Here is a 202,377-nt window from a genome sequence, read left to right on the forward strand (position 1 = left end):
GCCGTCGACCAGGCAGGGGTTGGCAGTGACATGATGTTCGTCTGCGAAGCCGGCCCCCTGTGGCTCGCCAATTATGACGCGACCACCTTCACCGTCTTCACGTTCGATGAAGTGAACTCACTCGACGAACTGGTGGCAGGCATCGGCACCGCCGGTAACGAAACCTCGACCTTTGCGATTGCCGGCCACCAGTTCGTCGAGTGAGTTCACTTCATCGAACGTGAAGCCGGTGAAGGCGGTCGCGTCATAATTGGCGTGCCACAGGGTGCCGTCTTCGCCGACGAACACCATGTCACTGCCAACCCCTGCCTGGTCCACGGCAAAGAAGTTGCCGACGGTGACTTTTTCTCCGTTCTTGAGCGTGACGATCAGGTCCTGGCCACGCCGGGTGACGGTCGCCACCTGGTCGGGAGCAACGGGCATCTGCACGACGCCTGGGCTGTTGAGGGAGATATTGCCCCAGGCATTCTGGGTGGCGACGGCAGATTGCTTGTCGGCGACGACGATGTTGTCCATGAGTGCTCCCTGCTGGTTTTCGGTACGCAGGACCGTCTGCGCGATCCTTGGTTGGCACAACCTGGCCGAATAGCGGCCGCGTAACCGGCGATTAGGGAGATATAGCAGCCCAGCGGATTGCCACCAGATGGCTTTGCGGATAGTCCTTTAGTGTGTGTTGGCTCAGCGGAGCCCCAGGCGACGAGCCAGGCGACTCAGGTTGGCACGGTCCAGGCCAAGCTCGCGGGCTGCAGCGGCCCAGTTGTCCTGATGCCGTTGCAGGCAGGCCTCGATGAGCTGGCGCTGGTACTCATCGAGGGCTTCGCGCAGGCCACCGACGGGGAGGGGCAGGGCAGTGGGCATGGCGTGGGGAAGGGTGCCGGCCGTGGCCGGCTGGGCAGCATGCAGGTCGAGGTCGCTGGCCTCGAGCGTGAGAATGCGCGGGCGCTTCGGGTGTTGGCCCATGGCCTTGAGGGCTGAGCGGCCGATCAGGTGTTCGAGTTCGCGCACGTTGCCCGGCCAGTCATACGCCAGCAGCGCTGCTTGCGCCTCACTGCTGAGGCGCAGACTGTTCAAACCCAGGCGTGATCGGTTCTGTTCGAGGAAGTAGCCGGCAAGAAGCAGCACATCGCGCCCGCGTTCACGCAGTGGCGGCACCTGAAGCGGGTAGACGCTGAGGCGATGGTAGAAGTCGGCGCGGTAGTTGCCTGCGCGCACCTCCGTGGCCAGGTCGCGGTTGGTGGCAGCGATCAGGCGTACGTCGACACGGTGTTCACGGTCCGAGCCCAGGCGCTGCAATTGGCCGCTTTGCAGCACGCGGAGCAGCTTGGCTTGCACGGTCAGCGGCAACTCGCCCACTTCATCGAGAAACAGCGTCCCGCCGTTGGCCAGTTCGAACTTGCCACGGCGCTCGCCGTGGGCGCCGGTGAAGGCACCGCGCACATGGCCGAACAGTTCGCTTTCCACCAGCGTGTCAGGAAGGGCTGCACAGTTGAGGCTCACCAAAGGTTTGTCGGCGCGGTTGCTGGCTTGGTGCAGGGCCATGGCGACCAATTCCTTGCCTACACCGGTTTCGCCGGTGATCAGCACGGTCAGTTCGCTGCCACCCACCAGACGGATTTCTTCCAGCAGGCGCTTGTGCGCCGGGCTCTGACCGATCAGTTCCTTATCCTGGCCGCTGGCCTGGCGGTAGATCTCGGCGCGATGGTGCTCGTCTTCGGCGCGCAGGGCCAGGTGCTCGATGCGTTCGGCCACGGTCACCGTGGCGGCGGCCAGGCTGGCGAACGCCTGCAGGGCGTCGAGTTCCAGGCTCTGGAACTGGCCGGGCGTGAGCGCGTCGAGGGTCACCAGGCCCCAAGGGCGCTCGTCGACCATCAGCGGGCAGCCCATGCAGTCGTGCACTTCAAGGTCGGCGTGGGGTGCGTTGACCAGGCCGTCGTATGGGTCGGGCAACCCGGAGTCGCTGGCAAAGCGTGTCGGTTCCGGTCGGCTGAGCAGGATCTGGAAACGCGGGTGCTCGCTGACCTTGAAGCGACGGCCCAAGGTATCGGGCAACAGCCCATCGACGGCCAGCGGCACCAGCCACTCGCCGTCCAGGCGTAACAGCGCGGCAGCATCGCAGGGCAACAGGCCGCGCATGGCCTGCAGCAAGCGGCGGTAGCGCTCCTGGTCCGGCAAGTCGCGGGACAGGTCACTGACCAGGGGCAGCAAGGTGGTGAGCAAAGGCTTCGTAGTCATATGGACTCCAGTAAGTCAATTTGACTATACGTGACGCCAGGTCATTTTGACATGATTGCCGCCAATGCCCTGATTTCATTGGCGGAAAAGGTTGGCACGATTGCTGTAACAGCAAGGGCAACCATGTGAAGCCTCAGGCTCAGGAGTTGTCGAAATGCTCAATGCCGAACAACGTGCAATTATCAAAGCCACAGTCCCTCTGCTGGAAACCGGTGGTGAAGCGCTGACCACCCATTTCTACAAAATGATGCTCAGCGAGTACCCAGAAGTGCGCCCGCTGTTCAACCAGGCCCACCAGGCCAGCGGCGACCAGCCGCGCGCCCTGGCCAATGGCGTGCTGATGTATGCCCGTCACATCGACCAGCTGGAGCAGCTCGGTGGCCTGGTTGGCCAGATCATCAACAAACACGTTGCCCTGCAGATCTTGCCGGAGCACTACCCGATCGTCGGCAGCTGCCTGCTGCGCGCCATCGAAGAAGTGCTGGGCAAGGAAATCGCCACGCCTGAGGTGATCGCGGCCTGGGCTGCTGCCTATGGCCAGCTGGCCGACATACTGATCGGTGCCGAGGAAACCCTCTACAAACAGAAGGAAGGGGCTGCCGGCGGCTGGCGCGGCAGCCGCGAATTCCGCCTGGTCCGTCGTGAGCAGGAAAGCAGCGAAATCACCTCGTTCTACTTCGCCCCGGTAGATGGCAAGCCGGTACTGAAGGCAGAACCGGGCCAGTACATCGGCCTGCAACTGTTCATCGACGGTGCTGAACAGCGGCGCAATTACTCGTTGTCTGCCCTGTGCGATGGCCGGCAATACCGCATCAGCGTCAAGCGCGAGGAGGGCGGCAAGGTCTCCAACTATCTGCATGATGCACTGGTAGTCGGCGACACCTTGCAGCTGTTCCCGCCAGCAGGGGATTTCACCCTGGCGGCCAGCGCCAAGCCGCTGGTGCTGATCAGCGGTGGGGTGGGCATCACCCCGACGTTGGCGATGCTTGAGGCGGCGCTGAAGACACCGCGTGAGGTGCATTTCATCCACTGCGCGCGCAACGGTGCCGTGCATGCCTTCCGCGACTGGGTCGACGGGCTGGCCGAGCGTCATCCGCAGCTCAAACGCTTCTACTGCTATGCCGAACCGGAAGGCGGCGCCGCTGCCGATGCCGTGGGCCTGCTGAGCGAGGACCTGCTGGCCGAGTGGCTGCCGCACGGGCGTGACGTGGATGCCTATTTCCTTGGGCCCAAGGGCTTCATGGCAGCAGTCAGGCGCCAACTCAAGAGCCTGGGAGTGCCGGAGCAGCAGAGCCGCTACGAGTTCTTCGGGCCGGCGGCGGCCCTGTAGGAGCGGCCTTTAGCCGCGAAAGGGCCGCTACATCCTATATATAAGGAAAGATGAACGGTGCCTCGGGCACCTTTCATCTTTAATCCTCCTTTAATCACTGTATCCTTCACTCCCGGGTGTCGAGGGGCTTGTCCCTGCACGGCACCCGGGCAGCCGCTTTTTTTACCGGCGCACGTTGAACCGACCTTGCTGCAACCGGTCTCAGCATCTCCGGATAGCCCTGCGCAGTGCTGTCTCGCCGCCTCCTCGACACGCCAAGGGCCCTGCCTGCGTGTAGAATTGCGCCAGGCGGGCGGACCACGCTGCCACCTATCCATCGAAGGAATCGGCAATGAACGAACAAACATCGCGCCTGAACCGCGAACGGCGCTTTCTGGTACTGCTGGGGGTGATCTGCCTCGCCCTGATCGGCGGTGCGCTGTACATGCAGGTGGTGCTGGGCGAGGCGCCTTGCCCGCTGTGCATCCTGCAACGCTATGCCTTGCTGTTTATTGCCATCTTCGCGTTCATTGCCGCCGCCATGCCCGGGCGCCGCAGCCTGACCCTGTTCGAGGGCCTGGTGGTGCTCAGTGCCGTTGGCGGAATCGTTGCGGCTGGCAACCATGTGTATATACTCGCCAACCCCATGGTCAGTTGCGGCATCGATACCCTGCAGCCGATCGTCGATGACTTGCCCCTGGCCAAGCTCTGGCCGCTGGCATTCCAGGTCGACGGCTTCTGCAGCACGCCGTACCCGCCGATCCTCGGTTTGTCGCTGGCGCAATGGGCACTGGTGGCATTCGTCCTGACGGCCATCCTGGTTCCGTTCGGCATCTACCGCAACCGGCGCCAGTCTTAGACAAAAGTCACGATTCCGGTGTGGTCTTTTGCACCGGATGAGAACAGCGAAATGTTCTCTCCCGCTTGATCCAGATCAACCTCAAAGCCTTGCGAAATGCGGGTTCGAGGGCTATCAAGCGGGGTGCGACAAACTGTCGCGAAGTTGATTTTTCGGGGCGGATTGTTGCAGATTCTGTAAAGGACTGTTGCTCAATAAGTCATAGTCAAGGGTTGGCGACCTATCTACAATCGCCCCCAATTTCCGTTCGGCACTGCTTGCGAGTCGCAGGATTGAAGGAAGCCCCAGCGCTCCTTTTTGCTGACTTCGTCAAGTTTCGCCCAACGGCGATACCGGGCGGACCCCCCTCCGCGTTTTCCCGCACCAAATGGACTTGGTCTGAAGTACAGGCCTGTTGCCTACGAAACCATAAGCACCGCTAACACGCTTTGCGCCAAGGTCCTGCAGTCGGACCCGGGCAGGAGCGAGTACGGGCGCGAAATGCCGCACTTGGCAGGACGAAGTGTTGGCTACCAAAACACAAATTGCATTGAAGCAAGCTGATCTAGAGGTCGTGAGATGAGTAAAAAGCGTTACCCCAGACTGTTTGGCATATTGCCCTTTTTAGGCATGCTTTTACTCAGTGGGTGCAACTGGACCCTGCTCGACCCGAAAGGTCAGGTCGGCATTGAGCAAAAGAACCTGATCCTGATCGCAACCGGCCTGATGCTGCTGGTGGTGATTCCGGTCATCATCATGACCGTGGCATTCGCCTGGAAGTACCGTGCTTCGAACAAGGCCGCCACCTACACCCCCGACTGGTCGCACTCGACCAAGATCGAAGCTGCGGTGTGGATCATCCCGATCATCATCATCATCGCCCTGGGTTACGTCACCTACAAGTCGACCCACAAGCTGGACCCTTACCGTCCGCTTGACTCGGACGTGAAGCCGATTCAGATCGACGTGGTCGCGCTGGACTGGAAATGGCTGTTCATCTACCCGGAGCAGGGCATCGCCACGGTCAACAAGATCGTCTTCCCGGCTAACACCCCGGTCAACTTCCGCGTCACTTCCGACGCCGTGATGAACTCGTTCTTCATCCCGGGCCTGGGCGGCCAGATCTACGCCATGGCCGGCATGACCACCAAGCTGCACCTGATCGCCAACGAAAACGGCGAATTCGACGGTATCAGCGCCAACTACAGCGGCGCTGGCTTCACCGGCATGAAATTCAAGGCCACTGCCACCTCCCAGGAGGACTTCGACAAGTGGGTCGCCGAGGTCAAGCAGTCGCCGAAGAAGCTGGACAAGGCCGAATACGACGCCTTGGCCAAACCAAGCGAAAACAACCCAGTCGCGCTGTACAGCGAGGCCTCGCCTGACCAGTTCCAGATCATCGTCGACAAGTACGAAGGCATGAACCGCGGTCGTCCGAGCCACGAAGAAGCAGGCAGCAAAGATCTGGCCACAACCAAGGGTGTGGAATCGAGTATGCAACCAGCTGCCGGTGCAGAGGAGTAAGAGATGTTCGGTAAATTAACCCTGGAGGCGATACCCTTCCACGAGCCGATAGTCATGGTGACGCTTGCCATGATCGCGCTCGGGGGTATTGCTGTCGTTGGTGCTATCACCTATTTCCGCAAGTGGACCTACTTGTGGACCGAGTGGTTGACCACCGTCGACCACAAGAAAATCGGGGTGATGTACATCGTCGTCGCGATGGTCATGCTGCTGCGCGGCTTTGCCGACGCCATCATGATGCGTACCCAGCTGGCTGCCGCTACCGGTGGCTCCGAAGGCTACCTGCCGCCTGAACACTATGACCAGATCTTCACCGCTCACGGTGTGATCATGATCATCTTCATGGCGATGCCGTTCTTCACCGGCCTGATGAACCTGGCGGTTCCTCTGCAGATCGGTGCACGTGACGTTGCCTTCCCGTTCCTGAACTCCCTGAGCTTCTACCTGCTGCTGGCAGGCGTGCTGCTGGTCAACATCTCGCTGGGCGTTGGTGAATTCGCCAAGACCGGCTGGGTTGCCTATCCGCCGCTCGCGGGCATCCAGTACAGCCCTGGGGTGGGTGTCGACTACTACATCTGGGCGCTACAGCTCTCAGGCCTGGGTACGACACTGACCGGCGTGAACTTCCTCGTCACCGTGATGAAGATGCGCGCACCTGGCATGAAGCTGATGGACATGCCGATCTTCACCTGGACCTGCACCTGGGCCAACGTGCTGATCGTGGCTTCGTTCCCGATCCTGACCGCTGCACTCGCTCTGCTGACTGTTGACCGTTATCTGGACTTCCACATCTTCACCAACGAGCTTGGTGGGAACCCGATGATGTACGTCAACCTGTTCTGGGCGTGGGGTCACCCTGAGGTTTACATCCTGATCCTGCCGGCCTTCGGCGTGTTCTCGGAAGTGACTTCGACCTTCTCCGGCAAGCGTCTGTTCGGCCACCACTCGATGATCTACGCATCGGGCGCCATCGCCGTGCTGGGCTTCGCTGTATGGCTGCACCACTTCTTCACCATGGGTGCCGGCGCCAGCGTCAACACCTTCTTCGGCCTGGCGACGATGCTGATCTCCATTCCGACCGGTGTGAAGCTGTTCAACTGGCTGTTCACCATGTACCAGGGCCGTGTGCGCTTCACCGCACCGATGCTGTGGACCCTGGGCTTCATGATCACCTTCTCGATCGGTGGCATGACTGGCGTTCTGCTGGCTGTTCCAGGTGCTGACTTCGTGCTGCACAACAGCCTGTTCGTCATCGCTCACTTCCACAACGTGATCATTGGTGGTGCGGTATTCGGCTACATCGCCGGCTTCGCCTACTGGTGGCCAAAAGCGTTCGGCTTCAAGCTGAACGAGAAGTGGGGCAAGGCTGCATTCTGGTTCTGGATCTCCGGCTTCTACGTTGCGTTCATGCCGCTGTACGCCCTGGGCTTCATGGGCATGACCCGTCGTCTGAACCACTCCGACAACCCACTGTGGGAACCCTACCTGTACGTAGCCGTCGTCGGCGCCGTGCTGATCCTGTTCGGTATCGCCTGCCAGCTGATCCAGATCGTCGTTTCGATCCGCGATCGCGAGCAGAACCTGGACGTGACCGGCGACCCATGGGGCGGCCGTACCCTGGAATGGTCGACTTCGTCGCCACCTCCGTTCTACAACTTCGCCCACATGCCGGAAAAAGTCGGCCTGGATTGCTGGAACGAAGCCAAGGAAGCCGGTGTCGCCTACAAGGTGCCGGGCAAGTACGAAGCGATCCACATGCCGAACAACACCGCTACCGGTCTGTTCATGGGTCTGTTCCTGACTGTCTTCGGCTTCGCTTTCATCTGGCACATCTGGTGGCTGGTTGGCGCGAGCCTGCTGGCAACCATCGCGGTCTTCGTTCGCCACGCTGCGCGTGACGACCAGGGCTACATGGTTCCGGCCGAAGAAGTGGCGCGCATCGAAGGCGAGCGTCTCAAAGCGCTGGCCAAAGCAGGTGCTCTGCCTGCCGGCGCACGTGTCGAATCGTTTGAACGGGTGTAATCAATGTCCAGTCAAGTAATCCACGGTGGCGCGCATGGTCATGACCATGCTCACGATGACCACCACCACGACTCGGGCCAGATGACCGTCCTCGGTTTCTGGCTGTACCTGATGACCGACTGCATCCTGTTTGCGTCGCTCTTCGCCACCTACGCGGTGCTGTCCGGCAGTTTTGCCGGCGGCCCGTCGGGTCACGACATCTTCCAGCTCGACTTCGTAGCTGTAGAAACGCTGTTCCTGCTGCTGTCCTCGATCACCTTCGGCTTCGCCATGCTGAAGATGTTCGACGGCAAGAAAGCTGGCGTACTGGGCTGGTTGGCTGTGACCTTCCTGTTCGGTGCAGGCTTCATCGCGATGGAAATCTATGAATTCCATCACCTGATCGGCGAGGGCTTCGGCCCGACCCGCAGTGGCTTCCTGTCGGGCTTCTTCGCCCTGGTAGGCACCCACGGTCTGCACGTGACCGCCGGCCTGATCTGGATGGCGATCATGATGTACCAGATCAACAAGCACGGCATCACGCCGACCGCCAAGACCCGCATGAGCTGCCTGAGCCTGTTCTGGCACTTCCTGGACGTGGTCTGGATCTGCGTATTCACCGTCGTCTACCTGCTGGGAGTTCTGTAATGGCTAACGCACACGACACTCATCACGAAGGTAACCACGGCAGCGTCAAGTCGTACATGATCGGCTTCATCCTGTCGATCATCCTGACCGCGATCCCGTTTGGCCTGGCCATGTCGCCAAGCCTGCCGAAGAACCTGACCGTTCTGATCATCGTGGCCATGGCTGTGATTCAGGTAGTGGTACACCTGGTGTACTTCCTGCACATGGACCGCTCGAAAGAGCAACGTTCCAACGTGTCGACGTTCCTGTTCACCACCCTGGTAATCGCTCTGCTGGTCGGCCTGTCGCTGTGGATCATGTTCAGCATCCACTTCGAAATGATGGCCAAGTGAGGTAAGACTGCATGTCCGTTAAGCACTTTATCCAAATCACCAAACCGGGGATCATTTTCGGTAACGTGCTTTCCGTGGCAGGCGGTTTCTTCCTTGCCTCGAAGGGCCATGTGGACTTCGCCCTGTTCCTGGCGGTGGTGATCGGTACTTCGCTGGTGGTGGCGTCCGGATGCGTGTTCAACAACTGCATCGACCGTGACATCGACCACAAGATGGAGCGCACCAAGAACCGCGTCATGGTGCAGGGCGGCATGTCGCTGACCCTCGCACTGGTCTACGCCACCCTCCTCGGGGTGGCGGGCTTCAGCCTGCTGTATGTGCAGGCCAACCCGCTGTCGGCGTTCTGCGCGCTGATCGGCTTCGTCGTCTACGTTGGTTTCTACAGCCTCTGGCTGAAGCGCAAATCGGTGCACGGCACCCTGGTCGGCAGCCTCTCCGGTGCCATGCCTCCGGTGATCGGCTACTGCGCCGTGAGCAACAGCTTCGACCTGGCTGCAGTGACCTTGCTGGTGATGTTCAGCCTGTGGCAGATGCCGCACAGCTTTGCCATCGCGATCTTCCGCTTCAAGGATTACAGCGCTGCCAATATCCCGGTCCTGCCGGTGGCGCGCGGCGTCCTCGCGGCGAAGAAGCAGATCGTGCTGTACGTGCTGGCTTTCCTGCTTGCCACCTTGATGCTCACCCTCGGCGGTTACGCCGGCCTCGGCTACCTGGCCGTGGCTGCAGCCATGGGCCTGTACTGGCTGTACATGGCCTGGGGTGGCTACAAGGCCGAGGACGACAGCAAGTGGGCCCGTAAGGTGTTCGGTTTCTCCATCCTCACCGTTACTGCCCTGAGCGTGATGATGGGTGTGGACAGCCAGACCGCGGCGGACGTACTGATGACCTACGCGCGCTGATCGAGGCGAGTGCTTCACCAAGAACCCGGCCACTGTGCCGGGTTTTTTATTGCCTGTTTTTCCTGTACCGGCCTCTTCGCGGGTAAACCCGCTCCCACAGGACGGCGCCAGCTTTGAATGTGGTGCGGTCCTTGTGGGAGCGGGTTTACCCGCGAAGAGGCCTGCTCTGAAAACATAGATCTTTGATTTTTAAAAATTACATCTGAAAAGTTCCTGTAAAACAGGAAATTATCCTTTACAGGCATCCTGTTTCGGCACTATCTTCTGAATCAGGCCGCCGCAGCGGCCAGCGTCGCTCGGACGGTTCCGGGCGCTTACGTCTGCAGAGGAAACCATGGCCAATCCAGGTTCGCCGCGCCGTTTCGCGCGCATCGATCGTCTCCCCCCTTACGTCTTCAACATCACTGCCGAACTCAAGATGGCTGCCCGCCGCCGTGGCGAGGACATCATCGACCTGAGCATGGGCAACCCCGACGGTGCGACCCCGCCGCACATCGTCGAGAAACTGGTGCAGGTCGCCCAGCGTGATGACACCCATGGTTATTCCACTTCCCGCGGCATTCCACGCCTGCGCCGGGCTATCTCCAACTGGTACAAGGAGCGCTACGAGGTCGATATCGACCCGGAAAGCGAAGCCATCGTCACCATTGGCTCGAAAGAGGGCCTGGCGCACCTGATGCTCGGCACCCTCGATCATGGTGACACGGTGCTGGTGCCTAACCCGAGCTACCCGATCCACATCTACGGCGCCGTGATCGCCGGTGCCCAGGTGCGTTCGGTGCCACTGGTGCCAGGAGTGGATTTCTTCAACGAACTGGAGCGGGCGATTCGCGAGTCGATCCCCAAACCGAAGATGATGATCCTCGGCTTCCCGTCCAACCCCACTGCCCAGTGCGTGGAACTGGACTTCTTCGAGCGCGTGGTGGCCCTGGCCAAGCAGTACGATGTGCTGGTGGTGCACGACCTGGCCTACGCCGACATCGTCTATGACGGCTGGAAAGCACCGTCGATCATGCAGGTGCCGGGCGCCAAGGACATCGCGGTGGAGTTCTTCACGCTGTCCAAGAGCTACAACATGGCCGGCTGGCGGATCGGTTTCATGGTGGGCAATCCCGAGCTGGTCAGCGCCCTGGCGCGAATCAAGAGCTACCACGACTACGGCACCTTCACCCCGCTGCAGGTGGCGGCCATCGCGGCCCTGGAAGGTGACCAACAGTGTGTGCGTGATATCGCCGAGCAATACCGCCAGCGCCGCAACCTGCTGGTCAAGGGCCTGCACGAACTGGGCTGGATGGTCGAGAACCCCAAGGCGTCGATGTACGTGTGGGCGAAGATTCCAGAGCAGTATGCGCACCTGGGGTCGCTGGAGTTTGCCAAGAAGCTGCTGGCTGAAGCCAAGGTCTGTGTCTCGCCGGGCATTGGTTTTGGTGACTATGGTGACGACCATGTGCGCTTCGCCCTGATCGAGAACCAGGACCGCATTCGCCAGGCGATCCGCGGCATCCGCCAGATGTTCCGCGCTGACGGATTGACCCAGAAGTAACGCACCACCCGGGCCCGCTTCGGCGGGCTCGGGCCTGGCGGATCAACGGTAAACTATTTTTGCATTGCCCCTCTTCTCAGCCGACCTGGCTTCGATTACAAATGGCGCGCGGGCCCAGCCCCGATAACAACAACCTTCCTTCCGTGCCATCATGTCCGAATACAACCCTTGCCTTGACTGCGGCGCCTGCTGCGGGTACTTCCGTGTGTCCTTCTTCTGGGGCGAATGCCAGTCTGCCGGCGGTGTTGTGCCGGATGACCTGGTGGTGCAGATCAACCCCACCCGTGTTGCGATGATCGGCACCGACGCCAAGCCTTGCCGCTGCGTGAGCCTGCAGGGTGAGATTGGCCAACAGGTGGCGTGCACCATCTACGCCAACCGTTCCAGCCCGTGCCGCGAGTTCGAGGCGTCGTGGGTGGATGGGGTGCATAACCCCAGCTGTGACGATGCCCGTGCGGCCTATGGGCTGCCGCCGTTGACGCCGCCGGGGGCCAACGAGCCGCATTGGCCGGATGATGGGGCGGAGGTGGCCTGAGCCATTTTCGCCTGCTTGTGGCGGCCCTTTGGTGGGTTCGCCGGTCGAGTTGCAGCGCTCTTGAGATCGAGCGCCGCCCGCGCGGCGCTCGGTTTCAGCCCCACCACACATCCCAAGACATACACCCGCAGCCCCCCACATAACGTTAAACTGTCATCTCCCCAGCAATGGACAGGAGATCCGGCGTGACCCCACCCCGCAGTTTCCCCACCGACCTCTGCCTCGACAGCCCGCGCCTGCAGCTGCGTCCGATGCGCCACGCCGATGCCGCACAGTGGCTGAAGATCATGGCTGACCCCGAGGTCATGCGTTACTGGCACCATGCCCCCTGGCAGGACCTGGCCGAAGCCGAAAGCGCCCTGGCCGCCGACCGCGAAGCCTATACCAACGGCGAGCAACTCAAGCTGGGCATGTATCGCCGGGACAATGGCGAACTGATTGGCATGGTCCAGCTGTTCAACATCGACGAAGTCTCGCGCCGGGGCGAGATCGGCTATTGCCTGGCCAGTGCGGTGCAGGGCAGGGGCTACATGGACGAAGCGCTGACCTGCTTCATCGACTACATCGCCCACACCCTGCACATGCGCCGCCTCGAAGGCGAGATCGACCCACGTAACCAAGGCTCGGCCCGCACCCTCGAACGCCAGGGCTTCGTGCTGGAGGGCACGTTGCGGGCGCGCTGGTGCGTGGCGGGCGAGCTGACCGACTCGGGTATCTACGGCCTGCTGCTGGAGCCGCCAGTCGCATGACCCTTGGCGCCCGTTTGCCGGCCTGCTATCTAACCCTGAGCCTGGCCCTGTACCTGCTCAGCCTGGCCTTTGACGGCGCCCATATGAGCGCCGGCCGGCACATGCCGGCGCTGCAGATGTTCCTGTACGGCCCCTGGGGCATCCCCTTCGGGATGTTCCAGTGGTTCGCCAACCCGCTGCTGGCGGTTGCCATTCTTTGCCATCGACGCTTCCGTCGGCTGGCGCTGCTGCTTGGGCTGGGTGCGTTGTACCTGGCGGCCAGCAGCTTTGGCATCGAACGCCTGCCGGACAACATCAGCTATGAATTCACCCAGCGCACCGGTTTCGGTGCGGGCTTCTACCTGTGGCTGGCAGCGATCGCCGTGTTTTGTCTGGGCCAGCTATGGCAGTGCTGCACGGCGCGCAGCCGTGACGATGTGCCGGGGTGGCACTGGCTGGATGTCGGCCTGATCGCGGCGCTGGCCGTAACCGCTTATGCGGCCACCCAGATGCCAGCGCTGCAATTCGAGCCGGGCAAGGTGCTGATGCCGCCTGAGCCGGTGCAAACGCTTTGAGGGGATTTGCGATGCACACGCGTTATCTGCTGCTCATGGCCTTTTTCGCGCCGCTGGCGCAGGCCGACGACAACTCGCCGGCCTACAGCCAATGCATGGACAAGGCTTCCAGCACAGTGGCCATGAGCAGTTGCATTCAGGCTGAAACCCAACTGCAGGATCAGCGCCTGAACCGGGTCTACAAGCAACTCGCGACCAAGCTCGACGCCGGGCCGCAGAAGGGCCTGCGGGATGTGCAGCGCCAGTGGATCGCCTATCGAGACGCCAACTGCAAGTTCCATGTGCAAGCCAGTGGCGGAACCATGGCGCAGCTGGAAGGCGGCATGTGCGTGCTGGACATGACCCGCGAGCGGGCGGCGGAGCTGGAGCGGGTGCTCAGCCCCGGGCAGTGAGGTTGCCTGGGCTGGCCCATTCGCGGGCAAGCCCGCTCCCACAGGGTGAGATTCATTGCCGGTGTTTACCCAGGGCGCGGGCCTTGAGGTATTCGCGCACTTCAACCCCATCCCCGGCAAACTCGATCCGCTCGGCCTTGGCTTCACGCTGGTAGGCGTACATCGGGTCGTAGTACTCCTTGAGCAGCCCTTCGATCCAGCCCCGATGCAGGTCCACCGCGCCACTGCGCAGCTGCTCGTCCAGCGCCTCGCTCAGGATGGCTGACAATCGCTGGAAGCGTTCTCCGCCAAGCCGCTTATGGATGTTGCTCATGCTTTGCATCATCCGCCCGGCAAATTTCAGGCGGCCGTCTTCCTCGCCATGCACGTCGACGAACTCGGCGCACAGGTTGATCACGTAATCGCGCAGGATGCGCTCCACGCGATTCTCGAAACTGTCCTCCAGCCACACCATCGGGTATTGCTGCATGCCCTGGTACAGCTCCAGCGGCACCGAACAACTGCCGACGATGCGGCCCTCATCTTCGAGCACGAACTGTTCGATGCCACGGGCGCGCTTCTTCAGCACGTCGATGGCCAGCTTGTTCTCGAAGTCGATCTGCGCCGGCTGGGCGGTGGCGCGCTTGCCGAAGCTGGAACCGCGGTGGTTGGCATGGCCTTCAAGGTCGAGCACGTTGTTCAGCTGCTGCAGCACATCGGTCTTGCCGGTGCCGGTGAGGCCGCCGACCAGCACGAAGTCGCATTGCTCGACGGCCTGCTGGGTAGTTTCCAGCAGGAAGGTGCGCATGGCCTTGTAGCCACCCTTGATACGTGGGTAGTCGATGCCGGCCTCGTCACGCAGCCACTGCTGCACGATCAGCGAGCGCAGGCCGCCGCGGGCGCAGTACAGGTAGCCATCCGGGTGGGCTTTGGCAAAGCTGGCCCAGGCATGCAGGCGCTCGCGCTTGGTCGCGCCGCTGACCAGTTGGTGGCCGAGGGTGATGGCAGCGGCCTGGCCCTGCTGCTTGTAGCAGGTGCCGACCTTCTGTCGCTCCTGGTCAGTCATCAATGGCAGGTTGACGGTGCCGGGGAAGGCACCCTTGGCGAATTCGACTGGCGCGCGCATGTCCATCATCGGCGCGTCGTCGAGGAACAGTTGACGGAAGTCGGTGCAGTCGGGGCGCATCAGTTCACCTCGACCGCGTGGCTCTGTCGCTCGACCAGTCGGCCGATCGGCGACAGGCTCAGGCCCAGTTCGCCCGCCACTGCGAGGAACTCGGCTTCGCCCTCCGGGGCCACGGCGACCAGCAGGCCGCCGCTGGTCTGCGGGTCGCACAGCAGGTGCTTCTGCTCGTCGCTCAAGGAGCCAAGCTTGTGCCCATAGCTGTCGAAGTTACGCAGTGTGCCGCCAGGTATGCAGCCTTCGGCCAGGTAGTGGTCGACGCTGGGCAGCCGCGGCACCGCAGCGTAGTCCAGCTTGGCGGTCAGGCCGCTGCCTTCGGCCAGCTCCACCAGGTGGCCAAGCAGGCCGAAGCCGGTGACATCGGTCATCGCCTTGACCCCATCGAGCTTGCCGAAGCGGCTGCCCGGGGTGTTCAGCGTGCACATCCAGTCACGCGCCAGGCCCTGGTCCTGCTCGCGCAGCTTGGCCTTCTTCTCGGCGGTGGTGAGGATGCCGATGCCCAGTGGCTTGGTCAGATACAGGCGGCAACCGGCGGTGGCGGTGTCGTTGCGCTTGAGGTGGCGCTTGCTGACCACGCCGGTGACCGCCAGGCCGAAGATCGGCTCCGGCGCGTCGATGGAGTGGCCGCCGGCCAGCGGGATGCCGGCTTCGGCGCACACGGCGCGGCCGCCGCGGATCACTTCGCGGGCGACCTCCGGGGGCAGTACATTGACCGGCCAGCCGAGGATGGCGATGGCCATCAGCGGGTCACCACCCATGGCGTAGATATCGCTGATCGCGTTGGTCGCGGCGATGCGGCCGAAGTCGTACGGGTCGTCGACGATCGGCATGAAGAAGTCGGTGGTCGAGACCACCCCGCGCTCATCGTCCAAGGCATACACGGCGGCGTCATCACGCGAGGCATTGCCAACCCACAGCTTCGGGTCCAGGGCCTGGGCGCCGCTTTCGGCGAGGATCACATCCAGCACCTTGGGGGAGATCTTGCAGCCACAGCCGGCACCGTGGCTGTACTGGGTCAGGCGAATCGGCTCGCTCATATGCACCTCAGGGGATCAATTTGTTGCGCGATTGTAGCAAAGCTGGCCTTTGCGCCTGTGCCTCTTATAATTCCCAACGTCGGCGCGTTGCCGGCTCTTTCCCCGCTATTGAACCGGAGAACTCCCATGCTCAAACGCCCCCTGGCGCTCGCCGCCGGCCTCGTGCTGTCCTGCTGTGCCGTAGTCGCCCAGGCCGCCGACACCTTGCGGGTCAGTGCCATCCCCGACGAAGCGCCGACTGAATTGCTGCGCAAGTTCAAGCCCCTGGGCGAGTACCTGTCCAAGCAACTGGACATGAAGGTGGAGTTCGTACCGGTGGCCGATTACCCGGCGGTGGTCGAGGCGCTGGCCAGCGACCGCCTGGACATGGCTTGGCTGGGTGGTTTCACCTTCGTTCAGGTGCGCCTGAAGGACCCGACCGCCACGCCGCTGGTGCAGCGTGAGCAGGACGCCCAGTTCACTTCCAAGTTCATCACCGCCAACCCGGCTGTGAAAAGCCTGGCCGACCTCAAGGGCAAGTCGTTCGCCTTCGGTTCGATCTCGTCCACCTCGGGCAGCCTGATGCCGCGCTACTTCATGCTCAAGGAAGACAACATCAAGCCTGAGAGCTACTTCAGCCGGGTGGCCTATTCTGGTGCCCACGACGCGACCGTGGCCTGGGTGCAGGCTGGCAAGGTCGACGGCGGCGTGCTCAACGCCAGCGTCTGGCAGAAACTGGTCGATGCCGGCAAGGTCGATACCAGCAAGGTCAAGGTATTTGCCACCACGCCGGCCTACTACGACTACAACTGGACCGTGCGCGGCAACATGGACCCGGCGCTGAAAGAGAAGATCAAGCAGGCGTTCCTCGACCTCGACCCGGCCAACCCGGAACACAAGGCGATCCTCGACCTGCAGGCGGCCAGCCGCTTCATCGAGACCAAGCCTGAAAACTACGCAGGCACCGAGCAAGCCGCACGTGAGGCCGGCCTGCTCAAGTGACTATTCATGTACACGGCGCCGGCCTGCGCCATGGCCAGGTCCGCGCGCTCGAGGGTGTCAGCCTGAGCATCGCCAAAGGTGAGCGGGTAGCGATCATCGGCCCCTCGGGGGCCGGCAAGTCCAGCCTGCTGCACCTGATGGCCACGGCCGTGCAGCCCAGCAGCGGGCATCTGGAACTGTTCGGTGAGCAGCCCTGGGCGCTGTCTGCCGGGGCGCGCCAGCGCCTGCGGGCACGGATTGGCCTGGTGCACCAGGCACCGCCGCTGCCACCCCGCCAGCGTGTGGTCACGGCCGTACTGGCGGGGCGCCTGGGGCAGTGGGGCCTGCTGCGTGGGCTGCTCAACCTGGTGTATCCGATCGATGTGCCGGGGGCGCGCCAGGCGTTGGCCGAGCTGGGCCTGGCCGACAAGCTGTTCGTCCAGTGCGGGCAGTTGTCTGGCGGGCAGTTGCAGCGGGTCGGCATTGCCCGGGCGTTGTATCAGCGCCCGGAAGTGCTGTTGACCGACGAACCGGTGTCGGCCATGGACCCGGTGCTGGCCGACCACAGTCTGGCACTGCTCAATCGCCATGCCGTGGCCAATGGCGTGACCCTGGTGGCCAGCCTGCATGCGGTGGACCTGGCGCTGGCGCACTTTCCGCGGGTGATCGGTATTCGTGAAGGGCAGGTGGCGTTCGACTGCCCGGCCGAAGCGGTGACCGAGCAATTGCTGGATGCGCTGTACGCCAACGAGCAACTGGGCTCTCCAGCGCAAGCCCAGGGGCCGACCCTGACCGTGCAGATTCCACGATGCTGAAGACCGACGCCCGTGACCCGGCTGCGTTGCCGCGTCTGTTGCTGACCTTGCTGGCGTTGGCCGTGCTGTGGCCTGGGCTGCAATTGAGCGAACTGAACCCTGGCGTTTTGCTGCAGGCGCAGAACCGGCAGCAGATCGCCAGTTTCACCAGCGCTTTCTGGCCGCCGGCGCACAGTGCCGAATTCCTCGCGTTGCTGTACGAGTCCACCTTGCAGACCTTGGCCGTGGCGACAGCCGGTATGGCCTTGGCGCTGTTGCTGGCAGTGCCGACCAGCCTGCTGGCGAGCCGTGCGCTGTCACTGCGCGCGGCATCACGGGGTGGCCGAGCAGGGCCGTGGTCGCGCCTGTTGCGCTTGCCTGTGCGCGGTTTGCTGATTTTCCTGCGTAGCGTTCCGGAGATCGTCTGGGCGCTGCTGTTCGTGCGGGCCGTTGGCCTGGGGCCGACGGCCGGGGTGCTGGCCATCGCGATCACCTACAGCGGCATGCTCGGCAAGGTCTATGCGGAAATTTTCGAATCGGTCGACCAGCGCCCGGCGCATGCCTTGCTGCAGGCTGGCAGTGGCCGGTTGATGGCGTTTTTCTACGGCATTCTGCCCAGTGCGTCGGCGGAAGTGGTGTCGTACACCGTCTACCGCTGGGAATGTGCCGTGCGCGCCTCGGTGGTGATGGGCTTTGTCGGTGCTGGCGGGCTGGGTCAGCAGATCGACCTGTCGATGCGCATGTTTGCCGGGGGCGAGGTGGCGAGCATGCTGCTGGCGTTCCTCGGCCTGGTGCTGCTGGCTGACCTGCTCAGCCGCTTCCTGCGCGGGAGGCTGGCATGAACCGGGTGATCAACCTGCTGGTGATCGTTGCCATCGTCGCGGCGGTGGTGGCGTCGTTCGGTTATCTGCAGCTGGACTTGCATGCGTTGGTGGGCGATGGCGGCCTGGGGCAGATGGGCGAGTATGCCAGCCGCTTCCTGCATCCGGACTTGTCCATCGAGCACCTGCAGGCGGTAGGGCGGGGCGCCATGGAGACCCTGGCCATGTCTGGGCTGGGTACGTTGTTGGCGATGGCCCTTGGCATGCTGTTGGCGTTACCGGCGGCGGGGCGCTTTGGCTGGCCGCTGCAATCGCTGGCGCGCCTGCTGCTAAATGCCTTGCGGGCCATTCCGGAGCTGGTGTGGGCTGCCTTGACGGTACTGGCGGCGGGCCTGGGGCCCAATGCCGGCACCTTGGCGCTGGCATTGCACACGTCCGGGGTATTGGGGCGCCTGTTCGCCGAGGCGCTGGAAAATGCCCCGGCAGAGCCCGCTGCGGCCATTCGCCTGCAGGGCGGTGGGCAGCTGACGGCGTTCTGTTTCGGGACTTTGCCGAACCTGTGGCCGCAGTTGATCGCTTACAGCCTGTACCGCTGGGAGAACAACATTCGCATGGCCAGTGTGCTGGGCTTTGTCGGGGCGGGGGGGCTGGGGCAGATGCTCTATACCACCCTGAGTCTGTTCCAGGAGGCCCAGGCCAGTACGGTGATCATGGCAATGCTGGTATTGGTGTTGCTGGTGGATGCTTTCAGTGACGTGCTGCGCCAGCGGTATGTGCGGGCCTGACAGATAGCCGGGGCTGCAAAGCAGCCCCTTTACTGCACCAACTCCACACACTGAGCTTCCCGCTGCATCGATTCCAGATTCCTTTCAATCGTCTCGCAGATGGTATCCATCTGGATCTGATGCTCACTGAAACGAAACGGACTTTGCAGGTCTGTCCCGATCCGCTCGATCGCCAGCAGCATGAACCCGACCACTGTCGATGCCAGCGGTGTGAACCAGCCCAGCGATTCCACCAGCCCCACCGGCACGATCAGGCAGAACAGGGTGATGAACAGCCGTGGAAAGTACACGTAAGGGTAGGGCAGTGGGGTGTTGGCGATCCGCTCCATGCCACCTTGGGCGTTGGACAGGTCCACCAGCGTCGACTCCAGCCGCGCCAGGCGAATGCTGTCCAGCCGCCCAGCCTGATATTCGCGTGCCAGCAACGCCGCCGAGCCGCTGAGAATATCGTTGGCGAAGTTGTTCGAACGGTTACGCCGCTCGAACTCGCCAGGCGGAATGAACGCCATCAGTTCGTCCGGGCAGGCCTCGCCCTTCAGGTGCGCCGCCAGGCAGTTCACATAGGCGATGTGCCGGCGCAGCAAGGTCGCCTTGACCGGGTTCGGTCCCTCTTCGCTGTCATCGATCAGCGTCAGCGTCTGCCGGGCGAAGCTGCGTGAACTGTTCACCAATGCCCCCCACAAGGTCCGCGCTTCCCACCAGCGGTTGTAGGCGCTGCTGTTGCGAAAGCTCACCAGCACCACCAGCGCCGAACCCAACAAGGTCAGTGGGATCAGCGGCAGGGTGAACTTGCTGTTGAAGAACAGCATGAAGTCGATGGTGACCAGCACGTCCCAGAGCAGCAGCCAGAACAGCGACCAGCCGATGTAGCCGAAGGTCTTGACGATCAGGCGGTACTTACGGGCGATGACGTCTTTCACACGAGCTGCCTCGAAAAGCCGGGGATGCAGGATGGGACGTCGAGGAGGGGCGAAGGTTCGGCGCCGGATGTTGCAAGAGATTTTGCCGTTCGAAGCGTGGTGAAAAGTCTGACAAAGCCATAGGACGTGGCTGGATTCGTATCGTCGCAAAGGTTGAGAGAGTGGAGCGCTTCCAGTTCTTGAATGAGTGTATCCATAAGGATACACTTGGGGCGCACTCATGGTTTATGTTGTTGAACAAACGAAGAGCTTTGGCTTGTGGTTGGCGGAGCTGAAAGACCCGAAGGCCAAATTTGCTATTGCTCGTCGGATTGAGCGAGTTTCAATGGGGATTGTGGGCGACTGCAAGTCAGTTGGCGAGGGTGTAAGTGAGCTCCGCATCAGTGTTTCTGCGGGTTACCGCATCTACTTCACGCGCAGAGGCAGTAGATTGATTCTCTTGTTGGTCGGGGGAGACAAGTCGTCTCAGACCTTCGACATCCTGAAGGCCAAAAATCTGGCGAAGGAGCTGAAATGAAAGAAGAGCTGATTCCATTTGATATGGCGGCATTGCTCGATAGTGATGAGGCGATCAGCGAATACCTCAGTCAGGTGCTATCTGATGGCGATACCGCTGAGATCATTCGTGCGCTTGGTCATATAGCCCGTGCCAAGGGCATGACTCAAATTGCGGCGCAAAGCGGGCTGGGACGAGAGAGCCTCTACAAAGCGCTTAGCCCTGGGGCAAAGCCTCGCTTTGATACCGTGCTGAAGGTCATACGCGCTCTAGGGGTAGAGCTTTTCGCCCAACCCCATGTTTCCTCACGCTGATAATCAACCTGTCAGCTTCTTCATCTGCACCAACGCCACCCGTTTGCCATCCTGAGCCTGCCGCTCCTCGATGCCAAACGGTACAAAACCAAGCTGTGGATAAAGCAGCAAACCCGCGGTGTTGTGGTTGAAGCACGACACCCAGACTTCTCGCGCCGCGAACTGCTCGCGGGCCAGGTCGATCATGCATTGCACCAGGTAACGCGCCACGCCCTGGCCGCGAGCGGCGGGCGCGACCACCACGTTGCCGAGGGCACAGATACCGCCGTGCTCGGCCTTGTAGAAGTTGGCGAAACCGAGCACCAGGCCATTGCCCTCGACCACGGTCGAACCGCTGCGTTGGGCGATGGCGTCGCTCAGTTGCGCAGGGGTGAGCGGGTAGGTGGCTTTGGGAAACATGTAGAACAGCTCATCCGGGCCTTGCGGGAAGCAGCAGATGGCGGGGATGTCAGCGGGCTGAACGGGGCGGTGGGCAAGATGCATGGCAGGTCCTTTTGCGAGAATGTACCGGCCACATCATCAGGCCGACCGCAACCGTATCATGTTGGTTCGCAACCGTGGATCAGGGCTTGCTGGCAACCGCTACATAACCCTTGACCGCAGCAGGTGCGCTGTGTGGCTTGCCCTTGTGCGCCAGATACTGGAAGCGCCGCCATTCCTTGTCGATTTCGCTGTACGACATGAACACACTGACCCGTGCCTTGTCAGCCAAGTCAGGGCGGCTGCGGGCATCGATCCCGTCTTTGGCGATGAAGGCAACGTTCATTCCGACCACCTTGCCATCATCGGCGAACACCGGGCCGCCGGACATGCCCTTGACCAGTGGGCCGTCATGCACCGAGTAGAACACGCTGCCCGGTGTACCATTGAGGCGCACCAGTGAGTCGAGCGTGCGCCCCTTGCCTTGCACCGGCATCATCATGCTGTTGAAGCCGACCGCCGTCACCGACTCGCCAGGCACGAACTGGCGCCACTGCGGCACCTTGCTGGCCTTGTGCTTGAAGAACACCACATCACCCAGCCCTTCATGCACCACGTTGCGCAGGAACGGGGTGTGCTTGGCGGTGACGGCGTAGTCTTCGTTCCACTGGATGGCGCTGGCCATCAGCAGCATCGGGAGGGGGGCACCGGAAGTAACGACAAAAGCCTGGTCGTAGACGGGGTCTGAAACGTAAGCGGTTGGCATTCCATTGCACCCGCTCAGCAGCATCATTGCTGCCAGACAGGGCGCGGTTTTGTTCATGGGTCACGCAGTGTTAAATGGATAAGGGGTGCGCAACTATGGCGAAGAGCCATCACGGCATCAATACTTTTGGCATATAACCGACGAATGACAGCTTATGGCCAGTACTGGAGTCGTGGCCAATAGATTTGCTGGATGACTGGAGGGCACGTGGTCGTTGGGGTGGCGTCAAAAGGCGGGGTTGGCTTATCGGGATGAATGAGCTGGGTTGAGCTCGATTGAGCTGCATTGAGCTGGATAGGTCATTTGGCCTCTTCGGGGGCAAACCGCTGTCACTGTAGGCACTGAACGCTCAATGGCAGGCACAAAAAAACCGACCATAAGGTCGGTTTTTTCCGGATCTTGGTGCCCCGAGGGAGACTCGAACTCCCACTCCTTTCGAAAACGGATTTTGAATCCGCCGCGTCTACCAATTCCGCCATCAGGGCTTGTGGCGCGCAGTATAGAGAGGTGCTCGTGGTCGGTCAATCGGCTTTCATGGTCAATTTTCACACATTGGGCTAAACTTCCCGGCCCTGTCGAACCCGAACATCATCATGCGCGTCGCCGATTTTTCCTTCGAACTCCCCGATTCCCTGATCGCCCGCCACCCTCTGGCCGAGCGCCATGGCAGCCGTCTGCTGGTCCTCGATGGCCCGAGCGGGGCGTTGGCGCACAAGCAATTCCCCGATCTGCTCGACTACCTGCGGCCGGGCGACCTGATGGTGTTCAACAACACCCGGGTGATTCCGGCGCGGTTGTTTGGCCAGAAAGCCTCCGGCGGCAAGCTGGAAGTCCTGGTCGAGCGTGTACTCGACAGCCACCGCGTGCTGGCCCATGTACGTGCCAGCAAGGCGCCGAAAGAAGGCGCAGTGATCCTCATCGATGGCGGTGGCGAGGCCGAGATGGTCGCCCGCCACGACACGCTGTTCGAACTGCGCTTCACCGAAGAGGTGCTGCCGCTGCTCGATCGTGTCGGGCACATGCCGTTGCCGCCCTATATCGACCGCCCCGACGAGGGCGCAGACCGTGAGCGCTACCAGACCGTGTACGCCGAACGCGCCGGTGCGGTAGCCGCGCCGACTGCCGGCCTGCACTTCGACGAGGCGCTGCTGGAGCAGATCGCCGCCAAGGGCGTCGAGCGTGCCTTCGTCACCTTGCACGTGGGTGCTGGTACTTTCCAGCCAGTGCGGGTCGACAAGATCGAAGACCACCACATGCACAAGGAGTGGCTCGAAGTGAGCCAGGACGTGGTCGACGCCATCGAGGCCTGCCGCGCCCGTGGCGGCCGGGTGATCGCAGTCGGTACCACCAGCGTGCGCTCGCTGGAGAGCGCAGCGCGCGATGGCGTGCTCAAGGCCTTCAGCGGTGATACCGACATCTTCATCTACCCGGGTCGGCCATTCCATGTGGTCGATTGCCTGGTCACCAACTTCCACCTGCCGGAGTCCACGCTGCTGATGCTGGTCTCGGCCTTCGCCGGTTACCCCGAGACCATGGCTGCCTACGCGGCGGCGGTTGACCAGGGTTACCGTTTCTTCAGTTACGGTGATGCCATGTTCATCACCCGCAATCCGGCGCCACGCGGCCCAGAGGATCAAGCATGAGTCGCACCTGTCGAATGTCGTTCGAACTGCTGGCCACCGACGGCAAGGCCCGTCGTGGCCGGCTGACCTTCCCCCGTGGCACGGTCGAGACCCCGGCGTTCATGCCGGTGGGCACCTATGGCACGGTCAAGGGCATGCTGCCGCGTGACATCGAGGCCATCGGCGCCGAAATCATCCTCGGCAACACCTTCCATCTGTGGCTGCGCCCGGGTACCGAGGTGATCAAGAAGCACAACGGCCTGCATGACTTCATGCAGTGGAAAGGCCCTATCCTCACCGATTCCGGTGGCTTCCAGGTGTTCAGCCTGGGCGCCATGCGCAAGATCAAGGAGGAAGGCGTGACCTTCGCCTCGCCCGTCGACGGCTCCAAGGTGTTCATGGGCCCGGAAGAATCCATGCAGGTGCAGCGTGACCTGGGCTCGGACATCGTCATGATTTTCGACGAGTGCACGCCGTACCCGGCCGAGCACGACGTGGCGCGCACCTCCATGGAACTGTCGCTGCGCTGGGCCCAACGCTCGAAGAATGCCCACGCCGACAACACGGCGGCACTGTTCGGTATCGTCCAGGGTGGCATGTACCAGGACCTGCGCATGCGCTCGCTGGAAGCCCTGGAAAACATCGGCTTCGACGGCCTGGCCATTGGTGGCCTGTCGGTTGGCGAGCCGAAGCACGAAATGATCAAGGTGCTCGACTACCTGCCGGGCCAGATGCCTGCTGACAAACCTCGTTACCTTATGGGGGTAGGCAAACCGGAAGATCTGGTTGAGGGTGTGCGCCGCGGCGTCGACATGTTCGACTGCGTGATGCCCACGCGCAACGCGCGCAACGGCCATCTGTTCGTCGATACAGGGGTGATCAAGATCCGCAACGCGTTCCATCGCCATGATGATTCGCCACTGGATCCGACCTGTGACTGCTACACCTGCACCAACTTCTCCCGCGCTTATCTGCATCATCTGGACAAGTGTGGCGAAATGCTGAGCAGCATGCTGAATACCATCCACAACTTGCGCCATTACCAGCGCTTGATGGCCGGTTTACGCGAGGCTATTCAACAGGGTAAATTGGCCGCCTTTGTCGACGCCTTCTACGCCAAACGCGGGCTGCCTGTGCCGCCTTTGGACTGACTGTTCGCATCCATTATTAGAACATTACATTAGGAGTGCCCAATGAGCTTCTTGATCCCCGCCGCTTACGCGGACGCTGCAGCACCCGCCGCTGGCCCAGCCGGCACCGGTTTCGAATGGATTTTCCTGGTCGGTTTCCTGGTCATCTTCTACCTGATGATCTGGCGCCCGCAGGCCAAGCGCGCCAAAGAGCAGAAGAACCTGCTGAGCAACTTGCAGAAAGGTGATGAAGTTGTCACCAACGGCGGCATCGCCGGCAAGATCGTCAAAGTTTCCGATGACTTCGTGGTCCTGGAAGTTTCCGACACCGTCGAACTGAAGTTCCAGAAGGGTGCCATCGCGGCCACCCTGCCAAAGGGTACGCTCAAGGCTATCTGAGTTACCGGTTTCATTTTTCCAGTCGGGGCGCGCAAAGCGCCCCGCGTCTTGAACGGGCGGCGTGATGCTGAACAAATACCCTCTGTGGAAATACGCACTGATCCTGGTGGTACTGGCGATCGGTTTCATTTATTCCGCTCCCAACCTCTACCCGGATGATCCGGCGGTGCAGATCAGCGGTGCCAGCTCGGCGCTGCGGGTCAACCAGGCCGACCTCGATCGCGTCAGCAAGGCGCTGGTCGATGCCGGTATCACCGTCAAGGGCGCGAGCCTGGGTGAGAAGGGCAGTGGGCTGATTCGCCTGACCAACCAGGAAGATCAACTGCCAGCCAAGGATGTCGTGCGCAAGGCACTGGGCGATGATTATGTCGTGGCCCTGAACCTGGCCCAGACGACCCCGCAATGGCTGCGCAACCTGGGTGCAAGCCCGATGAAGCTGGGCCTGGACCTGTCCGGTGGTGTGCACTTCCTGCTCGAAGTGGACATGGACAAGGCGATGAGCGCCCGCATGAAAGTCTACGAAGGCGAGGTCAAGACCTTGCTGCGCAAAGAGCGCATCCGCTACCGCAGCCTGCCGCAGCAGGATGGCGGCGTAATGCTGGGCTTCGCTGACGATGCTACCCGCGAGCAGGCACGCGCCCTGATCCGCAAGAATTTCAATGACTTCGACCTGACCACCACCGAGCGCAACGAGCTCGCCGTGCTGCGTCTGGCGCTGACCCAGGCGAAAGTCGCCGAGATCCGCGAGTACTCGATCAAGCAGAACCTGACCACCGTGCGCAACCGTGTGAACGAGCTGGGCGTGGCCGAGCCGCTGGTGCAGCGCCAAGGCGCCAACCGCATCGTGGTCGAGCTGCCGGGCGTGCAGGACACCGCCGAAGCCAAGCGTATCCTCGGTAAGACCGCCAACCTGGAGTTCCGCTTCGGTGCCGAGCCGGGCGCTTCCAAGGCCACTACCGAGGTCTTCGAGTTCCGTGAAGGCAACCGTTCCGCTGCTGTCGAGCGCGGCCTGATCATCACCGGTGACCAGGTTACCGATGCCCAGGCCAGCTTCGACGAGCATGGTCGGCCGCAGGTGAACATTCGCCTGGATGGCCACGGTGGCGAGCTGATGAGCCGCGCCACCCGCAGCAACGTTGGCCGCAGCATGGCGGTGATCTTCATCGAGCAGAAGCCGGTAACTCGCTACGTCAAGCAGACTGTCGATGGCGTCGAGAAGGACGTTGCCGTACAGAGCTTCCAGGAAGAGAAAAAGATCATCAGCCTGGCGACCATCCAGTCGCCACTGGGTAGCCAGTTCCGTATCACCGGCCTGAACGGCCAGGGTGAGTCGTCGGAACTGGCCCTGCTGCTGCGTGCCGGTGGTCTGGCTGCGCCGATGTACTTCGCCGAAGAACGTACCATTGGTCCAAGCCTGGGTGCCGACAACATCACCAAGGGTATCGATGCGTCGCTGTGGGGCATGCTGTTCGTCTCGCTGTTCATCATCGCCATCTACCGCGGCTTCGGCGTGATCGCCACCGTTGCCCTGGCGGGCAACATGGTCCTGCTGCTGGCGCTGATGTCGCTGTTGGGCGCGACCCTGACCCTGCCAGGCATCGCCGGTATCGTGTTGACCATGGGTATGGCGGTGGACGCCAACGTGCTGATCTTCTCGCGTATCCGTGAGGAGCTGAATGCCGGTATGTCGGTGCAGCGCGCCATTCACGAAGGTTTCAACCGCGCCTATACCGCGATCATCGACGCCAACCTGACCAGCCTGCTGGTCGGCGGCATCCTGTTCGCCATGGGTACCGGCCCGGTCAAGGGCTTCGCGGTCACCATGTCCCTCGGGATTTTCACCTCGATGTTCACCGCCGTCATGGTGACCCGTGCAATGGTCAACCTGACCTGCGGCGGGCGTGACATCAAGAAGCTGTGGGTTTGAGGGAGCTGCGATGAAAACCATCAACTTCATGGGCGTGCGCAATGTCGCGTTCGCCGTCACCGTGCTCCTCACCGTGCTGGCGCTGTTCAGCTGGTGGCAGAAGGGCCTGAACTTCGGCCTGGACTTCACCGGCGGTACGCTGATCGAGCTGACCTACGAGCGCCCGGCCGACCTCAAGGCGGTACGTGCCGAGCTGGTCGACTCCGGCTTCCACGAGGCCGTGGTGCAGAGCTTTGGCGCCACCACCGACCTGCTGGTGCGCATGCCGGGCGATGACCCGCAGCTGGGTAACAAGGTTGCTGCCGCGCTGCAGAAGGTCGGTGGCGACAACCCAGCCACCATCAAGCGCGTCGAGTTCGTCGGCCCGCAGGTGGGTGAAGAGCTGCGCGACCAGGGCGGCCTCGGCATGCTCCTGGCACTGGGTGGCATCCTCATCTACCTGGCCTTCCGCTTCCAGTGGAAGTTCGCCGTGGGCGCGATCGTCTCGCTGATCCACGACGTGGTGGTGACCCTGGGTATCCTGTCGTTCTTCCAGATCACCTTCGACCTTACGGTGCTGGCGGCGGTACTGGCGATCATCGGCTACTCGCTGAACGACACCATCGTCGTCTTCGACCGCGTACGTGAGAACTTCCGTGTGATGCGCAAGGCCTCGCTGATCGAGAACATCAACGTCTCGACCACCCAGACCCTGCTGCGCACCATCGCCACCTCGGTGTCGACCTTGCTGGCGATCGCTGCGCTGCTGTTCTTCGGCGGCGACAACCTGTTCGGCTTCTCGCTGGCACTGTTCATCGGTGTCATGGCCGGTACCTATTCGTCGATCTACATCGCCAACGTGGTACTGATCTGGCTGAACCTGAACAGCGAAGACCTGATTCCGCCTGCGAAAAACGAAGGCGTGGATGAGCGTCCTTAAGGATTAGTCCTACGCCGTTCGGCGACCAAAAAGGCGTGAGTGTTGAACTCACGCCTTTTTTTTCGCTCCAAGGCTGGGAGAAGGCGGGAAGGCTCCCGCAGGCAGGATCAGGAGGTTCATGTGAACAAATCAATGCTGGTAGGTGCTGTACTGGGTGCTGTCGGTGTGACTGCCGGAGGTGCTGTCGCAACCTACAGCTTGGTGAACAAAGGGCCTGAATACGCGCAGGTCACCGACGTGCAACCGATCAAGCAACAGGTCAAAACCCCGCGTGAGGTCTGCAAGGACGTCACCGTTACGCGTCAGGCGCCGGTCAAGGACCAGCACCAGATCGCCGGTACCGTGGTCGGTGCCATTGCGGGTGGCTTGCTGGGTAACCAGATCGGTGGCGGCACCGGCAAGAAGATCGCCACCGTGGCCGGTGCGGTCGGTGGTGGTTATGCCGGTAACAAGGTGCAGGAGGGCATGCAGGAGCGTGATACCTACACGACCACGCAAACCCGCTGCAATACCGTCAACGACATCAGCGAGAAGGTGGTGGGCTACAACGTCAAGTACACCATCGGCGACCAGGTCGGCCAGGTGAAAATGGACCGCGAACCGGGTTCGACCATTCCGCTGGATAAAAATGGCAAGCTGATCCTCAGCGAAGCCGGGCAATGATTTCGGTCTTGCATTGCTTTTTGTGGGTGCGGCCTTGCGTCGCGAATGGACTGCGAAGCAGTCCCGGCAATTTATGATATGGCAGAGATCCCGGGGCCGCTTTGCGACCCTTTCGCGACGCAAGGCCGCTCCCACAAGGTGTGTGCAAGCTCTGGAAATCAGGCATAAAAAAAGCACCTCAATAGGTGCTTTTTTTGTGCCTGCAATCCGCGCTTAGCGCTTCATGTGCTCTGGCAGGTGTGGCTGGATAGCGGTCAGTACGGCCTTGAAGCACTTGATGTTGCCTGCAACGATGTGGCCCTTGTCGAGGAAGTCATGGCCGCCGTTGAAGTCGCTCACCAGGCCACCGGCTTCCTGGATCAGCAGCACGCCGGCCGCCATGTCCCACTCCGACAGGCCCGACTCCCAGAAGGCGTCGAAACGGCCGGCGGCCACGTAGGCCAGGTCCAGGCTGGCGGAGCCGGCGCGGCGGATGCCGGCAGTCTGGCCAGTCAGGGCGCGGAACATGCCCAGGTAGTTGTCCAGGTCGGCCATCTGGTTGTCACGGAACGGGAAGCCGGTGCCCAGCAGGGCGCCGTCCAGGCTGGTGCGCGAGCTGACGCGCAGGCGACGGCCATTGAGCTGGGCGCCGCGGCCGCGGCTGGCGGTGAATTCTTCCTGGCGAACCGGGTCGACGATCACGGCATGCTCGAGGCGGCCACGGTATTTGCAGGCGATGCTGACAGCGAAGTGCGGGATGCCACGCAGGAAGTTGGTGGTGCCGTCCAGCGGATCGATGATCCACAGATAGTCCTTGCCTTCTTCGCCGGTGCCGGCGTGCAGGCCGGTTTCTTCACCTTGGATGGAGTGGTTCGGGTAGGCCTTGCGCAGGGCGTTGACGATGCTCTGCTCGGCGGCACGATCCACTTCGGAGACGTAGTCCTTGGCCTCTTTCTCGTCGACCTTGATGCTATCCAGGCGTTCGATGGAGCGGAAAATCAGTTCACTGGCGCTGCGAGCGGCGCGCAGGGCGATATTCAGCATAGGCTGCATGGGCGGGTCACCTGGAGATGTTAAAGAAGAAAGCCGGACATTCTAACAGAAAAGTTTGGCGGCAGAAGTGTCACATTTGCTTTCGTGGCGTTACGCTGGTCGGTTCTGTAAGATCGTTTTCCCCCAAACCTGCATCTGAGAGCACAACACCTTGCTGCAAAATATTCGTGTTGTTCTGGTCAATACCAGCCACCCCGGCAACATCGGCGGCGCTGCGCGTGCCATGAAAAACATGGGCTTGTCGCGTCTGGTGCTGGTGCAGCCAAAAGAGTTCCCGTCCGGCGACGCCACCGCGCGGGCTTCGGGCGCCGACGATATCCTGGCCAATGCCCAGGTGGTCGACAGCCTTGAAGACGCGTTGGTCGGGTGCAATCTGGTCATGGGCACCAGTGCTCGTGAGCGCAGCATCCCCTGGCCGTTGATCGACCCGCGCGAATGCGGGGCCAAGGCCGTGGAGCACGCCAACGGTGGTGAAGAGATCGCCCTGGTGTTCGGGCGTGAGCACGCCGGCCTGACCAACGAAGAACTGCAGCGATGTCACTTCCACGTGCACATTCCCTCGAACCCCGACTTCAGCTCGCTGAACCTTGCCGCCGCAGTCCAGGTGCTCTCCTATGAGGTGCGCATGGCCTGGCTGGCAGCCGAAGGCGCGCCTACCAAGGTCGAGAAGTTCGACGCCAACTCGCTGCGCAGCAACGAGCTGGCGACCATGGACGAAATGGAGCTGTTCTACGAACACCTGGAGAAAACCCTGGTGGACATCGGCTTCCTCGACCCCGAGAAGCCCAAGCACCTGATGCCGCGCCTGCGCCGGCTGTACGGGCGCAGCTCGGTAAATCGTTCGGAAATGAGCATTTTGCGCGGCATCCTCACCGAGACCCAGAAGGTCGCCCGGGGCGAGCCGCATAAACGGAAGGACTGACAGATGTTCGAACGTCTGCGTGAAGATATCCAGAGCGTGTTCCATCGTGACCCGGCGGCACGCAATGCCTTCGAGGTGCTGACCTGCTATCCGGGCATGCACGCCATCTGGCTGCACCGCCTGGGCAATGCCTTGTGGAAGCGTGACTTCAAGTGGCTGGCACGCCTGGTGTCGAACTTCGGTCGCTGGATGACCGGTATCGAGATCCATCCCGGCGCGACCATCGGTCGGCGCTTCTTCATCGACCATGGCATGGGTATCGTCATCGGTGAAACCGCCGAGATCGGCGACGATGTCACCCTTTATCAGGGGGTGACCCTGGGCGGCACCAGCTGGAACAAAGGCAAGCGTCACCCAACCCTGGAAAACGGTGTGGTGGTCGGGGCGGGTGCCAAGGTGCTTGGCCCGTTCACCGTCGGTGCCGGGGCCAAGATCGGCTCCAATGCCGTGGTGACCAAGGCGGTTCCGGCCGGCGCCACTGCGGTTGGCATCCCGGGGCGGATCATCGTCAGGAACAGCGAGGACACCGAGCTCGAGGCCAGGCGCAAGGCCATGGCCGAGAAAATCGGCTTCGATGCCTACGGTGTCAGCGGTGACATGCCGGACCCGGTAGCCCGCGCCATCGGTCAGATGCTTGATCATCTGCAGGCGGTCGACGAGCGTCTGGAGGGGATGTGCGGCGCGCTGACCAAGATGGGCAGTGACTATTGTGCCAAGGAGCTGCCGAAATTGCCGGAAGATGACTTCGCGGTCGAAACCCAGGCGGCCCAGCGCGACACTCAGTCGCATTGATTGCGTCGCGGTGAAGTCACTCTGACATATGGGGCGTGTGCTCGCGCCCCATTGCTGCTACACTCGCGCCCGCCTCCCTAATGCAAACCCGACTAAAGCAGTAGGTCTAATAGTTGACTTAAATGCTCGGGAATCGCATACTCGCACACATCCCGTAACTCCCGTGGTACCCATTAGCCATGCGACTGACTACCAAAGGCCGATACGCCGTCACTGCCATGCTCGACCTGGCATTGCACGCGCAGCATGGGCCGGTGTCTTTGGCCGACATTTCCGAGCGCCAGGGCATTTCCCTCTCTTATCTGGAACAGCTGTTCGCCAAGCTGCGCCGCAGCAGCCTGGTTTCCAGTGTGCGCGGTCCGGGCGGTGGCTACCAGCTGTCGCGCGGCATGGAAACCATCCAGGTGGCCCAGGTCATCGACGCGGTCAACGAGTCGGTCGATGCCACCCGTTGCCAGGGCCTCGGGGATTGCCATGCCGGTGACACCTGCCTGACCCACCACCTGTGGTGCGACCTCAGCCAGCAGATTCACGAATTCCTCAGTGGCATCAGCCTGGCTGACCTTGTCATGCGCCGTGAGGTGCAGGAAGTCGCCCAGCGCCAGGACCTGCGGCGTGTCGCAGGCCGTACCGCCCTGCTGGACAAGATTGAGACGTCCGCCGTCGACTGACCGCTTAACAGTCACGAGCGACGCCACCGCCTGATAGGAGATACCCATGAAGTTGCCGATCTACCTCGATTACTCCGCTACCACGCCGGTCGACCCACGTGTCGCCCAGAAGATGGCCGACTGCCTGCTGGTCGACGGCAACTTCGGTAACCCGGCCTCGCGTTCCCACGTGTTCGGCTGGAAGGCCGAGGAAGCGGTCGAGAACGGCCGCCGCCAGGTTGCCGAGCTGATCAACGCCGACCCGCGCGAAATCGTCTGGACCAGCGGTGCCACCGAGTCCGACAACCTCGCCCTGAAAGGTGTGGCGCACTTCTATCAGACCAAGGGCAAGCACATCATCACCTCCAAGATCGAGCACAAGGCGGTCCTGGATACCGCTCGCCAGCTCGAGCGCGAAGGTTTCGAAGTCACCTACCTGGAACCGGGCGAAGACGGCATCGTCACCCCGGCCATGGTCGAAGCCGCCCTGCGCGACGACACCATCCTGGTCTCGCTGATGCATGTGAACAACGAAGTCGGCTCGATCAACGATATCGCCGCCATCGGTGAGCTGACCCGCTCACGCGGCGTGCTGTTCCATGTCGACGCCGCCCAGTCCGCCGGCAAGGTCGAAATCGACCTGCAGAAGCTGAAGGTCGACCTGATGTCGTTCTCGGCGCACAAGGTCTACGGCCCCAAAGGCATCGGCGCGCTGTACGTCAGCCGCAAGCCGCGCGTACGTCTGGAAGCCATCATCCACGGCGGTGGCCATGAGCGCGGCATGCGTTCGGGCACCCTGCCGACCCACCAGATCGTCGGCATGGGCGAGGCCTTCGCCATCGCCAAGCAGGAGATGGCCGCCGAGAACGTGCGCATCAAGGCCCTGAGCGACCGCTTCTTCAAGCAGGTCTCGGACCTCGAAGAGCTGTACGTCAACGGCAGCAAGACTGCCCGCGTGCCGCACAACCTGAACCTGAGCTTCAACTACGTCGAAGGCGAGTCGCTGCTGATGTCGCTGAAGGACATCGCCGTATCGTCCGGTTCGGCCTGTACCTCCGCTTCGCTCGAGCCGTCGTATGTACTGCGCGCTCTGGGCCGCAACGACGAGCTGGCGCACAGCTCGATCCGCTTCTCCTTCGGCCGCTTCACCACCGAAGAAGAAGTCGACTACGCCGCGCAGCAAGTCTGCATGGCCGTCAACAAACTGCGTGAGCTGTCGCCGCTGTGGGACATGTACAAAGACGGCGTTGACATCTCCAAGATCGAGTGGGCCGCCCACTAAGCAGTCGCCGGCAAGAGCGGCTCCCTGATGAGGAAGGAATTGCACCATGGCATACAGTGAAAAGGTCATCGACCACTACGAAAACCCACGCAACGTCGGCAAGATGAACGCCGAGGACCCGGATGTCGGTACCGGCATGGTCGGCGCCCCTGCGTGCGGTGACGTGATGCGTCTGCAGATCAAGGTCAACGAGCAAGGCATCATCGAAGACGCCAAGTTCAAGACTTACGGCTGCGGTTCGGCCATCGCTTCCAGCTCCCTCGCCACCGAGTGGATGAAGGGCAAGACCCTGGACGAAGCCGAAACCATCAAGAACACCCAGCTGGCGGAAGAACTGGCGTTGCCGCCAGTGAAGATCCACTGCTCGGTACTCGCCGAAGATGCCATCAAGGCAGCTGTTCGCGACTACAAGCAGAAGAAAGGCTTGATCTAAGCCGCCCGTTGCAAGGTAAGAGTCAAGGAGTTCCGATGGCTATCAGCATGACAGAAGCCGCCGCCAACCACATTCGCCGCTCCCTCGACGGGCGCGGCAAGGGTGAGGGCATTCGCCTGGGCGTGCGCACCACCGGCTGCTCGGGCCTGGCCTACGTGCTGGAGTTCGTCGACGAGCTGGCCGCGGAAGATCAGGTGTTCGAGAACCATGGCGTCAAGGTGATCATCGATCCCAAGAGCCTGGTCTACCTCGATGGCACCGAGCTGGACTTCGTCAAGGAAGGGTTGAACGAAGGCTTCAAGTTCAACAACCCCAACGTGCGCGGTGAGTGTGGCTGCGGCGAAAGCTTCAACGTCTGAGGCTGGCCGTGGGTACTCCTTGTCATTTCGCTCTGTTTGACCTCCAGCCCTGCTTCCGCCTGGACCTCGACAAACTGGCCACTCGCTACCGCGAGCTGGCCCGCGAGGTCCATCCGGACCGCTTCGCCGACGCCTCCGAGCGCGAGCAGCGGGTAGCGCTGGAAAAGTCGGCGGCTCTCAACGACGCCTACCAGACCCTGCGCAGTGCGCCGCGCCGTGCCCGCTACCTGCTGGCTATCGGTGGCCACGAAGTGCCCCAGGAAGTCACGGTCCATGACCCTGATTTCCTGATGCAGCAGATGCAATGGCGCGAAGAGCTCGAAGAGCTGCAGGATGAAGCCGACCTCGACGGTGTGGCGGTGTTCAAGAAGCGCCTGAAGGTCGCCCAGGACACGCTCAACGAGGATTTCGCCGCCTGCTGGGACGTGCCTGCCGAGCGCGACAAGGCCGAGCGCCTGATGCGCCGCATGCAGTTCCTCGACAAGCTCGCCCAAGAAGTGCGCCAACTGGAAGAGCGCCTCGACGATTAACCCGGCGTTGCCCGTGATGACGCCTAAGGTATTCAGATAAGCATGGCCCTACTGCAGATCGCCGAACCCGGTCAAAGCCCCCAGCCACACCAGCGCCGCCTGGCGGTGGGGATCGACCTGGGTACCACCAATTCACTGGTCGCTGCCGTGCGCAGCGGTCGCAGCGAGCCCCTGCCCGATGCGCAGGGCAACGTCATTCTGCCGTCGGCAGTGCGTTACCTGGCCGGTCACAGCGAAGTCGGCCTGGCCGCGCGCGAAGCCGCTTCCAGCGACCCGCTGAACACCGTGCTGTCGGTCAAGCGCCTGATGGGTCGTGGCCTGGCTGACGTCAAGCAGCTCGGCGAACAGCTGCCGTACCGCTTCATCGGCGGTGAGTCGCACATGCCGTTCATCGACACCATCCAGGGGCCGAAAAGCCCGGTGGAAGTGTCCGCCGACATCCTCAAGGTGCTGCGCGAGCGTGCCGAAGCCACCCTGGGTGGCGAGCTGGTGGGCGCGGTGATCACCGTGCCGGCCTATTTCGACGACGCCCAGCGTCAGGCTACCAAGGATGCCGCGCGCCTGGCCGGCCTGAGCGTGCTGCGCCTGCTCAACGAGCCGACCGCCGCGGCCGTGGCCTACGGCCTGGACCAGAACGCCGAAGGCCTGGTGGCCATCTATGACCTGGGTGGCGGCACCTTCGATATTTCCATCCTGCGCCTGACTGCCGGCGTGTTCGAAGTGCTGGCCACCGGTGGCGATACCGCGCTGGGTGGCGACGATTTCGACCACGCCATTGCGGGCTGGATCATCGAGCAGGCCGGCCTGTCCGCCGATCTTGATCCGGCCACCCAGCGTCAGCTGCTGCAGGCCGCCTGCGCTGCCAAGGAAGCCCTGACCGATGCCGACACCGTCCGCGTCAGCCACGGCGCCTGGGCGGGCGAGCTGAGCCGCGCCGCCTTCGAAGCCATGATCGAGCCCCTGGTTGCCCGCAGCCTGAAAGCCTGCCGCCGCGCCGTGCGCGACAGTGGCATCGAGCTGGAAGAGGTGGGCGCAGTGGTGATGGTCGGTGGTTCGACCCGTGTGCCGCGTGTTCGGGAAGCCGTGGGCGCGCTGTTTGGTCGCACCCCGCTGACTTCGATCGACCCTGACCAGGTAGTGGCCATTGGTGCCGCCATCCAGGCCGATACCCTGGCCGGCAACCGCCGCGTAGGTGGCGAACTGCTGCTGCTCGATGTCATCCCGCTGTCCCTGGGTCTTGAGACTATGGGCGGGCTGATGGAGAAGGTGATCCCGCGCAACACCACGATTCCGGTGGCCCGTGCCCAGGAATTCACCACCTATAAAGATGGCCAGTCGGCCATGATGATCCATGTTCTGCAGGGCGAGCGCGAGCTGATCAGCGATTGCCGCTCCCTGGCGCGCTTCGAGTTGCGCGGCATTCCAGCCATGGTGGCTGGCGCCGCCAAGATTCGCGTGACCTTCCAGGTCGACGCCGACGGCCTGCTCAGCGTTGCTGCCCGTGAACTGGGTTCGGGCGTGGAGGCCAGCATTCAGGTCAAGCCGTCCTACGGCCTGACCGACGGCGAGATCGCCCGCATGCTCAAGGATTCCTTCGAGCACGCCGGTTCCGACAAGCAGGCGCGCCAGCTGCGTGAGCACCAGGTTGACGGCGAACGCCTGCTCGAAGCGGTGCAGGGCGCCCTGGATGCCGACGGTGACCGCCTGCTCAGCGAAGACGAGCGGGTCGCCATCGAGTATCAGATGCAAGAATTGCGTGATTTGCTCAGCGGCACCGATGGCGCAGCCATCGAGCAGCAGACCAAGCGTCTGTCGCAGGTGACCGATGCCTTTGCCGCCCGCCGCCTTGATTCGACGGTCAAAGCCGCACTGGCCGGGCGCAACCTGAATGAGATCGAGGAGTAACCGATGCCCCAGGTGATTTTCCTGCCGCACGAGAAGTTCTGCCCGGACGGGCTGGTGGTCGAGGTAGAGCCAGGAACCAACATCCTGGAGTTGGCCCACGAGCACCACATCGAGATGGAAAGCGCGTGCGGCGGTGTGTGCGCCTGCACCACCTGCCATTGCATCGTGCGCGAAGGCTTCGACTCGCTCGAGGAGGCCGACGAGCTGGAAGAGGATATGCTGGACAAGGCCTGGGGCCTGGAGGCGCAGTCGCGCCTGGCCTGCCAGGTGATCGTCGGTGAAGATGACCTCACCATCGAGATCCCGAAGTATTCGCTCAACCACGCTGCCGAAGCGCCGCACTGAGGTTTGCCCGATGAGCCTGAAATGGATTGATGTACTTGAGATCGCCATCCAGCTTGCGGAAAGCAAGCCGGACGTCGATCCTAGATATGTGAATTTCGTCGATCTGCACCGTTGGGTGCTGGCTCTGCCAGAGTTCAGCGACGATCCGTCACGTGGCGGTGAGAAAGTGCTCGAGGCCATCCAGGCGGCCTGGATCGAAGAAGCCGACTAAGCGTGACGCTGCAGGTTAGGCAATCCCCTGGAACCCGCGTATAATTCGCGGGTTTAATTTTTCGTAACACTCAATATTCTGGAGTTTTCCATGGCTGTTCAACGTACTTTCTCGATCATCAAGCCTGACGCCGTTGCCAAGAACGTCATCGGCAAGATCACTACCCGCTTCGAAGAAGCCGGCCTGAAAATCGTTGCCTCGAAAATCAAGCAACTGTCCAAAGCCGAAGCCGAAGGCTTCTACGCCGAGCACAAAGAGCGCGGCTTCTTCGCTGACCTGGTTGCCTTCATGACTTCCGGTCCGGTCGTTGTTCAGGTTCTGGAAGGCGAAAACGCCATCGCTCTGAACCGTGAGCTGATGGGCGCTACCAACCCGAAAGAAGCTGCTCCTGGCACCATCCGTGCCGACTTCGCCGAATCGATCGACGCCAACGCCGTTCACGGTTCGGACTCCGAAGCTGCTGCCGCTCGCGAAATCGCTTACTTCTTCGCTGCTACCGAGGTAACCACTCGCTAAGCGAAAGCTTACGGGTGAGGGTGAATCCATGACGACATCTACTGGCAAAATCAACCTGTTGGGGCTGACCCAGCCGGAAATGGAAAAGTTCTTCGACTCGATAGGGGAGAAGCGCTTCCGTGCCGGCCAGGTGATGAAATGGATTCACCATTTTGGCGTGTCCGACTTTGCGGCCATGACCAACGTAGGCAAGGTCTTGCGCGAAAAGCTCGAGGCCGTTGCCGAGATTCGCCCCCCGGAAGTGGTCAGTGAAGACATTTCCGCCGACGGCACCCGCAAGTGGGTGATCCGCGTTGCCTCCGGCAGCTGCGTCGAGACCGTCTACATCCCTACCGACGACCGCGGTACCCTCTGCGTCTCGTCGCAAGCCGGCTGTGCCCTGGACTGCAGTTTCTGCTCCACCGGCAAGCAAGGCTTCAACAGCAACCTTACCGCCGCCGAGGTGATCGGCCAGGTGTGGCTTGCGAACAAATCCTTCGGGACCGTCCCGGCCAAGATCGACCGCGCAATTACCAACGTGGTCATGATGGGCATGGGCGAGCCCCTGCTGAACTTCGACAACGTCATCGCCGCCATGCACATCATGATGGATGACCTGGGCTATGGCATTTCCAAGCGTCGCGTCACCCTGTCCACCTCGGGCGTGGTGCCGATGATCGACGAACTGGCCAAGCACATCGACGTGTCCCTGGCGCTGTCGCTGCATGCGCCGAACGACGAGCTGCGCAACAAGCTGGTGCCGATCAACAAGAAGTACCCGCTGAAGATGCTGCTGGAGTCGTGCATGGGCTACATGTCGACCCTGGGCGGCAAGCGCGTGCTGACCATCGAATACACCCTGCTCAAGGACGTCAACGACCAGCCCGAGCATGCGGCACAGATGATCGAACTGCTGCGCGACGTACCGTGCAAGATCAACCTGATCCCATTCAACCCGTTCCCGCATTCGGGTTACGAGCGGCCGAGCAACAACGCCATCCGCCGCTTCCAGGACCTGCTGCACCACGGTGGTTTCAACGTCACCACCCGTACCACCCGTGGCGACGATATCGACGCCGCCTGTGGGCAGCTGGTCGGCCAGGTCAACGACCGCACCCGCCGCAGCGAGCGCTACATCGCCGTCCGCCAGTTGTCCGCTGACGCCGAGCTGCAAGACAGCGCCGTGCGTCACTGAGTCCGGCCTTGCCATGAGCCTGGGCGCCGCGCTGTCGATCCTTGCGCTTTTGCTGCTGGCCGGCTGCGTGTCGGGCGGCGCGAGCGATCCCCTGGCCAACCGCCAGGGGCGGGCAGAGGCAGGGCGTGCCTACACGCAGCTTGGCCTGGGTTATTTGCAACAAGGTTTGACCCAGCAGGCCAAGGCCCCCTTGGCCAAGGCCCTGGCGCTGGATGCTGCGGATGCCGACGCTCACGCCGCCATGGCCCTGGTGTTCCAGGCCGAAGGCGAGCCAGCTCTTGCCCAGGCGCACTTCGAAAAAGCCCTTGCAGCCCGCCCGGGTGACACGCGAATTCGCAACAACTACGGCAGTTTCCTATATGCTCAGCAACGTTTCGCCGAAGCCGAGCAGATGTTTCGCCTGGCCAGTGCCGATACCCTGTATCCTGAGCGTTCGCGGGTGTACGAGAACCTTGGCCTGACGGCCCTGGAGCTCGACGATCGCGACCAGGCACATGCGTATCTGACCAAGGCCCTGCAACTCAACCGACGCCAGCCCAGAGCGTTGCTGGAAATGGCTGAGTTGTCCTTCGAAAACAGGCATTATGTGCCGGCCCGGGATTACTACGATCGTTTCAGCCAGTTGAGCGATCACAACGCCCGTAGCCTTTTGCTGGGCAGCCGCCTTGCCCGGGTATTCGGCGAGCAGGGCACCCTGGCCGATCTGGGCCAGCAATTACAACGACTTTATCCCGGTACGCCGGAATATCAGCAATACCTGTCGGAGCAACGATGAAAGCCGCGCATCCCGAAGTAGCAGCAGCGACTGGCCAGAACCCCGGTGAGCTGTTGCGCCAGGCCCGCGAGAAACGGGAGTGGTCGCAAGCCGAGGTGGCCCGCAAGCTCAACCTCACCGTAAGTTCGCTGAACCACGTGGAAACCGGCGCCTTCGACAAGCTGCCAGGGCATACTTTCGCGCGTGGTTACATTCGCGCCTACGCCAAGTTGATGGACATGGACCAGGCGCCGCTGGTCGAGGCCTTCGACCAGTACACCGGTACCCATGCCAAGGGCAGTGATGTGCACTCCCTGGGCCGTATCGAAGAGCCAGTGCGGCTTTCGCACAACATCATGCGTGGCGTCACCCTGCTGCTGCTGGTTGCAGTGGTCGGTGGCAGCTTCATCTGGTGGCAGGATCAGGGCAGCTTGAAAGGCAAGGATCTGGCCAAGATGGCGCTGGAGCACGTGGAAGTCGAAAGTGCCGACGGCACCACCCAGATTCACCCACTGGACGAACCTGAAGACCAGGCAGTGACCGCGGGCCAGCAGCCTGAAAGCGCACCGCTGGCGCTGGAACAGGCCCCCGCCGAGGCGGCAGCCGAAACCACCAGCGAGGCCGGCCCGGCTGCGACGGCTACGCCTGCACCGGTGCCAGCGCCTGCGCCTGTTCAGGTGCCGCAGGCACCGGTCCATGCTGCCGCGCCCGCCCCGGCCCCTGCGGCTCCGGCGGCACCGTTGACGTCGGCCGCGCCAGTCGCCAGCGTGCCGGCCACCGCCGCTGAGCCTGCCGCGCCTGTGGCCGTGCCGGCCGGCAGCGCCAAGGTTGCAATCCAGTTCACCGCCGATTGCTGGACCCAGGTGTCCGATGGCAACGGCAAGGTGCTGTTCAGCGCGATCAAGCGCAAAGGGGACAACCTCGAGCTGACCGGCAAGCCGCCGTTCGCGGTCCGCCTGGGCTTTGCCCGTGGCGCCCAGGTCAGCTACAACGGCCAGGCCGTCGATGTGGCCCCATTCACCAGTGGCGAGACCGCTCGCCTGAAGTTGGGACAGTAAGTCATGCACGGCGAATCTCCGATCAAACGTCGCGAATCCCGCAAAATCTGGGTCGGCAATGTGCCGGTGGGTGGTGATGCCCCCATCGCGGTGCAGAGCATGACCAACACCGACACCAACGATGTGATGGCCACCGTGGCGCAGATCCAGCGCCTGGTCGACGCCGGCGTCGACATCGTCCGCGTCTCGGTACCCGACATGGACGCCGCCGAGGCGTTCGGCAAGATCAAGCAGCTGGTCAGTGTACCGCTGGTTGCCGATATCCATTTCGACTACAAGATCGCCCTGCGTGTGGCCGAGCTTGGCGTCGATTGCCTGCGCATCAACCCGGGCAACATCGGCCGTGAAGACCGCGTGCGGGCGGTGGTGGACGCTGCCCGCGACCGGGGTATCCCGATCCGCATCGGCGTCAACGCCGGTTCTTTGGAAAAGGACCTGCAGAAGAAGTACGGCGAGCCGACCCCGGCCGCGCTGGTCGAGTCGGCCCTGCGTCACGTCGAGCACCTCGATCGCCTGGACTTCCAGGACTTCAAGGTCAGCGTCAAGGCCTCCGACGTGTTCATGGCCGTCGAAGCCTATCGCCTGCTGGCCAAGCAGATCATCCAGCCGCTGCACCTGGGGATCACCGAAGCCGGTGGCCTGCGCTCGGGGACAGTGAAATCTGCCGTCGGCCTCGGTATGCTGCTGGCCGAAGGGATTGGCGATACCATCCGTATCTCGCTGGCGGCCGACCCGGTCGAGGAAGTGAAGGTCGGCTACGACATTCTCAAGTCGCTGCACCTGCGTTCGCGGGGCATCAACTTCATCGCCTGCCCGAGCTGCTCGCGGCAGAACTTCGACGTGGTCAAGACCATGAACGAGCTCGAAGGGCGCCTGGAAGACCTGCTGGTGCCGCTGGACGTGGCGGTGATCGGTTGCGTGGTCAACGGCCCTGGCGAAGCCAAGGAGTCCCACGTGGGGTTGACCGGTGGTACGCCGAACCTGGTCTACATCGACGGCAAGCCGGCGCAGAAGCTGACCAATGACAACCTGGTCGATGAGCTGGAAAAGCTCATCCGCCAGAAAGCGGCCGAAAAGGTCGAGGCTGACGCGGCGCTGATTGCCCGCAGCTGACACACAGATTCGTAAGGACTTTTCGTGAGCAAATCGCTGCAAGCCATCCGTGGCATGAACGACATCCTGCCAGAGCAGTCGCCACTCTGGCGCTACTTCGAAGGCACCGTCGCCGGCCTGCTGGACACCTATGGGTACAGCCAGATCCGCACGCCGATCGTCGAGTTCACCGAGCTGTTCAAGCGCTCCATTGGTGAAGTCACCGACATCGTCGAAAAAGAGATGTACACCTTCGAGGACCGCAACGGCGATTCGCTCACCCTGCGCCCGGAAGGCACCGCCGCCTGCGTGCGGGCTGTGCTGGAGCATGGCATCACCGGCAACGGCCAGGTGCAGAAGCTCTGGTACATCGGCCAGATGTTCCGCCACGAGCGCCCGCAGAAGGGCCGCTATCGGCAGTTCCACCAGATCGGTGTGGAAGTGTTCAACCTGGACGGCCCGGACATCGACGCTGAACTGATCATGCTGACCTGGCGCCTGTGGGGCCTGCTGGGCATCCAGGATGCGGTCAAGCTCGAACTCAACAGCCTGGGCACCAGTGAAGCCCGCGCCCGTTACCGTGACGCGCTGGTCGAGTTCCTCTCGGCGCGCCTGGAGCAGCTCGACGAAGACAGCCAGCGTCGCCTCAAGAGCAACCCGCTGCGTATCCTCGACAGCAAGGACCAGGGCACCCAGGCGGTGCTGGTCGGCGCACCGAAGCTGGAAGACTACCTGGACGATGATTCCCGTGTGCACTTCGAGGGCCTCAAGGCACGCCTCGACGCCGCAGGCATTCCGTTCGTGATCAACACCAAGCTGGTCCGCGGCCTGGACTACTACAGCAAGACCGTGTTCGAGTGGGTTACCGACAAGCTCGGTGCCCAGGGCACCGTCTGCGCCGGCGGCCGTTACGACGGCCTGGTCGAGCAGATGGGCGGCAAGCCGACCACTGGCGTCGGTTTCGCCATGGGCATCGAGCGCCTGATCCTGCTGCTGGAAACCCTCGGCAAGGTCCCCGAGTCGATCAACCGCACCATCGACGTCTACCTGTGCGCCTTCGGCGAGCAGGCGGAACTGGCCGGCCTGCGCCTGTCCGAAGGCCTGCGCGATCGCCTGCCGGGCCTGCGCCTGGCGGTCAACGCCGGCGGGGGCAGCTTCAAGAGCCAGTTCAAGAAAGCCGACAAGAGCGGCGCATTGTTCGCCCTGATCCTCGGCGACGACGAATTGGCCAAGCAAGAGATCGGCTTGAAGCCCCTGCGTGGGCAGGGCGAACAACAGAACATTGCCTGGGATGCTCTGGCTGAGCACCTGGAAACCGCGATCGCTCAGGCGTAACGCGGTTCAACAAGCGAATAGGCGAAAAGGAGTATTGGGGTGTCGAGTACCGATGATGAACTGGCAGGGGTCAAGGACTGGTGGAACCGCAACGGCAAGCCGCTGCTGACCGGTGCCCTGCTGGCTGGCGTGGTGGTGTTGGGCTGGAATACCTGGCACAAGTACCAGAGCAACCAGTCGCAAGGTGCCTCGCAGCTGTATCAGGCCCTGCTTGAGACCAGCCTGACGCCGAATGGCCAGCCAGACGCAACCAAGGTCGCGGAGCTGGCCGGCAAACTCAAGAGCGAGTTCGGCGGTACTGCGTACGCCCAGTACGGCAGCCTGTTCGTGGCCAAGGTCGCGGTCGAGAGCGGCAAGCTCGACGACGCTGCTGCCGAGCTGAAAAGCGTGCTGGACAAGCCGGCCGATGTCACCCTGGGCGAAATCTCGCGCCAGCGCCTGGCGCGCGTGCTCGCCGCCCAGAACAAGGCCGAAGAAGCCCTCAAGCTGCTCGACGGTGATGCCGACAAGGCATTCCTGGCCAGCCGTGAGGAACTCAAAGGTGATCTGCTGGTGCAGTTGGGTCGTGGCGACGATGCCCACAGTGCCTACGAGAAAGCCAAGGCCGCGCTGTCTGATGAAGCAGCAGTCGGTGGCCTGCAACTGAAGCTGGATGACCTGGCCAAAGGGGACGCGTAAGTGATCGGTTGGAAACAAGCAGCAGTGCTGACCCTGGCCGTGCTGGCCGCAGGTTGCAGCAGCAACAGCAAGAAGGAACTGCCTCCGGCCGAGCTGACCAAGTTCACCGAGGAAGTGGTGCTGAAGAAGCAGTGGAGCCGTTCGATCGGTGACGGCCAGGGTGAAACCTACAACACCCTGGTTCCGGCGATCGAGAACGACCGTATCTACGCCTCCGACGTCAACGGTGAAGTCTTCGCCCTCGACCGCATCACCGGTGACGTGGTGTGGAAGAAGGACCTCGAGCTGCCGGTCTCCGGCGCCGTCGGCGTAGGCTACGGCCTGGTGATGCTCGGCACCCTCAAGGGTGAAGTCATCGCGCTGGATTCCAGCACGGGTGAAGAGCGCTGGCGCTCGCGTGTTACCAGTGAAGTGCTGGCGCCACCGGCCAACAACGGTGACGTTGTGGTGGTACAGACCCAGGACGACCGCCTGATCGGCCTGGATGCCGCTACTGGCGACCGCCGCTGGATCTACGAAAACACCCCGGCGGTGCTGACCCTGCGTGGTACCGGCGCGCCGATCGCCACCAACCGTCTGGCCGTGGCCGGCCTGTCCACCGGCAAGGTGGTGGCGGTGGACATCAACAACGGCGTGCCGGTGTGGGAGAGCCGCGTGGCCATCCCGCAGGGCCGTTCCGAACTGGACCGCGTGGTCGACATCGACGGCGGGTTGCTGCTGTCTGGTGGTACCCTGTACGTCAGCACCTACCAGGGCCGCGTAGCGGGCCTGGACCTGGAAAGCGGCCGCGTGCTGTGGCAGCGCGATGCTTCCAGCTATGTGGGTGTCGCCCAGGGCTACGGTAACGTCTATGTCAGCGAGGCCACCGGTACCGTTGAAAGTGTCGACGAGCGCTCTTCCAGCGCCCTGTGGACCAACGACTCCATGGCTCGCCGTCAGCTGACCGCGCCGGAAGTGTTCTCCAGCTATGTGGCTGTGGGGGACTTCGAGGGTTACCTGCACCTGCTGAGCCAGGTCGATGGCCGCTTCGTCGGCCGTGAGCGTATCGACAGCGATGGCCTGCGTGCCCGCCCACTTGTGGTCGGCGACACCATCTACGTCTTTGGCAACAGCGGCAAGCTCGAGGCACTGACCATCCGCTGAAGCTATGCTTGGAGCCTTGGCGGGCTTCAGGCCGCGGCGTAGGACACGCCGCCCGAACTCCGGCCGCTGCCTTGCAGCGGCCTTTGCATTTTCAAGAATTCAAGAGTGGAGAGCCGCATGGTTCCCGTAATCGCCCTGGTGGGCCGCCCGAACGTCGGCAAATCCACCATGTTCAACCGCCTGACCAAGACCCGCGATGCCATCGTCGGTGACTTGTCGGGCCTGACCCGTGATCGCCAGTACGGTGATGCCAGCTGGCAGGGTCGTTCCTTCATCCTCATCGACACCGGCGGTATCACCGGTGACGAAGTGGGCATGGACGAGAAGATGGCCGAGCAGTCGCTGATGGCCATCGAGGAAGCCGACTACGTGCTGTTCCTGGTCGACGCCCGCGCCGGCATGACCGCCGCCGACCAGATGATTGCCGAGCACCTGCGCAAGCGCAACAAGTCGGCCATCCTGGTCGCCAACAAGATCGACAACATCGACGCCGACGTCGCCCGCGCCGAGTTCTCGCCGTTGGGGATGGGTAATGCCATTCCGGTAGCCGGCTCCCAGGGCCGTGGCATCAACGCGCTGATGGAGGCGGTACTCGGCCACATCCCGCGTGACCAGGTCGAGGAAGCGCTGGACGCTGAAGTCGCCGAAGGCGAGGAAGCGGTACGCATCCCAGGCCCTAGCGAGAAAGATGGCATCAAGATCGCCATCATCGGCCGCCCGAACGTGGGCAAGTCGACCCTGGTCAACCGCATGTTCGGCGAAGAGCGTGTGGTGGTGTACGACCAGCCGGGCACCACCCGCGACAGTATCTACATCCCGTTCGAGCGTGATGACGAGAAGTACACCTTCATCGATACCGCTGGCGTGCGCAAACGCGGCAAGATCCACGAAGAAGTCGAAAAGTTCTCGGTGGTGAAGACCCTGCAGGCGATCAAGGACGCCAACGTGGTGATCTTCGTCATGGATGCCCGCGAGGGTGTGGTCGACCATGATCTCAACCTGCTGGGCTTCGCCCTGGAAGCCGGCCGCGCCATCGTCATCGCCCTGAACAAGTGGGATGGCATGGAGTCGGGTGAACGCGACTACGTGAAGACCGAGCTGGAGCGCCGGCTGTTCTTCGTCGACTTCGCCGACATCCACTTCATCTCGGCCCTGCACGGCACGGGCGTGGGCCACCTGTACAAGTCGGTACAGGCCGCGTTCAAGTCAGCGGTCACCCGCTGGCCGACCAGCCGCCTGACGCAGATCCTCGAAGATGCCGTGAGCGAGCACCAGCCACCGCTGGTCAACGGTCGCCGCATCAAGCTGCGCTATGCCCACCTCGGTGGTGCCAACCCGCCGCTGATCGTGATCCACGGCAACCAGACCGACAAGATTCCGAAGTCGTACTCACGTTACCTGGAGAACACCTACCGCCGCGTGCTGAAGCTGGTCGGTACGCCGATCCGCATCGAGTACAAGGGCGGTGAGAACCCGTACGAGGGCAAGAAGAACACCCTCACCGATCGCCAGGTCAACAAGAAGCGCCGGCTGATGTCGCACCACAAGAAGGCCGAGAAGAAGCGCCGCGACAAGCGCTGATTCTGCGGTAACTTCTTCGCGGCGGTTCGACGCCTCGATGAACCCGCTCCCACAGAGACTTCACAGATCCGAATACTGTGCAGTCCTGTGGGCGCGGGTTCATCGAGGCGTCGAACCGCCGCGAAGAGGCCCGTTGATCCAGCGCAATTCCTCTGTTGTTTCAACCTTTTTCCTGACTGCTCGATCCGCTATGCTCGGACTCCACCCCGTGCCGGATACACCCCAGGAAAGAGGGCTCCATGATCCGCAGCAAACTGCCGAATGTCGGCACGACCATCTTCACCACCATGTCCCAGCTCGCCGTGCAGACTGGCGCGCTCAACCTGTCCCAAGGCTTTCCCGACTTCAATGGCCCGCAGGCGTTGCTCGATGCAGTCGGCCGGCATGTCGCCGCCGGGCATAACCAGTATTCGCCGATGACCGGCCTGCCGGCCCTGCGCCAGCAGGTGGCGGCCAAGGTCGCGCGGCTGTACGGCGCGCAGGTGGATGCCGATCAGGAGGTGACCATCACCCCGGGCGCCACCGAGGCGATTTTCTGTGCCATCCAGGCTTTGATCCACATCGGTGACGAGGTGATCGTCTTCGACCCTTGCTACGACAGCTACGAGCCGTCGGTGGAACTGGCGGGCGGGCGCTGCGTGCATGTGCAACTGAGCAACGGCGACTTCCGCATCGACTGGCAGAAGTTCAGCGATGCCCTGAGCCCACGCACGCGCATGGTCATCCTCAATTCGCCGCACAACCCCAGTGGCGCGCTGATCAGCCGCGAAGACCTGGACCAACTGGCCAGTCTGATCGCCGATCGCGACATCTATCTGGTCAGCGACGAAGTCTACGAGCACCTGGTCTACGACGGTGTGCGCCATGCCAGCGTGCTGGCCCACGAGCAGCTGTATTCACGGGCGTTCGTCGTCAGCTCGTTTGGCAAGACCTACCACGTCACCGGCTGGAAGACCGGTTACGTGATTGCGCCGCCGGCCTTGAGCGCCGAACTGCGCAAGGTGCATCAATACGTCAATTTCTGTGGCGTGACACCGCTGCAATGCGCCCTGGCCGACTTCATGGCCGAGCACCCGGAGCACATCGACGAGCTGCCGGGCTTCTATCAGGCCAAGCGCGACCTGTTCTGCGACCTGCTCGAAGGCTCGCGTTTCAGCTTTGCCCGCACGGCGGGAACCTATTTCCAACTGGTGGACTACTCGCAGATCCGCCCGGACCTAAACGATGTCGACATGGCGCTGTGGCTCACCCGTGAACATGGCGTGGCGACCATTCCGGTGTCGGTGTTCTACCAGCAACCCATCCCCGAGCAACGCCTGGTACGCCTGTGCTTTGCCAAACGTGAGGAGACGCTGCGTCAGGCAGCGGAAAAACTATGCGCGATCTGAGTGCACTGCCCAACCTGAAAGTCGCCCTGGTCCAGACCACGCTGGCCTGGCATGACCGTGAGGCCAACTACGCGCATTTCGAGGTGCTGCTGGACCAGGCCCGCGGCAGCGATCTGGTGGTCCTGCCCGAGATGTTCACCACGGGTTTTTCCATGCAGTCGGAAACCCTGTGCGAGCCTGAGAACGGCCCGACCTACAAATGGCTCAAGGCCCAGGCCAAGCGTATCGACGCGGTGATCACCGGCAGCGTGATCATCCAGGCCGCTGACGGCAGCCACCGCAACCGCTTGCTCTGGGCGCGGCCGGATGGCGAAATCCTGCATTACGACAAGCGTCACCTGTTCCGCATGGCGGGGGAGCACAAGCACTACACCCCAGGTGAGCGCCAGGTGCAGTTCGAGATCAAGGGCTGGCGGGTGCGCCCGCTGATCTGCTATGACCTGCGCTTCCCGGTGTGGAGTTGTGATGCCCAAGACACTGACCTGCTGCTGTATACCGCCAACTGGCCGGCAGCGCGGCGCCAGCACTGGAACCGCCTGCTGCCAGCGCGGGGCATCGAGAACCTGTGCTACGTGGCGGCGGTGAACCGGGTGGGGACCGACGGCAAGGGCTTCGCCTATTCTGGCGACAGCCAGGTGCTGGACTTCCAGGGTGAGAGCCTGCTCAGTGCAGGCGAGGCAGACGGGGTGTTCACTGCGGTGCTGAGCGCGGCGGAACTGGCGGCGTACCGCACCAAGTTCCCGGCCAACCTGGATGCCGATACCTTCGAGCTGCATTGATAGCCTGTACGGCCTCTTCGCGGATAAATCCGCTCCTACAGGGAACCCTCTGCCCTTGAGGTTGGATTCTTGTCCAACCTCAGGGGCGCAGTTCACCTTGTAGGAGCGGATTTATCCGCGATGAGGCCGGTGCCGGTTACATCTATACCTAATCAGTACACATCACGCCGATACCGCCCATCCTCGATCAGTTGCTGTACCGCTGCTTCCCCAAGCATGCCGTTGAGCGCCGCATCCACGCCTGCCGCCATCCCTTGCAAGCTGCCGCAGACATAGACGCAAGCCCCATCAGCCACCCAGCGCTTGAACAGCTCGGCGTGCTGCAGCAGTACATCCTGCACATAAACCTTCTCCGCCTGATCCCGCGAGAACGCCAGGTCCAGCCGCGCCAGATCGCCGCTGTCGAGCCAGGCCTGCAGCTCTGCGCCACACAGCAGGTCGTGTGCCCGGTTGCGCTCGCCGAACAGCAGCCAGTTGCGTTGCTCGCCAGCATTGACCCGTGCGCGCATCAGGCTGCGCAGGCCGGCCAGGCCGGTGCCATTGCCGATCAGGATCATCGGTGCTGACGTCTCGGGCAGATGGAAACCGCTGTTGCGGCGCAAGCGCAGGCTCAAGGTGCCCTGCAGCGGCAGGTACTCGGTCAGCCAGCCGGACCCGAGGCCGAGGTTGCCGTCGGCATGGCGCTCCTGGCGTACGATCAGCTCCAGCACGCCATCGCTGGCGATGGAGGCGATCGAGTACTCGCGGCTGCCGATCGGTACCAATGCATCGACCAGCGCCTGCGCATGCAGGCCGAGCAGGTGATCGCGACGGCTTGGCAACTGGCGGCCAGCCAGCGCCTGGCGCAAGGTTTGCTGCAGGCCATCGACGTGCACGACGGCGTTGGCGTCGAGTGCCATGCCGTCGAGGAACGCATCGATCCGTGGCTGGCCATTGAGCGGCAGGATCTCCGCCAGGTCACCGGCCTCCCAGCTCGCGGGTTGCTCGGGCCGCAGACCGAGCAGGTAGACCGGCTGGCCTTGGCTGCCAGGGTTGAGCAGCGCGCGTTGCACCAGCGTCCAGTTGCCGAAACTCGGTGGCTGCCAGGCGCTGACAGGCTGCGCACCGGTCAGTTGCGCCAGTTCCTGTTGCCACTGCTGCAAGGCGGCCTGATCGGCGTTGTCCACCTCCACCGGGCTGAATGCGCTGCTGGCGCCGCGCTCGCCAAGCCACGCCTGCAGGCGCCGGGCGAAGCCACAGAAGTGCGGATACTGGCGGTCGCCAAGGGCGAGCAGGGCATAGTTGAGGTGGTTCAGTGCCCAGGGTTGGCCCAGGACTTTGCGTTCGAAGCCGCGGGCGCTGTCGGGCGCTTCGCCGTCTCCGAAAGTGCTGACCACGAACAGCGCGCGGCGGGCCTGAAGCAGGTCGTGTTCACCTACATCGGCCAAGGCGCGCACCTGTACCGGCAAGCCGGCGGCTTGCAGTTGCCCGGCGCTCTGCCAGGCCAGTTGCTCGGCGAAGCCGCTCTGACTGGCGAAGCCGATCAGCCAGCTGTCGCCGCTGGCCTGGCTGCTGTCTACGGTACCGCGAGCGGCGCGTACCTGGCGCTTCTTGCGGCGGCGGTCGAGGTACAGCAGCCAGCCGGTCACGAAGAACAGCGGCATGGTCAGGCTGGCCAGGGTGACGATGATGCGACCCGGCAGGCCGAAGTATTCGCCAACGTGCAGGGCGTAGACGCTCTGCAGCAGCTGGGCCTTGAAGGACTTGTCGCTGTAGCGGTCCTGGCTTTTCACCTGGCCACTGGCCGGGTCGAGCACCAGGGTGTTGAACGCGCGCGGGTGGGCGGCGCCTTCGAGCAGGTAGAACAGATTGGCCGGCTGGCCACCTGCCGGCGGCAGGCGCAGGTTGTACAGGGCCAGGCCTGGGCCGGCAGCGTCCTTCAGGTTGGCCCAGATGGCGTCGTAGTCGACCACCAGTGGCGGCGCGTTCTTGTCGACCTTGGGCGGCCCATGGCGGCCACGGCCTTCGCCACGCTTTTGTTGCTGCCCGGCAGCGGGCTGGTCAGCCAGCAGTTTGTTCAGGCCCGAGCGGTACCATTCGTAGGACCAGAACAGCCCGGTCAACGCGAACAGCAGGTAGAAGAGCAGGCACCAGGTACCGGCCACGGCGTGCAGGTCCCAGTTGAAGGCGCGGCCTTTCCTGGCCCAGTCGAACGTCAGCCAGGTGCGCCAGTTCAGCGCCTTGCGTGGCCAGCGCAGGTACAGGCCGGACAGGCAGAAGAACACCAGCATCAGGGTACAGGCCCCGGTGATCTGCCGGCCCGTGTCGCCCATGGCGAGGAAGCGGTGCAGGGTCAGCATCAGGTTGAAGAACCCTTGCCCGGCTGCATCACCCTTGAGTTCGCCGGTATACGGGTCGGCATAGCGCAGCGCGCCGCGGCGCTCGCCCGGTGGCGGGGTGAAGAACACCCGCGCGGCATTGCCTTCGCGTACATCGACCCACAGCATCGACACCTTGTCGCCTTGCTCGGCCTCGACCCGACGCACCAGTTCGCCCATTGGCAGCACGCCTTCGGCGCGTACCTCGACCTTGAGCACATCGGCGTTGAAGGTGCGCAACAGCTCTTCCTGGAACGAGTACAGCGCACCGGTGATGCCCATCAATGCCAGCACCAGCCCGGCGGTGATGCCAAACAACCAGTGCAGTTGGAACAGCGTTTTCTTCACCACATCCATCACCTTGTGTTGCTGCCACGGACCGCAGGGCGGGCATTATGCCTTGATACGCAAAAGCCCCGCTCACAGGTATGAACGGGGCTCGGCGGTGTTGCGTCAGAAGTGGACGCTGGTGGTCAACAGTGCAGTCCGCCCGGCCGCCTGGTTGGCGAAGTGGGTGGAGAAGGCCTTGTCGTAGTACACCTCATCCGTCAGGTTCTGCACGTTCAGCTGCAGGTCGACGTTCTTGGTCAACTTGTAAGCGGCCATGGCGTCGTAGCGGACATAGCTGTCGACCATGGTGGTGTTGGCCACGCTGCCGTACACGTCATCCACATAGAACGCACCGCCACCGATGGTCAGCTTCGGCGTGATGGAATAGGTTGTCCACAGGCTGGCGCTGTTGTTCGGCGTGTTCGGCAGCTGGTTGCCGTCATTGGCCGCACCCAGCGGGCCGCCGTCGATCTGGCGCGCTTCCATGTAGGTGTAGCCGGCGAACACTTGCCACTTGTCGGTGATCTTGCCGCTGGCCGACAGCTCGATACCCTGCACGCGGGTTTCGCCGACGTTCTCGTAGGTGGTGGTGTTTACCTGCACGCGCGCGTTTTCTTTCTCGGTACGGAACAGTGCCGCAGCCAGCGACAGGCGTTCGTTGAACAGGTCCCACTTGGTACCGATTTCGTAGTTGGTGGTTTCTTCCGGCTCCATGTCGCTGGAGAGCAAGTTGCCGCTGCGGTCGGTGGTGTTGCCCAGCGGGTTGCCTTCCATGCCTTCGCCGAGGTAGGCCCCCGGCGGGGTGGCCGAGGTAGCGTAGGACACATAGATGCTGCCGTTGTCGGCCGGTTTCCACACCAGGCCCAGCTGGCCGGTGACGAACTCACTGGTGTCCTTGCCCTTGGAGACGATGCCCTTGGAACTTACCGCAGTACTGCCGTTGGCGTTGTAGCCACGGTACTGGGTGTCGAAGTGGTCGTAACGCAGGCCCATGTTCAGCAGCCACTGTGGCGACAGTTCGAGGGTATCGAACACGTAGATGGCTCGGGTGTTGCTCTTGGTGTTGGTGCCGGCGTAGTTGCGCGAGATGGCACCGTTCCACGGATCATCCGGGTTCGGGTTGCTCAGCGAGGTGCAGTTGTAGCCGCTGGTGGCACCGATCATGCCTGGGGTGCAATTGGTGTTCGCTGCGCCACCTGGGACGGTGTCAGTGTCAACGTTGTAGGTTTCGCGATCGCTTTCTTCGCGGCTCAGCTCGATACCGGTGGAGAAGCTGTTCTTCAGGCCGCCCAGGTAGAATTCGCCGAACAGGTCGGTCTGGTTGGTGGTGGTGGAAGTGTTGCCAACGCGGGTGTTGGCGCGGCGCCAGACGCTGCCATTGTTGACGTTGCCCTTGCTGTCGTCGGGCTGGGTCAGGATGTAGTCCTGCATGCTGTTGCCGTGACGGAAGGTGTTCTTGATGGTCAGCGCATCGGTCAGGTCGTGCTCGATGGCGAAGGTGGCGATGTCGACACGGGTCTTGCGGAAGTCGCGGTCGGTCAGGCCGTAGAAGTTGTCGCTGTCGCCACCATCGTTCGGCTTGCTCGGGTGAGCCGAGGTACGCGCGGCGCTGCCAGCGGTCGGAATGCTGTACGGAATACCCGAGTCCGGCAGGTCGTCGCTTTCCAGGTGGTAGTAATCAAGGTTGACGCGGGTCGCGGTGCCCAGGCCGAAGGCCAGCGACGGGGCGATACCCCAGCGGTCGTAATTGACCTTGTCACGGCCGGCGACGTTGCTTTCGTGGGTCATCAGGTTCAGGCGGCCGGCAACGGTGTCGCTGAACTGGTAGTTGCCATCGAAGGTGTAGCGCTGGGTCTGGTCGCTGCCCCAGGTCCAGGCGCCGTCGAGCGAGTTACCCAGGTGTGCGCGCTTGCTCACCAGGTTGATGGTGCCGCCGGCAGCGCCGCGGCCGCCAATGGCCGAGTTCGGGCCCTTGGCCACTTCGACCGATTCGACGGCAAAGATTTCGCGGGTCTGGGCGCCCGTGTCACGCACGCCGTCCAGGTAGGTGTCACCCTGGGCGTCGAAGCCGCGGATGAACGGGCGGTCGCCTTGCGGGTTGCCGCCTTCGCCGGCACCGAAGGTGATGCCGGGCACGGTGCGCAAGGCGTCCTGCAGGGTCAGGGCATTGGTGTCCTTGATCACTTGCTGCGGGATCACGGTGACCGAGCGCGGGGTGTCTACCAGCGGGGCGGTGTACTTCTGCGAGGAGGCCTTTTCGACCTTGTAATCGGTGCTGGCCTGCTCAGCCTTGCCATTGACGCTGGTGGCGTCGAGGGTGATGGCGGTGCTGGCGACCGGATCGGCGGCATAGGCGCCGGACGCGCTGAAGGCGACACCGATGGCTGTGACGATCAGGCGTGGTGAGCTCACTGCAGATGGTACGTGACGCATTGTTGTAGGCCTTCCCCAAGGTGTGAAGGCGGCGGATGTTAATGTAAGGATTTGTAAGGCACAATTGAGACTCGTTACCATTCGCTATAAATTTACAATCTTTACATATTCTCTTTACGGTTTATGGACGCTGAATCGTCTAAGGCATGCCAAGGGCTTTGCATCGCAAAAGGGAATCAATATCATTGGCGCTTTACAGATATTAACGGTGCCGCCGCCATGCTGCTTCATATCCCAGGGTTGTTCGACGCCGATGAGCTGGCGCGTATCCGCGAGGCATTGGCGCAAACCGACTGGGCCGATGGCAAGGTCACGGCCGGTTACCAGTCGGCCAAGGCCAAGCACAACCTGCAACTGCCGGAAGGGCACCCGCTGGCCAAGGAAATCGGCAGCGCCCTGATCGATCGCTTGTGGCAGACCCCGCGTTTCATGTCGGCGGCCTTGCCGCACAAGGTGTTCCCGCCGCTGATCAACTGCTACCGCGAAGGCGGCAACTTCGGTTTCCACATCGACAACGCCCTGCGCCAGCCCAAGGGTAGCCCGGAGCGGGTGCGCACCGACCTGTCCTCGACCCTGTTCCTCAGCGAACCGGACAGCTACGACGGTGGCGAACTGGTGATTCAGGACACCTACGGTGTGCAGCAGGTCAAGCTGGCAGCCGGCGACCTGGTGCTGTACCCGGGCACCAGCCTGCACAAGGTCAACCCGGTAACCCGTGGCGTGCGCTACGCGGCGTTCTTCTGGACCCAGAGCCTGGTGCGCGAGGACAGCCAGCGGGCGTTGCTGTTCGAGATGGACAATGCCATCCAGCAACTGACCGCCGATGTGCCGGACCACCCGTCCTTGCTGCAGCTGACCGGCACCTACCACAACCTGCTGCGCCGCTGGGCCGAGGTCTGAGCCGTGTCCTATCAGCTGCGTCGTGAAGAAGTGGTGGATGCTGCCGGCCTGCAGGCGATGCTCGAACACAGCCCCGGCAAGGCGGCCCAGGCGATCCTGGCGGCGGCGGGGGAGGGCATGGTCGAGGCGCAACTGCTGCTCGGGCAGATCCTGCTCGATGGCCGTGGCATCGAGCAGGATGCCGGCGTCGCCCGGCGCTGGTTCGGCATTGCGGCCCAGGGCGGCAGTGCCATGGCGCACAACATGCTTGGGCGTTGCCTGGAGCATGGCTGGGGCGGTGCTGTTGATCCGTCGCAGGCCGCCATCCACTACGCCCGTGCGGCGGATGCTGGTCTGGACTGGGGCCTGTACAACCTCGGCAACCTGCTGGCCACCGGGCGCGGGTTGCCGGCCAACCAGGCGCAGGCACTGGCCTGTTACGAAAAGGCTGCGCAGATGGGCCATGCCAAGTCGATGAACCTGTACGGGCGCTACCTGGAGCATGGCATTGCCACCGCGCCGAGCCCGGTGCGGGCGGTGCGCTGGTATCGGCGTTCGGCCGAGGCAGGGGATTTTCGCGGGATGTTCAGCCTGGCGATGGTGCTGATCGAACGAGGCGAAGTGGCCGAGGCCGGGACCTGGCTGGAGCGAGCCAAGGTCGAGGGGAACCTGAATTTCCTGCGCAGTGCCTTGGTGACCTTGCAGGGAGCGGGGCCGGTGTTGATGGCCTTCGCCGCAAGCTATGCCGAAGAGCTGGAAAGGCGCGAGGCTTGATGTCGCCTGTGCGGCCTGTTCGCGGGTAAACCCGCTCCAACAGTTGCAGCGCCGGTTTCCAATGTGGGGCGGTCCCTATGGGCGCCAGTACCGCAGAGCACATACGAAAACGGGGCCTTTCGGCCCCGTTTCGCATTACAGGTAGTAAGCCTTCAGCGGCGGGAAGCCGTTGAATTCCACTGCGCTGTAGCTGGTGGTGTAGGCACCGGTCGACAGCCAGTACAGGCGGTCACCGATAGCCAGGTTCAACGGCAGGCCGTACTTGTAGTTCTCGTACATGATGTCGGCGCTGTCGCAGGTCGGGCCGGCGATGACCACTTCTTCGGCTTCGCCTTTCTTTTCGGTCCAGATCGGGAACTTGATGGCTTCGTCCATGGTTTCGATCAGGCCGGAGAACTTGCCCACGTCGGTGTAGATCCAGCGCTCGACGGCGGTGCGCGACTTGCGTGCGACCAGCACCACTTCGCTGACCAGGATACCGGCGTTGGCGATCAGCGAACGGCCTGGCTCGAGGATGATTTCCGGCAGGTCGTCACCGAAGTCTTCCTTGAGGAAGCGGATGATCTCCTCGGCGTAGGTCTCGAGGCTGTTGGTACGGGTGATGTAGTTGGCCGGGAAGCCGCCACCCATGTTGATCAGCTTCAGCTCGATGCCGTCTTCTTCCTTCAGGCGCTCGAAGATGACCTTGACCTTGGCAATGGCCGCGTCCCACACGCTGATGTCGCGCTGTTGCGAACCGACGTGGAAGGAAATGCCGTAAGGCACCAGGCCCAGGTCACGGGCAAGGATCAGCAGGTCCATGGCCATGTCGGTCTGGCAGCCGAATTTGCGCGACAGCGGCCAGTCGGCAGTGGTCGAGCCCTCGGTGAGGATACGCACGTACACTTTCGAGCCCGGTGCGGCCTTGGCAATGTTGCGCAGGTCGGCTTCCGAGTCGGTGGCATACAGGCGCACGCCCTTCTCGTAGAAGTAGCGGATGTCCTTGGATTTTTTGATGGTGTTGCCGTAGCTGATGCGGTCGGCACTGACACCACGGCCCATGACCTTGTCCAGCTCGTAGATCGAGGCGATGTCGAAGCTCGAACCTTTTTCCTTGAGCAGGTCGATGATCTCGACGGCCGGGTTGGCCTTGACCGCGTAGTACACCTTGGCGAATTCGAAACCAGCACGCAGGTCGTCATAGGCCTGGCTGATCATCTGGGTGTCGATGAGTACGAACGGGGTTTCCTGCTTGTCGGCGAACGCCTTCATTTTCTGGAAGGTGTCACGCGCGAAATAGTCTTCGACCTGGATCGACATGCTCAGGGACTCCATGGGCAAACTGAATGATTAAGTGGCTGCAAACTGAACGTCCTCCGTATCCCCACTTTGGTTCGCCTACTCAGTACTTGAGCCGGATGGATCGTTTCCAGCATGGACGTTCGGCGCGCACTTTAGGGCGTGAAGAATGCAGAATCAACAGGCAAACCGGGTGCGATCGTCGTGGAACGGCGCGCTACCCGTTGAATAACCGACTGGCATGACCGGCTGATGTTCCCCGGGGTGTTTCAAGCGTAAAAAATTGTGGAATGGAGCGTTTTGACCCCTGCGCAGGCAAGCCCCTTTTTACAGGCATCAAGCGATTCCCGAGGGAGCGGGCGAGCCCGCGAAAAGGCCTCAGGTGTTCATATTTATGGCCACATTTTCCTGGCACTGCCGTGCATGAAAAACACGATAAATTTTTTGTTACCGTCGGGCGGATTTGCCGTTATGGATGAGAAACATTACTATTCGCACCCTAATCCGCCTCCCTGACGACCCTGAACGTGTCCGCACACAAAGGCTTCCTCGACCACTACCATGAGCTGATCGGCACCTGGACGCGCAAGTTGCGCAGTCGTCAGCAGGCCGAGGACCTCACGCACGATGCCTTCCTCCGGGTGCTGGAAAACCCGCGCGAACAGGTCGAGCAGCCCCGTGCCTACCTGCACCAGACCGCCCGCAACATCGCCGTGGATGGTTTCCGTCGCGAAGACCGGCGTCAGGCCCTGGAACTGGAAGCGTTCGATGAAGGCGTGGCCACCAGCGACGATCCGGAAGCCTACGTCCAGGCCCTGGAACTGGCCGACAGCGTCGAGCGGGCGTTGGCCGAGTTGCCACTGAACTGCCGCCGGGTGTTCATCTGGCAGAAGCTTGAAGGCCTGAGCCAGGCCGAGATCGCCGAGCGCATGGGTTTGACCAAGAACATGGTCGAAAAGTATATGATCCGCACGCTCCGACATCTGCGTGAGCACTTGGATGTGTCGGCACGATGAGTCAGGAGACCATTCCCATGAAACAGCACGGTTCCGAGACCGTCCGTGAGCAGGCGGCCGCATGGTTCGTCCGAATACAGGATGCGCCGCGCGATGCCGCGCTGCAAAAGCAGCTGCGTACCTGGCTGGCTGCCGATCCCAGCCATCGTGCCGAGTACGATGCCCTGGCCACGGTCTGGAGCGCGGCGCAGCTGATCCCCCGCCAGCGCCTCCAAGCGCTGTGCGAGCCGGACCCGATTCCACAGCTGCCGCAACGGCGCCTGCTGCGCCAGGCACTGGCGGCCAGTGTAGCGGTGGTGGCACTGGGGCTGGGCTGGACGGCCTGGCAGCAGCAACAGCTCAATCACCAGGGTCAGCTGCAGACCGCCTTTGGCGAGCGCCGTCAGGTCGAGCTGCCCGATGGTTCGCGCCTTGAACTCAACAGCGCAACCGAGCTGCAGGTCGATTTCAGCCCAGGTCGTCGTCATGTTCAACTGAACGCAGGTGAGGCGATGTTCATCGTCGCCCCTGACCGAAGCCGTCCGTTCGTGGTCGACACCGCCCAAGGCAGCGTGATCGTCACCGGCACCCGTTTCGATGTGCGCCTGGACCCTGCAGCTACCCGGGTGGCGGTCGAACAGGGCTCGGTGCGCGTGCAGGGCCGCGACACTTCGCTGGCGCAACTGAGTGCAGGTCAGGGTTCCTCTATCGATGCGCATGGGCGAGTTGCCGCGCCCCAGGCAGTGGACGCCGCCAAGCTGACCGCCTGGCGTCAGGGCAAGCTGGTGTTCGACAACGCCACCCTCGCCGATGTGGTAGCCGAAGTGTCGCGTTACCGCACCCAGCCTTTGCGCGTGGCACCTGGCAAGGTTGCCCAACTGCGCCTCTCCAGCACCTTCAGCACCGATGACACGGACGCGCTGCTGCGCGCCTTGCCGAGCATCCTGCCGGTGGCGATCAAGGCCCATGAAGACGGTTCCCGCGAAATAGTCGCGAAATAGATTCAGGTTTTTTTCCGCTCGTTCGTCTCCCCCGTCAGCTGCAACTGCCAAGCATTTCCATTTGCATGCGGTTGGCGTTTATTCCTTCTTCCGGATGTTTCGACGACGTGAACAACAACAAACCGTTTCCACGCCTGAGCGCTCTGGCGCTGGCCTTGGCGGTCAGCGCCGTGACCGTGAACGTTCAGGCCGAGCAGGCCGAGCGCACAATCCAGATCCAGGCGCAGCCGTTGGCCTCGGCGCTGAGCCAGTTGGGCCAGCAGACTGACCTGCAGCTGTTCTTCAGCCCCGAACTGGTCGCCGGCAAGCAGGCCCCGGCGGTGTCCGGCAACCTGGCGCCCGAGCAGGCCCTGCAGCAACTGCTGCAGGGTAGCGGCCTGACCTACGAGAAGTCCGAAGACACGGTAGTGGTGAAACCGGCCCAGGCTGCCGGCACGCTCACCACCGGCAGCCTGGAGCTGGCGCCTACCGATGTGAAGGTGGTCGGTGACTGGCTGGGTGATGCCGACCAGGCCGTGGTGCAGAACCACCCTGGTGCACGTACCGTGGTACGCCGCGAGGCGATGGAAGAGAAGGGCGCGATGAACGTGCGTGACGTGCTGCGCGGCATCCCGGGGGTGCAGGTGCAGGACAGCAACGGCACCGGTGGCAGTGACCTGTCGCTGAACGTGGGTGTGCGCGGCCTGACCTCGCGCCTGTCGCCGCGCTCGACCGTGCTGATCGACGGCATCCCGGCAGCCTTTGCGCCCTATGGCCAGCCGCAGCTGTCGATGGCACCCATCTCCTCGGGCAACCTCGACAGCATTGACGTGGTGCGCGGTGCGGGTTCTGTTCGTTATGGCCCGCAGAACGTCGGCGGGGTGATCAACTTCGTGACCCGGGCGATTCCCGAAAAGCCGTCGGCTGAACTGTCCACCACGCTGGAAACTTCCCGGCATGGTGGCTGGAAGCACACCGAGTCGGCGTTCGTCGGCGGCACCGCCGACAATGGCATGGGTGTGGCTTTGCTCTATACCGGTGTGAACGGCAATGGCTATCGCGAAAGCAACAACGGCAACGACATCGACGACGTCATCCTCAAGACCCACTGGGCACCGACCGACGTCGACGAGTTCTGGCTCAACTTCCACTACTACGATGGCCGTGCCGACATGCCCGGAGGCCTGACCCAGGCCCAGTACGACAGCAACCCGTACCAGTCGCTGCGCGACTACGATTACTTCGCCGGCCGGCGCAAGGACGTGTCGTTCAAGTGGCAGCGCCAGCTCGACGATGCCACCCAGTTCGAAGTGCTGACCTACTACACCGACAGCTTCCGTGGCAGCGCCATCGCCGCCCGCGACATGAAGACCCTGTCGTCTTACCCGCGCAACTACCACACCTTCGCCATCGAGCCACGGGTGTCGCGGATCTTCTTCGCCGGCCCTACCACCCAGGAAGTCAGTGTCGGCTATCGCTACCTGAAAGAAGCCATGCGCGAGCAGTCGACCCGCCTCGCGCTGATCGACAATGTGCCGCTGCCCACGCCGACCTCCGACGGTCACGTGTTCCAGGACCGCAGCGGTGGCACCGAAGCCAGTGCCTACTATATCGATGACAAGATCGATGTCGGCAACTGGACCATTACCCCTGGCATCCGCTTCGAACACATCAATACCGACTGGCGCGACCGCCCGGTGCTCGGTGCCAACGGCCAGCCGGTAGCGGAAAAGAACCGCAGCATCACCAGCAACGAGCCATTGCCGGCGCTGAGCGTGATGTACCACATCTCCGATGCGTGGAAAGTGTTCGCCAACTACGAGACCTCGTTCGGCAGCCTGCAGTACTTCCAGCTGGGCCAGGGCGGCACCGGCAACAGCACGGCCAACGGCCTGGAGCCGGAAAAAGCCAAGACCTACGAGCTGGGGACCCGCTATGACAACGGCGGTTTCGCCGGCGAGCTGACGGCGTTCTACATCGACTTCGATGACGAGCTGCAGTACATCAGCAACGACGTGGGCTGGACCAACCTCGGGGCGACCAAGCACCAGGGCATAGAGGCCTCTGCACGTTATGACCTGGCCGGGCTGGACCCGCGCCTGGAGGGGCTGTCGGTGAGCGGTGGCTACACCTATACCCGGGCGACCTATGAAGGGGATATTCCCGGTTTCAAGGGCCGTGACCTGCCGTTCTATTCGCGTCAGGTGGCCACTGCCGGGGTGCGCTACGCGATCAACCGCTGGACCTGGAATCTGGATGCCTACGCCCAGTCCAAGCAGCGTGCGCCAGGGACCGGAATCAATGCCGATGGCAGCTTCAACGGTGACTACATCACCGAGCCGAGTGCCGATGGGCAGTACGGCGATATTCCGGGGTATGTGACCTGGCATGCCCGTGGCGGGTATGAGTTCGGCGCGGACCTGTCCAACCTGAAGCTGGCGGCGGGGGTGAAGAACCTGTTCGACAAGCAGTACTTCACCCGCTCCAGCGACAACAATGCCGGTATCTATGTGGGGGAGCCGCGGACCTTCTATGTGCAGGCCAGTGTAGGGTTCTGATCCGCGATAGCCGGGGCCGCTCTGCGGCCCTTTCGCGACACAAGGCCGCTCCCACATGTACAGCGACAGCTTCCAACTCTGCGCAATACCTGTGGGAGCGGCCTTGTGTCGCGAAAGGGGTGCAAAGCACCCCCTGCGATTAAGAAGCGACCGCCTCAGCCGGCGAGACAATGCTGGTCTTCGCCCCCCGCGAACGCCCCGAGCTCAGGTAAGCCGCAATCGACTCCTGGGTCACCTCACCCAGAAACACCTGTTCGGCATCCAGCACCGGCAACCAGGCCCGGTTGAACTCGTACATTCGCGACAACAGGATGCGCAGGTGCTCGTCATGCGACGCCGTGGCATTGAACGGCCGCAGGAAATCGCCACAGGTACCTTGCTGGCGGTACATGTCACGCCGGCGCACATACCCCAGTGCCTTGTTCTGCCCGTCGGTCACCACCACATAGCGGCGGTCGTGCTCGTCGAGCAGCTCCAGTGCATCGCTCACCGGCGTCTGCGGGCTTACCGAAGGCGCGTTGTCCGCGGCATCCTCGGCACGTACCAGCAACAGGCGCTTGAGCGTGCTGTCCTGGCCGACGAAGTTGCTCACGAAGTCATCCACCGGGTGCGCCAGCAAGGTATCCGGGTGGTCCAGCTGCAGCAGCTTGCCAGCGCGGAAGATGGCGATCTTGTCACCCAGCTTGATCGCCTCGTCGATGTCATGGCTGACCATGATCACGGTCTTGTTCAGTGCCCGCTGCATCTCGAAGAACTCGTTCTGGATCATCTCGCGGTTGATCGGGTCGACCGCGCCGAACGGCTCGTCCATCAGCAGCACCGGCGCTTCTGCGGCCAGCGCCCGGATCACGCCGATGCGCTGCTGCTGGCCACCGGACAGCTCGCGGGGGTAGCGCTGCAGGTACTGCTTGGGTTCGAGCTTGATCATGTGCATCAGCTCGCGGGCGCGCTCGTGGCACTTCTGCTTGTCCCAGCCGAGCAGACGCGGGACCACGGTGATGTTCTCTTCGATGGTCATGTTGGGGAACAGGCCGATCTGCTGGATCACGTAGCCGATATGCCGGCGCAGGGTGACTTCGTCCAGCGCGCTGGTGTCTTCGCCATTGATGAACACCTGGCCGGAGGTGGGTGTGATCAGGCGGTTGATCATCTTCAGCGTGGTGCTCTTGCCGCAGCCCGAAGGGCCGAGGAACACGCAGATTTCGCCTTCGTTGACGGTAAGGCTGACCGCGTCGACGGCTTTGACGTCCTTGCCGTTGACGTTGAAGGTTTTGCTGAGGTTCTTGAGTTCGATCATGAGCGCAGTCCTTCTGGAGTCAGGGCACGTTGCAGGGTTTGCAGGAGCAGGTCGGCGATGATCGCCAGCAGGCTGACCAAAACGGCACCGACCAGCAGCATCGACATGTCGCTGCGGCTGATGGAGGTGAGGATGAGCACGCCCAGGCCGCCAGCACCGATGGTGGCGGCGATGGTCATGACGCCGATGTTCATCACCACGGCGGTGCGCACGCCAGCGAGGATCACCGGCACCGCGATCGGCAGTTCGACCATGCGCAGGCGCTGGCCGAAGGTCATGCCGATGCCCCGCGCTGCTTCACGAATGCCGGGCTCGACGTTGGTCAGCGCCAGGTAGGTGTTGCGCAGTATCGGCAGGAGTGAATAGAGGAACACCGCCGTGATCGCCGGCAGCGGCCCGAGGCCCTGGCCGAACTTGGAATAGAACGGCAGCAGCAGGCCGAACAGGGCGATGGAAGGGATGGTCAGCAGCACGGTGGCGCTGGCTTGCAATGGGCCGGCAACAGCCGGGAAGCGCGTCATCAGGATACCCAGCGGCACGCCGACGAGGATCGCCAGGCCCACGGCGACGCCGACCAGCATGATGTGCTGCCAGGTCAGCTGCAGCACCTGGGCCCAGTCGAGGTGGGCGAACGTGTCGAGCAGGCTCATGGCTGTACCTCGCTTTGCAGTGGGTGCTCACGCAGGAAGGCCGCGGCCACCGTGGACGGGTTCTGGTGCTCGACGTCGACCTTGGCATTGAGCTGGCGCATGGTTTCGTCATCCAGTTGCTCGGCCAGCGGCTTGAGCAGGCCGGCCAGTTTCGGGTTGGCGTCGAGCACCTGTTTGCGCACCACCGGGGCGGCGGTGTAGTCAGGGAAGTAGTGCTTGTCGTCTTCCAGCAGCTTGAGGTTGAACGCGCTCAGGCGGCCGTCGGTGGTGTACACCAGGCCGGCGAACACCTGGTTGTTGTGCATCGCGGTGTAGACCAGGCCGGCATCCATCTGGCGAATGTGGGCGCGGCCCACTTGCAGGTCGTACATCGCCTTGAGGCCGACCAGCCCGTCCGGACGGTTGGCGAACTCGGTGTCCAGTGCCACCAGGTGCTTGCGCTGGCTTTCGTCACGCAGCACCTGGTTAAGATCGCTGATCGTGTTGACCTGTGGATAAGCCTCGGCCACCTGCTTGGGCAAGCCCAGGGCGTAGGTGTTACTGAACTTCGAGGGGGTCAGCCAGATCAGGTCCTTCTTTGCGTCCAGTTCCTTGACCTTGGCGTAGGTGGCCTCGGCACTGGGCATGCGCTCGTCGATATGGTTGTACGAGACCAGCGATACGCCGGTGTATTCCCACATCAGGTCGAGCTGGCCGGTTTCCTGGGCCTGGCGCGCGATGCTGCTGCCCAGGCCGGAGGTGACACGTACGTCGAAGCCGTTGGCGCGCAGGTACTGCGCGGTGATTTCGGCAAGCACGGTCTGTTCGGTGAACACCCGCGCACCGATGCGGATCAGTGGTTTTTCCGCTGCCTGGGCAAATCCTGTAAACAGCAGGGCCGCACCCAGCAGCAAGGCGATTCTCTTGTTCATGGGTTCCCTCGTGTTATCCAGCCAGGCCACGTTCCAGCCAGCGCTTGCTGGAGAAACTCACCGCAGCGTCCAGCACCAGCGCCAGCAAGGCGGTGCAGGCGGCGCCGAGCAGCAGCTGTGGCTGGTTGTTCAGGGCGATGCCGGGGAAGATCAGGCTGCCCAGGCTGTTGGCGCCGATCAGGAACGCCAGTGGTGCCGTGCCGACGTTCAGCGCCAGGGCCACGCGCACGCCGCCGACGATGATCGGCACGGCGTTGGGCAGTTCCACCTGCCAGAGCTGTTGGCGTGGGGTCATGCCGATGCCGGTGGCGGCTTCCTTGAGCGAGGCGGGGACGTTTTTCAGGCCCTCGTAGGTATTGCGCACGATGGGCAGGAGGGAGGCTAGGAACAGCGCGAAGATCGCAGGCCCGGCGCCGATGCCCAGGATACTCAGGGCGATGGCCAGAACGGCCAGGGGGGGGATGGTGTTGCCTACGTTGAAGAACTGCATGAAGCGCTCGGCTTTGTCGACCCGGTGCGGTCGACTAAGCGCAATGCCAGCGGGGATGCCCACGGCCAGCGCCGCCGCCATCGAAGCCAGCACCAGTACCAGGTGCGCTTGCAGGTAGAACCCAAGATCGTCGCGATAGCGCGCGATCGTGTCGATGCCGATCCAGTGGATCAGCAGGGCCAGGATGACGAGCACGGCGGCCCATCCCAACAGCCCTTTTCCGTAGCGTGTTGCCACAGGCGGACTCCTTGTGTTGTCGGCGAGCACACTTCTTGGTAGCCGGCCAGTGCTGGCGGCGGGTGGTGTGTTCGCGAGTAGCAGCGTGAGGCAGCCGAAGGCTGCGCTCAGGCCATGAGCCGAACCCCGTCGGGCCCGAAAATGCTGGTGAAACCAGTCCCCGAGCGAAGCGGGTTGCAGGGGAATGGACGTCTCCGTGGGCGTAAAGGTTCCCATCTGAGGCGGCATTTGGCCAGCGTTAATCACTGGCGTCTTAGAAATTTCACGCGAAAAATAAGCGCCTTTCCTACATCAAGGCGTTGAATTACCTGCTATCCAGCCGTTTATCCCGCCGAGCCATATCTGCTTTGAAATGCTCTCGATATTCACTTGAGAGAATATTCCTTAGAAGGTATTTTGTGGTGTGGTCTATAAGGATGTGCCCGGAATTCATGATCGAATTCAAGGCGCTGGCACTGGAGGTTCAGGATGAGCTGCTGGCTCAACTCCATCTGCTTGCCTGCCGCGGCCCGGCTCTGGGGCGACCCCGTGTGGATTCCTTGAAAGGCTCTAGGCATTCGAACATGAAAGAGTTGCGATTCAGTGTCGGCGATGGAGTGTGGCGGGTAGCGTTCGCCTTTGATCCATCACGCTGTGCGCTGCTGTTGGTAGCCGGCGATAAGGCAGGCATTAGTGAGCGTAGGTTTTACCGCAGCCTGATCGGTCGTGCTGACGCGCGTTTCGAACGGCATCTGTGTAGAGATTAAATGATGAAAACACTCGATGAGGTGATGAACGAGCTTTCGCCTGAGCGTAGAGCCAGGGTTGAAGCCCGCGGTCGTGAACTGATCCGTGAGGAAATGACCTTGCAAGCGTTGCGCAGGCAACTGGCAGTCACCCAGGAAGGGCTGGCGGAGCGTCTGGATATCCGCCAGGGCAATGTTTCGAAAGTGGAGAAGCGGAGTGACATGTTGATTTCCACCTTGCGCAGCTATGTGGAGGCTCTGGGCGGGACTTTGGAGCTGGTTGCGCATATTCCAGGGCGCCCCCCCGTCACGCTTGACGGTTTCCTTGAGGAGCAGGAACAACGCGCTTGATTCCTGCGATGGACCGGTTGGGGGATCAAATTTTGGTCCCCGCCCAACTTCAGGTATGATATCGCCCCTTTCAAATCCCCCAGTCAGGCGATTTCCCATGACCAACCAGGCCGCCGAAGTCGCGAAGCGCCGCACTTTCGCAATCATTTCCCACCCCGACGCCGGTAAGACCACCATCACCGAGAAGCTGCTGCTGATGGGCAAGGCCATTGCCGTCGCCGGTACCGTGAAGTCGCGCAAGTCCGACCGCCACGCCACTTCCGACTGGATGGAAATGGAGAAGCAGCGCGGCATCTCCATCACCACCTCGGTGATGCAGTTCCCGTACCGCGAGCACATGATCAACCTGCTCGACACCCCCGGCCACGAAGACTTCTCGGAAGACACCTACCGCACCCTGACCGCGGTGGACTCGGCGTTGATGGTGCTCGACGGCGGTAAAGGTGTAGAGCCACGGACCATCGCCCTGATGGACGTATGCCGCCTGCGTGACACGCCGATCGTCAGCTTCATCAACAAACTCGACCGGGACATCCGTGATCCGATCGAGCTGCTCGACGAGATCGAAGCCGTCCTGAAGATCAAGGCCGCGCCGATCACCTGGCCGATCGGTTGCTACCGCGACTTCAAGGGTGTGTATCACCTGACCGGCGACTACATCGTGGTCTACACCCCGGGCCATGGCCACGAGCGCACCGAAGCCAAGATCATCCAGAAGCTGGACTCCGACGAGGCCCGCGCACACCTGGGCGACCAGTACGACTCGTTCGTGGAACAACTGGAGCTGGTGCAGGGTGCCTGCCACGAATTCAACCAGGAAGAGTTCATCAACGGTCAGCTGACGCCGGTGTTCTTCGGTACCGCGCTGGGCAACTTCGGTGTCGACCACGTGCTCGACGCCGTCGTCGACTGGGCGCCGCGTCCGCTGGGTCGCGTGGCCCATGAACGCACCGTCGAGCCTGTGGAAGAGAAATTCACCGGCTTCGTGTTCAAGATCCAGGCGAACATGGACCCGAAGCACCGCGACCGTATCGCCTTCATGCGCATCTGCTCGGGCAAGTACGAGAAGGGCATGAAGATGCGCCACGTGCGTATCAACAAGGACCTGCGCATCGGCGACGCGCTGACCTTCTTCTCCTCCGAGCGTGAGCAGCTGGAAGAGGCCTATGCCGGCGACATCATCGGCCTGCACAACCACGGCACCATCCAGATCGGCGACACCTTCACCGAAGGCGAGGCGCTGGGCTTCACCGGCATCCCGCACTTCGCCCCGGAACTGTTCCGCCGTGTGCGCCTGAAAGACCCGCTGAAATCCAAACAGCTGCGTCAGGGCCTGCAACAGCTGGCCGAGGAAGGTGCGACCCAGGTGTTCTTCCCCGAGCGCAGCAACGACATCATCCTCGGTGCGGTGGGTGTGCTGCAGTTCGACGTGGTCGCCAGCCGCCTGAAGGAAGAATACAAGGTCGAGTGCGCCTACGAGCCGATCACTGTCTGGTCGGCCCGCTGGATCGGCTGCGACGACAAGAAGAAGCTCGAGGAATTCCAGAACAAGGCCATGGAAAACCTGGCGATCGACGGCGGCGGTCACCTGACCTACCTGGCGCCGACCCGGGTCAACCTGGCGCTGATGGAAGAGCGCTGGCCAGACATCAAGTTCCGCGCTACCCGCGAACACCACTGATTTCGGGAATCTGCTCCTGACCCTGTGGGAGCGGGTTTACCCGCGAATGTGCGGTTGAATGCACCGACGTATTCGCGGGTCAACCCGCTCCCACAGGGATCGTGGTACGGCCGAAATTAATTCCCGGCCTTGATACTGGTCCAGATCCGGGTCCTGATGCGGTCGATCTTGGCCGGCATCGCCTCCAGCGCATACAGTTTGCCCATCACATCCTCGCTCGGGTAAATCATCGTATTGCCCTTCATCGCCGGTTCCACCAGCCCGTCCGCCTTGAGGTTGCCGTTGGCGTACTGCACGTGGTTGCTGATGTTGGCCATCACCTCTGGCTGCAGCAGGTAATTCATGTAGGCATACCCGGCCTTCTCATCCGGTGCATCGGCCGGCATGGCCACCATGTCGAACCACATCGGCGCACCTTCCTTGGGGATCGAATACCCCACCTTCACCCCGTTCTTCGCCTCTTCGGCGCGGTTCTTCGCCTGCAGCACATCCCCCGAGAAGCCCACCACCACGCAGATATCGCCGTTGGCCAGGTCGCCGGTGTACTTCGACGAGTGGAAGTAGCTGATATAAGGCCGCACCTGCATCAGCAGCGCCTTGGCCTTGTCGTAGTCGGCCGGGTTCTGGCTGTGATGCGGCAGGCCCAGGTAGTGCAGGGCGATCGGCAGCAGTTCGGGGCCGTTGTCCAGTACCGCGACGCCGCAACTTTTCAGCTTGCTCATGTATTCGGGCTTGAAGATCAGGTCCCAGGAGTCGACTGGTGCATGGTCGCCGAGCACCGCCTTGACCTTGTCGATGTTGTAGCCGATGCCGGTGCTGCCCCACAGGTACGGAAAACCGTACTGGTTGCCCGGGTCGTTGACCTCCAGCGCCTTGAGCAGCACCGGGTTGAGGTTGTGCCAGTTGGGCAGCTGCGACTTGTCCAGCGGCTTGAGGGCCTTGCCCTGGATCTGCCGGGCCATGAAGTGGTTGGACGGGAACACCACGTCGTAGCCGGAGTTGCCGGTCATCAGCTTGCCGTCGAGGGTCTCGTTGCTGTCGTACACGTCGTAGGTCGGGACGATGCCGCTGGCCTGCTGGAAGTTTTTCAGCGTGTCGGGCGCTACATAGCTGGACCAGTTGTAGATCTTCACCGTTTCGGCGGCGCTGGCGAAGCTTGCGGCCAGCATCAGGGGGGCGAACAGGAACATGCGCATATCGGGATACCTTGCTTTGTCTGTTGTTATCGAAGGCAGGCGATCAGCGGATCAGAAGATGAGCACGTAGGTCTTGCGCACGGTCTCCTGGATATCCCAGGTGCCAGTGCTGTTGGCCGGTAGCATCAGGGCGTCTCCGGCTTCTATGACCAGGGTTTCGCCACCGTCGGGGGTGAAGGTGCAGCGGCCCTTGATGAAATGGCAGAACTCCTGCTGCACGATCTGCCGGCGCCAGCGCCCGGGGGTGCACTCCCAGATGCCGGTCTCGACGCCATCATTGCGCTCCACGCAGGTAACCGAAGTCACTGCAACGGGTTCGCCAAGTGGCACCGCGACCGGGTTGGAGCTGTCGAGCACGGCGCTGTCGGTGCGTTTGAACTGGGTGATGCTCATGGCCGGTGGTTCCTGTGTCAGGGAAAGGGAAGTCAGTGCATGAAGCCTTCCATGAAGTCCGCTAACGAGCTGGCCAGGCGCCGCCTCCAGGGCGCGCTGGCGGGGTTGGCGAGGGTCCGGTCCTCGTGGACGAAGCTTTGGATGATTGCGTTGTAACCGAGCCAGCGGCAGGGCTCCGGCGGCCAACTGGCCAGGCTCGCCACTGGGCGGTTGTCGAGTACCCAGGGTTGCGCGGTCAGCAGGTTGTGCTGGTTGAGGATCAGCGCCGCCAGCGTGCGCCCGGCGAGGTTGGTGGCGCCGACACCTTCGCCGCCGTAGCCGCCGGCCAGGGCGATGCCGCGCTGCCGGTCGCAGAGCATGTGCGGGTGGAAGCGCCGCGCCATGCCCAGGTTGCCGCCCCAGGTGTGGGTGATGCGCGCGTGCCTGAGCTGCGGGAACAGTTCGCTGAACAGATAGCGACGCAGCTCGATCTCGTGCTCATCAAGGTTGAAGTTCTCGCGCAGCCGGCCGCCGAAGCGGTAGCCGCCGCGGGCGCCGAACACCAGGCGGTTGTCGGCGGTGCGCTGGCCGTAGGTGACCTGGCGGCTGCTCTCGCTGAAGGCCTGGCCTTGGCTGAGGCCGATCTGCTCCCAGGTCGATTCCGGCAGCGGCTCGGTGGCCACCAGCAGGCTCTGCACCGGCAACTGGTGCTTGCCCAGCGGCGGCAGGCTGGCGGCGTACCCTTCGACCGCAGGCACCATCCACTGGCAGCGGATGCGTGCCAGAGGCGAGCGCACTTCGCCGGGCTGCCAGTCGATGGCCGGGGTGTTCTCGTAGATCGTCACGCCCAGCGCCTCCACGGCCCGGGCCAGGCCACGGGCCAGCTTGGCCGGCTGGATGGTCGCGGTGTGCGGGCTGTAGATCGCGCCGTAGGCATTGCTGACTCGCAGTTGCGCGTCCAGCTGCTCGGGACGCAGCCAGCGGTAGTCGTCCTCGGTCATTCCCTGGCGATAGAGATCGTCGAGATAAGCACGCAGGCTGCGTTCCTGCTCTGGGTAACGCGCGGCGCAATACAGCACGCCGCCTTTGCGGTAATCACAATCGATGCGTTCGCGCTGCAGCACGCTGTGCACTTCATCAGGGATGCCATGCAGCAGGTCGATGCTGGCGCGTCGCTGTTGCGGCGACAGGGTGGCCAGCAGGCGGTCTTCGCCGAGCAGGTTGCCCATCAACCACCCGCCATTGCGTCCCGAGGCGCCGAAGCCGGCGATGTTGGCCTCGATCACTGCAATGTTCAGGTGCGGCGCCTGGCGCTTGAGGTAATAGGCAGTCCACAGCCCGGTGTAGCCGGCGCCGATGATGCACACATCGACCTCAGCGTCCTGGCGCAGGGCCGGGCGCGCGCACAGTGGCTCGTCGAGCTGGTCCATCCACAGGCTGAGCGTGCGCAGGGGTTGCATCGGGTTTTGCTCCACATCCATCAAGGTCTGTGGGCGATGCTAGTGGTGTCGGCCAGCGCCTGTCCTACGTGCGTGCACGCAGGGAAATTTGCTTGAGATAGGCCTTGGGGGTAAGGCCGGTGTGCTCGCGGAAGCATTTGTAGAATGCCGAAAGCGAATTGAAACCGGCGTTGAACGCCAGGTCGTCGATCGATGCTTCGACGCTGTCGTCGCCAAGGCTGGCCATCAGGTGTTGCAGGCGTGCCTGGTTGACGTAGCGGTAGAAGCTTTGCCCGAGCACCTGGTTCAGCAGGTAGGAAATCTGGTTGCGGCTGTAGCCGCTGGCGTCGGCCACTTGTTGCAGGTCCAGTTCCGGGTCGAGGTAGGGGCGCTGGCGCTGGAAGTAGTGTTCCAGGTCCTGGGCCATGGTCGACAGCTGCCGAGGTGACAGGCCCAGGCGGCTGGTGGCCGGGCGTGGGCCGCTGCTGGCCTGGGCGACGCTGTTCTGTCTAACCAGGGTGGCGTATTCGTTGACCCGCCAGATCAGGCCGTCCTTGACGGTGATCGCTTCGCTGGACTGGAACGCCACCAGGCCTTCGCCGCCTTGCACCGTGACCTGATACTGGATGAACGCGGTGCAGCCGTCGACGCGGATGCGGTCGCTGTGGACGATGTCCTCGCCGGCCTCATGGGGCAGGCAGGCGCGCACGTAGTCGCGCAGTTCGGCGTAGCCGAGCACGCGGTTCTGGAAGAAGTCGTGGTACTGGATATCGGGGTGGTAGAGCGCAATCACGCCGTCGAGGTCACGGTGCTTCCAGCACAGGTGGTAGCGCAGCACGGTATCGGCGGTGAGCGGGGCCTGCTCGGGGCCGTCGGGGATTGTGAGGGCGGTCATGGGCTCGATAGTGCATTGCAGAACACCCGCGTGCAAGGGTGGGGATCTGGCAATTTGCACGGTTCTGGCAAGCGGCTCAGGGGGTAAGCCGTTGATTCATATAAGTGTAATTTTTTGATACGAGTGGCATGGCGGGTGCACGGTCTAGTTCACCCTCGAACAAGGAGAAAGGCCATGCGCTCGATACTGCTTTGGATGATTGGGGTGCCAATCCCGGTGATTATCCTGATCTGGTTCTTCATGCATTGAGATGGTTGGGGCCGCTTTGCGGCCCATCGCGGATGAATCCGCTCCTACAAAGGTACCGATGCAGGAGCGGATTTATCCGCGATGAATCACACCGCTCTAGAGGAACTGCTCGGCATAATGGCAGGCCACCTGCCGGGTACTCACCTGCCGCAACGCCGGCACTTGCTTGGCACACCGCTCGGTCGCATACGGGCAGCGCTTGTGAAACGCACACCCGTCCGGCGGATTGAGCGGGTTGGGCAGCTCCCCGGCAATGCGGATCTTCGGCTTCAGTGGATCGGGATGAATTGCCGGGGTCGCCGACAGCAGTGCCTGGGTATACGGATGCAGCGGCTTCTCGTAGATGTCTTCCTTCGGCCCCATTTCTGCCGGGCGCCCCAGGTACATCACCAGCACCTGATCGGCCACGTGCCGCACCACCGCCAGGTTGTGCGAGATGAACACATAGGCGGTGTTGAACTCCTTCTGCAGGTCCATGAACAGGTTCAGCACCTGGGCCTGGATCGACACGTCCAGCGCCGAGGTCGGCTCGTCCGCCACCAGCACCTTCGGTTGCAGCATCATCGCCCTGGCCAGGGCGATGCGCTGGCGCTGACCGCCGGAGAACATGTGCGGATAGCGCTGGTAATGCTCCGGGCGCAGGCCGACCTGTTCCATCATCTTCTGCACTTTCTCGCGCCGCTCGGTTTTGCTCAGCGAGGTGTTGATCAACAGCGGCTCGGCCAGCTGATCACCGATCTTCTGCCGCGGGTTCAGCGAAGCGTAGGGGCTCTGGAACACCATCTGCACGTCGCGGCGCAGTTGCTTGCGCTCGGACTTGCTGGCGCCCTTCACCTCGGTGCCGGCGATCTGCAGCGAGCCGGACGAGGGTTCTTCGATCAATGTCAGGGCGCGGGCCAGGGTCGACTTGCCGCAGCCGGACTCACCGACTACGGCCAGGGTCTTGCCGGCCTCCAGCTCGAACGACACGCCATTGAGCGCGCGTACCAGGGCGTGGCCCTTGAACAGCCCGCGGGAAACTTCGTAATGCCGGGTCAGCTCCCGGGCAGTGAGAACGACGGCCATCACGCCACCTCCTGGTTCAGCGGGTAGAAGCAACGCACCAGGCTGTGGGCCTGCGGGTCGAGAGGTGGGCGCTGATGGCGGCAGTTGTCCTGCACGTAAGGGCAGCGCGGCGACAACAGGCAGCCAGCCGGGCGGTCATAGCGGCCGGGAACGATGCCGGGCAGGGTGGCCAGGCGCTCGGCGCCGACGCTGTGCTCGGGGATCGCCGCCAGCAGCGCTTCGCTGTACGGGTGGGCGGGTAAGTCGAACAGCTCCGGTACCTGGCCCACTTCCACGGCCTGGCCGGCGTACATCACACACACGCGCCTGGCGGTTTCGGCGACCACGGCCAGGTCGTGGGTGATCAGGATGAGCGCCATGTTGCGCTCCTTCTGCAGGTTGACCAGCAGCTCCATGATCTGCGCCTGGATAGTCACGTCCAGCGCGGTGGTCGGTTCGTCAGCGATCAGCAGTTTGGGTTCGCCGGCAATCGCCATGGCGATGGCCACGCGCTGGCTCATGCCGCCGGAGAGTTGGTGCGGGTAGGCGTCCAGGCGGCTTTCCGCAGCCGGGATTTCCACTTTTTTCAACAGCTCCAGGGCCCGCTGGCGCGCAGCCTTGCCCTTCAGGCCGAGGTGCTGGCGCAGGACTTCCTCGATCTGGTAGCCCACGGTGTAGCTGGGGTTGAGCGCGGTCATCGGGTCCTGGAAGACCATGGCGATGTCCTTGCCCACCACCTTGCGCCGCTGGCGGCCGCTGAGCTTGAGCATATCGGTGCCGTCGAAGGTCAGCGAATCGGCAGTGATGCGCCCAGGGGCGTCGATCAGGCCCATCAGGGCCATCATGGTGACCGATTTGCCCGAGCCGGACTCACCGACGATGGCCAGGATCTCGCCGGCGTCCACCGCCAGGTCCAGGCCATCGACCACGGGGACGGCATCGGCGGCGCCGAAGCGCACGTTCAGGTTGTTGATCTGCAACAGTGACATGGCGTTGTCCTCAGGCGGCGTTCTTGAGTTTCGGGTCCAGCGCATCGCGCAGGCCGTCGCCCATCAGGTTGATTGCCAGCACACTGAGCAGGATGGTCAGGCCGGGCAGGCTCACCACCCACCAGGCGCGCTCGATGTAGTCACGGGCCGAGGCCAGCATGGTGCCCCACTCGGGCGTTGGCGGTTGCACGCCGAGGCCGAGGAAACCCAGCGCGGCGGCGTCGAGGATTGCCGAGGAGAAGCTCAAGGTGGCCTGCACGATCAGCGGCGCCATGCAGTTGGGCAGCACGGTGACGAACATCAGCCGTGGCAGCCCGGCACCGGCCAGGCGGGCGGCGGTAACGTAGTCGCGGTTCAGTTCGCCCATCACCGCGGCGCGGGTCAGGCGCACGTAGGACGGCAAGGACACGATGGCGATGGCGATTACCGTGTTGATCAGGCCTGGGCCGAGGATGGCGACGATGGCCACCGCCAGCAGCAGCGACGGCAGGGCCAGCATCACGTCCATCAGGCGCATGATCGATGGGCCGAGGACCTGCGGGAAGAACCCGGCCAGCAGGCCCAGCAGGATACCCGGGATCAGCGACATCACCACCGACGACAGGCCGATCAGCAGCGACAGCCGCGCGCCCTGGATCAGGCGCGACAACAGGTCACGGCCAAGTTCGTCGGTGCCGAGGATGAACTGCCAACTGCCGCCTTCCAGCCACACCGGCGGGGTCAACAGGAAGTCGCGGTACTGCTCGCTCGGGTCATGGGGGGCGACCCACGGTGCGAACAACGCGCAGAACACCACCAGGCACATGAAGGCCAGGCCCATTACCGCGCCCTTGTTGCGCGAGAAGGCCTGCCAGAATTCTTTGTACGGTGAAGGGTAGAGCAGGCTCTGGTCCACCGGGCTGGCCGGTGCGACGGATTTCGGAATCGGGCTAGTCATGGAAGGCCTCAGCGCTGATGACGGATGCGTGGGTTGGCCAGGCCGTAGAGGATATCCACGACGAAGTTGACCAGGATCACCAGGCAGGCAATCAACAGGATGCCGTTCTGGACCACGGGGTAGTCACGGGCGCCGATGGCTTCGATCAGCCATTTGCCGATGCCCGGCCAGGAGAAGATGGTTTCGGTGAGCACGGCGCCGGCCAGCAGCGTGCCGACCTGCAGGCCGAACACGGTCAGCACCGGGATCAGCGCGTTGCGCAGGCCGTGCACGAACACCACGCGTGCCGGCGACAGGCCTTTGGCGCGGGCGGTGCGGATGTAGTCCTCGCGCAGCACTTCGAGCATCGACGAGCGGGTCATGCGGGCGATCACCGCCAAGGGGATGGTGCCGAGCACGATAGCCGGCAGGATCAGGTGCATCACCGCGTCCTTGAACGCGCCTTCCTCGTCGCTGAGCAGCGTGTCGATGAGCATGAAGCCGGTCTTTGGCTCGATGTCGTAAAGCAGGTCGATACGCCCCGATACCGGGGTCCAGCCCAGGCTCACCGAGAAGAACATGATCAGGATCAGGCCCCACCAGAAGATCGGCATGGAATAGCCAGCCAGGGAGATCCCCATCACCCCGTGGTCGAACAGCGAACCGCGCTTGAGCGCGGCGATCACCCCGGCCAGCAGGCCGACGATGCCGGCGAACAGCAGGGCGGCCATGGCCAGCTCCAGGGTGGCGGGGAACAGGGTGAGGAACTCGGTCCACACGCTCTCGCGGGTGCGCAGCGATTCACCGAGGTCGCCCTGGGCCAGCTTGCCGACGTAGTCCAGGTACTGGACCGGCAGTGGCTTGTTCAGGCCCAGGCGCTCCATGGCCTGGGCGTGCATTTCGGGGTCGACCCTGCGCTCGCCCATCATGACTTCCACCGGGTCGCCGGGGATCAGGCGTATGAGCGCGAAGGTCAGCAAGGTGATACCGAAGAAGGTCGGTATCAGCAGGCCCAGGCGCCGGGCAATAAAACTCAACATTGTCGGGGTTACCTCATCAGCCGGTCAGGGCAGTGCCGCCGGTGCCCGTGCGGGGTCCCGGCGGTCGTTGTTGTTCTACTTCACCCGGGTGGTGGCGAAGTTGTTGTTGGTCAGAGGGTTGATCACATAGCCCTCCACGTTGTCACGCATGGCGGTGAACATCTTCGGATGGGCCATGCTGATCCAGGGTTGATCGTCATCGTACACCTTCAAAGCCTCGGCATAGAGCCTGGCGCGTTGGTCGTTGTCGATCACTTCGCGGGCGCGGGTGATCAGTTCCTGGAACTTAGGGTTGCACCAGCGTGCATAGTTCTCGCCGCTTCTGGCGGCATCGCAACTGAGCAGCGGGCTGAGGAAGTTGTCCGGGTCGCCGTTGTCGCCGGCCCAGCCGGTGGAGACCAGGTCAGCCTCACCCTTCTTGGCGCGGCGCAGCATCTCGGCCCATTCCATCACGCGGATGTCCAGCTTCAGGCCGATCTGTTTGAGGTCTGCCTGGAGCATTTCCGCGGAAAGCCGCGGGTTGGGGTTGGTCGGGCCGCCGCCGTTGCGGGTGAACAGGGTGATCACCGTGCCCTCCGGCACGCCAGCTTGCTTGAGCAGCTCGCGGGCCTTGGCCAGGTCGCGGGGCGGGTTCTTGTTCTCGGTGTTGTAACCGATCATGGTGGGGGGGTAGGGGTTCACGCCGACCAGTGCGTTGCCCTTGCCGAACAGCTGATCGACGTGGGTCTGGCGGTCGAAGGCCATGTTGATGGCTTTGCGCACACGCACGTCGCTCAGGTATTTGTGTTCGGTGTTCATCGAAATGTAGCCGGTGACCAAGGCTTCGATTTCGTCGACCTTGAGTGTCGGGTCGTTCTTGATCAGCGGTACGTCATCGGGCTTGGGGTACAGCGCCACCTGGCATTCGTTGGCGCGCAGCTTCTGCAGGCGCACGTTGCTGTCGGTGGCGATGGCGAACACCAGCGCATCGGCCGGCGGCTTGCCGCGGAAATAGTCCGGGTTGGGCTTGTAGCGGACCTGGGCGTCCTTGTTGTAACGCTGGAAAATGAATGGGCCGGTGCCGATCGGCTTGCTATTGAGGTCGCCGGTCTTGCCGGCCTTGAGCAACTGGTCACCGTATTCGGCGGAGTAGATCGAGGTGAAGGCCATGGCCATGTCGCGCAGGAAGGGGGCTTCCGGGCGGGTCAGGGTGATCACCACGGTGTGGTCGTCGGTCTTGGTCACCGACTTGAGCAATTCCTTGAAGGCCATGCTCTCGAAGTACGGGTAGCCGACGCTGGTCTTGTCGTGCCACGGATGGCTTGGGTCGAGTTGTCGATTCAGGCTCCACAGCACGTCATCGGCGTTGAACTCGCGGGTTGGCTTGAAATAGTCGGTGGTGTGGAACTTCACCCCTTCACGCAGGTGGAAGGTGTAGGTCAGCCCGTCCGCTGAAATGTCCCAGCGTTCGGCCAAGGCCGGCTGAATGTCGGTGGTGCCAGGCTTGAAGTCGACCAGGCGGTTGAACACCGTCTCGGCCGAGGCATCGGCGGTGACTGCAGTGGTGTACTGGACGATGTCGAAGCCTTCCGGGCTGGCTTCGGTGCACACCACCAGCGGCTTGGCCGCGAGGTTGCCGGCGGCGCCCAGGATGACCGCTGCCAGGGCAGCGCGGAGCGGTAGCGATGTCATGGAAACTCCCTGCTTGCAATGATTCCAGCGTAGCCGCCACGGCCCGGGTTGAAGCGGGCCATGGCGCCATCGGTCAAAGAATGTTGAATGGAATGGTGGTCACCAAGCGGAACTCGTCGAGGCTGCCATCGGCCTGCGCCTTGCTGGCGCGGTGGGCGGTGTAGGTGGCGCGGATGCTGGTGTCCTTGAACGGCCCGCTCTGTACGGCATAGCTGGTGCCGATGCCCCACTCGTAGTGGGTTTCGCCATCCAGGCCGTTGACGTCATAGGCGGTGCCCCGGTAGTGGGTGCCGTCGATGCCCCAGCCACGGGCGTTGTACAGGTTGAACTTGAGGCCTGGTACGCCGTACGGTGCCATGTTCAGTACGTAGGAGATCTGCAGGGATTTCTCGTTGGGGCCGTTGAAGTCCGACAGCAGCGAGTTGGCCAGGTAGATGCCGTTGGTTTCGTGCAGGTAGTCGAAATACTCGTTGCCGTTGACTTGCTGCCACGACGCGGTGAGGGTGTGCGCCTGGTGGGTCAGGCCGAACGACAGGCTGTAGGTGTCGTTGTCGATCTCACCCATCTTCTTGCTGCCCTCGTCCACCGTCTTGTAGTAGTTCAGGCCGGTGGTCAGGGCGAGTACGGCGTTGTCGCCGAGCACATGGCTGGCGCCGAAGTAGTACTGGTTCCAGAAGTCGTCGACCTTGGTGGCGTACAGGCTGGTGGTCAGGCTCTTGAACGGCTGGTAGTTGACCCCGGCGGTGCTGGCGCGGTCGGTCTCGACGCCGGTGGCGCCATATTCGCTGCGGAACTTGCTCAGGCTCTGTTCGGTGCGTGGCGAAACGCGGTCGAAGGTACCCAGGTCGAGCGACAGGTTGTCGAACTCGGCGCTGTGCAGGAATGCGCCCTGGAAGCTCGACGGCAACGCACGGTTGCCGATGTAGGCGATCATCGGTGTGTCCACAGACTGGCGGCCGACGGTGAGGGTGGTATTGGACACACGCGCCTTGACGTTGGCCAGGCCCATCTTGCTCCACTGGCCGACCGGGTCGCCGTCGCTGTGGGTGAGCGTGCGGTTGTTCGGGCCGGCGATCGCGGCGCGGCCCTGTTGCAGGGCGATCGCGTTGTAGCCGGCGGCCTCGACGGCAAAGCCGACAGTGCCCTGGGTGAAGCCCGAGCTGTAGTTGAGGATGGTGCCCTGCACCCAGTTGTCGCGGCTGTGGGTATCGTGGCGGGTGCCGTCGCCCTTGTAGTACTTCCACAGCGGTGCGCGGGTGGCACGTTCGTGGGCATACCAGTTGCGGGTGCTGCCGGACAGGCTCTGGCCGTCGATGAAGCCATTGGCCTGGTCCTGTTCGCTGCTGGATTTCAGGCTGAACGGGATGTAGTCCTGGCTCTGGGTGTCGGCCTCTGTCACGGCGGAAAAGGTGCCGATGGATAAGGCCAAAGCGGTCAAGGTGAATAGTCTCAAAGTTAAAGCTCCCTTTCTGTTCTTTTAGTTATCACCTGGCCTTGTGGGCCGGGTTGTTTGCTGCGGTGTTGCCAGGGTTGCCCGGGGTTGCCGGGCAAAATCGGAGGAGGTGTGTTGCCTGTCCCGGCCCTTTCGCGGCGGTTCGACGCCTCGATAAACCCGCTCCTGCAGGTAGGGCGCAAGCTCCGAACCTGTCGTGATCCTGTGGGAGCGGGTTTACCCGCGAAGAGGCCTTTGAGGGTTAAAGGTCAGTCAACACTCACACCGGAAAAGTCATTGCGGCCGAACGGGCTGACCTTGAAATCGGCCACCTTGATGCTCAACGGCTGGTTCACCGTGGAATGCGCTACCGGGGTAATCGGCACCTGCTGTTTGAGGCGCTGCTGGGCCTGCTGATAAAGCGCCGTGCGTTGCTCGCGGTCGGTCACCTGCTTGGCCTGCTTGACCAGGCGGTCGTATTGCGGGTCGCACCACAGCGAATAGTTATTGCTGCCAATGGCGTCGCAGTTGTAGAGGGTGCCGAGCCAGTTGTCCGGGTCTCCGTTGTCGCCCGTCCAGCCGATCAGAGCGATGTCGTGTTCGCCACTCTTCATGCGCTTGAGGTATTCGCCCCATTCGTAACTGACGATGCGCACCTTGAAGCCGAGTTTGTTCCAGTCGGCCTGGAGCATTTCGGCCATCAGCTTGGCGTTGGGGTTGTAAGGGCGCTGTACCGGCATGGCCCACAGGGTGATCTCGGTGCCGGGCTTGACCCCGGCCTGCTGCAGTAACTGTTTGGCTTTTTCCGGGTCGTACGGCGCGTCCTTGAGGCTGTTGTCGTAGGACCACTGGGTTGGCGGCATGGCATTGACTGCCAACTGGCCGGAGTCCTGGTACACCGCCTGGATGATGGCCTGCTTGTTCACCGCCATGTCCATGGCCTGGCGTACTTCGAGGCGGTCGAACGGTGGGTGCTGGGTGTTATAGGCGATATAGCCGAGGTTGAAGCCGGGCTGTTGCATGACCTGCAGCTTGCCGTCGGCCTTGAGCGCCGGCAGGTCGGCCGGGCGCGGGTGCAGGGTGACCTGGCATTCGTTGCGGCGCAGCTTCTGGATGCGCACCGATGGGTCGGTATTGATCGAGAACACCAGGTTGTCGATCTTCACTTCATCAGGCGCCCAGTAATCCTGGTTGCCCTTGAAGCGAATCTGCGAATCCTTCTGGTAACGCTGGAACACGAACGGCCCGGTGCCGATCGGTTGCTGGTTGATGTCGCTGGGGCGCCCACTGGCCAGCAACGTTTTGGCGTACTCGGCCGAGAGTATCGAGGCGAAGCTCATCGCCAGGTTCTGGATGAACGCGGCATCGACCTTGTTCAGGGTGAACACCACGGTCATTGGGTCGGTCTTCTCGACCCGGGTGATGTTCTTGTCCAGTCCCATGCTGACGAAGTATGGGAATTCGGTGGGGTAGGCCTTACGGAACGGCTGGTCCCTGTCGAGCATGCGGTTGAAGGTGAACAGCACGTCATCGGCATTGAAATCACGGCTCGGCGTGAAGGCCTTGTTGGCGTGGAACTTCACGCCGGGGCGCAAGTGGAAGGTGTAGCGCAGGCCGTCTTCGGAAACTTCCCACCGGGTCGCCAGCGCCGGGTGCACGGCGGTGCCGCCACGTTCGAACTCCACCAGGCGATTGTAGATCGGCTCGGCGGCGTCGTTGTCGGTGGCACTGGTGTACTGGGCGGTGTCGAAGCCGGCCGGGCTGCCTTCGGAGCAGAACACCAGGTTCTTGGCCTGAAGGGCAGGGGCCTGGCTCAGCAGGCCGAGGGCGAGCAAGGTCGAAAGGCGAGTGACGTGGCGCATGGCGATTCCTTTTCCAGCTGTTCAAGCCGCTTCGGGGTACGAATGACGGCAACAGTTTCCCGACCCCGTCGCGGGTAGCGTCGGAGGGGGCACGAAATGCTTGGTGGTGAGGCGCACCCGCCGTCGAGGGCGGGTGCGGGCAGCTACCCTATTTGTCCACGCTGACGCCGTAGAAACTGTTCAACCCGAACGGGCTGATCTTGAAGTCCTTCACCTTGGCGCTCATCGGTTGGTAGACCGTGGAGTGGGCGATCGGAGTGATCGGCACCTGTTCCTTGAGGATGTGCTGGGCCTTCTGGTACAGCTCGGTGCGCTTGGCCTGGTCGGACGTGGCCTTGGCCTGCTTGATCAGGTCGTCGTAGGGCTTGTAGCACCACTTGGAGAAGTTGTTGCCGTCGACGGCGTCGCAGCCGTACAGGGTGCCGAGCCAGTTGTCCGGGTCACCGTTGTCACCGCTCCAGCCGATCAGCATGGCGCCCTGTTCGCCGCCTTTGGAGCGCTTGATGTACTCGCCCCACTCGTAGCTGACAATCTTCGCTTTGACACCGATCTTGGCCCAGTCGGACTGCAGCATCTCGGCCATCAGCTTGGCGTTGGGGTTGTAGGGGCGTTGCACGGGCATGGCCCACAGGGTGATCTCGGTGCCTTCCTTGATGCCGGCTTCCTTGAGCAGTTGTTTGGCCTTCTCGGGGTCGTACGGTGCGTCCTTGATGCTGGTGTCATACGACCACTGGGTGGGCGGCATGGCGTTGACCGCCAGCTGGCCCGCGCCCTGGTAGACCGATTCGATGATCTTCTTCTTGTCCACGGCCATGTCCAGTGCCTGGCGGACTTGCAGCTGGGCCATCGGGTTAGGCTCGTTGCTGCCCTTGATCTTGTCCATCACGTTGTAGGCGATGTAGCCGAGGTTGAAGCCGGCCTGCTGGGGCATCTGCAGGTTCTTGTCGGCCTTCAGCGGCTCGATGTCGGCCGGCCGCGGGAACAAGGTAACCTGGCACTCGTTCTTCTTCAGCTTCTGCATGCGCACGGAGGCGTCGGTAGAGATGGCGAAGATCAGGTTGTCGATCTTCACATCTTCGGGCTTCCAGTAGTCCTTGTTGCCCTTGAAGCGGATCTGCGCGTCCTTCTGGTACTTGCTGAACACGAACGGGCCGGTGCCGATCGGCTTCTGGTTGATGTCGGCGGCCTTGCCGTCCTTGAGCAATTGCCCGGCGTACTCGGCGGACTGGATGGAGGCGAAGCTCATGGCCAGGTTCTGGATGAACGCGGCGTCCACTTCATTGAGGGTGAACTTTACGGTGTGATCGTCAAGCTTCTCCACCTTGGCGATGTTCTTGTCCATGCCCATGTCGGTGAAGTACGGGAATTCGGTGGGGTAGGCCTTACGGAACGGGTGATCCTTGTCGAGCATGCGGTTGAAGGTGAACAGCACGTCGTCGGCGTTGAATTCGCGGGTCGGCTTGAAGTAGTCGGTGGTGTGGAACTTCACCCCTTCGCGCAGGTGGAAGGTATAAGTCTTGCCGTCGTCGGCCACGTCCCATTTGGTTGCCAGGCCCGGGATGACCGCGGTGCCGCCGCGTTCGAACTGGGTCAGGCGGTTGAACACGGTCTCGGCCGAGGCGTCGAAGTCGGTTCCGGTGGTGTATTGCCCCGGGTCGAAGCCGGCCGGGCTGCCTTCGGAGCAGAACACCAGGTTGGACGCGGCCTGGGCCAGTGGAGCACCGGCGAGCAAGCCTGCACCTAGCAGGAACGGAATGACTGCGTGTTTGAGCATGGTGGCCTCATTGTTGTCATTTTTGGGGTTGAGGTGGCCTCGTGAGCCGACCTGCGGATACTTATGCAGGGGGTATTCCCAATGCAACAGGGAGAAGGATAGTTGGCGTCAGAAAAGTAGTACGAGCGTACATGGATGTCGCATTCGTATAACTTTCAGCGAAGTTGAACGTTTGCGCGGGCGAAATGATGGCTTTTTGCGAGATGTTTCGGTGCGGGGGAGAGTGTAGGACGCACCTCTATGGTGCGTAGGAAATATCTGAAAAGCTTGAATTTGACGCGATCCCTGTGGGAGCGGCCTTGCGTCGCGAAGGGCCGCAAGGCGGCCCCGGCAATATAGCGGTTCAGCCGAGATCTTGGGGCCGCTGCGCGCCCCTTTCGCGACACAAGGCCGCTCCCACAGGATTTTTGTGGTCGCTTAGGGCATCTGCACTTCGATCAGCCCATCGGCATTCATGCTGACTTCACTGGTACCCGCCTCGATATCCGGTGCTGGCGCGGCCTCGTCAGCGCCCATGGCCTTCATCGCCATCGGCGCGCTACGCAGGTAAGGGCGTGGGTAACCGGAGCTGTTCAGGTTCAGGCTGACCACTTTATAGCCCTTGCCGCCCAATGCTTCGGTGGCCAGCTGTGCGCGGGCCTTGAACGCATTGACCGCATCCTTGAGCAGCTCGTCTTCGCTGGCCTTGCGCGTGGCCGGGGCGATGGAGAAGTCCATGCTGCCCATCTTCAGGTCCTGCAGCAGGTCGGCGGTGAGCTGGGACAGGGCCGGGAAATCGGCACCTTCCAGGCGCAGCTCGGCGCGTTCACGCCAGCCGGTTATCTTCTGCCCTTTGCTGTCATACACCGGGTAGCTGTTGCGGCTGCCCTGGCTGATTTTCACGTCCTTGACCTGGCGCGCCTGCTGCACGGCCTTGTTCATGGTTTCGGTGATTTGCTTGGCGAGCTTGCCGGGGTCGGTATTCTGCGCTTCGCTGTAGAGGGTCACGACCATCAGGTCGCGCGCCACTTCCTTGCTGACTTCGGCGCGCAACGATACCTGGTTGTAACGCGGTTCGTCGGCCGCCAGGGCCGGCAGGCTGGCGAGCAGGCCACAGGACAGGATCAGGGCTGCGCCGCGACGTGGAATGTGCATGTGTTACTCCTTGGCAATGATAGGCGTGGGTTGAGGTCATCCTTTCCACGCATGGCCCATCAGACCGGGACCCGTGTAGTGGGTTCAAAAGTGCCACCATGAACATGTGACAAAGTGTGGCGCTTTGCCGCATCGCTGCAGTGGGGCGCCCGGCTTCGGTATACTCCAGCCGATTTTACTGGAGCACACATCGGGAGAGCGCATGCTCGCCGCCGCACAACCGCTGTCCGCAACACGCCAGAACCTCTGGCGCCTGACTGTCATTCGCGTTCTGGTCCTGGCCGCCCAGGCAGGCTCCGTGGGCGTCGCCTACTGGACCGACCTGCTGCCACTGCCATGGCTTTCGTTGGCTGCGACCCTGGCCCTGTCGTCGCTGCTCTGCGCCTTCACTGCCCTGCGCCTGCGCCTGTCGCTGCCGGTCACCGAGACCGAATATGCCTTGCAGCTGGCCTGCGACCTGCTGATCCACAGTGCCTTGCTGTACTACTCGGGTGGCTCGACCAACCCGTTCGTATCCTATTACCTGGTGCCGCTGGCCATCGCTGCGGTGACCTTGCCGTGGCTGTATTCGCTGATCCTCTCGGGCATCGCCCTGACCGCCTACAGCCTGCTGCTGGTGCAGTTCTACCCGCTCGAGGGGCTGCCGATGGCGCGGGACAAGATGCAGGTCTACGGCATGTGGCTGAGTATCGCCCTGGCCGCCGCCGTGATCACCTTCTTTGCCGCGCGCATGGCCGAGGAACTGCGCCGTCAGGAGCAACTGCGCTCCGAGCGCCGCGAAGAAAGCCTGCGTGACGAACAGTTGCTGGCCGTGGCCACCCAGGCTGCCGGCGCGGCCCACGAACTGGGCACCCCCTTGGCGACCATGAGCGTGCTGCTCAATGAAATGCGCCAGGACCACACCGACCCACTGCTTCAGGAAGACCTGCAGATCCTTCAGGACCAGGTCAAGCTGTGCAAGGAAACCCTGCAGCAACTGGTGCGCGCCGCCGAGGCCAACCGCCGTCTGGCGGTGGTCGAACAGGACGTCACCGCCTGGCTCGACGAAGCGTTGAACCGCTGGCACCTGATGCGCCCGGAGGCCAGCTACCGCTTCCAGCGCCTGCGCGACGGCCTGGTGCCGCGCCTGACGCCGCCACCGGACCTGACCCAGGCGCTGCTGAACCTGTTGAACAATGCCGCCGATGCCTGCCCCGATGACCTGCAGGTGACCCTTGACTGGGACGCCCAGGACATCCTGATCAGCATCCGCGACCATGGCCCGGGTGTACCGCCGGCCATCGCCGAAGCAATCGGCAAACCCTTCATTACCACCAAAGGCAAAGGCTTCGGCCTGGGCCTGTTCTTGAGCAAGGCCAGCGTGACCCGTGCGGGCGGTTCGGTGAAACTCTATAGTCATGAACAGGGTGGCACCCTGACCGAACTGCGCCTGCCCCATGGCAAGCGAGGAGATGAATGATGAGCGAAGAAAACCAGGTCGAAGGCGAAGAGCTGCCGCACCTGTTGCTGGTGGACGATGACGCCACCTTTACCCGGGTCATGGCCCGGGCCATGAGCCGCCGCGGTTTCCGTGTGAGCACTGCCAGCTCTGCCGAGGAAGGCCTGCTTCTGGCCCAGCAGGACCTGCCGGACTACGCCACGCTGGACCTCAAGATGGAAGGCGACTCGGGCCTGGTGCTGCTGCCCAAGCTGCTGCAGCTGGACCCGGAGATGCGCGTGGTGATCCTGACCGGTTACTCGAGCATCGCCACCGCCGTCGAGGCGGTCAAGCGCGGTGCCTGCAACTACCTGTGCAAGCCGGCCGACGCCGACGACGTGCTGGCGGCACTGCTGTCGGAACATGCCGACCTGGACTCGCTGGTGCCGGAAAACCCGATGTCGGTAGACCGTCTGCAATGGGAGCACATCCAGCGCGTGCTGAATGAGCACGAGGGCAATATCTCCGCCACTGCGCGGGCGCTGGGCATGCACCGTCGCACCCTGCAGCGCAAATTGCAGAAGCGCCCGGTTCGCCGCTGACCTTCAGCCGCCTGTACCGGCCCTTTCGCGGGTGAACCCGCTCCCACAGGGTATATGCGATCCCTGTAGGAGCGGGTTTACCCGCGAAGAGGCCGGCACAGACAGAAGCTTGTTTAAAGTCCTGCTCGATCCCCGCATTTCCTGACGCGTTGGCGTATCATTAGCCGCCTAACGGCAACCCCCATCAGGACCGCTTGCGCATGCTCGCCCTTCTTATCCAGACGCTGAACATCACGGCCCCCGTCTTCGCCATGCTGTTCATGGGCGTGCTGCTCAAACGTATCCACCTGATCGACGACAACTTCAACCGCGTCGCCTCGCAGCTGGTGTTCAACGTCTGCATGCCAGCGTTGCTGTTCCTCGGCATCTACCACGCCGACCTGGCCACCGCGGTACAGCCCAGGGTCATCCTCTACTTCGTGGTCGCCACCCTGGTCGGCTTTGCCGTGGCCTGGGGCATGGCCATCTGGCGCAGCCCTCTGGCCGACCGTGGCATCTACACCCAGGGTGCGTTCCGCGGCAACAACGGCGTGATCGGCCTGGCCCTGGCTGCGAGCCTCTATGGCGATTACGGCATCTCCCTGGGGGCGGTGCTCGCCGGCCTGGTGATCCTCATGTACAACTCCCTGTCGGCGGTGGTGCTGGCGGTGTACAGCCCGGACCTCAAGTCCGACCCGTGGAGCATCTGCAAGAGCATCCTGAGCAATCCGCTGATCATCAGTGTGCTGGTGGCCACGCCCTTGGCCTACGGCCAGGTGCCGCTGCCGAACTGGCTGCTGACGTCGGGCGACTACCTGGCGCAGATGACCCTGCCGCTGGCGCTGATCTGCATCGGTGGCACCCTGTCGTTGGCGGCCCTGCGCGACAGCGGCAGGCTGGCCATCGATGCGAGCCTGGTGAAGATGGTGCTGCTGCCGCTGATCGGCACCTTGGGGGCCTGGTTGTGCGGCTTCCGGGGGGCCGAGCTGGGCATCCTGTTCCTCTACATCGGCAGCCCGACGGCGGCGGCCAGCTACGTCATGGCCCGCGCCGCCAACGGCAACCATGAACTGGCGGCCTCGATCATCGTGATAACCACGTTAATGGCGGCGATCACCACCAATATTGGTATTTTCATATTGCAGTGGGGCGGATGGATCTAGATCCTTGACTGCAAAACAACAGCAACAACACTGCCTCACTGAGCCAAAGGATACTTCATGCAAGACCAGAGCACGCCCGAGCCGCTGAAGCGCGGGCTGAAGAATCGCCATATCCAGCTGATTGCGCTGGGTGGTGCCGTCGGTACCGGGCTGTTTCTGGGCATCGCCCAGACCATCCAGCTGGCGGGTCCCGCCGTTTTGCTGGGCTACGCCATCGCCGGCCTGATGGCCTTCTTCATCATGCGCCAATTGGGAGAGATGGTGGTCGAGGAGCCTGTCGCCGGCAGCTTCAGCCACTTCGCCCACCAATACTGGAGCGAGTTCGCCGGGTTCGTTTCCGGTTGGAACTATTGGGTGGTGTACGTGCTGGTCGGCATGGCCGAGCTCACGGCCGTGGGTATCTATGTGCAGTACTGGTGGCCGGCGTTCCCGACCTGGGCCACGGCGGCGATCTTCTTCGTGGTGATCAACCTGATCAACCTCACCCAGGTGAAGGTCTACGGCGAAATGGAGTTCTGGTTCGCCTTGGTCAAGGTGGTAGCGATCGTCAGCATGATCGGTTTCGGCGCCTGGATGCTCGCCAGTGGCCACGGCGGCCCGGATGCCAGCGTGGCCAACCTGTGGCAATACGGCGGGTTCTTTCCCAATGGCGTGACCGGGCTGGTGATGGCGCTGGCGGTGATCATGTTCTCCTTCGGTGGCCTGGAGCTGGTCGGCATTACCGCCGCCGAGGCCGACAACCCGCGCCAGAGCATCCCCAAGGCGACCAACCAGGTGGTCTACCGCATCCTGATCTTCTACATCGGTGCCCTGGCCGTGCTGCTGTCGCTGTACCCTTGGCAGAAGGTGGTGCAAGGCGGCAGCCCGTTCGTGATGATCTTCCACGAACTGGACAGCGACCTGGTGGCGACCATCCTCAACATCGTGGTGTTGACCGCTGCGTTGTCGGTGTACAACAGCTGTGTGTACGCCAACAGTCGCATGCTGTTCGGCCTGGCCAGCCAGGGTGATGCGCCGCGCCAGTTGCTCAAGGTCAGCCGCAGCGGCGTGCCCCTGACGGCGTTGGCAGTTTCAGCCTTTGCGACCGGCATGTGCGTGCTGATCAACTACCTGATGCCTGGCGAGGCGTTCGGCCTGCTGATGGCGTTGGCGGTGTCGGCGCTGGTGATCAACTGGGCCAGCATCAGCATTACCCACCTGAAGTTCCGCAAGGCCAAGCTGGCGGCCGGGATCAACCCGTTCTACCAGAGCTGGGGGCACCCGCTGACCAACTACCTGTGCCTGGCATTCATCGTGCTGATTCTGGTGGTGATGTACCTGACCCCGCCGATCCGCATCTCGGTGGTCCTGATCCCGGCGTGGATTGCGGTGCTGTGGCTGGCCTTCAAGCTGAAGAAGGCTCGGCAGGGAAGATAGTCAAAGCAGGCCTGCCCTGTCAGTGCTGCCTGCGCCAGGCTCGGGCCGTGGTGTACAGCAACACCGTGCCCAGCACCGGCAGCACATAGAACAGCATCAACCGCTCCAGCCGCCCGGCCAGTGGCATACCCATGGTGAAGGCTGCCACATGCAGGCCATAGACCAGGTACAGGCAGAGGAACACCAGCCCCTCGCTGCGGGTGATCCGGTAGCCGGAATAGAACACCGGCAGGCTCAGGGCCGCGACACCCAGCATCACCGGCAGGTCGAATGCCAGCGCATTGGGCGAGATGGTCAACGGCTCGGGTGTGATCAGTGCGGTCAGGCCGAGCACTCCCAGCAAGTTCAACAGATTGCTGCCGATCACCGTGCCGACGGCAATCTCCCGTTCGCCGCGAATGGCGGCAATCAGCGCGGCGGCAAGCTCGGGCAGGGATGTACACACGGCGACCACCGTCAGGCCGATGACCCGCTCGGACAGTCCGAGATCGGTGGCCACTTCAATGGCCGCCTCCAGCAGCAGGTGGCCGGCCAGGCTCAACAGGCCAAGGCCGAACAGCACCTGTAGCAGCGCCCCGGACCAGAAGCGCCCAGCGCTGGCTACAGCGGCATCCTGGGCCGGATAGGTGCGGGCATAGTGGCGCGACTGGTGCCAGAGCATGGCCAGGTAGCCCGCCAGGGCGAGCAGCAACAGCAACCCTTCGGCCCGGCCCAGGTGGCCATTGCCACAGAGCGCATAGACCAGGGCGCTGGCGGCAATCATCAGCGGGATGTCCAGGCGCACCAGCTGGCGCGATACCCGCAGTGGAATGATCAGCGCGGCCAGGCCGAGGATGACCAGTACGTTGAAGATGTTGCTGCCGATCACGCTGCCCACGGCCACGTCGGGCGCACCTTGATAGGCGGCTTGCAGGCTTACGGTCAGCTGCGGTGCAGTACTGCCGAAGGCCACCAGGCTAAGGCCGATGATCAAGGGGCGCACGCGCAGGCGTTCGGCCAGGCGCAGCGCCGCACGCACCAGCAGTTCGGCACCGGCGATCAGCAGCAGCAGGGCAGCGCCCATTTGCAGCAGGCTGAAGGTAGGGAGGGTGGCCAGGTCGAAAATGATGGAGCTCCAGTCAGGGCAGGTGACAGGTCAATCGCTCAGACCTTGTACCCGGACGCGCGCCGTTCCGCTACGGAGCATGCCGATTTTTTCTGCTGCAGCACGTGACAGGTCGATCAGCCGGCCTCGGGTATGCGGGCCGCGGTCGTTGATGCGGACCACCACGCTGCGATCGTTGGCCAGGTTGGTGACCAGCACCCGGCTGCCGAATGGCAGGCTGCGGTGGGCCGCGGTGAGGCCGTGCTGGTTGAACGGTTCGCCGCTGGCAGTGCGTTTGCCATGGTGGCGCGAGCCGTAATAGGACGCGGTGCCGGTTTCGTTGTAACCGCGGGGGTCGATGTCGTGGCTGGCGCAACCGGCCAGGAAGGAGAAGAGGGCGAGGGTACCTAGGGATCGTTTCAGCAATTGGGATGCTCCGGTGCATTGGGGCCGCTGTGCGGCCCATCGCGGATGAATCCGCTCCTACAGGCATGTCGCTGTTCTCTGTAGGAGCGGATTCATCCGCGATCGAGGGCAAGGCCCTCGCCGCTTTTTTCAGCTCACCCTTCGAGCTTGGCCTTGAGCAGTTGGTTCACCTGCCCCGGGTTGGCCTTGCCTTTGGAGGCCTTCATCGCCTGGCCGACGAAGAAGCCGAACATCTTGCCGCGCTTGGCCTCGTCAGCGGCACGATACTGTTCGACCTGCTCGGCGTTGGCAGCGAGCACTTCATCGAGCATCTTGTCGATCGCACCGGTATCGGTGACCTGCTTGAGGCCCTTGCTCTCGATGATGCTGTCGGCATCGCCTTCACCCGCGGCCATCGCCTCGAACACGGTCTTGGCGATCTTGCCGCTGATGGTGTTGTCACGGATGCGCAGCAGCATGCCGCCCAGGTGCGCGGCGCTGACCGGCGCCTGATCAATTTCGATGCCCAGCTTGTTCAGCAGGCTACCCAGTTCGACCATGACCCAGTTGGCGGCCAGCTTGGCGTCGCCACCGATCTTCGCCACTTCTTCGAAGTAATCCGCCTGTTCGCGGCTGGAAGCCAGCACGTTGGCGTCGTAGGCCGACAGGCCGTACTGGCTCTGGAAGCGCTCGACCTTTTGTGGTGGCAGCTCCGGCAGGCCGGCGCGGACGGTTTCGAGGAAGCTGTCCTCGATCACCACCGGCAGCAGGTCCGGGTCGGGGAAGTAACGGTAGTCGTTAGCCTCCTCCTTGCTGCGCATGGAGCGGGTCTCGTCCTTGTTCGGGTCGTACAGGCGGGTTTCCTGGACAACCTTGCCGCCGTCCTCGATCAGGTCGATCTGGCGCTGGATCTCGCTGTTGATCGCGCGCTCGATGAAACGGAACGAGTTGACGTTCTTGATCTCGCAGCGGGTACCGAATTCGGCCTGGCCTTTCGGCCGGATCGACACGTTGCAGTCACAGCGCAGCGAGCCTTCGGCCATGTTGCCGTCGCAGATACCCAGGTAGCGCACCAGCGCGTGGATGGCCTTGACGTAGGCCACGGCTTCCTTGGCGCTGCGCATGTCCGGCTCGGAGACGATTTCCAGCAGCGGGGTGCCGGCGCGGTTCAGGTCGATGCCGGTCGAGCCGCTGAAGTCTTCGTGCAGGCTCTTGCCGGCATCTTCCTCGAGGTGGGCACGGGTGACGCCGATGCGCTTGATGGTGCCGTCTTCCAGGGCGATGTCCAAGTGGCCCTTGCCGACGATCGGCAGGTCCATCTGGCTGATCTGGTAGCCCTTGGGCAGGTCCGGGTAGAAGTAGTTCTTGCGCGCGAACACGTTACGCTTGCCGATTTCGGCATCGATCGCCAGGCCGAACATGCAGGCCATGCGCACGGCTTCCTGGTTCAGCACCGGCAGTACGCCGGGCATCCCCAGGTCAACCAGGCTGGCCTGGGTGTTCGGCTCGGAGCCGAAGGTGGTGGCGCTGCCGGAGAAGATCTTCGACTGGGTGGCCAGCTGGGTATGAATCTCCAGCCCGATCACAACTTCCCATTGCATGTGTGAATTCCTCAGAAGCCGTTAGGGGCGCGGGTGTGCCAGTCGGTGACTTGCTGGTAACGGTGCGCGACGTTGAGCAGGCGGCCTTCCTGGAAGTACGGTGCCAGCAGCTGCACGCCGACCGGCAGGCCATCGACGAAGCCGGCTGGCATCGACAGGCCTGGCAGGCCCGCCAGGTTGGCGGTGATGGTGTAGACGTCTTCCAGGTAGGCGGCGACCGGGTCGCTGCTCTTGGCGCCAAGCTTCCAGGCCGGGTTCGGCGTGGTCGGGCCGAGGATCAGGTCGACCTCGGCGAAGGCGGCCATGAAGTCGTTCTTGATCAGGCGGCGGATCTGCTGCGCCTTGACGTAGTAGGCGTCGTAGTAGCCGGCCGACAGGGCGTAGGTGCCGACCATGATGCGGCGCTGCACTTCGGTACCGAAGCCTTCGCCACGGGAGCGCTTGTACAGGTCGGTCAGGTCTTTCGGCTCTTCGCAGCGGTAGCCGAAGCGCACACCGTCGAAGCGCGACAGGTTGGAGGAGGCTTCTGCCGGCGCGATCACGTAGTACGCCGGAATGGCATGCTGCATGTTCGGCAGGCTGATTTCCTTGACCACCGCACCGAGCTTTTCCAGCTCCTTGACGCTGGCCTGGACCAGCTCGGCGATGCGCGGGTCGAGGCCGGCACCGAAATACTCCTTCGGCAGGCCGATGCGCAGGCCCTGCAGCGAGCCGTTGAGGGCGGCGCTGTAGTCCGGCACCGGCTCGTCGATGCTGGTGGAGTCCTTGGCATCGAAGCCGGCCATGCCTTGCAGCAGCAGGGCGCAGTCTTCGGCGGTGCGCGCCAGCGGGCCACCCTGGTCGAGGCTGGAGGCGTAGGCAATCATGCCCCAGCGCGACACGCGACCGTAGGTCGGCTTGAGGCCGGTGAGGTTGGTCAGTGCCGCCGGCTGGCGGATCGAGCCACCGGTGTCGGTGCCGGTGGTGGCCGGCAGCAGGCGCGCGGCCACGGCTGCCGCGGAACCGCCGGACGAGCCGCCTGGCACGTGCTCGAGGTTCCACGGGTTCTTCACCGCGCCGTAGTGGCTGGACTCGTTGGCCGAACCCATGGCGAATTCGTCCATGTTGGTCTTGCCCAGGGTGACCATGCCGGCTTCGGCCAGCTTGGCGACCACGGTGGCGTCATACGGCGCCTTGAAGTTGTCGAGCATCTTCGAGCCGCAGCTGGTGCGCACGCCGAGGGTGCAGAACAGGTCCTTGTGGGCGATCGGTGCGCCGAGCAGTGCACCGGTTTCGCCAGCGGCGCGACGGGCGTCGGCAGCACGCGCCTGGCTCAGGGCCAACTCTTCGGTGACGCTGATGAAGCTGTTGATCTGTGGGTCGATCTGCTTGACGCGCGCCAGCAGGGCGCCGGTCAGCTCTTCGGAGGAAAACGACTTGTCGGCGAGTCCGCGGGCGATCTCGGCCAGGGTCAATTCATGCATGGCAGGCTCTATCCCTTACTCGATGACTTTCGGAACCAGGTACAGACCGCTTTCGGTCATTGGTGCGATGGCCTGGTAGGCGTCGCGCTGGTTGCTTTCGGTGACCTGGTCGGGACGCAGGCGCTGGCTGGCCTCCAGGGGGTGGGCCAGGGGCTCGATGCCGTTGGTGTCGACCGCTTGCATCTGGTCGACCAGGCCGAGAATGCTGTTCAGGGCGTCAGTAATGCGTGGCAGTTCGCCTTCATTCAGGCCCAGACGGGCCAGATGGGCAATCTTTTCCACGTCGCTGCGTTCAAGCGCCATGGTGATCTCCAGGGGAAACAAAGAACCGAATAGGGTCCGCGGTGAGGAACATGTCAGCATTTTGGCGGTCCAACGGCCGCGATCATCTGCTGGCGTGCTCGGAAAAACAGCCAATTTAACATATTGGCTCCTTGCCCAAAATCCCTGCCATTGTTAGAGTTTGCCGCACTTTTTTACCCACGCTTTCCCCAGGGTCACTTTCCCATGTTCAAGAAACTGCGTGGCATGTTTTCCAGCGATCTTTCCATCGACCTGGGGACTGCCAACACCCTTATTTACGTGCGTGAGCGCGGTATCGTCCTGAATGAGCCCTCGGTTGTTGCCATCCGTACCCACGGCAACCAGAAAAGCGTCGTCGCCGTCGGTACCGAAGCCAAGCGCATGCTGGGCCGCACGCCTGGCAACATTGCTGCCATTCGTCCGATGAAGGACGGCGTCATCGCCGACTTCAGCGTTTGTGAAAAAATGTTGCAGTACTTCATCAACAAGGTTCACGAAAACAGCTTCCTGCAGCCCAGCCCGCGCGTGCTGATCTGCGTGCCGTGCAAATCGACCCAGGTCGAGCGCCGCGCCATTCGCGAGTCGGCCCTGGGTGCCGGTGCCCGTGAAGTGTTCCTGATCGAAGAGCCGATGGCCGCTGCCATTGGTGCCGGCCTGCCGGTCGAAGAAGCCCGTGGCTCGATGGTCGTCGATATCGGTGGCGGTACCACCGAAATCGCACTGATCTCGCTGAACGGCGTGGTCTATGCCGAGTCCGTCCGGGTTGGCGGCGACCGCTTCGACGAAGCCATCGTCACCTATGTGCGCCGCAACTACGGCAGCCTGATCGGCGAGTCCACCGCCGAGCGCATCAAGCAGGAAATCGGCACCGCCTACCCGGGCGGCGAGGTGCGCGAAGTCGACGTGCGCGGCCGTAACCTGGCCGAGGGCGTACCACGCGCCTTCACCCTGAACTCCAACGAAGTCCTGGAAGCCCTGCAGGAATCCCTGGCGACCATCGTCCAGGCGGTCAAGAGCGCCCTGGAGCAATCGCCGCCGGAGCTGGCCTCCGACATCGCCGAGCGCGGCCTGGTGCTGACCGGTGGTGGCGCGCTGCTGCGTGACCTCGACAAGCTGCTGGCGCAGGAAACCGGCCTGCCGGTGATCGTCGCCGAAGACCCGCTGACCTGTGTCGCCCGTGGCGGTGGCCGCGCTCTGGAGATGATGGACAAGCACGCGATGGACCTGCTCTCCAGCGAGTGATCCCCCGCTGCTTTCGAAAGCCCGGTTTACAGGTAGCACGCGCAGTGCTACCTGTATGCGCTGGCTGGCGTCCATCGCGGCGTCGTTTCCGTCAACCCGCAACCAGGCTGGTGCGTTGTCCCATGTCCAATGACCTCCTGAGTCGTCCACGAGGAACGGCCCATTAAACCGCTTTTCTCCAAGGGCCCTTCGCTGGGCGTTCGCCTGCTGGTACTGGTAGTGCTGTCGGTCGCGCTGATGGTTGTCGACGCGCGTTTCGACGTGCTCAAGCCGGTGCGCAGCCAGATGGGCCTGGTGCTCATGGAATCGTACTGGATCACCGACCTGCCGCAGCGGATGTGGCAAGGCGTGGCCGGCCAGTTCGGCAGCCGCACCGAGCTGATCGCTGAAAACGAAAAACTCAAGACCGAAGCCCTGCTGCTTCAAGGGCGCCTGCAGAAGCTGGCGGCCCTGACGGAGCAGAACGTGCGCTTGCGTGAGTTGCTCAACTCCTCGGCGCTGGTCAACGAAAAGGTCGAAGTGGCCGAGCTGATCGGCGTCGACCCCAATCCGTTCACCCACCGCATTCTGATCAACAAGGGTGAGCGCGATGGTGTGTTCCTGGGGCAGCCGGTACTCGATGCCCGTGGCCTGATGGGCCAGGTGGTCGAGCTGATGCCGTATACCTCGCGGGTCCTGCTGTTGACCGACACGACCCACAGCATTCCGGTGCAGGTCAACCGCAACGGCCTGCGCGCCATCGCCAGCGGCACCGGCAACCCGGAGCGCCTCGAATTGCGCCATGTCGCCGACACCGCCGACATCAAGGAAGGTGACCTGCTGGTGAGCTCTGGCATGGGCCAGCGTTTCCCGGCCGGCTACCCGGTGGCCACGGTCAACGAAGTGATCCACGATTCCGGGCAGCCGTTTGCCATCGTCCGCGCCATTCCAACCGCCGCGCTCAACCGCAGCCGCTACATGTTGCTGGTGTTCAGTGACCGCCGGACACCGGAGCAGCGGGCCACCGAAGCAGCCATCGCCCAGGAAGAGGCCGATCGCAAGGGCACTGGCCAACCTGCTGCCAATGCCGAGCAGCCGGCAGTTGCCCCAGCCCCGGCACAGCCAGCGGCGCCGGCCGCTACGGGTCAGGCGCCTGCGGCCCCGGCTGCAGCGCCCGGCAACCCTGCCGCCGCGCCTGCGGCGCCCGCCCATCCCCGGAGGCAATGATGGCCAAGTCGCGCCGCAACCACGGTTGGGTCATCTGGCTGACGTTCGCCATCGGCCTGCTGCTCAGCGTTTCACCCATGCCGCAGTTCCTTGAAGTGTTCCGGCCCATGTGGCTGGCGATGCTGGTGTCGTTCTGGACCTTGAACGTGCCAGGCAAGGTGGGCATGACCACCGCTTTCATTCTGGGGCTGGCCGAGGACGTGCTGTACGGCACCTTGCTGGGGCAGAACGCGCTCATCCTCACGCTCATCACGTTCCTCGTGCTGTCGCTGCAGCAGCGCCTGCGCATGTTCCCGCTGTGGCAGCAGAGCCTGGTGATCCTGGTGATCTTCGGTATCGCCCAGCTGATCCAGCTGTGGCTCAGTGCGCTCACCGGCAATCGCCTGCCAACCTTGGCGCTGGTCTGGCCAGCCGTGATCAGTGCCTTGCTCTGGCCATGGATCAGCTTCGCCCTGCGCGACCTGCGCCGACGTTTGCGCATCAACTGACGGCGCTGCCACTGACAGGGAGATGTCCAGATGAAACCACTCTACCTCGCCTCCGGCTCACCGCGCCGGCGTGAACTGCTCGGCCAGATCGGCGTGCCGTTCACCGTCATCAGTGCCCCCGTCGATGAAACCCCGCTGCCGGGCGAAAGCGCCGAGGCCTATGTCGAGCGCCTGGCCCGGGCCAAGGCCGAAGCTGGCCTGGCTACCCTGCAAGGCCCTGCCGTGGTGCTTGGCGCCGACACGGCGGTGGTGCTCGATGGCCGCATTCTGGGCAAGCCTGAAAACCGTGAACAGGCCTTGACGATGCTGGCCGACCTGGCTGGCCGAGAGCATCAGGTGCTGACGGCCGTGGCCTTGAACGATGGCCAGCATTGCGAAAGCCGGTGTGTCAGCAGTGTCGTGCGTTTTCGCCCTGTCGATGGCGCTGAAGCCGAGCGCTACTGGGCCAGTGGCGAGCCTGCGGACAAGGCGGGGGGCTACGCCATCCAGGGCCTGGGTGCAATATTCGTCACCGGGCTCGACGGCAGTTACTCGGCGGTGGTTGGCCTGCCCTTGAGCGAAACGGCCGAGATGCTCGCCCGGTTCGGTATCGCCTGCTGGCAGATACCGGCACTTTTGCCAGAGGTAACAAACCAGCGGTAGCCAGCCCAGCACGCGCGATCCATCATTACCGAAGACCTTTGACGAGAGCCTGCCATGAGTGAAGAGATCCTGATCAACATCACCCCGATGGAATCACGCGTGGCGGTGGTGGAAAACGGGGTGCTGCAGGAAGTGCACGTCGAGCGCACCCAGCGCCGCGGCATCGTCGGCAATATCTACAAGGGCAAGGTCGTGCGGGTGCTGCCGGGCATGCAGGCGGCATTCGTCGACATCGGCCTGGAGCGCGCGGCGTTCATCCATGCGTCGGAAATATCCCAGCGTGAAGGCTCGGCGGTGGAGAACATCACCGCACTGGTGCACGAGGGCCAGGCCCTGGTGGTGCAGGTGACCAAAGATCCGATCGGCACCAAGGGTGCACGCCTGACCACGCAGCTGTCGATCCCCTCGCGTTACCTGGTGTACATGCCCCGCAGCAGCCATGTCGGCATTTCCCTGAAGATCGAAGACGAAGCCGAACGCGAGCGCCTCAAGCAGGTGGTCAGCGACTGTATGAACAGCGAGAACATCAAGGACGCCGGGGGCTTCATCCTGCGTACCGCTGCCGAGGGGGCGCGGGCTGAAGAAATCCTCCAGGACATCCGTTACCTGCGCCGCCTGTGGGAGCAGATCGGCAGCCAGATCCAGACCTGCGGCGCGCCCACGGTCATTTATGAAGACCTCGGCCTGGCCCTGCGCACGCTGCGTGACCTGGTCAACCCGAAGATCGAGAAAATTCGTATCGACTCGCGGGAAACCTTCCAGAAAACCACGCAGTTCGTCGCCGAGCTGATGCCGGAGATCGCTGATCGCCTGGAGCATTATCCAGGCGAGCGGCCAATCTTCGACCTGTACGGGGTCGAGGACGAAATCCAGCGCGCCCTGGAGCGCAAGGTGCCGCTCAAGTCCGGTGGCTACCTGGTGGTCGACCCGGCCGAGGCAATGACCACCATTGACGTCAATACCGGTGCGTTCGTCGGCCACCGCAACCTGGAAGAAACCATCTTCAAGACCAACCTCGAAGCCGCCACGGCCATCGCTCGGCAGCTGCGCCTGCGCAACATCGGCGGGATCATCATCATCGACTTCATCGACATGGAAGACGAAGAGCACCAGCGCCAGGTGCTGCGCACCCTGGAAAAGCAGCTGGAGCGGGATCATGCCAAGACCAACATCATCGGCATCACCGAGCTGGGCCTGGTGCAGATGACCCGCAAGCGCACCCGTGAGAGCCTCGAACAGGTTCTCTGCGAGCCATGCATCGCCTGTCAGGGGCGCGGCAAGCTGAAGACCCCCGAGACCATCTGTTACGAGATCTTCCGCGAGATCCTCCGCGAAGCCCGTGCCTACCAGGCTGAGGGTTATCGTGTGCTGGCCAATCAAAAGGTGGTCGATCGCCTGCTGGACGAAGAGTCCGGCAACGTTGCCGAACTGGAGACCTTCATTGGCCGAACCATTCGCTTTCAGGTCGAGTCGATGTATTCGCAGGAACAATACGATGTGGTGCTGCTCTGAGGCTTTCTGATACCCGCCCCGGATGGCGCTGGCTGGCAAGACCGGCACGTCGGGCCATCATGGATAAACGACCTGGAGGGCCATGGCCATGGGACGTCTGAACCGCGTTCTTGTCGCCTTGACCCGTTGGGGGCTGGGCATCTGTGCCTTGCTCGCGGTGCTGGTGGCATTGTATGTCAGCCTCGGCCGCGAGCTGGTGCCGCTGGTGGCCGAATACCGTGGCGACGTCGAGAGCAAGGCTGAACAGGCGCTTGGGCTACCCGTGCATGTCGGGGCCCTGGAAGGGCGCTGGAGCGGCCTGGCGCCGGTATTGCGCGTGCGTGACCTGCAACTGGGCGAGGGCGCATCGGCCCTGCGCCTGGATGACGTCAAGGTGGTACCGGACCTGTGGGCCAGCCTGACCTCCCGTGAAGTGCGCCTGGCACGCATCGAACTCGGTGGCCTGCAACTGATTCTGCGCGAGGACGAGCAGGGTGGCTGGGCCCTTGAAGGGTTGCCTAAAAAGGATGACGCGCCGCTGGATCCTGCCGAGTTGCTGCAGCGCTTGCGTCAATTGGGCCGCATCGATGTGTTCGACAGCCAGGTCACCCTGCAGCCCTGGCAGCGCGACCCGTTGACCCTTACCTATGTCAGCGTCGGCCTGCAAGCCGGGGCTTCACGCCAGGCTCTCGACCTGCGGGCGACCTTGCCCGACGGCCAGCCGCTGGCGCTCAATCTGCGCAGCCGGGCAAATGCCAAGGCTTGGCGCGATGGCGCGGTCGAGGCCTACCTGAGCCTGCCGCAGAGCGACTGGGCGCGGTGGTTGCCGCCTGCTTTGCTGGGCCAGTGGCGGGCGGAAGCGCTGAAGGCCGGTGGCGAGTTCTGGGTCGACTGGAGCAAGGGCCAGTTGCAGCAGGCAGTGGTGCGCCTCAACGCACCGCAACTGCGCGGTGCCTACGCCGAGCGCAAGGCGGTGGCCCTGGACAACCTCGCGTTGACCGCCTGGTTCCAGCGCCGCGATCAGGGTTTCGATGTGCTGGTGGACTCACTCGCGGCGAGCATCGGCAAGAGCCGCTGGGAATCGCATCTGCAAGTAAACCAGCGCCTGGGTGACGACCCGGTCGACGAAACCTGGCAGGTGCAGGCCGACCGCCTTGACCTCACCCCGTTGACCCCGCTGATCGATGCCCTGGCACCCCTGTCGGACAAGCTCATGGCCGTGGTCGATGGGCTGAACGTCACCGGGGCGCTGCGCAACGTCCGGCTCGAAGCACGGCCAAACGCCGAGGGCGACCAGCGGCTGCAGTTCGCCGCCAACCTGGAGAGGGTCGGTTTCGATGCCTATCATGGCGCACCGGCGGCCGGCAATGTCAGCGGCAGCATCAGCGGCGACCTCGGGCATGGCGAGCTGCGTCTGGATACTGACGCATTCATGCTGCACCTGTACCCGATCTTCGCCAAACCCTGGCAATACCAGAAGGCCAATGCGCGCCTGACCTGGGCGCTCGACAAGCATGGTTTCACCCTCGTCGCCCCCTACCTCAAGGTGCTGGGCGAGGAGGGCAAGATTGCTGGCGATTTCCTGATTCGCCTGCTGTTCGACGAAGGCACCGAAAGCTACATGGACCTGCGTGTCGGCCTGACCGAAGGCGATGGCCGCTATACCGCCAAGTACCTGCCCGAAGTGCTGAGCCCGGCCCTAGACGAATGGCTGCGCAGCGCCATCGTCAAGGGCAACGTCGACGAGGGCTACTTCCAGTACCAGGGTTCGTTGAACCACGGCGCCACGCCGGAGGCTCGCAGCATCAGCCTGTTCTTCAAGGTTCACGACGCCGCACTCGACTTCCAGCCTGGCTGGCCGCAGGTGCAGCAGGTGGACGGCGATGTGCTGATCGAAGACAGCGGCGTGCGCATCAAGGCCAGCAAGGGCTTGCTGCTCGACACCAAGGTCAGCGACGTCAGCGTGAATATTCCCCATGTCGACAGCGGCCAGCACAGCCATCTGTACCTCGACGGCAATTTCGACGGCAGCCTTGGCGATGGTTTGAAAATCCTCAAGGAAGCCCCGATCGGGACTGGCGAGATCTTCGCCGGCTGGGAAGGCGAGGGCCCTCTCAAGGGCAATGTGAAGCTCGACGTACCCTTGGCCCATGGCGAGCGGCCAAAAGTGCTGGTGGACTTCGCCACTGCCGATGCACGTCTCAAGGTGACCCCGCCCAGCCTGGACCTGACGCGCCTCAAGGGTGACTTCAGCTTTGACTTCGACAAGGGGCTGAGCGGCAAGAACATCAGCTTGCAGGTGTTCGGCAAGCCGGTCACTGCGCAAATCACCGCCGAGGGCCAGCCCGGGCAGATGCAGACGCGCATCAGCGCCAGTGGTCAGGCTTCGCTGAAGTCCCTGACCGACTGGTTGCAGTTCAGGCAGACCTTGCCCGCCTCAGGCGACCTGCCGTACCAGTTGCAAGTCAATCTGGGCAGTCGTGATAACAGCCTGAACGTCACCTCTTCGCTCAAGGGCTTGACCATCGACCTGCCGGCTCCGTTCGGCAAGGCGGCGGCGGAGACCCGCGACAGTCGTTTCGGCATGAACCTGCAAGGGCCTGAGCGGCGATTCGATGCGGCTTACGCCGACCTGGCCCGTTTCGCCTACGCCGCACCGGCCGACAAGCTGGGCCAGGGCCGTGGCGAACTGTTGCTTGGCGCCGGGCAGGCGCAGCTGCCAGCGGCTCAGGGGCTGCGGGTCAAGGGGCGGCTGGAAAGCCTGGACCTGGGCCCCTGGCAGGAACAGGCCGCTCGCTTTGCGGGTGACGACCCCGGTGGCAATGCCCGGCAGAACTTGCAGAGCGTCGACCTGAGCATCGGCCAGCTGAAGGCCTTCGGCATGGACCTGAACCAGGCCGTCGTGCGCCTGACCCGGGGCGGCGCTGCCTGGGACCTGCGCCTGGACAGCAAGGAAGTCATCGGTAACGCGCGCCTGCCGGATGCCAAGGCCGCGCCGCTGGTGGTGCGCCTGCAGACATTGCGCCTGCCGCCCGCCGACCCCGCTGAAACCCAATCGGAAGAAGGCCCCGACCCGTTGGCCTCGTTTGACCCACGCAAGGTGCCGGCGCTGGACCTGAGCATCGACAAGCTGTACCGCGGCGACGACTTGTTCGGCAATGTCGGGCTGAAGTTGCGCCCCACCGCACGGGGCGTGGCTGCGCAAGACATCGAGCTTGACTTCAAAGGCTTGCATGTCGATGGCAGCGGCGGTTGGGAAGGCGAAACGGGGGCTACCAGCAGCTGGTACAAAGGCCGGCTCGATGGCAAGAACCTGGCCGATGTGCTCAAGGCCTGGGGGTTCGCCCCGACCGTGACCAGTCGCGATTTCCGCCTGGATGTGGATGGCCGTTGGCCGGGTTCGCCCGCCTGGGTCGGCCTCAAGCGCTTCTCTGGCAGCATGGATGCGGCCTTGCGCAGCGGTCAGTTCGTCGAGGTGGAAGGTGGCGCCCAGGCCCTGCGTGTGTTCGGCCTGCTCAACTTCAACTCGATTGGCCGGCGCTTGCGGCTGGACTTCTCCGACCTGTTCGACAAGGGCCTGGCCTATGACCGGGTCAAGGGCCTGCTGGTGGCCAGTAGCGGCGTCTACGTGACCCGCGAGCCAATCAGCGTGACCGGGCCGTCGAGCAACTTTGAGCTCGATGGCACCCTCGACCTGGTGCGCGATCGGGTCGCTGCCAACCTGCAGGTGACCCTGCCGGTGACCAACAACCTGCCACTGGCCGCGTTGATCGTCGGTGCGCCTGCGGTCGGGGGCGCGCTGTTCCTGGTCGACCGGCTGATCGGCGACCGTGTGTCGCGTTTTGCCAGTGTGCACTATCGCGTCGAAGGACCGGTGAAAGAGCCTAAAATCACGTTTGTGAAACCGTTCGATAAATAATTGCGGGAGTGCCCATGAAGGCAGCGGTCATCCAGATGGTCAGCCAGGACGATGTGCTGGCCAACCTGCAACGTGCAGGCGCCTTGCTCGAACAGGCAGCCCTGGGCGGCGCTCGGTTGGCGGTGCTGCCGGAAAACTTCGCGGCAATGGGCCGCAAGGATGCCGCCGCCATCGGCCGCGCCGAAGCCATGGGCGAAGGCCCGATCCTGCCGTGGTTGAAACGTACCGCACGTGACCTCAGATTATGGATTGTTGCCGGTACCTTGCCGTTGCCGCCACAAGGCCAGCCTGACGCCAAGGCTCATGCCTGTTCGCTGCTCATCGACGAACACGGCGAAGTGGTGGCGCGCTATGACAAGCTGCATCTGTTCGACGTGGATGTGGCTGACAACCGGGGCCGCTACCGCGAGTCGGATGACTATGCCCATGGTGCGCAGGTGGTGGTGGCCGATACGCCGCTAGGCCGATTGGGGCTCAGCGTGTGTTACGACCTGCGCTTCCCCGAGCTGTACAGCGCCTTGCGCAGCGCAGGGGCGGAGTTGATCACGGCACCGGCTGCCTTTACTGCGGTCACAGGCGCAGCGCATTGGGAAGTGCTGATCCGCGCCCGGGCCATTGAAACCCAGTGCTATGTTTTGGCGGCGGCTCAAGGCGGTACCCACCCAGGCCCGCGGGAAACCCATGGCCACGCCGCGATCGTCGACCCTTGGGGGCGGATCGTCGCAGAACAGGCGCAAGGCGAAGCGGTTTTGCTCGCCGAGCGTGACATTGATGAACAGGCGTCCATTCGGGCGCGCATGCCGGTTACCACGCACCGGCGCTTTTTCTCGCAGGACGCCTTGCGGCCTGCGCACACCTCGGAGTGACTATGAGCCAGATGTTATCCACCGTCAGCGAGCAACTCCTGGCCCCGGGCGGACTCACCCTCGACAGCCTGCAGAGCGTGCTGGGCGAGCTGGCAGGCCCCGGCATCGATGCGGCGGACCTGTATTTCCAGGGCCAGATCTCGGAAACCTGGGCGCTGGAGGACGGCATCGTCAAAGAAGGCAGCTTCAACCTGGACCAGGGCGTCGGTGTGCGTGCCCAGTCCGGTGAGAAGACCGGCTTCGCCTACAGCAATGCCATCAACCTCGAGGCGCTGACCTCGGCGGCCCGTGCGGCCCGCTCGATTTCCCGCGCCGGCCAGCACGGCACGGTCCAGGCGTTCCGCAGCCAGGACGTGACGGCGCTGTATGCACCGGACAACCCGCTGGACGTGCTCAGCCGTGCCGAGAAGGTCGAGCTGCTCAAGCGTGTGGATGCGGCCACCCGTGCCCTCGATCCGCGAATCCAGCAAGTCAGCGTAAGCATGGCCGGCGTCTGGGAGCGCATCCTGATTGCCGCCGCTGACGGTAGCCTGGCCGCTGATGTGCGCCCGCTGGTGCGTTTCAACGTCAGCGTCATCGTCGAGCAGAATGGCCGCCGCGAGCGTGGCGGGCAGGGGGGCGGTGGGCGTACCGACTACCGCTTCTTCACTGAAGACCGCGTCATGGGCTATGCCCGCGAAGCGCTGCGCCAGGCACTGGTGAACCTCGAAGCCATCCCGGCCCCGGCCGGTACCTTGCCAGTGGTTCTGGGGTCCGGCTGGTCGGGCGTGCTGCTGCACGAAGCGGTCGGCCATGGCCTGGAAGGCGACTTCAACCGCAAAGGCAGCTCGGCATTCAGTGGGCGGATCGGCGAGAAGGTGGCTTCGCCCCTGTGCACCATCGTCGACGACGGCACCCTCGAGGGGCGCCGCGGCTCATTGAGTGTCGATGACGAAGGCACGCCGACCGAATGCACCACGTTGATCGAGAACGGCATCCTCAAGGGCTACATGCAGGACAAGCTCAATGCGCGCCTGATGGGCATGGCGGTTACCGGCAACGGTCGCCGCGAGTCTTATGCGCACCTGCCGATGCCGCGCATGACCAACACCTACATGCGGGCCGGCAAGAGCGATCCACAAGAAATCATCGCTTCGGTGAAGAAGGGTATCTACTGCGCCAACCTCGGTGGTGGCCAGGTCGATATCACCAGTGGCAAGTTCGTGTTCTCGACCAGCGAAGCCTACCTGATCGAAGACGGCAGGATCACCGCCCCGGTGAAAGGCGCGACCCTGATCGGCAACGGGCCGGAGGCCATGAGCCGGGTGTCGATGGTCGGTAACGACCTGGCGCTGGACAGTGGAGTGGGGACGTGTGGCAAAGATGGCCAATCGGTGCCGGTAGGCGTCGGGCAGCCGACCTTGAAGCTCGATGCGATTACCGTGGGCGGTACAGGCGCTTGATCGATGTCCGGGGGCTGCAAGGCAGCCCCAGGCGGCGGCAGTCAGCGCAGCCCGCGCTGCATCTCGTCGAGATCGCGGATGTATTTGAACACCTTGCGCGCAGCGGCAGGCGGTTTGTTCCGCGCCTTTTCGTGCTGGGCATGACGAATCAGCGAGCGCAGTTGCTGGCGATCGGTCTCGGGGTATTCGTTGACGAAACGCTCGAGGTCTTCATCGTTACCGTCGATCAGGCGGTCGCGCCAGCGTTCCAGGTTGTGGAAGCGCTCGTTGTACTGGCGGCTGGAGCTGTCGATCTGCTCGAGCACGGCGTGGATGGCGTCCAGGTCCTGGTCGCGCATCAGCTTGCCGACGAACGACATGTGGCGTTTGCGTGCGCCGTGGGCGGTGTGCTTGCTGGCGTCGGCCAGGGCGTTGCGCAGCTCGTCGGTGAGCGGCAGGCGCGCCAGGGTGTCGGCCTTGACCGTGGTCAGGCGTTCGCCGAGTTCGACCAGCGCATGCAGTTCGCGCTTGATCTGGGTTTTGCTTTTTTCGCCGTCGAAGGCGTCGTCGTATGAATCAACCATGGTGGCAGTCCGCTAGAAATCGCCGCCATGATAACCAGTCGGGGGCCGCTTGTCCGTGCCCGGTCGTAGAATGACCCTCGCCGAACGCAGAATTTGAGTGGAGAAAACCATGAGTGCAGTCCAGAGCGTAGGCCCCAAGGACCTGCCAGCGTTGCAAGAGCAGGTCGAGGCGATCATTGCAGAAGCACGCAAGCAAGGCGCCAGTGCCTGCGAAGTGGCGGTGTCGCTGGAGCAGGGCCTGTCCACCACGGTGCGTCAGCGCGAGGTCGAGACGGTGGAATTCAACCGCGACCAGGGCTTCGGCATCACCCTCTATGTCGGCCAGCGCAAGGGCTCGGCCAGCACGTCGGCCAGTGGCCCGGATGCCATCCGGGAAACCGTGGCCGCTGCTCTGGCGATTGCCAGACACACCTCCGAGGACGAGTGCTCAGGGCTGGCTGATGCCGCACTGATGGCCCGCGAAATCCCCGACCTCGACCTCTATCACGACTGGGACATCGAGCCCGAGAAGGCCATCGAGATGGCCCTGGCCTGCGAGGCGGCCGCATTCGACGCCGACACGCGCATCCTCAATGCCGATGGCACCACCCTGAACACTCACCAGGGTTGCCGCGTGTACGGCAACAGCCACGGCTTCATCGGTGGCTACGCCTCGACCCGGCACAGCCTGAGCTGCGTGATGATCGCTGAAGGCGAAGGCCAGATGCAGCGTGACTACTGGTATGACGTGAACCGCCAGGGCCACCTGCTGGCCGACCCGCGCAGCATCGGCGTGCGCGCCGCGCAGCGCGCCGCCAGCCGCCTTGGTGCGCGGCCGGTGCCGACCTGTGAAGTGCCCGTGCTGTTTTCCGCCGAGCTGGCGGGTGGCCTGTTCGGCAGTTTCCTGTCGGCCATCTCGGGCGGCAACCTGTACCGCAAGTCGTCGTTCCTCGATGGCGCTATCGGGCAGCGCCTGTTCCCGTCCTGGCTGACACTCGACGAGCGCCCCCACATTCCTCGCGCGCTGGGCAGCGCCGCATTCGACGGTGACGGCCTGGCGACCTACGCGAAGCCGTTCGTCGATAAAGGCGAGCTGGTGTCGTACCTGCTGGGTACCTACTCCGGACGCAAGCTGGGCTTGCCAAGCACTGCCAACGCCGGGGGCGTGCACAACCTGTATGTCACTCACGGCGTCGAAGACCAGGCGGCGCTGATCCGGCGCATGGGCCGTGGCCTGCTGGTGACCGAGCTGATGGGCCATGGGCTGAACATGGTGACCGGCGACTACTCGCGGGGTGCGGCGGGCTTCTGGATCGAGAACGGCGAGATTCAGCATGCCGTACAGGAAGTGACGATTGCCGGCAATATGAAAGACATGTTCCAGCAAATTGTGGCAATTGGCTGTGATCTTGAAACCCGTAGCAATATCCACACAGGGTCGGTCCTGATCGAGCGGATGACGGTCGCTGGCAGCTGACATCGGGACAGGAATGCCCAGCGTCAATGAAACCCGGCCATCGTGCCGGGTTTTTTCTTTCCTGGTTTGACGCTTGAAGTGATTCTGTTTATCAATTAATAATGAATATCATTATCTGGCCACCTGGCGATGATGTTCATGAAACCCGTCCTGCGCGAACTGCCTTACCTGGAAAACTGGCGCTGGCTCAGCCGGCGTATCCGCTGCGCCCTTGAACCCGATGAGCCGCGCCTGATCGAGCACTACCTGGCCGAAGGCCGTTACCTGGTGTGCTGCACCGAAACTTCGCCATGGACCGTGGCGCTGACCTCCTTCCGCCTGCTGCTGGATACCGCTTGCGACCGCATGTTGCCGTGGCATTGGCGCTGCCTGTGCCTGGACCAGGCCTGGCGACCGCTGCTCGACCTGCGCAACCTCGATCGCCACGAGCGGAACCTGCGCTGGCAGCCTTATGCCCTGCAACTGGCCAGCTGTCGGCTGCTGCCGTCGATTTCTCCCGATGAACTGATGCAAGGATTTGAACATGAGTGATACCCGTATCGAGCGTGACAGCATGGGCGAGCTGCAGGTGCCTGCCAAGGCCCTGTATGGCGCGCAGACCCAGCGCGCGGTAGATAACTTTCCGATCAGCGGCCAGCGCATGCCCGCCCAGTTCATCCGCGCCTTGTTGCTGGCCAAGGCCGCTGCGGCCCGGGCCAACATCGAGCTGGAGCAGCTGTCGCCAGGGCAGGGCCAGGCCATCGTCGAGGCGGTTGAGCAATTGCTGGCCGGAGATTTCATCCAGCACTTTCCGGTGGATGTGTTCCAGACCGGCTCGGGGACCAGCTCGAACATGAACGCCAACGAGGTGATCGCCACCTTGGCCAGCCGCGTGCTTGGTGAGCCGGTCAATGCCAATGACCACGTCAACTGTGGCCAGAGCAGCAACGACATCATCCCCACCACCATTCATGTCAGCGCCGCGCTGGCGCTGCATGAGCAACTGCTGCCGGCGTTGAGCCACCTCGTTCAGGTGATCGAGGCCAAGTCGCGCCAGGTGCATCAGTATGTGAAGACCGGCCGCACCCACCTGATGGACGCCATGCCAGTGCGCATGAGCCAGGTGCTCGATGGCTGGGCTGCGCAGGTCAATGGCGCCAAAGCACATCTCGAAGCGACCCTGCCGAGCCTGCAGGCATTGGCCCAGGGTGGCACCGCAGTGGGCACCGGGATCAACGCCCACCCACAGTTCGCCGCCGGCTTCGCGCGTCAACTGAGCGGGCTTACCAAGGTTGAGTTCACCCCTGGCCATAACCTGTTCGCGCTGATCGGTTCCCAGGACACCGCCGTGGCGCTGTCTGGCCAGCTCAAGACCACCGCCGTGGCGCTGATGAAGATTGCCAACGACCTGCGCTGGATGAACTCAGGCCCCTTGGCTGGCCTGGGCGAAATCGAGCTGCAGGGCCTGCAGCCGGGTTCGTCGATCATGCCGGGCAAGGTCAACCCGGTCATCCCGGAAGCCACTGCCATGGTCGCCGCCCAGGTCATTGGCAATGACGCGACCATCGCTGTGGCCGGGCAATCGGGAAACTTCGAGCTTAACGTGATGCTGCCGGTGATCGCCCGCAACTTGCTGGAGAGCATCGAACTGATGGCCAACGCCAGTCGCCTGTTGGCCGACAAGGCGATTGCCAGCTTCAAGGTCAACGAGGGCAAACTCAAGGAAGCCCTGGCGCGCAACCCGATCCTGGTCACCGCGCTGAACCCGATCATCGGCTACCTCAAAGCCGCCGAAATCGCCAAGAGCGCCTATCAGCAGGGTCGCCCGATCATCGAGGTGGCACTGGAGCACACCGACCTGTCACGCGACCAGCTCGAAGCACTGCTGGATCCGGAAAAACTCACCGCTGGCGGCATCTGACACGCTCTGGCGCCTAGGGGAAGCATCTCATGCAGCACTGGAAACGCACGACCGAGGCAGCCAACCGCCTGTTCGAAAAGGGCGAGCTGGTCGATGCCCGGGAACACTACCTGCAAGCACTGGCCCTTGCCCAGGTGCTGTTCGAGCGCTGGCATGACGTCGACGAAGCGGTGGCCGCGCTGGTCATCGCCCACCATAACCTGGCCGATTTGCATCTGCGTCTGAACCAGCCGCACGAGAGCGCCGACTACCTGTGTGCCGCCCATCAGCGCTTGCTCCAGGCCAGTCAGGATGCGCGTTTGCCGCAGGCGCTGCGTGATGCCGCACTGCGCCATAGCGGGCGCACCTACACCGAACTGCTGAGTTTTATCGCCGAGTACGGCCAGTATCCGCGTACCGAGCGCCTGCTCAACCGCCACGGCGCCGAGGCCAGCGAACTTGCTGCCCAGCCGGACGTGGCGCCCAGAACCCATGCCTACGGAATCCATTGATATGCCGCATACCTTGCCTGCACTGACTTACGCCTACGATGCACTGGAACCGCACATCGATGCGCAAACCATGGAAAACCACCACACCAAGCACCACCAGACCTACGTCAATGGCCTGAATGCGGCCATCGAGGGCACCGAGTGGGCCGAATGGCCGGTCGAGAAACTGGTCGGCGCAGTCAAGCAACTGCCCGAGAACCTGCGCGGTGTAGTCACCAACCACGGCGGCGGCCACGCCAACCACAGCCTGTTCTGGTTGGTCATGTCGCCCAAGGGAGGTGGTCAGCCACAAGGCCCGCTGGCCAAGGCCATTGACGCCGAGCTGGGTGGTTTCGAGGCATTCAAGGAGGCATTCACCAAGGCGGCGCTGACCCGCTTTGGCAGCGGCTGGGCGTGGCTCAGCGTCACCCCGCAGAACAAGCTGGTGGTGGAAAGCAGTGGTAACCAGGACAGCCCGCTGATGCATGGCAACACGCCGATCCTAGGCCTGGACGTGTGGGAACACGCCTATTACCTGAAGTATCAGAACCGCCGACCGGAATACATTGGCGCTTTCTATAACGTGATCGACTGGGCGGAAGTGGATCGCCGCTATCACGAAGCCCTGAAGTGAGTCGGCCCGGTATGCGCGCTGAGGTGATGTCCGTCAGCAGTGCGCGGCTGTTCCGGTTGGCACTGGGCACCTTGCTGTTGCTGGCCGGCACGGCATTGCTGCTGGCCCGAGGCATCGCCTGGCTGGACCTGGAACCGCGCATGTTGCGCGCGCTGGAAGGCGGCGCTCTGTGCGCACTGGGTACGGCGCTGGGCGCGGTACCGGTGCTGGTGATTCGCAATATGCCGGTAGCCCTGGCCGACACCTTGCTGGGCTTCGGGGCAGGGGTGATGCTGGCGGCCACGGCGTTCTCGCTGATCCTCCCCGGGCTGGATGCCGCCCAGGCCATCGGCTTCAGCCCATGGGGCGCCGGTGGCCTGATCAGCTTCGGCCTGATGCTCGGTGCCCTGTGTCTGTTTCTGGTAGACCTCAAGGTCTCTGGTGCTTCGCCGCAGGCCTTGGTCGGTACGCAGAACCAGCCAGTCATCGCCGCACGAATCTGGCTGTTCGTGATCGCCATCATCGCTCACAACATCCCCGAGGGCATGGCCATCGGTGTATCTGCCGGTGGCGGCATGGCCGACGCAGACAGCCTGGCGATGGGCATAGCCTTGCAGGATGTGCCTGAAGGGCTGGTGATAGCGTTGGTGCTGGCAGGGGCGGGGATGCCCCGGTTCAAGGCATTTCTGATTGGCGCCGCTTCCGGCCTGGTCGAGCCACTGGCGGCTGTGGTCTGTGCCTGGTTGGTGAACATGGCGGAGTTGCTATTGCCGGTGGGCCTGGCCTGTGCGGCCGGGGCGATGTTGCTGGTGGTGACCCAGGAGATCATTCCCGAGTCGCGCAGCAACGGGCATCACCGCCTTGCCAGCCTGGGGCTTTGCATCGGCTTTTGCCTGATGATGGTGATGGATACGGCAATGTCGTGAGTCTGGACAGGGCCGGCTTCAGGCGAAGATGACTTCAACCCGGCCTTCCCGACGGGAGCGGGGGGCTGCCTTCACCACGATTTGCACATCGCGGCCGAGGCGTGCCAGGCAATCGATCATTTTGGATTCACTGATGCCGCGGAACTTGCCACGCATCATGTCGGAGACCTTCGGCTGTGGCAGGCCAAGGACTGCGGATGCCTGCACCTGGGTCATGTGACGGGCCTTGATGATGCTGCATATCTTGCTGGCGAGATGAGCCTTCACCAACATCTCGCCAGCGTTTTCGCTGCCAAGGTCGGTATAGACGCTACCGCCGCTTTCTTCGATCTCAATCATCTCTTTCTCCTCACGAGTGAGCTTCAGCCAGTTTCAGGCGTGACTTGATCAAGTCAATTTCGTGGCTGGAGGTCTTGATGCCAGAGGTGGATTTCTTCTGGAAGCAATGCGGGACGTAGACTGCCGAAGCAAATGCCACGGTGTACACCGCACGATAGGTGCTGCGGTTGTAGTCCTCCACGACTTCCAGCACGCCCGCTCCGCTGAACCCTTTGAGGCACTTCACCTGCAGATGCTTGCCACCTTCCTGCGCCTGGTGCAGTGCAAAACCGAAAATGTCCTGTACATCCTCTGGTAGTGCTTGAAGATCCTTTTTGCTGCTGCCCACCCAGTAAAGCGTCTTGATTGGTTTGAATGCTTCCATAGCCTGGTCTCAATCTATACCTATATAGGTATAAAGACAACCGCGCAGGAATGCACCCTGACAATTGGCAGGGAATGTTGCAGAAAGGGGCTTACTCGCCTTCGTCGAAGTAGTTGTTGATCAGCGCCACCAGCGCGTCCAGGGCTTCGTTGTCCTGCTCGCCCTCGGTCATCAGGTGCACCTGCGTACCTTTTCCCGCAGCCAGCATCATCACCGCCATGATGCTCTTGCCGTCCACAAGCTTGTCGGGCGCGCGGCCGATGCGGACCTGGCAGGGATACTTGCCGGCCACGCCGACGAACTTGGCTGCCGCCCGGGCATGCAGGCCCAGCTTGTTGATGATGGTGATTTCGCGGGCGGGCATCGTGCGGTGGATCCTGTGGGCTAGAGGTCGCGGTGGCGGACCTGGACGTTTTTCAGGGATTGCTGCAACAGCTGGCCGAGGCGCTCGGTGATGTAGACCGAGCGATGATGGCCTCCGGTGCAGCCAATGGCGATGGTGACATAGGCGCGGTTGCTCGCGGCAAAGCGTGGCAGCCATTTGAGCAGGTAGCTGGAGATGTCGTTGAACATTTCTTCGACGTCCGGCTGTGCAGCAAGGTAGTCGATGACTGGCTGCTCCAGGCCGGAATGTTCGCGCAGCTCCGGTTTCCAGTAGGGGTTGGGCAGGCAGCGTACGTCGAACACCAGGTCGGCATCGACCGGCATCCCGCGCTTGAAGCCGAACGACTCGACCAGAAAGGCGGTGCCAGGCTCAGGCTGGTTGAGCAGGCGCAGCTTGATCGAATCGCGCAGTTGGTAAAGGTTGAGACTGGTGGTATCGATCTTCAGGTCGGCAAGGTCGGCAATCGGCCCCAGCAGTTCGCTTTCAACGCGGATGGCTTCGGCCAGCGAGCGGTCGGCGTTGGTCAGCGGATGGCGACGGCGGGTTTCCGAGAAGCGCTTGAGCAGCGTGTCTTCGTCGGCATCGAGAAACAGCACATCACACTGAATGTGGCGCCCACGGGCCTCCGCCAACAGCTCGGGGAAGCGCGAAAGGTGGCTGGGCAGGTTGCGTGCATCGATCGAAACCGCCACTTTGGGTTGCAACAGTTCGGTATTGATCAACGCGTTCTCGGCCAGCTGTGGCAGAAGCCCGGCCGGGAGGTTGTCGATCACGTAAAAGCCATTGTCTTCCAGGACATCGAGGGCGGTACTTTTGCCGGAGCCAGACCGGCCGCTGACGATGATCAGGCGCATGTTCAGTGCTCGTTCTGTGCGTCCAGGACAACCTGGTACAGGGCCTCGCTGCTACCGGCGGCACGCAGTCTATCGCGGACCTCCTTGCGATCGAGCATGCTGGCGATCTGGCGCAGCAGTTCAAGGTGGGCATCGGTGGCCGCCTCTGGCACCAGCAGGACGAACAGCAGATCCACCGGAGCGCCATCGATGGCGTCATAGTCGATCGGCGCATCCAGGTGCAGCAGGGCACTTACCGGGGAAGCGCAGCCTTCAAGCCGGCAGTGGGGGATGGCAATGCCATTGCCAAAGCCGGTCGAACCCAGTTTTTCGCGAGCGATGAGCTTTTCGAAGACGTCTTGCATCGCAAGCTCAGGTACTTGCTCGGCAATCAGGTTGGCGACCTTTTCCAGGGCGCGCTTCTTGCTGCCGCCCGGCACGTTCACCAGGGAACGGCCGGGGGTCAGGATGGTTTCAAGTCGGATCATGGATGAGAGGGATCAGCGGGCAGCTGCACCTTGCAGCAGGCTTTGCTGTTTTTCCTTGTGTTTTTTCAGTTGGCGGTCGAGCTTGTCGGCCAAGGCGTCGATCGCTGCATACATGTCTTCGTGTTCCGCGTTGGCAACCACTTCACCGCCGGGAATCTGCAGGGTCGCCTCGACCTTCTGCTGCAGCTTCTCGACCTTCATGATGACCTGCACGTTGGTGATCTTGTCGAAGTGACTTTCCACCCGAGCGAGCTTTTCAAGCACGTAATCGCGCAGTGGCTGGGTGACTTCTACATGCTGTCCACTGATATTGACTTGCATACAGCTTCTCCTTTGTTGCCCGTGCATAAAGAGGCAGGTATTGCACCTGCCCCACAAACGCTGTGGCACATCCGGGGGCTACATCAGTCGCTTGCGCTCGCTCGACGGTGCGATGCCGAGGGACTCGCGGTACTTGGCGACGGTGCGACGGGCTACCTGGATGCCTTGTGCCTCCAGTAAACCAGCGATCTTGCTGTCACTCAATGGCTTTTTCTGATTTTCCGCAGCAACCAGTTTCTTGATGATCGCGCGGATCGCCGTAGACGAGCATTCTCCGCCTTCGGCGGTGCTGACGTGGCTGGAGAAAAAGTATTTCAGTTCGTAGATGCCACGCGGGGTGTGCATGTATTTCTGTGTGGTCACCCGCGAAATGGTCGACTCATGCATACCCACCGCTTCGGCGATGTCATGCAGGACCAGCGGCTTCATTGCTTCGTCGCCGTGGTCGAGGAAGCCGCGCTGGTGTTCGACGATCTGCGTGGCGACCTTCATCAGCGTTTCGTTGCGGCTCTGCAGGCTCTTGATGAACCAGCGCGCCTCTTGCAACTGGTTGCGCATGAAGGTGTTGTCGGCGCTGGTATCGGCGCGGCGGACGAAGCCGGCGTACTGCGGGTTGACCCTCAGGCGCGGGATCGCTTCCTGGTTCAGCTCGACCAGCCAGCGGTCGCTGTCCTTGCGCACGATCACGTCGGGAACCACGTATTCCGGTTCGCTCGACTCGATCTGTGAACCGGGCCGCGGGTTGAGGCTCTGCACCAGCTCGATCACTTGGCGCAGTTCGTCTTCCTTGAGCTTCATGCGGCGCATCAGCTGGCTGTAGTCGCGGCCGCCGAGCAGGTCGATGAAGTCGGTGACCAGGCGCTGGGCCTCGCTCATCCAGGGCGTGCTGGCGGGCAGCTGGCGCAATTGCAGCAGCAGGCACTCGCCCAGGCTGCGGGCGCCGACGCCGGCTGGCTCGAACTGCTGGATGCGGTGCAGCACCGCCTCGACCTCGTCAAGCTCGATATCCAGCTCCGGGTCGAAGCCTGCGCAGATTTCTTCGAGGGTATCTTCGAGGTAGCCCTGGCCGTTGATGCTGTCGATCAGGGTGACGGCGATCAGGCGGTCGGTATCGGACATCGGTGCCAGGTTCAACTGCCACAACAGGTGGCTCTGCAGGCTTTCGCCGGCCGATGTGCGGGTGGTGAAGTCCCACTCGTCGTCATCGTTGCTGGGCAGGCTGCTGGCGCTGGTCTGGTAGATGTCTTCCCAGGCGGTATCGACCGGAAGCTCGTTGGGGATTCGCTCGTTCCACTCACCGTCTTCCAGGGTTTCGGCACTGGTGGTGCTTTCCTGGAAGCTGTTGTCCGGGACTTCGGCGGCCGGCTTGTTCTCGACGTTGTCCGCCATCGGATCGCTGTTGTCGAAGTCGTCGCCGTCTTCCTGACGTTCGAGCATCGGGTTGGACTCCAGCGCTTCCTGGATTTCCTGCTGGAGGTCCAGGGTGGAAAGCTGAAGGAGGCGGATGGCCTGTTGCAACTGCGGGGTCATCGTCAGTTGCTGGCCCATTTTTAGGACGAGCGATGGTTTCATGGCAGGGGCTTAATACCTTGTTCGCCGGCGCGCATGCGCCATCCACTACACGAGGGCGCCAAAGCGCCAAATTCAAGCAAGATTTATGCCTCAAATTGTAGCGTTTGCCTAGAGCACTGTAACAACTTAAGCCCCTGCAGGGCATTAATGCCAGTGCTCCAGGCAGGTCCCGAGGGTCAGAGCCGGAACTCGTGGCCCAGGTAGACTTCCTTGACCAGGTCGTTGGCCAGGATGGTCTCGGCGTCCCCTTCAGCGATCAGTCGGCCATCGTTGACGATGTAGGCGGTCTCGCAGATGTCCAGGGTTTCACGGACGTTGTGGTCGGTAATCAGCACACCGATCCCCTTGGCCTTGAGGTGGTGGATGATCTGCTTGATGTCGCCCACGGAAATCGGGTCGACGCCGGCAAACGGTTCGTCCAGCAGGATGAACTTCGGTGCGGTCGCCAGGGCGCGGGCAATTTCGACGCGGCGGCGTTCACCACCGGAAAGGCTCATGCCGAGGTTGTCGCGGATATGGCTGATGTGGAATTCCTGCAGCAGGCTTTCCAGCTCTTTGCGCCGGCCTTCGCGGTCGATGTCCTTGCGGGTCTCGAGAATGGCCATGATGTTGTCGGCTACCGATAGCTTGCGGAAGATCGAGGCTTCCTGCGGCAGGTAGCCGATACCGGCGCGGGCGCGGCCGTGCATGGGCTGGTGGCTGACATCGAGGTTGTCGATCAGTACGCGCCCCTGGTCGGCCTGGACCAGCCCAACGATCATGTAGAAGCAAGTGGTCTTGCCGGCGCCGTTGGGGCCGAGCAGGCCGACGATCTGCCCGCTGTCGATCGACAGGCTGACATCACGCACGACTTGCCGCCCCTTGTAGCTCTTGGCCAGGTGCTGGGCTTTGAGGGTTGCCATTTACTCGGCCTTCTTCTTCGGCTGGATCACCATGTCGATGCGCTGACGTGGTTGAGTCACGTTGCCGCCACGACCAGCGGTCGCAACCTGGGTCTTGGTGTTGTAGACGATCTTCTCGCCTTCGGTGGTGTTGCCTTCGTTCTCGACCTTGGCGCGGTCGGTGAGGATCACCGTGTCTTTCTGCGCCTGGTACTGGATGGTCACCGCCCAGCCTTTCATCTTGTCGGGCTTGGCCGTGCTCTGCTGTTGCTCGAAGTAGGCCAGGTTGCCCACCGAGGTCACCACGTCGATGTCGCCATTGGCGGCACGGGTCATGGTCACGGTGTTGCCTTTGATCATCATCGAGCCCTGGGTGATGATCACATCGCCGGTATAGGTGGCCACGCCCTGCTTGTCGTCCAGGTGCGCGTTGTCGGCCTGGATGCGGATAGGCTGGTCACGGTCGGTCGGCAGGGCGAAGGCGCTCGCGCTTCCCAGTGCTGCGCTCAGGCTGAGCAAAAGGGGGAGGGTTTTAACGAGCCTCATACTGTCCTCTTACGTTAGAGAGCAAGTCCATCTTGCCTTCTTTCAAATACGCTTTCATTCCTTTACCCGTAGTCGTGCCACCGGCGCCGTCGATTCTAACGGCTTGCTCGGTCTGCGCATATTGCTTCTGCGGGAATACGGTCATGCGCGAGCTGGTAACGATCAATTCACGCTGCTTTTCGTCGATGCGTTGCACGCGGACCTTCTCGATCAGCTCGACCTCGGTGCCATCCGGGTTGACCTCTGCGCGTTCGCTCTGCACATGCCAAGGGTATTCGGTGCCTCGGTACAGGTGCAGGTCGGGCGTGGTCAGCAGGGTGACTTCACTGGCCCTGAGGTGCTCGACCTTGTCGGCAGTCATTTCGTATTGCAGCTTGCCATCAGGCATGAACTGCACGCTATGCGCGTTGATCGCGTAATAGTCGATGGCGCTTTCGTCAACCTGGGCGACTGGCTTGTCGAGGAAGCTTTCAGGGCTGACATTCCAGTAGCCGATTGCCGCAAGCAGGGCGGCAATCACCGCGAGCAGCGCAATATTGCGGGCTTTCTTGCTGAACATGGGCAGCCTTAAAGGTAGTTGGCGTTGGCAGCGTCCAGGGTGCCCTGGGCGTGCATGATCAGTTCACAGAACTCGCGTGCAGCACCTTCGCCACCGCGTGCCCGGGTGACGCCGTGGGCGTGCTGGCGAACGAACGGTGCGGCGTTGGCTACGGCAATCCCTAGGCCTACCCGGCGGATTACCGGCAGGTCGGGCAGGTCGTCGCCCAGATAGGCGACCTGTTCATAGCTTAGGCCCAGTTCGGCGAGCAGGCCGTCGAGCACGACCAATTTGTCTTCACGGCCCTGGTAAAGATGAGGGATACCGAGGTTTTTCGCCCGGCGCTCGACGACCGGGGTCTTGCGTCCGCTGATGATCGCCGTGGTTACGCCCGAGGCCATGAGCATCTTGATGCCTTGGCCATCCAGGGTATTGAAGGTCTTGAATTCGCTGCCATCTTCAAGAAAGTACAGGCGGCCATCGGTCAGTACGCCGTCGACGTCGAAAACGGCCAGTTTGATCGCCTTGCCGCGTTGCATGAGATCTTCAGTCATCGGTTCGTTCTCCTTTACATCACGCCGGCGCGCAGCAGGTCGTGCATGTTCAGGGCGCCGGTCGGGCGCTCGTCCTTGTCCACGACTACCAGGGCGCTGATCTTGTGGTCCTCCATGATCTTCAGGGCCTCTGCCGCCAGCATCTCGGCGCGAGCCGTCTTGCCGTGCACGGTCATTACCTGATCGATCAGTGTGGTGTGCACATCAATGTTGCGGTCCAGGCTGCGGCGCAGGTCGCCATCGGTGAAGATCCCGGCCAGCTTGCCATCGCTGCCCACGATAACAGTCATGCCCAAACCTTTGCGGGACATTTCAAGGAGCGCGTCCTTGAGCAGTGTGCCGCACTGTACCTGGGGCAATTCGTCACCGGCATGCATGACATTCTCGACCTTGAGCAGCAGGCGGCGACCCAGGGCGCCGCCAGGGTGCGAAAAGGCGAAGTCCTCGGCGGTGAAACCACGCGCTTCGAGCAGGGCGATCGCCAGCGCATCACCCAGTACCAGTGCGGCAGTGGTAGAGGAGGTCGGGGCGAGATTCAGCGGGCAGGCTTCCTGAGTGACGCTGGCGTCGAGATTGACCTCGGCGGCCTGGGCCAGGGGCGAGTCCGGGTTGCCGGTCATGCTGATCAGCTGGATCCCAAGGCGCTTGATCAGCGGCAGCAGGGTCACGATCTCGGCAGTGCTGCCAGAGTTGGACAGGGCCAGGATGACGTCGTCGCGGGTGATCATGCCCATGTCGCCATGGCTGGCTTCGGCCGGATGCACGAAGAATGCTGGCGTGCCGGTGCTGGCCAGGGTGGCGGCGATCTTGTTGCCGATATGCCCCGATTTGCCCATGCCGACCACCACGACCCGGCCCTTGCTCGCCAGGATCAGCTCGCAGGCCTTGACGAAATTGGCGTCGATGCGGGCCACCAGGCCTTGAACGGCCTCGAGTTCCAGGCGCAGGGTGCGCTGGGCGGAGTGGATCAGCTCGCTGGATTGGCTCATGTCGAAAAGCAATGCCTGATTAAAAGGCGGCGATTATAGCCGCAATACAAAAAAGCCTCATCCTTTCGATTGCTTTCTCAAATGTCGTCAATGCCTGTCGATGGCCTGAACGACCTGTTCCATGCCCTTGGGGGCGTGAGGTCAGCAGTGCTATAGTTCGCCGCTATTCGGCCTGCCAGGGGCGCGTGTGCCTTCACGATGAGGGCCAGCGTCCATAAGTGCGAGGCTGCATCAGCAAGGAGTCTAGATGAGTGTGGATAGCGCCTACGCGGTCGAGTTGAAGGGAGTCACCTTCAAGCGCGGTTCGCGCAGCATTTTCAGCAATGTCGACATCCGTATCCCGCGTGGCAAGGTCACCGGGATCATGGGGCCGTCGGGTTGCGGCAAGACCACGCTGCTGCGCCTGATGGGCGCGCAGCTACGGCCGTCGAGCGGAGAAGTGTGGGTGGCCGGGCAGAACCTGCCGAGCCTCTCGCGCAGCGACCTGTTCGACGCCCGCAAGCAGATGGGCGTACTGTTCCAGAGCGGTGCGTTGTTCACCGATCTCGATGTGTTCGAGAACGTGGCCTTTCCTTTGCGCGTGCATACCCAGCTTTCGGACGAAATGATCCGTGACATCGTGTTGATGAAGCTGCAGGCGGTTGGCCTGCGCGGTGCCATCGACCTGATGCCGGACGAATTGTCCGGCGGCATGAAGCGTCGGGTGGCGCTGGCCCGGGCGATTGCCCTGGACCCGCAGATCCTCATGTACGACGAACCATTCGTCGGCCAGGACCCGATCGCCATGGGTGTGCTCGTGCGGTTGATCCGTCTGCTCAATGATGCCCTGGGCATCACCAGCATCGTGGTCTCCCATGACCTCGCCGAAACCGCGAGTATCGCCGATTACATCTATGTGGTCGGTGATGGCCAGGTGCTGGGCCAGGGGACGCCTGACGAGCTGATGGGCTCGGACAACCCGCGCATTCGCCAGTTCATGAAAGGCGACCCGGACGGCCCGGTGCCATTCCACTTTCCCGCGCCTGACTACCGCGCCGATTTGCTGGGGGCGCGGTGATGCGCAGAAAATCCTTACTCGAACGTATTCGCCTGCTCGGGCGCTCGGCGATCGACGTGCTGGCCGTGCTCGGGCGCTCGTGCCTGTTCCTGTTCCATGCACTGATCGGCCGTGGCGGCATTGGTGGCGGTTTCCAGTTGCTGACCAAGCAGCTCTACTCGGTGGGTGTGCTGTCGCTGGCGATCATTGTCGTTTCCGGCGTGTTCATCGGCATGGTGCTTGCCCTGCAGGGCTACAGCATCCTGACCAAGTACGGTTCCGAGCAGGCGGTCGGGCAAATGGTCGCCCTGACCCTTCTGCGTGAGCTCGGCCCGGTGGTCACTGCGCTGCTGTTCGCTGGCCGCGCCGGTTCCGCGCTGACCGCCGAAATCGGCAACATGAAGTCCACCGAGCAGTTGTCGAGCCTGGAAATGATCGGCGTCGACCCGCTCAAGTACATCGTTGCGCCACGCCTGTGGGCCGGTTTCATCTCGCTGCCGCTGCTGGCGCTGATCTTCAGCGTGGTCGGCATCTGGGGCGGTTCGTGGGTCGCGGTCGACTGGCTGGGCGTCTACGAAGGCTCGTTCTGGGGCAACATGCAGAACAGTGTTTCCTTTACCGACGACGTGCTCAACGGGCTGATCAAGAGCCTGGTGTTTGCCTTCGTCACGACCTGGATTGCCGTATTCCAGGGGTACGACTGCGAACCCACCTCAGAGGGGATCAGCCGCGCCACCACCAAGACCGTGGTCTATGCCTCATTGGCAGTACTGGGTCTGGACTTTATTTTGACCGCCTTGATGTTTGGAGATTTCTGATGCAAAACCGCACCCTGGAAATCGGTGTCGGCCTGTTCCTCCTGGCCGGGATCCTGGCGCTGCTGCTGCTGGCCCTGCGTGTCAGCGGGCTGTCGGCCAGCCCGAGCAGCGATACCTATAAAGTTTATGCGTACTTCGACAATATCGCGGGTTTGACGGTCAGAGCTAAAGTGACCATGGCCGGTGTCACCATCGGCAAGGTCACCGCCATCGATCTGGACCGTGATTCCTACACCGGTCGTGTGACGCTGCAGCTGGACAAGGCGGTCAACAACTTGCCGACCGACTCCACTGCTTCGATCCTGACCGCCGGCTTGCTTGGCGAGAAGTACATCGGTATCAGCGTGGGCGGTGAAGAAGACGTGCTCAAGGATGGCTCGACCATCCATGACACACAGTCGGCGCTGGTGCTGGAAGATCTGATTGGCAAGTTCCTGCTCAACTCCGTTGGCAAGGAACCAAAAGAAGCGCAACCGGCTAATTAAGGAGTTTCCATGATTTCGATCCTGCGACGTGGCCTGCTGGTGCTGCTGGCGGCCTTTCCCCTGATGGCCCTGGCCGCGCAGTCGCCGCACGACGTGGTTCAGAGCACCACCACTGAGCTGCTCAGCGACCTCAAAGCCAACAAAGAGCAGTACAAGACCAACCCGAATGCCTTCTACGATGCGCTCAACCGCATTCTTGGTCCGGTAGTGGATGCCGAAGGCATCTCGAAAAGCATCATGACCGTCAAGTACTCGCGCAAGGCCACTCCTGCGCAGATTCAGCGCTTCCAGGAGAACTTCAAGCGCAGCCTGTTCCAGTTCTATGGCAATGCGCTGCTGGAATACAACAACCAGGGCATCAGCGTCGACCCGGCCAAGGCTGACGACGGCAAGCGCGCCAGCGTGGGCATGAAGGTGACCGGCAACAACGGTGCCGTCTATCCGGTGCAGTACACCCTGGAGAACCTGGGCGGCGAGTGGAAGGTACGCAACGTCATCGTCAATGGCATCAACATCGGCAAGCTGTTCCGCGACCAGTTCGCCGATGCCATGCAGCGTAATGGCAACGATCTGGACAAGACCATCGACGGCTGGGCCGGCGAAGTGGCCAAGGCCAAGGAAGCTGCCGACAACTCGCCAGAGAAGACCGTCAAATGAGCGAGGCCGCTGTAACCATGGCCGAGCCGGGCGTGCTATGCCTGGCCGGCGAACTGGATTACCGCAGCGGGCCAGCCTTGCGCAAGCAGGGTAAGGCGCTGATCGGCGCCTGCCGTGAATCGCGTCTGCTGCTGGACTGCTCGGCCGTGGCGCGCTCCACCAGCGTTGGCCTGTCGCTGCTGCTGGCGTTCATTCGTGACGCCCAGGCTGCCGGCAAGGCCGTCGAGGTGCGCGGCATGCCTGACGACATGCGGGAAATCGCCGGGGTCTATGACCTCGATGAGGTGCTGGCAAGCTGATGGCTTGGCAGTGATGAGAGGCCCCTCGGTCGCGCGCCCTTTCGTTGGGCTTCGCAGGCGAGGGGCTTTTTTGTATGATGGCCGACCCGTGCGCATCGGGCGCCGATTGAGGTTGAGCATGCAGGCCGTAGAAGTTAAGAGCTTCCTTGAAGAGAAATTGCCGGGATCCCGGGTCGAAGTTGAAGGCGAAGGCTGCAACTTCCAGTTGAACGTGATCAGCGACGAGTTGGCTGGCCTGAGCCCGGTCAAACGTCAGCAGGCGATCTATGCTCACCTGAATCCGTGGATCGCCAATGGCAGCATCCATGCGGTAACCATGAAATTTTTCAGCAGCGCAGCCTGGGCTGAGCGCACCTGAGCCAACGTGGCGGCGAGACACCAATGGACAAACTGATTATTACTGGCGGCGCTCGTCTCGACGGCGAGATCCGCATTTCCGGCGCGAAGAACGCGGCCCTGCCGATCCTGGCGGCGACCCTGCTTGCCGATGGCCCGGTCACCGTGGGCAACCTGCCGCACCTGCACGACATCACCACCATGATCGAGCTGTTCGGGCGCATGGGCATCGAGCCTGTGATCGACGAAAAGCTGGCGGTGGAAATCGACCCGCGTACCATCAAGACCCTGGTAGCCCCTTACGAGCTGGTCAAGACCATGCGCGCCTCGATCCTGGTGCTCGGCCCCATGGTGGCGCGTTTCGGTGAAGCCGAAGTGGCCCTGCCAGGTGGCTGTGCCATCGGTTCGCGCCCGGTCGACCTGCACATCCGCGGGCTCGAGGCCATGGGCGCGAAGATCGAAGTCGAAGGCGGCTACATCAAGGCCAAGGCGCCTGAAGGCGGCCTGCGCGGCGCGCACTTTTTCTTCGACACCGTCAGCGTGACCGGTACCGAGAACATCATGATGGCTGCAGCCCTGGCCAAAGGCCGCAGCGTGCTGCAAAACGCCGCGCGTGAGCCTGAAGTGGTCGACCTGGCCAACTTCATCAACGCCATGGGCGGCAAGGTCCAGGGTGCCGGTACCGACACCATCACCATCGATGGCGTCGAGCGCCTGGCGTCGGCACACTACCGCGTCATGCCTGACCGTATCGAGACTGGCACCTACCTGGTCGCCGCTGCCGTGACCGGCGGTCGCGTCAAGGTCAAGGACACCGACCCGACCATCCTCGAAGCCGTGCTGGAGAAGCTGAAGGAAGCGGGCGCCGACATCACCACCGGTGAAGACTGGATCGAGCTGGACATGCACGGCAAGCGGCCGAAGGCCGTCAACCTGCGTACCGCGCCGTACCCGGCTTTCCCGACCGACATGCAGGCGCAGTTCATCTCGCTGAACGCCATCGCCGAAGGCACCGGCGCGGTCATCGAGACGATCTTCGAAAACCGCTTCATGCACGTGTACGAAATGCACCGCATGGGTGCGCAGATCCAGGTTGAAGGCAATACCGCGATCGTCACCGGCGTGCCGGCACTCAAGGGTGCTCCGGTCATGGCCACCGACCTGCGTGCATCCGCCAGCCTGGTACTGTCGGCGCTGGTCGCCGAAGGCGATACCCTGATCGACCGCATCTACCACATCGACCGTGGTTACGAGTGCATCGAAGAAAAACTGCAGATGCTCGGCGCAAAAATCCGCCGCGTACCGGGCTGATAGTCTGCATGTGGGAGCGGGCTTGTCCCGCGAAGAAGCCACCGCGTTGCATGGCACCGGCTTTGCCGGTGTTCGCGGGGCAAGCCCGCTCCCACACCGAATTGAATGCGGTCGGGCTGTCGCAGCCCGGCCGGCAGTAGCCGCTTAAGGACCGACGTTCCAATGTTGACCATCGCGCTTTCCAAAGGCCGTATTCTCGACGATACCCTGCCGTTGCTGGCCGAGGCCGGTATCGTGCCGACCGAGAACCCGGACAAGAGCCGCAAGCTGATCATCCCTACCACGCAGGACGACGTGCGCCTGCTGATCGTGCGTGCCACCGACGTGCCGACCTATGTCGAGCACGGTGCCGCCGACCTCGGTGTGGCTGGCAAGGACGTGCTGATGGAGTACGGCGGCCAGGGCCTGTATGAGCCGCTGGACCTGCAGATCGCCAAGTGCAAGCTGATGACCGCCGGTGCGGTCGGTGCACCCGAGCCGAAGGGCCGCCTGCGCGTCGCCACCAAGTTCGTCAATGTCGCCAAGCGTTATTACGCCGAGCAGGGCCGCCAGGTCGACATCATCAAGCTGTACGGCTCGATGGAGCTGGCACCGCTGATCAATCTTGCCGACAAGATCATCGACGTGGTCGACACTGGCAACACCTTGCGCGCCAACGGCCTGGAGCCTCAGGAACTGATCGCCACGATCAGCTCGCGCCTGGTGGTCAACAAAGCTTCCATGAAGATGCAGCACGCCCGCATCCAGAGCCTGATCGACACGCTGCGCGGAGCGGTCGAATCGCGACACCGCGGCTAATTCTCTACCTACTGCGCGCGGCTTCGGCTGTCGCGCCCGTCTATCCGCGTCATAGCCATTTTTCTCGGGTGCCCGCGCGGATGGACTGGTAGCCTAGGGCGCCTGAGCATTCGCTAATAATCGAGGCCCTCGCCATGACCGTGTCCACTGCAATTGCCCGTCTCAACGCCGCTGATCCGGATTTCGCCCGACATCTGGATCATCTGCTGAGCTGGGAAAGTGTGTCCGATGACGCGGTCAACCAGCGCGTGCTCGACATCATCAAGGCGGTGCGTGAGCGCGGTGACGCCGCGCTGGTTGAATTCACCCAGCGCTTCGACGGTGTTGACGCCAAAAGCATCGATGACCTGATCCTTGGCCGCGAGCGCCTGGAACTGGCCCTGACCCGCATCACCGACAGCCAGCGTGAAGCCCTGGAGAAGGCCGCCAATCGCGTACGCATGTACCACGAACGGCAGAAGCAGGACTCCTGGCAGTACACCGAAGCCGACGGCACCGTGCTCGGCCAGAAGGTCACCCCGCTGGACCGTGCCGGCCTGTACGTGCCCGGTGGCAAGGCGTCGTACCCCTCGTCGGTGCTGATGAACGCGATTCCCGCCAAGGTCGCCGGCGTCACCGAAGTGGTGATGGTGGTACCGACCCCGCGTGGTGAGGTCAATGAGCTGGTGCTGGCCGCTGCCTGCATCGCCGGCGTCGACCGCGTGTTCACCGTCGGTGGAGCGCAGGCCGTTGCCGCGCTGGCCTATGGCACCGAAAGCGTGCCGCAGGTAGACAAGATCGTCGGCCCTGGCAACATCTATGTGGCTACTGCCAAGCGCCACGTGTTCGGCCAGGTCGGTATCGACATGATCGCCGGCCCGTCGGAAATCCTCGTGGTGTGCGACGGCCAGACCGACCCGGACTGGATCGCCATGGACCTGTTCTCTCAGGCTGAGCACGACGAAGACGCCCAGGCCATCCTGGTCAGCCCGGATGCCGCTTTCCTCGACCGCGTGGCCGCCAGCATCGACAAGCTGCTGCCGACCATGGAACGCGCCGAGATCATCGAGAAGTCGGTCAACGGCCGTGGGGCGCTGATCCAGGTGCGCGACATGCAGCAGGCCATCGAAGTGGCCAACCGCATCGCGCCCGAGCACCTGGAGCTGTCGGTTGCCGACCCGCAGGCCTGGCTGCCTCAGATTCGCCACGCGGGCGCGATCTTCATGGGTCGCCACACCAGCGAAGCACTGGGCGATTATTGCGCCGGCCCCAACCACGTGTTGCCGACTTCCGGCACCGCACGGTTCTCGTCGCCGCTCGGGGTGTATGACTTCCAGAAGCGTTCGTCGATCATCTTCTGTTCCGAACAGGGCGCATCCGAGCTTGGCCACACCGCCTCGGTCCTGGCCCGTGGCGAGTCGCTGACCGCCCACGCCCGCAGCGCTGAATACCGTATCCTGACCCAAGACAAGGGGAACTGAACATGAGTCGATTCTGGAGTCCCTTCGTCAAGGCGCTGGTGCCTTACGTGCCGGGCGAACAGCCAAAGCTGGCCCGTCTGGTCAAGCTGAACACCAACGAGAACCCTTATGGCCCGTCGCCCAGGGCGCTGGAGGCCATGCGCGGCGAGCTGAACGATAACCTGCGTCTGTATCCGGACCCGAACAGCGACCGGCTCAAGCAGGCCGTGGCCGAGTATTACGGCGTCACCCCGGCCCAGGTCTTCGTCGGCAACGGCTCGGACGAGGTGCTGGCCCACATCTTCCACGGTCTGTTCCAGCACGATCGCGGCCCACTGCTGTTCCCGGATGTCAGCTACAGCTTCTATCCGGTCTATTGCGGCCTGTACGGCATTGCCTTCGAGCAGGTGGCGCTGGATGAGCAGTTCCAGATCCGCATCACCGATTACGCCAAGCCCAATGCCGGGATCATCTTCCCCAACCCTAACGCACCCACCGGCTGCCTGCTGCCGCTGCAAGCGATCGAACAGCTGCTGCAAGCCAACCGTGACTCGGTGGTGGTGGTGGATGAGGCTTACATCGACTTTGGCGGCGAGACTGCCATCAGCCTGGTCGATCGCTACGACAACCTGCTGGTTACCCAGACCTTGTCCAAGTCGCGTTCGCTGGCTGGACTCCGAGTGGGCCTGGCCGTCGGCCATCCGGACCTGATCGAGGCGCTGGAGCGGATCAAGAACAGCTTCAACTCCTATCCGCTCGACCGCATGGCCATCGTGGGGGCAGCGGCGGCGTTCGAAGATCAGGCCTACTTCGAGGAAACCTGCCGCAAGGTGATCGCCAGCCGTGAAGCATTGGTCGAGCAGTTGGTTGCAAAGGGCTTCGAGGTGCTGCCATCGGCGGCCAACTTCATCTTTGCCCGCCACCCGCAGCAGGATGCCGCGCAGTTGGCGGCGCGCCTGCGTGAACAAGGGGTGATCGTGCGTCACTTCAAGCAGGAGCGGATTGCCCAGTTCCTGCGTATCACCATCGGCACGCCAGAGATGAACCAGGCGTTGGTCGACGCGCTGGTCTGATGGCAGCGAGCTGCAGGGGCGTGAGAACCCGCGCCTGCAGCGCGTGCCTGGCACCTCAGTAGCTGATTTCCTCGATGGCCGATGGCGGGTTGCGTGGACGGGTGCGCACCGCTACCGGTGTGTCATCCAGTACAAGCACATAGTCGTTGGCTTGGCGCATGCCCTCCGGGTCAGTCCACTGCTGCCGGTCGGCCTGTACAGTTGCCACCACCTGGCCATTTTTATGGATGGTCACGGTGCCTTGTGAGGGGCTGTTCCACAGCAACTTGTCCTCGTCCTCGATGGCTCGTGCCTTGCGTACGCCGGTAGCGCCCAGCAGTGGCGGGCCATCGAGCTTCCACTGCGGCAGCAGGTCGAGGCCCATGTGCCTGAGCACGCTCGGGGCCACGGAGGTCTGCGCCGCGTAGCCATACAGGTTGTTCGGGCCTGGGTTGTCGTATGGAATGCTCGGCTGGTGCAGCTCTTCGTTCAAAGGCTTGTTGCTGGCAATGAAGACCGTCTTTTCCTGCTCGGTTATCCCGCCATGGCCTGAACCCCAATAATCGCGCCCGTGGTCAGTGCAGACGATCACCAGCCAGTCCTCCTGCGGGTTCTTGTAGGCACGTTGCTCGACCTTGTCCAACAGGCGCCCCAGCTTGTCGTCGGCTTCGCGCAGGGCGAACTGGTAGGCCGGGCCGAAGCCACTGGCGTGGCCGGCTTCATCGGGCTCGTCGAGCTGGATGAAGGTGAAGTCGGCCGGTGTGTTATCGAGAAGGTCCAGAGTGCGGACAGTGACCTGCTCATCGCTCAGGCCGCTTTCGCGCACATTGGCGCCTTGTGCGTCCTCCAGCAGGTAGGCCGTATTGATCGGCGACCAGTTGACGATGCTGGCGAGGTAGGCGTTAGGCAGGGCATCGCGCAGACGTCTGAACAGGCTGGGGAACTCAGGGTCGACCCGCAAGGATTCGTTATTGGAAACCACCCCATGCTTGTTGGCCCATACGCCGGTGAGCAAGGTCATCCAGCCAGGCCCGCTGATCGTAGCCTGTTCACTGGCGCGGCCGTTTATGCCTCCTGCATGGGCTTTGCCGTAGAACAGGCGCTTCTGCAGGTGGGTGTCGCTGCCCAGTTGTTCATAGTGCTGCAGTTGAACACCGTCCATGCCGATGATCAGCGTCTTGGGTTGGAGTGGCGGTTGTCTGGCGTCGCACCCCTTGAAGAGCAGTGCGACTAGCAGGCCGGCTGCAATCAGGGGAATCAGCCGCAGTACTTTTTGCAGGGACATTGATGGGGCCTTGAGAGAGTCGTGGCAAGCGTTGCAACAAGGCGCTCTGCTGACAACTGGTAGAAATGCCAGTTGATTTGATGTCTGGAAGGCGTTCCATTAAGCTCTGCAAATTCATCGGATGATTGGTTGAGTTGAAATGAGCAGCGAATTGACCAAGCGCTCCCTGGTCGAACTGGCAGTCGAACGCATGCGTGAGCGCATCCTGCAAGGCGACTGGCACGTCGGGCAGCGTCTGCCGACCGAACCGGAACTGGCACTGGAGCTGGGTATCAGCCGCAATACCGTGCGTGAAGCCATGCGCGTGCTGGCATTCAGTGGCCTGGTGGAAATCCGCCAAGGGGACGGCAGCTACCTGCGCACCTGCCAGGACCCGCTACAGGCCGTGCAGGCCATGTCGCGCTGCACGCTGGAGCAGGCCCGCGAAACCCGGCACATCCTCGAGTCCGAGGCTATCGGCCTGGCGGCGTTGCGCCGTACCGACGAGGACCTGCAAGGCCTGCGCGCTGCACTGGCAGGCAGTGCCGGGCATTTTCACGGGGATGTCGATGCCTATGTCAGCTGCGACCTGGTGTTTCACCAACGTCTGATCGACGCCGCGCACAACCCGGCACTGAGCGAACTGTATCGCTACTTTTCCGGTGTGGTGGCCGCAGCGCTGCAACACAACATGGCGACCGTGCCACGCAGCCAGGCGACCTTCGACCTGCACGGGCAGATCCTCGACGCCATCGAACAACGCGATCCGGAGCGGGCCAAGGCCCTGAGCCGGACGCTTATTGAATCTTGAAGACGAGAAGGCCATGGCTGAACCATTGACCCGAGACGCGCCTGCCCGCGTGCGTGAACCGGAAGAACTACTGATCGACGCCGAGGCCGACGATGCCCTGGTGCAACAACAACCGCCGATGATCAAGCGCCCGTGGCTGTTGCTGCTGGGCCTGGTGCTGGTGGCATTGAACCTGCGCCCGGCATTGTCGAGCATGGCGCCGGTGCTCGGGCAGGTCTCTGCAGGGCTGGGCCTGAATGCCTCCGAGGCCGGCCTGCTGACCACCTTGCCGGTGCTCTGCCTCGGGCTGTTTGCACCCCTGGCACCCGTGCTGGCGCGCCGCTTCGGCAGCGAGCGGGTGATCCTCGGCATCCTGCTGACCCTGGCGCTGGGGATCGTGGTGCGCAGCGCCCTGGGGGCGGTCGGTGTATTCGTCGGCAGCATTCTGGCCGGGGCCAGCATCGGTATCATCGGTGTGCTGTTGCCCGGTATCGTCAAGCGCGATTTCCCGCAGCACGCGGGCACCTTGACCGGGGTCTATACCATGGCCCTGTGCCTGGGTGCGGCCATGGCGGCAGGGGCTACCGTGCCGCTGACGCAGCACTTCGATGGCAGCTGGGCCCTTGGCCTGGGCTTCTGGATGCTACCGGCGCTGCTGGCCATGCTCGTCTGGACACCGCAAGCCCGCCAGGGCCACGGCCTGCACAAGGTCGCCTACCGCGTACGCGGGCTGTGGCGTGACCCGCTGGCGTGGCAGGTAACACTGTACATGGGGCTGCAGTCGTCGCTGGCGTACATCGTCTTCGGCTGGTTGCCGTCGATCCTCATTGGTCGTGGCCTGAGCCCGACCGAAGCAGGCCTGGTACTGTCCGGCTCGGTCATCGTGCAGCTGATCAGCTCGCTGAGCGCCCCGTGGTTGGCGACCCGCGGCAAGGACCAGCGGCTGGCCATCGTGATGGTCATGCTGGTCACCTTGGCGGGGCTGTTCGGTTGCCTGTATGCCCCCCTCGACGGGCTGTGGGGTTGGGCGGTGCTGCTGGGGCTGGGGCAGGGCGGCACCTTCGCCCTGGCCCTGACGTTGATCGTGCTGCGCTCGAAGGATGCCCATGTGGCGGCGAACCTGTCGAGCATGGCTCAGGGCGTGGGTTATACGCTGGCATCCATGGGCCCGTTTGCGGTCGGCCTGGTGCATGACCTGACCGGAGGCTGGGCGGCGGTGGGGTGGATTTTTGCGGTGCTTGGCATCGGCGCCATCGTATTCGGGCTTGGCGCCGGGCGGGCGTTGCATGTGCAGGTGACCAGCGAAAAACGCTGAAGGCGGTGCTCGCCGCTTCGCGGGTGAACCCGCGAAGCGGCGAGCACTGGCGAAAGAAAGCGGTGCAGATTATCGTGCAGCTTCCCATTCCCAGGACGGACCTGTTCCCATGACTGACGCCAACCGCGACCTGATCACTCGCTTCTATCAGGCCTTCCAGCGCCTGGACGCCGAGGCGATGGTGGCCTGCTACAGCGACGACATCGTCTTCAGCGACCCGGTGTTCGGCACGCTGCGCGGCCGTGACGCGGGTGACATGTGGCGCATGCTGACCACCCGTGCCAAGGATTTCTCGCTGACCTTCGACCAGGTCCGTGCCGATGAGCGCAGCGGCTGTGCGCACTGGGTGGCCACTTACTTGTTCAGCCAGACTGGCCGTACCGTGGTCAATGATATCCAGGCGCGCTTTGTCATTCGCGATGGGCTGATCTGCCAGCACGACGACAGCTTCGACCTGTGGCGCTGGTCGCGTCAGGCGCTCGGAGCACCAGGGGTGTTGCTGGGCTGGTCGCCGATGCTGCAGAACAAGGTGCGCCAGCAGGCGTTCAAGGGGCTGCGAGCGTTCCAGCAAGCGAGGTGAGCGGTTAAGCTGTCGGCCATGAGCATCGTCAACGAAGTCGCCGAAACCCCGCAGTGCAAACCGTGGTACGTGTACCTGGTGCGGGCGGCCAATGGCTCGCTGTACTGCGGTATCAGTGATAACCCGCAACGGCGTTTCGCTGCCCACCAGAAAGGCCAGGGTGCCCGCTATTTCAAGACCAGCCCGGCGCAGGCGCTGGTCTATGTCGAGCAGTGGCCGGACAAAGGCGAGGCGCTGCGCCAGGAACGCCTGGTGAAGAAGTTGCGCAAGTCGGCCAAGGAGGCGCTGGTGGCCTCCTATGTGGCCGACTGATCAGTCCTTGCGGCGCTTTAGCTGGTCCACCAGCGTGGTCGGCAGGCCTTTGATGATCAGGGTGCCGGCGGCCTCGTCATACTCCACCTTGTCACCCAGCAGGTGCGCTTCGAAGCTGATCGACAGGCCTTCGGCACGCCCGGTGAAGCGGCGGAACTGGTTGAGGGTGCGCTTGTCAGCGGGGATTTCCGGCGACAGCCCGTAGTCCTTGTTGCGGATGTGGTCGTAGAACGCCTTCGGGCGGTCTTCATCGATAAGGCTCGACAGCTCTTCCAGGGTCACCGGTTCGCCCAGCTTGGTCTGGGTGGTGGCGTATTCGACCAGGGTCTGGGTCTTCTCGCGGGCGGCTTCTTCCGGCAGGTCCTCGCTTTCCACGAAGTCGCTGAAGGCCTTGAGCAGGGTGCGCGTTTCGCCCGGGCCGTCGACGCCTTCCTGGCAGCCGATGAAGTCGCGGAAGTAATCCGACACCTTCTTGCCGTTCTTGCCCTTGATGAACGAGATGTATTGCCTGGAGTTCTGGTTGTTCTTCCACTCGGACAGGTTGATGCGCGCTGCCAGGTGCAGCTGGCCAAGGTCGAGGTGGCGCGACGGCGTCACGTCCAGCTCGGCGTTGACCGCCACGCCCTCGCTGTGGTGCAGCAGGGCGATGGCCAGGTAGTCGGTCATGCCTTGCTGGTAGTGGGCGAACAGGATGTGGCCGCCCGTGGAGAGATTGGACTCTTCCATCAGTTTCTGCAGATGCTCGACCGCCGTCCGGCTGAACGCGGTGAAGTCCTTTTCGTCTTCCAGGTACTGTTTCAACCAGCCGCTCAGCGGGTAGGCACCGGACTCGCCGTGGAAGAAGCCCCAGGCCTTGCCTTGCTTGGCGTTGTAGCTTTCGTTGAGGTCGGCCAGGAGGTTTTCGATGGCGTCCGATGCGCCCAGCTCGGTATCCCGTGCATGGAGCACGGCGGGGCTGCCATCGGGCTTCTTGTCGATCAGGTGAACGATGCAATGACGGATTGGCATGGAATTCTCGGTGAGTCTGGGGCGGCCACAGGCCGCGCTGCAAAAGTCGTCCAGTTTACCCCAGAGAACAGGCGCTGCAGTGGCCGGATGTTGGCGGAAATGCCGGTTGTTCGTTTTTTGTCCAAATTTAGGGGTTTTCGGCTGAAACCCCCGAAAAACCTGCACTAAATCGAAGCGGGTAGCGGATATTTATCCATTCCTGTGGTAGCTTTGCGCCGTCTTGCGCCCCTCATGTGGCGCATTGCTGGCAGCGTGCTCATGCCGTGTCGAACCAAACGCCGATTTACGTATCTACATTCGCGATTGGCGCGGCCCTCCAGAACACAGGGGCTGGCCCGATAACGTCGTAGCACGCCGCATAACTACTGAATGATAGGGAAGGAACACCACCATGGCATTGACCAAAGACCAACTGATTGCCGATATCGCCGAAGCCATCGACGCGCCAAAAACCACCGCTCGTAACGCGCTGGAACAGCTGGGCCAGATCGTTGCCGACCAACTGGAAAACGGCGCCGAAATCACCCTGCCAGGCATCGGCAAGCTGAAAGTCTCCGAGCGTCCTGCCCGTACCGGTCGCAACCCTTCGACTGGCGCCGCCATCGAAATCGCTGCCAAGAAAGTCGTCAAGTTCGTTCCGGCCAAAGCCCTGACCGACACCGTCAACAAGTGATCTGCTGACGCATTGACGAAACCGCGCCCGGCTTGCCCGGGCGCGGTTTTTTCATGCCTGCGATTTGCGCCTGGCATGCCAGGCGTGGCGTGCGCTGTCGTCGTGGAAGCTCCAGGCGACCATGCGGCTTTGCTTCTGGCCCTGGCCCATCTCGGCGATGCGCACGGCCTTGGCGCCGGCCTTCTTCAGCGCGGCCTCGATGCCAGGCAGGTTGCTGGCCTTGGACACCAGGCTGGTGAACCACAGGACTTGTCGTGCGTACTGCGCGCTTTCGTCGACCAGCTGGGTGACGAAGCGGATCTCGCCGCCCTCACACCACAGTTCGTTGTTCTGCCCGCCGAAGTTGAGCACCGGCAACTTGCGCCTGGGGTCCTGCTTGCCAAGGTTCTTCCACTTGCGCTGGCTGCCACGGGTGGCTTCTTCACGCGAGGCGTGGAAGGGCGGGTTGCACAGGGTCAGATCGAAGCGTTCATCCGCTTGCAGCAGGCCGCTGAGGATGTGCTTGCGGTTGGCTTGCTGGCGCAGGCTGATGCCTCTGCTCAAGCCGTTGGCCTGGACGATGGCCTTGGCCGAGGCCAGCGCTACCGGGTCGATGTCCGAGCCAATGAAGCGCCAACGGTAATCGCTGTGGCCGAGCAGCGGGTAGATGCAGTTGGCACCCACGCCGATATCCAGCACGCGAACCTGGGCGCCTCCGGGGACCTCGCCGGCGTTGTCCTCGGCCAGCAGGTCGGCGGCCACGTGGATGTAGTCGGCGCGGCCGGGGATTGGCGGGCACAGGTAGTCGGCCGGGATGTCCCAGTGCTGGATGCCGTATTGGGCTTTGAGCAGGGCTCGGTTGAATACCCGCACGGCTTCGGGGTTGGCGAAGTCGATGCTCGGTTTGCCATGGGGGTTGGTGATGGTGAAGCGGGCCAGATCAGGGTGTGCCTTGATCAGGCTAGGGAAGTCGTAGCGGCCCTGGTGGCGGTTGCGCGGGTGCAGGGTGGGTTTGTTCGGAGTCATGGCAGTGCCCTATACGAGCCCCGGGGCTGCTGCGCAGCCCTTTCGCGACACAAGGCCGCTCCCACAGGTTAGCGGCGCCTCCAGTTTTGGCGCCGTCCTGTGGGAGCGGCCTTGTGTCGCGAAAGGGCCGCGAAGCGGCCCCAGCGGTCTCTCAGATTTACAGCGCTGCAATCCGCGCGTGCTGCTCGGTGAAGTTGGCCAAAGCCTGCTCGGACTCGGCCAGCTTGGCGCGCTCTTTCTCGATCACCGCAGGCGGTGCCTTGTCGACGAAGGCGGCGTTGGACAGCTTGCCGCCCACACGCTGGACTTCACCCTGCAGACGCTGGATTTCCTTGTTCAGGCGAGAGAGCTCGGCGTCCTTGTCGATCAGGCCGGCCATCGGCACCAGCACCTGCAAGTCACCCACCAGTGCGGTGGCCGACAGCGGTGCTTCGTCAGCTTCGCCGAGCACGGTGAACGATTCGACCTTCGCCAGCTTCTTCAGCAGGGCTTCGTTTTCCTGCAGGCGACGCTGGTCATCGGCGTTGGCGTTCTTCAGGAACAGCGGCAGTGGCTTGCCCGGGCCGATGTTCATCTCGGCGCGGATGTTGCGCAAGCCGACCATCAGCTCCTTGAGCCATTCGATATCACCTTCGGCGGCAGCATCGATGCGGCTTTCATTGGCCACCGGCCATGGTTGCAGCATGATGGTCTTGCCTTCGATGCCGGCCAGCGGCGCGATGCGCTGCCAGATTTCTTCGGTGATGAACGGCATGAACGGGTGCGCCAGGCGCAGTGCCACTTCCAGCACGCGTACCAGGGTGCGACGGGTGCCACGGGCGCGTTCGACCGGCGCGTTTTCATCCCACAGTACCGGCTTGGACAGCTCCAGGTACCAGTCGCAATACTGGTTCCAGATGAACTCGTACAGCGCCTGGCTGGCCAGGTCGAAGCGGAACTGCTCGAGCTGGCGGGTCACTTCGGCTTCGGTGCGCTGCAACTGCGAGATGATCCAGCGATCAGCCAGCGACAGCTCGTAGGCTTCGCCGTTCTGGCCGCAGTCCTCGCCCTTGTCCAGCACGTAGCGGGCGGCGTTCCAGATCTTGTTGCAGAAGTTGCGGTAGCCTTCGACGCGGCCCATGTCGAACTTGATGTCGCGACCGGTGGAGGCCAGCGAGCAGAAGGTGAAGCGCAGGGCGTCGGTGCCATAGCTGGCGATGCCCTCCGGGAACTCGGCCTTGGTCTGCTTGGCGATCTTTTCGGCCAGCTTGGGCTGCATCATGCCGCTGGTGCGTTTCTCCAGCAGGGCATCGAGGGTGATACCGTCGACGATGTCCAGCGGGTCGAGCACGTTGCCCTTGGACTTGGACATCTTCTGGCCCTGGCCATCGCGCACCAGGCCGTGCACGTACACGGTCTTGAACGGTACCTGCGGAGTGCCGTCCTCGTTCTTGATCAGGTGCATGGTCAGCATGATCATGCGCGCAACCCAGAAGAAGATGATGTCGAAGCCGGTCACCAGCACGTCAGTGCTGTGGAACTTCTTCAGGAACTCGGTCTGCTCCGGCCAGCCCAGGGTCGAGAAGGTCCACAGGCCCGAGCTGAACCAGGTGTCGAGCACGTCGTCGTCCTGGCGCAGTTTCACTTCGCTGCCGAGGTTGTGCTTGGCGCGGACTTCTTCTTCATTGCGGCCGACATAGACCTGGCCGGCCTCGTCGTACCAGGCCGGAATGCGGTGGCCCCACCACAGCTGGCGGCTGATGCACCAGTCCTGGATGTCACGCATCCAGGAGAAGTACATGTTCTCGTACTGCTTGGGCACGAACTGGATGCGGCCATCTTCCACGGCTTCGATGGCCGGCTCTGCCAACGGCTTGGTGGAAACGTACCACTGGTCGGTCAGCCACGGCTCGATGACGGTACCCGAACGGTCGCCTTTCGGCACTTTCAGGGCGTGATCGTCGATGCTCACCAGCAGGCCCTGGGCGTCCAGGTCGGCCACGATCTGCTTGCGTGCGACGAAGCGGTCGAGGCCGGCGTACTGGGCCGGCAGGCTGGTATCGACCTGCTCGTTGACGCTGCCGTCGAGGTTGAAGGCCTGGGCGGCGGGCAGCACCAGGGCGTTCTTGTCGAAAATGTTCAGTAGCGGCAGGTTGTGGCGCTTGCCGACTTCGTAGTCATTGAAGTCGTGGGCAGGGGTGATCTTCACGCAGCCGGTGCCGAACTCCGGGTCGCAGTAGTCGTCGGCGATGATCGGGATGCGACGGCCAACCAGCGGCAGTTCGACGAATTTGCCGATCAGGGCCTGGTAGCGCTCGTCGGTCGGGTTGACGGCAACGGCGGCGTCACCCAGCAGGGTTTCCGGGCGGGTGGTGGCGACGACCAGGTAATCCTTGCCTTCAGCAGTCCTGGCGCCGTCGGCAAGCGGGTAGCGCAAGTTCCACAGGTGGCCCTTCTCGTCGTGGTTTTCCACTTCGAGGTCGGAGATGGCCGTGTGCAGCTTGGTGTCCCAGTTGACCAGGCGCTTGCCGCGGTAGATCAGGCCGTCCTCATGCAGGCGCACGAAGGCTTCCTTGACTGCCTCGGACAGGCCGTCGTCCATGGTGAAGCGCTCGCGGCTCCAGTCTACCGACGAACCCAGGCGACGGATCTGGCGGCTGATATTGCCACCGGACTGATCCTTCCATTCCCAGACCTTCTCCAGGAACTTCTCGCGGCCCAGGTCGTGACGGTTCTGGCCCTTGGCCTCGAGCTGGCGCTCGACCAGCATCTGCGTGGCGATACCGGCGTGGTCGGTACCTGGCTGCCACAGGGTGTCGCGGCCTTGCATGCGGCGGAAACGGATCAGCGCGTCCATGATCGCGTTGTTGAAGCCGTGGCCCATGTGCAGGCTGCCCGTCACGTTCGGTGGCGGGATCATGATGGTGTAGGACTCGCCTGCACCTTGTGGAGCGAAATAGTTTTCGGACTCCCAGGTGTTGTACCAGGAAGTTTCGATGGCGTGCGGCTGGTAGGTCTTATCCATGCGCGGCGGGACCCTGTGCATTTATTCGGGAAAGCCGAAAAGTATAACGAAGGCACAGGGTTTAGGCGACAGGCCGGGAGCTGCTTTGCAGCCCTTTCGCGACACAAGGCCGCTCTCACGGGAGGCTGCGCTCAACCGTGGCGGCGGCCTTGTGTAGCGAAAGGGGCGCAAAGCGCACCCAGTGATGTTATTCCGAGCGCTTGATCAAGCGTTCGATCCGCGCATCCAGGCGGCGCTTGATCTCGTTCTCGATATGCGGGGTGAAGTCGTTGATCACGTCCTGCATGATCATCTGCGCAGCGGCACGCAATTCGCTCTCCAGGTGCAGCAGCGTGTCCTGGCGGCGGGTTTGCGGGTCATCCTCGGGCTCAGCGGCTACCGGCACGGCGGCAGGTGCTGGCGCCGTATTACCTGCGGGCACATCGAGCAACAACGGAATCTGCTCGACGGTTTCGGTCAGCAGTGGAGGTTGCAGATCGGCATCGCCGAGCAGTTGGCGAATCGACTCCAGGTCGTCCAGCAGATGAGCGGAATCGGGTAGGGCGGAAGGCTTGTCCATCGTCGTTAAAGTCGCTGTAAGCGGTGGTCTTGCAGAGCATAGCCCTGTTCACGGTAGAAACGGAACCGCTCGCGGGCCGATTGGCGAATGCCGGGCTCCTCGACCACGATCTCGGCAACCCGCTCGAACTGGCCGACGAACCCTGGCACAGCGGCACCCAGGTTGATCAGCAGGTCACGGTGCTCGCCAGCATCGTCGGCAAGGCCCAAGGCTACCGTGGCATCCGCGTGTCCTTCGGCCAGGTCGTGGGGCACGAAGGCTTCGCCCTTGAAACGCCACAGGCGTTGATCCAGTTCGGTACGCTGTTCGGCGTCCTGGCAGTGCAGGTAGACCCGGTGGCCAAGGCGCCAGGCCTTTTCGCACAGCTTGCAGGCGAAGTCCAGCCGCGCCGACAGCGAGTCGGTGGGCAGGATATAGAAATCGACTTTGCTCATGGTGTGTTCTGCCAGCCGGCGATGCCACGGGCACCACCGGCTTCACGGCATCAGGCGCCAGCGCGGTCCAGCAGGTACTGGGTCAGCAGCGGGACCGGGCGACCGGTAGCGCCCTTGTCCTTGCCGCCACTGATCCAGGCCGTGCCGGCGATGTCCAGGTGCGCCCAGTGGTAGGCCTTGGCGAAGCGCGACAGGAAGCAGCCAGCGGTGATGGTGCCCGCCTTGGGACCACCGATGTTGCCCATGTCAGCGAACGGGCTGTCCAGTTGTTCCTGGTACTCGTCGAACAGCGGCAGCTGCCAGGCACGGTCATCGGCACGCTTGCCGGCGTCGAGCAGCTGGCCGACCAGGTCGTCGTTGTTGCCCATGAGGCCGGAAGTGTGGCTGCCCAGGGCGACAATGCAGGCGCCGGTCAGGGTGGCGATGTCGATCACCGCCTGTGGCTTGAAGCGCTCGGCGTAGGTGAGGGTGTCGCACAGCACCAGGCGGCCTTCGGCGTCGGTGTTGAGGATTTCGACGGTCTGGCCACTCATGGTGGTGACGATGTCGCCCGGACGGGTGGCACCGCCGCTCGGCATGTTCTCGGCGCAGGCCAGCAGGCACACCAGGTTGATCGGCAGCTGCAGCTCGAGGACCGCACGCAGGGTGCCGAACACGCTGGCGGCGCCGCACATGTCGAACTTCATTTCATCCATGCCGGCGCCCGGCTTGAGGCTGATGCCGCCGGTATCGAAGGTGATGCCCTTGCCGACCAGCACGAACGGCTTGTCGGCCTTCTTGCCGCCCTGGTAGTTGAGCACGATCAGGCGTGGTGGCTGGTCGCTGCCCTGGCCCACGGCATAGAACGCGCCCATGCCCAGGTCCTTGATCTTCTTCTCGTCCAGCACTTCGACCTTCAGGCCCTTGTGCGCCTTGCCCAGTTCCTTGGCCTGCTCGGCCAGGTAGCTCGGGTGGCACAGGTTAGGTGGCAGGTTGCCCAGGTCGCGGGTGAATGCCATGCCGGTGGCAATGGCGCTGGCGTGCTTGACGGCGCGCTCGACCTCGGCCAGGCCGGCCTTGTCGGCCAGCAGGGTGACCTTCTTCAGGGCGCGCGGTTCGGCCTTCTGGCTCTTGAAACGATCGAACACGTATTCGCCGTCGAGCAGGGTCTCGGCCAGCAGGCGGTACTTGCCGTAGTAGGCGTCACGGTTGTTGACCGCGATGTCGTCCAGGGCCAGCACGGCATCGCCTCCGTTGAGGCCCTTGAGCACGCCGGCCACGCTGGCGACCAGCTTGCGCCATGCGCGGTCACCGAGGGCATCGTCCTTGCCGCTGCCGACCAGCAGTACGCGCTCGGCCTTCAGGCCCGGCACGCTCTGCAGCAACAGGGTCTGGCCGGGCTTGCCGGCCAGGTCGCCACGCTTGAGTACTGCGCTGATGGCGCCTTCGCTGGCTTGGTCGACGGCCTTGGCAACGGCCCCGAGCTTGCGCCCTTCACCCACCGGTACGACCAGAGTGGCGGTTTTTATGGATGCAGCAGCTACGCTTTTTACAACCAGTTCCATGTCAGGGTCCCCGAATGATCTATGCAGTTGGCGCTATGCGTTTTCGCGCTCTGGACGGGCCTGGCCGCGTTGCCGCGGGCCAGTGGAAAAGCTGCCAGTTTGAGCCTCCCGCCAGCGTGCTGACAACCCCGATGTTGGCCTTCATGCGCAGCCAAGTGACAGGCGCGGCCAATCACAGGATAATGCGCGCACTTTACATGGAGGTTCGCCTTAGGCGAACCGGCTTTGGTCCTGGCTGTCACAGGCCAATGTTTGGCAGTCCGCCCCTGACAACCCAGGAGTGTCTGGTTTGATCGTCTTTCGTTATCTGTCCCGCGAGGTCCTGGTGACCTTGAGCGCCGTCAGCGCCGTGCTGCTGGTGATCATCATGAGCGGGCGCTTCATCAAGTACCTGGCCCAGGCGGCCCAGGGCATCCTCGACCCAAGCGTGCTGTTCCTGATCATGGGCTTCCGCATGCCAGGTTTCCTGCAGCTGATTTTGCCGTTGGGTTTGTTCCTCGGCATTCTCCTGGCCTACGGCCGGCTGTACCTGGAAAGCGAAATGACCGTGCTGTCGGCGACCGGCATGAGCCAGCAGCGTTTGCTGGCACTGACCATGGCGCCGGCGGCACTGGTCGCTTTGCTGGTTGCCTGGCTGAGCCTGAGCCTGTCACCACTGGGCGTGGCCCAGGTGCAGAAGATCGTTGCCCAGCAAGATGCCATGACCGAGTTCGACACTTTGGTGCCGGGCCGCTTCCAGACCTTGCGCGACGGTTCGCGGGTTACCTACACCGAGCAACTGTCGGACGACCGCGTCAAGCTGGGCGGGGTGTTCATTTCCGAGAAGCGCTTCAACCAGGACAAGACCAAGGACCGTGCGCCGTCGGTGTTGGTCGCCGAGAGAGGCCATCAGGAAATCCAGGCCGATGGCAATCGCTACCTGGTGCTGGAGAACGGCTACCGCTACGACGGTAACCCGGGCCAGGCCGATTACCGTGCCATCAAGTACGACACCTATGGTGTCTTGCTGCCGAAGCCGGAAGTTGCCGAAGACGTGACCGACCGCGAAGCGATCCCGACTTTGGAGCTGTTCGGCAAGAGCGACCTGCGTGAGCGTGCCGAGCTGCAATGGCGCCTTTCGCTGCCGATCCTGGTGTTCATCGTGACCTTGATGGCGGTCCCGCTGGCCAAGGTCAACCCGCGCCAGGGCCGCTTCCTCAAGCTGCTGCCGGCGATTCTTCTGTACATGGCCTACCTGACAATGCTGATTTCCGTACGCGGCGCCCTGGAGAAGGGCAAATTGCCGATTGGCCTGGGTATCTGGTGGGTGCATGGCCTGTTCCTGATGATCGGCCTGGCCCTGATGTATTGGGAACCGCTGCGCCTGAAAATGGCTGCTCGTCGTGCGGAGGTGGCCCGTGGCTAAACTCGACCGCTACATCGGCACGAGCGTGCTGCTGGCCATTCTGGCCGTGCTGGGGATCATCCTCGGCCTGGCCTCGCTGTTCGCCTTCATCGACGAGATGGGTGAACTGAGCGATACCTACACCTTGCTCGACGCGGGTAATTTCGTCCTGCTGACGGCACCTCGGCGGCTGTACGAAATGCTGCCGATGGCGGCACTGATCGGCTGCCTGATCGGCCTCGGCAGCCTGGCCAGCAACAGCGAGCTGACCATCATGCGCGCTGCCGGTGTCTCCATCGGCCGCATCGTCTGGGCGGTGATGAAGCCCATGCTGGTGCTGATGCTGGTCGGCGTGCTGATTGGTGAATACGTTGCCCCGGTCACCGAGAACAAGGCCCAGGCCGACCGCTCCCTGGCCCAGGGCGGTGGTGAAGCGCAAAGCTCCAGGCATGGCATGTGGCACCGCCAGGGCGAGGAGTTCGTGCACATCAACTCGGTGCAGCCCAATGGCCTGCTGTTGGGCGTGACCCGCTACACCTTCGACAACGAGCGCAAGATCCAGACGTCGAGTTTTGCCCGTCGCGCCCAGTACAACGATGACCACTGGACGCTCAGCGACATCAGCACCACGTTCTTCCGCGGTGACCACACCGAAGTGGTCAAGGCGCCGACCGAGCGCTGGGACGTTTCGCTGACGCCGCAACTGCTCAACACCGTGATCATGGCCCCCGAGTCGTTGTCGATTACCGGGTTGTGGGACTACATCCACTACCTGTCCGACCAGGGCCTGAACAATGCCCGTTACTGGCTGGCGTTCTGGACCAAGGTGATGCAACCGCTGGTGACCGCAGCGCTGGTATTGATGGCAATTTCCTTCATCTTCGGCCCGCTGCGTTCGGTCACCCTCGGCCAGCGCGTGTTCACCGGTGTGCTGGTGGGCTTCGCCTTCCGCATTGGCCAGGACCTGCTGGGCCCGTCGAGCCAGGTGTTCGGCTTCCCGCCGCTGCTGGCGGTAGTGATTCCGGCAGGCATCTGTGCCCTGGCTGGCGTGTGGTTGTTGCGTCGGGCTGGTTGACGGTCTGCAACAGTTGAAAAGCCGACCTCAGGGTCGGCTTTTTTGCGCCTGTTTTTTCTGCTTCGGCACCCGCACCAGCTGGGTTTCAGAATAGATGTCGTGCCAACCGCGTTTGCGCTTGTCGATCAGCGACCAGAAGAACCCCAGCCCCAGGCACAGCCAGGATGCAATCGACACCACAAAGCGCAGCAGTGCCTGCCACAGGCTGATCGCGCTGCCATCGGCATTCTGCACGCGCACGCCCCACACCTGCATGCCCAAGGTCTGACCGCCATGGGTCCAGAACTTGGCAAAGAAGCCGAACAGGGCGAACAGCAGAACGGTCGAGAGCAGTGGGTCACCGTCCAGTGCTCCGGCTTCGGTCAGTTCACGCATGCGGGCTTCGCCGATGATCGCCATCTGGATCAACTTGTAAGCCCCGGCGGTGACGATCAGCAGCGCGGTGCACAGCAGGAAGTCGTAGAACATCGCCGCCAGGCGTCGGCCCAGGCCGACCGGTGGGAAATCACCCTGGGGGGAGAGCAGAGGCTTGGACATGCAGAACAGCTCCGAATGGCGAAGCCGTTATTCTACGGGCAAAAAAAAGCCCCTGCACATGGCAGGGGCTTTTTAGGAGTCGGGCTTGTGCTTACAGAGGCTGAACTTTGTCAGCTTGCATGCCTTTCTGGCCTTGGACTGCTTCGAAGGTGACCTTCTGGCCTTCTTTCAGGCTCTTGAAGCCGTTACCTTCGATGGCACGGAAGTGCACGAACAGATCCGGACCGCTTTCTGGGGTGATGAAACCGTAACCTTTCTCGTCATTGAACCACTTGACGGTACCGTTCTGACGCTCAGCCATTGTCTTATTTCCTATGAAGCTTGAATTTTGATGACAGTTTCTTTCACGTTATATATCAGTGAAAGAGTACTGGGCTGGGTTGCAGGAAAGTAAGAGACGTCGAACGGGTTGTAGCAAATCTCGGCTACTGGCCCAGGTCACGAACTGTTGCGACCCATGCAAACACAGTGCAGTGACTCTACGCCAACTCCCGAGAAAAAAACAAGCCCTTGGTCGTATAGAAAATTCGCCTTTTGCCGATAACCGACAAATTTGTCGGAAACGCCGTGGCGCCTGGCCTGGCGCCATGTTCAAAAGTTATTGGGCAGGTTCGAAATCGAATATGTAGCACCTGCCCGCACACCTCAGGCGCTACCTTCAGCCACGGTAGTAACGCTGTGCAACGAAAGGCATTTTGCTGACTTTCAAGGCAACCTTCTTGCCGCGCACCACGGCAAAGAGTGGGGTGTCGATTACAGCCAGATCACTATCGATATAACCCATTGCTACAGGGGCGCCGAGTGTCGGCCCAAAGCCGCCGCTGCATACTTTGCCTACGGGGTTATCGTTTGCATCGACAATATCCGCGCCTTCACGTACTGGCGTACGTTCCTGCGGCAACAAGCCCACACGTTTACGCGCCACGCCATCGCGCTGCTGGGCAAATATGACCTCGGCACCCGGGAAGCCGGCGGCACGTGCGCCATCGGCACGGCGTACTTTGGAAATTGCCCACAGCAGGCTGGCTTCAACCGGGGTGGTCTCGGTGTTCATGTCGTGGCCATACAGGCACAGGCCGGCTTCCAGGCGCAACGAGTCGCGGGCACCCAGGCCGATAGGCTGTACCTCGGGTTCGGCCAGCAGGCGACGCGCCAGGGCTTCGGCAGCGCCGACCGGTACCGAGATCTCGTAGCCATCTTCGCCGGTGTAGCCCGAGCGGCTGACGTAACAGTCTTCGCCCAGCAGTTTCACCGCACGCAATTGCATGAAGGTCATGCCAGCCACTTCCGGCGCCAGGCGTTCCAGCACCTTGACCGCAGCCGGGCCCTGCAGGGCGAGCAGAGCGCGGGCTTCGAACAGCGGTTGCACGTCGCATCGTGCGCCGATGTGTTTCTGCAGGTGCGCCAGGTCCTGATCCTTGCAAGCGGCATTGACTACCAGGAACAGGGTGTCGTTACCGAGGTTGGCGACCATCAGGTCGTCGAGGATGCCGCCTTGTTCGTTGGTGAACATGGCATAGCGCTGCATCCCTGCAGGCAGGTCGATGATGTCCACCGGTACCAGCGACTCCAGCGCCTTGGCCGCATCTGCGCCATGCAGGATGATCTGGCCCATGTGCGAGACGTCGAACAGGCCGGCCTGCTCGCGGGTGTGCAGGTGCTCCTTGAGCACGCCCAGCGGGTACTGCACCGGCATGTCGAAGCCGGCGAATGGCACCATGCGGGCACCCAGTTCCAGGTGCAGGGCGTGCAGCGGGGTCTTTTGCAGTGTTTCGGACATCGATGACTCCTTGGTTTTTTTATCGGGTCAACATTCGATGATGTTGACGGCCAGACCGCCGCGGGCGGTCTCCTTGTATTTGCTTTTCATGTCGGCGCCGGTCTGGCGCATGGTGCGGATCACCTTGTCGAGCGACACGTAGTGCTGCCCGTCGCCGCGCAGGGCCATGCGCACGGCATTGATGGCTTTCACCGAGCCCATGGCATTGCGCTCGATGCAGGGCACCTGAACCAGGCCGCCGATCGGGTCGCAGGTCAGGCCCAGGTTGTGCTCCATGCCGATTTCAGCGGCGTTTTCCACTTGTTGCGGGGTACCGCCCATCACTTCGCACAGGGCGCCTGCGGCCATCGAACAGGCCACGCCGACCTCGCCCTGGCAGCCGACCTCGGCCCCGGAAATCGAGGCGTTCTCCTTGTACAGGATGCCGATCGCCGCAGCGGTAAGCAGGAACCGCACAACGCCATCCTCGCTGGCACCCGGGACGAAGCGCATGTAGTAGTGCAGCACTGCGGGGACGATGCCCGCCGCGCCGTTGGTCGGTGCGGTGACCACACGCCCGCCGTAGGCGTTTTCCTCATTGACCGCCAGCGCGTAGAGATTGACCCAGTCGAGTACCGACAGGGCATCGCGCAGGCTGGCTTCCGGGTGACGGCTGAGCTGGCGGTACAACGCCGGAGCGCGGCGCTTGACCTTTAGCCCGCCGGGCAAGATGCCCTCATGGCGGCAGCCGGCCTCGACGCAGTCCTGCATGACTTGCCAGATGCGCAGCAGCCCGACGCGGGTCTCGGCTTCCGGGCGCCAGGCGGCCTCGTTGGCCAGCATCACCTGGCTGATCGACAGCTGCTGCGCGGTGCAATGGCCGAGCAGTTCCTTGGCGGTCTTGAACGGGTAGGCCAGCAGCGTGCTGTCCTCGACGATGCGGTCCTGGCCGGCAGCGTCCTCGTCGACCACGAAGCCGCCGCCCACCGAGTAGTACTCGCGGCTGCGGATTTGCAACCCGGCGTCATCGAATGCCCGAAAGATCATGCCGTTGGGGTGGTAGGCCAGGGGCTTGCGGATCATCGCCAGGTGCTGCTTCTCGTTGAAGGCGATGGTCTGCTCACCGAGCAGGCTGAGCTCGCCGCTGGCGCGAATGGCCTGCAGGCGCGCGGGGATGGATTCGGTGTCTACGGTATCAGGATATTCGCCTTGCAAACCGAGCAATACCGCCTTGTCGCTGCCGTGGCCTTTGCCGGTGGCACCGAGGGAGCCATACAGCTCGGCCTTGACGCAAACGGTACTGGCCAGCAGGCCATCGCGGCGCAGCCCTTCGGCAAAGCGTGCAGCGGCGCGCATCGGGCCGACCGTGTGGGAGCTGGAGGGGCCGATGCCGATCTTGAACAGGTCGAAGACGCTCAGTGACATGGTGACCTCCTGCCAGGTTCGTGGGGCGGACGGTGAACCCAGTGGGAGCGGGTAAACCCGCTCCTGCAAGGGCAGACGGCAAGCCTGGGAGCTATCAGGCGTCCTGATAGCTCTCGATCGACGGGCAGGCGCAGACCAGGTTGCGGTCGCCGAACACGTTGTCGACCCGGCCGACCGGCGGCCAGTACTTGCCTTCCACCAGGCTCGGCAGCGGGTACACCGCCTGCTCGCGGCTGTAGCCATGGGCCCATTCGCCAACAAGCTCGGCCGCGGTGTGCGGGGCGTTCTTCAGCGGGTTGTCGTCCTTGTCCAGGCTGCCGTTTTCCACCGCGCGAATCTCTTCGCGGATCTGGATCATCGCATCGCAGAAACGATCCAGTTCTTCCTTGGACTCGCTTTCGGTCGGTTCGATCATCAGCGTGCCGGCCACCGGGAACGACATGGTCGGGGCATGGAAACCGAAGTCGATCAGGCGCTTGGCCACGTCATCGACGCTGATGCCGCTGGTGTCCTTGAGCGGGCGCAGGTCGAGGATGCATTCGTGGGCGACCAGGCCGTTGCCACCGGTGTACAGGACAGGATAGTGCTCTTCCAGGCGGCGGGCGATGTAGTTGGCGTTGAGGATCGCCATCTGCGAAGCACGCTTGAGGCCGGCACCGCCCATCATGCGAATGTACATCCAGGTGATCGGCAGGATGCTTGCGCTGCCGAACGGCGCGGCACACACCGCGCCCTCGGTGTTTGCCAGCGCTGCGTGGCCTGGCAGGAATGGCGCCAGGTGCGACTTGACGCCGATCGGGCCGACGCCCGGGCCGCCGCCGCCGTGCGGGATGCAGAAGGTCTTGTGCAGGTTCAGGTGCGACACGTCGCCGCCGAACTTGCCTGGGGCGCAGAGGCCGACCATGGCATTCATGTTGGCGCCGTCGATGTAAACCTGGCCGCCGTTGTCGTGAATGATCGCGCAGATTTCGCCGATCGCTTCCTCGAACACGCCATGGGTCGAAGGGTAGGTGATCATGATCGCGGCCAGGCGCTCGCGGTGCTCGATGGCCTTGGCCCGCAGGTCCTCGACATCGACGTTGCCACGGGCGTCACAGGCGGTGACCACCACGCGCATGCCGGCCATGTGCGCGGTCGCCGGGTTGGTGCCGTGGGCCGAAGACGGGATCAGGCAGATGTCGCGGTGGCCTTCGCCACGGCTGCGGTGGTAGGCACGGATGGCCAACAGGCCTGCGTACTCACCCTGGGAGCCGGCGTTGGGCTGCAGCGACACGGCGTCGTAGCCGGTGGCGGCGCAGAGCATGGCCTCCAGCTCGTTGGTCATCTGCAGGTAGCCTTGGCTCTGCGCGGCCGGGGCGAACGGGTGCAGGTTGCCGAATTCGGCCCAGGTCACCGGGATCATTTCGCTGGCAGCGTTGAGCTTCATGGTGCACGAGCCCAGCGGGATCATGCTGCGGTCCAGCGCCAGGTCCTTGTCGGCCAGGCGGCGCAGGTAGCGCATCAGCTCGGTTTCGCTGTGGTAGCGGTTGAACACCGGGTGTTGGAGGATTGCCGACTGGCGCAGCAGCGCGGCCGGCAGGCGCGAGCCGGTGCTGGCGGCCAGGGCGGCGAAGTCAGGCTGGGCCTGGTCAGCGCCGAACAGTTGCCAGAGCGCCTCGACGTCGGCCTGGGTGCTGGTTTCGTCGAGCGACAGGCCAAGGTGAGCGGCGTCGATCTGGCGCAGGTTGATGCGCTGGGCGCGGGCCTTGTCGTGCAGGCTGGCGGTGGCGCTGCCGGTGGCCAGGGTCAGGGTGTCGAAGGCGGTTTCGCCAACCACTTCCAGGCCCAGGGCTTTGAGGCCTGCGGCCAGAATCGCAGTCAGGGCGTGGGTGCGTTCGGCAATGCGCTTGAGGCCGGCCGGGCCGTGGTACACGGCGAACATGCTGGCGATGTTGGCCAGCAGCACCTGGGCGGTGCAGATGTTGCTGGTGGCCTTCTCACGGCGAATGTGCTGTTCGCGGGTTTGCATGGCCAGGCGCAGGGCGGTCTTGCCGAAGCGGTCGATCGACACACCGACCAGGCGGCCCGGCATGTCGCGCTTGAAGGCATCACGCGTGGCGAAATACGCCGCGTGCGGGCCACCGAAGCCCAGTGGCACGCCGAAGCGTTGGGCGCTGCCGATGGCCACGTCGGCGTCGAATTCGCCCGGCGGGGTCAGCAGGGTCAGGGCCAGCAGGTCGGCGGCAACCGCGACCAGGGCGTTGGCGGCGTGGAAACGCTCGACCACTGCGCGGTAGTCGAACACTTCGCCGTTGCTGGCCGGGTATTGCAGCAGGGCGCCGAAGAAGGCACTGACATCGCCCAGCTCACGTTCGTCGCCGACCACGATCTCGATGCCCAGTGGCTCGGCACGGGTGCGCAGCACGTCGAGGGTCTGCGGGTGGCAGTGCACGGAGGCGAAGAACGCGTGGCTGGCCTTGTTCTTCGACAGGCGTTTGCAGAAGGTCATGGCTTCGGCAGCGGCAGTCGCTTCGTCGAGCAAGGATGCGTTGGCGATCGGCAGGCCGGTGAGGTCGCTGATCAGGGTCTGGAAGTTCAGCAACGCTTCCAGGCGGCCCTGGGAGATTTCGGGCTGGTACGGGGTGTAGGCGGTGTACCAGGCTGGGTTTTCCAGCAGGTTGCGCAGGATCGGTGCCGGGGTATGGGTGTTGTAGTAGCCCTGGCCGATGTAGCTCTTGAACAGCTCGTTCTTGCCGGCGATGGCTTTGAGCGCAGCGAGGGCATCGGCCTCGCTCTGGCCGTCTTCCGAGCCGAGCACGCTGGTGCCCTTGATGCTGTCCGGGATGACGGCGGCGCTCATGGCGTCCAGCGAGTCGAAGCCCAGGGTGGCGAGCATGGCTTGCTCGTCAGCGGCGCGCGGGCCGATGTGACGGGGGATGAATTCGTTGGCGGTGCCGAGGTTGATGGTCATGGTCGGATTCCTCAGGCGTCGTCGTTGGCTTTGATCAGGCGGTCATAGGCGTCCTGGTCCAGCAGGGCTTCGACTTCAGCCATGTCGGCAGGCTTGAAGCGGAAGAACCAGCCGTCGCCCAGCGGGTCTTCGTTGACCAGCTCGGGGCTGTCATTGAGGCCTTCGTTGACTTCGAGCACTTCGCCGGTCAGGGGCATGTACACGCCGCTGGCAGCTTTTACCGACTCGACGGTGGACGCTTCGCTGCCTTTCTCATACTGCTGCAACTCAGGCAGTTGCACAAAAACCACATCGCCAAGGGCGTTCTGGGCGTAGGCGGTGATGCCCACGGTGACGCTGCCGTCGGCTTCGACGCGCAGCCATTCGTGATCTTCGGTGAAACGCAACTCGCTCATGGGGAATCCTCGGGAAGCAGGGCGTTGGGCGCGGTGCATCCGCGCTCTTGGGTTGGGATTCCATAAGCAATAATGCGGCCATTCCTGAAAATGCGTTATTAATCAATTAGTTATAGAGATTCTGTGATCATTCTTGAAATCTCTTGGAATGAAAACGCTACAGTTGGCGAGAAAGAGAAAAGGGTTTGGGGATCAAACCCTTGCGCAGAGGGATATGCAGGAGCCTGTACTGATTTCGATACGATGTACTTAAATCAATACAAGGAAGGCTGTTGGCTCAGTTTGCGATGAAAAACGGCAGTGCCAGGTACAGCTTGATGATGAAACCTTGAAGCCCCTTCGCGGGGTAATCTGCGAAGGGGTGATGGTCGCATTATTCAATTTTCGTTTTGGGAATCCCATACTTGCGCAACCGCTGCGCAATCGCGGTATGCGAGGTCTGCAGACGCCCCGCCAATTGCCGGGTCGAGGGGTAACTGGCATATAACCGTTGCAGCAGTTCACGCTCGAAATCGCCCACCGCCTGCTCCAGGCTGGCCACGTCGCCGTCCTGCCCACGCGCCACCGAAGTCCCGGCAATGTCCAGGTCTCCGATATCCACCAGATTGCTCTCGCAGATCGCCGCCGCGCGGAAAATCACGTTCTGCAGTTGCCGCACGTTGCCGGGCCAAGGGTTGGCCAGCAGCGCCGCATGGGTGGCCGGGGTGAGGCGGCAAGGTGGGCGCTGAATCTGCGTGCAGGCCTGCTGCATGAAGTAATGCGCCAGCATGAGGATGTCCTGGCCACGATCACGCAGCGGCGGTACCTGCAGGTTGAGCACATTCAGCCGGTAGAACAGGTCTTCACGGAAGGTGCCTTCGGCGACCATGCGCTCGAGGTCACGGTGGGTGGCGCTGATGATGCGCACGTCCACCTTCACCTCGCGGTCGCCACCTACCCGGCGGAAGCTGCCGTCGCTGAGAAAACGCAGCAGCTTGGCCTGCAGGTAGGGCGACATCTCGCCAATCTCATCGAGAAACACCGTGCCCTGGTTGGCCAGCTCCATCAACCCCGGCTTGCCACCGCGCTGGGCGCCGGTGAAGGCGCCTGGGGCGTAGCCGAACAGTTCGCTCTCGGCCAGGCTTTCGGGCAGCGCAGCGCAGTTCAGGGCGAGGAATGGCGCTGCCTGACGGCTGCTGATGGCATGGCAGGCGCGGGCCACCAGTTCCTTGCCGGTACCGGTTTCGCCGTGCACCAGCAGCGGCGCGTCGAGGGCGGCCACGCGCAGGGCGCGGGCCTTGAGGGTGCGGATCGCCGGGGACTCGCCCAGCAGCGCATCGAAGCCTTCGGCGTGGTCGTGATGCAGGGCCGACAGGCGCTCACCCATACGGTTGGGCGGGTAGAGGGTCAGCAGGCCTCCGGCGTTGGTGATCGGCGAGGCGTCCAGCAACAGGCTCTGGCCGTTGAGCTGCATCTCGCGCATCGGCAGGTGGAAGTTGTTGTCCAGCAGCGCCTGCAGCAGACCGGGGTCGCCGAACAGCTCACTCACGGAACGTCCCGCGGACTCGCGACCGCACAGGGCGATCAGCGCCGGGTTGGCCAGCAGCACCTTGCCGGCGCTGTCGACCGCCAGCACCGGGTCGCTCATGGCGGCCAGCAAGGCGTCGAGTTGCAGGTGGCGGCGCTGGCCGGGGAGGATGTCGACCACCTCAACCGACTGCACGCCACGCACTTCGAACAGCGCGTCGTGAAGTTCTTCGAGGACTGCCGGGCTGAGGGTCGGGGCGTCGATGTAGACGTTTGGCGGGACCATTTCCACGGCGTCCAGGTTGAGGTTGCGGGCACCGAGCAGGGCGAGGACTTCCTGGGTGATACCGACGCGGTCGATGAAGCTGACGTGGATGCGCATGGTGGGCGGGAGTTGTGGCCAGGGAAGGCGGTAGTATGCCTTAACATCGTCGGGGCCGCGTTGCGGCCCCAGGATCATGCTTCACTCGAGGTGTTCAGGCTTGATCGGGTCGCCCGATTTTACGTCCAGCTTCTGGCGAATGTCTTCGAACATGGCGTCGTACAGCTTGTGTGGCGAACCCAGCGTTTCGAACTTCTGGTGTGGGGCGAGATAAGACTGGGCCTTGCGCGAGGCGACCATGAGGAAGCTTGGCAACACCTGGTCCTTGGCCAGGAAGAACTGTTCATCGACGGTCTTGCCCTCGATGCTGCCATGCATGCGGAACTGGATGCCTCTGCCTTCCTTGGGGTCTGAAAACGCTTCGTACTCGATATTGAGGTCGTAACTGTGGTCGTTCTTGGTCAGCGCAGTGCGCTCGATATGTACATGACCGGGGTGGAACTGGGCCATGGCAAACTCCTCCGGAAGGTAAATGGCGGGCCCCGTCAGCCCGCCCACTGCAATCAACGGTAGCTGATACCTGGCTTTTCGGTGCTCACACGGGTGCCGGCGGTGCCTTTGACGATGCCTTCAATATTTTCCAGCGAGCTGATCACCGCCACTTTGCCAGTGTGACGGGCAAAGTCGCAGGCTGCTTGCACCTTAGGCCCCATGGAACCGGCCGCAAAGCCAAGGCGTTCGAGCTCGTCGGGATGGGCCTGGGCGATGGCTTTCTGCGTCGGCTTGCCCCAGTCAATGTAGGCGCCATCGACGTCGGTGGCGATTACCAGAAGGTCGGCTTCCAGCTGTTCGGCCAGCAGCGCCGAGCACAGGTCCTTGTCGATCACTGCCTCGATGCCTTTGAGCTTCTTGTTTTCGTCGTACATGGTGGGGATGCCGCCACCGCCAGCGCAGATCACGATGCTGCTCTTTTCCAGCAGCCACTTGATCGGACGGATTTCGAAGATGCGCTTGGGTTTCGGGCTGGCGACCACGCGGCGGTACTTGTCGCCGTCGGCCTTGACCACCCAGCCTTTTTCCTTGGCCAGGCGCTCGGCCTCTTCCTTGCTGTAGACCGGGCCGATGAACTTGCTCGGGTCCTTGAAGGCTGGGTCGTTGGCATCCACTTCCACTTGGGTCAGGAGGGTGGCGAACGGTACTTCGAAGTCCAGCAGGTTGCCCAGCTCCTGTTCGATCATGTAGCCGATCATGCCTTCGGTCTCGGCGCCGAGCACATCCAGCGGGTAGGCCTCGTCGGGCTTGTACGACAGGCCTTGCAGGGCCAGCAGGCCGACCTGCGGGCCGTTGCCGTGGGCGATGACCAGTTCGTTGCCAGGATGGATCTTGGCGATCTGTTCGGTGGCCGTGCGGATATTGGCGCGCTGGTTGTCAGCGGTCATGGGTTCGCCACGGCGCAGGAGGGCGTTGCCGCCCAGTGCAACAACGATACGCATGGGGAATGTCCTTTAACGAAGAGGGAAGGGCGCCGCCCCATGGGCAGGGCGGCGCGGCCGGCTTAAAGGTCAGCCAGGGTCGAAACCAGGATCGCCTTGATGGTGTGCATGCGGTTTTCCGCTTGCTCGAAGGCAATGCACGCCGGCGACTCGAACACGTCATCGGTTACTTCGATGCCGTTGGCCAGGTCCGGATACTGTTCGGCAATCTGCTTGCCGACCTTGGTCTCGGAGTTGTGGAACGCCGGCAGGCAGTGCATGAACTTGGTCCGTGGGTTGCCGCTGGCTTTCATCAGCTCCTTGTTCACCTGGTAGGGCTTGAGCTGCTTGATGCGCTCGCCCCAGGCTTCGATCGGCTCGCCCATCGATACCCAGACGTCGGTGTGGATGAAGTCGACGCCCTTGACCGCAGCCTTGGGATCTTCGGTCAGGGTAATGCGCGCGCCGCTCTCTTCGGCATACTTGTGGCAACGCTCGACCAGGTCTTCATGTGGCCACAGCGCCTTGGGCGCGGCGATGCGCACGTCCATGCCAAGCTTGGCGCCTATCAACAGCAGCGAGTTGCCCATGTTGTTGCGGGCATCGCCCAGGTAGGCGTAGCTGATGTCGTGCAGTGGCTTGTCGCTGTGCTCGCGCATGGTCAGCACGTCGGCGATCATCTGGGTCGGGTGGTATTCGTCGGTCAGGCCGTTGAACACCGGCACGCCAGCGAACTTGGCCAGTTCTTCGACGATTTCCTGCTTGAAGCCGCGGTATTCGATGGCGTCGTACATGCGCCCGAGTACGCGGGCGGTGTCCTTCATGCTTTCCTTGTGGCCGATCTGCGAGGAGGTGGGGTCGATGTAGGTGACGTTGGCGCCCTGGTCATAGGCGGCGACTTCGAAGGCGCAGCGGGTACGGGTGGAGGTCTTCTCGAAGATCAGGGCGATGTTGTTGCCCTTCAGGTGCTGCTGCTCGGTGCCAGTGTACTTGGCGCGCTTGAGGTCGCGGGACAGGTCCAGCAGGTACTTCAGCTCGCGGGTGGTGTGGTGTTCGAGGCTGAGCAGGTTGCGGTTGTGAATGTTGAACGCCATGACTTTTCTCCTTGAGTTTGGTGAACGCACCGGCCGCCGCTTCGTGAGGGCGGCCGGGGGTAATGGTCGTTAGTAGTCGATGGGGTCGCGCACGATCGGGCAGGTCATGCAATGGCCGCCGCCACGGCCCCGGCCCAGTTCGCCGGCGCTGATGGTGATGACCTCGATGCCGGCCTTGCGCAGCAGGGTGTTGGTGTAGGTGTTGCGGTCGTAGCCAATGACCACGCCGGGTTCGATGGCCACCACGTTGTTGCCGTCATCCCACTGTTCGCGCTCGGCGGCGAAGCTGTTGCCGCCGGTCTCGACCACCCGCAACTTGACGCCCAGCTGCTCGCCCACCACCTCGATGAACGACTTGTCGATGCGCCGCACGTCCATGCCGTAGGGCTTACTCTCGTCCGGGCGGATGATGAACGGCACGATCTCTTTCACCACTTCCGGGAAGACCGTGACCAGGTCGCGGTCGCAGAAGCTGAACACGGTGTCCAGGTGCATGGCGGCACGCGACTTCGGCAGGCCGGCGACGATGACTTCCTTGACCGCGCCCTTGGCGAACAGGTTGCGTGCCAGTTGGCCGATGGCCTGGCGCGAGGTGCGCTCGCCCATGCCGATCAGCACGATGCCCTTGCCGATCGGCATCACGTCCCCCCCTTCGAGGGTGGATTGGCCGTGGTCCTTGTCCGGATCGCCGTACCACACCTGGAAATCGGCGTTGGTGAATTCCTTGTGGAACTTGTAGATGGCGGTGGTCAGCAGGGTTTCCTGGCGTCGCGCCGGCCAGTACATCGGGTTGAGGGTCACCCCGCCGTAGATCCAGCAGGTGGTGTCACGGGTGAACTGGGTGTTGGGCAGCGGAGGCAGGATGAAACTGGAATGGCCCAGGTAGTCGTTGTACATCTTGACCACGTCGGCACCTGCGCTCTGTGGCAGGTCCTGGCCGGCCACGCCGCCGATCAGGAACTCGGCCAGGTGGCGGGGCTCCTGGCCTTCGAGCCAGCTGCGTACCTCGTTGTTCAGGCCCACGCCCACGGTGTCATCGGTGATCTTGCGGTCGAGGATCCACTTCAGGGCTTCGGGCTGCTGGACGATGTCGGTCAGCAGGTTGTGCATCTCCAGCACATCGACGCCACGCTCGCGCATCTTGGTGACGAAGTCGAAATGGTCACGCTTGGCCTGGTCGACCCAGATCACGTCATCGAACAGCAACTCGTCACAGTTGCTTGGCGTCAGCCGCTTGTGCGCCAGGCCGGGGGCGCAAACCATTACCTTGCGCAGCTTGCCGGCTTCGGAGTGGACACCGTACTTCTGTTTTTCAGCGGACATGGTTTCATTCCTCCAATTGAACGAAGACGTGGGTCAAAGGGTCAGGAAGCCGTCATACAGGCCGAAGGCTGCCACCAGGGCACCGATGACCACGGCTGCGAAGATCAGTTTTTCCACGTTGGTGAAGATGGGTTGGCCCACCTCGCGCTTGGCCTTGGCGAACAGGATCGCGCCAGGGGCATAGAGCAGGGCCGAGAGCAGCAGGTATTTCACGCCGCCGGCATACAGCAGCCAAATGGCGTACAGCAGCGCGATGCCGCCGATGATCAGGTCCTTCTGCCGCTCGGCAAGGGCCTGCTCATAGGTTTCGCTGCGCAGTGCCAGCAGGAAGGCATAAGCCGCCGACCACAGGTAAGGCACCAGGATCATCGAGGTGGCGAGGTAGATCAGCGACAGGTAGGTACTGTTGGAGAACAGGGTGATGACCAGGAAAATCTGCACCATGGCGTTGGTCAGCCACAGGGCGTTGGCCGGCACATGGTTGGCGTTCTCGCGGCGCAGGAACTCCGGCATGGTGTGGTCCTTGGCGGCGGCGAACATGATCTCGGCGCACAGCAGCACCCACGAGAGCAGGGCCCCGAGCAGCGAGATGATCAGGCCGACGCTGATCAGCACCGCGCCCCAGTGGCCGACCACGTGTTCAAGCACTGCGGCCATCGACGGGTTCTGCAACTTGGCCAGTTCCGGCTGGGTCATGATGCCCAGCGACAGCACGTTGACCAGCACCAGGAACAGCAACACGGTGACGAAGCCGATGACCGTGGCCTTGCCCACGTCGGAGCGTTTTTCCGCCCGGGACGAGAAGATGCTCGCGCCCTCGATGCCGATGAACACCCACACGGTGACCAGCATCATGTTGCGCACCTGGTTCATCACGCTGCCCAGGTCTGGTGTGCCCACCGCCCAGATGTCGGCGGTGAAGATGTCGAGTTTGAAGGCGAACAGGCAGATCAAGGCGAACAGCAACAGCGGTACGACCTTGGCCACGGTGGTGATCAGGTTGATGAACGCCGCTTCCTTGATGCCACGCAGTACCAGGAAGTGAACGGCCCAGAGCAGCACCGAGGCGCCGATGATCGCCGCCGGGGTGTTGCCTTCGCCGAAGATCGGGAAGAAGTAGCCCAGGGTGCTGAACAGCAGCACGAAGTAACCGACGTTGCCCAGCCAGGCACTGATCCAGTAGCCCCAGGCTGAAGAGAAGCCCATGTAATCGCCGAAGCCGGCCTTGGCATAGGCGTACACACCGCCATCCAGGTCAGGCTTGCGGTTGGCCAGGGTCTGGAAGACGAACGCAAGGGTCAGCATGCCGACCGCCGTGATCGCCCAGCCGATCAGGACTGCACCCACGCCAGCACTGGCGGCCATGTTTTGCGGCAGCGAGAAGATCCCGCCGCCAATCATCGAGCCGACCACAAGTGCAACTAACGCGCCGAGCTTTAGTTTTCCGGATGAATCAGACATTTAACAACTCCTGCCAGGAGAAAGTTGACGACAGAATAAATCCGACGCCGGGGCCACGACCTGACTTGCGTCAGTTCTTGGCTACGCGAGGGTAGGAAATTTCCTTCGCGCGGCTCCTGGAAGTGCCGATAGCTATGCTGCAGGCCTTGCGAGCTGGCACCTCCATGTACGACTAGAGCAAACGCTCTGTTTAGCCTGCGATTTTTGAAGCTAGCCGTTTTTACCGCTTTCGCAAATTTTTCACGAAAATACCGAGTTTTATCAGATGCTTTGCTAGTTGCTTGGCAGGTGCTAGTTTTTAAGGGCGCAGGTTGATAGACATTGTGGTTATGAGTGCAACAGGTCTAAGGGTTTTAGCCATATAAGTAACCGTGTTTATATGGCGCCCATGTCTGTTGCAAACGCATGACAGCTCGGAAAAAAGGGAGCCCCATGAGCGAACCGGGACAAAAGCTGCGTCTGGGTGCACTGATCGCACTGGTGGTCGGCTCGATGATTGGCGGCGGGATCTTCTCGCTGCCGCAGAACATGGCAGCACGCGCCGACGTCGGAGCCGTGCTGATCGGCTGGGCGATCACTGCGGTGGGCATGCTGGCACTGGCGTTCGTGTTCCAGACCCTGGCCAACCGCAAGCCCGAACTGGATTCGGGGGTCTACGCCTACGCCAAGGCCGGGTTCGGCGAATACATGGGGTTCTCCTCGGCCTGGGGTTACTGGATCAGTGCCTGGCTGGGCAACGTCGGCTACTTCGTCCTGCTGTTCAGCACCCTGGGCTTCTACTTTCCGGTGTTTGGCGAAGGCAACACGCCGATTGCCATCGGCTGCGCCTCGTTGTTGTTGTGGGCAGTGCATTTTCTGGTGCTGCGTGGCATCAAGGAAGCGGCGTTCATCAACCAGGTGACCACCGTGGCCAAGGTGGTGCCCCTGCTGATCTTCGTGGTTATCGCCGCCTTTGCTTTCCGCGCAGACATCTTTACCCGTGATATCTGGGGCATGAGCAACCCAGAGTTCGGCAATGTGCTGGACCAGGTGCGCAACATGATGCTGGTCACGGTGTTCGTGTTCATCGGTATCGAAGGTGCCAGTGTGTATTCCGGGCGGGCGCAGCGCCGTTCCGACGTCGGCAAGGCCACGGTGATCGGCTTTCTCGGCGTGCTGGCGCTGCTGGTGCTGGTCAACGTGCTGTCGCTGGGCGTGATGACCCAGCCGGAGCTGGCCGGGTTGCAGAATCCGTCGTTGGCCTCGGTGCTGGAGCATATCGTCGGCCCTTGGGGCGGCCTGTTGATCAGCCTCGGCCTGGCCGTGTCGTTGCTGGGGGCGTTGCTCTCTTGGGCACTGTTGTGTGCCGAGATCCTCTATGCCACCGCTCGCGACAAGACCATGCCGCGCTTCCTGGCCAAGGAAAACGCCAACCACGTGCCGGCCAATGCCCTGTGGCTGACGAACTGCATGATCCAGGGCTTCCTGCTGATCACGCTGGTTTCAGCGGGGACTTACACGAGCCTGATCTACCTGGCGTCGTCGATGATTCTGGTGCCCTACCTGTGGTCGGCGGCGTACGCGGTGCTGCTGGCCTGGCGCGGGGAAAGCTACGAAGGGCGGGCAGGGCTGCGGCGCAAGGACCTGCTGGTGGCAGCGCTGGCGTTGCTCTACGCGGTGTGGCTGTTGTATGCGGGCGGCCTCAAGTACTTGCTGCTGTCAGCACTGCTCTACGCCCCAGGGGTCATCCTGTTTGCCCGGGCCAAGCACGAGCAAGGGCAGGCGCTGTTCACCGCCTGGGAAAAACTGATTTTCGCGGCAGTGCTGGCGGGTGCGGCACTGGCTGCCTACCTGCTGTATTCAGGGCTGTTGAGCCTGTGAAGCAGCCGGGCAGGGCTGCTCCGGGCGCGACCAGATCCACAGGTTGCCCAGGGTCATGCCGGCAATTGCCAGAAACACTGGCCAGTGGTGATCGAGGAAGACCAGCATCAGGCCCGCGCACAGCAGCATGCTGACGGTGGCACTGACCTTGGCACGGCGCTGGATCACCTTGCCATTGCGCCAGTTGTACAGGATCGGCCCGAACAGGCGGTGGTTCTCCAGCCAGGCGGACAAGCGCGGCGAGCTGCGCGTCGCCGCCCAGGCAGCCAGCAGGATGAACTCGGTGGTCGGCAGGCCGGGGATGACGATGGCGACCAGGCCTATCCCCAAGCTTACGTAAGCCAGGATGCCATACAGCAGGCGGGACAGTTTGGAGCGGGCGGGTCGGGTCATGGTCTCACTGCATGAACGTCCGGCTACCGGGGAGGTAGCCGGTTGATGCGTCTCAAGCCAGCGCGGCATCGGCGGCGTAGGCATGTTTAAGCAGTTCGGTGAAGCGCTCGAAGGCGGCAACCGCAGCGCGCTCGGCGGCGGCATCTTGCTCGGCTGACAACGCCAGGCCATCGAGGATGCGGGTGAACTGCTTCCAGCCTTCGGCGCGGCCACCGGCCGGCTCGCCGAGGTGGCGGGCACCGAAACTGTCGGACAATCCCAGGGCCACGGCACGCTTGATCAAAAACGCAGCGCCAAGTTTGGAGCCTTCCGAGACGAAGATCCAGCCCATGGCTTCACCCAGGCTCGGATCGCGCAGGGCGCCGGGCACTGCGGCCGGGATTTCGGTATTCAGGTCGGCCAGGTCCAGGCGGGCCTGATCGGCGCGGCAGCGCTCGGCCAGATCGGGGACGATGGCGTTCAGTTGCGGGTCGTTGTACAGCGCTTGCAGTTCGGCCTGGAACAGGTACTGGGCGACGACGAAGCGAGCGAAGCTCTCTCGGCTGTCGAACGGCGCGTGGGACTTGACCAGGGCGTCGAGCTCGCTGTGTGGAGCGTGGGTGGCCTGGTTCAGGCGTTGCGAGCGCAGGGCAGGGCGATCGGTCATGGGCGTGTCCTTGGTGAATGAGGGCGTCTAGTGACAAGACGAAACAGCGGGGCTGGGACAGTAAAAAAATGGCTCTGTGGTGATTTTTTGCAGCGCCTGTGAGATCGAGCACCGCGCGGGCGGCGCTCGCTCTCACAGGCGCAACAATGCTCAAGCCTTACCGTCAGATATCCCACACCACATTGACGGCGAAATTGCGCCCCGGCATGGTCAGGCGGTCGAGGTTGGCCGGCTGGGTCACGCCCGCTTCACCCTGGCCGTCGTAGCCACGCACCGAATCCCATTGCCAGTATTTCTTGTCGGTCAGGTTGTACAGCCCGGCGTTGACGGTGACGTCGTCGGTCACTTTGTAGAAGCCGCTCAGGTCGAGCACGCCGTAGCCCGGGGTGCGGAACTGCGAGCTCTGACCGTCCGGCGCGAAGAAGGTGGTGTCGTCGACGCGGGTCTTGCGCTTGACCAGGGTCCAGCTCAGCAGGCCGCCATAGTTGGACTGCTCGTAGCCCAAACCGAACACGCCGGTCAGCGGGTTGACGCTGTTCAGCGGTTGACCGTTGTCATCGTTGCGGCCCTGGGCATAGGCGATCGAGGCCTGGGTATACAGGCCCTGCGGCGCACCGAAGTGGTCGAGGTTCAGGCGGCCCTTGAGTTCGGCGCCCTTGATGGTGGCATGCTTGATGTTGTTGGCCTGGAACGTGGTTTCCAGGTTGGCCGACTGCACGGCGTCTTCGTCGATGAAGTCGCGGTACTTGTTGTAGAACACCGCCACGTCGAAGTTGCCGGCGTCGAAGTTGCCACGCAGGCCGGTTTCGTAGCTCTTGCTCTTTTCCGGCTCGAGCCCGGGGTTGCCCTGCACGCTGTAGCCCAAGGTCGGGTTTTCGAAGCGCCCGTACATCGACTTGGCTGTCGGGGTGCGGAAGCCTTCGGCGTACTGGCCATACCAGGTGTAGTTGTCGTTGAAGGCGTAGGTCAGACCGAACTTGGGCGAGACGCGGTGCCATTTCTTGTCCGAGTCGTCGAGGCTGCTCGGGGCGGTGCCTGAGCCCTGGATGCCACGCAGGAACTCCTCGGTGAACTTGGGCTCCATGCGCGTGTAGTCGTAGCGCGCGCCGGGCATGAAGGTCCAGTTGTTCCAGCGGATTTCATCCTGCACGAACAGGCTGTAGGTGTTCACGGTCGGGTCCGGGAAGTCGCTGACCAGCGCCTGGGCATCGCTGGTGCTGACCTGGCCGATGGTGCGGCAGGTGCCACCGACTGCCAGGCAGGTGCCGGTACCGCTACGCGAACCGGTGACCTTCTCGTGCTTGAGGGTGGTGCCGTAGGTCAGCAGGTGGTCGGTGGCGCCGATGCTGAAGGCCTTGTCCAACTGGGCGTCGAACACCCACTGGCGGTCCTTGTAGGTGGTGTCGCGGGTGCGCAGCACGGTGCGGCTGAACGGGAAGTAGACTTCCTCGGTGCTCTGGTCGGTCTTGGCCACCTGGTAGTTCAAGCTCCACTTGATGTGGTCCGCGACCAGCGAGTCCAGGCCGAACTCATGGTTGATGCCGAAGCGCTCGCGGGTCACCGTGTCGTTGCCGCTGCGGCTGCGGTACATGCCCAGGCCGGTGCCGTTGGTGAACGGGCCACCGACGGCGCTGAGGATGTTCTGGTCGCGGTCATCCTTGTAACGCTCGTAGGTCAGCCCCAGGCGGGCATCGTCGGCGTAATTCCAGCCCAGCTTGGCCAGCACGTTGGTGGTGCGCACGTCTTCCGGGTTGGCCTCGGTGCGCGACAGGCCGGTGCCGCCGTGGCTACCGTAGGATTCGGTCTCGTGCCCGTTGCGCTGGCTCAGGTGCAGCAGGCCGTCGAAATCACCCGTGCGGCCTGCCACCGTTGCCGAGGTCAGCCAGCTGTCATCGGCCGAGCTGTAGCCGGTCTTCAGGCGCGCGCCCACATCCTTGCCAGGCTTGATGATGTCGTCCGGGTCGAGGGTGAAGTAGCTCACCGCGCCGCCGATGGCGTTGCTGCCGTACAGCACAGAAGCCGGGCCGCGGAGGATTTCCACACGCTTGACGATTTCGGGGTCGACGTAATTGCGCTGGGTCTGGGCGTAGGGGCCGTAGAAAAAGCTGTCGGGGATCGACACGCCGTCGACCTGGGTGAGCACGCGCTCGCCATCGATGCCGCGGATGTTGTAGCCGTTCAGGCCACTGCGCTGGCCGGTGCCCGCTACCGACACACCCGGTTCGTAACGTACCAGCTCCTGGATGTTGTTGACGTTTTGCCGGTCCAGTTGCTCGCGGGTCTGCACGGTCACGGTGCTCGGTACCTGGCTCACGTCCTGGGCGTTACGGGTGGCGCTGACGGTCATCTGCTGCAGGGCGATGACGTTGCCCGCCGTCTGGCGTTCGAGCACCACGTTACCGTTGCTGATCTTGCGGAAGCTCAGGCCCGTGCCCTGGAGCAGGCGCTTGAGTGCGGCCTCCGCTGGCAGCGCCCCCTGCACGCCCGGCGATGCCACGCCGTCGGCCAGTTCGGCGCTGAAGCCAACCTGCCAGCCGGTGACCTTGCTGAAGGCATTGATGGCTTCGACCAAAGGCTGCTGGGCAATGCTGAAGCGGTAATCGCCCATGCGTGGGCTGCTGGCCTGGGCCGGTTCGGCGGCCAGCGCCGGCAGGCTGCAGGCACCGCTGGCGAGTAGCGCCAGGGTCAGCAGCGACAGTTGACCGGTACGGCGAGGACGTGTGGACGGGCGAGATGGACCTGTGAACATCGAAAGCGCTCCCTGACGCGCGAACTGCTATAGGTGATGACCGTTCTTGTTTTCAAACAAGAATCAGTTGCATTGGCTATAACGAGACGGGCGGGGTTGCGCGATCGCGTAAAAAAACTTGTCGGTCAGTTGATGATCACGACGGCGGGGAATTCGTGCAGCTGCGCAGACGTGATATGGGCCAGGGCGCGTAGCGTTTCCAGCGGCTGGTCGAGACGGTAGTTGCCGGTCACCGCCATGTCGCCGAGGTGGTCGTTGCGGTTGATGATCCAGCCGGGGTAATAGCGCCGCACTTCCGCCAGCACCTGGCTCAACGGGCAGTTCTCGAACACCAGGCGGCCGTCGACCCAGGCCAGGTCCTTGTGCATGTCCGGGCGCTGGCGCTGGCCGAAACCGTGCGGGCCGACACTGATGCTGTCGCCGGCACTGAGGCGAATGCGCTGGTCGCTGGCGGCTTGCAGGTCGACGTCGCCGCGCTGCACGCGAACCTGAGCCTCGCCATCGAGGTAGCGCACGGCGAAATCGGTGTCGCGCACGTGCGCACGCACGGGCCCCGCCTGCACTTCCAGCGGCAACTTGGCGCCACCGGGCACCTGGAAGTACGCCTCGCCTTGCAGCAGGCGTGCGACCTGGCGGCCGCCCTGCTGGTCGCTGGCGAAGGCGGAATTGGTGTTGAGCAGGACCTTGGCACCGTCATCCAGCTCCAGGCGCTGGCGCTCGCCGACCACGGTCAGGTGGTCCGCCTGCAGGCGCACCGGCAGGTTGCCGAACGTGAACAGCCCGACCAGCAGCACGGCGGCGGTCGCCAGTGGCTTCCAGTGCGCACGCAGGCGCCCACGCAGCGAGCGGCGTTGATGCTGGTGCAAGTGCAGGGCAGCCTGGCGCAGCGGGGTGCCGTTCCACAAGGCTTCGGCCTCGACGTAGGCTGCGGCGTTTTCTGGGGCTGCGCTGAGCCATTGTTCGAAGGCGAGGGTATCGGCCTCGCTGGCGCATTGCAGGCGCACGAGCCATTCCAGCGCCTCGTCCAGCGCACGGGCGCGGGCGTCGGGCCCGGTAGCTGACGAGCGAGTGACGGGGCTGTCGGTCACGGTGGGTCCTTGCAGCAATTTTTGCGAATGATCAAGGCTGGAGCGAAGCATGGCAAGGATTACGCCACATTCTGCACGCCTGCGGTCGGCTCATTTGAGCCGATCGGCCACGCCCATGCAGATCGCCATGATCAGTTTCAGTTCCTTCTGAACGGTGCTGGCCGAGACGTGCAGTTGCTCGGCGATCTCCAGGTAGCTGGCGCCGTGCAGGCGGCTGAGGATGAAGATGCGCTGCTGGCGCTCAGTCAGTTGGTTGAGGCTGACGCTCAGGTGCTTGAGCAGTTGTTCGGCATGGGCGGCGTCTTCGCTGCTCCCGTGCGCAGAGGCGACATTGTGCAGTACCTCGTCGGGGACATCGTCGACCAGCATGCGCGACCGCACCCGCTGCGTGCGCAGGTGGTCCAGCGCGAGGTTGCGGGCGGTCTGGAACACAAAGGGCTCGAGATGTTCGATCGGGCGCTCGCCCAGGGCACGGGATACCCGCAGGTAGGTTTCCTGCAGCAGGTCTTCGGCGGTGCTGGGGTTGCCCACCATGCGCTGCAGGGTGCGCAGCAGGGAAAGACGCTGGACGAGGAAGACGGAGTTGAACCGGGACTGACTCACGGGGGGACCTGGCCGACGAATGGTGAAATGATAATGCTTATCATCTACTGGTCAGGTCAAGCTTGGAATTGTTAGGAAAAGGTAAAGATTGTGTGTGGGCGGGGTGTTTGGCTTGGGATTATCAGCGCCTGTGAGACCGAGCGCCGCCCGCGCGGCGCTTCGCGGGGCAAGCCCGCTCCCACATCTGTTTCGGGCCAGTTACTCCTGCCTCCATTGGCGCGCGCGCCCTTGGTGCATGGCTGGAGATGGATGAAAAGCACTTGCATAACCTGCGATATCGAATGGAACAAACAAGGGCACGCGCGCCAAAGTCTCAGGATTGATTGGCCCGAAACAGATGTGGGAGCGGGCTTGCCCCGCGAAGCGCCGCGCGGGCGGCGCTCGGTCTCACAGGCGCCAAAAATCTACAGTCAGGCCCCCCCTCAGCGCGCACTAGCCAACGCCAAACAATTGTCCAGCATGCGGTTGGAGAACCCCCACTCATTGTCATACCAGGCCAGTACCTTGAGCATCCGCCCGTTGGCCCGGGTATGGTTGGCATCGAAGATCGACGACAGCGGGTTATGGTTGAAGTCGCACGACACCAGCGGCAGCGCGTTGTAGCCGAGCACCTTGGAGTGCCGGCTGGCTTCAAGGAACAGTTGGTTGACCTGTTCGACGGTGGCTTCGCGCTTGAGGTTTACGGTCAGGTCGACCAGCGACACATTGATCACCGGTACCCGCACGGCCATGCCAGTGAGCTTGCCGGCCAGCTCCGGCAGCACCAGGCCCACGGCCTCGGCGGCGCCGGTCTTGCTCGGTATCATCGACTGGGTGGCCGAACGGGCACGGTATGGGTCGCTGTGATAGACGTCGGTCAACACCTGATCGTTGGTGTAGGCGTGAATGGTGGTCATCAGCCCCTGTTCGATGCCGAACTCGCGGTGCAGCACCTGGGCGATCGGCGTCAGGCAGTTGGTGGTGCACGAGGCGTTGGAGATGATCTGGTGCGAAGCCCGCAGGATATCGTGGTTGACCCCGTAGACCACGGTGGCATCGACGCCCTTGCCCGGCGCCGAGACGATCACTTTGCCGGCGCCCGCAGCCAGGTGCGCGGCGGCCTTGGCGCGGTCGGTGAACAGCCCGGTGCATTCGAACACCACGTCGATCGCTTCGGCCTTCCAGGGCAGTTCGGCCGGGTTGCGGATGGCACTGACCGCGATACGGTCACCATTGACGGTCAGGCTTTCATGGTCGGCCTCGACCTGCGCATCGAATGTGCCGTGCACGCTGTCATATTTGAGCAGGTGGGCGTTCATCGCGCTGTCACCCAGGTCGTTGATGGCGACGACCTGCAGGTCCTGGCGGTAGCCTTGGGTATACAGTGCGCGCAGGACATTGCGCCCGATGCGGCCGAATCCATTGATGGCGATACGTAGGGTCATGGCAGTACCTCTGGCGGTCCGAGTGAAACCTGTGGCAAAAAGGAGCTTCACTGAAACGGTTTTGTTGTTGGAATTACAAGATTATTCACTGGGCGATAGAAAACAAGCCTTTTTGATGGCAGTATTTTGTTTAAACATACAACGAGTGGTTGTGCGCAGTGCCTCCCCCGATATCGCGAGCCCCTCTGCCTTGAGCCTAGGCCGCAATCGTTTGGAGGGGAAACGCCCGGTAAACCGCCCTTACAATTAGCCTGGAGTCCAGTACATGCATCCGCGCATCCTTGAGGTCACCCAGCGGCTGATCGAACGCAGCCGTGCCACCCGCGAACGCTACTTGCAGCTGATTCGTGGCGCGGCCAGTGACGGGCCCATGCGTGCCAGCCTGCAATGCGCCAACTTCGCCCATGGCGTGGCCGGTTGCGGTGCCGAGGACAAGCAGACCCTGCGGTTGATGAACGCGGCCAACGTCGCCATCGTTTCGTCGTACAACGACATGCTCTCGGCGCACCAGCCGTATCTGCATTTCCCTGATCAGATCAAGCAGGCCCTGCGCGAGGTCGGCTCGGTCGGCCAGTTCGCCGGCGGTGTGCCGGCCATGTGCGATGGCGTGACCCAGGGCGAGCCGGGCATGGAACTGGCGATCGCCAGCCGCGAAGTCATCGCCATGTCCACGGCGGTAGCGCTGTCGCACAACATGTTCGACGCTGCACTGATGCTCGGCATCTGCGACAAGATCGTCCCTGGCCTGATGATGGGGGCGCTGCGCTTCGGCCACCTGCCCACCATCTTCGTCCCGGGTGGGCCGATGGTTTCCGGTATTTCCAACAAAGAGAAGGCCGACGTGCGTCAGCGCTATGCCGAAGGCAAGGCCAGCCGCGAGGAGCTTCTGGAGTCGGAAATGAAGTCCTACCACAGCCCCGGCACCTGTACCTTCTATGGCACCGCCAACACCAACCAACTGGTGATGGAGGTCATGGGCCTGCACCTGCCCGGCGCCTCGTTCGTCAACCCGTACACACCGCTGCGCGATGCCCTCACCGCCGAGGCGGCGCAACAGGTCACGCGCATGACCAAGGCCAGCGGCAGCTTCATGCCACTGGGCGAGATCGTCGACGAGAAGGCACTGGTCAACTCGATCGTGGCCCTTCACGCCACCGGTGGCTCGACCAACCACACCCTGCACATACCGGCAATCGCCCAGGCGGCGGGCATCCAGCTGACCTGGCAGGACATGGCCGACCTTTCCGAGGTGGTGCCGACCCTGTCCCACGTCTACCCCAACGGCAAGGCCGACATCAACCACTTCCAGGCCGCTGGCGGCATGGCCTTCCTGATTCGTGAGCTGCTCGACGCCGGCCTGCTGCACGAGGACGTCAACACCGTGGCTGGCCACGGTCTGCGCCGCTACACCCAGGAACCGTTCCTCGACGACGGCAAGCTGGTATGGCGCGAAGGGCCGCAGCAGAGCCTGGACGAGAGCATCCTGCGCCCGGTGGCGCGGCCATTCTCGGCCGAAGGTGGCCTACGGGTGATGGAAGGTAACCTCGGCCGTGGCGTGATGAAGGTGTCGGCCGTTGCGCCTGAGCATCGGGTAGTCGAAGCACCGGCGCGCGTGTTCCATGACCAGCAGTCGCTGGCCGATGCCTTCAAGGCCGGTGAACTGGAGTGCGATTTCGTTGCCGTGGTGCGCTTCCAGGGCCCGCGTTGCAACGGCATGCCCGAACTGCACAAGCTGACGCCGTTCCTCGGCGTGCTGCAGGACCGTGGTTACAAGGTCGCGCTGGTGACCGACGGGCGCATGTCGGGGGCCTCGGGCAAGATCCCTGCCGCCATCCACGTCTGCCCCGAAGCGTTCGATGGTGGCCCGCTGGCACGCGTGCAAGACGGTGATATCGTGCGTGTCGATGGCGTCGAAGGCACGTTGCGGGTGATGGTGTCGGCAGAAGAACTGGCCAGCCGTGACCTGCCGCCCGCGCCCCAGGGCAACGACCTGGGCTGCGGCCGTGAGCTGTTCGGTTTCATGCGCATGTCCTTCAGCCCGGCAGAGCAGGGCGCGAGTGCCTTCACCTCCGCCCTGGAGAACCTCAAATGAAAGACCTGCTGGTTGGCGACATCGGTGGCACCAATGCCCGTTTTGCGTTGTGGCGTGACAACCAGCTGTGCCAGGTGAAGGTCTTCGCCGCGGCCGACTACACCAGCCCGGAGCAGGCCATCGAGGCTTACCTGGAATGCCACGGCATTGCCCGTGGCGGCCTGGCAGCGGTGTGCCTGGCGGTGGCTGGGCCGGTCGATGGCGATGAATTCCGCTTCACCAACAACCATTGGCGGCTCAGTCACAAGGCGTTTTGCCAGACCTTGCAGGTCGAGCGGCTGCTGCTGATCAACGACTTTTCTGCTCAGGCGTTGGGCATGACCCGCCTGCAACCCGGTGAGTACCGTGAGGTCTGCGCAGGCCGGGCGGACCCGATGCGGCCGGCGCTGGTGATTGGCCCGGGCACTGGCCTGGGCGTCGGCAGCCTGTTGCGCCTGGGCGAGCAGCACTGGCTGGCGTTGCCGGGTGAGGGCGGGCATGTCGACCTGCCGGTGGGCAATGCCCGGGAGGCGGCGATCCATCAGCAGATACACGGCCAGATCGGCCACGTCAGCGCCGAGACCGTCCTCAGCGGCGGTGGCCTGGTGCGGTTGTACCAGGCCATGTGCACGCTGGACGGCGACACGCCCCGACACACATCCCCGGCGCAGATCACCGATGCTGCGTTGAGCGGCGAGCCACGGGCGCTGGCGGTGATCGAGCAGTTCTGCCGGTTCCTCGGGCGGGTGGCAGGTAACAATGTGCTGACCCTGGGCGCGCGCGGTGGGGTTTATATTGTCGGCGGCGTGATTCCGCGCTTTGCCGAGCTGTTCCTGCGCAGTGGTTTTGCCACCAGCTTTGCCGACAAGGGCTGCATGAGTGGTTACTTCGCAGGGGTGCCTGTGTGGCTGGTGACGGCGGAATTCTCTGGACTGCTGGGGGCTGGAGTGGCATTACAGCAGGCGCTGGCACACTGACCTGGGCGCAAAGCGGCCCCAACAGCAGGCGAAAGACCTGTGACAACAATGAGGGCGGGATACCTTGAGCACTGCCGGAAAATCCATCCTGATGGTCGACGACGATCAGGAAATTCGCGAACTGCTGCAAACCTACCTGAGCCGCGCCGGCTTCCAGGTCCACGCCGAGGCTGACGGCCAGGGCTTTCGCCGCGCCCTGGAAAGCATCCCCTGCGACCTGGTAATCCTCGACGTCATGCTGCCCGACGAAGACGGCTTCAGCCTGTGCCGCTGGGTGCGTCAACACCCGCGCCAGTCGCGGGTACCGATCATCATGCTGACCGCCAGCTCCGATGAAGCCGACCGCGTCATCGGCCTGGAACTGGGCGCCGATGACTACCTGGGCAAGCCGTTCAGCCCCCGTGAACTGCAGGCACGCATCAAGGCCCTGTTGCGCCGCAGCGAGTTCGGCCAGGCCGCACCGGCCAGTACCGTGCTGGCCTTTGACGACTGGCGTCTGGATACCATCAGCCATCGCCTGTTCCACCGCGACGGTGAAGAGGTGATTCTGTCGGGTGCCGATTTCGCCCTGCTCAAGCTGTTTCTCGACCATCCGCAGCAGATTCTGGACCGTGACACCATCGGCAACGCCACCCGAGGCCGCGAGCCGATGCCGCTGGACCGCATCGTCGACATGGCCGTCAGCCGCTTGCGCCAGCGCTTGCGCGACACCGACAAGCCACCGCGGCTGATCCGTACCGTGCGTGGCAGCGGTTACCTGCTGGCGGCCCATGTCTGCTGCGCTTCCTGAGCGGCGCTGGCGCCTGCTGCCGCGCTCGCTGCTGGGGCGCATGCTGCTGCTGACCCTGCTGGTGGTGCTGTTGGCACAGGGCCTGTCGAGCCTGATCTGGGTCGCCCAGTTGCGTGCCAGCCAGTTGCAGGGCCTGCGCGCCAGTGCCTCGAGCCTGGCCCACTCCATGAGCGCCAGCGTCAGCTACTTCCGCTCGCTGCCGGTGGCCTATCGGCCAATGGTGCTCGATCAACTGCGCAGCATGGGGGGGACGCGTTTTTTCGTGTCGCTCAATGACAAGCCACTGGATATGCCGGTATTGCCCATCACGCCGCGCAAGCAAGTGGTGATCGACGTGTTCCGGCAAGTGCTGCACGAACGCCTCGGCGAGCAGATGGAGATTTCTGTCGAGTTCGTCGCCCCCGATGACCTGCGCATCTTCAACAGCGGCCTGAAGCTCGATGAACTGCCGCGCTCATGGGCCCATTACTCGCTGACCCTGGAGCCGCTCAACCCGCCGGTGCTGGTGACCCAGATCCGTCTGGGCCAGGGCGAATGGCTGTACATCGCCTCGTTGCTGCCCGAGCCCTATACCAGCCTCGAAACCGAACGCCTGCCGCGTCAGCAGATTGGCTTCATCGTCCTGACCACCGCCTTGCTGCTGCTGTTCATCGGTTTGCTGGTGCACTGGCAGAGCTGGCCGCTCAAGCGCCTGGCGCGCGCTGCGCGCGAACTGTCATTGGGCGCCGACGTGGCGCCGGTGGCCGAGGGCGGTGGCAGCGAGGTGATCGAAGTGGGGCGGGCGTTCAACAGCATGCGCGAGCGCATCAGCCGTTACCTGACCGAGCGTTCGCAGTTGTTCAGCGCCATTTCCCATGACCTGCGCACCCCGATCACGCGCTTGCGCCTGCGCGTGGAGCTGCTCGAGGACGAACGCCTGCAGGCCAAGTTCAGCCAGGACCTCGACGAGCTGGAGCTGCTGGTCAAAGGCGCGCTGCAATGCGTGAAGGACACCGATATCCACGAGAACATCGAGCCGGTCGACCTTAACCAGGTGCTGGAGATTCTCGCCGAGCCGTACCTGGGTGATGGCCGTATCACGGTCGAAGGGCGAGCCGTGTTGCCGTACCCGGGCAAGCCACTGGCCTTGCGCCGCTGTATCGGCAACCTGATCGACAATGCCATCAAGTATGGCGAGCGGGCGCACCTGCGCATCATCGACAGCGCCGAGGGCTTCGTCCTGCAGGTCGATGACCAGGGCCCCGGCGTGCCGCAACAGCAGATGGAGCAGGTGTTCGAGCCGCATTTTCGCCTGGCCGGCAAGCAGCAGGGCTATGGGCTGGGCCTGGGTATCGCACGCAATATCGCCCATAGCCATGGCGGCGAGGTGAGCCTGCTCAACCTGCGCGAAGGCGGCTTGCGGGTGACGCTCTACCTGCCAAGAGGCGTGGAATGAGCTGTGTCACAGCTTGGTGACACAACTGCTCCGCTTCGTGACATCCCGGCCAGGACGGCTGGCTAGACTTCCCCGACGACAGGCAAGGAACGCGCTACTCCATGACGAGCCTCGATCTGGGCCCCGGCAGTTGGCTGGGTTCTACCGCACATGCCGCTTGGCTGCAGGCAGAAGGGCAGCGTCTGCTGGCATTCGCCAAGGCTTCGCAGCTGCCAGACGGCTTTGGCTGCCTTGATGCCCAGGGCTGCCTGCCGGCCGATGCGGGCAGCGAAACCCTGCAGACCACGCGCATGACCCACGCCTTCGCCCTGGCTCACCTGCAGGGTGTGCCTGGCTACCTGCCGTTGGTCGAGCATGGCGTCAACGCCTTGCACGGGGCCTTGCACGACCCCCGCCACGGCGGCTGGTTCGCGCGCCCCCACGGGCTGGGCGACAGCGACAAGGCCGCCTACCTGCATGCCTTCGTCGCATTGGCCGCGAGTTCCGCAGTGGTCGCCGGCGCTGCGGGGGCGCACGGCTTGCTGGAAGATGCCATCGACGTCCTGCAAACGCGGTTCTGGAGCGAGGAGCAGGGTGCCCTGCGTGAGTCGTTCTCCCGCGACTGGCAGCAGGCCGAGGCTTATCGTGGAGCCAACAGCAACATGCACGCCACCGAGGCGTTCCTGGCCCTGGCCGATGTCACCGGCGATACGCTGTGGCTCGATCGCGCCCTGCGCATCGCCCAGCGCATCATCCACACCCACGCTGGCGCCAACGACTATCGGGTTATCGAGCATTTCGACGCGCACTGGCAGCCGCTGCCGGACTACAACCGCGATCACCCCGCCGACCCCTTCCGGCCGTTTGGCACCACGCCTGGCCATGCTTTCGAGTGGGCCCGGCTGCTGCTGCATCTTGAAGCTGCTCGCGAACTGGCCGGCCTGCACGCACCGGACTGGCTGCCGGGCTGTGCCCGTGGCCTGTTCGACAGTGCCTGCCGCGATGCCTGGAACGTCGATGGCGGCAAAGGCATCGTCTACACCCTGGACTGGGACAATCGCCCGGTGGTGCGCGAGCGCCTGCACTGGGTGCACGCCGAGGCCTGTGCCAGCGCGGCGGCCCTGCTGCGGCGTACCGGCGAAGCGCAGTACGAACGCTGGTACCGCTGCTTCTGGGACTTCATCGACGGCCATTTCATCGACCGCTTGGCCGGCAGCTGGCATCACGAACTCGACCCGGGTAACCGCCCTGCCGCGACGCTATGGGCGGGCAAGCCGGATCTCTACCACGCCTATCAGGCAACCTTGATACCCGGGCTGCCGTTGGCCCCGAGCCTGGCAACTGCCGTTGCCGGTCATGTAACCAAACGATGACATTCATGCATCGCTTCGTTACCTGACGAGGCGGGCGCGCTGATTAGACTCCATGCAATGCAAGCGATCGACTTGCCCGGCATAACAACAAGAAAGGTACTCCGATGAATTCCACTCTCCGCCTCGCCGCCGCGATCTCCCTCGCCTCGCTCCTGCCGCTCAGTGCCAGCGCCGCCGAATCCAAAGGCAGCGTCGAAGTCGTGCACTGGTGGACCTCCGGGGGTGAAAAAGCGGCTGTCGATGTGCTCAAGGCCCAGATCGAGAAGGATGGTTTCACCTGGAAGGACGGCGCCGTTGCAGGCGGCGGTGGTGCCACGGCCATGACCGTGCTCAAGAGCCGTGCGGTGGCGGGTAACCCGCCTGGCGTCGCGCAGATCAAGGGGCCGGACATTCAGGAGTGGGCTTCCACCGGGTTGCTTGATACCGAGGTGCTCAAGGACGTTGCCAAGGAAGAGAAGTGGGACGCGCTGCTCGACAAGACGGTCTCCGACACCGTGAAGTATGACGGTGACTATGTCGCGGTACCGGTCAACATCCACCGCATCAACTGGCTGTGGATCAACCCTGAAGTTTTCAGGAAAGCCGGCATCGACAAGGCGCCGACCACCCTCGACGAATTCTACGCCGCCGCCGACAAGCTCAAGGCTGCAGGCTTCATCCCGCTCGCCCATGGCGGCCAGCCCTGGCAGGACAGCACCGTGTTCGAGAGCGTGGTGCTGTCGGTAATGGGTGTGGATGGCTACAAGAAGGCCCTGGTCGACCTGGACAGCGCGGCGCTGACCGGCCCCGATATGGTCAAGGCGCTCACCGAGCTGAAGAAGGTCGCCACCTACATGGACCCGGACGGCAAGGGCCAGGACTGGAACCTCGAAGCGGCCAAGGTCATCAATGGCAAGGCCGGTATGCAGATCATGGGTGACTGGGCCAAGAGCGAGTGGACCCTGGCCAGGAAAGTCGCCGGCAAGGACTACCAGTGCGTGCCGTTCCCGGGTACCGACAAGGCGTTCCTCTACAACATCGATTCGCTGGTGGTGTTCAAGCAGAACGACAAGGGCACTGCTGCCGGTCAGCAGGACATCGCCCGCAAGGTCCTGGGCGAGGACTTCCAGAAGGTCTTCAGCATCAACAAGGGCTCCATCCCGGTGCGCAACGACATGCTCGCCGACATGGGCAAGCTTGGCTTCGACGCCTGCGCCCAGACCTCCGCCAAGGACTTCCTCGCCGACGCCAAGACCGGCGGCCTGCAGCCGAGCATGGCGCACAACATGGCCACCACGCTGGCCGTGCAGGGCGCATTCTTCGATGTGGTGACCAACTACATCAACGACCCCAAGGCCGACCCGGCCGATGCGGCGAAGAAGCTGGCGGCGGCGATCAAGGCGGCCAAGTAGACGACAGTCCGGAGGCTTGCGCGGCCCTTGGTGTGGGAGCGGCCTTGCGTCGCGAAAGGACCGCAGAGCGGTCCCACAACCAGGCAGCGCAGTCCTTTTAGAACAGCTTCGCTCATCCAGCACCGGGGCTGCTACGCAGCCCTTTCGCGACGCAAGGCCGCTCCCACAAACAGTGTGGCAGTGCCTGAAAGGTGACCTATGACAACAGCAACCGCCCAACTGCGGGCCTCCCCCCTGGACGCGCTGCAGCGCTGGTTACCCAAACTGGTGCTGGCCCCCAGCATGTTCATCGTCCTGGTGGGCTTCTACGGCTACATCCTGTGGACCTTCGTCCTGTCCTTCACCACCTCGACCTTTCTGCCGACCTACAAGTGGGCCGGCCTGGCGCAATACGCCCGGCTGTTCGACAACGACCGCTGGTGGGTGGCGAGCAAGAACCTGATGCTGTTCGGTGGCCTGTTCATCGCCATCAGCCTGGCCATCGGCGTGCTGCTGGCCGTGCTGCTGGACCAGCGCATCCGCCGCGAAGGCTTCATCCGTACCATTTACCTGTACCCCATGGCGCTGTCGATGATCGTCACCGGCACCGCCTGGAAGTGGCTGCTCAATCCCGGCATGGGCCTGGACAAGCTGCTGCGTGACTGGGGCTGGGAGGGCTTTCGCCTGGACTGGCTGATCGACCCTGACCGGGTGGTGTACTGCCTGGTGATCGCCGCCGTGTGGCAGGCCTCGGGCTTCATCATGGCGATGTTCCTCGCTGGGCTGCGCGGGGTCGACCAGTCGATCATCCGCGCCGCACAGATCGACGGTGCCAGCTTGCCGCGGATCTACTGGACCGTGGTGCTGCCCAGCCTGCGCCCGGTGTTCTTCAGCTCGCTGATGATCCTTGCGCACATCGCCATCAAGAGCTTCGACCTGGTGGCGGCCATGACCGCCGGTGGCCCGGGCTACTCCTCCGACCTGCCAGCGATGTTCATGTACTCCTTCACCTTCAGCCGTGGCCAGATGGGCATGGGTTCGGCCAGTGCCATCCTCATGCTTGGGGCGATCCTGGCGATCCTCGTGCCGTACCTGTACTCGGAACTGCGGAGCAAGCGCCATGCATAGTCCAACGGAAAAACCGGCGCTGAGCCTGAGCCGCATCGTCATCCATGCCGTGCTGCTGATCGCCGTGCTGCTGTACCTGGTGCCGCTGGTGGTGATGCTGCTGACCAGCTTCAAGTCCCCGGAAGACATCAGCACCGGCAACCTGCTGAGCTGGCCCGCCGTGATCACCGGCATCGGCTGGGTCAAGGCCTGGGGCACGGTCAGCGGTTACTTCTGGAATTCGATCATGATCACCGTGCCAGCGGTGCTGATCTCCACCGCCATCGGTGCGCTGAATGGCTATGTGCTGTCGATGTGGCGCTTTCGCGGCTCGCAGCTGTTCTTCGGCCTGTTGCTGTTCGGCTGCTTCCTGCCGTTCCAGACCGTGCTGCTGCCGGCGTCGTTCACCCTCGGCAAGCTCGGCCTGGCCAGCACCACCACCGGCCTGGTACTGGTGCACGTGGTCTACGGCCTGGCGTTCACCACGCTGTTCTTTCGCAATTTCTACGTGAGCATTCCCGATGCGCTGGTCAAGGCTGCACGCCTGGATGGCGCCGGCTTCTTCACCATCTTCCGCCGCATCATCCTGCCGATGTCGACACCGATCATCATGGTCTGCCTGATCTGGCAGTTCACCCAGATCTGGAACGACTTCCTGTTCGGCGTGGTGTTTTCCAGTGGCGACTCGCAACCGATCACCGTGGCCCTGAACAACCTGGTCAACACCAGCACCGGGGCCAAGGAATACAACGTCGACATGGCGGCGGCGATGATCGCCGGTTTGCCAACCCTGCTGGTCTACGTGGTGGCAGGCAAATATTTCGTCCGCGGGCTCACCGCCGGCGCGGTCAAGGGGTAAGTCATGGCAACGCTTGAACTTCGCAACGTGAACAAGACCTACGGCAGCGGCCTGCCAGACACACTCAAGGACATCCAGCTGTCGATCAAGGACGGTGAGTTCCTGATCCTGGTCGGCCCCTCTGGCTGCGGCAAGTCGACCCTGATGAACTGCATCGCCGGCCTGGAGAGCATCAGCGGCGGTGCAATCCTCATCGACGAACAGGACGTCAGCGGCATGGGCCCCAAGGATCGTGACATCGCGATGGTGTTCCAGTCCTATGCGCTGTACCCGACCATGAGCGTGCGCGAGAACATCGAATTCGGCCTGAAGATTCGCAAGATGCCGCAGGCCGCCATCGACGAGGAGGTGGCGCGGGTGGCCAAGTTGCTGCAGATCGAGCACCTGCTCGCGCGCAAGCCGGCGCAGTTGTCCGGTGGCCAGCAACAGCGTGTGGCCATGGGCCGGGCGCTGGCGCGGCGACCGAAGATCTACCTGTTCGACGAACCGCTGTCCAACCTCGATGCCAAGCTGCGGGTCGAGATGCGCACTGAAATGAAACTGATGCACCAGCGCCTGAAGACCACCACGGTGTATGTCACCCACGACCAGATCGAGGCCATGACCCTGGGCGACAAGGTGGCGGTGATGAAGGACGGCATCATCCAGCAGTTCGGCACGCCCCAGCAGATCTACAACGACCCGGCCAACCAGTTTGTCGCCAGCTTCATCGGTTCGCCGCCGATGAACTTCATTCCGGTACGCCTGACCAAACAGGACGGGCGCCTGTTGGCGGTGCTCGACAGCGGCCAGGCCCGCTGTGAACTGCCGTTGGGGCCGGCCAATGATGACCTGGACGGTCGCGAGATCATCCTCGGCATTCGCCCCGAACAGATTGCCTTGGGCGCAGGCGAGGGCAATGGCCTGCCGGGCATCCGCGCCGAAGTGCAGGTGACCGAGCCCACCGGGCCGGACCTGCTGGTGTTCGTTACCTTCAACCAGACCAAGGTCTGCTGTCGCCTGGCGCCGGACATTGCCTGCCGGGTAGGCGATAGCCTGGATCTGCAGTTCGACCCGGCTCGGGTGCTGCTGTTCGACGCCGACAGCGGCGAGCGTTTGCACCTGGCCAGCAGTCATACCGCCGTAAAGGACAACGTGGCTCACTTCAAGGGCCGATAACTCGTCTACACCGTCAATAAGAAAAAAGAGGACGCAAAGGGATGGAACAGCGCAATCGCATCAGGACATTGGGTTCACTGGCCCTGCTCGCCGTGGTTGGCAGCAGCGGGGTGCAGGCTGCCGAGGCATTCTCCAGCGAGTCGAAATGGATGACCGGCGACTGGGGCGGTGCCCGCACCGAGTTACTGGACAAGGGCTATGACTTCACCCTCGACTATGTCGGCGAGGTGGCCGGCAACCTGCATGGCGGCTACAACGACGACAAGACCGCGCGCTACAGCGACCAGTTCGCCCTCGGCGCGCATCTGGACCTGCAGAAGATCCTCGGCTGGCACGATGCCGAGTTCAAGCTGGCGATCACCGAGCGCAGTGGCCGCAACCTGTCCAACGACCGCATCAGCGACCCGCGTGCCGGGCAGTTCAGCTCGGTGCAGGAAGTGTGGGGCCGTGGCCAGACCTGGCGGCTGACACAGATGTGGGTCAAGCAGAAGTACTTCGACGGCGCGCTGGACGTGAAAGTTGGCCGTTTCGGTGAGGGCGAGGACTTCAACAGCTTCCCCTGCGACTTCCAGAACCTGGCGTTCTGCGGTTCGCAGGTGGGCAACTGGGTCGGCGGTATCTGGTACAACTGGCCTGTCAGCCAGTGGGCGCTGCGGGTGAAGTACAACATCACCCCGGAATTTTTCGTCCAGGTCGGTGCCTTCGAACAGAACCCGTCCAACCTGGAGACCGGCAACGGCTTCAAGCTCAGCGGCAGCGGCACCAAAGGCGCGATCCTGCCGGTGGAGATGGTCTGGTCACCCAAGGTCAATGGCCTGCCGGGCGAGTACCGCCTGGGTTACTACTACAGCACGGCCAAGGCCGACGACGTGTTCGAAGACGTCAACGGCAACCCGCAGGCGGTTACCGGCGATGCCTTCAAGTCGCACTCGAGCAAGCACGGCTGGTGGGTGGTGGCGCAGCAGCAGGTCACCGCCCATGGCGGCGACATCAACCGAGGGCTGAGCCTGTTCGCCAACTTCACCGTGCATGACAAGGCCACCAACGTGGTCGACAACTACCAGCAGGTCGGCCTGGTCTACAAAGGTGCCTTCGACGCTCGGCCCAAGGACGATATCGGTTTCGGCGTGGCGCGTATCCATGTAAATGACGACGTCAAGAAACGCGCCGAACTGCTCAACGCCCAGAGCGGTATCGATGATTACGACAACCCAGGCTTCGTGCCGCTGCAGCGCACCGAATACAACGCCGAGCTCTACTACGGCTTCCATGTCACCAACTGGCTGACCGTACGGCCCAACCTGCAGTACATCAAGAGCCCGGGTGGCGTGGACGAAGTGGACAACGCGCTGGTCGCAGGTTTGAAGATTCAGTCGTCTTTCTAAGCACACTTGTTGTAAATTTACGCCAATCCAAATTCGGCTCCCGGCACCCACTGGCTTGCAGTGGTTGTCGGGAACAGGCCGAGACAGCGCTATCTCAAACAACAAGAGCTTGGAACCATGCCCGAACATCCGCTACATCGCTTCTTTTCCTCGCAGCGGCCCCGGCCGACGTTCGAGTGGGAGCGTTACCAGCAGCGCGATGTGCTGATCATCGATCATCCCCGTTGCCAGGCGGTATTCAGCCGCCAGGGCGCGCAACTGCTGCACTTCCAGCCGACCGGCGAGCGTCCCTGGCTGTGGTGCGCCGAGCAATGGCCGCAAGTGGGCGCGATTCGCGGTGGAGTGCCGGTGTGCTGGCCCTGGTATGGCCGTCACCCCAGTGAAGACCTGTGGCCTGCCCATGGCTGGGCGCGCTTGCTGGACTGGAAGCTGGTGGACAGCCGTGAGGACGAGCAGGGCGTCAGCCTGAAGTGGCGGCTGGACCTGTGCGATTGGCAGGTGGACCTGCACGCCAGGCTTGGCAGCCGTATGGAACTGAGCCTGAGCACCGAGCATCAGGACAGCGAACCTTGCCAGCTGAGTCATGCGCTGCTGGCCTACTGGCGCATCAGTGACGTTTCCGAGATAGCGCTGTCCGGGCTTGAGGATATCGAAGGCTATGACCGCCTGAGTCGCCAGGCCTGCCGTGAAGACGGCGCGCTCAAGCTCAAGGGCGGCTGCCAGAAGGTTTACCCGGGTACGCCACGGGTGCAGTTGCAGGACCCGGCCTGGGAGCGGGAGCTGTGCATCGACACGGGTGACAGTGACGATACCGTGGTCTGGCACCCCGGTAATCGGCCGCTGATGGGCGTCAGCGGTCGCGAATGCCAGGGCTTCGTCTGTGTCGAGGCGGCCAGTGGCAGTGGCGAGGGCCTGAGCCTGGCACCGGGGCAGCGTGCGCACCTGCGGTTGCAGGCGCACCGGCTCAGTTGAGTTCGTCGTCCTCGATCGGGTAGCGGCTGGCGTTGAGGCTTTCCTTGATCTTGCGCAGGTGCGGCTGGAAGTCCACGCCGCGGCGCAGGGTCATGCCGGTGGCCAGCACGTCGAGCACGGTCAGCTGGATGATTCGCGAGGTCATCGGCATGTAGATGTCGGTGTCCTCCGGCAGCGGAATGTGCAGGCTCAGGCTGCAGGCCTGGGCCAGCGGCGAGCCGGCAGCCGTCAGGCCGAGCACCGAGGCGCCGTTTTCCCGGGCCAGGCGTGCCACATCGACCAGTTCGCGGGTGCGCCCGGTGTAGGAGATGATCACGAACAGGTCGCCGGTGTGTGCCACCGAGGCCAGCATGCGTTGCATCAGTACATCGGCATGGGCCGATACCGCGAGGTTGAAGCGGAAGAACTTGTGCTGGGCATCGAGCGCCACCGGTGCCGAGGCGCCGAGGCCGAAGAAATGGATCTGCCGGGCCTGGATCATCATGTCCACGGCACGGCTGACCTGTTGCGGGTCCAGTTGCTGGCAGGCGCTGTCAAGCGAGGCGATGGCACTGCCGAAGATCTTCTGGGTGTAGGCTGCCGGGTCATCGTCGGCTTCCACTGCGCGGCTTACGTAAGCGGCACCGCTGGCCAGGCTCTGCGCCAGTTGCAGCTTGAGCTCCGGGTAGCCGCTGACGCCGAACGAGCGGCAGAAGCGGTTGACGGTCGGTTCGCTGACCTTGGCCGCCTGGGCCAGCGCGGCGATGCTGAAGCGGGTGGCTTGTTGCGGGTTGAGCAGGATGACCTCGGCGACTTTGCGTTCGGCCTTGTTCAGCTCGTCGAGGCGTCCCTGGATCTGTTCCAGGAGGTTTCGCACGCGGTCCATGGGTGTGTCCTTGGGTCGGGAAGACAGCCGGCTGTGGGAGCAGCAGGCTTTTTGCACGGTCGTCTATCGTACTGTCGGCGCGATTGACGTACCACTTGTCTGTAACGTTCGAATGTAATGTTGTGGTTTTTACTACATTATCCCTTGAAAACCGTGTGTGAAAGCGGTATTCCTAGACCAACTTTAGGAAAGAACCAACATCATGGCTGCGATCAGTGTCGAACCTTGCACCTTTGCCCTGTTTGGCGCACTCGGCGACCTGGCCTTGCGCAAGCTGTTTCCTGCGCTCTACCAGCTCGACCGTGCCAATCTGCTGCACGCCGACACCCGTCTGTTGGCGCTGGCCCGTGAGGCCGGAAGTGCCGAAGATCACCTGAACACCATCGAAGCGCACCTGCGCCGGCATGTGTCCGAGGCTGACATCGAGCCCGCTGCATTGGGGCGCTTCCTTGGCCGCCTGCGCTACCAGCACCTGGACTTCCTGCAGCCCGAAGGCTACCAGGCCCTGGCCGAACAACTGACCGGCGAGCAGCCGCTGATCGCCTACTTCGCCACCGCGGCGGCGGTCTACGGCGCTATCTGCGAGAACCTCGACAAGGCCGGCCTGGCGCCGCGCACGCGGGTGGTGCTGGAAAAACCCATCGGTCATGACCTGGAGTCATCACGGCGGGTCAACGATGCCGTGGCGCGCTTCTTCCCGGAAAGCCGCGTCTATCGCATCGACCACTACCTGGGCAAGGAGACCGTACAGAACCTGATCGCCCTGCGTTTTGCCAACAGCCTGTTCGAAACCCAGTGGAACCAGAACTCCATCTCCCACGTGGAGATCACCGTGGCCGAGAAGGTCGGTATCGAGGGCCGCTGGGGCTATTTCGACAAGGCCGGCCAGCTGCGCGACATGATCCAGAACCACTTGCTGCAGCTGCTCTGTCTGATTGCCATGGACCCGCCCAGCGAGTTGTCGGCCGACAGCATCCGTGACGAAAAGGTCAAGGTGCTCAAGGCGCTGGCGCCCATCACCGGGGAAGGGTTGAGCACCCGCGTGGTGCGCGGCCAGTACATCGCCGGCTACAGCGATGGCAAGCCGGTGCCTGGCTACCTGGAGGAAGACAACTCCAACGCGCAGAGCGACACCGAAACCTTCGTCGCCCTGCGTGCCGACATCCGCAACTGGCGCTGGTCGGGTGTGCCGTTCTACCTGCGCACCGGCAAGCGCATGCCGCAGAAGCTGTCGCAGATCGTCATCCACTTCAAGGAAACCCCGCACTACATCTTCGCCCCGGAACAGCGTTTGCAGATCGGTAACAAGCTGATCATCCGCCTGCAACCGGACGAAGGCATATCCTTGCGGGTGATGACCAAGGAGCAGGGCCTGGACAAAGGCATGCAACTGCGCAGTGGCCCGCTGCAACTGAATTTTTCCGATACCTGGCGCAGTTCGCGGATCCCGGATGCCTACGAGCGCTTGCTGCTCGAAGTGATGCGGGGCAACCAGAACCTGTTCGTGCGCAAGGACGAGATCGAGTACGCCTGGAAGTGGTGTGACCAGTTGATCGCCGGCTGGCGTAACGCGGGCGATGCGCCCAAGCCATACGCGGCGGGTTCCTGGGGGCCGATGAGCTCGATTGCATTGATCACGCGTGATGGGAGGGCGTGGTATGGCGATATCTGAATTGAAGCTGCCAGCGAGCGTGCAGGTGCACGACCTGGCGGATGCCAAGGCATTGGCCGCAACCCTGGCCCATGAGGTGGCCGAGCGCCTGCATGCAGCCATAGCCGCCAAGGGCCACGCCTGCGTGGTGTTGTCGGGTGGTCGCAGCCCGGTGCCGTTCCTCGAGAAGCTGGCCGGCGAACAGCTGGACTGGGCCAAGGTCACCGTCAGCCTGGCCGACGAGCGCTGGGTGCCGGTGGAGCACGCCGACAGCAATGCCGGGCTGCTGGCCCGCCACCTGTTCAAGGGCGCTGCCGCCAAGGCGCGCTTCGTCGGGCTCTATCAGCAGGCCGGTAGCCTCGAGGCGGCCGCGGTCAGCGCCGACCAGGCCCTGGCAGAACTGCCGCCGATCGATGTGCTGGTGCTGGGCATGGGGGACGATGGCCATACCGCCTCGCTGTTCCCCGACAGCCCCAACCTTGCCGAAGGCCTGGCGCTGAGCAGCACGCGCCGCTGCCTGCCGATGCTGGCCCCGAGTGTGCCGCACCAGCGCCTGTCGATGACGCGCTCGTTGCTGGCCAGTGCGGCATTCATCGCGCTGTCCGTGCAAGGCCCGGGCAAACTCGCTACCCTGCGCGCCGCGCTGGCGGGCAACGACCTTTCCGAAATGCCGATTCGCGCCTTTCTTCACGACCCCCTGGACATCTACTGGTGCCCATGAGCCAAGGATCCACAGTCATGACCACCCTTGAACGCCCACAGCCCAAGCTTTCGATGGCCGATAAAGCCGCCCGGATCGATGCCATCTGCGAAAAGGCGCGCATCCTGCCGGTAATCACCATCGCCCGTGAGCAAGACATCCTGCCGTTGGCTGACGCCCTGGCTGCTGGCGGTATCCGCACCCTGGAAGTGACCTTGCGTTCGCAGCATGGCCTGAAGGCTATCCAGGTGCTGCGCGAGCAACGCCCGGAGCTGTGTGTCGGCGCCGGCACTGTGCTCGATCGCGGCATGTTCGCGGCGGTGGAAGCCGCAGGCGCGCAGTTCGTCGTCACGCCGGGCATCACCCAGGATCTCCTCCAAGCGGGTGTGGACAGTGAGATCCCGCTGCTGCCAGGCATCAGCACGCCCTCCGAGATCATGATGGGTTATGCCCTGGGCTATCGCCGCTTCAAGCTGTTCCCGGCGGAAATCAGCGGTGGCGTGGCGGCGATCAAGGCCTTTGCCGGCCCGTTCGGTGACATTCGTTTCTGCCCGACTGGCGGTGTGAACCCGGCCAACGTGCGCAATTACATGGCGCTGGGCAATGTGATGTGCGTGGGGGGCACCTGGATGCTCGACAGCAGCTGGATCAAGAACGGCGACTGGGCGCGGATCGAGGCGTGCAGCGCCGAGGCGATGGCACTGCTGGACGCCAACTGAATCTGTTGTGTGCTTTACGGCTTATGGGGCGCTTGGTCGGCGCCCCTTTTTTTGGCTTGAATCATTGCTGTGCCCAGGCATGAAAAAGCCCGCATCAAAGGATGCGGGCTTCGTCTGTTGCGGTGCGGCTCAGGCCGCCTTGGCTTCCTGCTGGCTCAGCGAGCGGTTCAGTGCGCTGAACAGGGCCTTGAAGCTGGCGGTGGTGATGTTCTCGTCGATGCCCACGCCATGCACCGGGCGGCCGCCGGCCACGCGCAGTTCGATGTAGGCCGCCGCCTTGGCATTGGTGCCGGCACTGATGGCGTGCTCGTTGTAGTCCATGATTTCTACCGATACCGGCAGGCCGGCGACAAGGGCTTCCAGGGCGCCGTTGCCCTTGCCGTGCCAGTGCAGGGTGGTTTCGCCTTCGCCGGCAACTTCCACTTCCACCGAACTGTTGCCGTTTTCTTCCTTCAGGCGGTGGCTGACCAGTGCATACGGCGCGTTGGCCTGGAGGTATTCCTTGTGCAGCAGGCTGTAGATCTGCTGGGCGGTCATTTCCAGGCCGAGGCGGTCGGTTTCACCTTGCACCACCTGGCTGAACTCGATCTGCATGCGACGTGGCAGGCTGATGCCGTACTCCTGCTCGAGCAGGTAGGTGATGCCGCCTTTGCCCGACTGGCTGTTGACGCGGATCACCGCCTCGTAGCTGCGGCCGATGTCGGCCGGGTCGATCGGCAGGTATGGCACTTCCCACAGCTCGCCTTCCTGCTGCTTGGCGAAGCCCTTGCGGATGGCGTCCTGGTGCGAGCCAGAGAACGCGGTGTGGACCAGGTCGCCGACGTACGGGTGACGGGGGTGTACTGGCAGCTGGTTGCATTCTTCGACCACCTTGCGCACGCCGTCGATGTCGGAGAAGTCCAGCAGCGGGTCGATGCCTTGGGTGTAGAGGTTCAGCGCCAGGGTCACCAGGTCGACGTTACCGGTACGCTCGCCGTTGCCGAACAGGCAGCCTTCGGCACGGTCGGCGCCGGCCATCAGGCCCAGCTCGGTGGCGGCGATGCCGGTGCCACGGTCGTTGTGGCAGTGCAGGCTGATGATCACGCTGTCGCGGCGGCTGACGTTGCGGCAGAACCACTCGATCTGGTCGGCGTAGATGTTCGGCGTGGACACTTCCACCGTGGCCGGCAGGTTGAGGATGATCTTGTGCTCGGGGGTCGGGTTCCACACCTCGATCACCGCATCACAGACTTCCTTGGCAAACTCCATCTCGGTGGCGCTGAAGGTTTCTGGCGAGTATTGGAAGGTCCACTGGGTTTCTGGCTGCTGGGCAGCATATTTGACGAACAGCTTGGCCGCGTTCACCGCGATGTCCTTCACGCCTTGCTTGTCCTGGTTGAAGACGATGCGGCGGAACGACGGGCTGGTGGCGTTGTACAGGTGGACGATGGCCTTCTTCGCCCCGCGCAGCGACTCGAAGGTGCGGGCGATCAGGTCTTCACGGGCCTGGGTGAGCACCTGGATGGTGGTGTCGTCCGGGATGTGGCCGTCTTCGATCAGCATGCGCACGAAGTCGAAGTCGGTCTGCGAGGCCGACGGGAACGAGGCTTCGATTTCCTTCACACCGACCTGCACCAGGGTCTTCCAGAAGCGCAGCTTCTTCTCCGAGTCCATCGGCTCGATCAGCGACTGGTTGCCATCACGCAGGTCCGAACTGCACCAGATCGGCGCCTGGGTGATGGTCTTCGACGGCCAGGTACGGTCAGGCAGGTCGATGGTCGGGAAAGCGCGGTATTTCTTCGATGGGTCTTTGAGCATGGTCATGGAAGCAATCCTTTTGTGTGCGGCCGAGATCGGGCCTGCCGAGCGATAACGAGATGAACAGGCGAGGCGATGCGATCAACCTGGTAGTCGGGCGCTGACCAGGCAGAGGCTGCGGTGTTGTCGGAGCAGGATGAGGGTGCTGAAGGTTTTCATGCCCTCAACTTAACCAGTGGGGTGGGGGATAGCAAGCGCTGGGAAAAAATTGAGAGGAATGCTTAAAAAAAGCCGGATTGCGAGATTTTATCGCTGATAGATGGGTTTCGATTTGTGTTTTTTGCTCAGTATTTTTCGATGGCGCAACACAGTGGAAGTGCTGTTGGCTGTGCTGGCCTCTCGCGGGTAAACCCGCTCCTACAGGGTTTCGCGGTCCCTGTCGGAGCGGGTTCACCCGCGAAACAGGTGGCGCCGCGCTCAGGGCTGGAACGCGCCAATGAAGATCGCCGGATCCACCCGCGCATCGTTCAGGCTGACATTCCAGTGCATGTGCGGGCCGGTGGCGCGCCCGGTCGAACCCACGCGCCCGACCACGTCGCCACGGCGCAGTTGCTGGCCAACCTGAACATCAATCTTCGACATGTGGCAGAACATGCTGATGAACCCCTGCCCATGGTCGACGAACACCGTTCGGCCATTGAAGAAGTAGTCACCCACCAGGATCACCTTGCCGTTGGCGGGGGTCTTGATCGGTGTTCCTGCCGGTACGGCGAAATCCAGCCCGGCATGCGGGTTGCGCTCCTCGCCATTGAAGAAGCGGCGCACGCCGAACTTGCTCGAAAGCGGCCCGCTGACCGGTTTGTCGAGGATCAGGTTGCTCGGCAATACCGGGCTGAAACTGCGATACGCGTTGATCTGTTCAGCCAGCTCGCGATCGATGCGCTTGAGGTCGTCCGGGTTCGGGTTGACCTGGCGGGTGTTCTTCAAGGTGATGTGCTGTTCGGGGTATTTCTTGCTGCCGACGCTGAATGGCAGGCTGCGACCGCCCTGGGTCAACACGGCGGTACCGGGCTTCTGGGTCAACGGAATGCCGACGATGGCCAGCCAGTTGTCCTGCTCTTTGACCACCAGCACCGGTTTACCATCGAAGCGCGCGCTTGGCGCCGTGGTCGCCGGGCCAAGGTCGACCACCGCCACGCCACCCGGCACGGGCTTGTTCAGGGTGCGGGTGATGTAGCTGGCCTGGGCGCCTGCGGCCAGCAGCATGAGGGAGAGGGCGAGCAGGGGCGCGAACAGGCGGGGCATGTGTCAGTCCAGTAAAGAGAGGGTGACCGGGGTCAAGTGATTGTCTTCGATGCGGACCTGCAGCTCGCCTTCGTTCAGGCGGGCGGTCAGGCGCTGGCCGTTGCGGGTCTGCGCGGCGCTGCGGATGGCCTGGCCCTGCTCGTCGAGAAGGATGCTGTAGCCACGCGCCAGGGTCGCCAGCGGGCTGACCACCTGCAGCGTCTGCAGTTGTGCCTGGAAGCGCTGGCGGCGGTCCTTGAGCACCTCGCGCATGGCCCTTGGCAGGCGTTCGGCGAGGCTGTCCAGACGCTGCTCCAGCAGTTTCAGGGTGCGCCCGGGGTGTTGCGCGGCCAGGCGGGTATCGAGGCGCGCCAGGCGCTCGCGGCGCTGGTTGAGGTTGAGCATGAAGGCGCGGCGCAGGCGCATGTCCAGGTCATCCAGGCGTTGTGCTTGCTGGCGCAGGCGTTCGCCAGGATGGCGCAGGCGCCGGGTCAATGACTCCAGGCGCAGGCGATCGTGGGCCAGGCGGTTCTGCATGCGCAGCAGCAGGCGCCGCTGCAGGCCGTCGAGGCGCTGCTGCAGGCCGCTGTTGTCGGGGGCCAGCAGTTCGGCGGCAGCCGAAGGCGTAGGCGCACGCACGTCGGCGACGAAATCGCTGATCGAAACATCGGTCTCGTGGCCGACGGCGCTGACGATGGGAGTTACGCAAGCGGCCACGGCGCGCGCCACGGCTTCTTCATTGAAGCACCAGAGGTCTTCCAGCGAGCCACCGCCACGGGCCAGGATCAGCGCGTCGAAGCCTAGCCGGTCTGCCTGCTGCAGGGCGCGGACGATCTGGTTGATCGCCTCGCGGCCCTGCACGGCGGTGGGAATCAGGCTCAGCTCGACCTGCGGTGCGCGGCGGCCGAACACGCTGATGATGTCGCGGATCACCGCGCCAGTGGGCGAGGTGATGATGCCGATGCGCTGCGGATGGGCCGGCAGCGGCTTCTTGCGCTCGGCACTGAACAGCCCTTCGGCGCCGAGCTTTTCCTTCAGCGCCTCGAAGGCCAGGCGCAGGGCGCCATCACCGGCCGGTTCGACGGTATCGAGGATCAACTGGTAGTCGCCACGCCCTTCGAACAGCGAAACCTTGCCGCGCACCCGCACCGCCAGGCCGTCACGCAGGGCCTGGCGTACGCGGGTGGCGTTCTGCCGGAACAGCGCGCAACGCACCTGGGCGCCGCTGTCCTTGAGGGTGAAGTACATGTGGCCGGAGGCCGGGCGAGCGAGGTTGGAAATCTCGCCTTCCACCCAGACGCTGCGGAACACGTCTTCCAGCAGCACGCGGGCGCGGCCGTTGAGCTGGCTGACGGTGAGGACCTCACGGTCCAGGCCGAGTCGTTCGAAGGGGTCTTTGATCATGGTGGGCATGATAAGGTGCGGGGTAGGGGGCGCCAAGTGCCTGTCGCGATATCTTCAGCGCCTGTGAGATCGAGCGCCGCCCGCGCGGCGCATCGCGGATAAATCCTACATCTGTTTCGGGCCAGTTACTCCTGTGAAGCCAACAGGGACCGCCTTGTTATCATGACGGTACATCTCGGTGGGCGCGGATGATGCTCCACCTATCTCCTGTCATGCACCAAGGCGGATCCTGTTGGCGGCACAGGATAGATTGGCCCGAAACAGATGTAGGAGCGGATTTATCCGCGATGCGCCGCGCGGGCGGCGCTCGATCTCACAGGCGCTATAACTTCCAAGGCATGCACCTATTCGCTGCACCACAATCTCGCGACGAACACCACCAAGACTCCCAAGGACTCGGGCAAGATGCTCACTCAGCTTTCTCTGACACCCTACGACTGGCTCCCCATTCTGCTCGCCATCGCCGCTGCCTACATCGTCTTCGGTATCGCCGGCTTCGGCACCGCGCTGGTTGCCGGGCCGGTACTGATCCATTTCATGCCCCTGTCGCGGATCATCCCGCTGCTGGTGCTGCTCGACTTCGTCGCCGCCTTCGGCAACCTGCTGCCGTCACGCCGCGACGTGGTGCGTGGCGAACTGCTGCGGCTGTTGCCGTGCATGGCCGTGGGCTGCACCCTGGGCGTGGTGTTCCTGCTGCACCTGAAGTCCGACCTGCTGTTGCTGTTGATGGGTCTGTTCGTCACTGCATACGCGATCTACGGCCTGGCGGTGAAGGTGCGGCCGGCCAGGTTGTCGGGTTTCTGGGCGGTGCCCATGGGCACGGTTGGCGGGCTGTTTGGCGCTTTGTTCGGCAGTGGCGGTTTCCTCTATGCAATCTACCTGAGCGCTCGGCTGGAAATAAAGGAACAGGTGCGCGCGACCCAGAGCGCGCTGATCAGCTGCAGCACCCTCGTGCGCCTGGCGCTGTTCCTGATTGCCGGCGTGTACGCCGACACCAGCCTGCTATTGCTCGCCGCCTGCCTGCTACCGATGATGTTCATCGGCCTCTGGGCAGGCCGTCGACTGACCCTGAAGCTGTCCCGCGAAGCCTTCGTGCGCCTGGTCACCTGGCTGGTGCTGGCCAGCGGCCTGGCGCTGATCGGTCGCTACCTGAGCAGTTGAGCGGTAGAATTGCAGGATTACCGCAGTCCGCAGGCCCGCTTCGTTCATGAACACCCAGAGCATCATCGTCCCCAAGCTGTCCACCGTGCCCTCGCATGAAGCCCGTTCGCGGGCCATCGTGCGCTGGCTGGTGCGCGAGAAGATCGTCGAAGAACAACTGACCACTTGCGGGCGCACCGGCAACCGCATGGGCCATGCCTTGGCCGAGGGCGCGCGCAAGGTCGCCCTGCACCCTGACAAGCTACCGTTCGGCGAGCAGGTCAATGGCCTGGAAGTGATGCTCAAGCGTTGCATCTATACCCCGACCGAAGGGTTTCTCGAGGAGGCCGGCTGCCCGGAGTGCCGACGCGAGGTCGGCGAACCGCTGTTCGAGAGCCTGGAGGAGTGGATGCCGGCGGTGAGCGACAACTTCACCTGCCCGCTGTGCGGCCATGAAGACGACATCAACGGCTTCATTTACCTGCAGCCATGTGCCTTTTCCAACCTTGGGTTCATCTTCAACAACTGGGGCGAGGCCGGGTTCACCCAGGCCTTTCTCGACAGCTTTGCCGACTGGCTCGACCAGCCAGTGGCGGTGGTGCAGGTAAAACTGCCATCACGCTGACCGAAGGCCCTTATTTTGCATTGAGCGGCGCGCCGTGGATGAGTATAATGGCGCGCTTCCATTTTTCCCGCCCGGGAGCCCCCGCGATGCTGCGTATCAGCCAAGAAGCCCTGACCTTCGACGATATCCTCCTTGTACCTGGCTACTCCGAGGTACTGCCCAATGAAGTCAGTCTCAAGACCCGTTTGACTCGTGGCATCGAGCTGAACATTCCGCTGGTTTCCGCTGCCATGGATACCGTCACCGAAGCGCGCCTGGCCATCGCCATGGCCCAGGAAGGCGGCATCGGCATCATCCACAAGAACATGACCATCGAACAGCAGGCCGGCGAAGTGCGCAAGGTCAAGAAGTTCGAGGCTGGCGTGGTCAAGGACCCGATCACCATCGACGCCGACGCCACCGTGCGCGACCTGTTCGACCTGACCCGCCTGAACAACATCTCCGGCGTTCCGGTACTGGCGAACGGCGACCTGGTCGGTATCGTCACCTCCCGTGACGTGCGCTTCGAAACCCGTCTGGACGCCAAGGTCCGCGAAGTGATGACGCCGAAAGAGCGTCTGGTCACCGTTCGCGAAGGCGCTGACAAGAACGAAGTCCGCGAGCTGCTGCACAAGCACCGCCTGGAAAAGGTCCTGATCGTTGACGACAAGTTCAACCTCAAGGGCATGATGACCGTCAAGGACATCGAAAAGGCCAAGGCCTACCCGCTGGCCAGCAAGGACGACCAGGGTCGCCTGCGCGTTGGCGCTGCGGTCGGCACCGGCAAGGACACCGGCGAGCGCGTTGCCGCCCTGGTAGCTGCCGGCGTTGACGTGGTGGTGGTCGACACCGCCCACGGTCACTCCAAGGGCGTGATCGACCGCGTTCGCTGGGTCAAGGAAAACTACCCGCAAGTGCAGGTGATCGGCGGCAACATCGCCACCGGCGCCGCGGCCAAGGCCCTGGCTGAAGCCGGCGCTGATGCTGTGAAGGTCGGTATCGGCCCAGGCTCGATCTGCACTACCCGTATCGTTGCCGGTGTCGGCGTGCCGCAGATCAGCGCCATTGCCAACGTCGCCGCTGCACTGGAAGGCACTGGCGTGCCTCTGATCGCCGACGGCGGCATCCGTTTCTCGGGTGACCTGTCCAAGGCCATCGTGGCCGGTGCTTCCTGCGTGATGATGGGTTCGATGTTCGCCGGCACCGAAGAAGCACCGGGCGAAGTCGAGCTGTTCCAGGGCCGTTCCTACAAGGCCTACCGCGGCATGGGCTCGCTGGGTGCCATGGCACAGGCACAAGGCTCGTCCGACCGTTACTTCCAGGACTCCTCGGCCGGCGCCGAGAAGCTGGTACCGGAAGGCATCGAAGGCCGCGTTCCTTACAAGGGCGCCCTGGCTGCGATCATCCACCAGCTGATGGGCGGCCTGCGTTCGTCCATGGGCTACACCGGCAGCGCGACCATCGAAGAGATGCGCACCAAGCCGGAATTCGTGCGCATCACCGGTGCCGGCATGGCCGAGTCCCACGTGCATGACGTACAGATCACCAAAGAAGCCCCTAACTACCGCGTAGGCTGAGGCTTCAAGCAATAACCGAACGGGGCTGTCACGAACAGCCCCGCGTCGTTTCCGATTTCCACTGACGAGATTGAGTCATGGCCCTCGACATTCACGCTCACCGTATCCTGATCCTCGATTTCGGTTCCCAGTACACCCAGCTGATCGCCCGCCGCGTGCGCGAAATCGGTGTGTACTGCGAACTGCACCCGTTCGACATGGACGATGAAGCGATCCGCGAATTCAACCCGCGCGGCATCATCCTCGCCGGCGGCCCCGAGTCGGTCCACGAAGCCAACAGCCCACGCGCACCGCAGGCGGTGTTCGACCTGAACGTGCCGGTACTGGGCATCTGCTACGGCATGCAGACCATGGCCGAGCAGATGGGCGGCAAGGTTGAAGGTTCCGACCTGCGTGAGTTCGGTTATGCCCGCGTCGACGTGGTCGGCAAGAGCCGCCTGCTCGACGGTATCGAAGACCATGTCGACGATGACGGTGTGCTGGGCCTGGACGTGTGGATGAGCCACGGCGACAAGGTCACCCAGATGCCGGGCAACTTCCATGTGCTGGCCAGCACCCCGAGCTGCCCGATCGCCGGCATGTTCGACGACGCCCGTGGCTACTACGGCGTGCAGTTCCACCCGGAAGTGACCCACACCAAGCAGGGCGGCCGCATCCTGTCGCGCTTCGTGCAGGACATCTGCGGCTGTGAAGCCCTGTGGACCCCGTCCAACATCGTCGAAGACGCCATCGCCCAGGTGCGTGAGCAGGTCGGTTCGGCCAACGTCCTGCTGGGCCTGTCCGGCGGCGTAGACAGCTCGGTGGTTGCCGCGCTGCTGCACCGTGCCATCGGCGACCAGCTGACCTGCGTATTCGTCGACAACGGCCTGCTGCGCCTGCATGAAGGCGACCAGGTGATGGCCATGTTCAAGGAGAACATGGGCGTCAAGGTCATTCGCGCCGACGCTGAAAAGCAGTTCCTCGACAACCTGGAAGGCGAAGCGGACCCTGAGAAGAAGCGCAAGATCATCGGCCGCACCTTCATCGACGTGTTCGATGCCGAAGCCAGCAAGCTGGAGAACATCCAGTTCCTCGCCCAGGGCACCATCTACCCGGACGTGATCGAGTCGGCCGGCGCCAAGAGCGGCAAGGCCCACGTGATCAAGTCGCACCACAACGTCGGTGGCCTGCCGGAGGAAATGAACCTCAAGCTGGTCGAGCCGCTGCGTGAACTGTTCAAGGACGAAGTGCGCAAGATCGGCCTGGAGCTGGGCCTGCCGTACGACATGGTCTACCGCCACCCGTTCCCTGGCCCGGGCCTGGGCGTGCGGATCCTCGGTGAAGTGAAGAAGGAATACGCCGACATCCTGCGTCGCGCCGACCACATCTTCATCGAAGAACTGCGCAAGGCCGACTGGTACCACAAGACCAGCCAGGCGTTCGTGGTGTTCCAGCCGGTCAAGTCGGTGGGTGTCGTTGGCGATGGCCGTCGCTACGCCTGGGTCGTGGCCCTGCGTGCCGTCGAGACCGTGGACTTCATGACCGCACGTTGGGCGCACCTGCCGTACGAGCTGCTGGAGACCGTCAGCGGCCGTATCATCAACGAAATCGACGGTATCTCCCGCGTCACCTACGACGTGTCGAGCAAGCCGCCAGCGACCATCGAGTGGGAATAAGGCGGGTTTGCAACGAGCGGTAACTGAGCATGATTGCGGTTACCCTCGTCAGCGATAGCCAGTCAGGCAGGTGGTGTAGCCGGAGGTTTGCGGTTTCACCATCAGCCTCAAACAACAAAACCCGCCAATGCGGGTTTTGTTGTTTGAGGCGATGACTTTGGGTCAGAAGTCGTAACGCACGTTCGCGGTGAAGGTGTCGGCGTTGAAGCCGCTGCTGGCCATGTAGTTGTAGCTGCCTCCCACACTCCAAGCGCCTACCCGGTAGTTCGCGCCCAGTCCCAGCTCGTAGCTGTCGCGCGCTGGCGTAGCGCCTTGGGTGGTGAACGGGGTGCCACCGAGCACGAAGGTGGAAGTGGTGCGGGCCTTGTCGCCGATGAAATCGTGCCAGGCCATCAACTTGGCTTCCGGTTCCAGGCTGCCCAGGCCAACATCAAAAGCGGCCGCCAGGCGGGCGCCCAGGCCCATTTCACCGATTTCGTAGCGCTGGCTGCCAACCTTGAGGGCGGCTGAACTCCCTTTTTCGCGGTACGAATCAATCGAAACGTTGGCATAGCGCGCACCAACCTGAGGCTCCAGCAGCCACTGCCTGTCCAGGCGGAACGTGTAGCCTGCCAGGGCGTTGACGCCGAACATCTCACTGTCATAGTCGGCCTTGGCGCGGGTACCGGCGATATAGCGTTTGGACTCGTTGTCGTTCCAGCCATAGGTCAACGAGGTATCGACGAAGAAGTTGTCACGTGCCCAGTTGCCATACAGCGTCAGTGCATGGCCGCTGACATCGGTTTTGTGGCCCAGGTCGGATTTGACGTCGCTGGTCAGGTAGCTATAGGCCAAGCCCACGGTGGTCTCGGGGTTGAGTTTGCCGTCGACACCCAGGGCAATGCCATGAGTGCTGGCGTCGTAGCCATCGACACCGTGGCGGCTATCCTGGTTGGCATCACTGGAAAGCGCCTGCAGCCATACCCCTTGTTCCGCCAGGACATCGCCCGACGAAAGGCCGCTGCGTGCCTTGCTGGCGCGCTGGTTGATGGCACTTGCGACCAGGTTCTGGCTGTTGGTAGCGGCGTTGATCGCCCCGCGGCTGACGTCTGGGGCCAAGGTGGCGGCAAGCCTGGCCAGATCTTCGCTGGTGGCGGCGTTGGCGAACCCTTGGAATACCGGGTCGCTTTCATCCAGCTGGCCCAGGATGGTGTTCTTCAGCGGCTTGATGGCGTTCACCGCGTTATTCGAACCCTGGGCATCCAGCAGGTCTTGCGTAACCGCCTCATCACTGCGGGTCGCCACCGTTGCTTTCACGTCCTGACCTTCGATGGCGAAACCTCTCACCTCAAGCAACGCAGAAGATGAAACCACCGACAGGTTCTGCGGTTCTTCCCAGGTGCCCGAGTTGATCAGGGTGTAACGGGTGCCTTGAGCCGGCGTGCGGAAATCGTCGGAGCGAGCCTGCAGTTCGATCTGGCTGCCTTCCGAGAAGTAGGTATTGCCGGTGACCGTCAGGATCGGTGTGTTGGGCTGCGTGTTGTTATCCAGCAGCAGGCGCAGGCGCGCACTTTCGCTGTCCAGGTCGAGGTCGCCGACAAAGGTGGTCTGCGGGCGCAGCAGCGTCATGCGGCCACCGTCGATGTCGATGTACCCGGCGCGGATGGTCGAGCCGTCAAACATCACGTCCCCTCGCACCAGCACGCCGCTCAGGCCCAGCAGGTCACCCCTGACCTGGCCACCCTCCCAGTAGAAATACGAAGGTGTGGCGTTGTCCTGTGCCAGAATTGCCGCGCTGCCGCCTTCGATGAGGCCACCCGTCTGCCGGATCGAGAAGAGGTTGGAGCCACCGGAGGGGGCGAGGTTGACGAAGTGGATGCCGATGCCGTCTGCGGAGATCGTCCCGCTGTTGTTGATATCGCTCTTCAGAGGAGCGCCTGGGCTCTGGCCGGTGAAGCGGGCATTTTCGATCTCGATAGCTGTGGAGCCTTCACCGCTGGCGGTGATGGTGCCGGTGTTATTGACGCGCGCCTGGGTCGAGGTGATCAGCATGCCCTCGGCTCCTTCGCCCGTTACGGTGATGCTGCCGTGGTTGTTGACCTCGCCGGCGATATTCGCCAGGTACAGGTCCAGTCCCGAGGCGCTGGTACCGCTCACCTGGATGTCACCCTCATTGACCAGGCTATTGGCCAGCGTCACGTAGGCCAGTCTTACCCCTGCGTTCGGTGACGTTCCGGTAAAGGTGGCGCTATTGAAGACATCGCCGGTGCTGCTAAAGGCACCTGTGCTCAAGTCGTGGTTCAGGTCGGATGCAGCATGGGCGGTGGCAGTGGTAACCGACAGCGCCAACAACGAGCGGCGCAGGTGGGAGATATTCAAGACAGTATCCTTACAAGGTAGAAAACTGACAGGGAGCAACGCGCGCGTCAGCGTCTGTCTCTGGGCGTCCCTGGCAGCTTGTCGGTGAAGCGCTGATTCAAGCGCGCCCAAATTTACCCGATGCGCGTAGGGGGTTCATCATGAAAATGACAATGCCCAAAACATGAGCGTGAGATTGGATAGGGGTGGGGGCGTCTGTGTCCTTACGCTAACGACGCTCATCCAGCACTGGCGTTCTGGCCCATCGGCGCCACGTCGCTTCCCAGCCACTGTCGTGGCTCGCGGCTACATGAATGCATTGAGAGAGTGGCGAACCAAGCGCTCGTTGATACTTGGCAGCTACTTCAGCCGGGATGATCGGGTCAGCTTCACCGATGAAATGACGCTGGGGTAACAAAGCGAGTCGATCGCGGTAATCCAGTGGTTCCAGTGATCCGTTGAGTGGCGACAGCCCTTTTATCGTCGCCCACATACGAGGGCTGAGATTGCCAGCCAAGGTTTGCACCTGGGCAATATCATCGCGTTGCGCCGCCAGCAGTAACGCAAGCGCGGCGCCCCCCGAATAGCCCACCAGTTCGAACTCACCGTTGCCATAACGCTGTTTTAACTGGCCCAGTGCCTGGTCGAGACGGTCGACCACTTCCTGCGAATAGCGGCGCTGTGTCCACAGCGCGGTTTGACACGCTGTGGCCATGATGAACTGGCAGGGGCGTGCGAGGTACACGTTCGGCGTCGGATCGTTGATCGCCAACCGTGGCACCAACAGATTATGCGGGCTTGGGTCCAGGCTGGGTTGAGTGGCCGTTGCCCAGGCGTGCCCATCGCCTTCCAGGTAGACGCGCAGGCGCTTGATATCTGGTGCAGAACGCGGCGCCAGGATGAAGAGGGGGAAGGTCTGTCCCGGCAGGACCTCCCAGGCTCTGCCGTGCTCTTGAGCCAGCTGTTGCAGGGCCTCTCGCGGCGATTGGCAGGCGATGAGAAGAGTGCTGATTATCACCACAGAGGTTTTATGAAAACCTGCCCGTGGCCGACGGCTCGGAAAGTCTCTACTCATGAGGCTGTTTTCATTTGCGTCGTGATAATTCTATTCACTGCCCGGAGCGTGGCCGAAATAGGCCTTGTAGGCATGGCAGAAGTTGGCGGGGTTGGCATAGCCGACCTGGTAGGCCACCTGCGAGACCTGCCAGCGCCGCTCCAGCAGCAGGCTGCGGGCCAGTTCCAGGCGTTGTTGCCGCACATACTGCAGGATAGGCCGGCCAAATTCATCGCGGAACGCCCTGCGCAAGGTGGTCTCGCCCACGCCCAGCTGGCGCGCCAGGCTGGCGGCGGTGGGCGGGGCGCTCAGCTGCGCGTCGAGCAGGCGACGCGCTTCGATGGCCAGGTCCCGTAGCCCGCGATCCGGCTTGTTCGTGGCGTGCGCAGGGCCGATCAGGTAGCGGGCCAGCTCCAGCACGATGGCCAGGCTCAGGCTTTCGCAATGCAGGCGCCGGAGCCCGCCAGTGTAAGGGGACAGATACAACTGCTGCAGCAGGCGGCTCACTGCCGGGCAGTGTGGTAACTGATCGAACCGCATGCCATCTGCCGTCAAGGCCAGCAGGGGCTTCAGCTGCGCTTCATCTCGGGCCAGCTCATGCAGGTAGTCACCGGCAATACGCACGCCCGCCATGCGCGCGTGGCTGGCGGCAGGCAACTGGTCCTGCGCCTCCAGGCTCTCGCCGAGGCCCAATAAGTGCAACTGGCCGGGTGCGTAACGGTTCAGTGTGCCATCGACCTTGTGCTGCCAGGCGCCGTCGAACAGTTGCACGACGCACAAGCTTTGCGGCAGCACCTTGTCGATCTGCAGCGGCTCCGGGAATTGCAGGTTGCAATCGAAGTATTGCAACCCGGCGTGTACCGTCTGCGCCCGATAGTGCCCGGTGGCGCTGCCCAGTATCTGCGCCTTGCGGCTGTCCAGCACGCCGGCCTCGGCGAGCGACCCTGGGCTGTCGAAGCAGAAGTCGGTGTCCAGGTAGGGGCTGTTCGATGGCATGAGCGCTAAGCATCCTTGGTTGGCGGCGGCATGAGCGCAAATGGTAACGCGTGCACATTTTCGGCAACAACCGTTGTGCGCGAAGGGCCGTCTTTTGTGCGAACCGGTCACGGGGGTTGGCAGTGCCGGCGGTGCCGTTTTCAATGGTCGATCGTTTTCGCAACAGGATTGAAAAAAGATGTTCGCTTATCGCAAATGGGCTGCCCTGCTGGTGGCGTCGCTGGTTTTCTGCCTGGGCCAGGCCCATGCAGAACAACGGCCGGTGGTGGCCGAACAGGTGGTTGCCTACATGGGCACGGAGGGCGTCAAGGTGTGGACGCTGCGCATTGGCGAGCGCGCTGCCAATGAAGCACTGGTTCAGATCGAAGGCGTTGATCACGACTGGGACATGCGCATCCAGAAGATGCAGGTCGAGAAGACCGCGAAGGACACCCGCTACTCGACGACAGTGGACGGCAAGAAGTTCGTGGTACTGGTCGTTCAGGGCGGCTGGGGCGGTGAGCTGTACCTGCCTGGCGAGCCGCAACCGGTGCAGGTTGGCTATTCCGAGGGGCTGTCGCGTCAGGGCAATGCCCAGGCATTCCTGACCGATTACCTGGCCAAGCAACAGTGAACAGGGAGAACGACTGACCATGGTTGAACCTACCGATCCGCTGTCAGAGCTTTCCGGCTCGCTCGGCGAAGCTTATGACCAATCCCGTGCTGCCCAGCGCGACCGGGTAATCGCCGAACTCAAGCAGGTGATCGAGCGCGTGCCGCCGCAAAGCGAGTTCACCAATTCCCGCCGTTACAAGGTCTGGGGGCCGATATTCCTGGTGGGCGCCCTGATCCTTCTGGGCGTGACCTTCAATTTGCAACGCATGGGGGCGCTCGCCGCGGGTGTATTCATCGTCTGCATTGCCGCCGCGGTGACCTGGCAGCACCGCAACGCCGGCACCCAGGTGTTCATGCGCCTGACACGGCGGCAGCTGTTCGTCGATACGCTGGACGCCCCGGTCGATATGGCCGAAGTTGAAGACATCGCGGTCAAGGATGAAGGCCTGGTGATGGTGCAGACGCTGGAAATGAGCAGCGAAGCCGCGCTGCCGAAGCATCGTGTGGTCAAGCTGCAGTTCTTCGGCAACCAGGCGATGGCGCTGAAAAAACCGCGACCGCAAATCCGTATCATGTCCGCTGGCCTGGCCTGCAATGGTCGCAAGCTGGGCAACGAAGAAGTGCTCGCAATGCTGGCGGCCTACCGTGACGCGGCCCACGCGCAGCGACAACTGGAGCTGATGCAGGCTGATGGATGATGCCGAGCGCGAAGCGCATCTGGCATACCTGCAGGCACAGGCCGACGGCCCCCACGACAGCTTCGAACTGCGGGAGCGTTCGGTTGGCAAAGCGCTGGCGTGCGCCATGACCGCTCTGTTGCTTTGCGCCCTGGGTGCCTGGCTGGTCTGGCTGGCGTTGCTGTTCGGCCCTCAGGCCGGCAGTGGCGCGCTGTGGCTGCTTGTGGGCTGCGGCCTTGGCCTGGTCGCTGTGGCCCTGGCCGCTCTGGCCTGCGCCGCCGCGCTGTACCGCCGGCAGGGCAAGCGGGTATTGAGCGTGACACCCGATACCTTGTGCTTTGCCAACGCCCAGGCACCGACACCCCTGCATGCGTTCGACGGCTTCGAGGTCGAGCAGGGTTTTTTCAGCACCCGCCTGATTTTCACGATGACGGCGTCCAGCCGTGCTCCCGCGCTGCTTCCGGCCAGTTTCAAAGGGCTGGCTTCGCCTGACGCGATGACGGTGGCCGGTGGCTTGCGCGTGCGTTTGTGGCTGTGTACGCCGGTAGTCAATGGACGACGCCTTGATCTGCAGGCGCTGGTGGACCTGCTCTATACCTATCTGCAAGCCGCGCAGGCCAGGCACACCCTGCAACAGCTGTTTCCGGGCGTGGCCCGCGTGGGGGTAGAGGCTCCGTGAAGCGCCTGGGTTGGGGGTTGGTCATGCTGCTGTTGCCGCTGGCGTTGTTCGGCTGGGCCAATGTGCAGCACTGGCGGGCCGAAACGGCGCAAGAGCAGGCGCACATCACCCGGCAATGGCTGGCAGCACCCAGCGATACCCTGCTGCAGGCGCTGCCTTGGGCTGCACGCAAGCAGTTTGCCGGGCGCGTCGACACGCGCGAGGTGCTGCAGCGGCAGCTGGACGAACTCGACAACGACCGTCATTGGTTGAGCATGCGCAAGGGGATGGCCAGCTTCAGTGGCTGGCTGGCACTGGGCGCCTTGGTCGCCGGCATTGGCGCCTGGCTCAGGCTCAGGGTCGACGCCTGGCGCGCGTTGCGCTCGGCGCAGTACCTGCATCAGCGCATGACGGCCAGCTGGCGGGTGCTGGGGCGTTGGCTGAGCGCCTACATGGGCCTGCTCGCAGGCTCGCTGTGCCTGGTACTGCTCTATGAAACCAGCGCCGGCTTGAGCCACGCTGCGCAGGGCGGCTTGACCGTCTTGGTGGTGGTATTGCCGCTGGCGTCTGTGCTGGCCGTCTGCCTGCGTACCCTCTGGCGCATGCGCCAGCAGTGGCCGCGCATGGGGGCGTCAGAGGCAGGCTTTCTCGGCCGTGAGCTGGTGCGGCAAGAGGCTGCGGCGCTGTGGCAATGGGTCGAAGGCCTGGCTGCGCACCTGCAGGCGCCGCTGCCGGACCATATCGTGGTGGGCATCGACCAAGGCTTTTTCGTCACCAGCGTGCCGATCGTGCTGCAGCCGGGCCAGTCGACGCTCAGCGGGCGAACCTTGTACCTGTCATTGCCGTGTCTCAACGTCCTGAGCCAGCAAGAGGCTGCCGCGATCATCGGTCATGAGCTCGGCCATTTCCGTAGCCGCGACACGGAGCAGGGCAGCGAGATCAATGCGCGCTTCAGCCTGATGTGCGCACAGTTCTCGGCCATGGTCGACGCCGAGCGGGCCGTGGACTGGGTAGCCCGGCCAGTGGTGTGGATGGCCGGGCAGTTTCTCCATCACTTCCAGGTCGCGGTGCATCATTGGGGGCGCGCGCAGGAATTGTTGGCGGACCGTGCGGGGGCCGAGGTGCATGGCCCGAAGCTGTTCGTTCAGGCGCTGCTGCGGGCGATCGCCCTGGGCAGGATGGTCGACGCCTTGTTGCTCGAACGCGGTGGCGAAGGGCTGCTTGCAGCGCTGGCCCGGCACCTGCAACATGTACCGTTGCACCTGGACGAAGACGTGCTCGGGCTGACCATGCCCCATCCCTTCGACACCCACCCGCCCATCGCCGCGCGCCTCGACAATCTGGACGTGATGCTTGACGCCGCGCTGCTGCAGGCAGCCATGCGCGCCCCTTCTGAGCATGACCGGCACTGGTTCAACCAGCTCTGCGGGGCTCCTGCCACCAAGGCATAGCGAGACTTCACTTAATATTTCCCATTTGCAGGTGTATCGTATTCGCCCTTCATCGCCAGCCCCAGCCTGGCAGCTTGATTGCGCAGAACGCGAGGTACCCGCACCGATGTCCTTTACCCGTCGACAAATGCTCAAGGGCCTGACCGGCCTGGTTGTGGTTGGCCTGGGCGCCGGTGGCGCGGCGCGTTACTGGCTGGGCAAGGTCGAGGACGATAACGCCGGGCATGACTACGAACTGATCGCCGCACCGCTGGACGTCGAGCTGGTGCCGGGCTTCAAGACCGAGGCCTGGGCCTTCGGCCCTTCGGCGCCGGGTACCGAGCTGCGGGTACGCCAGGGCACCTGGCTGCGGGTGCGCTTCATCAACCACCTGCCGGTGGAAACCACTATCCACTGGCACGGCATCCGCCTGCCGCTGGAAATGGACGGCGTGCCCTACGTGTCGCAGTTGCCGGTCAAGCCGGGCGAGTACTTCGATTACAGGTTCCGCGTGCCGGATGCCGGCAGCTTCTGGTACCACCCCCATGTCAGCAGTTCCGAAGAGCTTGGGCGGGGTCTGGTCGGTCCGCTGATCGTCGAGGAGCGCGAGCCGACCGGGTTCAGGCACGAGCGAACCCTCAGCCTGAAAAACTGGCACGTCGACGAGCAGGGCGGCTGGCTGCCCTTCAGCATCCCCCGCGAGGCCGCACGCAACGGCACTGCCGGGCGGCTGATCACCATCAATGGCCAGGCCGACGCGGTCACGGAGTTGCCGGCCGGGCAGGTGGTACGCGTGCGCGTGCTGAACCTGGACAACACCTGGACCTACCGCCTCAATCTCAAGGGCAACTGCGAAGCGAAAATCTATGCCCTCGACGGCAACCCGGTAACCCCACGGCCACTGCAGGACGAGTACTGGCTCGGCCCTGGCATGCGCATCTGCCTGGCCATCCGCATCCCCGCAGCGGGTGAGGAAGTTTCCCTGCGCGACGGTTTCGTGCGCCTGGGGACCTTGCGTTCGGTGGCCAGTACCGAAGCACCCGGCGAATGGCCCAAGGCACTGCCGGCAAATCCGATCGCCGAGCCGGACCTGGAGAATGCCGAGAAGCTCAACTTCAATTTCGAATGGGCGGCGAGTGTCTCGGTCGACAGTAATCCAGACAAACCGTCGAGCATGTGGCAGATCAACGGCCAGGCCTGGGACATCACCGACAAGACCTGCGCTGACCGGCCGATCGCCACGCTGAAGAAGGGCAAGAGCTACATCTTCGAGCTGAAGAACATGACCCAGTACCAGCACCCGGTGCATCTGCACGGCATGAGTTTCAAGGTGATCGGCTCCAATCGCCGGCAAATCCCCGAGCCTTACTTCACCGACACCTATCTGCTGGGCAAGAACGAACGTGCCCAGGTCGCGCTGGTGGCGGATAACCCCGGCACCTGGATGTTCCACTGCCATGTCATCGACCACATGGAAACCGGCCTGATGGCCGCGATCGCGGTGGTTTGATGCGTCCGCAGATCATCGACCGCAGCCGCGATCAGGAATTCATGCGCCTGGCACTGGCCCTGGCCGCCGAGGGCGCGGCCATGGGCGAGGTGCCGGTGGGCGCGGTGCTGGTGCAACATGGGCAGGTGATCGGCCAGGGCTTCAACCGGCCGATCGTCGACAGCGACCCCAGCGCCCATGCCGAAATGGTCGCCATTCGCGCCGCCGCCAGGGCGGCCTGTAACTACCGGCTGCCGGGCAGCACGCTGTACGTGACCCTGGAGCCGTGCAGCATGTGCGCGGGGCTGATCGTGCATTCGCGGGTGGCCAGGGTGGTGTTCGGGGCGCTGGAGCCCAAGGCGGGCATCGTGCAGAGCCAGGGGCAGTTCTTCGGGCAGGGCTTTCTCAACCATCGGGTGATGGTGGAGGGCGGGGTGCTGGCGCAGGAGTGCGGGCAGATCCTGAGCGACTTTTTCAAGGCCCGCCGAGCCAAGGCGTAACCTTCACCGGCCTGTTCGCGGGCGCGCCCGCGAACAGGCCAGGGCAGCCTTACATCGGCGGAGACTGATCCGCCGGCTTGTCCTTGTTCACGCCGGGCACATGCAGGTTGCCTTCGGCCACCTGGCCTTCAAGCTGCGGCTGGGTCACCCAGGTGAGGATGTCGTAGTAACGGCGGATGTTGGCCACGAAGTGCACTGGCTCACCACCGCGGGCATAACCATACTTGGTCTGCCGGTACCACTGCTTCTGTGACAGGCGCGGCAGCATTTTCTTCACATCCAGCCACTTGTTCGGGTTGAGCTTCTCGCGCTTGGCCAAGGTGCGGGCGTCTTCCAGGTGGCCGGTGCCGATGTTGTAGGCGGCCAGGGCGAACCAGGTGCGGTCCGGTTCCTGGATGCTGTCGTCGAGTTCTTCCTTGATCTTCATGAAGTACTTGGCGCCACCCTGGATGCTCTGCTTCGGGTCCAGGCGGTTGGACACGCCCATGGCCTGGGCCGTGCGCTGGGTCAGCATCATCAGGCCGCGTACACCGGTCTTGGACGTGACTTCAGGCTGCCACATCGATTCCTGGTAGCCGATCGCGGCCAGCAGGCGCCAATCGACCTGTTCGACCTTGGCGTAGCTCTTGAAGTGTTTCTCGTACTTGGGCAGGCGTTGCTGCAGGTGCTGGGCGAAGGTGTAGGCGCCGACGTAGCCGAGCACGTCGACATGGCCGTAGTAACGGTCTTTCAGGCGCTGCAGGGTGCCGTTCTTCTGCGCCTTGTCGAGAAATTCGTTGATCTCGTTGAGCAGGCTGTTGTCATCGCCTGCCGCCACCGCCCAGCGCTGGTCGCGGGTGTCGCCCAGGTCGAAGGCGACCCGCACGTTGGGGAAGTACACCTGGTTCATCGCCAGCTCATTGGAATCGACCAGGGTCAGGTCGATCTGCCCTTCGTCGACCATGCGCAGCAGGTCGACCACTTCGACGGCGTCGGATTCTTCGTATTCCAGGCCCGGATACTGTTTTTTCAGTTCGGCCAGCTGGTCGGCGTGGCTGCTGCCCTTGAGCACCATGATCTTCTTGCCGACCAGGCCCTTGGCGTCGGTGGGGCGCGGGCGGCCGTTGCGGTAGATGACCTGCGGGGTCACTTCCAGGTAGGGGTGCGAGTACTTGACCTGGGCCTTGCGCCGGTCGCTGCTGACCAGGCCGGCAGCCGCCAGCACCGGGCCGGAGGGCTTGCCGAGCGAATCGTACAGTTCGTCGAGGTTGTCGGCGGTCTCGATCTGCAGTTTGACGCCGAGGTCGTCGGCGAAATGCTGGACCAGCTCGTACTCGAAGCCGGTTTCGCCGTTGCGATCCTGGAAGTAGGTGGCCGGGCTGTTGCGGGTAATGACGCGCAGCACGCCGTCCTCCTTCACGCGCTCGAGGGTGCTGGGTTTTTCAACGCAGGCACCAAGCAGCAGAAAGAGTCCGGTTGCGATTAGCCATCTGGCGCAACGCTGGCGCAAAGCAGTGTGGGCGAACATAGGTTGCAGTATACGCAAAGGACCGGCACAGCCATATCTCGACAACGGTTAGCTTGTCTGGTAGCGGGTTGTGTGGTGGGGT

At 63.1% G+C, this 202,377-nt stretch carries 192 protein-coding genes, 1 tRNA gene and 1 pseudogene; 114 read left to right on the plus strand and 80 right to left on the minus strand.

Annotation, left to right across the window (positions count from 1 at the left end):
• Window positions 1-204, plus strand: a 204-nt coding sequence (locus L6D64_RS16880; protein ID WP_236192509.1) for a hypothetical protein, incomplete at its 5' end; no start/stop codon positions are given.
• Here L6D64_RS16880 and L6D64_RS16885 read toward each other — a convergent pair.
• Together L6D64_RS16885 and norR are read right to left on the minus strand one after the other, a co-directional pair.
• Window positions 181-516: pseudogene (locus tag L6D64_RS16885) on the minus strand (BapA/Bap/LapF family prefix-like domain-containing protein); the annotation flags it as partial. The gene L6D64_RS16880 and the pseudogene L6D64_RS16885 sit on opposite strands and share 24 nt — an antisense overlap.
• Window positions 517-678: 162 nt before the next feature.
• Window positions 679-2,232, minus strand: coding sequence for a nitric oxide reductase transcriptional regulator NorR (gene norR, locus L6D64_RS16890; protein ID WP_236192514.1), 1,554 nt, complete (start codon window positions 2,230-2,232; stop codon window positions 679-681).
• Between the two features lie 154 nt (window positions 2,233-2,386).
• Here norR and hmpA point away from each other — a divergent pair, with 154 nt between their 5' ends.
• The 12 genes from hmpA to L6D64_RS16950 all read left to right on the plus strand — a co-directional run bounded on the left by hmpA (window position 2,387) and on the right by L6D64_RS16950 (window position 13,556).
• Entirely contained in the window at window positions 2,387-3,562 is a 1,176-nt protein-coding gene (hmpA, locus tag L6D64_RS16895) for an NO-inducible flavohemoprotein (RefSeq protein WP_176510080.1), read from the plus strand.
• Window positions 3,563-3,893: 331 nt separating this feature from the next.
• Window positions 3,894-4,400 carry a disulfide bond formation protein B gene (locus L6D64_RS16900; RefSeq protein WP_054887535.1) on the plus strand — a complete coding sequence of 169 codons (507 nt, stop codon included), beginning with the start codon at window positions 3,894-3,896 and terminating at the stop codon, window positions 4,398-4,400.
• Window positions 4,401-4,958: 558 nt separating this feature from the next.
• Window positions 4,959-5,903 carry a ubiquinol oxidase subunit II gene (gene cyoA / locus L6D64_RS16905; RefSeq protein ID WP_054887536.1) on the plus strand — a complete coding sequence of 315 codons (945 nt, stop codon included), beginning with the start codon at window positions 4,959-4,961 and terminating at the stop codon, window positions 5,901-5,903.
• A 3-nt stretch (window positions 5,904-5,906) separates the two neighbouring features.
• Window positions 5,907-7,925, plus strand: coding sequence for a cytochrome o ubiquinol oxidase subunit I (cyoB, locus tag L6D64_RS16910; protein ID WP_054887537.1), 2,019 nt, complete (start codon window positions 5,907-5,909; stop codon window positions 7,923-7,925).
• Between the two features lie 3 nt (window positions 7,926-7,928).
• Window positions 7,929-8,552 carry a cytochrome o ubiquinol oxidase subunit III gene (gene cyoC, locus L6D64_RS16915; RefSeq protein WP_027920308.1) on the plus strand — a complete coding sequence of 208 codons (624 nt, stop codon included), beginning with the start codon at window positions 7,929-7,931 and terminating at the stop codon, window positions 8,550-8,552.
• Complete coding sequence (gene cyoD, locus L6D64_RS16920; RefSeq protein WP_054887538.1) at window positions 8,552-8,884, plus strand: cytochrome o ubiquinol oxidase subunit IV; 333 nt, start codon at window positions 8,552-8,554, stop codon at window positions 8,882-8,884. The genes cyoC and cyoD overlap by 1 nt, the downstream gene beginning before the upstream one ends.
• A gap of 11 nt (window positions 8,885-8,895) precedes the next feature.
• Window positions 8,896-9,783: a heme o synthase gene (cyoE, locus tag L6D64_RS16925; protein WP_060511463.1), complete on the plus strand. Its 888-nt coding sequence runs from the start codon at window positions 8,896-8,898 to the stop codon at window positions 9,781-9,783.
• 334 nt (window positions 9,784-10,117) lie between these two features.
• Complete coding sequence (alaC, locus tag L6D64_RS16930) at window positions 10,118-11,326, plus strand: alanine transaminase (protein WP_054887540.1); 1,209 nt, start codon at window positions 10,118-10,120, stop codon at window positions 11,324-11,326.
• A gap of 151 nt (window positions 11,327-11,477) precedes the next feature.
• Entirely contained in the window at window positions 11,478-11,861 is a 384-nt protein-coding gene (locus tag L6D64_RS16935; RefSeq protein WP_176510079.1) for a YkgJ family cysteine cluster protein, read from the plus strand.
• A gap of 185 nt (window positions 11,862-12,046) precedes the next feature.
• Entirely contained in the window at window positions 12,047-12,610 is a 564-nt protein-coding gene (locus tag L6D64_RS16940) for a GNAT family N-acetyltransferase (RefSeq protein ID WP_054887542.1), read from the plus strand.
• Window positions 12,611-12,624: 14 nt separating this feature from the next.
• Window positions 12,625-13,164 carry a hypothetical protein gene (locus L6D64_RS16945; protein ID WP_176510084.1) on the plus strand — a complete coding sequence of 180 codons (540 nt, stop codon included), beginning with the start codon at window positions 12,625-12,627 and terminating at the stop codon, window positions 13,162-13,164.
• An 11-nt stretch (window positions 13,165-13,175) separates the two neighbouring features.
• Window positions 13,176-13,556 (plus strand): lysozyme inhibitor LprI family protein, encoded by a 381-nt coding sequence (locus L6D64_RS16950; RefSeq protein WP_176510078.1) that lies wholly within the window; start codon window positions 13,176-13,178, stop codon window positions 13,554-13,556.
• A 52-nt stretch (window positions 13,557-13,608) separates the two neighbouring features.
• On the opposite strand, the gene mnmH is transcribed toward L6D64_RS16950, so the two are convergent.
• Both mnmH and selD read right to left on the minus strand, forming a co-directional pair.
• Window positions 13,609-14,721, minus strand: a complete 1,113-nt coding sequence (gene mnmH, locus L6D64_RS16955; RefSeq protein ID WP_176510077.1) for a tRNA 2-selenouridine(34) synthase MnmH — start codon at window positions 14,719-14,721, stop codon at window positions 13,609-13,611.
• Window positions 14,721-15,755 (minus strand): selenide, water dikinase SelD, encoded by a 1,035-nt coding sequence (gene selD / locus L6D64_RS16960; protein ID WP_176510076.1) that lies wholly within the window; start codon window positions 15,753-15,755, stop codon window positions 14,721-14,723. Before selD ends, mnmH begins: the two co-directional genes overlap by 1 nt.
• 126 nt (window positions 15,756-15,881) lie before the next feature.
• Between selD and L6D64_RS16965 the strand changes: the two genes are divergently transcribed.
• From L6D64_RS16965 to phnE, 4 genes are read left to right on the plus strand one after another with little or no spacing between them, the layout of a single operon-like run.
• Window positions 15,882-16,736, plus strand: a complete 855-nt coding sequence (locus tag L6D64_RS16965) for a putative selenate ABC transporter substrate-binding protein (RefSeq protein ID WP_176510075.1) — start codon at window positions 15,882-15,884, stop codon at window positions 16,734-16,736.
• A complete protein-coding gene (locus L6D64_RS16970; RefSeq protein WP_176510074.1) occupies window positions 16,733-17,530 on the plus strand; it encodes a phosphonate ABC transporter ATP-binding protein in 798 nt (265 codons plus the stop codon). The genes L6D64_RS16965 and L6D64_RS16970 overlap by 4 nt, the downstream gene beginning before the upstream one ends.
• Window positions 17,524-18,351 (plus strand): PhnE/PtxC family ABC transporter permease, encoded by an 828-nt coding sequence (locus L6D64_RS16975; RefSeq protein WP_176510073.1) that lies wholly within the window; start codon window positions 17,524-17,526, stop codon window positions 18,349-18,351. The genes L6D64_RS16970 and L6D64_RS16975 overlap by 7 nt, the downstream gene beginning before the upstream one ends.
• Window positions 18,348-19,115: a phosphonate ABC transporter, permease protein PhnE gene (gene phnE, locus L6D64_RS16980; RefSeq protein WP_176510072.1), complete on the plus strand. Its 768-nt coding sequence runs from the start codon at window positions 18,348-18,350 to the stop codon at window positions 19,113-19,115. The genes L6D64_RS16975 and phnE overlap by 4 nt, the downstream gene beginning before the upstream one ends.
• Before the next feature lie 29 nt (window positions 19,116-19,144).
• Here phnE and L6D64_RS16985 read toward each other — a convergent pair whose 3' ends face one another.
• Window positions 19,145-20,035 (minus strand): bestrophin family protein, encoded by an 891-nt coding sequence (locus L6D64_RS16985; RefSeq protein WP_176510071.1) that lies wholly within the window; start codon window positions 20,033-20,035, stop codon window positions 19,145-19,147.
• Between the two features lie 220 nt (window positions 20,036-20,255).
• Here L6D64_RS16985 and L6D64_RS16990 point away from each other — a divergent pair, with 220 nt between their 5' ends.
• Both L6D64_RS16990 and L6D64_RS16995 read left to right on the plus strand, forming a co-directional pair.
• Entirely contained in the window at window positions 20,256-20,552 is a 297-nt protein-coding gene (locus tag L6D64_RS16990; protein ID WP_176510070.1) for a type II toxin-antitoxin system RelE/ParE family toxin, read from the plus strand.
• A complete protein-coding gene (locus L6D64_RS16995) occupies window positions 20,549-20,845 on the plus strand; it encodes an addiction module antidote protein (protein ID WP_176510069.1) in 297 nt (98 codons plus the stop codon). Before L6D64_RS16990 ends, L6D64_RS16995 begins: the two co-directional genes overlap by 4 nt.
• 3 nt (window positions 20,846-20,848) lie before the next feature.
• On the opposite strand, the gene L6D64_RS17000 is transcribed toward L6D64_RS16995, so the two are convergent.
• From L6D64_RS17000 to L6D64_RS17010, 3 genes are all read right to left on the minus strand, one after another.
• Complete coding sequence (locus L6D64_RS17000) at window positions 20,849-21,328, minus strand: GNAT family N-acetyltransferase (protein WP_176510068.1); 480 nt, start codon at window positions 21,326-21,328, stop codon at window positions 20,849-20,851.
• Between the two features lie 79 nt (window positions 21,329-21,407).
• Window positions 21,408-22,055, minus strand: a complete 648-nt coding sequence (locus L6D64_RS17005) for a trypsin-like peptidase domain-containing protein (protein WP_176510083.1) — start codon at window positions 22,053-22,055, stop codon at window positions 21,408-21,410.
• A 376-nt stretch (window positions 22,056-22,431) separates the two neighbouring features.
• Window positions 22,432-22,516: transfer RNA gene (locus L6D64_RS17010), tRNA-Leu, on the minus strand.
• A 108-nt stretch (window positions 22,517-22,624) separates the two neighbouring features.
• On the opposite strand from L6D64_RS17010, the gene queA reads away from it, so the two are divergent.
• The 6 genes from queA to L6D64_RS17040 all read left to right on the plus strand — a co-directional run bounded on the left by queA (window position 22,625) and on the right by L6D64_RS17040 (window position 28,691).
• On the plus strand, window positions 22,625-23,674 hold the full coding sequence (gene queA / locus L6D64_RS17015; RefSeq protein ID WP_099814285.1) for a tRNA preQ1(34) S-adenosylmethionine ribosyltransferase-isomerase QueA: 1,050 nt from the start codon (window positions 22,625-22,627) through the stop codon (window positions 23,672-23,674).
• A 14-nt stretch (window positions 23,675-23,688) separates the two neighbouring features.
• Entirely contained in the window at window positions 23,689-24,804 is a 1,116-nt protein-coding gene (gene tgt / locus L6D64_RS17020; RefSeq protein WP_176510082.1) for a tRNA guanosine(34) transglycosylase Tgt, read from the plus strand.
• Between the two features lie 42 nt (window positions 24,805-24,846).
• Window positions 24,847-25,182: a preprotein translocase subunit YajC gene (gene yajC / locus L6D64_RS17025; RefSeq protein ID WP_008092587.1), complete on the plus strand. Its 336-nt coding sequence runs from the start codon at window positions 24,847-24,849 to the stop codon at window positions 25,180-25,182.
• A gap of 64 nt (window positions 25,183-25,246) precedes the next feature.
• Window positions 25,247-27,109: a protein translocase subunit SecD gene (gene secD / locus L6D64_RS17030; protein WP_099814287.1), complete on the plus strand. Its 1,863-nt coding sequence runs from the start codon at window positions 25,247-25,249 to the stop codon at window positions 27,107-27,109.
• A 10-nt stretch (window positions 27,110-27,119) separates the two neighbouring features.
• On the plus strand, window positions 27,120-28,028 hold the full coding sequence (gene secF, locus L6D64_RS17035) for a protein translocase subunit SecF (protein WP_176510067.1): 909 nt from the start codon (window positions 27,120-27,122) through the stop codon (window positions 28,026-28,028).
• Window positions 28,029-28,148: 120 nt separating this feature from the next.
• Entirely contained in the window at window positions 28,149-28,691 is a 543-nt protein-coding gene (locus L6D64_RS17040) for a glycine zipper 2TM domain-containing protein (RefSeq protein WP_176510066.1), read from the plus strand.
• Window positions 28,692-28,904: 213 nt separating this feature from the next.
• Here L6D64_RS17040 and suhB read toward each other — a convergent pair whose 3' ends face one another.
• Window positions 28,905-29,723, minus strand: a complete 819-nt coding sequence (suhB, locus tag L6D64_RS17045; protein WP_176510065.1) for a type III secretion system regulator SuhB — start codon at window positions 29,721-29,723, stop codon at window positions 28,905-28,907.
• A gap of 151 nt (window positions 29,724-29,874) precedes the next feature.
• Between suhB and trmJ the strand changes: the two genes are divergently transcribed.
• From trmJ to L6D64_RS17150, 21 genes are all read left to right on the plus strand, one after another.
• Entirely contained in the window at window positions 29,875-30,645 is a 771-nt protein-coding gene (gene trmJ, locus L6D64_RS17050; RefSeq protein ID WP_176510064.1) for a tRNA (cytosine(32)/uridine(32)-2'-O)-methyltransferase TrmJ, read from the plus strand.
• 3 nt (window positions 30,646-30,648) lie between these two features.
• Window positions 30,649-31,437: a serine O-acetyltransferase gene (gene cysE, locus L6D64_RS17055; RefSeq protein ID WP_054887561.1), complete on the plus strand. Its 789-nt coding sequence runs from the start codon at window positions 30,649-30,651 to the stop codon at window positions 31,435-31,437.
• Between the two features lie 179 nt (window positions 31,438-31,616).
• Window positions 31,617-32,108 (plus strand): Fe-S cluster assembly transcriptional regulator IscR, encoded by a 492-nt coding sequence (gene iscR, locus L6D64_RS17060; RefSeq protein WP_054887562.1) that lies wholly within the window; start codon window positions 31,617-31,619, stop codon window positions 32,106-32,108.
• A gap of 46 nt (window positions 32,109-32,154) precedes the next feature.
• Window positions 32,155-33,369 carry an IscS subfamily cysteine desulfurase gene (locus L6D64_RS17065; RefSeq protein ID WP_027920282.1) on the plus strand — a complete coding sequence of 405 codons (1,215 nt, stop codon included), beginning with the start codon at window positions 32,155-32,157 and terminating at the stop codon, window positions 33,367-33,369.
• A gap of 46 nt (window positions 33,370-33,415) precedes the next feature.
• Window positions 33,416-33,802 (plus strand): Fe-S cluster assembly scaffold IscU, encoded by a 387-nt coding sequence (gene iscU, locus L6D64_RS17070; RefSeq protein ID WP_007929523.1) that lies wholly within the window; start codon window positions 33,416-33,418, stop codon window positions 33,800-33,802.
• Between the two features lie 35 nt (window positions 33,803-33,837).
• Window positions 33,838-34,161, plus strand: a complete 324-nt coding sequence (gene iscA / locus L6D64_RS17075) for an iron-sulfur cluster assembly protein IscA (RefSeq protein WP_023630636.1) — start codon at window positions 33,838-33,840, stop codon at window positions 34,159-34,161.
• A gap of 8 nt (window positions 34,162-34,169) precedes the next feature.
• Complete coding sequence (gene hscB, locus L6D64_RS17080; RefSeq protein ID WP_176510063.1) at window positions 34,170-34,691, plus strand: co-chaperone HscB; 522 nt, start codon at window positions 34,170-34,172, stop codon at window positions 34,689-34,691.
• 42 nt (window positions 34,692-34,733) lie between these two features.
• Window positions 34,734-36,596: a Fe-S protein assembly chaperone HscA gene (gene hscA, locus L6D64_RS17085; protein WP_176510062.1), complete on the plus strand. Its 1,863-nt coding sequence runs from the start codon at window positions 34,734-34,736 to the stop codon at window positions 36,594-36,596.
• A gap of 3 nt (window positions 36,597-36,599) precedes the next feature.
• Window positions 36,600-36,941, plus strand: coding sequence for an ISC system 2Fe-2S type ferredoxin (fdx, locus tag L6D64_RS17090; protein ID WP_054887566.1), 342 nt, complete (start codon window positions 36,600-36,602; stop codon window positions 36,939-36,941).
• A 10-nt stretch (window positions 36,942-36,951) separates the two neighbouring features.
• Window positions 36,952-37,152: a Fe-S cluster assembly protein IscX gene (iscX, locus tag L6D64_RS17095; protein WP_023382209.1), complete on the plus strand. Its 201-nt coding sequence runs from the start codon at window positions 36,952-36,954 to the stop codon at window positions 37,150-37,152.
• A gap of 90 nt (window positions 37,153-37,242) precedes the next feature.
• A complete protein-coding gene (gene ndk / locus L6D64_RS17100; RefSeq protein WP_054887567.1) occupies window positions 37,243-37,668 on the plus strand; it encodes a nucleoside-diphosphate kinase in 426 nt (141 codons plus the stop codon).
• Window positions 37,669-37,696: 28 nt separating this feature from the next.
• A complete protein-coding gene (gene rlmN / locus L6D64_RS17105) occupies window positions 37,697-38,842 on the plus strand; it encodes a dual-specificity RNA methyltransferase RlmN (RefSeq protein WP_176510061.1) in 1,146 nt (381 codons plus the stop codon).
• Window positions 38,843-38,855: 13 nt separating this feature from the next.
• Window positions 38,856-39,617 carry a type IV pilus biogenesis/stability protein PilW gene (gene pilW / locus L6D64_RS17110; RefSeq protein WP_176510060.1) on the plus strand — a complete coding sequence of 254 codons (762 nt, stop codon included), beginning with the start codon at window positions 38,856-38,858 and terminating at the stop codon, window positions 39,615-39,617.
• A complete protein-coding gene (locus L6D64_RS17115) occupies window positions 39,614-40,654 on the plus strand; it encodes a RodZ domain-containing protein (RefSeq protein ID WP_176510059.1) in 1,041 nt (346 codons plus the stop codon). Before pilW ends, L6D64_RS17115 begins: the two co-directional genes overlap by 4 nt.
• 3 nt (window positions 40,655-40,657) lie before the next feature.
• Window positions 40,658-41,767 (plus strand): flavodoxin-dependent (E)-4-hydroxy-3-methylbut-2-enyl-diphosphate synthase, encoded by a 1,110-nt coding sequence (ispG, locus tag L6D64_RS17120; protein ID WP_027920273.1) that lies wholly within the window; start codon window positions 40,658-40,660, stop codon window positions 41,765-41,767.
• A gap of 24 nt (window positions 41,768-41,791) precedes the next feature.
• The gene (hisS, locus tag L6D64_RS17125) at window positions 41,792-43,081 is read left to right on the plus strand and encodes a histidine--tRNA ligase (RefSeq protein WP_176510058.1); all 1,290 of its coding nucleotides are present in this window, start codon (window positions 41,792-41,794) and stop codon (window positions 43,079-43,081) included.
• A gap of 39 nt (window positions 43,082-43,120) precedes the next feature.
• A complete protein-coding gene (locus L6D64_RS17130) occupies window positions 43,121-43,759 on the plus strand; it encodes a tetratricopeptide repeat protein (protein WP_054887573.1) in 639 nt (212 codons plus the stop codon).
• A complete protein-coding gene (gene bamB / locus L6D64_RS17135) occupies window positions 43,760-44,902 on the plus strand; it encodes an outer membrane protein assembly factor BamB (RefSeq protein ID WP_176510057.1) in 1,143 nt (380 codons plus the stop codon). It abuts the gene before it with no gap.
• Window positions 44,903-45,019: 117 nt separating this feature from the next.
• A complete protein-coding gene (der, locus tag L6D64_RS17140) occupies window positions 45,020-46,483 on the plus strand; it encodes a ribosome biogenesis GTPase Der (RefSeq protein ID WP_236192518.1) in 1,464 nt (487 codons plus the stop codon).
• Window positions 46,484-46,722: 239 nt separating this feature from the next.
• Window positions 46,723-47,871, plus strand: coding sequence for a pyridoxal phosphate-dependent aminotransferase (locus L6D64_RS17145; RefSeq protein ID WP_176508739.1), 1,149 nt, complete (start codon window positions 46,723-46,725; stop codon window positions 47,869-47,871).
• Window positions 47,859-48,650, plus strand: a complete 792-nt coding sequence (locus L6D64_RS17150) for an amidohydrolase (RefSeq protein WP_176508738.1) — start codon at window positions 47,859-47,861, stop codon at window positions 48,648-48,650. Before L6D64_RS17145 ends, L6D64_RS17150 begins: the two co-directional genes overlap by 13 nt.
• A 152-nt stretch (window positions 48,651-48,802) precedes the next feature.
• Here L6D64_RS17150 and L6D64_RS17155 read toward each other — a convergent pair whose 3' ends face one another.
• Together L6D64_RS17155 and L6D64_RS17160 are read right to left on the minus strand one after the other, a co-directional pair.
• Window positions 48,803-51,358 (minus strand): PepSY domain-containing protein, encoded by a 2,556-nt coding sequence (locus L6D64_RS17155; RefSeq protein ID WP_176508737.1) that lies wholly within the window; start codon window positions 51,356-51,358, stop codon window positions 48,803-48,805.
• A 102-nt stretch (window positions 51,359-51,460) separates the two neighbouring features.
• The gene (locus L6D64_RS17160) at window positions 51,461-53,770 is read right to left on the minus strand and encodes a TonB-dependent receptor (protein ID WP_176508736.1); all 2,310 of its coding nucleotides are present in this window, start codon (window positions 53,768-53,770) and stop codon (window positions 51,461-51,463) included.
• A 219-nt stretch (window positions 53,771-53,989) separates the two neighbouring features.
• Between L6D64_RS17160 and L6D64_RS17165 the strand changes: the two genes are divergently transcribed.
• Window positions 53,990-54,670 carry a Fe2+-dependent dioxygenase gene (locus L6D64_RS17165; protein ID WP_054887579.1) on the plus strand — a complete coding sequence of 227 codons (681 nt, stop codon included), beginning with the start codon at window positions 53,990-53,992 and terminating at the stop codon, window positions 54,668-54,670.
• A gap of 3 nt (window positions 54,671-54,673) precedes the next feature.
• A complete protein-coding gene (locus tag L6D64_RS17170) occupies window positions 54,674-55,423 on the plus strand; it encodes a tetratricopeptide repeat protein (RefSeq protein ID WP_176508735.1) in 750 nt (249 codons plus the stop codon).
• A gap of 135 nt (window positions 55,424-55,558) precedes the next feature.
• On the opposite strand, the gene L6D64_RS17175 is transcribed toward L6D64_RS17170, so the two are convergent.
• Window positions 55,559-56,722 (minus strand): type III PLP-dependent enzyme, encoded by a 1,164-nt coding sequence (locus L6D64_RS17175; RefSeq protein WP_054887581.1) that lies wholly within the window; start codon window positions 56,720-56,722, stop codon window positions 55,559-55,561.
• A gap of 506 nt (window positions 56,723-57,228) precedes the next feature.
• Between L6D64_RS17175 and L6D64_RS17180 the strand changes: the two genes are divergently transcribed.
• From L6D64_RS17180 to L6D64_RS17190, 3 genes are all read left to right on the plus strand, one after another.
• Complete coding sequence (locus L6D64_RS17180) at window positions 57,229-57,717, plus strand: sigma-70 family RNA polymerase sigma factor (protein WP_176508734.1); 489 nt, start codon at window positions 57,229-57,231, stop codon at window positions 57,715-57,717.
• A 17-nt stretch (window positions 57,718-57,734) separates the two neighbouring features.
• Window positions 57,735-58,697, plus strand: a complete 963-nt coding sequence (locus tag L6D64_RS17185) for a FecR family protein (RefSeq protein WP_176508733.1) — start codon at window positions 57,735-57,737, stop codon at window positions 58,695-58,697.
• Window positions 58,698-58,804: 107 nt separating this feature from the next.
• A complete protein-coding gene (locus L6D64_RS17190; protein ID WP_176508732.1) occupies window positions 58,805-61,234 on the plus strand; it encodes a TonB-dependent siderophore receptor in 2,430 nt (809 codons plus the stop codon).
• A 139-nt stretch (window positions 61,235-61,373) separates the two neighbouring features.
• Here L6D64_RS17190 and L6D64_RS17195 read toward each other — a convergent pair whose 3' ends face one another.
• From L6D64_RS17195 to L6D64_RS17210, 4 genes are read right to left on the minus strand one after another with little or no spacing between them, the layout of a single operon-like run.
• The gene (locus L6D64_RS17195; RefSeq protein WP_176508731.1) at window positions 61,374-62,531 is read right to left on the minus strand and encodes an osmoprotectant ABC transporter ATP-binding protein OsmV; all 1,158 of its coding nucleotides are present in this window, start codon (window positions 62,529-62,531) and stop codon (window positions 61,374-61,376) included.
• A complete protein-coding gene (locus tag L6D64_RS17200; protein WP_176508730.1) occupies window positions 62,528-63,181 on the minus strand; it encodes an ABC transporter permease in 654 nt (217 codons plus the stop codon). The genes L6D64_RS17195 and L6D64_RS17200 overlap by 4 nt, the downstream gene beginning before the upstream one ends.
• Window positions 63,178-64,092, minus strand: a complete 915-nt coding sequence (locus L6D64_RS17205) for a glycine betaine ABC transporter substrate-binding protein (protein WP_176508729.1) — start codon at window positions 64,090-64,092, stop codon at window positions 63,178-63,180. The genes L6D64_RS17200 and L6D64_RS17205 overlap by 4 nt, the downstream gene beginning before the upstream one ends.
• 13 nt (window positions 64,093-64,105) lie before the next feature.
• On the minus strand, window positions 64,106-64,819 hold the full coding sequence (locus L6D64_RS17210; protein WP_054887588.1) for an ABC transporter permease: 714 nt from the start codon (window positions 64,817-64,819) through the stop codon (window positions 64,106-64,108).
• A gap of 431 nt (window positions 64,820-65,250) precedes the next feature.
• Here L6D64_RS17210 and L6D64_RS17215 point away from each other — a divergent pair, with 431 nt between their 5' ends.
• From L6D64_RS17215 to L6D64_RS17225, 3 genes are all read left to right on the plus strand, one after another.
• Window positions 65,251-65,565, plus strand: a complete 315-nt coding sequence (locus tag L6D64_RS17215; protein WP_225923476.1) for a type II toxin-antitoxin system RelE/ParE family toxin — start codon at window positions 65,251-65,253, stop codon at window positions 65,563-65,565.
• Complete coding sequence (locus L6D64_RS17220) at window positions 65,566-65,895, plus strand: helix-turn-helix domain-containing protein (protein ID WP_176508727.1); 330 nt, start codon at window positions 65,566-65,568, stop codon at window positions 65,893-65,895. It begins immediately after the preceding gene.
• 97 nt (window positions 65,896-65,992) lie between these two features.
• Window positions 65,993-67,576: a peptide chain release factor 3 gene (locus L6D64_RS17225; RefSeq protein WP_054886973.1), complete on the plus strand. Its 1,584-nt coding sequence runs from the start codon at window positions 65,993-65,995 to the stop codon at window positions 67,574-67,576.
• A gap of 116 nt (window positions 67,577-67,692) precedes the next feature.
• On the opposite strand, the gene L6D64_RS17230 is transcribed toward L6D64_RS17225, so the two are convergent.
• The 13 genes from L6D64_RS17230 to L6D64_RS17290 form a co-directional block, all read right to left on the minus strand.
• Window positions 67,693-68,772 (minus strand): polyamine ABC transporter substrate-binding protein, encoded by a 1,080-nt coding sequence (locus tag L6D64_RS17230; RefSeq protein ID WP_176508726.1) that lies wholly within the window; start codon window positions 68,770-68,772, stop codon window positions 67,693-67,695.
• A gap of 51 nt (window positions 68,773-68,823) precedes the next feature.
• Window positions 68,824-69,165: a cupin domain-containing protein gene (locus L6D64_RS17235; protein WP_176508725.1), complete on the minus strand. Its 342-nt coding sequence runs from the start codon at window positions 69,163-69,165 to the stop codon at window positions 68,824-68,826.
• A 32-nt stretch (window positions 69,166-69,197) separates the two neighbouring features.
• Window positions 69,198-70,604, minus strand: a complete 1,407-nt coding sequence (locus L6D64_RS17240; RefSeq protein WP_176508724.1) for an NAD(P)/FAD-dependent oxidoreductase — start codon at window positions 70,602-70,604, stop codon at window positions 69,198-69,200.
• Window positions 70,605-70,668: 64 nt separating this feature from the next.
• The gene (locus tag L6D64_RS17245) at window positions 70,669-71,478 is read right to left on the minus strand and encodes an AraC family transcriptional regulator (protein ID WP_176508723.1); all 810 of its coding nucleotides are present in this window, start codon (window positions 71,476-71,478) and stop codon (window positions 70,669-70,671) included.
• Between the two features lie 345 nt (window positions 71,479-71,823).
• Window positions 71,824-72,792, minus strand: coding sequence for a peptide ABC transporter ATP-binding protein (locus tag L6D64_RS17250; RefSeq protein ID WP_176508722.1), 969 nt, complete (start codon window positions 72,790-72,792; stop codon window positions 71,824-71,826).
• On the minus strand, window positions 72,792-73,760 hold the full coding sequence (locus tag L6D64_RS17255; RefSeq protein WP_176508721.1) for an ABC transporter ATP-binding protein: 969 nt from the start codon (window positions 73,758-73,760) through the stop codon (window positions 72,792-72,794). The genes L6D64_RS17250 and L6D64_RS17255 overlap by 1 nt, the downstream gene beginning before the upstream one ends.
• A gap of 10 nt (window positions 73,761-73,770) precedes the next feature.
• Complete coding sequence (locus L6D64_RS17260) at window positions 73,771-74,697, minus strand: ABC transporter permease subunit (protein WP_054886980.1); 927 nt, start codon at window positions 74,695-74,697, stop codon at window positions 73,771-73,773.
• 8 nt (window positions 74,698-74,705) lie between these two features.
• Window positions 74,706-75,716 (minus strand): ABC transporter permease subunit, encoded by a 1,011-nt coding sequence (locus tag L6D64_RS17265; protein WP_054886981.1) that lies wholly within the window; start codon window positions 75,714-75,716, stop codon window positions 74,706-74,708.
• Window positions 75,717-75,791: 75 nt separating this feature from the next.
• Complete coding sequence (locus L6D64_RS17270) at window positions 75,792-77,387, minus strand: ABC transporter substrate-binding protein (protein WP_176508720.1); 1,596 nt, start codon at window positions 77,385-77,387, stop codon at window positions 75,792-75,794.
• Between the two features lie 73 nt (window positions 77,388-77,460).
• Window positions 77,461-78,840 carry an OprD family porin gene (locus L6D64_RS17275; protein ID WP_054886983.1) on the minus strand — a complete coding sequence of 460 codons (1,380 nt, stop codon included), beginning with the start codon at window positions 78,838-78,840 and terminating at the stop codon, window positions 77,461-77,463.
• Window positions 78,841-79,088: 248 nt separating this feature from the next.
• Window positions 79,089-80,681: an ABC transporter substrate-binding protein gene (locus tag L6D64_RS17280; RefSeq protein ID WP_176508719.1), complete on the minus strand. Its 1,593-nt coding sequence runs from the start codon at window positions 80,679-80,681 to the stop codon at window positions 79,089-79,091.
• A 148-nt stretch (window positions 80,682-80,829) separates the two neighbouring features.
• Window positions 80,830-82,455, minus strand: coding sequence for an ABC transporter substrate-binding protein (locus tag L6D64_RS17285; RefSeq protein WP_176508718.1), 1,626 nt, complete (start codon window positions 82,453-82,455; stop codon window positions 80,830-80,832).
• 417 nt (window positions 82,456-82,872) lie between these two features.
• Window positions 82,873-83,589, minus strand: coding sequence for an SIMPL domain-containing protein (locus L6D64_RS17290; RefSeq protein ID WP_176508717.1), 717 nt, complete (start codon window positions 83,587-83,589; stop codon window positions 82,873-82,875).
• Between the two features lie 202 nt (window positions 83,590-83,791).
• Between L6D64_RS17290 and L6D64_RS17295 the strand changes: the two genes are divergently transcribed.
• The 4 genes from L6D64_RS17295 (at window position 83,792) to L6D64_RS17310 (ending at window position 88,166) form a co-directional block, all read left to right on the plus strand.
• Entirely contained in the window at window positions 83,792-85,048 is a 1,257-nt protein-coding gene (locus L6D64_RS17295; RefSeq protein WP_054886987.1) for an ATP-binding protein, read from the plus strand.
• Window positions 85,048-85,608: a response regulator transcription factor gene (locus L6D64_RS17300; protein ID WP_054886988.1), complete on the plus strand. Its 561-nt coding sequence runs from the start codon at window positions 85,048-85,050 to the stop codon at window positions 85,606-85,608. The genes L6D64_RS17295 and L6D64_RS17300 overlap by 1 nt, the downstream gene beginning before the upstream one ends.
• A gap of 200 nt (window positions 85,609-85,808) precedes the next feature.
• On the plus strand, window positions 85,809-86,750 hold the full coding sequence (locus L6D64_RS17305) for an AEC family transporter (RefSeq protein WP_054886989.1): 942 nt from the start codon (window positions 85,809-85,811) through the stop codon (window positions 86,748-86,750).
• Window positions 86,751-86,807: 57 nt separating this feature from the next.
• A complete protein-coding gene (locus L6D64_RS17310) occupies window positions 86,808-88,166 on the plus strand; it encodes an amino acid permease (RefSeq protein ID WP_176508716.1) in 1,359 nt (452 codons plus the stop codon).
• A 19-nt stretch (window positions 88,167-88,185) separates the two neighbouring features.
• Here L6D64_RS17310 and L6D64_RS17315 read toward each other — a convergent pair whose 3' ends face one another.
• From L6D64_RS17315 to gatC, 5 genes are all read right to left on the minus strand, one after another.
• A complete protein-coding gene (locus L6D64_RS17315) occupies window positions 88,186-89,229 on the minus strand; it encodes a calcium/sodium antiporter (RefSeq protein ID WP_176508715.1) in 1,044 nt (347 codons plus the stop codon).
• A gap of 72 nt (window positions 89,230-89,301) precedes the next feature.
• Window positions 89,302-89,676: a septal ring lytic transglycosylase RlpA family protein gene (locus tag L6D64_RS17320; protein WP_082433675.1), complete on the minus strand. Its 375-nt coding sequence runs from the start codon at window positions 89,674-89,676 to the stop codon at window positions 89,302-89,304.
• A 134-nt stretch (window positions 89,677-89,810) separates the two neighbouring features.
• Window positions 89,811-91,256: an Asp-tRNA(Asn)/Glu-tRNA(Gln) amidotransferase subunit GatB gene (gene gatB / locus L6D64_RS17325; RefSeq protein ID WP_176508714.1), complete on the minus strand. Its 1,446-nt coding sequence runs from the start codon at window positions 91,254-91,256 to the stop codon at window positions 89,811-89,813.
• 11 nt (window positions 91,257-91,267) lie between these two features.
• Entirely contained in the window at window positions 91,268-92,719 is a 1,452-nt protein-coding gene (gene gatA / locus L6D64_RS17330; protein WP_176508713.1) for an Asp-tRNA(Asn)/Glu-tRNA(Gln) amidotransferase subunit GatA, read from the minus strand.
• Window positions 92,720-92,734: 15 nt separating this feature from the next.
• Entirely contained in the window at window positions 92,735-93,022 is a 288-nt protein-coding gene (gene gatC / locus L6D64_RS17335) for an Asp-tRNA(Asn)/Glu-tRNA(Gln) amidotransferase subunit GatC (protein WP_054887192.1), read from the minus strand.
• A gap of 204 nt (window positions 93,023-93,226) precedes the next feature.
• On the opposite strand from gatC, the gene mreB reads away from it, so the two are divergent.
• From mreB to tldD, 8 genes are all read left to right on the plus strand, one after another.
• A complete protein-coding gene (gene mreB, locus L6D64_RS17340) occupies window positions 93,227-94,264 on the plus strand; it encodes a rod shape-determining protein MreB (RefSeq protein WP_003255163.1) in 1,038 nt (345 codons plus the stop codon).
• A gap of 162 nt (window positions 94,265-94,426) precedes the next feature.
• Window positions 94,427-95,470, plus strand: a complete 1,044-nt coding sequence (gene mreC, locus L6D64_RS17345; RefSeq protein ID WP_176508742.1) for a rod shape-determining protein MreC — start codon at window positions 94,427-94,429, stop codon at window positions 95,468-95,470.
• Window positions 95,470-95,958 (plus strand): rod shape-determining protein MreD, encoded by a 489-nt coding sequence (gene mreD, locus L6D64_RS17350; RefSeq protein WP_054887193.1) that lies wholly within the window; start codon window positions 95,470-95,472, stop codon window positions 95,956-95,958. The genes mreC and mreD overlap by 1 nt, the downstream gene beginning before the upstream one ends.
• A 30-nt stretch (window positions 95,959-95,988) precedes the next feature.
• Entirely contained in the window at window positions 95,989-96,600 is a 612-nt protein-coding gene (locus L6D64_RS17355; RefSeq protein ID WP_176508712.1) for a Maf family protein, read from the plus strand.
• 54 nt (window positions 96,601-96,654) lie between these two features.
• On the plus strand, window positions 96,655-98,112 hold the full coding sequence (gene rng / locus L6D64_RS17360) for a ribonuclease G (RefSeq protein ID WP_176508711.1): 1,458 nt from the start codon (window positions 96,655-96,657) through the stop codon (window positions 98,110-98,112).
• An 82-nt stretch (window positions 98,113-98,194) separates the two neighbouring features.
• Window positions 98,195-102,010: a YhdP family protein gene (locus tag L6D64_RS17365; protein WP_176508710.1), complete on the plus strand. Its 3,816-nt coding sequence runs from the start codon at window positions 98,195-98,197 to the stop codon at window positions 102,008-102,010.
• 14 nt (window positions 102,011-102,024) lie between these two features.
• On the plus strand, window positions 102,025-102,876 hold the full coding sequence (locus L6D64_RS17370; protein WP_176508709.1) for a carbon-nitrogen hydrolase family protein: 852 nt from the start codon (window positions 102,025-102,027) through the stop codon (window positions 102,874-102,876).
• A gap of 2 nt (window positions 102,877-102,878) precedes the next feature.
• Window positions 102,879-104,318 (plus strand): metalloprotease TldD, encoded by a 1,440-nt coding sequence (gene tldD, locus L6D64_RS17375; RefSeq protein WP_176508708.1) that lies wholly within the window; start codon window positions 102,879-102,881, stop codon window positions 104,316-104,318.
• A 41-nt stretch (window positions 104,319-104,359) separates the two neighbouring features.
• Here the strand turns inward: tldD and yjgA are convergent, their stop codons facing one another.
• Complete coding sequence (gene yjgA, locus L6D64_RS17380; protein WP_176508707.1) at window positions 104,360-104,881, minus strand: ribosome biogenesis factor YjgA; 522 nt, start codon at window positions 104,879-104,881, stop codon at window positions 104,360-104,362.
• A 109-nt stretch (window positions 104,882-104,990) separates the two neighbouring features.
• On the opposite strand from yjgA, the gene pmbA reads away from it, so the two are divergent.
• The 6 genes from pmbA to L6D64_RS17410 all read left to right on the plus strand — a co-directional run bounded on the left by pmbA (window position 104,991) and on the right by L6D64_RS17410 (window position 110,246).
• Window positions 104,991-106,337 (plus strand): metalloprotease PmbA, encoded by a 1,347-nt coding sequence (gene pmbA / locus L6D64_RS17385; RefSeq protein ID WP_176508706.1) that lies wholly within the window; start codon window positions 104,991-104,993, stop codon window positions 106,335-106,337.
• A gap of 129 nt (window positions 106,338-106,466) precedes the next feature.
• Complete coding sequence (locus L6D64_RS17390; protein WP_176508705.1) at window positions 106,467-106,868, plus strand: FagA protein; 402 nt, start codon at window positions 106,467-106,469, stop codon at window positions 106,866-106,868.
• Window positions 106,861-108,237 carry a class II fumarate hydratase gene (locus L6D64_RS17395; protein ID WP_176508704.1) on the plus strand — a complete coding sequence of 459 codons (1,377 nt, stop codon included), beginning with the start codon at window positions 106,861-106,863 and terminating at the stop codon, window positions 108,235-108,237. Before L6D64_RS17390 ends, L6D64_RS17395 begins: the two co-directional genes overlap by 8 nt.
• Before the next feature lie 29 nt (window positions 108,238-108,266).
• On the plus strand, window positions 108,267-108,728 hold the full coding sequence (locus L6D64_RS17400; protein ID WP_176508703.1) for a hypothetical protein: 462 nt from the start codon (window positions 108,267-108,269) through the stop codon (window positions 108,726-108,728).
• 1 nt (window position 108,729) lies between these two features.
• Window positions 108,730-109,341, plus strand: coding sequence for a superoxide dismutase (locus L6D64_RS17405; RefSeq protein ID WP_176508741.1), 612 nt, complete (start codon window positions 108,730-108,732; stop codon window positions 109,339-109,341).
• An 11-nt stretch (window positions 109,342-109,352) separates the two neighbouring features.
• The gene (locus L6D64_RS17410) at window positions 109,353-110,246 is read left to right on the plus strand and encodes a ZIP family metal transporter (RefSeq protein ID WP_176508740.1); all 894 of its coding nucleotides are present in this window, start codon (window positions 109,353-109,355) and stop codon (window positions 110,244-110,246) included.
• Window positions 110,247-110,264: 18 nt separating this feature from the next.
• On the opposite strand, the gene L6D64_RS17415 is transcribed toward L6D64_RS17410, so the two are convergent.
• The 12 genes from L6D64_RS17415 to L6D64_RS17470 all read right to left on the minus strand — a co-directional run bounded on the left by L6D64_RS17415 (window position 110,265) and on the right by L6D64_RS17470 (window position 118,056).
• Window positions 110,265-110,585 (minus strand): helix-turn-helix domain-containing protein, encoded by a 321-nt coding sequence (locus L6D64_RS17415; protein WP_176508702.1) that lies wholly within the window; start codon window positions 110,583-110,585, stop codon window positions 110,265-110,267.
• Between the two features lie 10 nt (window positions 110,586-110,595).
• Window positions 110,596-110,949, minus strand: a complete 354-nt coding sequence (locus tag L6D64_RS17420) for a type II toxin-antitoxin system RelE/ParE family toxin (protein ID WP_176508701.1) — start codon at window positions 110,947-110,949, stop codon at window positions 110,596-110,598.
• A 91-nt stretch (window positions 110,950-111,040) separates the two neighbouring features.
• Window positions 111,041-111,313: an HPr family phosphocarrier protein gene (locus L6D64_RS17425; protein WP_176508700.1), complete on the minus strand. Its 273-nt coding sequence runs from the start codon at window positions 111,311-111,313 to the stop codon at window positions 111,041-111,043.
• Between the two features lie 20 nt (window positions 111,314-111,333).
• Window positions 111,334-112,188 (minus strand): RNase adapter RapZ, encoded by an 855-nt coding sequence (gene rapZ / locus L6D64_RS17430; RefSeq protein WP_176508699.1) that lies wholly within the window; start codon window positions 112,186-112,188, stop codon window positions 111,334-111,336.
• Window positions 112,189-112,190: 2 nt separating this feature from the next.
• Window positions 112,191-112,655 (minus strand): PTS IIA-like nitrogen regulatory protein PtsN, encoded by a 465-nt coding sequence (ptsN, locus tag L6D64_RS17435; protein WP_085673595.1) that lies wholly within the window; start codon window positions 112,653-112,655, stop codon window positions 112,191-112,193.
• A 12-nt stretch (window positions 112,656-112,667) separates the two neighbouring features.
• Window positions 112,668-112,976 (minus strand): ribosome hibernation-promoting factor, HPF/YfiA family, encoded by a 309-nt coding sequence (hpf, locus tag L6D64_RS17440; protein ID WP_003255135.1) that lies wholly within the window; start codon window positions 112,974-112,976, stop codon window positions 112,668-112,670.
• A gap of 78 nt (window positions 112,977-113,054) precedes the next feature.
• A complete protein-coding gene (locus tag L6D64_RS17445) occupies window positions 113,055-114,548 on the minus strand; it encodes an RNA polymerase factor sigma-54 (protein WP_176508698.1) in 1,494 nt (497 codons plus the stop codon).
• A 176-nt stretch (window positions 114,549-114,724) separates the two neighbouring features.
• Window positions 114,725-115,450 (minus strand): LPS export ABC transporter ATP-binding protein, encoded by a 726-nt coding sequence (gene lptB / locus L6D64_RS17450; protein ID WP_060511298.1) that lies wholly within the window; start codon window positions 115,448-115,450, stop codon window positions 114,725-114,727.
• Window positions 115,451-115,975 (minus strand): lipopolysaccharide transport periplasmic protein LptA, encoded by a 525-nt coding sequence (lptA, locus tag L6D64_RS17455; RefSeq protein ID WP_027595608.1) that lies wholly within the window; start codon window positions 115,973-115,975, stop codon window positions 115,451-115,453.
• Window positions 115,962-116,534: an LPS export ABC transporter periplasmic protein LptC gene (gene lptC, locus L6D64_RS17460; RefSeq protein ID WP_176508697.1), complete on the minus strand. Its 573-nt coding sequence runs from the start codon at window positions 116,532-116,534 to the stop codon at window positions 115,962-115,964. The genes lptA and lptC overlap by 14 nt, the downstream gene beginning before the upstream one ends.
• Before the next feature lie 8 nt (window positions 116,535-116,542).
• A complete protein-coding gene (locus tag L6D64_RS17465; RefSeq protein WP_176508696.1) occupies window positions 116,543-117,067 on the minus strand; it encodes a KdsC family phosphatase in 525 nt (174 codons plus the stop codon).
• A 14-nt stretch (window positions 117,068-117,081) separates the two neighbouring features.
• On the minus strand, window positions 117,082-118,056 hold the full coding sequence (locus tag L6D64_RS17470) for a KpsF/GutQ family sugar-phosphate isomerase (protein ID WP_176508695.1): 975 nt from the start codon (window positions 118,054-118,056) through the stop codon (window positions 117,082-117,084).
• 247 nt (window positions 118,057-118,303) lie between these two features.
• Between L6D64_RS17470 and L6D64_RS17475 the strand changes: the two genes are divergently transcribed.
• The 10 genes from L6D64_RS17475 (at window position 118,304) to hisC (ending at window position 126,308) form a co-directional block, all read left to right on the plus strand.
• Window positions 118,304-119,113, plus strand: a complete 810-nt coding sequence (locus L6D64_RS17475; RefSeq protein WP_043213285.1) for an ATP-binding cassette domain-containing protein — start codon at window positions 118,304-118,306, stop codon at window positions 119,111-119,113.
• Window positions 119,113-119,910 (plus strand): lipid asymmetry maintenance ABC transporter permease subunit MlaE, encoded by a 798-nt coding sequence (mlaE, locus tag L6D64_RS17480; protein ID WP_054885955.1) that lies wholly within the window; start codon window positions 119,113-119,115, stop codon window positions 119,908-119,910. Before L6D64_RS17475 ends, mlaE begins: the two co-directional genes overlap by 1 nt.
• Window positions 119,910-120,395, plus strand: a complete 486-nt coding sequence (gene mlaD, locus L6D64_RS17485) for an outer membrane lipid asymmetry maintenance protein MlaD (RefSeq protein ID WP_054885956.1) — start codon at window positions 119,910-119,912, stop codon at window positions 120,393-120,395. The genes mlaE and mlaD overlap by 1 nt, the downstream gene beginning before the upstream one ends.
• A 9-nt stretch (window positions 120,396-120,404) precedes the next feature.
• The gene (locus tag L6D64_RS17490) at window positions 120,405-121,052 is read left to right on the plus strand and encodes an MlaC/ttg2D family ABC transporter substrate-binding protein (RefSeq protein ID WP_176508694.1); all 648 of its coding nucleotides are present in this window, start codon (window positions 120,405-120,407) and stop codon (window positions 121,050-121,052) included.
• Window positions 121,049-121,351 (plus strand): STAS domain-containing protein, encoded by a 303-nt coding sequence (locus L6D64_RS17495; protein ID WP_176508693.1) that lies wholly within the window; start codon window positions 121,049-121,051, stop codon window positions 121,349-121,351. The genes L6D64_RS17490 and L6D64_RS17495 overlap by 4 nt, the downstream gene beginning before the upstream one ends.
• Before the next feature lie 118 nt (window positions 121,352-121,469).
• Window positions 121,470-121,709, plus strand: coding sequence for a BolA family protein (locus L6D64_RS17500; protein ID WP_003255121.1), 240 nt, complete (start codon window positions 121,470-121,472; stop codon window positions 121,707-121,709).
• 23 nt (window positions 121,710-121,732) lie between these two features.
• Window positions 121,733-122,998 carry a UDP-N-acetylglucosamine 1-carboxyvinyltransferase gene (gene murA / locus L6D64_RS17505; RefSeq protein WP_176508692.1) on the plus strand — a complete coding sequence of 422 codons (1,266 nt, stop codon included), beginning with the start codon at window positions 121,733-121,735 and terminating at the stop codon, window positions 122,996-122,998.
• Window positions 122,999-123,160: 162 nt separating this feature from the next.
• Window positions 123,161-123,796, plus strand: a complete 636-nt coding sequence (hisG, locus tag L6D64_RS17510) for an ATP phosphoribosyltransferase (protein ID WP_054885960.1) — start codon at window positions 123,161-123,163, stop codon at window positions 123,794-123,796.
• 134 nt (window positions 123,797-123,930) lie between these two features.
• Window positions 123,931-125,256 carry a histidinol dehydrogenase gene (gene hisD, locus L6D64_RS17515; protein ID WP_054885961.1) on the plus strand — a complete coding sequence of 442 codons (1,326 nt, stop codon included), beginning with the start codon at window positions 123,931-123,933 and terminating at the stop codon, window positions 125,254-125,256.
• Between the two features lie 2 nt (window positions 125,257-125,258).
• Window positions 125,259-126,308, plus strand: coding sequence for a histidinol-phosphate transaminase (gene hisC, locus L6D64_RS17520; protein WP_176508691.1), 1,050 nt, complete (start codon window positions 125,259-125,261; stop codon window positions 126,306-126,308).
• Window positions 126,309-126,363: 55 nt separating this feature from the next.
• Here hisC and L6D64_RS17525 read toward each other — a convergent pair whose 3' ends face one another.
• Entirely contained in the window at window positions 126,364-127,554 is a 1,191-nt protein-coding gene (locus L6D64_RS17525; protein ID WP_371870319.1) for an alkaline phosphatase family protein, read from the minus strand.
• 157 nt (window positions 127,555-127,711) lie between these two features.
• Here L6D64_RS17525 and L6D64_RS17530 point away from each other — a divergent pair, with 157 nt between their 5' ends.
• From L6D64_RS17530 to L6D64_RS17545, 4 genes are all read left to right on the plus strand, one after another.
• Window positions 127,712-128,362, plus strand: a complete 651-nt coding sequence (locus L6D64_RS17530; protein ID WP_176508689.1) for a FadR/GntR family transcriptional regulator — start codon at window positions 127,712-127,714, stop codon at window positions 128,360-128,362.
• A 13-nt stretch (window positions 128,363-128,375) separates the two neighbouring features.
• Window positions 128,376-129,656: a CynX/NimT family MFS transporter gene (locus L6D64_RS17535; RefSeq protein WP_176508688.1), complete on the plus strand. Its 1,281-nt coding sequence runs from the start codon at window positions 128,376-128,378 to the stop codon at window positions 129,654-129,656.
• Window positions 129,657-129,765: 109 nt separating this feature from the next.
• Window positions 129,766-130,236, plus strand: a complete 471-nt coding sequence (locus L6D64_RS17540) for a nuclear transport factor 2 family protein (RefSeq protein ID WP_176508687.1) — start codon at window positions 129,766-129,768, stop codon at window positions 130,234-130,236.
• A gap of 18 nt (window positions 130,237-130,254) precedes the next feature.
• On the plus strand, window positions 130,255-130,548 hold the full coding sequence (locus tag L6D64_RS17545) for a GIY-YIG nuclease family protein (RefSeq protein ID WP_176508686.1): 294 nt from the start codon (window positions 130,255-130,257) through the stop codon (window positions 130,546-130,548).
• Here the strand turns inward: L6D64_RS17545 and yejK are convergent, their stop codons facing one another.
• Entirely contained in the window at window positions 130,549-131,556 is a 1,008-nt protein-coding gene (gene yejK, locus L6D64_RS17550; protein ID WP_176508685.1) for a nucleoid-associated protein YejK, read from the minus strand.
• A gap of 391 nt (window positions 131,557-131,947) precedes the next feature.
• On the opposite strand from yejK, the gene L6D64_RS17555 reads away from it, so the two are divergent.
• Complete coding sequence (locus tag L6D64_RS17555; RefSeq protein WP_176508684.1) at window positions 131,948-132,229, plus strand: HU family DNA-binding protein; 282 nt, start codon at window positions 131,948-131,950, stop codon at window positions 132,227-132,229.
• Between the two features lie 51 nt (window positions 132,230-132,280).
• On the opposite strand, the gene rlmF is transcribed toward L6D64_RS17555, so the two are convergent.
• The 5 genes from rlmF to L6D64_RS17580 all read right to left on the minus strand — a co-directional run bounded on the left by rlmF (window position 132,281) and on the right by L6D64_RS17580 (window position 138,775).
• Window positions 132,281-133,234, minus strand: a complete 954-nt coding sequence (gene rlmF, locus L6D64_RS17560; protein ID WP_176508683.1) for a 23S rRNA (adenine(1618)-N(6))-methyltransferase RlmF — start codon at window positions 133,232-133,234, stop codon at window positions 132,281-132,283.
• Between the two features lie 157 nt (window positions 133,235-133,391).
• Window positions 133,392-136,238 (minus strand): valine--tRNA ligase, encoded by a 2,847-nt coding sequence (locus tag L6D64_RS17565; protein WP_176508682.1) that lies wholly within the window; start codon window positions 136,236-136,238, stop codon window positions 133,392-133,394.
• Window positions 136,239-136,425: 187 nt separating this feature from the next.
• Window positions 136,426-136,797 (minus strand): DNA polymerase III subunit chi, encoded by a 372-nt coding sequence (locus L6D64_RS17570; protein WP_176508681.1) that lies wholly within the window; start codon window positions 136,795-136,797, stop codon window positions 136,426-136,428.
• 5 nt (window positions 136,798-136,802) lie between these two features.
• Window positions 136,803-137,231 carry a DNA polymerase III subunit chi gene (locus L6D64_RS17575; protein ID WP_176508680.1) on the minus strand — a complete coding sequence of 143 codons (429 nt, stop codon included), beginning with the start codon at window positions 137,229-137,231 and terminating at the stop codon, window positions 136,803-136,805.
• Between the two features lie 50 nt (window positions 137,232-137,281).
• On the minus strand, window positions 137,282-138,775 hold the full coding sequence (locus L6D64_RS17580; protein ID WP_176508679.1) for a leucyl aminopeptidase: 1,494 nt from the start codon (window positions 138,773-138,775) through the stop codon (window positions 137,282-137,284).
• A 289-nt stretch (window positions 138,776-139,064) separates the two neighbouring features.
• Between L6D64_RS17580 and lptF the strand changes: the two genes are divergently transcribed.
• Window positions 139,065-140,180 carry an LPS export ABC transporter permease LptF gene (gene lptF, locus L6D64_RS17585; protein ID WP_176508678.1) on the plus strand — a complete coding sequence of 372 codons (1,116 nt, stop codon included), beginning with the start codon at window positions 139,065-139,067 and terminating at the stop codon, window positions 140,178-140,180.
• The gene (gene lptG, locus L6D64_RS17590; RefSeq protein WP_176508677.1) at window positions 140,173-141,234 is read left to right on the plus strand and encodes an LPS export ABC transporter permease LptG; all 1,062 of its coding nucleotides are present in this window, start codon (window positions 140,173-140,175) and stop codon (window positions 141,232-141,234) included. The genes lptF and lptG overlap by 8 nt, the downstream gene beginning before the upstream one ends.
• A 27-nt stretch (window positions 141,235-141,261) precedes the next feature.
• On the opposite strand, the gene L6D64_RS17595 is transcribed toward lptG, so the two are convergent.
• The 12 genes from L6D64_RS17595 to arcD (L6D64_RS17650) form a co-directional block, all read right to left on the minus strand.
• Window positions 141,262-141,771: an RDD family protein gene (locus tag L6D64_RS17595; RefSeq protein ID WP_176508676.1), complete on the minus strand. Its 510-nt coding sequence runs from the start codon at window positions 141,769-141,771 to the stop codon at window positions 141,262-141,264.
• A 91-nt stretch (window positions 141,772-141,862) separates the two neighbouring features.
• Window positions 141,863-142,072 (minus strand): cold-shock protein, encoded by a 210-nt coding sequence (locus L6D64_RS17600; protein ID WP_054885976.1) that lies wholly within the window; start codon window positions 142,070-142,072, stop codon window positions 141,863-141,865.
• 357 nt (window positions 142,073-142,429) lie between these two features.
• Complete coding sequence (gene gcvT, locus L6D64_RS17605) at window positions 142,430-143,551, minus strand: glycine cleavage system aminomethyltransferase GcvT (RefSeq protein ID WP_176508675.1); 1,122 nt, start codon at window positions 143,549-143,551, stop codon at window positions 142,430-142,432.
• Window positions 143,552-143,578: 27 nt separating this feature from the next.
• Complete coding sequence (locus tag L6D64_RS17610) at window positions 143,579-144,955, minus strand: L-serine ammonia-lyase (RefSeq protein WP_176508674.1); 1,377 nt, start codon at window positions 144,953-144,955, stop codon at window positions 143,579-143,581.
• Between the two features lie 94 nt (window positions 144,956-145,049).
• Window positions 145,050-147,905 (minus strand): aminomethyl-transferring glycine dehydrogenase, encoded by a 2,856-nt coding sequence (gene gcvP, locus L6D64_RS17615; protein ID WP_176508673.1) that lies wholly within the window; start codon window positions 147,903-147,905, stop codon window positions 145,050-145,052.
• An 11-nt stretch (window positions 147,906-147,916) separates the two neighbouring features.
• Entirely contained in the window at window positions 147,917-148,300 is a 384-nt protein-coding gene (gene gcvH / locus L6D64_RS17620; protein WP_176508672.1) for a glycine cleavage system protein GcvH, read from the minus strand.
• A 373-nt stretch (window positions 148,301-148,673) separates the two neighbouring features.
• On the minus strand, window positions 148,674-150,188 hold the full coding sequence (locus tag L6D64_RS17625) for a sigma-54-dependent transcriptional regulator (protein ID WP_176508671.1): 1,515 nt from the start codon (window positions 150,186-150,188) through the stop codon (window positions 148,674-148,676).
• An 81-nt stretch (window positions 150,189-150,269) separates the two neighbouring features.
• On the minus strand, window positions 150,270-150,638 hold the full coding sequence (locus L6D64_RS17630; protein WP_176508670.1) for a DUF5064 family protein: 369 nt from the start codon (window positions 150,636-150,638) through the stop codon (window positions 150,270-150,272).
• A 53-nt stretch (window positions 150,639-150,691) separates the two neighbouring features.
• Entirely contained in the window at window positions 150,692-151,621 is a 930-nt protein-coding gene (gene arcC, locus L6D64_RS17635) for a carbamate kinase (protein WP_054885982.1), read from the minus strand.
• A gap of 62 nt (window positions 151,622-151,683) precedes the next feature.
• A complete protein-coding gene (locus L6D64_RS17640; RefSeq protein ID WP_176508669.1) occupies window positions 151,684-152,694 on the minus strand; it encodes an ornithine carbamoyltransferase in 1,011 nt (336 codons plus the stop codon).
• Between the two features lie 69 nt (window positions 152,695-152,763).
• Entirely contained in the window at window positions 152,764-154,017 is a 1,254-nt protein-coding gene (gene arcA / locus L6D64_RS17645) for an arginine deiminase (RefSeq protein WP_176508668.1), read from the minus strand.
• 33 nt (window positions 154,018-154,050) lie between these two features.
• The gene (arcD, locus tag L6D64_RS17650; RefSeq protein ID WP_176508667.1) at window positions 154,051-155,478 is read right to left on the minus strand and encodes an arginine-ornithine antiporter; all 1,428 of its coding nucleotides are present in this window, start codon (window positions 155,476-155,478) and stop codon (window positions 154,051-154,053) included.
• 432 nt (window positions 155,479-155,910) lie between these two features.
• Between arcD (L6D64_RS17650) and arcD (L6D64_RS17655) the strand changes: the two genes are divergently transcribed.
• Entirely contained in the window at window positions 155,911-157,338 is a 1,428-nt protein-coding gene (arcD, locus tag L6D64_RS17655) for an arginine-ornithine antiporter (RefSeq protein ID WP_176508666.1), read from the plus strand.
• Here the strand turns inward: arcD (L6D64_RS17655) and L6D64_RS17660 are convergent.
• The 6 genes from L6D64_RS17660 to gap all read right to left on the minus strand — a co-directional run bounded on the left by L6D64_RS17660 (window position 157,318) and on the right by gap (window position 164,241).
• Window positions 157,318-157,731, minus strand: coding sequence for a YbaN family protein (locus L6D64_RS17660; protein WP_054885987.1), 414 nt, complete (start codon window positions 157,729-157,731; stop codon window positions 157,318-157,320). The genes arcD (L6D64_RS17655) and L6D64_RS17660 overlap by 21 nt on opposite strands.
• A gap of 52 nt (window positions 157,732-157,783) precedes the next feature.
• Window positions 157,784-158,377, minus strand: coding sequence for a biliverdin-producing heme oxygenase (locus L6D64_RS17665; RefSeq protein WP_176508665.1), 594 nt, complete (start codon window positions 158,375-158,377; stop codon window positions 157,784-157,786).
• 163 nt (window positions 158,378-158,540) lie between these two features.
• Window positions 158,541-161,126 (minus strand): TonB-dependent receptor, encoded by a 2,586-nt coding sequence (locus tag L6D64_RS17670; RefSeq protein WP_176508664.1) that lies wholly within the window; start codon window positions 161,124-161,126, stop codon window positions 158,541-158,543.
• A 125-nt stretch (window positions 161,127-161,251) separates the two neighbouring features.
• Window positions 161,252-162,214, minus strand: a complete 963-nt coding sequence (locus L6D64_RS17675; RefSeq protein WP_176508663.1) for a FecR family protein — start codon at window positions 162,212-162,214, stop codon at window positions 161,252-161,254.
• Window positions 162,215-162,304: 90 nt separating this feature from the next.
• The gene (locus L6D64_RS17680) at window positions 162,305-162,817 is read right to left on the minus strand and encodes an RNA polymerase sigma factor (protein ID WP_176508662.1); all 513 of its coding nucleotides are present in this window, start codon (window positions 162,815-162,817) and stop codon (window positions 162,305-162,307) included.
• A 422-nt stretch (window positions 162,818-163,239) separates the two neighbouring features.
• Window positions 163,240-164,241, minus strand: a complete 1,002-nt coding sequence (gene gap, locus L6D64_RS17685) for a type I glyceraldehyde-3-phosphate dehydrogenase (RefSeq protein WP_176510215.1) — start codon at window positions 164,239-164,241, stop codon at window positions 163,240-163,242.
• Between the two features lie 265 nt (window positions 164,242-164,506).
• On the opposite strand from gap, the gene edd reads away from it, so the two are divergent.
• From edd to L6D64_RS17740, 11 genes are all read left to right on the plus strand, one after another.
• Window positions 164,507-166,333 carry a phosphogluconate dehydratase gene (edd, locus tag L6D64_RS17690; RefSeq protein WP_176510216.1) on the plus strand — a complete coding sequence of 609 codons (1,827 nt, stop codon included), beginning with the start codon at window positions 164,507-164,509 and terminating at the stop codon, window positions 166,331-166,333.
• Window positions 166,330-167,289: a glucokinase gene (locus L6D64_RS17695; protein WP_176510217.1), complete on the plus strand. Its 960-nt coding sequence runs from the start codon at window positions 166,330-166,332 to the stop codon at window positions 167,287-167,289. Before edd ends, L6D64_RS17695 begins: the two co-directional genes overlap by 4 nt.
• Window positions 167,290-167,353: 64 nt before the next feature.
• Window positions 167,354-168,079 (plus strand): two-component system response regulator GltR, encoded by a 726-nt coding sequence (gene gltR / locus L6D64_RS17700; RefSeq protein WP_176510218.1) that lies wholly within the window; start codon window positions 167,354-167,356, stop codon window positions 168,077-168,079.
• The gene (locus tag L6D64_RS17705) at window positions 168,060-169,514 is read left to right on the plus strand and encodes an ATP-binding protein (protein WP_176510219.1); all 1,455 of its coding nucleotides are present in this window, start codon (window positions 168,060-168,062) and stop codon (window positions 169,512-169,514) included. Before gltR ends, L6D64_RS17705 begins: the two co-directional genes overlap by 20 nt.
• A gap of 101 nt (window positions 169,515-169,615) precedes the next feature.
• On the plus strand, window positions 169,616-170,866 hold the full coding sequence (locus L6D64_RS17710; RefSeq protein WP_176510220.1) for a D-mannose isomerase: 1,251 nt from the start codon (window positions 169,616-169,618) through the stop codon (window positions 170,864-170,866).
• Window positions 170,867-170,970: 104 nt separating this feature from the next.
• A complete protein-coding gene (locus tag L6D64_RS17715; protein WP_176510221.1) occupies window positions 170,971-172,257 on the plus strand; it encodes an ABC transporter substrate-binding protein in 1,287 nt (428 codons plus the stop codon).
• 198 nt (window positions 172,258-172,455) lie between these two features.
• Entirely contained in the window at window positions 172,456-173,364 is a 909-nt protein-coding gene (locus L6D64_RS17720; RefSeq protein WP_085673494.1) for a carbohydrate ABC transporter permease, read from the plus strand.
• Entirely contained in the window at window positions 173,357-174,202 is an 846-nt protein-coding gene (locus L6D64_RS17725) for a carbohydrate ABC transporter permease (protein WP_176510222.1), read from the plus strand. Before L6D64_RS17720 ends, L6D64_RS17725 begins: the two co-directional genes overlap by 8 nt.
• A 3-nt stretch (window positions 174,203-174,205) precedes the next feature.
• Window positions 174,206-175,360: an ABC transporter ATP-binding protein gene (locus L6D64_RS17730; protein ID WP_176510223.1), complete on the plus strand. Its 1,155-nt coding sequence runs from the start codon at window positions 174,206-174,208 to the stop codon at window positions 175,358-175,360.
• A gap of 41 nt (window positions 175,361-175,401) precedes the next feature.
• Window positions 175,402-176,745 carry a carbohydrate porin gene (locus L6D64_RS17735; protein ID WP_176510224.1) on the plus strand — a complete coding sequence of 448 codons (1,344 nt, stop codon included), beginning with the start codon at window positions 175,402-175,404 and terminating at the stop codon, window positions 176,743-176,745.
• A 117-nt stretch (window positions 176,746-176,862) separates the two neighbouring features.
• A complete protein-coding gene (locus L6D64_RS17740) occupies window positions 176,863-177,717 on the plus strand; it encodes a D-hexose-6-phosphate mutarotase (RefSeq protein WP_176510225.1) in 855 nt (284 codons plus the stop codon).
• Here the strand turns inward: L6D64_RS17740 and hexR are convergent.
• Complete coding sequence (hexR, locus tag L6D64_RS17745) at window positions 177,710-178,573, minus strand: DNA-binding transcriptional regulator HexR (protein WP_176510233.1); 864 nt, start codon at window positions 178,571-178,573, stop codon at window positions 177,710-177,712. The two genes, L6D64_RS17740 and hexR, sit on opposite strands and share 8 nt — an antisense overlap.
• A 211-nt stretch (window positions 178,574-178,784) precedes the next feature.
• On the opposite strand from hexR, the gene zwf reads away from it, so the two are divergent.
• From zwf to L6D64_RS17760, 3 genes are read left to right on the plus strand one after another with little or no spacing between them, the layout of a single operon-like run.
• Window positions 178,785-180,254, plus strand: a complete 1,470-nt coding sequence (zwf, locus tag L6D64_RS17750) for a glucose-6-phosphate dehydrogenase (RefSeq protein ID WP_176510226.1) — start codon at window positions 178,785-178,787, stop codon at window positions 180,252-180,254.
• Window positions 180,241-180,954, plus strand: a complete 714-nt coding sequence (pgl, locus tag L6D64_RS17755) for a 6-phosphogluconolactonase (RefSeq protein WP_176510227.1) — start codon at window positions 180,241-180,243, stop codon at window positions 180,952-180,954. Before zwf ends, pgl begins: the two co-directional genes overlap by 14 nt.
• Window positions 180,955-180,971: 17 nt before the next feature.
• Window positions 180,972-181,652 (plus strand): bifunctional 4-hydroxy-2-oxoglutarate aldolase/2-dehydro-3-deoxy-phosphogluconate aldolase, encoded by a 681-nt coding sequence (locus tag L6D64_RS17760; RefSeq protein WP_176510228.1) that lies wholly within the window; start codon window positions 180,972-180,974, stop codon window positions 181,650-181,652.
• A gap of 129 nt (window positions 181,653-181,781) precedes the next feature.
• Here L6D64_RS17760 and leuA read toward each other — a convergent pair whose 3' ends face one another.
• The 3 genes from leuA to xseA form a co-directional block, all read right to left on the minus strand.
• Complete coding sequence (gene leuA, locus L6D64_RS17765) at window positions 181,782-183,455, minus strand: 2-isopropylmalate synthase (RefSeq protein WP_176510229.1); 1,674 nt, start codon at window positions 183,453-183,455, stop codon at window positions 181,782-181,784.
• A gap of 411 nt (window positions 183,456-183,866) precedes the next feature.
• A complete protein-coding gene (locus L6D64_RS17770; protein WP_176510230.1) occupies window positions 183,867-184,694 on the minus strand; it encodes a M23 family metallopeptidase in 828 nt (275 codons plus the stop codon).
• A 3-nt stretch (window positions 184,695-184,697) separates the two neighbouring features.
• Window positions 184,698-186,077, minus strand: a complete 1,380-nt coding sequence (gene xseA / locus L6D64_RS17775; protein ID WP_176510234.1) for an exodeoxyribonuclease VII large subunit — start codon at window positions 186,075-186,077, stop codon at window positions 184,698-184,700.
• A 405-nt stretch (window positions 186,078-186,482) separates the two neighbouring features.
• On the opposite strand from xseA, the gene L6D64_RS17780 reads away from it, so the two are divergent.
• The 4 genes from L6D64_RS17780 to guaA all read left to right on the plus strand — a co-directional run bounded on the left by L6D64_RS17780 (window position 186,483) and on the right by guaA (window position 191,053).
• Window positions 186,483-187,238 carry a sulfite exporter TauE/SafE family protein gene (locus tag L6D64_RS17780; protein ID WP_176510231.1) on the plus strand — a complete coding sequence of 252 codons (756 nt, stop codon included), beginning with the start codon at window positions 186,483-186,485 and terminating at the stop codon, window positions 187,236-187,238.
• A gap of 46 nt (window positions 187,239-187,284) precedes the next feature.
• Entirely contained in the window at window positions 187,285-187,842 is a 558-nt protein-coding gene (locus tag L6D64_RS17785) for a sugar ABC transporter ATPase (RefSeq protein WP_176510232.1), read from the plus strand.
• 86 nt (window positions 187,843-187,928) lie between these two features.
• Complete coding sequence (gene guaB / locus L6D64_RS17790) at window positions 187,929-189,398, plus strand: IMP dehydrogenase (protein WP_054886233.1); 1,470 nt, start codon at window positions 187,929-187,931, stop codon at window positions 189,396-189,398.
• 77 nt (window positions 189,399-189,475) lie between these two features.
• Entirely contained in the window at window positions 189,476-191,053 is a 1,578-nt protein-coding gene (guaA, locus tag L6D64_RS17795) for a glutamine-hydrolyzing GMP synthase (RefSeq protein WP_054886234.1), read from the plus strand.
• 162 nt (window positions 191,054-191,215) lie between these two features.
• On the opposite strand, the gene L6D64_RS17800 is transcribed toward guaA, so the two are convergent.
• From L6D64_RS17800 to L6D64_RS17810, 3 genes are all read right to left on the minus strand, one after another.
• Window positions 191,216-193,411 (minus strand): autotransporter family protein, encoded by a 2,196-nt coding sequence (locus L6D64_RS17800; RefSeq protein WP_176510390.1) that lies wholly within the window; start codon window positions 193,409-193,411, stop codon window positions 191,216-191,218.
• 208 nt (window positions 193,412-193,619) lie between these two features.
• The gene (locus L6D64_RS17805) at window positions 193,620-194,465 is read right to left on the minus strand and encodes an alpha/beta hydrolase (RefSeq protein ID WP_176510389.1); all 846 of its coding nucleotides are present in this window, start codon (window positions 194,463-194,465) and stop codon (window positions 193,620-193,622) included.
• A gap of 30 nt (window positions 194,466-194,495) precedes the next feature.
• On the minus strand, window positions 194,496-195,440 hold the full coding sequence (locus L6D64_RS17810) for a helix-turn-helix transcriptional regulator (RefSeq protein ID WP_176510388.1): 945 nt from the start codon (window positions 195,438-195,440) through the stop codon (window positions 194,496-194,498).
• Window positions 195,441-195,618: 178 nt separating this feature from the next.
• Between L6D64_RS17810 and L6D64_RS17815 the strand changes: the two genes are divergently transcribed.
• From L6D64_RS17815 to tadA, 6 genes are all read left to right on the plus strand, one after another.
• Window positions 195,619-196,053: a hypothetical protein gene (locus L6D64_RS17815; RefSeq protein ID WP_176510387.1), complete on the plus strand. Its 435-nt coding sequence runs from the start codon at window positions 195,619-195,621 to the stop codon at window positions 196,051-196,053.
• A 19-nt stretch (window positions 196,054-196,072) separates the two neighbouring features.
• Window positions 196,073-196,732 (plus strand): hypothetical protein, encoded by a 660-nt coding sequence (locus L6D64_RS17820; protein ID WP_176510386.1) that lies wholly within the window; start codon window positions 196,073-196,075, stop codon window positions 196,730-196,732.
• On the plus strand, window positions 196,725-197,390 hold the full coding sequence (locus L6D64_RS17825) for a hypothetical protein (protein ID WP_176510385.1): 666 nt from the start codon (window positions 196,725-196,727) through the stop codon (window positions 197,388-197,390). The genes L6D64_RS17820 and L6D64_RS17825 overlap by 8 nt, the downstream gene beginning before the upstream one ends.
• Entirely contained in the window at window positions 197,387-198,820 is a 1,434-nt protein-coding gene (locus tag L6D64_RS17830; protein ID WP_176510384.1) for a M48 family metallopeptidase, read from the plus strand. Before L6D64_RS17825 ends, L6D64_RS17830 begins: the two co-directional genes overlap by 4 nt.
• Window positions 198,821-198,926: 106 nt before the next feature.
• Window positions 198,927-200,309 carry a multicopper oxidase family protein gene (locus L6D64_RS17835; RefSeq protein WP_176510383.1) on the plus strand — a complete coding sequence of 461 codons (1,383 nt, stop codon included), beginning with the start codon at window positions 198,927-198,929 and terminating at the stop codon, window positions 200,307-200,309.
• Window positions 200,309-200,788 carry a tRNA adenosine(34) deaminase TadA gene (tadA, locus tag L6D64_RS17840; RefSeq protein WP_176510382.1) on the plus strand — a complete coding sequence of 160 codons (480 nt, stop codon included), beginning with the start codon at window positions 200,309-200,311 and terminating at the stop codon, window positions 200,786-200,788. The genes L6D64_RS17835 and tadA overlap by 1 nt, the downstream gene beginning before the upstream one ends.
• 49 nt (window positions 200,789-200,837) lie before the next feature.
• Here the strand turns inward: tadA and mltF are convergent, their stop codons facing one another.
• Window positions 200,838-202,295: a membrane-bound lytic murein transglycosylase MltF gene (mltF, locus tag L6D64_RS17845; protein WP_176510381.1), complete on the minus strand. Its 1,458-nt coding sequence runs from the start codon at window positions 202,293-202,295 to the stop codon at window positions 200,838-200,840.
• Between the last annotated feature and the right edge of the window lie 82 nt (window positions 202,296-202,377).

The sequence above is a fragment of the Pseudomonas urethralis genome (assembly GCF_021602465.1).
GTDB classification, from domain to species: domain Bacteria; phylum Pseudomonadota; class Gammaproteobacteria; order Pseudomonadales; family Pseudomonadaceae; genus Aquipseudomonas; species Aquipseudomonas vlassakiae.

Coding starts and splice junctions, on each gene's coding strand:
- L6D64_RS17230 (WP_176508726.1), bottom strand. CDS start 68,772: ATGCGCATGTTCCTGTTCGCCCCCCTGATGCTGGCCGCAAGCTTCGCC.
- hmpA (WP_176510080.1), top strand. CDS start 2,387: ATGCTCAATGCCGAACAACGTGCAATTATCAAAGCCACAGTCCCTCTG.
- L6D64_RS17285 (WP_176508718.1), bottom strand. CDS start 82,455: ATGCTCAAACACGCAGTCATTCCGTTCCTGCTAGGTGCAGGCTTGCTC.
- L6D64_RS17195 (WP_176508731.1), bottom strand. CDS start 62,531: ATGATCGAACTCAAGAACCTCAGCAAAACCTTCAACGTCAACGGCAAG.
- L6D64_RS17215 (WP_225923476.1), top strand. CDS start 65,251: ATGATCGAATTCAAGGCGCTGGCACTGGAGGTTCAGGATGAGCTGCTG.
- L6D64_RS17545 (WP_176508686.1), top strand. CDS start 130,255: ATGAGCATCGTCAACGAAGTCGCCGAAACCCCGCAGTGCAAACCGTGG.
- L6D64_RS17445 (WP_176508698.1), bottom strand. CDS start 114,548: ATGAAACCATCGCTCGTCCTAAAAATGGGCCAGCAACTGACGATGACC.
- L6D64_RS17580 (WP_176508679.1), bottom strand. CDS start 138,775: ATGGAACTGGTTGTAAAAAGCGTAGCTGCTGCATCCATAAAAACCGCC.
- lptC (WP_176508697.1), bottom strand. CDS start 116,534: ATGTTCAGCAAGAAAGCCCGCAATATTGCGCTGCTCGCGGTGATTGCC.
- L6D64_RS17820 (WP_176510386.1), top strand. CDS start 196,073: ATGGTTGAACCTACCGATCCGCTGTCAGAGCTTTCCGGCTCGCTCGGC.
- L6D64_RS17065 (WP_027920282.1), top strand. CDS start 32,155: ATGAAGTTGCCGATCTACCTCGATTACTCCGCTACCACGCCGGTCGAC.
- L6D64_RS17785 (WP_176510232.1), top strand. CDS start 187,285: ATGAACACCCAGAGCATCATCGTCCCCAAGCTGTCCACCGTGCCCTCG.
- L6D64_RS17305 (WP_054886989.1), top strand. CDS start 85,809: ATGCTCGCCCTTCTTATCCAGACGCTGAACATCACGGCCCCCGTCTTC.
- L6D64_RS17630 (WP_176508670.1), bottom strand. CDS start 150,638: ATGGCCCAGTTCCACCCCGGTCATGTACATATCGAGCGCACTGCGCTG.
- L6D64_RS17670 (WP_176508664.1), bottom strand. CDS start 161,126: ATGTTCACAGGTCCATCTCGCCCGTCCACACGTCCTCGCCGTACCGGT.
- rapZ (WP_176508699.1), bottom strand. CDS start 112,188: ATGCGCCTGATCATCGTCAGCGGCCGGTCTGGCTCCGGCAAAAGTACC.
- guaB (WP_054886233.1), top strand. CDS start 187,929: ATGCTGCGTATCAGCCAAGAAGCCCTGACCTTCGACGATATCCTCCTT.
- L6D64_RS17780 (WP_176510231.1), top strand. CDS start 186,483: ATGCTCACTCAGCTTTCTCTGACACCCTACGACTGGCTCCCCATTCTG.
- L6D64_RS17260 (WP_054886980.1), bottom strand. CDS start 74,697: ATGACTAGCCCGATTCCGAAATCCGTCGCACCGGCCAGCCCGGTGGAC.
- L6D64_RS17490 (WP_176508694.1), top strand. CDS start 120,405: ATGATTTCGATCCTGCGACGTGGCCTGCTGGTGCTGCTGGCGGCCTTT.
- mreD (WP_054887193.1), top strand. CDS start 95,470: ATGGCCAAGTCGCGCCGCAACCACGGTTGGGTCATCTGGCTGACGTTC.
- cyoB (WP_054887537.1), top strand. CDS start 5,907: ATGTTCGGTAAATTAACCCTGGAGGCGATACCCTTCCACGAGCCGATA.
- L6D64_RS17555 (WP_176508684.1), top strand. CDS start 131,948: ATGGCATTGACCAAAGACCAACTGATTGCCGATATCGCCGAAGCCATC.
- mlaE (WP_054885955.1), top strand. CDS start 119,113: ATGCGCAGAAAATCCTTACTCGAACGTATTCGCCTGCTCGGGCGCTCG.
- L6D64_RS17300 (WP_054886988.1), top strand. CDS start 85,048: ATGAGCGAAGAAAACCAGGTCGAAGGCGAAGAGCTGCCGCACCTGTTG.
- L6D64_RS17240 (WP_176508724.1), bottom strand. CDS start 70,604: ATGCAACCCCTGCGCACGCTCAGCCTGTGGATGGACCAGCTCGACGAG.
- L6D64_RS17815 (WP_176510387.1), top strand. CDS start 195,619: ATGTTCGCTTATCGCAAATGGGCTGCCCTGCTGGTGGCGTCGCTGGTT.
- L6D64_RS17640 (WP_176508669.1), bottom strand. CDS start 152,694: ATGGCGTTCAACATTCACAACCGCAACCTGCTCAGCCTCGAACACCAC.
- L6D64_RS17315 (WP_176508715.1), bottom strand. CDS start 89,229: ATGGGCGCTGCCCTGCTGCTGCTGATCGCCGGTGCCGAACTGCTGGTG.
- L6D64_RS17365 (WP_176508710.1), top strand. CDS start 98,195: ATGGCCATGGGACGTCTGAACCGCGTTCTTGTCGCCTTGACCCGTTGG.
- mltF (WP_176510381.1), bottom strand. CDS start 202,295: ATGTTCGCCCACACTGCTTTGCGCCAGCGTTGCGCCAGATGGCTAATC.
- L6D64_RS17355 (WP_176508712.1), top strand. CDS start 95,989: ATGAAACCACTCTACCTCGCCTCCGGCTCACCGCGCCGGCGTGAACTG.
- pmbA (WP_176508706.1), top strand. CDS start 104,991: ATGAGTGCAGTCCAGAGCGTAGGCCCCAAGGACCTGCCAGCGTTGCAA.
- L6D64_RS17290 (WP_176508717.1), bottom strand. CDS start 83,589: ATGCACATTCCACGTCGCGGCGCAGCCCTGATCCTGTCCTGTGGCCTG.
- secD (WP_099814287.1), top strand. CDS start 25,247: ATGCTGAACAAATACCCTCTGTGGAAATACGCACTGATCCTGGTGGTA.
- L6D64_RS17725 (WP_176510222.1), top strand. CDS start 173,357: ATGCATAGTCCAACGGAAAAACCGGCGCTGAGCCTGAGCCGCATCGTC.
- L6D64_RS17810 (WP_176510388.1), bottom strand. CDS start 195,440: ATGCCATCGAACAGCCCCTACCTGGACACCGACTTCTGCTTCGACAGC.
- L6D64_RS17595 (WP_176508676.1), bottom strand. CDS start 141,771: ATGTCCAAGCCTCTGCTCTCCCCCCAGGGTGATTTCCCACCGGTCGGC.
- der (WP_236192518.1), top strand. CDS start 45,020: ATGGTTCCCGTAATCGCCCTGGTGGGCCGCCCGAACGTCGGCAAATCC.
- L6D64_RS17570 (WP_176508681.1), bottom strand. CDS start 136,797: ATGGACAAGCCTTCCGCCCTACCCGATTCCGCTCATCTGCTGGACGAC.
- L6D64_RS17600 (WP_054885976.1), bottom strand. CDS start 142,072: ATGGCTGAGCGTCAGAACGGTACCGTCAAGTGGTTCAATGACGAGAAA.
- guaA (WP_054886234.1), top strand. CDS start 189,476: ATGGCCCTCGACATTCACGCTCACCGTATCCTGATCCTCGATTTCGGT.
- L6D64_RS17200 (WP_176508730.1), bottom strand. CDS start 63,181: ATGAGCCTGCTCGACACGTTCGCCCACCTCGACTGGGCCCAGGTGCTG.
- phnE (WP_176510072.1), top strand. CDS start 18,348: ATGAACCGGGTGATCAACCTGCTGGTGATCGTTGCCATCGTCGCGGCG.
- L6D64_RS17500 (WP_003255121.1), top strand. CDS start 121,470: ATGCAGGCCGTAGAAGTTAAGAGCTTCCTTGAAGAGAAATTGCCGGGA.
- suhB (WP_176510065.1), bottom strand. CDS start 29,723: ATGCAGCCTATGCTGAATATCGCCCTGCGCGCCGCTCGCAGCGCCAGT.
- hisG (WP_054885960.1), top strand. CDS start 123,161: ATGTTGACCATCGCGCTTTCCAAAGGCCGTATTCTCGACGATACCCTG.
- ndk (WP_054887567.1), top strand. CDS start 37,243: ATGGCTGTTCAACGTACTTTCTCGATCATCAAGCCTGACGCCGTTGCC.
- hscA (WP_176510062.1), top strand. CDS start 34,734: ATGGCCCTACTGCAGATCGCCGAACCCGGTCAAAGCCCCCAGCCACAC.
- L6D64_RS17425 (WP_176508700.1), bottom strand. CDS start 111,313: ATGCCCGCCCGCGAAATCACCATCATCAACAAGCTGGGCCTGCATGCC.
- L6D64_RS17150 (WP_176508738.1), top strand. CDS start 47,859: ATGCGCGATCTGAGTGCACTGCCCAACCTGAAAGTCGCCCTGGTCCAG.
- arcD (WP_176508666.1), top strand. CDS start 155,911: ATGAGCGAACCGGGACAAAAGCTGCGTCTGGGTGCACTGATCGCACTG.
- mnmH (WP_176510077.1), bottom strand. CDS start 14,721: ATGCGCCCCGACTGCACCGACTTCCGTCAACTGTTCCTCGACGACGCG.
- L6D64_RS16900 (WP_054887535.1), top strand. CDS start 3,894: ATGAACGAACAAACATCGCGCCTGAACCGCGAACGGCGCTTTCTGGTA.
- arcD (WP_176508667.1), bottom strand. CDS start 155,478: ATGTCTGATTCATCCGGAAAACTAAAGCTCGGCGCGTTAGTTGCACTT.
- L6D64_RS17160 (WP_176508736.1), bottom strand. CDS start 53,770: ATGCGTCACGTACCATCTGCAGTGAGCTCACCACGCCTGATCGTCACA.
- L6D64_RS17145 (WP_176508739.1), top strand. CDS start 46,723: ATGATCCGCAGCAAACTGCCGAATGTCGGCACGACCATCTTCACCACC.
- L6D64_RS16950 (WP_176510078.1), top strand. CDS start 13,176: ATGCACACGCGTTATCTGCTGCTCATGGCCTTTTTCGCGCCGCTGGCG.
- iscU (WP_007929523.1), top strand. CDS start 33,416: ATGGCATACAGTGAAAAGGTCATCGACCACTACGAAAACCCACGCAAC.
- L6D64_RS17225 (WP_054886973.1), top strand. CDS start 65,993: ATGACCAACCAGGCCGCCGAAGTCGCGAAGCGCCGCACTTTCGCAATC.
- cyoA (WP_054887536.1), top strand. CDS start 4,959: ATGAGTAAAAAGCGTTACCCCAGACTGTTTGGCATATTGCCCTTTTTA.
- L6D64_RS17420 (WP_176508701.1), bottom strand. CDS start 110,949: ATGGAAGCATTCAAACCAATCAAGACGCTTTACTGGGTGGGCAGCAGC.
- L6D64_RS17540 (WP_176508687.1), top strand. CDS start 129,766: ATGACTGACGCCAACCGCGACCTGATCACTCGCTTCTATCAGGCCTTC.
- selD (WP_176510076.1), bottom strand. CDS start 15,755: ATGAGCGAGCCGATTCGCCTGACCCAGTACAGCCACGGTGCCGGCTGT.
- L6D64_RS17255 (WP_176508721.1), bottom strand. CDS start 73,760: ATGTCACTGTTGCAGATCAACAACCTGAACGTGCGCTTCGGCGCCGCC.
- cyoE (WP_060511463.1), top strand. CDS start 8,896: ATGTCCGTTAAGCACTTTATCCAAATCACCAAACCGGGGATCATTTTC.
- edd (WP_176510216.1), top strand. CDS start 164,507: ATGCATCCGCGCATCCTTGAGGTCACCCAGCGGCTGATCGAACGCAGC.
- iscA (WP_023630636.1), top strand. CDS start 33,838: ATGGCTATCAGCATGACAGAAGCCGCCGCCAACCACATTCGCCGCTCC.
- L6D64_RS17235 (WP_176508725.1), bottom strand. CDS start 69,165: ATGAGCATCACCCAGTTCAAACGCACCGACAGCGCCGTGCTCGACAGC.
- ispG (WP_027920273.1), top strand. CDS start 40,658: ATGCACGGCGAATCTCCGATCAAACGTCGCGAATCCCGCAAAATCTGG.
- L6D64_RS17770 (WP_176510230.1), bottom strand. CDS start 184,694: ATGCCCCGCCTGTTCGCGCCCCTGCTCGCCCTCTCCCTCATGCTGCTG.
- L6D64_RS17270 (WP_176508720.1), bottom strand. CDS start 77,387: ATGACATCGCTACCGCTCCGCGCTGCCCTGGCAGCGGTCATCCTGGGC.
- L6D64_RS17720 (WP_085673494.1), top strand. CDS start 172,456: ATGACAACAGCAACCGCCCAACTGCGGGCCTCCCCCCTGGACGCGCTG.
- L6D64_RS17625 (WP_176508671.1), bottom strand. CDS start 150,188: ATGCGCATCCACGTCAGCTTCATCGACCGCGTCGGTATCACCCAGGAA.
- L6D64_RS17575 (WP_176508680.1), bottom strand. CDS start 137,231: ATGAGCAAAGTCGATTTCTATATCCTGCCCACCGACTCGCTGTCGGCG.
- L6D64_RS16975 (WP_176510073.1), top strand. CDS start 17,524: ATGCTGAAGACCGACGCCCGTGACCCGGCTGCGTTGCCGCGTCTGTTG.
- L6D64_RS17000 (WP_176510068.1), bottom strand. CDS start 21,328: ATGCATCTTGCCCACCGCCCCGTTCAGCCCGCTGACATCCCCGCCATC.
- hisD (WP_054885961.1), top strand. CDS start 123,931: ATGACCGTGTCCACTGCAATTGCCCGTCTCAACGCCGCTGATCCGGAT.
- tldD (WP_176508708.1), top strand. CDS start 102,879: ATGAGCCAGATGTTATCCACCGTCAGCGAGCAACTCCTGGCCCCGGGC.
- L6D64_RS17660 (WP_054885987.1), bottom strand. CDS start 157,731: ATGACCCGACCCGCCCGCTCCAAACTGTCCCGCCTGCTGTATGGCATC.
- rng (WP_176508711.1), top strand. CDS start 96,655: ATGAGTGAAGAGATCCTGATCAACATCACCCCGATGGAATCACGCGTG.
- iscX (WP_023382209.1), top strand. CDS start 36,952: ATGAGCCTGAAATGGATTGATGTACTTGAGATCGCCATCCAGCTTGCG.
- L6D64_RS17535 (WP_176508688.1), top strand. CDS start 128,376: ATGGCTGAACCATTGACCCGAGACGCGCCTGCCCGCGTGCGTGAACCG.
- gcvT (WP_176508675.1), bottom strand. CDS start 143,551: ATGTCCGAAACACTGCAAAAGACCCCGCTGCACGCCCTGCACCTGGAA.
- L6D64_RS17740 (WP_176510225.1), top strand. CDS start 176,863: ATGCCCGAACATCCGCTACATCGCTTCTTTTCCTCGCAGCGGCCCCGG.
- tgt (WP_176510082.1), top strand. CDS start 23,689: ATGTCGTTCGAACTGCTGGCCACCGACGGCAAGGCCCGTCGTGGCCGG.
- L6D64_RS17610 (WP_176508674.1), bottom strand. CDS start 144,955: ATGTCACTGAGCGTCTTCGACCTGTTCAAGATCGGCATCGGCCCCTCC.
- L6D64_RS17280 (WP_176508719.1), bottom strand. CDS start 80,681: ATGCGCCACGTCACTCGCCTTTCGACCTTGCTCGCCCTCGGCCTGCTG.
- gatC (WP_054887192.1), bottom strand. CDS start 93,022: ATGGCGCTTGAACGCAGCGACGTGGAAAAGATTGCCCATCTGGCCCGT.
- rlmF (WP_176508683.1), bottom strand. CDS start 133,234: ATGACTCCGAACAAACCCACCCTGCACCCGCGCAACCGCCACCAGGGC.
- L6D64_RS16990 (WP_176510070.1), top strand. CDS start 20,256: ATGGTTTATGTTGTTGAACAAACGAAGAGCTTTGGCTTGTGGTTGGCG.
- L6D64_RS17735 (WP_176510224.1), top strand. CDS start 175,402: ATGGAACAGCGCAATCGCATCAGGACATTGGGTTCACTGGCCCTGCTC.
- L6D64_RS17405 (WP_176508741.1), top strand. CDS start 108,730: ATGCCGCATACCTTGCCTGCACTGACTTACGCCTACGATGCACTGGAA.
- yjgA (WP_176508707.1), bottom strand. CDS start 104,881: ATGGTTGATTCATACGACGACGCCTTCGACGGCGAAAAAAGCAAAACC.
- lptA (WP_027595608.1), bottom strand. CDS start 115,975: ATGAGGCTCGTTAAAACCCTCCCCCTTTTGCTCAGCCTGAGCGCAGCA.
- murA (WP_176508692.1), top strand. CDS start 121,733: ATGGACAAACTGATTATTACTGGCGGCGCTCGTCTCGACGGCGAGATC.
- L6D64_RS17220 (WP_176508727.1), top strand. CDS start 65,566: ATGATGAAAACACTCGATGAGGTGATGAACGAGCTTTCGCCTGAGCGT.
- L6D64_RS17250 (WP_176508722.1), bottom strand. CDS start 72,792: ATGGCCGTCGTTCTCACTGCCCGGGAGCTGACCCGGCATTACGAAGTT.
- norR (WP_236192514.1), bottom strand. CDS start 2,232: ATGACTACGAAGCCTTTGCTCACCACCTTGCTGCCCCTGGTCAGTGAC.
- L6D64_RS16935 (WP_176510079.1), top strand. CDS start 11,478: ATGTCCGAATACAACCCTTGCCTTGACTGCGGCGCCTGCTGCGGGTAC.
- hisC (WP_176508691.1), top strand. CDS start 125,259: ATGAGTCGATTCTGGAGTCCCTTCGTCAAGGCGCTGGTGCCTTACGTG.
- leuA (WP_176510229.1), bottom strand. CDS start 183,455: ATGACCATGCTCAAAGACCCATCGAAGAAATACCGCGCTTTCCCGACC.
- L6D64_RS17395 (WP_176508704.1), top strand. CDS start 106,861: ATGAGTGATACCCGTATCGAGCGTGACAGCATGGGCGAGCTGCAGGTG.
- L6D64_RS17390 (WP_176508705.1), top strand. CDS start 106,467: ATGATGTTCATGAAACCCGTCCTGCGCGAACTGCCTTACCTGGAAAAC.
- xseA (WP_176510234.1), bottom strand. CDS start 186,077: ATGATCAAAGACCCCTTCGAACGACTCGGCCTGGACCGTGAGGTCCTC.
- secF (WP_176510067.1), top strand. CDS start 27,120: ATGAAAACCATCAACTTCATGGGCGTGCGCAATGTCGCGTTCGCCGTC.
- L6D64_RS17165 (WP_054887579.1), top strand. CDS start 53,990: ATGCTGCTTCATATCCCAGGGTTGTTCGACGCCGATGAGCTGGCGCGT.
- L6D64_RS17370 (WP_176508709.1), top strand. CDS start 102,025: ATGAAGGCAGCGGTCATCCAGATGGTCAGCCAGGACGATGTGCTGGCC.
- L6D64_RS17730 (WP_176510223.1), top strand. CDS start 174,206: ATGGCAACGCTTGAACTTCGCAACGTGAACAAGACCTACGGCAGCGGC.
- L6D64_RS17410 (WP_176508740.1), top strand. CDS start 109,353: ATGCGCGCTGAGGTGATGTCCGTCAGCAGTGCGCGGCTGTTCCGGTTG.
- hpf (WP_003255135.1), bottom strand. CDS start 112,976: ATGCAAGTCAATATCAGTGGACAGCATGTAGAAGTCACCCAGCCACTG.
- L6D64_RS17530 (WP_176508689.1), top strand. CDS start 127,712: ATGAGCAGCGAATTGACCAAGCGCTCCCTGGTCGAACTGGCAGTCGAA.
- L6D64_RS17005 (WP_176510083.1), bottom strand. CDS start 22,055: ATGCTGCTGAGCGGGTGCAATGGAATGCCAACCGCTTACGTTTCAGAC.
- mreB (WP_003255163.1), top strand. CDS start 93,227: ATGTTCAAGAAACTGCGTGGCATGTTTTCCAGCGATCTTTCCATCGAC.
- arcC (WP_054885982.1), bottom strand. CDS start 151,621: ATGCGTATCGTTGTTGCACTGGGCGGCAACGCCCTCCTGCGCCGTGGC.
- gap (WP_176510215.1), bottom strand. CDS start 164,241: ATGACCCTACGTATCGCCATCAATGGATTCGGCCGCATCGGGCGCAAT.
- L6D64_RS17465 (WP_176508696.1), bottom strand. CDS start 117,067: ATGACTGAAGATCTCATGCAACGCGGCAAGGCGATCAAACTGGCCGTT.
- L6D64_RS17835 (WP_176510383.1), top strand. CDS start 198,927: ATGTCCTTTACCCGTCGACAAATGCTCAAGGGCCTGACCGGCCTGGTT.
- cyoD (WP_054887538.1), top strand. CDS start 8,552: ATGGCTAACGCACACGACACTCATCACGAAGGTAACCACGGCAGCGTC.
- gatB (WP_176508714.1), bottom strand. CDS start 91,256: ATGCAATGGGAAGTTGTGATCGGGCTGGAGATTCATACCCAGCTGGCC.
- L6D64_RS17495 (WP_176508693.1), top strand. CDS start 121,049: ATGAGCGAGGCCGCTGTAACCATGGCCGAGCCGGGCGTGCTATGCCTG.
- yajC (WP_008092587.1), top strand. CDS start 24,847: ATGAGCTTCTTGATCCCCGCCGCTTACGCGGACGCTGCAGCACCCGCC.
- pgl (WP_176510227.1), top strand. CDS start 180,241: ATGGCGATATCTGAATTGAAGCTGCCAGCGAGCGTGCAGGTGCACGAC.
- lptB (WP_060511298.1), bottom strand. CDS start 115,450: ATGGCAACCCTCAAAGCCCAGCACCTGGCCAAGAGCTACAAGGGGCGG.
- L6D64_RS17205 (WP_176508729.1), bottom strand. CDS start 64,092: ATGAACAAGAGAATCGCCTTGCTGCTGGGTGCGGCCCTGCTGTTTACA.
- L6D64_RS17695 (WP_176510217.1), top strand. CDS start 166,330: ATGAAAGACCTGCTGGTTGGCGACATCGGTGGCACCAATGCCCGTTTT.
- gcvH (WP_176508672.1), bottom strand. CDS start 148,300: ATGAGCGAGTTGCGTTTCACCGAAGATCACGAATGGCTGCGCGTCGAA.
- L6D64_RS17115 (WP_176510059.1), top strand. CDS start 39,614: ATGAAAGCCGCGCATCCCGAAGTAGCAGCAGCGACTGGCCAGAACCCC.
- yejK (WP_176508685.1), bottom strand. CDS start 131,556: ATGCCAATCCGTCATTGCATCGTTCACCTGATCGACAAGAAGCCCGAT.
- L6D64_RS17185 (WP_176508733.1), top strand. CDS start 57,735: ATGAAACAGCACGGTTCCGAGACCGTCCGTGAGCAGGCGGCCGCATGG.
- L6D64_RS16965 (WP_176510075.1), top strand. CDS start 15,882: ATGCTCAAACGCCCCCTGGCGCTCGCCGCCGGCCTCGTGCTGTCCTGC.
- L6D64_RS17470 (WP_176508695.1), bottom strand. CDS start 118,056: ATGAGCCAATCCAGCGAGCTGATCCACTCCGCCCAGCGCACCCTGCGC.
- fdx (WP_054887566.1), top strand. CDS start 36,600: ATGCCCCAGGTGATTTTCCTGCCGCACGAGAAGTTCTGCCCGGACGGG.
- iscR (WP_054887562.1), top strand. CDS start 31,617: ATGCGACTGACTACCAAAGGCCGATACGCCGTCACTGCCATGCTCGAC.
- gatA (WP_176508713.1), bottom strand. CDS start 92,719: ATGCATGAATTGACCCTGGCCGAGATCGCCCGCGGACTCGCCGACAAG.
- mlaD (WP_054885956.1), top strand. CDS start 119,910: ATGCAAAACCGCACCCTGGAAATCGGTGTCGGCCTGTTCCTCCTGGCC.
- L6D64_RS17760 (WP_176510228.1), top strand. CDS start 180,972: ATGACCACCCTTGAACGCCCACAGCCCAAGCTTTCGATGGCCGATAAA.
- arcA (WP_176508668.1), bottom strand. CDS start 154,017: ATGTCCGCTGAAAAACAGAAGTACGGTGTCCACTCCGAAGCCGGCAAG.
- alaC (WP_054887540.1), top strand. CDS start 10,118: ATGGCCAATCCAGGTTCGCCGCGCCGTTTCGCGCGCATCGATCGTCTC.
- L6D64_RS17825 (WP_176510385.1), top strand. CDS start 196,725: ATGGATGATGCCGAGCGCGAAGCGCATCTGGCATACCTGCAGGCACAG.
- L6D64_RS17665 (WP_176508665.1), bottom strand. CDS start 158,377: ATGACCGATCGCCCTGCCCTGCGCTCGCAACGCCTGAACCAGGCCACC.
- L6D64_RS17565 (WP_176508682.1), bottom strand. CDS start 136,238: ATGGATAAGACCTACCAGCCGCACGCCATCGAAACTTCCTGGTACAAC.
- gcvP (WP_176508673.1), bottom strand. CDS start 147,905: ATGACCATCAACCTCGGCACCGCCAACGAATTCATCCCCCGTCACATC.
- L6D64_RS17245 (WP_176508723.1), bottom strand. CDS start 71,478: ATGACCGCCCTCACAATCCCCGACGGCCCCGAGCAGGCCCCGCTCACC.
- zwf (WP_176510226.1), top strand. CDS start 178,785: ATGGCTGCGATCAGTGTCGAACCTTGCACCTTTGCCCTGTTTGGCGCA.
- L6D64_RS17475 (WP_043213285.1), top strand. CDS start 118,304: ATGAGTGTGGATAGCGCCTACGCGGTCGAGTTGAAGGGAGTCACCTTC.
- rlmN (WP_176510061.1), top strand. CDS start 37,697: ATGACGACATCTACTGGCAAAATCAACCTGTTGGGGCTGACCCAGCCG.
- L6D64_RS17265 (WP_054886981.1), bottom strand. CDS start 75,716: ATGTTGAGTTTTATTGCCCGGCGCCTGGGCCTGCTGATACCGACCTTC.
- L6D64_RS17295 (WP_054886987.1), top strand. CDS start 83,792: ATGCTCGCCGCCGCACAACCGCTGTCCGCAACACGCCAGAACCTCTGG.
- cysE (WP_054887561.1), top strand. CDS start 30,649: ATGTTCGAACGTCTGCGTGAAGATATCCAGAGCGTGTTCCATCGTGAC.
- L6D64_RS17175 (WP_054887581.1), bottom strand. CDS start 56,722: ATGTCGATCCAGGTCGAAGACTATTTCGCGCGTGACACCTTCCAGAAA.
- L6D64_RS17710 (WP_176510220.1), top strand. CDS start 169,616: ATGACGAGCCTCGATCTGGGCCCCGGCAGTTGGCTGGGTTCTACCGCA.
- L6D64_RS17805 (WP_176510389.1), bottom strand. CDS start 194,465: ATGAGTAGAGACTTTCCGAGCCGTCGGCCACGGGCAGGTTTTCATAAA.
- L6D64_RS17310 (WP_176508716.1), top strand. CDS start 86,808: ATGCAAGACCAGAGCACGCCCGAGCCGCTGAAGCGCGGGCTGAAGAAT.
- ptsN (WP_085673595.1), bottom strand. CDS start 112,655: ATGATCCGACTTGAAACCATCCTGACCCCCGGCCGTTCCCTGGTGAAC.
- L6D64_RS17415 (WP_176508702.1), bottom strand. CDS start 110,585: ATGATTGAGATCGAAGAAAGCGGCGGTAGCGTCTATACCGACCTTGGC.
- L6D64_RS17705 (WP_176510219.1), top strand. CDS start 168,060: ATGTCTGCTGCGCTTCCTGAGCGGCGCTGGCGCCTGCTGCCGCGCTCG.
- L6D64_RS17400 (WP_176508703.1), top strand. CDS start 108,267: ATGCAGCACTGGAAACGCACGACCGAGGCAGCCAACCGCCTGTTCGAA.
- tadA (WP_176510382.1), top strand. CDS start 200,309: ATGCGTCCGCAGATCATCGACCGCAGCCGCGATCAGGAATTCATGCGC.
- cyoC (WP_027920308.1), top strand. CDS start 7,929: ATGTCCAGTCAAGTAATCCACGGTGGCGCGCATGGTCATGACCATGCT.
- pilW (WP_176510060.1), top strand. CDS start 38,856: ATGAGCCTGGGCGCCGCGCTGTCGATCCTTGCGCTTTTGCTGCTGGCC.
- L6D64_RS16995 (WP_176510069.1), top strand. CDS start 20,549: ATGAAAGAAGAGCTGATTCCATTTGATATGGCGGCATTGCTCGATAGT.
- L6D64_RS17715 (WP_176510221.1), top strand. CDS start 170,971: ATGAATTCCACTCTCCGCCTCGCCGCCGCGATCTCCCTCGCCTCGCTC.
- queA (WP_099814285.1), top strand. CDS start 22,625: ATGCGCGTCGCCGATTTTTCCTTCGAACTCCCCGATTCCCTGATCGCC.